Source organism: Clostridium sp., from assembly GCF_036660475.1.
GTDB lineage: Bacteria > Bacillota > Clostridia > Clostridiales > Clostridiaceae > Clostridium_J.
Genome location: NZ_JAVXAO010000010.1, coordinates 1 through 173,447, shown reverse-complemented (window position 1 = coordinate 173,447; position 173,447 = coordinate 1). Strand labels below are relative to the sequence as shown.

The window sequence follows — 173,447 nt, the reverse complement described above, 5'->3', positions numbered from 1 at the left end:
ACCTATAAACTAGACACTTTTTTTATATGTGTCCGGTCTATAGGTACCATTTTAAGCCTATATGAGTTTTGAAATATTCTTTTTTATAAAACTCATCGGCTCCTTCCGTTGAAAGTAAATCTAACCGTGTGTTAGGGTATAAATTATGACATACATCAATCAATGCTTTTCCTAGACCATTTCCTCTATAATTAGAATCAATTATGATTTCTGCTATATAAGTGGTGACTTCGCCATCTGTTAATCCACGAAGTAATCCAATTATCATATTTTCAACAACAACAACAAGGGCAATAGAGGAATTTTTCCATGCATTTAATGCAGCTTTTTCTCTTTTAATGAAAGTCATCCATCCTTCTCTTTCATATAATAATTGAATGGAAGGAAAATCTGTTTCAAGAAATTGTCTGATAGAGATACCATTTGGTAACTCTGATTGCAAAATTATATCTTCGGTTAAAGTGACTTTATTCATTAAATTACCTTCTTTCGTAATTATTTAAACACCATATTACTATAGGTGGTTTGAAGTTTGTTTGGAAAATATTTAAATAAAGCTATGTTCCTTCAAATATAAAATAGATTCTTCTGTTTCATCAAGCTTGGTTTCAAGTGACCATTTAGCATCAGGTGCATATATTTGAAGTAGTTCTAATGTATTATATATATTAATGTTTCCTCTACATAAGCCATAGTGACCATCGGATGCTCCATCATTATTATGAAGATGTACATATCCTATTTTATTGTTTAAACCTTTAATCCAAGTCTCTAATGATTTTGAAGAATTTACATTGACATGACCTATATCTAGACATGCTGTAAAGCGTGGATTATCTACAGCCTCTATTAATTTGCTAAGCAATAAATAATCATCCTCACAAACATTTTCAATATGGATTTCAATATCATCATCCAATTGTGATGAAAAATCAATCCAAAAATCTATAGATGTTTTTAGCCATTGATCTGGAAAATATGATTTAGGTACGTATCCAGCATGAAGTATCAAATGTTTAGCGTTTAGAATTTTAGTAGTATTATATGCCTGTGAAAATCTTTTTTTTACTACTTTAATGATTTCTGGATCTTTACTTCCTGGAAATAAATCAATAAATGGACCATGTAATGAACATTTTTTAATATCGGTTAATTTTATTTTTGTATTATTGATTGTTTCTAACATATTAGTAATCATATAAGGTTGCATAAAACCTTGGATTTCAATTCCTAAATTAAATTCTTTTGCAAGTTCAAACACTTTATCTGACTCATCTCTTATACTTGAAACAAAAATGTCTTTCAATATTAAATCACTCCTTCATTATTAGGATAGCAAATATATAAAAAAATTACAATTATAGTATTATTGGTAAATAGGCATATGCTTAATGTATAATAGAGTAAAATAGGTATTGATTGATTTAAATACTTATTTTGAGGTGAAAACAAGGGGTTTGGAGACCTTGAAAAATACAATAGAATATAGTGGAATGAACATTATAAATAAGAGCTTTTAGAAAAATAGTAAGTTTAAAGAATAGTGGGGAAGTGAGTGGGTATCAATGAAAATCAATTTTTATAACTTTAAGGATGTGGAAGATAGTAAGCTAAAATTTGCTGTAGTAATGGCGAGATATAAAGACCAATGGATATTTGTTAGACATAAAGAAAGAGATACTTGGGAGATACCAGGTGGACATAGAGAAAAAAATGAAGCTATTAAGGATACAGCATCAAGGGAACTATATGAAGAAACTGGTGCTATTAAGTTTAAGCTAAAATGTATATGTATTTATTCTGTTTTTATGGATGAGGATGATACATTTAGTTATAATGAATCCTTTGGTGCTTTATACTATGCAGAGGTTGAAAAGTTAGGACAACTTCCTGAATCAGAAATATGTGAAATACAGTTATTTGATAGTCAGCCTGAAAATTTAACTTATCCATTAATTCAGCCACATTTATTTAATAAAGTAGGTCGGATTTACACTTAGATAGTGAAATAGAATCAAGAAAAAATGTTAGCTTATTGTAGATATATGAGTATAAATATAGATGAAAAAATTATTATAGTCACACAAATATAGAACAGAGAAAGAAGTATGGAGGGAAAATATATGTTTAAAGAATTAAGAATGGCGAAGTACAAAATGGAAGAAGAACATCAGAATGAAGTTTTAAGTAAGGGTGAATATGGAATAGTATCAACAGTGGGAGCGGATGGGTATTGCTATGGGGTGCCAGTAAACTATGTATTTTTAAACAATGCTATATATTTTCATTGTAGATTAAATGATGGACATAAAATTGATAACATCAATTATCATGATAAGGTTAGCTTTACGGTTGTTGAGAATGCAAAGATAATAGCTGAAAAACTAGATACTAGGTATGATAGCGTAATTGTATTTGGAAAAGCAACTGAGTTAAAGGATGAAGATAGAGATGAGAAGATAGAAGTCTTAAAGGAAATAGTATATAAATATGCTCCAGATTTCATGAAAAGTGGAGATGCTTGTATTAGTAATAGGGTAGATAAAACTAATGTGGTTAAGATTTCTATTGATCATATATGTGGAAAGTCTTCTTATCTTGAGGGTGATACAGAGAGGTAGTATAAGAACTTATTAAAAATAGGGGTGATGTGATGAAAGTTTTAGTATTAGGTGCTAGTGGATTTTTAGGAGGTCATTTATACAAAAAACTCAAGGGAGATGGGAAGTTTCAAGTGCTAGGAACTTTTAATAATAGTAGTAATAATGAGGAATTAGCAAGGGTTGATGTTACAAATCAGGATGAAGTTCAAGGTGTGATGAAAGCATTTAATCCAGATGTAATTATATGGAGTCTTATGAGTACATATAATGAAGAGGTTATGGTGAAATCAGGTCTTAATAATATTTTAAGAACTATTTCTAAAAATGCAAAGTTAGTTTTTATTTCTTCAAATGCAGTATTTAGCAGTGGGAAAGGGAATTATAAAGAAACAGATAAGCCACAAATTAGAAAGGAAAATGATAATTTAGCCCTTTATGCTATGGGTAAAATATATGGAGAAGAAATAGTTAAGGATATGAATAATTATATAATTGTTAGACCAGGAGCTATTTATGGAAAAGATATTTACGGTAGATGGGATAAGCGAATAGAAAAGTTTATTAGTGAAATAGAAAACCATAAAGAAGTTATAAGAACGAAGAATTTATATAATACCTTTGTAAAGGTAGAAGAGTTAGCTAGTGGCATTATAGAACTTATTAAGATGAATTATAAAGGAATAATACATTTAGGGCCACAGAATAAAGAAAGTTATCATAGCTATTACAGAAGGATATCAAAACAACTAGGGCTAGATGATAATATAGTAAAAGGTAATATAATTAGTGATGAGGAAGCAGAGAGGGCAAATATATTATTGGACAACTCAATAAATACGGACAAAGCTAGGAGCTTGTTAGGTAATGTGTTTCTATGAAGATAGCTTTCGAACATATAAGATAACACTTTTGGTATAAATGTAAAACAATGTAAAAATTATTTTATGTTAACTTTATATAATTATGGTGAAAAGAATATGAATTAAGTAAAATATGATGATATGGGGTGGGGAAGCTAATGTACAGAATTAATAAAATTGATATTAGTAATTTAACAGAAACTGAAATTAGAAATTTACAACTAATTAATAATAGTATAGTTGAAAAATATAGTTTTTTAAATCAGTTTAAGGACATTGATAAATATAAAGATTTGTATTTATCAACATTTACTGGGGCCGATAAAGAGTTGTTTACACTTCAGAATGATTCTTTAATATGTGGAATATTAAATTGTATTAAGTCGTCTGATTGGAGTTAAAAAATCCTATAGGGGGAGAGGGCTAGGAAAATGGCTTTATGCATCTATGTATAAAAGACTATTAGAAAATGTTGATTTCGAGAAAGTGTTTGTATGCCATCATCCTGAAAACAAACATGCTATTAATATTAGTGAATGGATTGGGTATAAATTTAACTATTTAGAGATTATACATGTTTTATTTTAAGGAGATTGAATTATTTGAAATAGAAAAATAAAAGTTGCCAAAAGATTCTTCTTCTATTTCTGTGGTCAAATAACTTAAAAATGTAAAAAATACACCAACTGATCTTCCAATGAAATATCTTTAATAAATCCTTTGAAAATAAATTTGGTGAATAATTCAGGTTTATACTTAAGTGACTATTAGTTTAAGTTTGTCCCATGCTGGTTTATACTTATTTACGATTCTAAGTATATCTTCCTCTTTTATATCCTTAAGTCGTTTTAAGTCCATGTTATGTTCTAAATCCTGAATTTTAACATTGGTTGCAATAGGGTTTGAGGCTATTCTATCAATATAATTAGAGTAATCCTCATTATTTCTTTTAGTTAGGCAGTCAATGGCTTCTATTACTTCACAAGAAAATCCATGATTTTCAAGGGTTTCTAATGTGTAGGATGTATCCTCAACTACATCATGTAAAACACCAACAATTTTTTCTTCTTCGGTTTTCATTTTCATCATTACATGCAATGGATGAAGAATATATGGTTGACCAGACTTATCCTTTTGGTTTTTATGGGCTTTAACAGCTATAGAGATTGCTTTTTCTAAAGTATTCATTTTAACCATCCTTTTCATATATTTATAAAAATAGGTACTAATTGAATTGAAATTAAATCTAGTTTTGAGCTCCAATTTGCATTCATTCATTATAGTATTATAATTTGAAGTATTTAGGTTCCTCCATGCAGTGTTATATTTTTTGATATATGTAATCATTTGTTTATCAGAAATATTATTCATTCTTTTAACATCCATATTGTTGGTTAAATCAGAAAGTTTAACTCTTAAGGCGAGAGGATTCAATTTAATTCTATCTAGATATAAGTTATAATGTTCTTTTTTTCTATGGGTTATGGCATCTACAGAAGCTAGGATTTCATTAGAAAATTCTTCTTTTTTCAGTCTATGCAAAGAATATTCAGTATCTTCAACCACATCATGAAGTATAGCAACAATCATTTCTTCCACAGTATTCATGTTAAACATGACAGAAAGGGAATGAAATATTTTAGGGGTGCCTTCACTGTCTATTTGATTTCTGTGATATTTCACCGCTATTGATATAGCCTTTTCTAAAGTACTCATAATTAGCCACCTTTTAATAAATAAAATTAATAATTTATTCTTTAAATTCTTTGATAAATTTTCAAGTTATATTTATTATTACAATATTTTTTTTATTTCAGGATGTTAGTGTAATAAAATTAGTATATCATCATATAGATACTAATTTCAAAATAATAATGATTATATGTAAATATATTTCATAAAATGTTATAGTTATCCAATGAAAGTATATAAATTAAAGAAAGATTAGGTAGGAGAGCAACATGATTAAAAATGTAATTTTTGATATAGGTAATGTATTATTAAGTTTTAATCCTATGGAATACTTAAGGAGAAAAATCGATAATGAGGGAAAAGTACAAGAGATCTATGAAGAAATATTCTTAAGTGAAGAGTGGTTAATGCTTGATAGGGGAATAATAACAGAGATAGAAGCAGTAGACAGGTTATGCAGTAGACATAAGGAGGATGCTGAACTCATAAACATAGCAATGGATAATTGGTATGAATTACTTAAACCTATAGAAGAAACAGTAAATGGATTAGAAGAATTAAATAATAAAGGGTACAAGCTTTATTATTTATCAAACTTTCATGATATGGCTTTTAAGGAGATAAATAAAACCCATGGGTTCTTTAAATTATTCCATGGAGGAGTTGTGTCCTATGAAGAGAAATTACTAAAACCAGAAAAAGAGATTTATGAAAGACTGGTGGAAAGATATAAGATTATCCCTAAGGAGTCTATATTTATAGATGATACAAAGTTAAATGTTGAAGCAGCTAAAAGACTAGGATTTAAAACAATACATTTTCAGGGTGAAATAGATATAATTCAATGTATCAATAATTTTAAGTAAATATGGGGTGTTATTAATAGTGGAATAAATAATCAGGTGAGAAAAGTAGAATATTTTAATTGAAAATAGTGATTATTACATTCATTATACTAGACTGGAGCTTGTAATTAAAGCGATAAAAGAACTATTAATAATAAGAGATTACTGAAATATAGATGAAAATCCATATGATTAGATGGGTAACATTGCTAGTATATCTAGAATACATTAGCAATATAGAAGAAATTTAATTTTAATTATGTGAGTTTAATAAATTTGCTAGGAGTGAACAAGGATGAAGCGAAGGTATGCGGATAAACCAGATTGGAGCAGAGTTTTAGAGCGAGAGTTTAAAGTAGAATACATTAGCAATGAAGAGTTAAAAGGATATATATCTATTCTATATATTAAGTCGGTGAGAGAACCATTAGTTATTCAGACTTTAGGAGAAAACTATTGCATTGCAGCAGAAAATTACTCTTGGATTCAGTATTTTCCAGATAATAAGAATTTTGTAGTAACTGTGATGCTTAATGAAAAGGGAGAAATAATCCAGTGGTATTTTGATATATCTGAAAAATATCAACTTACAGATGAGGGAATGCCATTTTATGATGATTTATTCTTAGACCTAGTTGTATTAACTAATGGACAAGTCATAGTTTTAGATGAGAGTGAATTAGACGAAGCTTTAGAGGTTGGTGAAATATCAAGGAATCAGCATGAAATAGCATCATTACAAGGGAAAAGTCTTAAATTATGGTTAGAATCAAATAATGAAGAATTAAATTATTTAACTAAAAAATACTATTTATATTTAAGAGAAATGTGAAATAAGTTTAATTGAAATGAGGATATGGAAGTTTATATATTGATATAGCTAGCGTAGGTAAAGAGGTTTATGTAACCTCTTTTTTAGTTATAAAAAGGACTATATAGAATTAATATTGATTAAGAGATAAGGTAATAAGTTGTTAGAATTAGTGACATAATATCAAGGAAAACTAAAAAGGGAGTGTTTTTGTGATTTATGTGTTATTTTTTATTATTGTTCTTTTAACCAATATTATACAAGGTATAACTGGTTTTGCAGGAACGGTGCTCGCTATGCCTTTTTCGATTATGTTGTTAGGTATAGAGATTGCAAAGCCGGTGTTAAATATTCTTACTATAGTAGCTTGCCTTATAATTGTATTGAAATCCTATAAACATATTATATGGAAAGAGTTTTTAAAAATTACATTTATTATGTTGATGGGTGTTTTTATTGGAGAATATATATATAATATTTTTCCCGTGGATACACTATTAACTATTTATGCTGTTTTCATTATTGTTATAGCATTAAAAGGAATGTTTATAAAAAAAGAACATGATTTAAATGAGACAATTTTAATAGGTATTATTTTGGGGGCGGGAGTAATCCATGGAATGTTTATATCTGGAGGGCCGCTATTAATAATTTATGCGGTTAAAAGAATAAAAGATAAGGAAAGTTTTAGAGCCACGTTATCTCCAGTGTGGATTGTGCTAAATACATATATATTAATTAGGCAATCAATAGGAGGAATTATTACTTACGATATACTTGGAATCGTATTAATAACAATACCAGCATTAATTATTGGAGTTATTATAGGTAATAGATTAGCTGAAAAAATGAGCCAAGAGACATTTTTGAAGCTATCCTATGTATTATTGTTAATTTCAGGAGTGAGTTTAATTCTGTAATAAAAGTGAATATAATTATATGTAAATACCCTAAATTTTGTGGCAAAATAAATAAAAAAATATCCGTTACCAAGTTAGATATGCTGGTTAGCGGATTTTCTTTTTATTTGAAGATAATAATGTTAAATTTATAGATGCTGTAAACCTATTTAAAACTAAGGGTTGACAATGTCAAGGTTAATTAATATAATATTATGGAATAGATAAGAATGAAGTGTTATTACACATAGGGGGGGCAAACATTGAAAATAAAAACTAAAGAGATTATATTTTGTGCATTATTTGCAGCTTTAACGGCAATACTTTCTCAAATATCAATACCGTTACCATTTACACCGGTGCCAATAAATCTTGCAACAATAGCAGTGTGTCTTGGAGCTGGACTATTAGGTGCAAAGCTTGGTGCGATGAGTCAAATAGTATATGTAATAATTGGGGCAATTGGAGTTCCTGTATTTGCAAACTTTACTGGTGGACTTGGGGTTGTTGTTGGACCAACGGGTGGTTACATAATAGGTTATATTGTAGCAACTATATTAATAGGAGTTATAATTAATAAACTTGGTAAAGGTATATATACATATATGATAGCTATGGGGATAGGTATTTTAGGTTGTTATGTTCTTGGGACAGCATGGTTTATGTATTTGACTAAAAATGGTTTAGTTGAAGCTTTACTTATGTGTGTAGTTCCATTCGTAATAGGGGATGTATTTAAAATCATTTTATCTGCATTTTTAGTTAAAAGGCTTGAAAAAGTCATTTAAAGTAGTTGACCTAATATATAAGATAAAGTGAGAACCTAGAAAATTTATTTATGGTTAAAATAATTCACCTTCAAAGGATTACAACTGAAGTAATGCTTTTAAAGGTGAATTATTATTTTTATGTATATTTAAACACACTTGAGTCCTAGTTACACTAGAAAATGTTTAACATATAAGATTTAGCTATGTCTTTATAACCATATTTGATAAGTGCATCAATTACTATGCTTCTTACTTCATAACTACTAGTAAGATCTCTGGACAAAAATTTGAGAATATTTTCAACATCAGAAACAATCAACTCAATTTCCTTAGAGTTAAGATGAATACCAGTGTCATTAGATGCATTTTCAATGGATGTTTTAACTTTTGAAGATTGAAAATCTACCTGGATACCATTTTTCTTAATAATTTTCACAGTTTTCCCCCCAATATGTTTATTATATGATTTATTACAATTGTTATTTAATTCATTATATCACTTATTAAATCAATAAGCATACAATAAATCAAATACATTGATTGTTAAACTGATTTGCAGATGAATACTACTCATTTATTTTCCAACCACCAGCGATGACACCAGGTTCGGCAGTGATTTTATTTACTAGATGCTCAATAGATAAATCATTTTTGTCGACTACAACAATATTAGCTTTTACACGTACCTTTTCAGGAATGTCCATATCCTTAGTTTCTAAGTTCTTTAATAACATATTTTCGTTAGCAGTTAAATTCATAAGTAAGCTTCTTATTTGAAATTCCTGATCCTCTGCACATCTTATGTTAATTTCATATTCAAATTCATCGTCTGACTCAGAAGATTTAATATTATACATCCTTCTAGCAATTGGTCTTAATGCTACATTGGATATTACTATAGTTAAAGCACTTATAATTGCTTCTGTTATATATCCAGAACTAGTAAGAACTCCGACAGCGGCAGTACACCAAAGGGTTGCTGCTGTATTTAAACCTCTTACATTAAATCCTTCCCTTAGTATAACCCCTCCACCTAAAAATCCGACACCTGTTACGATTTGACCAGCTATACGACTTTTATCGGGAATTCCTTCCAGAGAAGCAAACATAACAAACACACAAGCACCAACACACACTAATACATTTGTTCGAATTCCTGCCATACGCTGTCTATATTGTCTTTCAAAACCAATAGTCATCCCTAAGATGAATGCTGTAATTATTCTTATGATAAAATCTTCTAAGGCCATTAGACTCTGTCCTTTCACTGAATAAAATAATTTTAATTGAAAATTCTGATATGAAAAATATAAAATATAATTTTGAAGTATATAAATTATAATTAAGACTTAAAGATAAAATCTTTAAGTAATTTTAAAAAAGTGGAATGTGTAAATTTAATTAGATCATATATATATTATTATAATGTCACTTGATTATTAGTAATTTCCTTAATGGAATTAATTTATCCAACTAAATTAATTCCATTAAGTTAAGTTTAGGTTACATTTTTGTTATTATTATGTTATTTATCAATTTTTATGAAGGATTTAAAATATTTGTGTAGAATATTAAATGTGCAAATAATGTTAAAAATGTAATTGGAATTTTCTATATGGAAATATACAGAAAAGTTGAATTACTACATAAAAATTTAAATCATTAGCATTATTTAAGCGAAGAAAAAATATACATATTTAATAGGGGGGGCGGTATTTATTATGGAAAAATTTTTCAAGTTAAAAGAGAACGGAACTAATGTGAAAACTGAGTTAATGGCTGGATTAACTACATTTTTAACAATGGCTTACATTTTATTTGTAAATCCACAAATATTAGCTATTGCAGGAATGAACAAAGAGGCCGTATTTATGGCAACAATATTGGCAGCGGCAATTGGTACCTTTATTATGGGATTTGTTGCAAATGTACCTTTTGCACAGGCACCAGGGATGGGATTGAATGCATTTTTCACCTTTACTGTAGTATTAGGATTAGGATTCACATGGCAGCAAGCACTTGCTATGGTATTTATATGTGGATTAATAAACATATTAATTACAGTAACTAAAATTAGAAAAATGATAATTAAGGCTATACCAGTATCACTACAATATGCAATTTCAGGAGGTATTGGACTTTTTATTGCCTACATTGGAATTAAACAAGCTCATTTTTTAAACTTTACAGGGGAGCTTGCTAATAAAGTTTTTGCTGCAGGAGAGACGGTTAAATATTTTGATGTTATTCCTGCATTAACAAGCTTTAAAGATCCTATAGCACAACTTGCTTTAATAGGATTAACAATAACAATTATTCTAATGTTATTAAAAGTTAAAGGTGCTATTCTTATAGGGATTTTAGGAACTACTGTTATAGGTATATTTACAGGAGTTACACAGGTTCCGGATTTTTCAACTATGAGTTTTGCTATACCTAGTTTAGAACCAACATTCTTCAAATTAGATTTTGTAGGGTTATTTGAAGATCCATCAAAGATTTTCTTTGTAATTACTACTATATTTGCATTTTCATTATCAGATACCTTTGATACTATAGGAACATTCCTAGGAACTGGTAGAAAATCTGGTATATTTGATGAAAATGATGAAAAATTATTTGAACAAGCCAATAGTAAATCATCAAAATTAGAAAGAGCGTTATTTGCAGATGCAACAGCTACATCAATAGGTGCATTATTAGGTACAAGTAATACTACTACTTACGTAGAGAGTGCTGCAGGTATCGGTGCTGGTGGTAGAACAGGATTAACATCTGTTACAGTAGGTGTTTTATTTTTAGTATCAATTTTCTTTGCCCCACTAATGGGAATTGTTCCAGGTGCTGCGACGGCTCCAGCTTTAATAGTTGTTGGAATATTAATGATGGAATCTTTTGGAAAAATAAATTGGGAAGATTTCTCAGAAGCTATGCCTGCATTTTTCATTGCAATATTTATGCCTTTTGCTTATAGTATAACAACAGGTATTTCAATAGGGTTTATATTCTACTGTATAACTAAAGTTTGCAAGGGGAAAGCAAAGGACGTTCATCCGATTATGTATATTGTATCAGTGTTATTCTTGATAAATTTCATTATAACAGCAGTATAATATATATAAAGTATAGGTAAATAATAAGGAACTATGCAAAATTATTTGTTTTGCACGGTTCCTTATTTTTATTGAATGACTAAAATATATTGATATTAAGAACTAAGATATATTTATACAATACAAGGATAATTAAAAATAATATAATGACTTTCAAAAGCTTGTTAAATACAGACTCACCTGTTGATTTAGTTTTAAAGTTAAGTATATGTATATTTAATTTAATCGGAAAAAATAATTCTATTCCTTGGCATGTAAGAAGATCTAAAGCAAGATGTGAAGCATATCCAAATAAAAATCCATAACACAAAGTTATAATAACAACATTCCATTGGCTTATGAAAATTAAGAATAAGCTTGAGAGATAGAGAAAAAGTAAAAATAGTAAACTATGAGTGAACCCTCTATGTTTAAGTTTTCTACCAAAATGTTTCGAAATAAATGGATATCGTTTACTTATATAAGAGCTTTTAAGATCTATATCAGGAAATGATGATCCTATATATGCAGCATAAAAGTATATGCCTATTAATAAAATTTTATAGGCTAAAATATAATTATTTGTAGGTTTAATAATTTGGGGGTACAAAGCTAAAAGCGCAGCAAGAAATCCCCCAGTTGAATGTGTTTGTTTTGTCATTGTACACCTTTTAATCTTTATCTTAAGTATTTAGTATATATTTTATTATATATCAATATATATGTAACGTACATATGTTTTCATAAATTATTTTAAATAGACATAATTATGAAATTACTATGAATTTAAAAATTATTTTTAGTATTTAATTTTACACACATATTAATATTAGTTAATAGGGGTATCCTATATGATATGGATAATATTCTAAAATTCAGGAGATGAAATATGTTAATATTTAAGCTTATAACGGTAGGTTTAGTAGCAATTTATGGAGGGTTATCGCTTTTTGCAGCATTCATGGGACTTCGTGGTGGAGAAACTAGGATATGGGCAAATCTATCTATGGGATTAGGAAGTATACTTATAATTTTAGGACCATTTATAGAAATGTATAAGGGCATAAGTATGAATTATGTTTTGATTTTAGGACTATTACTAATACATATAGCCACAATTAGTCATGATTACAGAATTTTTAATGGGGTTAGCATTAGGCCCAATATAGTGAGAATTTGCATTTCAAGTATAATACTAATTATATATTATAAAGGATATATAAGATGAGAAATAGCGAGCTCAGTTTGTTATACAATATTTATCATTAGGTAATAAAATCTTATATAATAGTTTCTTATAATAAGAAACTAATTTAAAGAATTCTATATAATAATTATGTGAATAGTTTGTATCCTATTAGATATTCTTTAATCATAAAAATCTATTGATAAATGTATTAAAAGCATAGATCAATGGGATATAAAGTTAAAATATAGGAGTAAGACTGATACCTTTACAAAAAAATGGAGGATATGCATAATGTGTGGTATAGCGGGATGGATAGACTATGAAAAAAATATAAAAAGTAAAGAATCAATTATAACTAATATGTCCAAAACATTAGTGAGGAGAGGGCCAGATGCTGGCGGGGTTTATGCTAGTGAAAATGCTTGTTTAATTCATCGGAGATTAATTGTTATCGATGCAGAAAATGGAAAGCAGCCAATGAGTTATAAAAAAGATAATAAAAATTATACGTTAGTTTACAACGGAGAACTCTATAATACTACAGAGCTTCGTAGAGAACTTATTTCTCTTGGATATGAGTTTAAGGGACATTCGGATACAGAAGTATTACTTGCTGCATACGTTTGTTTTGGGGATAGTTGTGTTGAAAAGTTCAATGGTATATATGCCTTTGCAGTATGGGATGAAGTAAATAAAAGGTTATTTTTAGCTAGAGATAGAATGGGTGTAAAACCTTTATTTTATTATTGTTATCAGGATGGGATTGTTTTTGGTTCCCAAATTAAAACTTTGTTAAAGAATCCTATGGTTAAACCTATAATTGACAATGATGGGTTAAAGGAAATATTTATGTTGGGTCCTGGAAGAACTATGGGTGAAGGGATTATTAAAGGGGTCAAGGAGGTTAAGCCAGGACAATTTTTGGTGTTTGATAAAAATGGAGTTAACATTAATACTTACTGGAGTTTGAAAGCAAAAGAGCATGAAGATGATGTGAAAACAACTGTTGAAAAAACTAGGAGTTTAATTAAAGATGCTATAGAGGGCCAACTTGTTTCAGATGTACCGCTTTGTTGTTTTTTATCGGGAGGACTAGATTCAAGTATTATTTCAAATATTGCAGCTGATTATTACAAAAAAGAGGGTAAGGGACAACTTACAACATATTCTGTAGATTATGATGATAATGAAAAATATTTTACAAAAAGTATATTCCAACCAGATAGTGATATGGAATATATAAAAATTATGACAGATAAAATTAGATCGAATCATGAGCAAGTAATACTACAAAATTATGATCTTGCTGAGGCTTTAGAAGCTGCTACGGATGCTCGTGATCTTCCTGGAATGGCAGATATTGATTCATCTTTATTATTATTTTGTAAAGAGGTTAAAAAAAATTTCACCGTTGCAGTGTCTGGGGAATGTGCAGATGAAATTTTTGGAGGATATCCGTGGTATCATAATAGTGAAATTCTATTTGAAGATTCTTTTCCGTGGTCTCGTAGCTTGGAAATAAGAAATAGCATATTAAAAGATGGAGTGCTAAAAAATGGAGATGAATATGTATTTCAGAGATATAGTGATACGGTAAATAGAACTGATAAGCTTCCCACAGATAGTGTTTTAGACTCAAGAATGCGAGAAATGTTTATGCTTAATATTAATTGGTTTATGCAGACTCTTTTAGATAGAAAAGATAGAATGAGTATGTACAATGGTCTTGAGGTAAGAGTACCATTTTGCGATCATCGGCTTGTGGAATATGCTTATAATATGCCGTGGAATATTAAATCGTTAGGTGGAAGAGAAAAAGGGATTGTAAGGGAATCTATGATTGGGGTATTACCAGATAAAGTTCTTTGGAGGAAAAAGAGCCCATACCCTAAGACCCATAATCCTATATATATGAAGATAGTTAGTCAAAAAGTTAAAGAAATTTTAAAAGATAAGAATTCAATAGTTGCAAATATATTGAGTCATGAAAATGTTCAGGGCATAATAAATAATCCATATGCGATTACAATACCATGGTATGGCCAACTTATGAAGGCACCACAGATATTAGCTTATATTATACAACTTGATTATTGGTTTAAAGAAAATAATATTCAAATTGTTTAGATGAAGTAGAAATATTAATACAATAATTGAAATATATGATTCCGTAAAATATAATTATAATTGATAATATGTTTTTACGGAATTTTATAATATGTAGGATGAAAAAATGATGAAAGTGTGATTTAATATATTTATAAGGAAATGTCGAAGGGAGAATATAAAATGGCAGTTAGAGAAATTGTTCAGTATGGTGATGAACATTTAAATAAAATATGTGACACTGTAGTAGAAATAAATGAGGAAATAAAGAATTTAATAAAAGATTTAAAGGATACATTATCAACCGTTGATGGTGTTGGTCTTGCATCTCCACAAATAGCAGTGAATAAAAGGGTGGTATTAATTGATGTAAGTCCTGACAATACTGACCCAATAATCTTAATTAATCCAAAAGTTTTAGAGATGTCTAAGGAGACTGATAAGGATTACGAAGGGTGTCTTAGCTATGTAGGGCATGAAGGTATTGTGGAAAGACCAATAAAAATGGTAGTTGAGGCTTTAAATGAGGAAGGCACACTTATAAAATATAATGTGGATAATTTTATGGCAAGGGTATTCTGTCATGAAATGGATCATTTAGATGGAATAGTTTACATGGATAAGGCTGAAGAAATGTACGAATTAGTAGAAGAATAATTTGAAAAAAACTTTTGTAAAGGTGGAAGTAACATAACCTTTACAAGGTTTTTTTGTTTCTTTATTCTTAGTATAGGCACTAGTGTTTAGATCTGTATTATTGTATATGTTCCAATTAAGTTTATATATTTTATTTTCAAGAAATCTATCATAAATTTTATCTTTAATTTTAAAGTACACACTCCTAATTAGAATATATATAGTGAATTTGACTTAGTGTTTTATTTTTATTAATAATAGGTAAACTATATTTAAGGGATAGGTATAGTAATAAAATATAATAATTAATGTAGTAAATATATAAAGTATAATAAATTTATCTAGGATAGTGTAGTTAAGTAATACAATTTATAAATAGGAGGAAGAAATAATGAATAAGGAAGAAATAATTGAAATTCTAGAGGAAAATGGCATTGAGGACATTCAAGAGATAAAAAAACATAAAGGGTGCTTTATAGTAAAATTCGCTTATGAATTTGATGATGTTGAGGTCGAAGGTGCTAGAGAATGCGCAAATGAAGAATGTGAAGAAGAAAAAGAAGGTCAGACGTGGTATGAAGAATATTTCTTGCCATATTTAAACGATATGGCAATTGATAATATAAACGATATAATAGATGAGATATCAGAAGAGTATGATTTAGACTATGAAATGTTGTCTTTTGAACTTTCAGAAGATTGTTGTGATATCATGAAGTTCTTAGTCGCTTTCTACAAAGAGGAGTTACCAATAGATATCGATGATTTAATTTTAGAGTTATAGAAAAAAGTTTATAGTATTAAATATATTTTGATGCGTTTCAGGCTCCATTGGAATATTTGGTCAATAGAAATAAAGTAAGATGGAGCTGAAAAAATTTATTACTAAAATAACGGAAATATGCGAAATTAAAGAGAATAGTGATGTTTAAGTACTGATAAATAATGATTAGATATTAAGCTAGTTTTTTCTTGGAATTAGAAGTTTTATTAGAATTAAGTTTTTGATATTTAACTATATATCCATCCAAATGTTGAGAGCAAATTACAACAATGGTATCTGTTGGTCTTCTAAATCTTAAAAGTAAATGTAATAGAATTTTAAAAGATTTAATTTTTTGGTTTAGAACTTGAAGTTTTAATAACATAAAAACACATCCTTAAAATTGATATCTTAAGTTTAACAGAGAAAATGGATAAAGTTAACTGTTATTAATAGTCAAATTCGCATATTATTTTACAAAATATATGATAAAAATGGATAATATAGGATGAAAGCACATTCAGGAAAATTATGGAAACGACAATTGTGAAATTGAGCCATTTGTAATATTATGGAAAAGATAAAATTCGACATATGATTAATGATATATTTAATTATATTAAATATATTGGGCTGTTTTAGCGCGTTGAAAATTGTTATGATAATTGGAACTATTGGTATATAATTGTAAAATGCAAAAGGCATGTTTTGGATAGATAACATAGTATAAAATGTATTTTAGTTTAGTCAAGGAGGAAAAATAATGAGTTTATCATATAAAAATGTAGATGAAATGAAGATAGAGGATGTCACTTGTGAAATAAATGCCCTATATAAAAAGAGTCAAGAACAAGGGCTTACAGAAGTGGAAAAAGAGAGACAAAAAGAATTAAGGCAAAGGTATATAAATAATGTTAAGAAAAATTTCAGATCACAATTAAGTGGATATAAACCGGCAGATTCTAAGCCTAAGAATTAATTGGAAAGTAAAATATTTGGAGGTATTGAGGTGGGAGTAAAAGTTTTAGATTTAGCAAATAATTTTAATCTGGAGATAGTTGTTGAAGGGGATTTGGAATGTAATATAGAAGGTAGTGATATAAATAGGCCTGGATTACAATTTGCAGGATTCTATGATTACTATGATAATAAAAGAGTCCAAATCGTTGGTAAGACTGAGTGGAGTTATTTGAATTATCTAGACTCAGAGGTGAGACTTCGTAGAATTAAAAAATATTTTTCTCTCCATGTACCGGCAATAATTATAACAAGAGGACTTGAAATGCATGAGGAATTTCTTCAAGCAGCAAGAGATAAAAATGTTAGTGTTTTAAGGAGTAATGTTAAGTCAACTAAATTTATAAATAGAATTAGTAACTTTTTAGAATCGAGACTTGCACCGGAGACAAGATTACATGGCGTTTTAGTAGATGTGTATGGCATCGGTATATTGATTATTGGGGAAAGCGGAATAGGAAAAAGTGAAGCTGCTCTTGAACTTATAAAAAGGGGGCATAGATTAGGTGCAGATGATGCTGTGGATATAAAGGAGATAGATGGAAACTTATTTGGAAGTTGTCCTTATATAACTACAGGAATGTTAGAAGTTAGAGGTATGGGAATTATTGATGTGTCTGCTGTATATGGAAGTAGTTGTATAGTTTCTCAGAAAAAGATTAGCCTAGTAATTAGCTTGGCTAATTGGGATGGTGATCATAAGTATGAGAGACTTGGTATAGATAAGGAGTATATGGAGATTTTAGGAATAGAAGTTGAAAAAATAATGTTACCTTTAAAACCAGGGCGTAATATTGCTGTAATAATAGAGGCTGCAGCAGCAAATTACAGATATAAAGCAACATCTAATTCTACAGCAGTAGAAACAATTGAAAAACGAATTATGGACGGTGAAAACAAATAATAAATTTATTGTGAAATTTATCTTGTCAAAGTATAGTTTTTTACAATTAACTCATACTATTATAGATAATTGTAAATGCAATTCAAATTCAATTATAAAAAAAAATTAAAGTCTAAAAATTATAAATACAATTTAAATTTAGTCTAATTTGAATTGTAAATAAATTTATTATAGGGTAATATTAAAGTAGTAATTTTTATTATATGATTTAGTGGGAGGGATTTTAGATGGAAGATTTAAAAAACTTAGAGAAAAAATATGAATCAGTTTGGGACAAATATACACAAGAAGATGTGAAGAATGCATTTGAATTATCAGACAGATATATTGACTTTATGTCAAAATGTAAAACTGAAAGAGAATGTGTAACCGAAACAATAAGATTGGCAGAAATAGAAGGTTATAAGGATATTAATACTTATATTTCAGAAGGCAAAAAATTACAAGCAGGTGATAAGGTTTATGCCAACTGTATGGGAAAAACTCTTGCTTTATTTTTAATAGGAACTGAACCATTGGAAAAGGGATTTAAAATATTAGGAGCTCACGTAGATTCTCCAAGAATAGATTTAAAACAAAATCCGCTTTATGAAGATTCTGATTTAGCAATGTTGAAAACTCATTACTATGGTGGAATTAAGAAGTATCAATGGGTTACAATACCATTAGCTATCCATGGTGTAGTTATTAAAAAAGATGGAACACCTGTTAACATAGTTATAGGAGAAGATGACAAGGATCCTGTTGTTGGAATATCTGACTTATTAATTCACTTATCAGCAGATCAAATGGCAAAAACTTTAGCTAAAGGAATTGAGGGTGAAAGTTTAAATGTTTGTGTTGGTTCTATGCCAGTTGAAGATAAAGATGCAAAGAATAGAGTTAAACTTAACATTCTAAGACTACTTAATGAAAAATATGGAATAATAGAAGAAGATTTTGTTTCAGCAGAATTAGAAGTTGTTCCAGCAGGAAGAGCAAGAAGTTATGGGTTAGATAGTTCTATGGTTATGGCTTATGGACACGATGATAGAATTTGTGCATATACTTCATTCGAAGCTATGATGAGAATTAAGAGTACTGATAAAACTTGCATAACACTACTTGTAGATAAAGAAGAAGTAGGTAGTCAGGGTGCAACAGGTATGCAATCAAGATTCTTTGAGAATACTATAGCAGAGATTGTAAACTTAGTTGGAGATTACAGTGAACTTAAAGTTAGAAGAGCTCTTGCAAATTCTAAAATGCTTTCCTCAGATGTAAGTGCGGCTTATGATCCGAACTATCCATCAGTAAGTGAAAAGCAAAACACTGCATTCTTTGGAAAAGGTGTATGCTTCAATAAATACACTGGTTCAAGAGGAAAAGGTGGATGTAATGATGCGAATCCAGAATTTATAGCAGAGTTAAGAAGAATAATGGATAAACATAATGTTTATTGGCAAACATCAGAGCTTGGAAAAGTTGATCAAGGCGGCGGTGGTACTATAGCTTACATTCTTGCTGAATATGGAATGGAAGTTATAGATTCAGGTGTTGCACTACACAATATGCATGCACCGTGGGAAATCGCAAGTAAAGCAGATATATATGAAACTTGCAGAGCTTATGAGGCATTCTTATTAGAAATATAGATTAAATAATAGATTACAATGTACCTTAAAGATTAGACAAATTAAATGTCTTATATTTAGGGTACATTTTGCTGTTTTGTTACAATATTTATTGAGAGTTAAGTGCTATTCTTCAGTGAAGTATTTACAAATACCATATATGTTATAAGATAATGGAACTTCACTAATGTTAAGATAATCTACTTCATATTTACCATCCCAATTATATATAGAAATATATTTTTCATTGAATATAGTTAAAGCATATTTGGCATCAGGGTATTCTACATATACTTTATACTTATAGCTGTTTGGAAGATCATTAGGTTTAGATATAAAATAACTATCTTTTAATGAATCAATAAACTTTAAAATATCCTCACTTTCCGTAGGTGGAAAATCAAACTCTTTAAAGAACTCTCTATAAAATACAGATATTTTTGTTGGAGAATTAGTGGAAATATTTTCAATTAATTCATTGGTATAGTAATCAATTTGTGGCTTATCACCATTTATAAGGTTTTTTATATTCTTGCAACCTGTAAAGGTTGATAGTATAAGTATAGTTAATAAAATTATAAGTGTTGATTTTTTATTCAAATTATTCACCCCTTTATTCTTTATAAAATATGAATTTGGAAGATAATTTATTACTGATTATTAGAAAAAATACCATATATAAATTTTTACTATATAAAATTGAAATAACTATCGATGGGTAGTATATGTTAATTATAAACAGATAAGACTGGTAAAAATACCATATATATCATTAGGAATAATTGACAAAGATAATGTATAGAGATACAATAACATTGTTAAGGATTTATCGAAAAGGATAGGGAAGTGTATTGACATGTTTAATAAAAAAAGTATAAATCAATTAGTGAATGATATTTCATTATTAGAGCAACCAAAATTAAATAAAAGAATAGATAATAGCACTCTAGAAAAAATAAAATCAATACATTTAAGAATAAATACAGGTAAAACTAATTTTGAAGAAATAACGGAATTAGTTATGAACTCCGTTATGCAAATGAGTAGTTTAGATTTATTATTGAAGGATAAAGAAGAAAAAATAAATGCCGTAACTTGTGAAATAGTTGAATTAATGGAAGATATATCTCAAGCTTCAGAAAGTACAACGCATACTGCAGTGGAGGTTACAACGGCACATGGTGATTTGACAGAAGCAATAAGTGAATTATCGTCAAACTCCTCGTTATTATTAGCTTCTAGTGAAAAAAGCAGATCAGAGTTGGATGAAGTAAAGAAATTTTCGGAAACTGCAATCGATCATTCCAGAGGAATGAAAGAAGATATGAGTAATCTTATTAATGTTATTGAAAATATACAAGGGGTTATTAATTCAATTAATGATATATCAGAGCAAACCAATCTCTTAGCATTAAATGCGTCTATAGAAGCTGCAAGAGCGGGGGAAAGTGGTAGAGGATTTGCCGTAGTTGCAGAGGAGATAAGAAAGTTAGCTGATGAAACAAAAACATTAACTTCTGGTATGGGACATTTTGTGTCAGCTATTGAGAATGCATCTAATAAAAGTTGTCTAAGTGTTGATAATACAGTGGAAGCTTTGAATGTAGTAAATAAAAATTTGGATTCTATTATTAGTACAAGCAAAGAAAATAGAGAAAGTATAGATACTATCACAGAATCTATAAGTGTAGTTGCAGCGAATAGTGAAGAGATAAATGCATCTATGGACGATGTAGCGGTTAGCGTAAAAGGACTAGATAGGGATGTTGAAAAGTTGAGTAAGAATACTGGGGTGCTTAGGGATATAAGTGAAGGATTGAATAAAGTCATATTGCCAGTAACAGCGATGGAAGAAGATTTAGATAAAGCTGTAACGATAATTGGAGAATTAGTTAAGGATAGATATTATATGGTAAACAATGAGTTTTTTATTCGTACAATAAAAAAGGCTATTCTTGCACATGAAAAGTGGTTAGAAACTCTTAAAACTATAGTATCCAACAAAACTATAATGCCACTTCAAGTGGATGAACATAAATGCGGATTTGGACATTTTTACTACTCTATGAACCCTCAAAACAAAGATGTGATTTCTATTTGGAGTAATTTAGAGGACAAACATAAAAAATTTCATGGATTAGGGGAATCAATAATAAAACATATACGAACTAAAGATTATGGATTAGCTAACTCGGCATTTGAAAAAGCAGAAATATTATCTGCGGAGTTAATGAGTGATTTTGAAAAAATAGTAGAGATTGTTGAAAAGTTAGAAATAGAAAATAAAAATGTTTATGAAAATTAAGATTAAATAAAGTTTAAAAAAGCAATTATAAATTATATGATCCCTTTGTAGTAGACAGTTTAAATAATAAAACTTGCTATTATAAAGGGGGAAGTTCATTATAATTGCTTTTTTAATTGTAAAATATTTATATCATATTTTTAAACATAGCAAGAACATCTAACATTCCATAGCCCCATTGTGGATTAGGATAAATATCTCCAGGACGTTTGGTAGTTCCCCTTGCAAGATACGTCTTTATAGTTTGAGAGTACATATAAGGGTCATTATCATCAACAATTCCCCATTGAAATAACATAGCGCAAGCTCCAGCAGCAACAGCTGCGGAAACGCTAGTTCCAGTAACAGTTGAAGTCTTATTGTTAGGGGCAACAGTTAGTGCATTTATTCCTCCTGCTGCAACATCGATGACTCCAACAAAGTTATTTGCAAAGGCCATACCAGAAAAATTTAAGATGTTATTGTTATTCTGGTTATACGCGGCTATAGTAACTAAGTAATTTGAATTACTTGGATTAGTGATTGTTCCATATGGATCTGAAAGACTAAAGCGAGTACCGCCGACTGTGATTCCCTCTTGAGGAAGCCAAGCATTAAATTTGCCATCTAAAACAGAACTTGCAGTTAATCTAAGCTTCCAGATTCCAGGCTGTATATCATAAAAGCGAATTCTTATTAACTCATCACCACTAATTTCTTCAGGTAAAAAATAGTTAACTTTAACTTTTGTTTTTTCAAATATAAATTTGTAAGATTCAGTAGTGTTAATTAAAATATTTATTACACCACTATTTTCACCAGAAGGCGAAATTATATCTAAGGACATTAGATTTGGTGCAGTTGTCCAGATTTCAACCCATAAATTTTTTTGTGTTTCGGATACATCAATTTCTATTGTTCCTGATTCACCGACTTTGGATATTACACCAGAGGTATGAGTTCCATTATTTCGTTCATTTCCTGTTCCGTTAACGATCACTATTCCATTATTTTTGCAGATGGTTTCTATATATTGTTCTAGAAGTCCATTCCCTTTATGGTTTCCAAAGTTGGTTCCAAGGGGGAAATATATAACCATAGGCTTGTAATTAGTTAAAGAATATTTATACAGGGATTCTAAAGCCGTAAAAAGAGAAGTTATATTATATAAAGGTACATTTATCCCAAATTGGCTTTTAAATGAAATATCTTCCAGTAGTTTTACAACTACAAAATTACAATCAGGAACAACACCTCTTAAATCAGGATTTTTACCAGTTCCTCCAATTATGCCAGCCATATTTGTGCCATGTCCGATTTCATCTTTACTAGGAACTATTTCATAAGGCGATTGTCCGTTTCTGTATGCCTGTATAGCAGTTTGTATTTGCTCTTTTTTATATATAGTACCATAGGGGACAGAAGTATTAGTGTCAGTAGAAAGAGAAGGTATTGTTTGATCCCATATATATTCAATTCTAGTTTCACCACTTGAAGTCATAAATTCATCACTTAAGTAATCAATACCTGTATCAACAATTGCCACATTAACACCATTTCCAGTTAGATTTAAAGGTAAATCTAATTGTAAAAATATAACTTGAGATGCCTCAATGGGTGAAATTTGTTGGAGAGTGTACATTTCAACAGGTTTAACATAAACTATGGATGATAAATTTAAATTTTCATTATCAGGATATATATTTTTATTTAATGATAATATAGCGTAATTATCATTAATTACGGTTACATAATAATCTGGCTGATTTGCATTATACTGTTCAATATCTCCTTGATATTGAACAATATAATGATCGTAATTTATGTCGCTAAAAATTCCTTCGGGAACTTTATTACTTCTATTCATTTTAAATCCTCCATAATTTCAGTTGAAATTCTTATAAATAGGTTATCTACATAATATTCTAAAAATTTATCTTTTTTAGGAGAGTTTACTTTAATGTTATCTATATATAATCCCCGAGTGTAACTACTAAAGGATTTACTAATTACATTAAAGGTACCTAATAGATCAAGATCACCAAAACCAGTATCTCTGTTTGGATAAGTGAATATAGGGTTTCTATAAGCGCCATATATTAAATAACTCGTAATTTTTTTTGAATACATGGTAGTGTCATTTCCATGTATAATCCCCCACTCTAGTAGTAATGAACAAACGCCAGCAGCAATAGCAGCGGCAGCAGAACTACCTGAAATAGTAGTAATTCCTCCAGAAGCTTTCGTTGTTAAAATATTTAATCCTAAAGTTGCAAAATCAGGATTAATTAAATTGTTGCTATTAAATCCTTTACCGGAAGTTGAAACTAAAGAGTTATTTTCTCCATAATAAGCTACAGTAACTACATTAATAGCTGTTGAAGGTATTGTTAACGTAATAAATGGATCTGGTTCTAAAAACTTTGTGCCATCCGGTAAAGTATTTTCAGGTGGAAGCCATATGTCGTATCTACCATCACTTATATAATCGCCTAATAATTGAAACTGCCATATCCCTGGTTTTATAGAGCCAAAAATAATATTTATAACCTCATGGCCAGTAAAGTATTCTGGAGTATAATAGCTAACAGTTGTTTCAGTATTTACAAAAACAAACTTAAAATTATGAATTTTTCCTATTTTTGATTTTATTAAGTTAGATGATTCTCCTGTGGGGGAAATTATAGTTAAAGAAGCTCTATTTGGTTTCTGTACCCAAATATTAAAAGAAAAATATTTAATTTCCCTAGGTATTATTAATTCTATAATTTTTATATCTCCTACATTTTTAATATATCCTGATGTGTGACCTTGTGCTGCGCCTTGATTTCCAACTCCAGCTACTAAAGCTATACCTCGTATACTTCCAAGTGATGTTAAATATCTCGAAATCATGTTTAAACCGTCATGACTTCCCTCGGTGCTACCTACACCTAAATATATAACCATAGGTTTCTTGGAAATTATAGAAAAATCTTTTAAATACTCTAAGGCAGATACAACTTCAGAAGTATTATAAACAGGGGGGGAAGGAGTGATTTGGTTTTCATCTAATTGTTTTTTGAAGTTACTAGATTCGAAAAGCTTAACAATTACAAAATCACTATCATTAGCAATTCCTTGAAGTTCAGGAGCATACCCTCTTGCACCTATAATTCCAGCAGTTTTGGTGCCGTGACCAATAGTGTCTTTTGAAGGTACTATTTCATAGGGATTCTCACGTCTTTTATGAGCGTTTATTGCATTATTTATCTGCTCATTTGAATAAGTTTCACCAATATATAATGATGGGTTAGTGTTTGGAACTGACTGATCCCATATATTAAGTATTCTAGATGTACCATCTTCTCTTATAAACTCTTCATTGAGATAATCTATTCCAGAGTCTACCATTCCAATTACAACACCCCTTCCAGTTAAGTTTAAATAGGGGTTAACTTTAATAGTGTTTATATTATCTACATATGAAGGTGAGATATCCTCTAATATAAACATAGCCCTAAAATCAACAAAAATAATTGCTGGCACATCTTTTAAAAGTTTATTTAAAAGGTTAGATGGTACTGCAATAATTCCAAGGGTATCATTAATTATATAACCACAGGCATAAGTCACTTTGTCTATTTGTTCTTTAAAATTTCCATGGTATTCTATTAGATAGTTAGCAGCAGTTGGATCATAGTATAAATTGCAAGCTCGTGAATTAAACATACGGAACTCCCTGAAATTATTTATATACTAATATTTATATTTTAAAAATGTTTGTTTAATGATAAAAATTATAGAGTAAGAATATAAATAATATATTTACAATAATTTTATATGTAAACTTTATATATATAATTAATAATATGCAAATAAGTACAGATTTAGTGTAAAAAAAGAACCCTTGAATTATCAAGGGTTCTTCATGCTATACTAGCTTTCATGGTGCCGGTGACCGGGGTCGAACCGGTACGGTGTTGCCACCACGGGATTTTGAGTCCCGCACGTCTGCCAATTCCATCACACCGGCTAGTACATTATTTATATTAACATAATACACTAAGAATTACAATAGTTTTTTTGTTGAATACGAAATTTATAGGATTTAAAGAAAATGCAACTATTACTAATTGTAGTGATAACTATTGAAAAAGCTATGATATATTACTATAATGAGGATTGAATAAGTAATATAGGATTGGAGAACATAAAATGAAAAGAATATTAGAGAACATAATTGAAGACTGCAAGAAATGGACAACCAAGGGTGAGGTAGCATCATATATTCCTGAACTTACAAAGGCAGATTCGAATGCTCTTGGGATATGGGTAACTACATTAAGTGGGGAAGAATATTTTGCTGGAGATTGTGAAACTACATTTACAATTCAAAGTATATCAAAGGTTATAACATTGATGTTAGCTATCTTGGATAACGGTACAGAGTATGTTTTCACGAAAATAGGCATGGAACCTACAGAATCAGCGTTTAATTCTATAATAAATTTAGAGAGTCATGATGAGAAGCAACCTTTAAACCCTATGATAAATGCAGGGGCTATTGCTACCATATCTTTAATAAGTGGTGAAAATGCTGAAGAAAAAATTAGTAGGATATTAAATTTTACAAGAAAAATAACAGGAAATTCAGATATTAGTATAAATGAAAGTATTTATGAAAGTGAAAAAAAGACTGGAGATAGAAATAGAGCACTTGCCTACTATATGAAGGGAAATGGGATTATAGAGGGTGACGTAGACGAAACATTAGAAGTATACTTTAAAGCTTGTTCTATGGAAGTTACATGTAAAGATATAGCAAGAATTGGGGCAATGCTTGCAAATGATGGAGTACTTCTAAACAATGAACGTGTAATATCTAGAGAAGCATGTAGAATTATTAAAACAATAATGGTTACATGTGGTATGTATGATGCTTCTGGTAAGTTTGCTGTACATATTGGAATCCCAGCTAAAAGTGGAGTTGGTGGAGGTATTTTAGCCGCTGTTCCAAGAAGAATGGGTATTGGGGTTGTAGGACCAGCGCTTGACAACAAAGGTAACAGTATTGGTGGTATTAAAGTTTTAGAAAAATTATCCCAGGAGTTAGACCTAAGTATTTTTTAAAGTTATTATTTATAATAGTGTAGTAATTTAATTATATGTATTCGTCATGTTGAAATTGGATTTTAAGATTACAAGCACTGATTTAAAGTATAGTAAACTTAAATCATGGCAAAATTTAAATATATACAGGTTAAGAAAATATATTGAGTAGGATGTGATTTAAATTAGTAAGAAAACTTTAGCAATTTTAGATGGAAATAGTTTATTATATAGAGGGTTTTATGCAATACCTGAGCTTACAACTAAAGAGGGAGTTCATACTAATGCAGTATATGGATTTTTAAATATGCTTATTAAGCTTAAAGAAGATATAAATCCAGATTATATCGTTACTACATTTGATAAGTCGTCTAAAACATTTAGGCATGAAGAGTATGAGGAATATAAGGCTGGAAGAAAGAAAACACCACCAGAGCTTTCAATGCAATTTCCTATAATAAGAGAGATTCTTTGTAAGATGGGGATTAGTATATTTGAATTAGATGGTTATGAAGCAGATGATTTAATTGGAACTATATCTGTATTAGCCGAAAAAGATAATATGGAGGTTTATGTTGTAACTGGTGATAAAGATGCATTACAACTTGCCACAGATAATGTAAACATAGTTATCAATAAAAAGGGAATGAGTGAGAAAGAAATATATAATAGGGAAAGATTTGTTAATGATTTTGAAGTAACACCGAAACAGTACATAGATGTTAAAGGTCTTATGGGAGATAAATCAGATAATATTCCAGGAGTTCCAGGAGTGGGAGAAAAGACGGCTTTTAAACTTATTAAGGAATATGGAAGTATAGAAAATGTATTAATGAATATATCAAATATTAGTGGTAAGAAACTTAAGGAATCACTTGAAGAATATAGTGAACAAGCGATTTTTAGTAAGAAATTGGCTACTATTATAACCGAAGTACCAGTAGAAATTCCATTAGAACAGTTAAAAACTAAGGGTAGCTTCAATAATCATGAGGTTAGAGAAATGTGTTTAAAACTTCAACTTAAATCTATTCTTTCTAAATTACAAAACTTAGATGTAGATACTGATAGTGGTGTTATTCATGAAACTAAGAGGGAAGATGCTAAATTTGAACTCATAAAAGATTGTAGTTCACTAGAAAAAATTATTTCAAGTATAAAAGGTGACATGTTTGTTAAGTTTTATGTGGATAATACTAATAGTTTTGACGATATTTCCCTTGGAACAATAGGTATTTTGTCGCAGGGAACAATATATATAATTTCGTGTAAAAACCTTTTAGAAGAAAGTAAAGATAGATTTTTAATAAGTATAAAAAGTATATTTGAAAATTCTGATGTATACAAGATTAGCCACGGAGTGAAATATGGATATACATCACTACTTAAATTAGGGGTAGATTTGGATGAAGTGGATTTTGATTTAGAATTAGCGGCATACTTACTTGACTCATCTAAATCAGAGTATTCTATCAAAACGATAATAGAGGAAAAAACAGGAGAAGTAATAAGTGGAGAAGGTGATTCCTTTATAGCTAATGAGATTTTAGCGATGAAGGAAATATATCCAATTTTAAAGGATAAAATAGAGAGTTCAGATATGAATGAACTTCTATTTAATGTTGAACAACCACTTACAAAAGCAATATCATATATGGAATATGAGGGATTTAACATTGATAGAAGTGAACTTGATAAACTAGGAGATAAATTCAGTTTAGAAATATCTGAACTTACCACAAAAATATATGAACTTGCAGGGGAAGAATTTAATGTTAATTCTCCTAAACAACTGGGGAAGATATTATTTGAAAAGCTAGACCTTCCAGTAATTAAGAAGACAAAAACAGGGTATTCTACTAATGCAGAGGTTTTAGATGCGCTGAAGGATAAACATGAAATAATTAATAAGATTTTATACTTTAGGCAGATTACAAAGCTATATTCCACTTATATAGAAGGGTTAAAACATGTAATTGATGAGGATGGAAGAATACACTCTAACTTTACTCAGACAGTAACAACCACTGGAAGATTATCAAGCACAGAACCTAACCTTCAAAATATACCAATAAGAAGTGAAAATGGTAGGTCTATAAGAAAGGTGTTTATACCTCATAATGAGGAATCTATTATTCTTTCAGCGGACTACTCACAGATTGAATTAAGAGTTCTTGCTCATATTTCAGGGGATGAAAACATGATTAAAGCCTTTAATAGTAATATAGATATTCATACAGCAACGGCTTCAGAAGTGTTCAATGTGCCAATAGAAGAGGTAACGAAAACTATGAGAAGCAATGCAAAGGCAGTTAACTTTGGAATCGTTTATGGAATAGGTGATTTTAGTCTTGCTCAAGATTTAGGGATTACGAGAATAGAAGCTAAAAACTATATTGATACATATCTGCATAGATATGAAAATGTTAAAAAATATATGGATATGGTAATTGATGAGGCAGAAGAAAATTCTTATGTAACTACACTTTTAAATAGAAAAAGATATATACCAGAGATAAAATCTTCAAATAAAATGATTAAAGCGTTGGGGAAAAGATTAGCCATGAATGCTCCAATACAAGGTAGTGCTGCAGATATCATAAAAATTGCAATGGTAAATGTAGCAAAGGAACTTAAAAATAAGGGACTTAAAAGTAAATTAATACTTCAAGTCCATGATGAACTTATACTTAATGTGTATAAGAATGAAATGGAACAGGTTAAGGAATTGGTTAGAAATGAAATGGAAGGTGTTCTAGACCTTAAAGTATTACTGAAGGCTGATATTTCTATAGGGGATACTTGGTATGAAGCTAAATAAATCTATCTTAAAAGTTGGGTTAACTGGTGGAATAGGATGCGGAAAGAGCACTGTAAGTAATATTTTCAAGAACAATAATATACCGGTAATTGATGTGGATAATATAGCCAGGTCGGTGTTAATATCACATGATGAAATACTACAAAGTATTAGGAAAGTTTTTGGAAATGAATATTTTGATGAAGATGGAACATTTTTAAGACGTAAGATGGGTGCATTAATATTTTCTAATAGGGATAAAAAGAAAGAATATGAAGAAATATTAATGCCATACATAAAAGATGACATATTTAATGAAATTTGCGAATATGATGATGTAGGTGAAGATATTTGCATTATAGATGCACCAACTCTAATTGAAAATAATCTACATACATCAATGGATGTAATAATTGTAGTGATAGCTGACGAGGATTTACAAGTTAAAAGGGTTATGGAAAGAGATAATTATTCTAATGAAGAAGCTATTCTTAGGATAAATAACCAAATGTCTACAAGGGAAAAATGTGGTTTTGCAGATTTTATCATTGATAATAATGGCCATTTGAGTGAAACGCAACATCAGGTAAAAAAAATCATTAGTAATATAAGGATGACTAGGGGGCAAAATGGCACATAAAAGGAATGCAAAAAATAAAAGAATAATTTTAACACTATTTATTGTAGTTATCATTATTGTTAGTTTTAAAGGGATACTAAGAAATTTTTTTCCCCTTGAATATAAGGAGTATATAATTCAGTATAGTAAAGAATATGACCTTGATCCTAACTTAGTAGCTGCAGTAATAAATACAGAAAGTAAGTTTTCAGTTGAAGCAAAGTCATCAAAGGGAGCACTAGGATTAATGCAAATTATGCCGGATACAGGAATTTGGATTGGCGAAACTATGGGAATAGAGAATTTTAATGCAGATATGATTAATGATCCTCTAATCAATATAAAAATGGGATGTTGGTATTTAAATAAGTTAAGTAATGATTTTAGTGGTGAATATAATCTAATCTTAGCTGCCTATAATGCAGGGCCTGGTAATGTAACTAAATGGCTTAATGATGAAAAATACTCAGAAGATGGGAAAAGCCTTTTGGATATTCCGTTTAAGGAGACAAAAAACTACGTTAAAAAAGTTAGCTTTGGTGATAAAATGTATAGGTATTTATACAAATTAGAGTAACATAATGATTATATCAAGTGATTCTAATATCCAGATGGAGGTTCAATAAGATGAATATATTACTTCAACTGGATATTAGAAGTGCTTATCTAGAGTCATGTCCATGTATATATTACAATTAAAGGGTATAGGAACATTATAGTTGTTAGAGTACAGGTAAATAAAAATTAGTATGGGAATTCTAATATAAGTAAAACAATTCAATTAATCATTGAATTTGTAGGTATTCGGTGCTATAATATTTATATAAAATTAAGTTTTATGCAGATGTGGTGGAACGGCAGACACGCTATCTTGAGGGGGTAGTGAGAGAATTCTCGTGCGGGTTCAAATCCCGCCATCTGCACCAAAGAGTATTAAAGTAAACGCTTTGATACTCTTTTTTAGTTAGATATAAACATAATGTAAACGTTATTATAAATTGTTGAAAAATTCTAAAAATATTATATAATATATGTAAGGTGACAAATCGTAATATCATGGGGAGGGTATTATGAACAATATGTTAGAAATAGTTAAAAATATTAATGGGGTTATATGGAATTATTTACTTATTTTTTTACTTTGTGGTACAGGGATTTATTTTACATTTAAACTTAGATTTGTTCAGGTAACAAGATTTAAGGAAAGTTTTAAATTAGTTTTTGGGAAAATTAAGTTTGGTAAGAAAGCAGGGGCAGATGGTATGTCATCATTTCAAGCACTTGCAACATCTATAGCTGCATAGGTAGGAACAGGAAATTTAGCAGGAGCAGCTACTGCAATTGCCATGGGGGGACCAGGGGCAATATTTTGGATGTGGATTAGTGCATTCTTTGGAATGGGTACAATTTTTGCGGAGGCAACATTAGCACAAAAATATAAAACCGTAGTAAGTGGACAAGTTACAGGGGGTCCAGCATACTACATAAGAGACGGTTTAAAAAATAAGAAAATAGGTAAATGGTTATCCACATTCTTTGCAATAACTATAATACTTGCACTGGGATTCATTGGTAATATGGTTCAAGCTAATTCTATAGGTAGCGCATTTCAGCAATCCTTTGGAATTGACCCTAGAATAATAGGGGTAATAGTGGCAATTCTAGCAGGAATAATTTTTATCGGAGGGGTATCAAGTATTGCTTCGTTTACGGAAAAAGTTGTTCCACTAATGGCACTATTATATATTGTAGGTAGTCTAGGCATTATATTTGTAAACTATGCAAACATATTACCTGCTTTTAAGATGATTGTGGTTGGTGCATTTAAACCAACCGCTGTAGCAGGGGGATTAATTGGAGTTACGATTAAAGAAGCGGTAAGATATGGAGTAGCTAGAGGGTTATTCTCGAATGAAGCTGGTATGGGTTCAACACCACATGCTCATGCAATTGCTAAAGTTAATCATCCTTCAGAACAAGGATTAGTAGCGATGATGGGGGTGTTTATAGATACATTTATTATATTAACACTTACTGCTCTAGTTATATTAACAACAGGTGCTCTTGATAGTGGAGCATCAGGTATTGTATTAACTCAACAGGCATTTATAAATGGAATGGGAGGCAACTTAGGTGGTATCTTTATTTCAGTATCCTTATTTTTCTTTGCTTTTTCTACAATTGTAGGGTGGTACTTTTTTGGAGAGGCAAATATAAAGTTCTTGTTTGGCCAAAAAGGGATAACTCCATATAGAATATTAGTTATGCTATTTATATTTTTAGGATCATGTGTACATGTAGATTTAGTATGGGAACTAGCAGATACATTTAATGGATTAATGGTGTTTCCAAATTTAGTTGCACTTTTAGCGTTATCTAAAGTTGTCAAAAAAACTTTAGATGATTACATTGATAAAAAAGATAAAAATCTACTTTAGACTAATTATGAAATAGAATAGAGATTCATTTCTCTTATAAACTTTAGAATAAAACTATAAAATATGCGATTTGTTACCTTAAAAAGCTTATATAAAAACTTCCTAAATAACATAAAGTAGTTAGGAAGTTTTTTCAGTTTTCGCTATGTAAACACATGAGATTTTTGTGGTATACTTAGGAGTAGCAGTTGAAATTTATATTTAGAATTTAGGGACTGATTACCATAATTCTACAGGGAAAAGTTGAATTCATCAATATTAATTAAAGGAATGATAAAGTTGGAAAAAAATTATGATAATATTTCATTGTTTGATTTAGTTTCAGATAATGGTAGAGAAGAGAAATATAAAACAAATATAAATGAACCCTTAGCACAAAGGTTAAAACCAAGTACTCTAGAAGAGTTTGTAGGGCAAGAGCATATATTGGGCAAGGATAAATTATTATATAGAAGTATTAAAAGTGATAGAATAACATCTTTAATATTATATGGTCCTCCAGGGGTAGGGAAAACTAGTCTTGCAAAAATAATAGCAAAGACTACGTATTGTAATTACGTAGAGCTAAATGCGGTTACTTCAGGAATTAAGGATATTAAGGCTGTTGTAGATAAAGCATTAAATGAAAGATCTTTGAGTGGAAAGAAGACCATTTTGTTTATAGATGAAATACATAGATTTAATAAAACACAGCAAGATAGTTTGCTACCTCATGTGGAAAAGGGGGTAGTAACGCTAGTAGGAGCAACAACGGAAAATCCTTTTTTTGAAGTAAATAAAGCATTATTATCGAGGTCTATGATATTTAAATTAGAGGAACTAGGAAAAAAAGAAATTGGTAGGTTACTAAATAGAGCTCTTAATGATTCAGAACTAGGATTTGGGAAGGTAAATATAAAACTTTACAAAGATGCAGAGGAATTTATCTGCATGAATTCAGCTGGAGATGGTAGAAAAGCCTTAAATGCTTTAGAACTTGCAGTACTAACTACAAATAAAGATGAAAATGGAGTAATTAACATAACCACAGAAGTGGTTGAAGAATGTATGCAGAAAAGGAATGTTAGTTATGACAAATCAGGAGATTATCATTATGATGTGGTATCGGCATTTATTAAAAGTATTCGAGGTAGTGATCCAGATGCTGCAATTCACTATTTAGCTAGGATGTTATACGGAGGTGAAGATCCTGAGTTTATAGCCAGGAGACTTGTAATATCTGCATCAGAGGATGTGGGGAATGCAGATCCATATGCACTACTTGTGGCTAATGCGGCTTTAGATGTAGTAAAATCCATTGGAATGCCTGAAGCTAGGATAAGTTTGGCACAAGCTGTTACATATTTGGCAGGAGCGCCAAAATCTAATGCAGCATACAATGCCATTAATAAAGCTATGGCAGATATAGAAAGTGAAGATATTGGAGTAATACCACTACATCTTAGAGATAGTCATTATAGTGGAGCTAGGGTAATTAATAAGGGTGCAGATTATAAATATCCTCATGACTACGAAAATCATTATGTAAATCAACAATATATGCCAGATAAATTAATTAGTAAAACATACTATACACCTACAATATTAGGCTATGAAAAACGTATTAAAGACAGGTTAGCTATATTAAAAAATATAAAATAAATATAAAAGTATAAATAATTTTAGTAATTATGCACATCTTATATATATTAAAACTTATGGAGGTTATAAGATGGGCAATATTAATCAGTGTATAAAAGTTTCTGGAGAAGATGGAAAATCAGTTGAATTGGAATTTATTGATGTGGTAAAGGTGGGTTCTTCAGAGTATGTAATAGCTGGACCTAAGAATTCTGATGAAGCTTGTGCATATAAGGTTGTAAGTAGAGAAAATGGAATGGTAGAATATGCATCAGTAGGTGAAGGTAGAGAGTTTAATAAAGTTTTAACGGCTTATAATAATCAACAACATTAGTTAGTGAGAGCAAAAGAAATTAAAGTTGAAATCGCTTGATAAGTATGTACAAGAAGGGAGTATGATTTACTTGAGTAAATTTAAACAGAAAAATAAGAAACCAAAGAAAAATATCCATGATGGGATACAAGTTTTAAATAATAGTGTTAAGGATGCTCATCCAATTGAAACCCCAACCCTTGTAGATGGATTGTTTGGTATTGATATTAAAAACAATTTGATTGATCCAGATACAAAGTTTTATATTTAATGTTTGTGGAGGCTGTCTTAAAATTAATAGACAGTCTCATTCTTTATAGTTTTCGAAAATTTCATTGTAATATGAAAATGTATAATATATAATGAAAAGGGACTAAATTATAATACTCTAGGAGGAATATAAAAATGGAAGAAATGAATATAATAACTTTGACTGATTCAGAAACAATGGAAAAAGTTGAACTTCAGGTAGTGGAGGATCTTACTATAGATGGTAATCATTATGTGATTTTAGCTCCACTTGATGAAGAAGATGAAGCATATGTATACAAAGTAGTAGGAGAGGGAACAACAGCTTCTTATGAAATGGTAGAAGACGAAGATGAGTTTAATAAAGTAGTTGACGAATACGATAGAATTTTTGACGAAGAAATGAAATAAAAAATAACCTTGCAAATGCAAGGTTATTTTTAAATTATACAGCTTTATTATTGTTATTAATTACATTTGTGTTTTGTTTTTTTAACTTAACAGCTGGCTCTCTTGGTAATCCAAACTTAGGAATGAATCTATCAAAGCCTGTTAATGTAAGTAATAATATTGAGCTTACAGCAACAAATGCCATAACGTTGTATTTAATGATATCAGTTGCAATAAATTCATGCAGTGGATATACTGATGAAGCTATTCCAACGTAGAAACCAATGTACACATGCCAAGGAATCAATTGGGAACCAAAAACACCAAGTGCATCTCCAAAGGTTGCATTTCTAAGGTATAATTTGTATAAGTCTTCTTCGCTTCCTTCTACATTATTATCAACAAGTTCCTTGATAATAGGTCCTATAGTAACAATTTGTGCCATTTCATCAGAAAGAGCAGCGTTTCCACCTATACACAATATACCATTCCAGAACATTAATTGTCTTACGTTTCCAGAAATTTTTAATATGAAATTTGATAGTGGAGCAAAGGCATTCATTCTAGACATTATACCACCAAAGGCTCCAACCCACATCATCATTACAATAACCCAAGCACCAGCTTCGGAAAAACCACCTTCAACTAAGCTAAGGAAAGCAGTTAAACTTTCTACTGTTCCAGCAAAGCTACCTAATACGAATGAGCCCGCTAGACCTATGAATAAGCAAAGTAAGGTAGGAACACCAAGCACAGCAGCAATTATAACAAGTACTAGAGGAATTACCATATAGTAAGGTACGCCTTCCTTAACTTGGTTTAATAAATCAACAGCTGTAGGTCTAACTTCTTCTAAGCTTGTCCATACTTCAGCTGGGATAGCATCGATTGCAAGTGATGCATTTGCAACATCAGTTGGAAGCTTCATTGCTATACTGATTCCAAATATAATAATTGCAGTTACAACGAGACATGAAAGAGACCAAATTCCTTGGGTTCTAATTCTGTCAATAACTTCTACCTTTTGAATACCTGAACTTACAACTGTAGTGTCGGAAATAAGACCAATGTTATCTCCAAAACAAGCACCACCAGCTATAGATGCTGTAGTAAGTAATATATTTCCGCCAACTATATGGTTAAGCCATAGGAAGATTGGAGCACATGCTGCAAAAGTTCCCCAAGATGTACCAGTAGCAACGGAAAGTACAGCTGTTACTAAGAAACCGCAAACTGCAACAGTTCTTGCATTTAGTCCTAGTGAAAGTGCCATGTTAACGATAGAAGCACCAACACCTGTTGACATAAAGGCACTTGCCATTGCGTAGGCAAACATAAGTATAAAGAATACTAGTATGAGACCCTTTACATTATCTACCGCTGCATCGATAAGTTCATTAAATTTAACCTTTTCGGTTATATATGCTACGATGCATGCAAATATGGTTGCGATAGGTGCTGCAGTAAGAACATCAACCCCCATCATCATTAGTCCTGCCAATACGAAAATTGGAATGAACTTGAATAATCCTTTAAAAAAATTCATTTATATCCCCCCCATAAAAATAATTAGAGCAGAAAATAGTTAAAATTTTAACTACTATTTTCTATAAACATAGTTTAAAACTTTTTTTTATAAATATCAAGTATTTTTCTGAAAAAACACAAAAATTAAACAATTCACATTATAAAAAATGTAATAAAAATGAAAAAAAATACATTTATAAGAATATAATGTAATAAAAATGAAAAATTTGTAATAAAAAAAGAACTATTATAATCCTATTTAAAGCATTGTAATAGTTCTCTTTTTATTTATGCTGAAACTTTTTTGTCAGCTTCTATAGATGAATCTTCTTTTTTTAATTTAACTTGTGGCTCTCTTGGTAAACCAAAGTTAGGAATGAATCTATCCCAACCAGTTATAGTGAGTAATAGTAGGGAACCTACAGTTACAAATGCCATGACATTATATTTTATGATATCAATTGCATTGAATACATGTAAAGGATATACAGATGTAAGTATTCCTACATAGAATCCCATGTATACATGCCAAGGAATCAATTGAGAACCAAATACACCTAAGGCACTAGAGAAGGTTGCATTTCTCATACGAAGTTTGTAAAGATCTTCTTCGGTTCCGTCTACATTTTTGTCAACAAGTTCTTTAATCATAGGTCCTATAGTAACAATTTGTGCCATTTCATCAGAAAGGGCAGCATTTCCACCTATGGAAAGAATACCGTTCCAGAACATTAGTTGTCTTACATTATTAGAGATTTTTAATACAAAATTAGATAATGGTTCAAAAGCATTCATTTTTGACATTATTCCACTGAATGCACCAAACCACATCATCATTACGATAACCCAAGATCCTGCTTCGGAGAATCCATCTTCAACTAAAAGTATGAATGAACTTAATCCTGGTACAGTTCCAGCAAAGCTACCTAATATGAATGAAGCTATAAGTCCAATAAATAGGCAAAGTAAAGTTGGTAATCCAACTACAGCTGCAATTATAACAAGTATTAATGGAACTACCATGTAATAAGGTACGCCTTCTTTAACTTGATTTAATAACTCTACAGCAGATGGTCTTTCAGCTTCTAATGATGCCCAAGCTTCAGCAGGAATTGCATCAATTGCAAGAGCAGTATCAACAACTTCAGTTGGAAGTTTCATCGCAATACTTATTCCAAATATAATTATTGCAGAAACTACAAGACAACCAATAGACCAAATAACTTGAGATTTAACTCTATCAAGTACCTCTACTTTTTGGATACCAGAGCTTACAACGGTGGTATCAGAAATAAGCCCAATATTATCACCAAAACAAGCACCACCAGCTATTGAAGCCGTAGTAAGAAGAATGTTTCCGCCAAGAATGTGGTTTAACCATAGGAAAATTGGCGCGCATGCTGCAAAAGTTCCCCATGATGTACCTGTGGCTACTGAAAGGATTGCAGTTACTAGAAATCCACATACTGCAACGGTTCTTGCATTTACACCAAGAGATAGCGCTATATTAACTATAGATGCACCAACACCGGTAGACATGAAAGCGTTTGCCATTGCATAAGCAAACATTAGTATAAAGAACACTAATATAAGTTCTTTTACATTTTCGATTGAAGCATCAATTAGTTCATTGAATTTAATCTTTTCAGTTATGTATGCAACTACACAAGCAAAGATTGTTGCGATTGGAGCAGCGGTAAGAACGTCTACCCCCATCATGATAAGTCCAGCTAATACAAAAATTGGAACAAATTTAAAAAATCCCTTTAAAAAATTCATTTATGAATCCCCCCGTAAAATGATTGAAGTAGAAACTTTGGCAATTTTTCGAACCTTGTTTCTACATTCAATAGTTTAAAACGTTTTCGACAAAATATCAAGTATTATTCTGAAAAAACACATAAATTAAACAATTTTTTAATTAAATATTTTTAATATTATACTAATTGATTATAAAAAAGGGGAAAAAAGTAAAAAAATGCTAATATATTATTGTAATATATATATAAAATGATTAGCTATATATTATTACTTTGATGTAGAAATATTGAATTAATATATATAAATTTAATTAAAAAGGTACAAAGCATACAAGTTTAAATTTGAAAATTAATGGATTTATAAATAGTGAAATATATAAATTTTAATATAGGATATGTATGAAAATAATAGAAATACAATATTGAGGTGAAGATAAAAATATAAAAGCCCCCACAAATATTAGTTGTGGGAGCAGTACAATTTATTATAGAGAAGATACTTTAGAGTTTGGTATATTCATATTTCCCTTTTTTAATCTAACAGCAGGTTCTTTTGGTAAACCGAATTTAGGAATAAATCTATCCCATCCAGTAAGTGTTAATAATAATATTGAACCAACTGCGGTAAAGGCCATAAAGTTATATTTTATTATATCCATTGCGGCAAATTCATGTAGTGGATACACTGAGTTTGCTATTCCAACATAGAATCCAATGTATACATGCCATGGAATTAATTGAGAACCGAAAACTCCAAGAGCATCACCAAAGGTTGCATTTCTAAGATATAAGGTGTACATATCTTCTTTGCTTCCTTCTACGTTATTTTCAACAAGTTCTTTAATGATAGGTCCAATAGTTACGATTTGAGCCATTTCGTCAGAAAGAGCTGCGTTACCACCGATACAAAGTACACCGTTCCAGAACATTAATTGTCTTACATTACTAGATATTTTTAGGATAAATGTTGATAGAGGAGCGAAGGCATTCATTTTTGCCATTATACCACCAAAAGCACCAACCCACATCATCATTACGATAACCCATGAACCTGCATCAGCAAATCCAGTTTGAACTAACTCCATGAATGGTCCGATGCCTTCCACAGTTCCAGCAAAGCTACCGAATACAAAGGATGAACCAATTCCAAGGAAAAGACAAAGTAGTGTAGGAATACCTTTAACAGCGGCAACTATAACAAGTATTAGAGGAATTACCATATATAGAGGAACCCCATCTTTAACTTGATTTAGAAGATTTACAGCTTCAGGTCTTACAGCATCTAAAGATGTCCATACTTCAGCTGGGATAGCATCAATTGCTACCTTTGCATTAGTTAAATCGGTTGGAAGTTTCATTGCTAAACTTACAACGAATATAATGATTGCAGTTACGATAAGACAAGCAAGAGACCAGAACCCTTGAGTTCTAACCCTGTCTACAACTTCTACATTTTGGATACCAGAACTTACAACTGTAGTGTCTGAAATAAGTCCTATATTATCACCGAAACAAGCACCACCAGCAATAGCTGCAGTAGTAAGCATTATGTTTCCACCAACTATGTGGTTAAGCCATAAGAAAATTGGTGCACATGCAGCAAAAGTTCCCCAAGAAGTACCAGTAGCTACAGAAAGTATAGATGTTACTAAGAACCCTGATACTGCAACTGTTCTTGCATTTAAGCCAAGTGATAAGGAAACATTAACTATGGAAGCCCCAACTCCTGTAGACATGAATGCACTTGCCATAGCGTAGGCAAACATTAGTATAAAGAATACTAGTATTAAACCCTTTACATTGTCTACAGCTGCATCAATGAGATCGTTTAACTTTACCTTTTCGGTTATGTAGGCTACAGCACAAGCGAATAATGTTGCAATTGGTGCTGCTGTAAGAACATCAACTCCCATAATCATAAGACCGGCTAAAACAAAGATTGGAACAAATTTAAAAAGTCCTTTAAAAAAATTCATTTTAATTCCCCCTATAAAATAATTACAATAAAACGTTTTATTTATAATACAAGAATATACTATTTTCGACCAATTTCAATAGAAAATTCAGATAATTAACAAAATTAATATAGTTAACATGAAGTTAACATGAATAGACTATATTTTACATTAATGGACATGAAAAAAGAGAAATTTATGTAATAAATTTCCCTTTTTTAAAATTATAATTAATTAATAATCAGAATCAGAAGTTGATAAATTTTCAACTATAGATATTGATGCACTAGCACCTATTCGTGTTGCACCAGCATTAATAACGTTCATAGCATCTTCCGTAGTACGAACACCTCCAGATGCCTTAACGCCCATATTAGGGCCTACAATCCTTCTCATTAGGGTGATATCTTCAACGGTAGCCCCACCAGTACTAAATCCGGTAGATGTTTTTACGAAGTCAGCACCAGCCTCTTGAGATAATTCACAAGCTTTAATTTTTTCATCTTCAGTTAATAGACAGGTTTCTAATATAACTTTAACAATGGCTTTTCCTTTAGAGGTTTCAACAACTTCTTTTATATCGTTTTTTACAAAGTCATAATCTTTATCTTTTAAGGCACCAACATTTATTACCATGTCGATTTCATTAGATCCAAGTTCTATAGCCCTAGCAGTTTCAAAAGCTTTGGATTTAGTATCCATAGCGCCTAGAGGGAAGCCTACAACAGTGCAAACAAGAACGTCTGAATCTTTAAGTTCCTTTGCAACTAGTTCTGTATAACAAGAGTTTACACATACTGATTTAAAATTATATTCTTTAGCTTCATCGCAAATTTTAATAACCTCTAATTTTGTTGCTGATGATTTTAAAATAGTATGATCAATCATTGATCGAATATTCATATTTATACCTCCTAAAATATATAAAAATCCATTAATTATATATATTTTTAGTTTACCACAGTAAATTAAAAATATTACATTTGAAATTAAGTAAATTTACTTAATTTTTCTTATCATTTTGAATGTGTATTTATCCTCACCCTTATTTATTTTAGCGCTAATTTTATATGAAATAAGCATAGCAACTATAGCTGAAAAGGCTGAATACAATTCATAGTTGTTTAGATTAAATTTGCCAAACACATAAAGTGTTACCATAAGAGTAATTACAGTAATGATAGTAGGGAAGGCATAGGCCCAAAATGTCATATTTTTAAATACAGCATTATCCATAGAAACTAAAACTCTATCACCGGCAATAGCAGCTTTTGTATTTTCCAAATCTACCATTATAGTGTCTTTAGGACAACCGGATTTACAAGATGAACATCCGCCACCACATCCACCTTTTTTGGTAAAGGCCACTTTAGCAATATTACCATCAATTCTTTTTACAATACCTTCTTCTTCCATGAAATCACCTCCAAATAAATATAGAAGGCTAAAAGCCTTCTATATTATAACATAAAAATTAAGGTTATTATACGGTAGTATTGTTATTTTCAGCATCAGGAGTAGGCTCTGTAGTTTGTACAGAATCCTTCTTTAAAACTGGTTTTTTAAGATTTATGATAGAATTTTTAGGGCATTTGGTTGCACAAATTCCACAATTAATACATTTATCATAATCAAAAACTGGAATGTTATTAACCATTTCTATAGCATCTTTTGGGCAGTTCTTCATACAAATACTGCAACCAATGCAACCTACAGAACATGTATCCATAACGTCTTTACCCTTATTTTTGTTGTTGCAATCTATTCTAACTTTAGATTTCTTAGGTACAAGATGAATTATTGATTTAGGACATATAGCTATACATGCACTACATGAAACACATTTTTCTTCATCTACAACTGCAACTCCATTTATAATAGACAGAGCACCAAATTCACAAGCTTTTACACATGAACCAAGACCAAGACAACCATGCTCACATGATTTAGATCCACCACCAGGAGCAACAGCAGCCTGGTTACAATCTAAGATTCCAACATAGTTATATTTTTCCTTAGCTACGTCAGGTGTACCTTTACATTTAACAAAAGCCGTCATTGGTTCACCAACAGTAGCCTCAACTCCAAGAATATCAGAGATTTTTGATACACATTCAGCGCCACCAGGGCTACATTTATTTGTTGGAGCTGTACCCATAACTACAGCTTCAGCATAAGCATCACATCCAGCAAATCCACATCCACCACAGTTTGCACCAGGAAGACAATCTCTTACTAGAGGAATTCTTTCATCAACTTCTACTTTGAATTTACTGTTTGCATATCCGAGTAAGGCTCCAAATACTAGTCCAAGACTACCAAGGCTTACTACAGGAGCTACTAATTTTGATAATTCCATTAAATTTCCCTCCTTAAACTAAACCACTGAAGCCATAGAAAGCAATAGCCATTAACCCTGCTGTAATTAAAGAGATTGGTAATCCTCTAAAAGCAACAGGCATATCAGTGTTATCTTCCATTCTTTCTCTTAAGCCTGCAAGGATTACTATAGCAAGTACATATCCAAGAGCAGCACCAAGAGTGTTAGATAATGATTGAGCCAATCCATAATTTTTATCTATGTTTGTAACAGCAACACCAAGTACTGCACAGTTAGTTGTTATTAGGGGTAAGAATATACCAAGAGATCTGTAAAGACCAGGTTGAATTTTCTTAATAACTATTTCAACAAATTGAACTAGTGCCGCAATAACAAGGATAAAAGCAAGTGTTGATAAGTATCCTAAATCAAAAGGAACTAGGATAAGGTTGTTTACCACGAAGGTAATAAGAGTAGCTAGTATCATTACGAAGGTAACGGCTGCACCCATACCCTTAGCAGTCTCAGTTTTTTGAGAAACTCCAAGGAAGGAACATATACCTAGAAATTGCCCTAATATTACGTTGTTAACTAGAAGGGCGCCTATAAATATAGTAAATAATTCGCTCATTAAATTTCACCTTCCTTATTTTGTAGTTTCAGCTTTTTTAGCTTTAGAAATTTTATATTGGTTGAATCCAGCAAGAATCATACCAAGTGTCATAAATGCTCCTGGAGCTGATGTCATAACCATAGCTGGAACATAAGATTTTGGTAATACTTGAATTCCATAGAATGTTCCATTTCCTAGAACTTCTCTGAAAGTTGCAAGTAGAATTATAGCAAGACCAAATCCTAGACCCATACCTATAGCATCAAAAATAGAAGGTAATACCTTATTTTTAGATGCATAAGCTTCAGCTCTTCCTAAGATAACACAGTTAACAACTATAAGAGGTAAGAATATTCCAAGTGATTTGTATAAATCAGGAATATATGCTTCTAATAGGAACTGAATTAATGTAACGAAGGTAGCGATAACTACGATATAAGCTGGTATTCTAATTTTATCAGGAACAAGTTTTCTAATTAAAGAAATAACTGCGTTAGATCCAATTAATACTACGGTAGCAGCTAATGCCATACCAGCAGCATTTTGAACACTACTTGTAACAGCAAGAGTAGGACACATAGCTAGTACTTGAATAAATACTGGATTTTCGGTAATAATACCAACTTTTAATCTGTTAATTAACTCTTTCATTCTACTTTGCTCCTTTCAAGTTTGTGTTGTAATAGTTTATAGCAGTGTTGATACCAGAGGTAACTGCTTTTGAAGTAATGGTAGCACCTGTAATTGGTTGAACATCTGAACCAATTGCAAGTTCTTTTTCAGCTTTCATAGTTTTAAATTGATCAGTAAAACCAGGCTCTGTAGCTTTTGAACCAAGACCAGGAGTTTCTGATTGCTTTAGTATTGTAATTCCAGATATAGAACCATCATTTTTTATTCCAACCATAAGTTCGATATCTCCACCATAACCACCTTTAGCGATTACATTGAATACATGACCAGTAGTTTGTCCACCATTTTTAGCTTCAAATATTGCTTTTATGTTTTCAGCATTATCTGCTTTAAGTTCTTCAAATTCATCGGCAGCTAAAACAACCTTAAGAGCTATAGCTTGATTTTCTTTTGCTTTAGCTTCGATTGGTGCTCTAGTAATATCATAGGCAAAAGCAAGGATTAATCCAGCAATTGCTGTTATAACAAGTAAGGTTGCTCCTAATTTTAAATTTTCTATCATTATTTTGCACCTCCGAATACACGTGGAGTAGTCCATTTGTCAATCATTGGAACTAATAAGTTCATAAGAAGAATTGAATAAGATACACCTTCAGTATATCCGCCATAAAGACGAATTACAGTAGTTAAAACACCACAGCCTACACCGAAGATAATTTGTCCAGTTTTAGTCATTGGAGAAGTTGTGTAATCAGTTGCCATAAATAGTGCACCAATCATTAATCCACCAACAAATAATTCATAGAAACCTTGGCCAGTCATAAATCCATCTCTTCCAAGTACTGTTGTTATAATGAAAACTGTACCTAAATAAGCAGCTGGAATATGCCAAGTGATAACTTTTCTATATAGAAGGTATGCTCCACCAATAATTAAAGCGAGAGCAGAAACCTCTCCTATACATCCAGCAATATTAACTCCTAAAAATGCATCCATAATATCAGGTTGTAGTGCTCCACCGTTACGTAAAATAGCAAGTGGAGTAGCTTTAGTAACTCCGTCAATAGTCCAGTGGGTCATTTGGGTTGGATAGGCTGCGAGTAAGAACGCTCTACCAGCTAGGGCAGGGTTCATAATGTTTTGACCAAGTCCACCAAAGAAACATTTAACTACGATGATAGCAAATGCACTTCCGACAGCAACCATCCATAGAGGGATAGTTGGTGGCATGTTAAAAGCAAGTAATAACCCTGTTATTACGGCACTTAAATCTCTTAAAGTATTTGGTCTGTTAGTAATTTTATTAAATATAAATTCACTAAGCATTGCAGATGCAATAGCAGTTAAGATTACTAATGCGGCATCTAAACCAAAGAAGTATACCGCTGCAATAGTAGCAGGTATAAGTGCTATTAAAACATCTCTCATCACCGTTGAAACTGTCTCTTTTGATTTTATATGTGGCGATACGGATACGTTAAATAATTTTCCAGACATTATGTTCACCTCTACTTTTTCTTTCTATTAGTTAAGACTCTTTTTTTACCTTCTTTACATGTTTGAGTTAAGTTTCTCTTAGCAGGGCAAGAATAGCTACAAGCACCACACTCAATACAATTAAGACCACCGAACTGCTCAAAACTATCATAATCAGATCTCATAACTTGAGCATTAAGTTTATTAGGTAGTAAGAACATAGGACAAGCATTTACGCATTTGCCACATCTTATACAATTTGATTCAACTGTTGGAGTAGCTTCAGCACTTGTAAGACAAAGTAAGCCAGAAGTACCTTTAACTGCTGGTAAGTCCAATGTAAATAGAGCAGTACCCATCATAGGTCCACCACTAATGATTTTAATAGGTTCTTCAGTAAAACCATCACAGGCGTCTATAAGTTCTTGTAGGTTTGTACCAAATTTAACTCTAAGATTTTTTGGTGTTTTAACAGCACCACCAGTAACAGTTACGATTCTATCAGTAAGAGGTTTTCCAATTACGACAGCTTCTCTTATAGCTAAAATTGTTGCTACGTTTTGTACTATGCAACCAACATCAGCAGGTAACTTTCCACTTGGTACTTCTCTTTTAGTAACAGAATATATAAGTTGTTTTTCTGCACCTTGAGGATACTTAGTTTTAAGTTCTGATATTTGTACATTAGTCATAGGCTCTAAAACAGCCTTCATTATTGTTATAGCGTCATTTTTGTTATTTTCAATACCTACGAAGATTTTAGCTTCAGGGAACATCTTTGTAATAACTTGTAAACCTTCACCAATCTCTTTTGAGTATTGAAGCATTAATTGATGGTCACAAGTTAAATAAGGTTCGCACTCAGCCGCATTGATAATTATGCTATCAATTTTTGAGTCTTTAGGTGGTGAAAGTTTAACGTGAGTTGGGAAACATGCCCCACCTAGTCCAACAATACCAGCCTCATTAATAATTTGTAATAATTCTGCATTGGACAAATTTTCAAAATTCTTATGAGGCACTGCAGCAACCTCTTCGTAAGTATTATCATTCTCAATAATTACGCTCATCACTTTAGTACCACCAGAACTAAGCATAGGTGTTACATTTTTAACAATACCAGATACGCTTGAATAAATGTTAGATGAAACAAAACCTGTGCTTAATCCTATTTTTTGGCCAACTAGTACCTTGTCACCTTTTTTTACAATAGGTTCACATGGGGCACCTATATGCTGACTCATAGGGAAGACTAAATCACCTTTTGGGAGATAAGTTTCAATTTCTTTGTGCTCTGAGAAATGTTTTCCGTGAGGCGGATGAATGCCTCGTTTAAAAGTTAAAAGTCCCATAATATTCCTCCATTCCTATAGATAAACTACTCATATATATTAATGATTCCTATAGTACAAACCCTATTATAACTCGAAAATAGTCATCTTGCAATATATTCAAATTGTTATGTCATTTATAAATTAATATAATATAATTTAAGAAATAGTTAAAATATATAGAAAATTAAATTAATTATATTGTGGATATTGTATATAAAGGTTGAATTAATAAAAATCATTTTTACAAATTAGGGATTAAGAATTATATAAGAGTAAATATTAATATACGTATATATAATGTAAGAAAAAATAATTATTGCGCTAAAGATGCAAACATGATAATATTAAATAAAGAAGTGCTTATAGAGTAAAGAATTATTGAAAGGGAGATTGGCGTGACAAATAGAGAAGAAGAAGTATTAAACCTCATTAAAAGCAATCCCTTAATATCTCAAAATGAGTTATCTGATATTCTTAAAATAACAAGATCCTCTGTAGGGGTGCATATAGGCAACCTTATAAAAAAGGGATATATATCAGGTCGAGGATATGTTATGAATAAAGAAAAGTTTGTATCAATTATTGGTGGAACTAATATTGATATAGTTGGATTTTCAAATTCTGAATTACGGCTTGGAGACTCTAATCCTGGGAATATAAAATTTTCATTGGGTGGAGTAGGGCGAAATATAGGTGAGAATTTAGCTAGGCTTGAAGTAGAAACTAAATTGATTTCGGTTATAGGAAATGACATCTATGGTCGTAAGGTAATAGATGAAGGAAGAGAAATTGGATTAGATTTAGACCAAAGCTTGAAATTGGATGGAGAATCAACTTCAATTTACATGTCGGTTCTTGATAATTCAGGGGATATGAAAATTGCAATATCGTCTATGGATATATATGAAAAGATGTCAATAGACTTTATAAAAGGCAGACGGAATATTATAGAAAGTTCAAGGATTTGTGTGATTGATACTAATATACCGAAAGATGTAATAGAGTATGTGGTAAATAATTTTAAAAATACGAAATTCTTTCTAGATACAGTATCTTCGACAAAAGCAACTAAAGTAAAGGATATAATCCATAAATTCCACACTATTAAGCCAAATAAAATCGAAGCAGAAATTCTATCGGGTATGGAAATTAAAAATATGAAAGATGTTGAAAAAGTTAGTGAATATTTCCTTAATTTGGGAGTTGAGAATGTATTTATTAGTTTAGGTGAAGAAGGTGTATACTATAACAATGGTAAAAAACGCGGGTTATTTACAACACCTAAAATTAATGTTGTTAATGCAAATGGTGCAGGTGATGCATTTGTAGCAGGGCTCGTTTATTCAAGTATGAACGATTATAACATTCAACAGACATTAGAATTTGCGACTACGTGTTCCGCACTTGCTATATCACATAAAGATACAATTAATCCAAATATATCGTTGGAAAATATAAATAAAAAGATGAAGGAGAATAAATTATGTTAGAAAAGTATTTAAATATAAATCCAGAGGTTGAAAATGCATTAAAGGAAGGTAAACCGGTAGTTGCTTTAGAATCTACAATTATATCCCATGGAATGCCTTATCCTAAGAATGTAGAAACAGCATTAAAGGTTGAAAGTATAATAAGAGAGAATGGTGCAGTTCCAGCAACTATAGCTATTCTTGATGGAGTATTAAAAGTAGGATTGACTAAAGATGAAGTAGAATTTTTAGGGAAAACACCAGGAGTACTAAAAACTAGTAGAAGAGATATACCTTTTATAGTTGCAAATAAGTTACATGGAGCAACTACGGTTGCAACAACTATGATAATAGCGGCCCTTGCAGGAATTAAAGTATTTGCTACAGGTGGAATTGGTGGAGTTCATAGAGGTGCAGAGCATACTATGGATATATCAGCAGATTTAGAAGAGCTAGGTATGACAGATGTAGCGGTAATTTGTGCCGGATGTAAATCTATTCTGGACATAGGATTAACACGTGAGTACTTAGAGACTAAAGGTGTACCTGTAGTTGGATTCCAAACAGAGGAATTACCAGCGTTCTATACAAGAAAATCAGGATTTAAAGTAGATTATAAAGCTGATAATGAGGAAGTAATAGCTAGAGCATTAAAAAGCAAATGGGATTTAGGATTAAAAGGTGGAATGGTTGTTGCTAATCCAATTCCGGAAGAATTTGAAATGGATTATGACACAATTAATAATGCTATAGATGCTGCTGTAAAAGAAGCGGATGAAAAAGGAATAAAAGGTAAAGAGAGCACACCATTTTTACTTGGAAAAGTAAAAGAGATAACTGGTGGATCAAGTTTAGAATCAAATATACAATTAGTATTCAACAATGCTAAAGTTGGGGCTAGAATTGCTGTAGAATTAAGTAAGTTATAATAATTAACTGTATCATCTTAAAATATAACATAATGTCTAAAAATGAAGTATAATGTAATTATATGGGCTAGATATAGATTTAAAATTCAATATTGATAAATAAAAACTGTAAAAAAAGGTGTAAACTCTATAGAATTTACACCTTTTTTTGTTGTAATGAAATTTTAGCATTAATAACTTTCATAAGCTGATTTTACAATGAGAAATTTCATATAAATAAATTATTGTTTTAGGTTAAATGTTAAGGGAATTAAAGAAATTGTTAAATAAATATCATTTAATATAGCTTATGAGGGTACTGAAAATTAGATATACACCAATCAGTATAAATATAGTTGAAATAGTTAATTCCGTATTAATAACAGGTATGAATATCTTATAAAAGGGATAGAGAAAGATAATAATAGCAATAGAAATAAATAAAAATATAAAAGGTAATAGTATATAACTAGGATTTATAAAAATATAGTAGCTTAAAAGAGAAGTAGCAATAGCTAGAAAAAATATAGCAATAGAGCTATGTGTATCTATAAAATCAATATATAAGTTAAGGGTATACATGGCACCATAAACTAGGGAAAAACCGCTTATGATTACTAATGGTGACAACCTTAGCTCAAAGTATAAATACTGAAGAACCAAACTACAAATTAAAATGAGGATAGGCCATAGATTTAAAATTTTATTAAATAGTATAGGGTTAAAGTAGTATGTAAAATATGATAACCCTAAAATAAGAAAAGTTATACCAATATAGACATTTTTATCTTTCATGTAAAATACCACCTAACTACAAATTAAAATTGAACTAATACATTATATTTTAATAGTAGGGGATATATTCATTGTTATTTGAAAAAATGCAAGCGATAACATCATATTTAAATGAACTGTTCCATATCTATTTGACATGGAGCAGTTCATTTAATGATATATATTTAGAGTTAACTTTGATAATGGCTTAATCTAAGAATAGCTTAATAAAGAAGATACTATTATTTTAATTGTTAAATTAGATAGTCTTGCCATATACAACATCAATAATATCTTGGGTATATAGGGTTTCTTTCTCAAGAAGCTCTGTAGACAAGCTGTGTAGTAAATTTATGTTATCGTTAAGTATATTTTTAACCTCTTCATATAATTCATTTATTGTTGACCTACATTCACTTAATATTACAGTAGTATAGTGTTCTGTAGACACTCCCTGCATTTCTGATAGTCTTAAAAGTCCAATGGATTTACCCATTCCATACTCACATATCATATTATTTATCATATTAGTAGTTTTCTTAAGGTCGTTATAAGCTCCAGTAGTAATTTTATCTTTGCCAAAAATAATTTCCTCAGCAGCTCTACCTCCAAGTAATACCATGATTTTTCTTCTTAAGTAATCTAAGTTATGGTAAGTGTTATCTCCGCCGATGGTTAAAGTATAACCACCTGCACTTTTAGTGGTTGGAATTATAGTTACCTTTGAAATTTTCTCTTCGGGAAGCTTTAAATAAGAAATTAAGGCGTGTCCAATTTCATGGTATGCAGTAATTTTTAAATCATCTTTTTTCATCGAAGTCTTATCCAGCTTTTCATGTCCAGCTACAACTATAGAAAACGCCTTGTCCATATGATTGGCGGTAATGTAAGGAGCATTTTCCTTGCAAGCAATTATAGCGGCCTCATTGGCTAAGTTCTCAAGTTTTGCACCAGAAAAATAAGTAGTATTTTCAGCTATATTTCTTATATTTATGTCTTCAATAGGTTTGTTTTTGAGATGAAGCTTCAAGATTTTTTCTCTAGCATTAACATCTGGCAGCGATACTTCAATATGTCTATCAAATCTACCAGGTCTTAAAAGAGCTTCATCAAGTACGTCAAGCCTGTTTGTAGCCGCAATTACTACTATGCCATGACTTTCTTTAAATCCAGACATTTCAGTTAGTAAGGCATTTAGAGTTTGATCTTTTTCATCAGAGTTACCGGCTTTATTAGAGCCACGTTTTTTACCGATAGCATCTATCTCATCTATAAATATAACAGCACTACCTTGAGATTTAGCCTTTTTAAATAGATTTCGGATTCTGCTAGCTCCAACCCCTACATACATTTGAACAAAATCTGATCCAGAAACTGCATAAAAGGGAACATTTGCCTCTCCAGCGATTGCCTTAGCAAGAAGTGTTTTACCAGTTCCAGGGTCACCATAGAGAATTACACCTTTAGGCATCCTTGCACCATAGGCTGCATATTTCTCAGAATTTTTCAGGAAATCTACTATGTCATTTAAACTTTCTTTAGCTTCATCGTTTCCAGCAACGGATTTAAAGCTATACTTATCCTTTGAAATATCTTGTCCATCAACAGCATTTACAGAATTCATGCTGCTAGAAGAAGTTCTGCGCCTTATAACCATGAATATAGTAGTTATAGCCGAAAAAGCTAATATAATCACTGCTATACGTTGATTATTAGGAAGCGTAGCAGAGCTTTCAACAAGGATACCTTGTTTTAGTAAAGTTTCCTTTAATGTACTACTATTTGGATTATCAGTGACATATTTAATACCATCTTTATCTACAACCGTAATTTTAGGTGTTTGAGATATAGAAACTTTGAGGATATTATCATTTTCTACATCTACCATAAATTCATTATAACTTTTATGTAAAGATGTAGAAGTACTAATATTTAAAACTACCAAAGAAAGTGTTGATAACACTAAAAGGGTTAATGGGATTACGATTAAATTCTTTTTAATTTTATCTATCAATAAGATTACCTCCTAAAAATAAAAATATATAGAAAAAGCCAATAACTAATTAAATAACTATCTAAATAGATGCATCAAATTAGAAACTAGCAATAAATACGAATTTAGAAAACCAAGACTTCGTTAAGATAAAATAAAATTATCATATAATTATAAATAAATAATTAAGGGTGATAATTAGTATTATACAAAATATAAAAATAAAGTCCAGTGGTTATACTAGAAATTGGGAAATGTAAGTTATGGTAGATTTGTAAAGTTGAAAAAAGAAGCTGATTTGTTATATGTCTAAAATACAACAAATCAGCTTCAGGATAATAGGGGATTAGCCTATTATCAATATGAATTTATAGAGAGTCATATCATTCTGTTACCCGAAAATTTAAAATGGTGAGTTGAAGTGTTAGATAGTTAGATAAATTATTTTGATAAATCATTTTTTACAATTTCACCATTTATCATTACGAATTTAACAGTATTTCTAAGATCGAAGGGATGGCCATTATAAATTATAATATCAGCATCCTTACCAACTTCTATACTGCCAACTCTGTGAGCTACATTTATAGCATGGGCAGGATTTATAGTAATAGATCTTAAAGCTTCTTCTTCATTCATTCCCTCTCTAGCAGCTAATGCCGCACAAAGGGATATATATTGAAGAGGAATAACTGGATGATCTGTCATGATAGAAACTTTAATTCCAGCTTGATTTAAAATCATTGGGGTTTTAAATGTGAGGTTTTTAAGCTCTACCTTACTTCTATTAGAAAGAGAAGGTCCAATTATTATTGCCTTGATATGTTCATCTTTTAGATTTTGAGTTATTAAATGACCTTCAGTACAATGTTCAAGCGATAAATCTAAATCGAATTCTTTAGCTATTCTTATAGCAGTTAAAATATCATCAGCTCTATGAGCGTGAGCCTTAAGTGGAATCTCTTTTCTTAGTACTTTTCCTAATGCATCTAATTTCATATCAAAATCAGGGCCTTTTTCATTGTTCCTTTTGGAAGCTTCTTGTTTTTCAATATAGTTTTTAGCTTTAATAAGATTTTCACGTAGTATAGCAGCAGTAGCCATTCTTGTACTTGGGCTAGTTTTTTTACTATTATATACTCGTTTAGGATTCTCACCAAAGGCTACTTTCATGGCAGCACATGGATCTATTACCATATCGTCAACCGTTTTTCCATAGGTTTTCATAGTTAAAAAGGTTCCACCGATAACATTTGCACTTCCAGGGCCTGTAGCAACGGTAGTTATACCCGCTTCAAGGGATTCCTGAAAACATCTGTCTACTGGATTGATTGCATCTATGGCTCTTAGATGAGGTGTAACTGGATCGGTGGCTTCATTTCCGTCAGCACCTTCAAATCCAAGTCCATCTTCCCACATTCCAATATGGCAATGTGCATCAATAATACCAGGCATTAAGAAGCCTCCCATGCCATCTATTATTTTAGCTTCCTTAGGAATTATTGTGTTAGAACCAACATAGGTAATTTTATCATTCTCAATTAAAATAACACCGTTGTCAATAATCTCATTGTCAGTCATTGTGTGGATATTAATATTTTTAATAGCTATCATTTACAATCCCCCCATGATAAAAATTTAAGAGTATACTACTCTCCTAATTCTACCATATTAGTAAAGTGTTTTGGTGGTATTAATCCCATTTTTATTCCATGAATAACAGCTAAATAAGTACACGTAGTATCAAATCTAGCATCATGGTAGGCGGATGAGCCACCGAAGAGATTAGTACATTTTTCAGTTAAGTAATCATCTTTAAAATTTAAAAATTTAACTACTTCTCCAAGGGATGGATTTTTGGGCATACCCTTAGAGTTACTTAGTTTGCAGATGTTTTTATAGTAAGACATAGTGCAAAACACATGGTTAGGATTGAAGTGGACATCTAAGAATTCTAGTTCGCTTTTTAAAAATTTTATATCAAACTGTACGTTATGTCCAATAATTATATCGCTATGAAGAAAGTCTTCAATAAATTCCTCATAGGTATCTTCAAAGTATAAACCATTACTTAAATCATAGAGTTTCTCTAAAGAAAATCCGTGTACATCTTCAGCGCCTTGGCTCATTTCTTCAACAGTAAAGAAAAAGTTTTTACCTATAGTAGTTTGGGGTTTGGTGCTAGTATCTACTAGAATATAAGCTAGTTGGCATATATTCCCTGGTCTTATGCTTGTAGTTTCTGTGTCAAAAAAAAGTAATTTCATAGAATTTTTTCTCCTTAAATTTAAAATAAATGTAATCACATAATATTTTTCAAATTGCATAAATACATAGTTGATTTAAAAAATATTTAAACCAAATTAAGTTTATAATAATATATTAGTATAAATTAAGAAACTTTACATCAATAAATAGAAAACAATTAAATAAAATATTTTATTAAAGAATTATTTTATTTCTAATGAAAAGGTTTTAATATTTATGTAAAGGATTAAATGTAAACAAAGAATTAAAGAGTTACAAAAAGTTTTTAAAATGAGAGGAAAATACTTGTTATATTAACTTATTGTTAACAGAATTCATTATATCTAATGTTTTTATATTATGCTATAATTAATGCAAATTTGAAAAAATTCAAATTAAAGAAGGGGGCTTATAATATATGGATTTATTATATGTAATATCTACGAATAAACAGAATAAAGAGGAGTTGCTAAAAGTTCTCCAACAGCATCAAGAAATAAGATTCGTTTCTTTAGTTGGAATTGACTTTTTGGGAAATGACACTGATGAGAAAATTCCAGTAAAGAATTTTATAGAAGACATTGAAACTTTTTTACATGGTACAGCTGTTCAGACAGATGGTTCTTCTGTAATATTGCCAGGAATAGCTACCCTTAATAATGCAAAGGTAGATATGAAAGTAGATTTAACTTGTAACTGGTTTATAGATTATAATTATGATTACATAGATGAAAAAACAGGAAAACCAGTTGGAACTATTAGAATGCCATGTCATTTATATCATGAGGGCATTGCAGTAGATTCAAGATATATATTAAAAAATTCTGTAAATCATTTTAGAAATTCAATGATGAAACTATTTAAAGAAAATGAAGGATATCTATCAAATTTTAATATATCTTATGATGATATTGAAGATGTAAGTATTACGTCGGCTACAGAGCTGGAATTTTGGGTAAACACTCCCAATGAACTTGCAGAGATAGAAGAATTATCTACTTCGGAGGTTTTAAAAGAACAATATTGGAAGAGAACTAAAGGGCCAGTAAGAACAGCGCTAGAAAAATCTCTTGATTTACTAGAAAAGTATGGTTTAGTGCCGGAAATGGGGCATAAAGAAGTTGGAGGAGTTAAAGCTAAGCTTTCAAAAAGTGGAGACTTGACTCATATAATGGAACAATTAGAGGTCGATTGGAAGTTCTCTACAGCCCTTCAAACCTGTGATAATGAACTTCTAGTTAGAGGATTAATAAAGGAAACTTTCAGAAGGAATGGTCTTGAAGTTACATTTCAAGCTAAGCCTGTAGATGAAGCGGCTGGTAATGGGGAACATCTTCATGTTGGTATAATATTAAAACTTAAGAGTGGAAAAGTAATAAATTTATTTAATAACTATGAAGAAAAAGATTTTGTAAGTGAAATAGGGTACGGAGCATTAATGGGGATGCTAAAAAACTATGAAGTAGTAAATCCGTTTGTATCCTCAAGTACTGATGCACTACAAAGGTTAAAACCAGGGTTTGAAGCTCCAGTATGTATAGTTACATCACTGGGAACAGACAAAGAAAAACCTTCTAGAAATAGAACTGTGTTAATAGGATTAATAAGAGATGAAATAAATCCTATGGCTACTAGATTTGAATTAAGATCACCAAATCCAAATACAAACATTTATCTTGTTTTAGCTGCAACTATAATTTCTATGATAGATGGTATAAGCTATGTAGTTAAAAATAACAAGCATAAAGATGAACTTCTAAAAGAACTTTCTAAAAATTTTGGTGAAAAAGCTGATTACTTAGAAGAAAACAGGTGTTATAGAAGTGAAGAGGACGTATTCGAATTCTACACTGAAGAAGAGAGAGAATCATACTTCGGAAAAGCTCCAAGAACTGTATATGAAAACATATTAGCCTTTGATAACAATGAAAAGGTAAAAGTATTGACTGAAGGTAATGTTATGAGTGATAAGTTCATAAAAGGTTATAGCGAGGCAGTACTTGAAAGGTGGATCACAGAGCTAGAGCATAGAATAATTCCAAACTACTCAAATGAAATTAGAAGTATTAAAAGAGTAAATTGTGATGATTTAATGGAATATGATCTTGAAAAGTGGAGTGAAGTTAACAGACTTAGAGAGAAAATTATGAAGGATAACTATGTAAGTAAAAGTTTATTCACTCAAATGAGAGAAGCTATAAGCGATAAAAATTACAGTGAGTTATCTGAATTAGAAATTGCTTTAGATGTAAATATGAAGGAACTAAGAAAGTTAAATATGAACTATAGAAGAAATCTTATGGATATGTAAGTGATTAATAAAAGGAAGATTTAAAATATAAAAAAACATGGGGTTAAAAAAATCCCATGTTTTTTTAGGTTGTATTAAGTTCTATATACAATAGTAGGTTAGATTATTCAAAGCCGTAACATATCAGTGTTTTAGCGGTTTACTATATCTTTAAATTGAATTATTTAACACTACAAATATATCATGAAAGGGACAATTTCTAAAATTCGTCCTTGATTAATTATATTATTTGAGTAATTTAAGTGAGGTATGAAAGATTTATAATTTTCATTTGAATTAATATAGTTCCATAATAGTGTCATTACTAGGGGGTCACTATTTATTGCAGTTGAATTATCTATTCCATCATAACCAGTTACTTCGCCAACTATTGTAACGGGTTTACCTACATAACAATACATGTCAGTTAAAGAGTGCTTTGAACATAAAGAAATAACACCTGTAGTATCACTATTAAATAATGGCTCAGTAGAACATTTTAAAGCCTTGCTATCCAGTATTTCAGATATGTTTTTACTAATCCAATTAAGCATAGAAGTGTTGTCAATGCCAGTGGTTATTTGCTGAAATTCCATTAGGTCTTGAGTTTTTTTTAAGAATTCTAATGTAGTATCTGATTTTTCAATAGTACATTCTAGTTCAATTATGTCACCGGGTGAAATTGATTTAAAATCATTCGGAGATGAAATAGTTTTTATAGCTTTATTTTCACGTAGCAAACTCTCAAGGGTGATAAACACATTGATTGAGGACTTTTCAACTTCTTCAATATTTATTCGATTTATACTTTTAGTAAAAGTGATAGTTGCACTGCCTTGAAGAATTTTCCCACAGCTTAATTCAGAAAGTGGTACAGTGGCTTGTATTGTAGTGTCTTGTCTATTCCCATTTATTTCAATATTGGCATATCTATTAATAGCAATTTTAAACAAATGTCTTAAAGTTTCTTCATTCATGTAGTAAGGCATAAATATATTTTTCATGGCATAAACTCCTCAATTATTATTAATATATAACATATACATTAATAATATGATGAAATGTATGTATATATGAAAATTTCTATAAAAAACAGCTATTTTTTTCAACATTATGATTAGTTAATCAATATTGATATAATATTTGTTAACTTTATGTTATAATATCATCGAAAGGTGGGAGGATATATGAATATTTTAATAGCATTATTCTTAGGTGCAATAGTCGGATATTTCTTGAAATTAGGTGAGAAGGGTACAAGCATTAATGGTAAACTCCAACAGTTGGGAGTAATATTCTTATTATTTTCCATGGGAGCGTCTATGGGAGCAAATAAAGACATAATTAAAAATCTACCATCTATTGGGCTTAAAGCATTTTTATTTGCAATTTCAACAATAGGATTTAGTATAATAGTAATCTATGTTTTATCTCAGAAATTTATGGTAAAGAGTGAAAATGAAGTACATATTAGTGAAGAAGTTGAAACTTTAAAAGAAGTGCAACATGCAGGGGAGGGGAAATAGTATGACATACATAATAATAATATCAGTTTTAGCTGGGATAGGTTGTGGGTATCTTGTATTTCCACCTGAAGTAATGAGTATTATGGATACTGTATCATCCTTTTCATTATTTGCCCTTATATTTCTAGTTGGTATTGATATTGGGGGAAATAAGAAAATTTTTAAAGATCTTAAGAGAATGGGATTAAAAGTGTTGTTAATACCATTTGGTGGAATTATAGGAAGCTTATTTGGCGGACTAATAATAGGAATTATATTTAACATGGGAATCAATGAAGGATTAGCAATTGGAGCTGGATTCGGATGGTATAGCTTATCAGCGGTACTGTTAAAGGATTTAGGCGGTGAAATGTTAGGAGCTATTGCACTTTTAACAAATGTATTCCGTGAAATGTTAGCAGTTATTCTAATACCTATACTAGCTAAAAAGTTAAATGGGTATACTTCAATAGCACCAGCAGGTGCAACTTCAATGGATACCACACTGCCTCTTATATCAAAGGCTACAAATCCAGAGATAACAATAATTGCATTTATAAACGGATTTATTTTAAGTTTTTTAGTACCAGTACTTGTACCATTTTTGTATAACTTATGATTTTAGGATTTATATATTGTTAATGGGACTCAAATAATATTAGCGGTTAAAACAGATTGAGTGGTTTTGAAATCGTTTAGCAAAAATTAAAAGGTAATATGGCCTTATTATTAAAATAAATTTAAATAAAAACCTAATAAAGAAAAAGGCAGGAGATTGTAAATAGTTATTTATAATCTCCTATCCTTTTTAGTTAGATAATAATTATTTATTATCTTGCCTGTTTACATAGTGAGTATGAAGTAAATGATGGGATTTTTCACCGTTAGGCTTTCCAAGGAATTCTTCATAAAGTTTTATGATCTCAGGGTTTTCATGAGATTTTCTTATAACTTTATTTTTGTCTTCAGAGTATAGGGAATTCATTCTCTTTTCTATCAAAGAATATTGATTATTAGAATAAGGTTGTCCACCGCCATTAATACATCCACCAGGACATGCCATTATTTCGATGAAGTGATATTTTTTAGCTGTTTCTTCCATATTATCTAATAGGTATTTAGCATTTGAAAGACCACTTACTATAGCTATATTTATAGTATTTCCATCGATAACTAAAGAAGCTTCTTTTACACCCTCAAGTCCTCTTGCAACTTTAAAGTCTAAATTATCCAAAGTTGAGTTTGTAATCCATTCATATGCAGTACGTAGGGCAGCTTCCATAACTCCACCAGTAGCTCCGAAAATAACACCTGCACCTGTAGATTCACCCATGATAGTATCGAAATCACTTTCCTCAAGAGCATTGAAATCAAGACCTGCAAGTTTAACCATTCTAGCTAATTCTCTTGTAGTTATTACTATATCAATATCTTTTATACCATTTTCAGAAGTGAATTCATCTCTTTTAGCTTCAGATTTCTTCGCTAAACATGGCATTACTGATACTACAACTAGTTTTTCTACAGGAATATTAAGTTTATTTGCAAGGTATGATTTAGCTATAGCACCCCACATCTGTTGAGGTGACTTACAAGTTGAAGGTAGGTTTAAAAGGTTACCATAGCTCTTTTCTATGAAGGAAACCCAGCCAGGACAACAACTTGTAATCATAGGAAGGTTTTCACCACTTGTATATCTACTTAAAAATTCAGTTGCTTCCTCCATAATAGTTAAATCTGCTGCGAAGTCAGTATCATACACCTTATTAAATCCAAGTTCTCTAAGGGCAGAAACCATTTTACCAGTAACTGCTTTGTCATTAATTCCAAACTCTTCTCCAAGAGCAGCACGAACAGCAGGCGCAGTTTGAACTATTACATATTTATCTTTATCACCAATGGCATTTAAAACATCAAATGTGTTATCTTTTTCCATTAAAGCACCAGTAGGACATACATTTACACATTGACCGCAAAGTGTGCAAACGCTCTTATCTAAATCTTCAAAGAATGGAGTGCTTATTGTAGTATCGAAACCTCTATTAACTGGTCCTATTGCACCAACTTTTTGAACTTCGCTACAAGCAGTATCGCATCTTCTACATAAAATACATTTTGATGTATCTCTTACTATAGATGGATTTTTAGTTTCCTTCATAGCAATAGATTTTGCACCAGCATATTTTAAATTAGTAACTCCATAGTCACTTGCAAGGGCTTGAAGTTCACATTTTAAACTTTTTTGACAGGTTAAGCAATCATTAGGATGGTCAGAGAGAAGTAGTTCAATAATTGTTTTTCTAGCTGCAATTACTCTTGGAGTGCTAGTGTTTACAACCATATTAGGTGCAACAGTTGTACAACATGATGGAGCTAGATTTTTTCGCCCTTCTACTTCAACAATACAAATTCTACAAGAACCTGGTTTGTTTACAGTTTTATTATCATGAAGATTTAAATAACAAAGGGTAGGGATTTTTATATTAAGCTGACGTGCAGCATCAAGAATTGTAGTTCCTTGCTCCACTGTTATTTCTTTATTATTTATTTTAAGTGTAACTAAACTCAATATTTTCACCTCTTTAATAATTATTATACTAGATCTATTGCATCAACAGGACAGCAAGACTTACAAGCACCACATTTAATACATTTACTATGATCAACAGTATGCTTAGTTTTTACTTTTCCTTGTATGCAGCCAACTGGACATTGTCTTGCACATTTAGTACATCCAATACATCTATCTGAAATAATAAACTTCATAAGATCTTTACAAACTCCAGCAGGACATACCTTATCTACAACGTGACTTTTATATTCATCATAGAAATATTTCATTGTACTTAAAATTGGGTTTGGTGATGTTTGGCCAAGTGCGCATAGAGATGTATCTTTAATTGTATTGCTTAATTCAGTCAAAGTATCTAAATCGCTTAGTTCAGCTTGACCTTTTGAAATCTTTTCAAGGATTTCAAGAAGGCGAGTATTACCGATTCTACATGGAGTACACTTACCACAAGATTCTTCACGAGTAAATTCTAAATAGAATTTTGCGATATCTACCATACAGTTATCTTCATCCATTACAATCATTCCACCAGATCCCATCATAGAACCTATAGCACTTAAAGAATCAAAATCAATTGGAGTATCTAGGAATTCTTTTGGTATACATCCACCAGAAGGTCCACCAGTTTGAACTGCTTTAAATTCTTTATCAAATTTGATGCCACCGCCAATTTCAAAAAGAATTTCTCTAAGGGTAGTTCCCATAGGTACTTCAACAAGTCCAACGTTATTAATTTTACCAGCTAAAGCAAAAACTTTAGTACCAGTAGAAGTTTTTGTTCCGATAGAGCTAAACCATTCACCACCATTATTAATAATAGCAGGTATATTTGCTAGGGTTTCTACATTGTTAACACAGGTTGGCTTATTCCATAATCCTGACTCAGCAGGGAATGGAGGTTTGTTTGTAGGTTCACCACGATTACCCTCAATTGAGTGAATTAGAGCAGTTTCTTCCCCACATACAAAGGCACCAGCTCCGTATTTAATTTCGATGTCAAAATCAAAACCAGTATTTAAAATATTTTTACCTAGAAGACCACATTCTCTAGCTTGTTGTATAGCAGTTCTTAATCTTTGAATTGCTAGAGGATATTCAGCTCTAATATAAATACACCCAATTGAAGCACCAATTGCATAACCAGCAATAGCCATTGCTTCAAGAACACTATTTGGATCACCTTCAAGGATAGAACGATCCATGAAAGCGCCTGGATCACCTTCATCTGCATTACAAATTATATATTTTTGGTCTGCATTATAACCTTTTGCAAATTGCCACTTCTTACCGGTAGGGAAGCCACCGCCACCTCTGCCTCTTAGGCCAGATGTTAACATTATATTTATTACATCATCTTGGCTATACTCAGTTAAACATTTTCCAAGTGCCATATATCCTTTTTCAGCTATATATTCTTTAATATCTTCAGGATTTATTAATCCGCAATTTCTAAGAGCAATTCTTACTTGCTTTTTATAGAAGGACATTTCATCTTGGGTCTTAACCTTAGTTTTAACAGTTGGCTCTTCATAAAGTAATCTTTCTAAAATTTTACCACCAACTATATGTTCTTTTATAATTTCTTCAGCATCCTCTGGGGTAACATGAACATAAAAAACATCATCTGGAGTAATTTTTACAATTGGACCTTTTTCACAGAAACCAAAACAACCAGTTATGGAAACGTATACTTCATTTTCAAGGTTCAACTTTTTAATTTCCGCCTCTAAGTTAGCTTGAATTAAATCACTCTGTGCAGATTTACATCCAGTTCCACCACATATAAGAATTTCCTTTTTATGGTTATTTTTTTCACAAGAAAAGTCAGTAAGACCCGTAGCTTTTCTTATATCCAATATAGATTTATATTCCTGATAAATTTCATTTAATTCTTTAAAGGAATTTATTCTTTCCAAGTTATATACCTCCTAATTCTCTTCGTATTCAGCTAGAATTTTCTTTACTTGGTCTGTAGTACAATGACCATAAACCTTTTCGTTAATGGTTAAAACAGGAGCAAGACCACAAGCACCAACACATCTTAATGAACCTAAGGTGAATTTCATATCTTGGGTAGTTTGTCCAGATTTAATCCCCAACTCTTTTTCAAATTCTTTTAGTACATCTCCAGAGCCACGAACAAAACATGCAGTGCCCATGCATACATTTATTACATTTTTACCACGAGGTTCAGTGGCGAAAAATGAGTAAAAGGTTACAACTCCATAAACTTTAGACACAGGTAAATCTAATTTATTTGCTACAAAAACCTGAACTTCTTTAGGTAGATATCCAAAGATATGTTGAGCTCTATGTAAGACTTCTATTAAAGCTCCATCTTTGATAGGTAAGGAATCAATGAATTCACTTAATTCATTAAACATTTGATTTTTTTCTAAGTTACAGCACACTAAAAAAATACCCCCTTGCTACTAACATAGACAATACATAAATTAAATATTTAGTATATTCTCTATATTTAAAATAGTTAATTAAATCAATATCAGTATAATACTTTTTTAACTATTTGTATAGGGCATATAAACAAAATATGTATTTAATTTAATTTAATTGAATTATATGTATATATATGAAATTTTATAGGGGTAACATTAAATTGCAAGATTTATATACAAATAAACTAACAGTTTTTAAAAGAAAATTATGTTAGCAAATTATATTTGAGTTACATGAAAACAAAGGTTCATATAAGGGTTAAATTTAGAAATATCAATAGAAAAATACAGTGAAAAGATAAGAACTAAAAAGGTAAAACATAATAATATAATAGTGCAAAAAGATAAAAATACACTGAAACAGTTCCATTTTTGAAGTGGAAGAATATATTATTAATAAAGAAAGGAGTGATATTATGGATTTAACTAGATTCAAAAATTATGGATTATGGATTTCTATTTTTGCATTTATTCCTCTAGTATTAAAAGCATTCAATGTAGATGTATTACCTAGCAATTACACAGAAATTATTTCTAGTTTCTTGGGAATATTGGTTGTAGCAGGTATAATTAGTGACCCTACGACCACTTCAAAAGGATATCTAGATGACAAAGTAGAAAAAAGTGAAGATGCTATTGATAAGATTGAGGAATAGATAATCAATTAATAAATTTATCTGGTGAATTGGCTACCTAAAATTATGGATATATGCACTATGTTGAAAGTTAACTTTGATATAAATAATATTAAAGTTAACTTTTTATATTGTGGTAGAAATTTTAACATAAAATATAGAAAATAAAGTAAAAAAATGGTAGAGTTATTATATCTAAACTATAATGGAGTGATTTTATGAATTATTATGATTTGGCCATAATTAATGGGAATATCTATTCAGATGGACAATTTATCAAAGGAAATTTGTACATTAAGAAAGGTGTTATAGAGAGCATTTCTAAGGAATTAATTCCATCTAAAGAAATTTATGATGTTAAAGGTAATTATGTTTTACCAGGGTTTATAGACCCACATGTGCACTTTGATTTGAATGTAGGTAAAAACAAATCCTCGGCAGATGATTTTTATAATGGCTCAGTTACAGCAGCCTATGGTGGGGTTACTACATTTATAGATTTTCTAGACCCCGTTAGAAATGTGGAGGAGCTTCAAAGGGCATATAATAGTAGGATGGAAAAAGCAAAGATGTCTATCGTTGATTATGGATTTCATAGTACTATTGCAAATTTTGAAGAAGATGAAAATATATTTGTCCATGAAATTAAAAAAATGGGTATGTGTAGTATAAAATTTTTTACAACTTATAGTTCAACTAATAGAAAAACATCTCTTCAAGCTATAAAAAAGTTACTGAAAATTTCTAGAAATAAAGGAATCATGTTGCTATCCCATAGTGAAAATGAGGAACTTATACGTGAGGGGAAATTTAAGGTTACTACCCATGAGGAAAATAGACCTACTATAAGTGAAATAATTCAGGTTTTAACATTAAGTGAGTTAGCAAAAACAGAGGATGGACTTATGTATATAGTACATTTAAGCTCAGGTGAAACTTTAAAAAGACTTAAGGAAAATTATAACGACATATTGAATAAAAATATATTTATTGAAAGTTGTCCTCAATATTTTTACTTATCAAAGGAAAATTATAAGACGGAAGATGGATTTTTATATACATTAGCACCGCCACTCAGAGGAGAGGATGAAATCAAATTACTGAAAAATCATATAGATTATGTGAATACAATAGGAACAGATCATTGTCCATTTAAATCCTATGAAAAGTACAGAGAAACTTTAGATTTAATACCTATGGGAATTGGTGGAATAGAACACTCATTTAATTTAATGTATACACTATTTGGTGAAAATATTATTGATAAGTTTACAAAGAATCCAGCGAAGCTCCATGGATTATATCCTAAAAAAGGTATATTATCACCAGGGTCTGATGGTGATATAGTAATTTTTGATCCTAAGGAAGAATATATAATAACTGAATCACATTCCAAATGTGATTATGATTTATATGAAGGAATTAATGTAAAAGGGCGAATAATAAGCACTATTTTAAGAGGTAATTTTATTATTAAAGATGGAGAACTTGTATCAAACGAAAGTGGACAATACATCAAAAGAAAACTTAAGTAACACTCCAAATTTTATATTTGGCTAGTGGAACTTACTCATTAGAGCGAATGCGAAAATGAGTTACTGAAGATAATTCAAATTTTATATTTGGTAAGTGAAAGTACTCATTAGAGCGAATGCAAAAATAGACTACCCATACAATGAATAAAAGTGAAGGGAGGGATTCAATAAGAAATCTCAATAGGAAAATTTCTTGTTGAAGAATATTTATGAGTTATAAGGTCATAGGAACTAGCACTAAAAGATTAGATGCAGTGGCTAAGGTTACAGGAAAAGCAAAGTATGCTGATGATTATTTCGAAAGAGAAATGTTAGTAGGCAAGGTACTTAGAAGTCCATATGCCCATGCAAAGATAAAAAATATTAATACTACGAAGGCAAAGGAATTAGATGGTGTAGAAGCAGTTATAACCCATTTGGATTTACCGAAAACTAAATTTGCTACGGCGGGACATCCATGGACCTTTGATGAAGCACATAGGGATGTAGAGGATAGGTTGATTCTTACGGATAAGGCTAGATTTGTAGGTGATGCTGTAGCTGCGGTTGTGGCAAGGGATGAAATAACGGCACAGAAAGCGTTAAAGCTTATAGAGGTAGAATATGAGGTACTTCCATTTGTTATAGATCAAGAGGATGCAATAAAGGAAGGAGCCACCTTAATACATGAGGAAAAACCTAATAATATCATAAGTTCCTTTGGCAATAGCGTAGGAGATATAGAAAGAGAGTTAGGTTGTGCAGATAGGATTTTCACCGCAGAGTTTAATACTAGTACAGTTCAACACTGTCATATGGAAAATCATAGCGCTTATGCATATACTGAGGCAGATGGCAGGATAACAATAGTATCATCAACACAAATACCACACATTGTTAGAAGAATTGTAGGACAGGCATTAGGATTAAAATGGGGACGTATTAGGGTAATAAAACCTTACATTGGTGGGGGCTTTGGAAATAAGCAAGATGTAGTTATAGAACCATTAACGGCAGCTATGTGTCTGGCTGTTCAAGGTAGACCCGTACGTTATTCACTAACTAGAGAAGAGGGGTTTGTGGATACAAGAGTAAGGCATGCTATGAGGCTTAGGTTTAGAACTGGAGTTTCAAAGGAAGGAAAACTTCTTGCTATAGATATAGAAAATCTTGTGAATAATGGAGCTTATGCATCACATGGACATTCTGTAACTATGAGTTGTGGAAGTAAATTTAGACCTTTATATGATTTTAAGGCTATTAAGTATGCACCTAAAACCATATATACAAATATTCCAGTTGCAGGAGCAATGAGAGGGTATGGAGTACCTCAAATGATGTTTGCTCTTGAAAGCCACTTAGATGATATAGCAAAAGAATTAAATCAAGACCCAGTTGAATTTAGAAAACAAAATTTAATACAGCCAAATCATGTAGATCCATCATCTAAAAATGTAGCTCGTTCTTTTGGACTTTTAGAATGTATAGAAAAAGGTAAAGAACTAATAATGTGGGATGAAAAAAGGAGTTTATATAAAAATCAACGTGGGGATTTTAGACGAGGAGTTGGGATGGCATGTTTTAGCTATTTTTCTGGAACTTATCCAGTAGCCCTTGAGGCAGCGGGGGCAAGAATAGTGATGAACCAAGATGGATCAGTTCAAGTACAGGTAGGAGCTACAGAGATAGGCCAAGGTAGTGATACTGTATTTGCACAGATGACCGCAGAGGTTTTAGGGATTCCGGTAGATATGGTTCATGTAATTTCAATTCAGGATACAGATATTACACCATTTGATACAGGATCCTATGCTTCAAGACAAACCTTCGTAACGGGAGCTGCGGTAAAGAAAGCAGCCTTAGAGATAAAGAATAAAGTGCTTGAATTTGCTAGTAGAAAAAATGGATTAAACATAGATGTAATGACTATTGAGAATTGCAATATTGTTGAAATAAGAACAGGAATTTTAGTGTGCTCCCTTGAACAAATAGCCTTAGAGTCCTTTTATGACAGAGTATATAGTTGTCCTGTAACCAGTGATACATCTGTAAATATGAGAACAAATGCCATTGCATACGGAGTTACATTTGCAGAGGTTGAGGTGGATATAAAAACTGGAAAAATCAACATCTTAGAAATATATAATGTTCATGATTCAGGGACCATAATTAATCCAATGTTAGCGGAAGGTCAAGTTCATGGGGGGGTAAGTATGTCACTAGGATATGCATTATCAGAGCAGATGATTTTTGATGAAAATACTGGTAAAACCCTTAATGATAATTTACTTGATTATAAAATCCAGACAATTTTAGATACTCCAACTATTGGTTCAGCATTTGTAGAAATACCAGATGATGCGGGAAGCTTTGGACAAAAATCGCTAGGAGAAAATACTACTATTTCACCGGCACCAGCTATTAGAAATGCAGTGCTCCATGCTACAGGAGTTCCATTTAATAGAATACCCATGAATCCTCAGAGAGTATTTGAGAAGTTTAAGGAGGTGGGATTACTATAATGTTTGATATTAAGAGTATAGTAAAACCAGAAACCCTAGAGGAAGCACTTAAAATGTTAGAAAGCAATAGAGAATTAATGATTATATCAGGGGGTACTGATGTATTAATAAAACTACATCACGGAAATATTGAAGGAGTGGACTTAATAAGTTTAAAGAAGATTAAGGAATTAAATTTTATTAATCTATTAGAGGATGAAACTATAGAAATAGGAGCTACAACTTCCTTTGCAGATATATTTAGAGATGAAAATATAAAGGAGTACATTCCAGCATTAGGAGAGAGTTCGATTTCTATGGGAGGACCACAAATAAGAAATATGGCTACAATCGGAGGGAATATATGTAATGGAGCAGTTTCAGCGGATAGTGCGCCTAGCCTATTTGTCTTTAATGCAAAGTTGAAGATTAGAAGCTCCAAGGGTGAAAGAATAGTTCCTATAGTAGAATTTTATAAGGGACCTGGGAAGGTATATATAGATAAAGATGAAATCTTAGTTAGTGTATTAATTGAAAAAGAAAATTATAAGGGAACTAAGGGAACTTACATCAAGTATGCAAATAGAAAAGCTATGGATATAGCAATGTTAGGAGTATGCGTGGTTGCTTCAGTTGAGAAAAATAAGTTTAAGGATTTAAGAATTTCACTAGGAGTAGCGGCTCCAACCCCTATTAGGTGTATTTATGCTGAAGAATATGGAATGGGTATAGATGCAACAGATGAAAATATCCAAGAAATAGCTAAACTTGCGCTGAAATCAGCTAGAGCAAGGGATTCATGGAGAGCATCAAAGGATTACAGGGAACATTTAGTACAGGAACTAACAGAAAGAGCTATAAAAAAAGTGGTCAATGAATGTGAGGGAAAGTAAGATGAGTGATATAATTTTAAAAAGAATTTCTATGAGGGTAAATGGTAGAAATTATGATTTGGAAGTAGATATTAGAGAGTCTTTATTAGATGTATTAAGAAATAAACTTCAGTTTACAGGGGTAAAGCAAGGATGTTCTGTAGGGGAGTGTGGAGCTTGCACAGTATTAATTGATGGTACACCTATAGATTCATGTATATATATGGCTGTGTGGGCATATGGAAAAGAAATTATAACTATTGAGGGTATAGCTAATGAAGGAAATCTATCAAAGGTACAACAAGCTTTTGTAGATGAAGGAGCAATTCAATGTGGTTTTTGTACACCGGGTCTAGTACTTACAACTACAGCCCTTGTGAATAGTGGTAAAAACTATAATGATGATGAAATTAAAAGAGAGATATCTGGTCACTTATGTAGATGTACAGGATATCAAAAAATCTTCGATGCCACAAAGAAAGCTTTAGAAAAGTGATAAATAAGAAATACTCAAAGAGAATTCAATATGGAATTAATATTAAAATAACTTAAAAATAAACTAATGTAAAAGTATATTATGGAATATAGGTAAATATAACACAATATGGGTAAATAAAGTTGTGAAAAAACAACTTAATTAATTTACAATAATTGTAAAATATTATACAATCTAATTAACTAGTCAGTTAGTTAGATTGTTTTTTATTTTAATAGGTAGTTATTATTAAAATAAATTATTGAATTAAGGTGCTCAAAGTTTAAGGAGAATAATATTAAGGTTTTATCAACATTGGTTTAAAATATATCCCAAATTAAGGATTATAGATATTTTTTATAAATATGAAGGAGTGGTTTGTGTGGAAAATGTTAATGGGTTAATTGAAAAACTGGGAAAGCTTAATTATGAAGAAATGTACAATAAGGATTTTTTCCTTACCTGGGACAAGACTAATGATGAATTGGAAGCTGTATTTACCGTTGCTGATATTTTGCGTGGAATGAGGGAAAGAAATATTTCTACTAAGGTTTTTGATAGTGGACTTGGTATATCAATATTTAGGGACAATTCAACTAGAACTAGGTTTAGTTTTGCAAGTGCATGTAATTTATTAGGATTAGAGGTTCAGGATTTAGATGAAGGAAAATCACAAATAGCTCATGGGGAAACAGTTCGTGAAACTGCAAATATGATTTCATTTATGGCTGATGTAATTGGTATTAGAGATGATATGTTTATTGGCAAGGGTCATACCTATATGCAAGAGGTTTCAAAAGCTGTAGAGGAAGGGCATAAGGATGGAATTTTAGAGCAACGTCCAACTCTTGTAAATTTACAATGTGATATAGATCACCCAACCCAAAGTATGGCAGATTTATTACATTTAATTCATGAGTTTGGAGGGGTTGAGAATTTAAAGGGCAAGAAGATAGCAATGACATGGGCTTATTCGCCATCTTATGGAAAACCACTTTCAGTGCCACAAGGAGTAATAGGACTTATGACAAGAATGGGTATGGATGTAGTGCTAGCTCATCCACAGGGTTATGATGTACTTCCAGAAGTTGAGGCAATTGCTAGAGATAATGCAGAAAAAAATGGTGGGACATTTACAAAAACAAATTCTATGAAGGAAGCATTTATGGGAGCAGATATAGTATATCCAAAGAGTTGGGCACCTTTTGCAGCCATGGAAAAACGTACGGAACTCTATGAAAATAACGACAGACTTGGTATCGATGCATTAGAAAAAGAATTATTAGCAGAGAATGCTAAACATAAAGATTGGGAATGTACAGAAGAGATGATGGAGCTTACTAAGGAGGGAAAAGCATTATATCTTCATTGTTTACCAGCAGATATATCAGGTGTAAGTTGTAAGGAAGGTGAAGTAGCTGCCAGTGTATTTGATCGCTACCGTGAGCCATTATATCGAGAAGCAGGGTTTAAACCTTATATTATTGCAGCAATGATGTTTTTAAGTAAAGTTAAAAATCCAATGGAAACATTTGAAGAATTACTTGAGGCTGATAAGAAAAGATTTTCTGGTAAGTAGTCTTAATGAAATAAATATAGGGTTATTTCAATGAAAGTATGGCTTTGTGGTAACCCTAAAATATATTAGACAATTTATATAGAGTCGTGGCCACTGTTATTGCAGTTTAGAGAAAATGAGTGTTACGGTGACTAGACATTAGATAAAGAGTAATTAAGTGTTTTTGAATACAGCTAAAGTAATATGTGAAAAGGGGGAGTGAAGATGAGCGACAGGATGCATCCCATAAGTTTCGAGAAAATGGTAACTTGGATAATTGAAGAGTTTAACACTAAAAGTAGGGTTTTTGGAATCCATAAGAATAAATTTTATCGAAGTAAATCTCAAAACAATAGAGAATTTCTAGGAGAAAATTTAGGGGTTCCAATAGGTCCAGCGGCAGGACCAAACTCACAATTGGCACAAAATATTATAGCTTCATATCTAACAGGAAGTAGATTTATAGAGCTAAAGACAGTACAAATAATTGATGGAGAGGACTTACCAGTAGCAAAGCCTTGTATTAATGCGGAAGATGAATGTTACAATGTAGAATGGTCAACAGAGCTAAGGGTAGAAGAAGCCTATGAAGAGTATATTAAAGGGTGGTTTTTAATCCATATTATAATGGTGGAATTTGATATTAGTAAAGACAAAGATTTTATGTTCAACATTAGTGTTGGATATGATTTAGAGGGAATAAAATCCAAAAAAATAAATGAGTTTATAGAAAATATGAAGGATGCTTCAAATACCGAAATATGGCAACAGTGCATAAAAGTTTTAGAAAATAGTCTTGATAAATTTAATAACTTCACATTACAAGATTTAAATAATATTTCTCCAAAGATATGCTCTTCAATCACATTATCAACACTTCATGGATGTCCTCCAGCTGAAATTGAGAGGATAGCTACTTACCTACTAAAAGATAAAAATCTTCACACCTTTATAAAGATGAACCCTACACTTTTAGGTGAAGACTTTGTAGGAAATACCTTTGACGTAATGGGTTATAGCTATATACATCTAAATTCACACCATTTCAAAAATGATTTACAGTATAAAGATGCAATTATAATGGTAAAGAAATTAAGGGAAATAGCTAAGGGTAAAGACCTTGAGCTAGGAGTAAAGTTAACGAATACCTTGCCAGTTAAAATATTAAATAATGAGCTTCCAGGTGAAGAAATGTATATGTCAGGGAAAGCATTATACCCATTAACAATAGCTTTAGCAAGTAAGCTGTCTAAAGAGTTTAATGGAGAACTTTCTATATCTTACTCTGGTGGTGCTGATTTTTTCAACATAGATAAAATTTTTAATGTAGGAATATATCCAATAACATTTGCCACAACATTGTTAAAGCCAGGGGGATACCAGCGAATTACTCAAATAGCAAATAAAATTTCAGGTATGCCACACGATAAAAATAAGAAAATTAATACTATTTTATTAGAAACAATAGCTAAAGAAGCTATAAATAATCCACATCATGTTAAATCAGACAAAAGAGAAAGAAGCAGAAAGATTGAATCTAAACTTCCAATATATAATTGTGCAATTGCCCCTTGTAAAGTAGGATGTCCAATTAATCAGCGAATTCCAGAATATATAGCCTTAGTTAATGAAGAAAAATATGATGAAGCTTTCAGGGTTATTGCAAGAGACAATGCAGCTCCAGGAATAACAGGGACAATTTGTAACCATAATTGTCAAACTAAATGCACAAGACTTCACTATGATAGTTCTTTAGAAATTAGAAATATGAAAAAAATAGCAGTAAATCATGCTGAGAATAAATATATTAGTGAGATAAAGACTTGTGAAATTAAGAGTAATAATAAGGTTTGTATCATAGGAGCCGGTGCTGCGGGGCTCTCTACAGCGTTGTATCTTAGAAGAAATGCCATGGATGTCACCGTATTTGAAAAGAGAGAAAAACCTTATGGAATAATAAATTATGTAATTCCAGAATTTAGAATTGCAAAGGAAGTCATAAAAAATGACTTTAATATGGTAAAAGCCCATGGAGTTAAGTTTAATTTTAAAGCTGAAGAGAAAGTTAATCTAGCAGAGCTACAAAAGGAATTTAAATATATTATCCTTGCTACGGGAGCTTGGGAACCAGGAAAAGTTTCTATGAAAAGGGGTAATGAAAAAACTTTAAATGCTATTAGATTTTTAGAGGAATTTAAGTCAAGTTCTGAAGATATGAATCTAGGTACTAGTGTATGTGTCATTGGTGGTGGTGACGTTGCTATGGACGCAGCTAGGGCAGCTGAAAGAGTTAAGGGTGTAGAAAATGTTTCTGTTATATATAGAAGAACAAAGGAGTTTATGCCTGCTAGTTCGGAGGAAGTTCAATTAACACTTGAGGATGGAGTAAATATAAAAGAATTACTTGCGCCGGTGGAGTTTAAAAATAATAAACTAATATGTGAAGAGATGATATTAGGTGAAAAGGATAGTTCAGGTAGACAGATGCCAATACCTTCTGGAGCATTTATAAGTGTTGATGCAACTACTGTTATAGTTGCAGTGGGTGAAAGAGTTGATTCAGAATTCTTTAGGTCATTAGGACTAGAAGTAGATTCAAAAGGAATTCCAATAACAGATAATAATTGTAAAACTAGTATTGAGAATGTATATATTGGTGGAGATGCTAAAACTGGACCAGGAACTATTGTAAATGCAATGGCCCATGGAAAATCAATAGCTAAGGATATATTAAAAAGAGAAAATCTAAACTGTGATTTAAATGAAGAGGAAAAATTAAGAACTATATCTGAAAATTTAAAATATAAAAATATGGTCTATAAACGAAAAGGTGTGTTATGTAGTTCAACATTATCTAATGAGGATGGAAGCAGATGTCTTGGTTGTGACAGTGTATGTGAACTTTGCGTAGATGTATGTCCGAATAGAGCAAATGTAGTTATAGATTTAGGTTATAAAAGTGAAGTTATTCACATGGATGGCATGTGTAACGAATGTGGTAACTGCGGGGTATTCTGCCCGTATAAAGGAAATCCATATAAGGATAAGTTAACACTATTTTGGAATGATGAAGATTTTATAAATAGTAGCAATAAGGGCTTTTTTATAAAGGATGTATCTAAGGGAATTTGCAATATCAGAAGTGAAGATGGGAAGATTTTTCAAAGTAAATTAAATGAAAAAAATGAATCCTATGATAGGAATCTACTATCTAAAGAAATGAAGGATATTATTAAAGCCTGTATTACAGAATACGGATATCTACTCTAGGCATCTTTGACTTATTATTTATTTTCAGATGCCTTAGGTAGAAGAAAGGAGGAAAAATGTTACTTGTAGGTAATGGGAAAGTTATAACTAGGAATAATTCTACACCTATTATAGACAATGGTTGTGTGGCAATAAAGGATAAGAAAATTTTAGAAGTTGGAAATACAGAAGAGTTAAAGCAAAAGTATAAAGAATATAGATATATTGATGCTAATGGTAGGTTAATAATGCCAGGATTTATAAATACTCATATGCATTATTATAGTACCTTTGCTAGAGGTATGGAAAATAATAGTCCACCGGCTAAAAGATTTACAGATATTTTGAAGGGATTATGGTGGAGATTAGATAAAACTTTGACACTTGAAGATGTTTACTACAGTGCAATGGTTCCTATGATCGATCAGATTAAAAATGGTGTAACCACTTCCTTCGATCACCATGCAAGCCCATATGCTATAGAGGGAAGCTTATTTACAATTGCAGATGCAGCAAAGAAGGTTGGAATAAGAAGTAACCTTTGTTATGAAACCTCAGATAGAGATGGTAAAGAAATAATGAATCAAGGAATCCGTGAAAATGTAGAATTTATAAAACATTGTAATAAAAAAGATGACGATATGATAAGAGGTCTATTTGGGCTTCATGCATCTATGACCATTAGTGAAAATACTTTAGATAAATGTTTAGATTCTATAGACGGATTGAATACAGGGTTTCATGTTCATAGTGCTGAAGGTATTGAAGATTTGGAAGACTCTAGAGAGAAATATGGATTAGGAGTTATTGAGAGATGGTATAAGTCAGGTGTTCTTAAAGAAAAGACTATAGCTGTTCATTGTGTTCATGTCACTGAAGAAGAAATGGATATGTTAAGGGAAAAGGATGCAATAGTAGTAAATAATCCACAGTCAAATATGGGAAATGCTGTTGGTACATCTCCAGTGCTTAAAATGGTTAAAAAGAATATATTGCTAGGCCTTGGAACAGATGGATATACCTCAGATATTTTAGAATCATATAAGGTTGGTAATATAATTCAAAGACATGAAGCAAAGGATTCTACAGTGGCATGGGGAGAATTTCCAAAGATGCTCTTTGAAGGAAACAAAAGGATTACTGAAAGATTTATAAATAATCCAATAGGTGTAATAAAGCCAGGAGCACTAGCTGATATTATTGTTGTTAACTATGATTCGCCAACGGATATAAATGAGTTTAATATAAATTCTCATTTGTTATTTGGAATAAGTGGTAGGCATGTGGATACTACAATAATAAATGGAGAAGTGATAATGGAAGAAAGAAAACTAGTAAGCCTAGATGAAAAAGAAATCATGGCTAAAAGTAGAGAATTGGGAAGTGCTGTTTGGAAAAGATTTTAGTATTTGGGTTTTATGATTATAGATATAGATGGAGAGTGAAGTGAGGGTGATAACAAAGCTTTCAGAAATAATTAAAATCAGAAAAGGTGAGGTCATATCAATAGCAGGAGCGGGTGGTAAAACTACACTGATGTTCACATTGGCTAAAGAACTGAGAAGTAGAGGGAATGTTTTAGTGACAACTACAACAAAAATTTATCTTCCGCAGCATAAGGATTACGATGGCTTAATTATAAAAGATGGATTAAAAAATAATAGTGAGGTCAATAAAACTATCTTAACGACAAAACTAGGAATTCATGTTTATGGTAGTTCTATTAATGAAGAAGGCAAGTTATTAGGTATAGATGACAGGGATTTAATAAATGAGGGGTTAAATTATGATTATACCCTTATTGAAGCCGATGGAGCTAAGAGAAAGCAGGTAAAGGGTTGGAATAGTAATGAACCAGTAATAAGTGCATTAACCACTATAACTATAGGAGTGTTGTCTGGAGAAGCTCTTAAACTGCCAGCAAATTCCAGTAATGTTCATAGACTTAAGGAATTTGAAGAACTGACTTTAGCTAAAGAGGGTGACATTATAAATGAAGGTAATATAATATCACTTATATTTAATAAAAGCGGGCTCTTTAAAAATTCACAGGGGAAGAAAATTCTCTTTATAAATAAAATAGATGACAATAAGTTAGATGGAATAGAAGGCTTGTTAAAAAGAATCATAGATAAAAACAAGGAATGTAAATTGCTGGACGAAATAATCATAGGTAGTCTTTTGAAAAAGGAATATAAGAGTGTAACCCTAGGGAGGAATAAGGTTGATAAGTGGAATAATTATGGCCTCTGGACTTAGCGTAAGGATGGGTAAATGTAAATTGCTTTTAAAGTATAAGGAAAAATTTCTTATAGAATATGTACTAGATGCAGTTAAGGAAAGTAATTTTAATTATAAAACTGTAATTACAGGAAATGAGAAAATAATTGAATTAAGTGAAGCGCGAGAATTAAATGTAGTTATGAATAATAGTGGTTCATTGGGACAAAGTGAATCAATAAAGTTAGGCATATTAAATTCACCATCAGTTTCCGGATATGGATTTATAACTGCAGATCAACCATTTATCAGTGTAGATATCCTTAATAAGCTTATCGCAGAATTTGAGAATTATCCTAGTAATTTTATCGTGCCAATGTATAAAGGTAAGAGAGGCAGTCCAGTAATTTTTCCTGAAAGATATAAAGACGAGCTTCTTTGCCTTAGTGGAGACCTTGGAGGGAAAGTTATTTTAAAAAAATATGAAGATAACATTAGATTTGTTGAAATAAGTGATGGTTACCCATTATGGGACATAGATACAGAGGAAGATTATATAAAACTATTAAAATCAAATTATCCATAGATTATAGATACAGCATCTAAAAATAAATAATAAGTCAAATATCCGAGGATACTGACTTGCTTATTTTTGAAGATGCCTAAGGAGATAAATAGGTGAAAGATAATAGAATTGTTATTAGAGGTGGAGGAGATATAGCTTCTGGAACAATACAGAAGCTTCATAGAAGTGGATTTAAAGTCCTAATTCTTGAAGTAGAATCACCTTCAACAATTAGAAGAAATGTGTCCTTTAGTGAGGCTGTCTATGATGGCGAGACAATGGTAGAAGGAATAATTGGAATATTAGTTAAGGATATTGATGAGATTTTAGAGGCCTGGCACAAGGGAAATGTTCCAATAGTAGTTGATCCCAAGGGCAAACTCATCGAAGCTATTAAACCTATGGTTGTTGTAGATGCAATACTTGCAAAAAAAAATCTAGGTACAAATATGGACATGGCACCCTTGACAATTGCATTAGGTCCAGGGTTTGAAGCTGGAGTTGATGTAAATATAGTGGTAGAAACTAAGAGGGGTCACAATTTAGGAAGGTTGATTTTAAAGGGATATGCAGAAAAAAACACAGGAATACCAGGAATAATAGAAGGTTTTTCTAGAGAGAGAGTAATTTATAGTCCTTATGAAGGTGAAATAAGAACTATAAAGAAAATTGGAGATATAGTGGAGGTAAACGAAACTATTGCAGTTATAGAAGGTAGAGAAGTAAGAGCTACAATGAAGGGGTTACTAAGAGGAATTATCAGAGATAAGACTTATATCACTAAGGGGTTAAAGATAGCAGATATAGATCCAAGGGTTGAAGAATTTAAGAACTGTAATACAATCTCTGATAAAGCGAGAGCTATAGGTGGAGCGGTTTTAGAGGGAATACTTTATTTTAAGAGGGGGATTTAAAATGTCAAAGATCATATGTAAAGATGAAATTTTGAGGTTAGCTGAGTTTTATAAAGCAGATATGACTAAATTTCTAAGGGATATGATAGCTATTCCGAGCGAAAGTTGTGATGAAGAAAAAGTTGTGTTGAGAATAAAAGAAGAGATGGAGAAAGTTGGATTTGATAAAGTTGAAATAGATTCAATGGGAAATATACTTGGATATATAGGGCATGGAAAACACATTATTGCTATGGATGCTCATATTGATACCGTTGGTATTGGGGATATAAATAACTGGAAGTGTAATCCCTATGAAGGCTATGAAACAGATGAAGTTATATGTGGTAGAGGTGGTTCAGACCAAGAGGGTGGAATGGCATGTATGGTCTATGCTGGAAAGATAATAAAAGACTTAAAATTAGAAGATGATTATACACTGATAGTTACAGGTACAGTTCAGGAAGAGGACTGTGATGGGTTATGCTGGCAGTATATTATAAATGAAAGCAAAATCAAACCAGAATTTGTAGTTATCACAGAGCCTACCTCTCTTAACATATATAGAGGTCATAGAGGAAGAATGGAAATAAAGGTTACAACTAATGGAATAAGCTGTCATGGTTCAGCTCCAGAAAGAGGAGATAATGCAATTTTTAAGATGGCTCCAATACTAAATGAATTAAAGGAATTAAATGAAAGATTAATAGATGATTCATTCCTAGGAAAAGGAACGCTAACAGTTTCAGAAATATTTTTCTCATCACCATCTAGATGTGCAGTAGCTGATGGATGCTCAGTTTCAGTAGATAGAAGGCTTACTAACGGAGAGTCATGGGAATATGCATTAGATCAAATAAGAGCATTACCTTCAGTACAAGCAGCTAAAGCAAAGGTAGAAATGTATACCTATGAAAGGCCAGCTTACACAGGACTTGTTTATCCAACAGAATGTTACTTTCCTACTTGGGTTTTGGAAGAATCTCATCCAGCATGTACAACCTTAGTAGACTCATATAAAGAATTGTTTAATAAGGAGCCTCTAGTTGATAAATGGACATTTTCAACTAATGCTGTATCTATAATGGGTAGATATGGAATTCCATGTATTGGATTTGGACCAGGACATGAGGACCAGGCTCATGCTCCAAATGAGTTAACTTGGAAGGATGAACTTGTAAAATGTGCAGCAATGTATGCTATGATTCCGATAACCTATATGAAAAAAATATAAGGCGTGGTGAAATCATGGAAAAAATTAAACACCTAGTATGTTCTAAATGTGGAAAGCAGGTTGGAGAAGACGTTATGTATAACTGTCCAGATTGCGGCGGAGAGGGTACTTTAGATGTAATTTATAACATGGATTTAGTAAAGAAAGAATTAACTAAGGAATATTTAAAGTCTAGTGAAGATAAGAATGTTTGGAGATACATGCCAATACTTCCTTTAGAATCAAGGGAAGGTGCAGCTCCACTTCAAATAGGATGGACACCACTTTATAAAGCAAAGAGATTAGAAGAATTCTTTAATATAAAAAACCTATATGTAAAGGATGAGGGAAGAAATCCTACAGCATCCTTTAAGGACAGAGCTACAGCAGTAGGAGTTGCTAAGGCTATAGAATTAAAAAAAGATATAATTTGTGCAGCCTCCACGGGGAATGCAGCTTCTTCATTATCAGGATTTGCGGCTTGTATGGGGATTAAAAATTATATATTTGTACCCAAAAGTATACCAGAAGCAAAGTTAGCTCAACTTCTTGTGTTTGGAAGTGAAGTTATTCTTGTGGATGGAGATTATGATACAGCCTTTGATTTTTGTTTAGAAGCTGTAAATCATTTTGGGTGGTATAACAGAAGTTGTGCAATAAATCCTTATTTAGCGGAAGGAAAGAAAACAGCAGCCTTTGAAATCTGTGAACAGTTAGACTTTAAAGTACCAGATAAGGTAATCATGTCAGTGGGTGATGGATGTTCTATATCAAGTGTTTGGAAGGGATTTAAGGAATTCTATGAATTAGGATTAATAGATAAACTTCCAACTATGGTATCAGTACAAGCACAGGGATCAAATCCAGTTAATAGAGCCTATAGAAATAATAGCAGAGAATTTGATTATGTAAAACCTGTGACCATTGCAGATAGTATTTCTGTTGGTATACCAAGAAATGGGTATAAGGCCTTAAATGCGTTAAAAGAAAGTAATGGTATAACAGTGGATGTTACCGATGAAGAAATATTAAGTGCTATTACAACACTGGCAAGACAAACAGGAGTTTTTGGAGAACCAGCAGGAGTTGCTAGCTTTGCAGGTCTTAAAAAACTAGTAGAAGCTGGTACTATTGGTGAAAATGAAACTGTGGTAATTGTTGTATCTGGCAGCGGTCTTAAGGATGTAAAGTCAGCTCAAAAGGCTGTAACTAAACCAGATTTTGTGAAACCAGATTTAAATATATTAATTGATTATCTAAAAGGTTTATCTTAAGTAGTATTTTTTGATTACATTAAAAGCCTATATTTTAATTTTTAGGAGGATGTAAAATGCATAAATTAATAGATTTAGAAATTAATGAGGAACAAATTCTAAAAACAGCGGAAAGCGCAAAGGAAAGAAATATTATAATTCCTACAATTGAAGAAATGAAGGATCCAAATAAAATACCAGAGGAAGTAAAGGAAAGACTAAGTAAAGTTGGGCTTTGGGATATAGATCCAATAAATTTATTTAGAATATCTTGGTATAACGAGCCAGTTAAGGAAGGTGGACTTTATAATAAATTACCAAACTATGTGGAAATACCATCAGAAATTACTGGAGTAAAGGCAAGAATATTTGCTATGTCAGGGAAGTTCTTTCCAATAGGAGCTCATAAGGTTGGAGCTAGTTTTGCTTGCCTTGTACCAAGACTTGTAACAGGACAATTTGATCCAAAATTCCATGAAGCGGTATGGCCGTCTACTGGTAATTACTGTAGGGGGGGAGCATATAATTCTACATTACTTGGATGTAAGTCAATTGCAATTCTACCTGAAAATATGAGTAAGGAGCGTTTTGACTGGCTTAAAAATGTAGCAGGTGAAGTTATTGCAACCCCAGGTTGTGAAAGTAATGTAAAAGAAATTTATGATAAGACTTGGGAGCTTAGAAGAACTCGTGATAATGTAGTTATATTTAATCAATTTGGAGAACTTGGAAACCATCTATGGCATTATGAAGTAACGGGAGATGCTATGGCAAAGATTGTAGAACATGAGAAGGGTGAAAATGGCAGGGTTACAGGAGTATGCTTAACTTCAGGTTCAGCGGGAACCCTTGGAAGTGGAGACTATATTAAGGATAAATATATAGGAGCTAAACTTGCGGTAGGAGAAGCACTTCAATGTCCAACCCTTTTAAATAACGGTTTTGGAGATCATAGGATTGAAGGGATTGGAGATAAGCATGTGCCTTGGATTCATAATGTAAAGAATACAGACATGGTTATTGCTGTAGATGACAATGATAGTTTAGGTATGTTCAGATTATTTAATGAGCCAGCAGGGCAAGAATATTTAAGAACTATTGGGATTTCTGAAGAAATTATTGAAAAACTTAGTTGGGTAGGTATTTCAGGGGCTGCTAATATTATTTCGGCTATTAAGTTTGCCAAATATTATGAACTTACAGAGGAAGACATGGTATTAACAGTGCTTACAGATTCAGCAGAAATGTATAAATCAAGGTTAGAAGAAATGCAAGAAGAAAGAAATAGGAATTATGATGAGAGAGATGCAGTTGTAGACCATAATAGATGTGTTTTAGGTTTGAGAACAGATTCAATGGAAGAGCTAACCTATATTGCTAAGAAAAGAATTCATAACCTGAAATATTATACATGGATAGAGCAACAAGAATATGATTTAGATGAACTAAATGCTCAATGGTATGACTATGATAACTATTGGGGAAGATTGCATAAGATGGCACCACAGCTAGATAAATTGATAAAAGAGTTTAATGAAAAAAGCAAATAAGAATAAGGTCGGTAAAGATAACAAGGACCCTAGGTTTTAAATAAACTAAGGGGTCCTATTGACATATGAAGGAGTGGTAATTATGTACAACTTTCTATTAAATGGAGAGAAGGTGTTCTCTTCTAGAAATATAAATCTACTTGAATATTTAAGGGAAGAAGCTAATCTAACCTCTGTTAAAAATGGTTGTGCAGAAGGCGCTTGTGGAGCATGTATGGTACTTATCAACGGAGTTCCAGCAAGAGCATGCTTAAATACAATAGAAAAAATTAATGGGAAAGTTATAGAAACTGTAGAAGGGTTATCGGAATTTGAGAAGCGAGTTTTTACTTGGTCATTCTCGAAGGTTGGAGCCGTACAGTGTGGATTTTGTATTCCAGGAATGGTTATAAGTGCTAAGGGCCTGATAAACAAAAATATGAATCCTACAGATGAAGAAATAAGATTTGCAATAAGAGGTAACCTATGCAGGTGTACAGGTTATGTGAAAATCATAGAGGCTATTAAACTTGCTGCGAAAGCTATAAGTGAAGGAAAATTAAATTTGGAGTATGAGGAAGATGGGGCTATAGGGAAGCCATTACCAAGAATAGATGCAATGGATAAAATATTAGGAACTGGATTATATGTAGACGATATGAAGGTTCAGGAACTCGCTTATGGTTCAGCTTTAAGAACTAAATATCCAAGGGCATTAGTTCAGGCGATAAATATAGAAAAGGCGTTAAAGCACTCAGATACTTTAGGGATTTTAACTTCTAAGGATATTCCAGGGAACAGGTATATAGGACATCTTGCAAAGGATTGGCCAGCACTAATAGGCGTTGGAGAAGAGACAAGATATGTAGGTGATGCAATAGCACTAGTAGCATCAAAAAGTAAAGGCTCTTTAAAAGAAATTCTATCTTTAATAGAGGTTAAGTACAAAGAGCTAACACCAATTATAAGTCCATCTATGTCTATGGTTGAAGGGTCGCCAAAGATTCACCCAAATGGAAATATTCTAAAGATAGAAAAATTAAATAGAGGAAATGTAGAGGAAGCTTTAAAAAAATCTAAATATATTGTTACAAATACTTATTCTACGCCATTCACAGAACATGCATTTTTAGAGCCAGAGAGTGCATTGGCAATGCCAGATGGTGATGGAGTATTGATATATACTGGATCTCAAGGAGTTTATGATGAACAAAGAGAAATATCAGAGCTTTTAGGGTTAGAAAAAAAACAAGTAAGATGCATTAGTAAATACGTAGGTGGAGGATTTGGTGGTAAGGAAGATATGAGTGTACAGCATCATGCAGCCTTATTAGCCTTTATCATTAAAAAGCCTATTAAGATAACTTTAAGTCGTAAGGAAAGTATAATAGTTCATCCTAAGAGACATGCAATGGAAATTACTGTGACTACAGCCTGTGATGAAGTAGGAAATTTAACAGCCTTTGTAGCTGATATAGTTTCAGACACTGGAGCCTATGCTTCACTTGGAGGACCAGTATTACAAAGAGCGTGTACCCATGCCGCAGGACCATATAAATGTGAAAATGTTAGTATTAAAGGTACTGCAGTTTATACGAATAATCCACCAGGTGGAGCGTTTAGAGGCTTTGGAGTAACTCAATCTGCCTTTGCAGGAGAAAGCAATATGAATATGTTAGCAGAAAAGGTTGGAATATCACCTTGGGATATCAGATATAAAAATGCAGTAGAGCCTGGAGATGTACTACCCAATGGTCAAATAGCAGATTCAGGTACAGCGATAAAGGAAACTTTAATGGCAGTTAAAGATAAGTATGACAACAATGACATTGTAGGAATAGCCTGTTGTATAAAAAATAGTGGAGTTGGGGTTGGAATACCTGATACTGGTAGATGTAACCTTGTTGTAAAGGACGGAACTATAAGGGTTAGAACTAGCGCAGCCTGTATAGGACAGGGCTTAGGCACAATTATGACACAAATTATTTGTCAGGTTACGGGAGTGTCACCTAAAAAAATAGTGGTGGAAGCTCCAGATACCTTTACATCACCTAATTCAGGAACTACAACAGCCTCAAGACAGACGGTATTTACAGGTGAGGCAACTAGAATAGCAGCGTTAAAGTTGAAAGATAACTTAAAGGATAATGATGAAGATGCATTAAGAATTCTGGAAGGTCAGGAATTTTATGGTGAGTTTACATCTGTAACAGATCCAATTAATTCAGATAAAAAAAATCCCGTAAGTCATGTGGCCTATGGATATGCAACCCAGCTTGCGATACTTAATAAAAATGGTGAACTAAAGGAGATAGTTGCAGCTCATGACGTGGGAAGGGCAATAAATCCTATAAATGTACAGGGACAAATTGAAGGTGGAGTAGTTATGGGGCTAGGATATGCACTTACAGAGGATTATCCACTTAAAAATTGTATACCTACAGCAAAACTTGGGACATTAGGATTATTTAGGGCTCCAGCAGTACCAAAAATAACCTCAATTATCATAGAGAAAAATACTAGTGAATTAGTCTACGGTGCAAAGGGTGTGGGAGAAATAACTACGATACCTACAGCACCAGCAGTTCAAGGAGCTTATTATAGATTAGATAAAAGATTCAGAACATCACTTCCACTAAAGGATACCTACTATAAAAAATAGTCAAAATCTTAATAAAAAAGGCGATGAAGGATTTGAAAATAGTAAAAGGAAATATTATTTTCACTAAGGAATTTGGTGAATACCAAATTATAAATAATGGTTATATAGTTGTGGAGGGTGAAATAGTACAGGGAGTCTATGAAATACTTCCAGAGCAATATATAGGGTCAGAAGTTGAAGATTATGGAGATAATTTAATTATTCCAGGGTTTGTAGATCTTCACCTCCATGGGCCTCAATTCCCAAACTTAGGATTAGGGTTAGATAAGGAGCTAATGCCATGGTTACATGCATATACATTCCCAGAGGAAGCAAAGTACTCTGATGTAAAATATGCAGAGTCAGTGTACAAAGCATTGGTAAGGGAATTATGGAAAAATGGAACCACAAGAAGTTGTATTTTTGCTACAGTACATCTAGAAACTACAAAGCTGTTAATGGATATAGTAAATGAATCAGGCTTAGGAGCCTATGTAGGAAAGGTAAACATGGATAGAAATTGTCCAGAGTTTTTGGTGGAAGACACAGAAAAATCCATAGAGGAAACAGAAACACTAATAAAAGAATATGGAAATAAGTATGAAAGAGTAAAACCTATTATTACTCCAAGGTTTGTACCAACTTGTAGTACGGAGTTATTAAAAGCATTAGGTGAAATAGCAGAAAAATATAGGGTGCCTGTACAATCCCATTTAAGTGAGAATAAGTGTGAGATAGAATATGTAAAAGAGTTACATCCACAGTGTAAAAACTATGCAAGTATTTATGATGAAGCTAAACTCCTTGGTCAGCAACGAACAATTATGGCACACTGCGTATTACTAGAGGATGCGGAGATAGAACTTCTGGCTAAAAATGGTGTAATTATAGCTCATAGCCCAAATTCAAACTCAAATTTAGCAAGTGGTATAGCCCCAATTAGGAAGCTGATAAATAGAGGAATTACAGTAGGTCTTGCATCAGATATATCAGGAGGACATAGTCTATCCATGTGTAATGTTATGGTAGATACTGCCCAAGCATCAAATATTAAATGGCTTGAAAGTGGTAGAGAAGAGACTCCACTAAACACACCTGAATTGTTATATTTAGCAACTAAGGGAAGTGGGAAATTCTTTGGGAAGGTTGGAAGCTTTGAGGAGGGCTATGAATTTGACGCATTAGTAATAGATGATAGTTCTTTACTTGGATTAAAGCATTTGTCAATAGAAGAGAGGTTACAAAAATTTATATATACAGGTAATACTGAAAACATCATTAAAAGGTATGTAGCAGGTAAAATCATAAACAATCCAGATTTAATATTTAACACCTAAATATGGCTAGATGGGTAAGCTAGGAAAGAGGTTACAGCATGGAAAAAGATGTAGATAAAAAGATATTAGAAGCGGCATTAGAAGTGGTTTCAAAGGAAAAAATAAGTGGTACTCGTATGCATATAATAGCCAAAGAGGCTAAAATGAGCCAAGCTAATCTTCATTATCATTTTTCAACTAAGAATGACATTATGATAGCGCTATTAGGGAGTATACAAGAGAAGTTCTCTAGAAGTAGGACAAATTACATTAATGGTAAGGAGAAAAATTTAAATGAAAATATTAAAGGATTTTTCAACCAAAAAAAAGATGATATTCTATTAAATAAAAAAATGGAATATGCTCAAATAGATTATTGGGTTCAAGGTACAGTGAATGAAGAAATAAAAGCTATATTCCAAAATACCTTTAATATTTGGAGGGAAAGTATAGATGAGATATTACCACAGGCTGGAAGTGGGGATTTAGATGAAAAAACCATGAATAATATGCCATATATAATGGTGTCCTTAATGCTAGGAGCATCTCTTCAATATCTCATAGATGAAGAAAAATTTAATTTAGATGATTACTTTCAAGTAGCACAGCAAATGGTATTAAGTCAGTTTATGGAAACGTAAAAAGTAAAGATTTTCTATAGAAATATAGAAGCTTTTTTATAAAAATTACAAGTAAAAATCTTTAATATATTTAGTGAAATGAAAGGAAAGGAGGCAGGTTATGGATGAATTAAACTTTTTACAGCCACAGACCTTGGCTGAGGCTAAGTCTTTAATTAGGAAAGAATCACAATGGAAGCTATTAGCTGGGGGAACAGATTTAGTATTGAACATTAGAAAAAGTTATGAAACTAATAATTCTATTGTGTCCTTAGGTAAAATTTTAGAACTTAAAACTATAAAAGAATCTGAAGGGAAAGTTATCATTGGAGCTATGGTGACCTTTAATGATTTAATTGAGAGTAAGGTTATAAAAAATAACTATAACTCACTTTTAAGAAGTAGTTTAACCATGGGATCACCTCAGATTAGAAATGTGGCAACTATAGGTGGAAATATTGTAAATGCAGGCTCTGCAGCAGATGCAATTCCATGCATAATTAGTCTTGAAGGAGTTCTAGTTATAGAATCTTTAGAAAAGACTAGGTGTATAAGCTGTGAGGATTATTTTAAGAGATATCATGAGGAAAAAGTTAAACCTAATGAGATTCTTACTAAAATAATATTGTCAAAGAAGAAATGTGACAGTGGATATTATAAGTTAAGTAAAAGAAATTCTTTAGCTATAGCAAGGTTAAGCGCTGCATTAACAATTAGGGTAGAGGAAGATAAAATTAAAAGTCTTAATATTTGCCTTGGAGCAGTGGGTAAATATCCATTCAGGGCGAAAGAATTAGAGGAACAAGGATTAAATAAACAGGTTAACTGGTTATATTCAGAGGAAGCATCTAAATTGTTAAGTGATGCAGTAGAAAAAAGCATAGGTGGAAGAAAGACAATGCCTTTTAAACGAGAGGCAATAAAGGGTGTATTCAAAGAGGCTTTGAATATTGCTCTCGATAAACAAGATTCCTTGGGTAATGGGGGGGATTTATCATAGAAATAAATATAAATATAAATATCAATGGGGTAGATTATAGAAGAGAAGTAAATCCTATGATGAGGTTAATAGACTTCTTAAGGGATGAAATGAAGCTAAAGGGTACAAAAGAAGGATGTGGAGAAGGGGAATGTGGAGCCTGTACTGTAATTTTAAATGGAAATACAGTAAACTCCTGTCTAATATTAGTTGGAACTATAGATGATGGGGAAATTCTAACGATAGAAGGTGTAGGGAAAAATGGTATTAATCCTATTCAAGAAGCCTTCATGGAAGTAGGTGCTTCCCAATGTGGTTATTGCACACCAGGAATGGTACTCAGTGCAAAATCATTGTTAGATAAAAATATAGATTCAACCGAAGCAGAAATAAGAGAAGGTATATCTGGAAATTTATGTAGATGCACAGGATATGAAAAAATTGTACAAGGTGTTATTTTAGCTCAAAAGAAGCTTAAATAATAAGATAAGGATTAAAATAATTGATGTCTTAAAAGTGAATATTGATTTAGAAAATTAATTTTGAATATTGGAGGTGAAGCCATGGAGGTAGTTGGAAAAGGATTTATTAGACCAGATGTATATGATAAAGTCTTAGGTAAAACAATTTATCCAGATGATATAGAGTTTGATGGAATGTTATATGCAGGAGTGAAAAGAAGTACAATTCCTTATGGTAGAGTAAAATCTATTAATATTGAAGAGGTAAAAGCCTTGCCAGGAGTGGTAAGTGTTATAGACTATACTATGATTCCAGGAGCTATATCTAATGGGGTGGTTTTCAAGGATATACCAACCTTGGTAAAGGATATAGTAAAAAGAGTTGGCGATGCAATATTGTTAGTGGTGGCTAAGGACAAGGAAACTTTAAGGAATGCTCTCAATAAAGTAAAAATTGATTATGAAGAGTATGAAGGGATTTTCACAGTGGAGGATGCATTGAAGGAAGGGGCACCAATTTTAGGAGATGGCAGTAACATACTATATGATCTTAGGATCAAAAAGGGAGATATAGATAAGGGTTTTGCAGAAGCAAGATTTGTAGTAGAGGATTGGTACCATACACCTATGGTAGAGCATGCATTTCTTCAACCAGAGGCTGCTGTAGCAAGGCTTGATAATGAAGGGGTAATTGAAATATATGTAGCTACCCAGTATCCTCATTATGATAGAGAAGAGGTTGCTAATTGTTTGAATATTAGTGAGGATAAGGTAAGGGTTAGGAATATGGCAATAGGAGGAGCCTTTGGAGCTAGAGAGGATATAAATCCTCAATGTCATGCAGCACTAGCAGCATATATAACAAAGCAGCCTGTTAAGATAATTTATACCAGAGAGGAGTCCACAATTTCTCATAGTAAAAGACATCCCATGAAGATTTACATGAAAATGGGAGTAAAAGAAGATGGAAGACTTTGTGCTCTAAAATCTAGGATTTATGGGGATACAGGAGCCTATGCATCATGGGGTATGAATGTTTTAAGAAAGGCAGGAGTACATGCAACAGGACCCTACAACATAGAAAATGTAGACATTAGAACCAGAGCAATATATACGAACAACCCTTATAGTGGTGCCATGCGAGGCTTTGGGGCAACACAGATTCCTATTGCTACAGAAAGTCTTATAGATGTATTGGCAGAGAAATTAGGAATTCATCCACTAAGATTTAGACATATGAATGCCTTTCAAGTTGGAGATACCACAGCTACAGGACAGGTATTAAAAAGCAGTATAGGGATTAAAAAATGTATAGAAAAAATTGCAGATATTGATAGGGTGAAGCTATAAATATTTCAAGTCAGGTAAGGGGGATTAGCTTTGAAAAAACGGGGTGTGGGTTATGCCAGTATATTTTATGGCACTGGATATGGCAATGGATTTCCAGACGAATCTAGGGCTATATCAGAGCTAACTAAGGATGGGACAGTTAATATTTATGTAGAGGTTTCAGATGTAGGTTCGGGAGGAATCAGTGTAATGTGGCAGATTGCTGCTGAGACTTTAGGTATAAGTAAGGAATTTGTAAAGGTTGTATGTAGTAACACTGAATTGATGAAGGATAGTGGTACAGCTGCGGCTAGTAGACAAACTTACAATACGGGGAATGCAGTTTATGATGCTACAAAAAAGCTAAAGGAAAATATGAATTTGGCTTATAGTTGCAATAAGAATTCTAATTTAGAGATAAGATTGAATTCAGATGTAAAATTAAAAGAACTATATAGTATCATGGATAAAAATTCAATTCCACATAAAACAGAGGGGTACTTTAAGGCAGAAACCTCTAAGCTTAATATGGAAACAGGCCAGGGAAATCCTTATTGGCCATATACCTTTGGAGCACAAAGGGTAACGGTTCAGGTAGATGATGAAACAGGAAAGATTGATGTGGTAGAAGTAATAGCAGTAAATGATGCTGGCAGAATAATTAATCCTGTCTCAGCACAGGGTCAATCCGAGGGTGGAGTTGCAATGGGAATCGGTTATGCACTTATGGAAGAAATTGAGATAGATAGAGGAACTATAAAAAATAAGAACTTTTCAGATTATATAATTCCAACAAGTAAGGATATACCGCATATAGAAACACATTTCATAGAGGAAATAGAGGAAACAGGCCCTTATGGTGCAAAGGGTATTGGAGAACCAGTAATGATTCCCACAGCTCCATCTATATTAAATGCCATCTATGATGCAGTAGGAGTAAGGATGACTTCGGTTCCAGTTACCTGCGATAAACTGCTTTTAGCCCTAAAAAAGAAGGATAATAAATGAAATTGACATGGGATAATATCTTAAATTTGGATATTGTCTCATTTGCTATTTACAGATGAAAAGAAATACTGTATACTGGTGTATATACAGTAAGGAATTAGGGGGAAAATAATATGAAAACTAATATTAGAAAAATGACAATAAGTGCACTATTAATATCACTATCAATATTAATACCTTTAGTATTTGGAAACACACCACTTAAAATCTACATACCACCAGCATTTTCGGCTACACTAGGTTCACATGTACCTATGTTTATAGGAATGTTTTTAGGACCATTTGAAGCGGTGGTAATAGGAATAGGATCTGCTATCGGGTTTATGTTAGCCATGGGAAATCCAATAATTGCGTTAAGGGCAGCATCTCATATTATAGTTGGTTATGTAGCAGCAAAAATGATACTAAAGAAAATGTCATATACTAAAGCAGTAGCTTTTACAGCACCAATTCATGGAATTCTAGAAGGATTAGTAGTACTTATACTAGCTCCAAGTTCAGGATTATCCTTTGTATGGATAACAGCTATAGGAACTATATGTCACCATATTGTGGATGCAACAATTTCTATGCCAATTATTAAAGGGATACAAAGGGGAACAGGAATTGATTTAGCAACTATTGGTGAGAAGAAAAAGGAAAAAATATCAGCATAGACTAATAATTAAACTAAAGCCTTTAGGTAAAATATTGCCTAAAGGTTTTTATTTTTGCTTCAATTAGGTATAATGTCCCTAGGGATTTTAAATTGAGAAGTAAAAATTGAAAACAGGTTGGAAATTACAGGTCAAAAGTTAGAAATTATAAATAATAATTAATATAGAAATTGAGGATGGTACATATGAATTTAATTACACTTGAAAATATATATAAGAGCTTTAGCGAGAAGCCTTTACTTGAGGATATCAAATTAACTATAACTTCAGAGGATAAGATAGGAATAATTGGGGTTAATGGAACAGGAAAGTCTACATTACTAAAGATAATTGCTGGGGTAGAACAATCTGATAGGGGAACAATAACAACTATGAATGGACTTAGAATATCATATCTTCCACAGCAGATTAATTTTAACCCAGAGGATACGGTACTAGACCATGTGTTTAATGGTGCTGGGGAAATCATGGAGGTATTAAGAGCATATGAGCATGTTTTAAACCAAATGAAAACTAATGGTGAGGATACTAAGCTTCAAGATAAGCTTTTTAAGTTATCAGGAAAAATTGATGCTCTTAATGGATGGCAGATTGAAAGTGATGCAAAGGCTTTACTTACTAAGCTAGGAATTTCAGATTTTGAAGCTGAAATGGGTTCACTTTCAGGTGGACAAAGAAAAAGAGTTGGTCTTTGTAATGTGTTAGTAACGCCATGTGATCTTTTGATTCTTGATGAGCCTACAAACCATATGGATAATGAAATAATTGACTATATGGAGGATATGTTAAAGAGAAGAAAAGGTGGAGTTATTATGATAACCCACGATAGATACTTCTTAGATAGAATTGCAAATAGAATATTTGAATTAGATGGAGGAAGTCTATACTCTTATCAAGGAAATTACTCAGTATTCCTAGAAAAAAAGGATGAGAGAATGCAGATGATGGATGCCCTTGAAAGTAAGAGGCAGAATCTTTATAGAAAAGAGTTAGCATGGATAAGAAGAGGTGCAAAGGCTAGAACTACAAAGCAAAAAGCAAGAATAGACAGATTTGAAACCTTAAGAGATACTTCTTATCAGGTAAGTGATGAAAAAGTAGAAATGAACACTGCTGGCTCAAGACTTGGAAAGAAAATTCTTGAGGTTAGTAATATAAATAAGTCATTTGGAGACAAATTACTGATAAAGGATTTTAGTCATATTTTCACAAAGGAAGAGAGAGTAGGAATAATCGGAAATAATGGAATGGGAAAATCTACTCTTTTAAATATAATAAGTGAAAATCTTCAGCCAGACTCAGGAGAAGTAGTAAGAGGAGAAACTGTAAACCTAGGATACTTCACCCAGGAAAACATTGAAATGGATGGAACCTTAAGAGTTCTTGAATATATAAAGGAAATAGCAGAGTATATCACGACCAATGATGGTACTAAAATTACTGCATCTCAAATGCTAGAAAACTTCTTATTTGATGGAACTATACAACATAGTTTAATATCTAAATTATCAGGAGGAGAAAAGAGAAGATTATACCTTTTAAAGGTTCTAATGGATGCACCTAATGTATTATTTCTAGACGAGCCAACAAATGATTTGGATATACAGACCTTAACAATCCTAGAAGATTATTTAGATAAATTTAATGGAACGGTTATAGCAATCTCCCACGATAGATACTTCTTAGATAGAATTGCAAATAGAATCTTTAGTTTTGAAGGTCAAGGTGAGGTAAGGGAAATCGTAGGAAATTATAGTGATTACAAGGATTATAAGGAAGCCTTAACAGAGGAAGAAGTGGCAGTAGAGGCTAGTAAAACAAAGGAAAAGAAAGCTGAGGATACAAAACCTAAAAAAGAAAAGCAGGCTAAAATCAAATTCACCTTCAAGGAACAAAAAGAATTTGATACCATTGATGAAGATATTGAAAAAAAGGAAGAAGAAATTTCTACAGTGGAATTTAAAATTAACGGTTGTGGAAGTGATTTTGTAAAGCTTCAAGAGCTTACCGGGAAGCAGACCAAATTAAAAGAAGAGCTAGAGTCCTTAATGGAGAGATGGGAATACTTAAACGAGATATTTGAAGAGATGGAAAGTCAAAAAAGTAAATAGAAAAGAAGAGATATGATGATAGAAAACAATATGAGAATATCAGTAAGAAACTTAATAGAGTTTATTTATAGGCAGGGTGACATTGATGATAGGATAGGTGGAATGTCCTCTGCGCATGAAGGTACTAGACTTCATAAGGTGATCCAGAAGGAACTTAAGGAGCAGTGTGATAAAAATCATAATGAAACCTATATAAACGAAATGTATCTCTCAAGGGAGCTCTCCTATGAGGGAACTACTATAACATTAGAGGGTAGAGCAGATGGAGTTATAATTACTGAAGATCATGAAGAAACAAATTATAAAAAAGTAAAAATTATCGAGATCAAAACAACGATGAAAGACTTATTAACATTAGAGGAAGATGGAAACTTTCTTCATTGGGCTCAAGGAAAACTATATGGACATATCTATTGCGAGAAAGAAAATCTGGAATTCATTGATTTAGATTTAATCTATTGCCATAGGGAAAATCTTCACACTAAGACTTTCTCTAAGACATTCACTAGAGAGAATCTTAAAGAATTTTTTAATGAAGTAATGGCTAGATATGTAAGGTGGATAGAGCTTCAAAGTAAATGGATAGTAGAACGGAATACTTCCATTGAAAACCTAAATTTTCCCTTTGAAAAATATAGAAAAGGGCAAAGGGAACTAGCAGTAAATGTGTATAGGACTATTAAGGAAAAAAGAGATATATATGTAGAGGCTCCAACTGGAATAGGTAAAACTATATCTACTTTATTTCCAGCAATAAAGGCTATTAACTTAAATGAATCCACTAAACTTGTATATCTTACAGCAAAGAATATAACGAAAGTAGTAGCTCAGGATACCTTAGATTTACTTAGAGGCTCCAGATTAAAGCTAAGAACATTAACCATGACTGCAAAGGATAGAATATGCTTTCTAGAGGAAAGAATTTGTAATGGTGATGCATGTATATATGCAAGAGGTCATTTTGATAGAGTAAATGATGCAATATTAGATATGCTCGGAACAAATGAAGTCTTCAATCAAGAAATTATTGAGAGCTACAGTAAAAAGCATAGTGTTTGTCCCTTTGAATTATCCTTAGATTTAATTGCTTGGTGCGATGTTATAATAGCAGATTATAACTACTTCTTTGACCCAAAGGCAATGATAAAAAGAGTGGCATTTGATGATACACCTTATATTTTTCTCATAGATGAGGCTCATAACCTGGTAGATAGAGGCAGAGATATGTACTCAGCTGAGATAAAAACCAGTGATCTAAAGGAGCTTAAGGTAGAATTTAAGTATAAGAGTAAGAAACTAGTGGGGATGCTAAATAAAATAATAAAGGCATTGAAGGAATACATTGTGGGAGAAAATGGCAATGTGATAATTAAGGAAGGACCGGCAGATATCTTAGGACTTCTAAGAGTATTTACAACAGAAGGGGAAACCTACTTAAAGGAACATAGTGGTGATAATATAGATGAAATATTTCTTAATGTATACTTTAGTTTTCTAGATTTTATAAGGATAGGTGAGCTATTCTCAGAGGATTTTATACTTTATTGTAATAATGAAGATAAAGATATAACTATAAAGATATTTTGTTTAAATCCTAGCAATGTAATAAAGGAATGTATAAAAGGTAATATCAGTACAATATTTTTTTCAGCAACACTATCTCCAATGAATTACTTTAAGAAGCTACTAGGGGGAAGTGAAGAAAGCTATGGAATAAAGCTAGAGTCACCCTTCCCAAGAGAAAATAGAGAACTTATTATTAAAACAGATGTGGATACTAGATATAAATATAGGGAAAAGAGTTATTATCCAATTTGTAAATATATAAACTCCACATTAGAAAAACATGGAGGAAATTTTTTGATATTCTTTCCATCCTTTGAATATATGAGGAAGGTTTATGAAGTTTACTGTGAGAACTTTCAGGAAGAAAATATATATGTTCAGGATAACATAATGACAGATGGGCAAAGGCAGGAGTTTATAGATAGATTTTTAGTTAAAAAAATTACAACAGTAGAAGAAATTAGAGCGGTAGAAAACCAAGTGAATAGCAAGGTTGAAAATATAACTACCACAGAAATAGGGAAAGAAAAAGAATCGAAAAATGAAAGAACTATTGGTTTTGCAGTACTAGGTGGTGTATTTTCAGAAGGTATAGACTTAACAGGAGAAAGTCTTGTAGGAGCTATAATAGTTGGAGTAGGATTACCAAAGATATCCTTTGAAAAAAAGCTTATAGAGGAATACTTTAATAAAAAAGGAGAAGAAGGATTTCATTATGCTTATACTTTTCCAGGAATAAATAAAGTCGTTCAAGCTATGGGGAGAGTTATTAGAACAGAAAATGACAAAGGTACAATATTACTTTTAGATAGTAGGTATGGCACAGATATTTATAAACAGCTGATGCCAAAGTAAAATTTTAGAACCTTGCAAATGGTATTAAACACAGATAATGGTGAAGCACAATTTAGATAATTCTTTAAAAACAAATTGGATATAAGATATTTAATTAAAATAGTAAAGAGTTAAAAGTTCATCTCAGAAATGGGATGGACTTTTTTGCGTGTTTTTATATTTTTATGTTCTTAGTAATAATGGAGATTAATTTACCGAGGAAACAACATTAAATTACACCAATATAGTTAAAACAAAAACAATTGGAAATTAATGCAGAACATTGATGGAAAAAGATGGAATAAACCATGACAAAAAAATGTAAATAAGTGGTAGAATAAATATATGGTAAGGAACTATGGTAATTTTAGCAGTAATAAAAAAGAGGTGACCTTTAATCTTGGAGAATATGAAAAATAACCAAGGGGCAATAAAAGCAATAGAGTTGGAAGAACTAAAGTTAAATGATAAGAATTTTATTGAAATTGATACTAAAGCATGCAAAAAAGATAAACCAGGTAAAAGAATATTTCTTTCATCACCCCATATGGGTAAGGAGGAAATGAAGTATATACAAGAGGCTTTTGATACGAATTGGATAGCACCATTAGGTCCTAACGTGGAAAATTTTGAGAGGGAAATGGCTAGTTATGTAGGGGTAGATGGAGGTTTAGCCTTGGTTTCGGGAACAGCAGCTATTCATATGGCATTAAAGCTTTTAGGCGTAGAACCAGGAGATTTGGTATTTTGTTCTTCACTTACCTTCGTGGCAAGTTGTAATCCAATAATATACGAAGGGGCAAAACCGGTATTTATTGATTCAGAAGAACAAAGTTTAAATATGTCTCCAAAGGCTTTAGAAAGAGCATTCCAATATTATAAGGAGAGAGAACTAAAACCTAAGGCAGTAATTGTTGTTCATCTTTATGGGCAAAGTGCAGATATGGATAAAATATTAGAAATTTGTAATAGATATAAGGTTCCAGTAATTGAAGATGCGGCTGAATCTTTAGGAGCAACTTATAAAGGGAAACAGACAGGAACCATGGGTGACTTTGGCGTATTCTCTTTCAATGGAAATAAAATAATAACTACATCAGGTGGTGGAATGCTTGTATCAAACCACATAAAAGGTTTGCAAAAAGCACAATTTTGGGCTACACAAGCAAGGGATGAGGCACGGCATTATCAACATTCAGAGCTTGGATACAACTATAGGATGAGTAACGTAATAGCTGGAATCGGAAGAGGTCAGTTAAAGGTTCTTAATGGAAGAATAGCAAAAAAGAAGAGTATTTATGAAAAATATAAGAAGGCTTTCAAAAATATAGGAAACATAGAAATGGAAGATATATGTAGTTACGGCAAATCAAATCACTGGCTAAGTGTAATAACATTAGACAAAAAATCAGCAGTAAAACCAATAGATATAATAATAGCCTTAGAGGAAGAGAATATAGAATCAAGGCCTATATGGAAACCAATACATCTTCAACCATATTATGAAAGATATAAATTTTTTAGCCACAATGACATAGGGTTAAGTGTATCAGAAGATGTGTTCCAAAGAGGTGTATGCCTTCCGTCAGATACAAATATGACAGAAAAAGAACAAGAAAAAGTTATAAAAATTATTAAGGACTTATTTTGATATACATTGAAGCTTTAAGTTAGATTAGAAGTTTACATTTTATAAGTAAAATTTATCCATAGTTTGATTTGTCATTGAGATTTAGTCATTAGAAGAAAGAAAAGATAAGTTTCTATAGAAGAAAAGATAGGGGATATATAGTATTGAAAAGATTATTTGATATAACTGTTTCAACAATAGGAATTATTATTTTATTACCAATATTAATATTTATATCATTACTAGTGAGAACTAAACTTGGAAGTCCTATTTTCTTCGTACAGAAGAGAGTAGGTAAGGATAATAAGGTTTTTAACATGATAAAATTTAGAACTATGTTAGAGGTAAAGGATAAAGATGGAAAAGAACTTCCGGACAGCGAAAGGTTAACTAAGCTAGGAAGGATACTAAGAGCTCTTAGCATAGATGAAATGCCAGAACTTATTAATGTTATAAAGGGAGATATGAGTTTAGTAGGACCAAGACCATTACTGGTGGAGTACTTAGAGAAATATTCTAAAGGACAACTAAGAAGACATAATGTTTTACCAGGGATTACAGGGTGGGCTCAGATTAATGGAAGAAATGCTATTTCTTGGACAGAGAAATTTAGATTGGATCTTTGGTACATAGACAATTGGTCATTACATTTAGACTTTAAAATTATATTGTTAACTATATATAAGGTAATTAAAAGAGATGGAATAAACCAAGATGATAAGGTCACAATGGAATATTTTAATGGAAGCAACTGAAGTTAAGGTTAGGTTAACTTATCACGGATAGTAGTTATGATTAGCATACACTTATATAAAAAGGGGTTTAGAAAAGATAAAGAATATTGGTTTAACTAAGAGAAGAAGGGTGAGGAATTAATGGAGGAAAAATTAATAAATTTTGATGAAATTATATATTTGTTTAAAAAAAAGTTTTGGATAATTATAGTTGTAACTGTACTCGCAACAGGATTTGGGTCATATAAGGCTTCGCTTATGACACCAAGCTATAAAGCATCGGCAAAAATATTTGTAGGTAAGAGTGATGTGCTTATGGACTACTATTCAAAGCAGGAAATACAATATTATAGCGAGTTCATGAATACCTTCAAAGAAATAATTAAACTAGATGATTTTTTAAATGAAACTCTAAAAAAGCGTAACATCTCAAAATCATCTTTTGAGGTTAAAAACTCATTAGGGTTCACAGCATCAGAAAATACACCAATATTTACAGTTACCTATACTAGTGGAAATGAAGAGGGAGCTGCGGAGGTATTAACTGCAATTTGTGAGGAATTTAATGAGCAGGCAAAGAGTATCCTTCCAGGTGTAAAGCCAAGGATTATAGACAGCGCTAAGGTATATCCAATATTTCCAAATAAAAACAGAGTAGTGACTATGTTCTTCGGAATAGGTGTAATCCTATCAATTGGAATAATAATTGTATTGGATTATTTAGATGACACTGTTAAAACTAGAGGGAAACTAGAAAAACTATTGCCAATACCAGTATTAGGAGATATACCAAATCACGAAAGAAGCTTTAGGAAGGAGAAGAGCTAATGTTTATTTATGCGAGAATGCCACATTCCATATCAGCAGAATCCTATAAATCAATAAGAACAAGTGTTAAGTATGCATCTATAGATAAGCCAATTAAGATATTACAAATAACTAGTGCCTTGCAAGGGGAAGGTAAATCTACAGTAGCAGGGAATCTAGCTATTTCATTTAGTGAAACGGGACATAAAGTACTTGTAATAGACTGTGATCTTAGAAGACCATCGCTACATAGAAAATTTGGGGTTTCAAATTCACTTGGTCTTACAGATTGTTTAATGGATAGAACTAAGACAGCTGAGGCTATTCAATTTTATAGTCCAAGACTTTCAGTTATTGCATCTGGAACAATACCGCCAAATCCAGCTGAAATTTTAGGATCAAGAACCTTTGAAAAATTCCTGAAGGATATAAGTGCAGATTATGATTATGTGATTTTAGACACACCACCATTATTAGCAGTAACAGATTCACAACTTTTAGCAGGCAAGGCAGATGGAGCCATACTGGTGGTGAGATATGGAAAAACAAGAGAAAGACATATTAACAATGCCTACAAGGAATTAGTTAAGGTTAGAGCCAATGTTATAGGAAGTATATTAAATGGTTGTGATATGAATAGAAGAGATACCTATTACAGATATTATGGGGAAAGTAAAAAGACATTTTTCAAGAGAAATAAGAAAAAAAAAAAGAGATACAGAAGTATAGATATTCAATAAATGAAAGTATTTAAAAGTAAAGAGAATTATAGAAGTTAAAACAGTAATGTGAATCTAAAAATAAAATAACTAGATAGCACAGAAAGTGAGAGTGAAAAGAAAATTTATTAACGTAAATAGCGAATAGAGATATTAGAGGTGTAGAAAGTGAAGGATATAGTCATTATAGGATCAGGAGGAGTTGGAAGAGAAGCTTCATTAATAATTCAGCAAATAAATGATTTTAAACCAACTTGGAATGTAATTGGATTTCTAGATGACAATCCTAATAATTTAGGCAAAGTTTTAAATGGATATGAAGTTATAGGGGATGTTAATTCAATAAAATTCATTGATGAAAATACCTATGTTATTATAGCTATTTCAAACTATAAGGTAAAGAAAAATATAGTTTCTAAATTGAATGGAAGATTTAGATTTGCAACGCTAATTCATCCAAGGGTATTAATTCATGATTTTATGACAGTTGGGTATGGAACAATAATATATGAAGGGGCCATTTTAACTATAGATATTAATATTGGTGAACATGTGATAATAAGTCCTAAGTGTGGAATAGGACATGATTCCATTATTAGAGATTATGTTTCCCTTCTATGGAATGTAAATATTTCTGGAGCAGATATTATTGAAGAGGGAGTATTAATAGGATCTGGGGCCACTGTGATTCAAAATCTAACAGTAGGAAGAGAATCAATAATAGGTGCGGGTTCTGTAGTTGTAAAAAATGTACCAGCCTACTCTACAGCAGTAGGTATTCCAGCAAAAATAATAAGAAAAGGTGACATTGATGAAAAGGATATTATATGTAACAACTCTTAGTAGAACAATTAATGCTTTTTTAATACCACATATAGAAATGTTAAAGAAAGATGGCTACAAAGTGGATTGTGCATGTTGCATAGACAAGCCGTTAGACAAGTTCTTTATGAATAGTGGGATAACGGTGCACGATATACCCTTTAATAGGAATCCTTTAAGCATGAAAAATTTCAGTGCTTTCAGCCGATTAAAATATATGCAGAGGATTAATGAGTATGATATTGTCCATGTGCATACTCCGGTAGCAGCTATATATGTAAGGCTTTTGAAACTAAGGTTTCCTAGGCTGAAAGTTATATATACAGCCCACGGATATCATTTTCGTAAGGGTGGCTCGAAGCTAGGATGGTTAATTTATTATCCGCTTGAGAAGCTTATGGCAAAGCTTACAAATGTGACAATAAATATTAATAAAGAAGATTATGAAATAACTAAGAAAAAATTAAAGCCAAAGAAGTGTTATCAAGTAAATGGTGTGGGACTTGATTTGAAAAATTATAGGAAGTTGTCAACACAAGAGATATCAGTAAAGAAACAGGACATTGGCTTGAAGGATGGGGATTTTGTAGTATTAATGATTGCTGAATTTAATAAAAATAAAAATCAAATACAATTAATAAATACAATGGAGATGCTTAAGGATAAGTATCCAATGATAAAAGCTATATGTGTGGGTGATGGAGATAAGCTTCAAGACTTAAAGTATCAGGCAAGTAAAGCAGGTGTTGAACACAATATTATTTTCTTAGGATTCAGGGATGATATTAATGAAATTATTAATATAGCTGATATGGGAGTGCTGTTATCATATAGGGAAGGTCTACCAAGAAATATAATGGAACTTATGGCAAGTGGAAGGAAGGTTATTGCAACTGATATAAGGGGCAGTAGAGATATTGTTTGTAATGAAAGTGTTGGGACATTGGTTAAGATTGGAGATGTGAAGGCAACAGCAGATGCTATTGTAAAGTATTATTTGGATGGAGATAAAGAGTTTAAGATTAGTGATGAGATAGAGAAGTATGATGTTGAAAATATAAAGAGTGAGTTGTTAGAGATTTACAAAGGATTAGAGGGAGGTGGATTTTTTCATGAAAAAAGTATTGCATATATTGCCAATGAATAAGCTTAGTGGTGCTGAGAGGATGGCATTGATTATGTGTAAAAATATGAAGGTGTATGAACCAGTAGTTGTATGTGGCGGGGAAATACTTGAGAGTATTTTTAAAAAGAATGGAATTAAGAGCTATTCCTTAAAATTTTCAAGTAAGAGTATAATAACTACTATTATAGGACTTAGAAGAATTATTAAGGAAAATAAAATAAGGATAATTCATGCACATGATAATATGGCTTCTTTAGTGGGATATTTAACTAAGCAAATATTTGGTTTAGATGTGAAGGTTATTTCTCATATACATAACTGTTATCCATGGATTAAAGAAGGTGGATTTAATAAGAAAATAGATTCATTTATAAGGCCAAAATATGATTATAACATAACATGTGGAAGTGTAGTTTATGACTTTTACAAGAAAAACACAAATTACTTTAACACTTACAATAGTACTATATTATCAAATTCCATGGATATAGAAGAGATAACTGGTGTTGATTCAAGTAAAAGTGAAGAAATTATAAAGAAGTATAATATTCCGAAAGATAAAAATATATTAGGCTTTATTGGAAGGGTATCAGAGCAAAAGGGGATTCTGCCATTTATTAATGAATTTGTAGGGTATAAAGAAAACTTTAGGGATTCTATAATATTATTAATTGGAAGTGGAGAACAAGATGTACAGGTTAAAAATCTAATAAAGAAATTAGGATTAGAAGAATTATTCATTTTAACTGGAAATCAAGAGGATGTGTATAAATTTTATCCTATTATAGATGTATTCTTCTTACCATCAACATATGAAGGATTACCTATGGTTATATTAGAAGCTATGGCTTTTAAGAAACCAGTTATTTCAATGAACGTAGGTAGTATAAGTGAGGTAGTTAATAAAGAAACTGGAGTATTGATTGAAAAAGGAGATTATAAAACCTTTGTAAGTGAACTTAGAAAGATAAAAGACGATAAGAATTTAATTAGTGCCTATGGAAATAGTGGATATAAGTTTATCAATAAAAATTATAATATAAAGGATTATGTGAATAAGGTTGAAAATCAATATGATAAGTTAGATATTGAATGTTAAGGAGGAATTATGAAACCGTTATTAACAATATTTACTCCCACCTATAATCGACAAGACTTGTTAGCGAGATGCTATGAAAGCTATAAAAGGCAGATTAGTGATGATTTTATTTGGATGATAATAGATGACGGATCCACAGATAATACAAGCGGGCTAGTGGATGATTGGATTAAAGAAGATAAAGTGAGAATTAAATACATTTATCAAGAAAATCAAGGAATGCATGGAGCACATAATACAGCCTATGAGAATATTGACACTGAATTAAATACCTGCATCGATTCTGATGATTATATGCCTGAAGATGGTGTAGAAAAAATATGTAGTTTTTGGAGGGTAAATGGTTCAGATAAGTACGCAGGGATAGCAGCGTTAGATGCCTTTGAAAACGGACAAGTTATAGGGACCAAGTTTCCACAACGGTTAACTACTTCTACAGTATTTGGAATGTATCATAAAGAGGGTATAGTTGGAGATAAAAAACTAATTTATAGAAGTGACTTAACTAGAAAGTATCCTTATCCAATATTTCAAGGGGAAAGGTATGTTGGCCTAGCTTATAAGTATTATAAGTTAGATCAAGAATATGAAGTTTTATTAATGAATGAAGTTGTTTGTATTGTAGAGTATCAAGAGGATGGTTCTAGTATGAATATGTTAAGGCAATATAAAAGAAACCCAAGGGGATTTGCTTTTTACAGGATAGAAAATATGAAAAATCCAATGGGGTCATTAAAATACAGATTTAAAGAATGTATACATTATACGTCAAGTAGTCTTATGTCAAGGAATAAGAAGTTTTTAAAGGAAACACCATGTAAGTTGTTAACATTCTTAGCTATACCATTTGGAGTAGCATTATATTTTTATATAAATAAGAAAGTATCAATAATATAGAAAGGAGAAAACATGAAGGTTTTTTATTTAACATTAATATCAACGTACATATTTTCATTATTAGCACGTATAGGTAGAAAGAGAAGTGAAAAAGCTGGATTGTTTTTCGTGATAATAATTATTGCTATACTATCACTAGTTTCTGGACTAAGAAGTGGTATAGGGGATACAGGTATGTATAAACATTTATACACTTTAATAGGGCCAGGTTATGATGCAAAGGGAGGCTATGAACCTGGGTTTATATTGTTCTTAAAAATACTTAAAGGAATTTCATCAGATCCTCAATTTATGCTTATGGTTACATCCATAATTATAAACGTATTAAATATTAATACAATTTATAATTATAGCAAAGATAGCTATTTTGAATTAGGAATATTTATGTATATAACATCAGGGTATTATATAGTGACAATGAATGGAATAAGGCAGAGTTTAGCGGCAGCAATAATATTTTGGGGAACAAAATATATCATTAATGGCGATTTTAAAAGATTTCTGATATTAATTTTACTTATGAGTACAATACATAATTCGGCATTAATTTATATTCCAATATATTTTGTTGTAAGAGCAAAAGCATGGGAAAGAGCAACTAATATATTATTTGGGTTAACTTTAGTTGGATTATTTTTATATCAACCAGTTATGACCATTGGCATGAAATTGTTAGGAAGCACAAGATATGCTGATTATGCTTCATTTAATGAAGGTGGAGCTAATATCTTGAGGATTGCTATATTTATTGTACCTGTACTCTTAGCATATTTAAAAAGAGATGTAATTAAAGAAAAATGGGAATATGGTGATGTGTTTGTAAACATGAATATTATTTGTTTGATTATAATGTTATTTTCATCATTTAACTGGATATTTGCAAGATTTACAATGTATTTTCAATTATATAGTTTTATTTTGTTACCATATATAATAAAAAACTGTTTAGTTGGAAAAGAAAGAAGATTAATATATTTGGGATTAATTGGTGGATATTTTATATTCTTTTATTATGATCAAGTTATTACTATGAATATGGTCTATAAAGGAGTATTTAAATGGGAAGATTTCTTTTACGATAATAAAGAATTATCAATAATATGGGGGGGATAATGTGAAGAAGAAAATATTACATGTAACAGGTGCAATGAATATGGGTGGAACTGAGACAATGTTAATAAACTTATACAGAAAAGTTAATAATGATATAATCTTCGACTTTATCTCTTACTCACAAACGGAATCTTATTATGATAAGGAGATAAAGGCTCTTGGTGGAAACGTAATTAGACTAGAGGAGCCTAATAAATCAGGATTCTTTAAATCAATAAATGACCTAAGAAAGATTATAAAAAATAATGGACACTATGATGCAGTGCATACTCATATGTTGTTTAACTCTGGAATAGCTATGGTGGCGGCATTTTTGTCAGGAGTAAAGGTTAGAGTTTCACATGCCCATACTACCAGTGATAATAGTATTACATGGATTAGAAAGATATATATTACGGTTATGAGAATTTTAATAAGAATATTCTCTACTAATTTGCTAGCCTGCAGTGGTGCAGCAGGAAAATACTTATTTGGACATAGAATTGTGAGAACTAAAAGATGTAGTATCATTCCTAATTGTATAGATTATGAAAAATTTATTGATTATGAGGATAGAGATAGATCTATAAGAGGAGAGTTAGGGATAGCTAAAAATGACATTGTAATAGGACATATAGGAAGATTCATACCAGCGAAGAATCATAGTTTTCTACTTGAAATAATAGCAGATTTAGTTGGAAGAAATCCTAGGGTTAAGTGCATTTTAGTTGGAGATGGGGATTTAAGAGAAAGTATAGAATCAGGTATTAAGAGGTATAATCTTGAGAATAATGTGTATTTACTTGGAATAAGAAATGATGTTGAGAGAATTTTTAAATCTATGGATGTATTTGTTCTTCCATCCACATATGAAGGTCTTGGATTAGTATTATTAGAAGCACAAGCCTCAGGAATACCATGTATAACATCTCAAGCAATTCAGCCTGAGGCAGATTTGGGTATAGGCTTAATAAAAAAGCTAAATCTTCAAGCAAATATTGAGATTTGGAGCAAAAGTATCCTAAAAGTAGTAAATCATAAAAAGCGAGATAAGGCGCAGATAAGAGATGCCTTTGAAAATAAAGGATATACCATAGGAGCTATAAAAAATACACTCTATTCAATTTATAGTTTAAATGGAGAGATAGAGGAAATGGGTGAAAGTAGTGAAAAATATATTGATAACATCCTTTGATATGGAAGTTGGAGGAGTAGAGAGAAGCTTAATAAATATGTTAGAAAACTTTGACTACGATAATTATAAAGTTGATTTAATGCTTTATAAACATAGTGGAGATTTCATGAAGTTTTTAAAGGGGAGATTTAATTTATTAAAAGAAATTCCAGAGTATGCTTCCTTCAGAAAATCAATAGTACAGCTTTTAAAGGAAGGATACTTTAAACTAGCTTATGCTAGATTAAAGGCTAAAAGGAATGCCGGAAAATATGATGAAAAGTTTAATCCACAAGAAGAAAGTTGCGTTCAAATGCAGAGAATGTGGCAATATTCACTTAAATATTTGCCTTCTTTGGAAAAGGAATATGATGTGGCAATAAGTTATTTGTGGCCTCATTATTTTATAGCTGATAAGGTAAAGGCTAATAAGAAAATTGCCTGGATCCATACAGATTATTCTAAAATACATACGGATACTGAAGAAGATCTATCTATGTGGCACAAGTTTGATTATATTATAGCGGTATCAGAAGAATGTAAGAATGCTTTTTTAAAAAAGTATCCAACACTTTATAAAAAAGCAAGGGTAATGGAAAATATAGTTTCACCAGAGTTTATAAGAACTATGGCAGAAGAACCAATAGAAAAGCAATTTAAAGAAGATAAGTCCTTTAAGTTAATGACAGTTGCAAGGCTATCTACAGCAAAAGGAATAGACAATGCAGTTAAGGCTTTAAAAATTCTTCATGATAGGGGAAATACTGATATCCGTTGGTATGTAGTTGGCTATGGTGGTGATGAAGAAATGATTAGAAATCTAATTAAAGAGAGCAAGTTAGAAAATGACTTCATTCTTCTTGGAAAGAAGGTAAATCCTTATCCATATATGAAAGCCTGTGATATTTACGTACAACCTTCAAGGTATGAAGGAAGGGCTGTTACAGTTACGGAAGCACAGATACTAGGGAAAGCTGTAGTAATAACAAATTATACAACAGCCAGCAGTCAATTAAAAAATGGCTTAGATGGATATATATGTGAGCTTTCTATAGAGGGAATAACAGACGGCATAGAAATTATTTACAAAAATATACATAAAAAGAAGGATTTGGAGGAGGGTTGTAGAAATAGTAATTATGGAAATATGGAAGAAATGAGTAAAATATATAAATTGATGTGATAAAATTTTGATTAATATTTATGGTATGGGTGATAATATGACGGTTTCAGTAATAGTACCAGTTTACAATGGCGAAAGATATATTGATAAATGTATTGATAGTATTTTAAGTCAAAGTTATTCCAGTTTGGAAATAATAATAATTAATGATGGATCCAATGATAAAACGGATGAAATTATTAAGAGTTATTTAGAAAAAGACTTTAGAATTAAATATATTACTCAAAATAATAGAGGGGTATCATATTCGAGAAATCAGGGAATAGAAATTTCATATGGGGAGTATGTAACCTTTGTAGATTCGGATGATACTGTTGAATCTGAATATATAAATTATTTAGTGAAATCAGTAACTGAAAATGATTCGGATATAGCAGTATGTGGATATATAGATATATCTGAATATGGAGTTATTAACCTAAATGATTTTTATAATGGGAGTTCTATCTTACAAAAGGATGAATTCATAAGTAGAATATTTAAAGGGGTTGGTGGAACTCTTTGGGGAAAGATATTTAGAAATGACATTATAAAAGCAAATAATATAAAAATGAATCCAGATATATATATGTGTGAAGACATGCTGTTTGTCCTTGAATATGTGATGAAATGTAGGGGATTTGGAACTATAGAAGAAAGCTTATACAATTACAATAGAACCAATGAGAGCAGTATTTCATCAAGAATAAACTTTAATTATTTCAATAACATGATTGAAGTTATGAATGAGATAAAAAGCATACTTATTTTTAATGGATATAGTGAAGGGTATATAGATTCAATTTTGTGTGAAAGAACAAAAAACTTGGTGTTTTCTTTTTCTATAATGCAGCATAATAGAAAACATGGATATAGAAGGCAAGAAAAAATAAGAAATTTTAAGTACATGTTTAGTGAAAATTATTTTAAAAAGTATAAAGGAATGTTTCAAACCAATAATATGAATGAAAAAATACTAAAGTATCTGTTGAATAGTGAAAATATTAAGATGGTTTGTGGATTTTCTCACTGTATATATGGGATAAACAAGCTGAAATACAATATTAAGAAAAGACTGAATTTGATAGGAGGGTAACATGAAGCTTAAGAAACACGTAAAGGATTTTTCTAAAATATTCATTGGTTATATATCATCAAAATTTATGAAATTAAAGAAAGAAAATAGAGATATTTGGTTAATTTCTGAGAGAAGAGATGAAGCAGAGGATAATGGATACCATCTATACAAGTACATAAGAGAGAATTATCCAGAAAAAAAAGTATACTACATTATTGATAAGACTTCCAAATCATATGAAAAGATTAAAAAGTATGAGACCGTTATTCACCATAATTCTTTAAAACACTATATATATTACTTTTTATCGGACAAGCATATTTCAGCTTTTCAGTTTTTTGGAGTTCCAGAAGCGCCGATACTTTGGTGGTTAGAGAAAAAAAGGTTTATAAAGAAGAAAAAGGTGTTTTTGCAACATGGGATAACAAAGGAAATGCTTCCATTTTTAAAATATGAAAACACTAACTACAGAAATTTTATTTGTGGAGCTAAACCGGAATATGAGTATATTAAACAATATTATGGATATCCAGATGAAAATGTGAAATATTTAGGGTTTTGCAGGTTTGATAATTTACATAATAATAATGAAAAAAATCAAATATTAGTAATGCCAACTTGGAGACAATGGTTAGGAATGACTAATGAAGAGAATGATGTTTTAAAAGACGAAGCGCAGTTTTGTGAATCAGAGTACTTTAAAACTTATAATTCCTTAATAAATAATTCTAGATTGAATAAATCGTTAAAAGAATACAACATAAAATTAATCTTTTACCCGCATCCTGAAATGCAAAGATTTATAAAATTATTCAAAGTTAATTCAGATAACATTAAAATTGTAAGTAGAAAAAACAGTAATCTTCAAGAATTGTTAAAAACATCTAAAATATTGATCACAGATTATTCTAGTATTGCTTTTGATTTTGCATACATGAGAAAACCTTTGATATATTATCAATTTGATCAAGAAAAATATTATGGTAAACACTTTGAAAAGGGGTACTTTGATTGTAGTAGAGATGGATTTGGAAAAGTAATAAAGGATGAAGAGAGATTGATAAGTGAAATTGAGACCTTGATAAATTTAAAAACAGATGAAAAATATATTAAAAGGGCTAAAGAATTTTTTTCTTTATATGATAAAGAAAACTGCAAGCGTACTTATGAAGCTATTTGTGATATGTAGAAATATATATTAGAAGGAGAGAAATAGAATGAAACCAAAAATAAGTGTAATAGTTCCCATATATAATGTTGAACAATATTTAAGTAAATGTATTGATTCATTAATAAATCAATCTTTAAAATGTATTGAAATTATACTAATAGATGATGGATCTACCGATGAAAGTGGTGTAATAGCCGATGAGTATTCTCGTATTGATAATAGAATTGTAGTTATTCATCAAGAAAATTCAGGACAAGGAGTTGCAAGAAATAAGGGGATAGATATTGCAGCAGGTGAATATATTGGATTTGTAGATTCAGATGATTGGATAGATAGTGATATGTATGAAAAACTGTATTATTTAGCTATTTCAAATTGTGCAGATATAGGAGTATGTAGTAGAAAAATTTATGATGAGAATGGGGTGATTGGAAGCATAAGATATGTTGAGGAAGAAGAAGTTATTGAGATAAGTTCTGATTTTGTTTCTTATACCATTAATCACTTATTTTATCCACACACAGTATCATCCTGCAATAAGATATACAACCGCAGTTTAATTGAAAATAGTAAAATTAGATTTAAAAATGTTAAAGAAGTAGGGAGTGAAGATGCACTTTTTAATTATTGTATACTTTTAAATTCTAATAAAATTATAACAGTTAAAAATGTATTTTATAATGGATTAGAAAGAGTTGGTTCAACAACAAGAGAATATAAAGAGGGAGCAATGAAGCGTACTGCAAATTTAATTAAATATATTTATCAATATTCTAATAAAGTTAATAAAAAAGAAGTTGCTTATTATACTGCACCTCTTATGTTATTATTTTTTCAACAATGGAACTATAACTATATAAAAACATTTGGTTCTAATTCGCTACGAGAAAATATTATAAAGGAACATAAGATGCTACGTGATGAAAAATATTTTAAATATGCAGAAAAAGAATTGGTGATTAACAGAAAACTTAAAAGATATTTGAAAATGATGGGGTATAGCTGGAAGGGAATAATGTTTATAAAATTATATATGATATTTAGCTATTTAAACATTTATAGTTTTGCAGCTAAAATAAGAACTGCGATATAGGGATTCTTAGTAGGAGGATATAAGTGAAAAAAGTATTATTTGTAATAAATTCATTGACTATTGGTGGCTCAGAAAAAAGTTTGGTTTCACTCTTAAATCTATTAAATTATAGCAAATATGAAGTTGATTTGTTAATGATTAGAAAAGGCGGGGAATTTGAAAAATATATACCTTGTCAAGTAAATATATTAAAAGAATTGGATTATTATAGATATTTAGTTAATCATAAAGATAGTGAAGGATTTATAAAAAAATCGAAATTTAAATTTTTTAGAATTAAAACTTCAATTAATCTAAGAAAAAATATAAGGCAAGCAAAGCCTCTTCACACTGAACAGATTTTGTATAAAAGCCATAGCTCTTTGCTAGAGAATATGAGAAAGGAATATGATATAGCAATAGCATATAGTCAAGGGTTACCAACATATTTTGTAGCTGATAAAGTTAAGGCGAAGAAAAAGTATGCATGGATAAATTGTGATTATGAAACAACAATGTATGATAAACAATATGATGAACAGTATTATGCTAAGTATGACAAGGTAGTGGTTGTTTCTAACAGTATAAAAGAATCAATAATACGTATAAAGCCAAATTATGAATCTAAATTAGAGGTAATTTTGGATGTAGTAGATTCAAAATTAATACAAACTATGGCAGAAGAGAAGAAGCCTTTTGAAGATAAAACTTCAATAAATATACTGACAGTTGCAAGATTAGTGATTGTGCATAAAGGATATGATACGGCAATAAAAGCTGCAAAACTATTAAAGGATAATGAATGCAATTTTAAGTGGTTTGTTATTGGAGATGGTCCCGATAAAGAAAAGATGAACAAAATTATATTAGAGAATGGATTAGAAAATCATTTTATCCTATTAGGAGAGAAAGCTAATCCATATCCATATATGAAAAATTGTGATATCTATGTTCAGCCTTCAAAGAAAGAAGGATTTGGATTAACTGTTGTAGAGGCTAAAATATTGAAACGACCTATAGTGTGTACAAATTTTAACACAGCTAAAGAAATTATAAAAAATGAAGTTGATGGATTAGTAGTAGACCAAACACCAAAAGCTCTTTTTACTGGAATACAAAGGTATTTAAAGGATAAAACATGTATTAACTTAATATTAACTAATCTAAATTTAATTGGTACTTATAACTCTATTAGTGAAATAGAGAAAATAAATATATTGCTTAAACAGTGAAATTTAATCTAATTAGTATTATTAATTACTTAATGTGGAGGAGTTATGAGTATCTCAATATTATTTGTAATAGATTCACTGCATTGTGCGGGAGCTGAAAAGAGCCTTACAACCCTACTAAATTTATTAGATTACTCAAATTATGAAGTGGATTTACAACTGCTAGGTTATGGTGGGGATTTGGAAAAGTTATTACCAAACAAAGTGAATTTACTAGAGCCATTACCATACACAAATTTTTCAAACTTGGGTATTAAAACAGCAATATTAAGGTCAGTATTTAAACTTGATATTACAAAGTTACACTCCAGAATTTTATATTCATATAAAATTAGAAAAGCAAATTATACAGTTGCTCAGAAGGCAAGGATATTTTGGGAGTGCGCTTCAAAATCAATAAAACAATCTAAGAAAAAATACGATATAGCCATAAGTTATGCGCAAGGAGTTCCAACCTTTTATGTAGCTGATAAGATAAAAGCAAATAAAAAGTATGCTTGGGTTAATGTGAGTTATAGATTACAAGATGAGGAACATAAATTTCAGAAAAAATACTATGACTGTTTTAATAATATAGTTGCAGTATCTGAATCTACTAAAGAAATATTTATAGAGAATTATCCAGAATATGAAAATAAGATGAAGGTAATTTTAGATATTAATGATTATAAAATTATTAATAATATGTCTACTACAGGTGAAAGGTATAAAGATAATTTTGAAGGATTAAGGATATTAACAATAGGAAGACTTGCTTATCAAAAGGGGTATGATATAGCAGTCGAAGCATGCAGAAGATTAAAGGAGAATAAAGTGGATTTCAGATGGTATGTACTTGGAAAGGGTTATCAAGAACAAGAGATAAAAAAGTGGATTAAAGAGATGAAAATTGAAGATAACTTTAAATTGATCGGAGTAAAGTCTAATCCGTATCCATTTATAGATGACTGTGATATTTATGTTCAAACCTCGAAATTTGAAGGCTTTGGAATTGCTATAGCAGAAGCCAGAATGTTGAATAAACCAGTAGTAACCACAAGATTTGATGCTGTGTTTACTCAAATGCTTCATGAGAAAAATGGGCTAGTAGTAGATATGAATGGACAGGCTGTTTGTGATGGAATATTAAGATTAATTAATGATAAAGAGTTAACTAATTCAATTATAGAATACTTGGAAAACGAGAAAAAGGGAAATACAGAAGAAATTGAAAAGTTTTATGAACTTATAGAAACAACCTAAAGAAAGGCTGATATTTTATGAAGAATAAAATCATATTCATGGTTATTAATATGAATATAGGGGGAACGGAAAAAGCACTTCTTTCTATGATAGATGAAATAGATAAGGCGGGATGGGATGTCACTATTCTTATGTTAGAGAAATTTGGTGGTTTCCTTGATGAAATACCAGCTTGGGTTAATGTTAAATATGTGGATGAATATAGTGAGGTGAAACCTTATGTTAGTAATCCGCCTCTAGTAATGATAAAGAAGCTTATGAAAGAAAGGGAATATGCTAAAGCTTTAGCAATGACTTATCATTATGGAATAAGCAAGATTTCTAATAACTCATTGTATTTAAATAAGTATATTTTAAGAAATGTTGAAGTTTTAAATGAAGAATATGATGTTGCAGTGGCTTATGCTGGTCCTATGGATTTTATAACATATTTTGTACATGAAAAAATATCAGCTAAGAGAAAAGTTCAATGGATTCATTTTGATGTTACTAAGGTTGGATTTAATGAAAAGTTAGTTAAGACTCTTTATCCCAAGTTTGATAAAGCCTTTGTGGTTTCTGAAGAGGGAAGAAGGAAGCTAATTAACAAGTTTCCAGAGCTGAAAAATAGCACTGAGGTATTTCATAATATTGTATCAAAGAAAAAGATAATAGAGTTAGCCAATAAAGGAGTATCATATGAGGATAACTTTCATGGAATTAGAATTCTTACAGTAGGAAGGTTAAGTAAAGAAAAAGGACAGGATTTAATAATACCAGCTTTAGCAAATTTAAAAGCTGAAGGATATAAGGTTAGATGGTATTGCATAGGTGAAGGAAATTATAGAAAAGAATGTGAAGAGCTAATAAAAGAATACAAAGTAGAAAAAGACTTTATACTGTTAGGAAGTAAGAAGAATCCTTATCCGTATATGAAAGACTGTGATATCTATGTACAACCTTCAAGGCATGAGGGGTATTGCATTACATTAGCAGAAGCTAAATGTTTTAACAATCAAATAGTTGCTACAGATTTTACTGGAGCTAGAGAGCAGATACAACATAAGAAGACTGGGTTAGTGTGTAAAGTGACTAAAGAAAGCATCTATGAAAGTGTAAAAAGATTATTGGATGATAAAGAGTTATTTAAATATATAACAGCTAATGTAGAAGCTTTGGAGATCAATAACTATAGTGACATAGCAAAGTTGATGAAATTAACTAATAAATAGTAAGGAGCATAAGTGCATTGAAGAGGAAAATTTTATTTATGGTAAGTAGCATGAATATTGGTGGAGTTGAGAAATCCTTATTATCATTATTAGATAACATTCCAAAGGATAAGTATGATATAACAATTTTGATGCTTAATAAATGGGGAGGATTTTTAGAGTATATTCCAGCTCATATTAAAGTAGAAGAGGCACAGTGGTTTAAGGATATTAAACTAATAATAATGGGATCTCCTTATGATAGTATAAAAAGATATTTAAGAAAAGGAAAACTACGGAAAATACCAGCTTTTGTTTATGCATACTATCGAGCTAAAGCATTAGATGATAGATATTATTACTACAAACATATTATTAAAGAAATACCATTTAATAAAGAGGAATATGATGTAGCTATTTCCTATGCAGGCCCAACGGAAATTATTGACACATATATAAGTCATAAGGTAAAAGCAAAGAAAAAGGTTGCATGGGTACATTTCGATATATCAAAGCATCGTGTTAATGAAAAGTTATATGAAGAACTATATGCTCTTTATGATAAAGTTTTTGTTGTTTCACAGGAAGCAAAAGTAAGACTAGATGAAATAATACCAGGTGTAAGTGGTAAATCGGAAGTTATGTTAAATGTAATATCATATGAAACAATTAGAAAAATGGCTTTAGAAAAGTGCAATTTAGATAATGATTATGAAGGAACAAAAATTATAACTGTGGGAAGATTATCGAAAGAAAAGGGACAAGATATGGCCATAAAAACTTTATTAAAATTGAAAAGTGAGGGTTATAAGGCAAGATGGTATTGTATAGGTGAGGGTAACTTTAGATGTGAATGTGAAGATTTAATTAAAAAGTATAAGTTAGAAGATGATTTCATTTTGTTAGGTACAAAACTAAATCCTTATAAATATATGAATGCTGCTGATATATATGTCCAAACTTCAAGACATGAAGGATATTGCTTAACATTGGCAGAGGTTAAGTGTTTGTATAAGCCTATTATAACCACTAATTTTACGGGGGCTAGAGAGCAGATAGATAACAATATAACAGGATATATTGTAAGTGAGGAAATTGAGTTATGTGAAAAAATTAAATACCTCATAAATTATCCAACCAATAAAAAGCGAATAGTTGAGAATTTAAAAAGAGTAAGTTTATTAAATAGTAATAACACAATGGAGAAATTAATTAAATTTCTAAACATTATTACTAAATAAAACTTAGTGATTTATATATTATAGGAGTATATTATGAAAAAAATAGCAATTGTTACAACTAAACTCAATCTTGGAGGTTGTGAAAAAGCACTTTTTGCTATGCTAAATCTTGTTGATTTAACAAAGTATGAAGTAACTATTTATCTAAAAGAAAAGGGTGGTAAGTTATATAATTATGTTCCAAATGGCGTTAATGTTATATGTATAGAAGAAGGAGAAATGAGCTTTAAACAATTAGTCTTAAAACGTATAGAGCAGAAAAATATAATAAAAGCAATAATCACTGTATATTATTTATTTTTAATGAGATTTAGTAAAAATAGAAACAAGCAAATGTACTATCATTCAAAGGCATTATCTGATATAGCAGTAAAGTATGATTTAGCTATATCCTATTTCATGCCACCTAGCTTTACAGACTGGTATACGCTAAATCATATACAAGCTACTAAAAAAGCCATATGGATACACAGTGATGTAAAAAATATAACTGGAATACATAATAAAATGCATGAAAAAATGTATTTTTCCTATGATAAAATATTTTGCGTCGGCAAGGATTTACTAAACAATTTTATTGAATGTTTTCCAAGTTGCAAAGATAAGGTTGAAGTTTTTTACAACATTATTAACAAATATGAAATTATAAACAAAACATGTGAAATGATGGGATTTATTGATGTGTTTGATGGAATAAGAATTCTTACAGTAGGTAGATTGTCTTATGAAAAGGGACAGTTATTAATTCCTGATATATTAGTTAATCTTAAGAGGCTATGCTTAAATATTAGATGGTATTGTATAGGAGATGGAATGCTGTATAGTAAGTTAGTGGAAGAAATTAGGCTAAAAGGACTAGAGAGTAATTTAATTCTTATGGGTACTATTCAAAATCCCTATCCATACATGAAAAGCTGCGATATATATGTTCAAACATCTGAATATGAGGGGTATTGTACAACTGTAACAGAAGCAAAATGTTTTAACAAACCTATAGTTGTAACGGATGTTGTAGGTACAAGAGAGCAGATATGTGAGGGGAAAACTGGATTTATAGTTAATGGTTCAGTAAGTGAGTTAAGTAATGCTATTGAAACTATTATTAAAAATAAAGAAATAGTAGAAAAATTTGAAGAAAATTTGAAGAAAGAGAATATTAATACTACTTCGGAGATTACTAAACTATATGAAATGATAGATTAAGTATAATATAAATGAGGCGAAATGATGAGAATAAAATATGCAATAAAAAATATGGCTATTAATATGTTATCGCAAGTAGTTATACTGCTTTTGGCATTTGTTTCAAGAAAGGTATTTATAGATAGTTTAGGAACAGAATATTTGGGGATTAATGGATTACTAACAAATGTAATATCAATGTTAAGCTTGGCTGAAAGTGGTATAGGTCTTAGTATAGTTTATAATTTGTACAAACCATTAGCGGAAGATGATAGAGAAAAAATAATAGCATTGATTCAATTGTATAAAAAAGCCTATGGAGTACTTGCAGTAATAATTTTAATATTAAGTTTAGCTATATATCCATTTATGAACAATTTAATGAAGGGTGCAGAGAATATTAAATTTATTTCTCTAGTATATTTTATTTTTGTAGCTAGAAATGTAATTTCATATTTGAATGCACATAAATGGAGTTTAATAAACGCCGATCAGAAGGGATATGTACTAGCTAAATTCAATTTAATGTTTCAAGTAATAACAATATTAGGAAAGATAATAATTTTAGTGTTAACAAAAAACTATGTATTATATTTGACTCTAGAACTAGGATTGTTTGTATTTCAGAATATATTTAATGGAAAAATTGTTGATAAGAGATATAGCTATATTAAAACTAAAAAGAAGTATTCAATAGATTTAAATACTAAAAAGAATATCATTAAAAATGTAAAAGCTATGTTTCTTCATAGTATTGGTGGATTTTGTGTAAATGGTACAGATAATATTTTAATATCATCATTTATAAGTATAAAAGCAGTAGGTTTATACTCTAACTATTCTATGGTTATTGGGCAGTTAGCTGTGTTATTAGGACCTGTATTATCAGGGATTAGTGTGGGTGTAGGTAATTTAATTGCAACAGAAAGTGAAGAAAAAAGATATGAGGTTTTTAAGGTTTCGTATTTTATAACATTTTGGATGTATTCTTTTTGCGTGATTTTTCTATATAATCTATTAGAGCCATTTATAAACTTGTGGATTGGTGAAGGATTCTTATTGGATAAGAGAACCTTCTTGATAATATTACTTAACTTTTATCTAGTGGGATTAAGAAGTGTAGTTTTATCATTTAAAATGAAGAGCGGATTATTTACACAAGATAAATATGTTCCGTTAATAGAAGGTGGAGTTAATTTAATAGCATCATTAATTTTGATACCATATTTGGGGTTATCGGGGGTGTTTTTAGGAACTACTATAAGTACACTAAGCATAGTGTTTTGGAATCAACCCAGAATTGTTTATAAATATGTATTCAAGAAGCCGGTAATTGCATATTTTATAAAATATGCATCATATATAGTTATAATGATGGTTACTGGAGCAATAACAACTTTTATGTGTAAGTTTCTTGTGAATGGATATAGTTTTATATCATTGTGTGTTAAAGGAACTCTATGTGTGGGTATAGTTAATGGAATTTATTTGGCTATGTTTTATAGGGCTGATGAATTTAAGTATTTATTGGGAGTGTTAAAGAGCCAAGCACCAGGTAAATATAGGCATAAAAGATTATCAGGAGTTATTTAATAATAAGAGATGTGAGTAATTATTAAAGCATAGGGTAATTAAAAGAATGAGGGTTTATAACTAGGAGGGGTTATGGAACTAACACAGCAACAAATAAAAACCGCTAAAGGAATAGCAATACTCTTTATGTTACGATTGCATCTGTTTTGTACTAAAGAGTATCAAGGATTATTTACGCCAATTATTCTTATATGACAAGTTACTTTAGTTTATTATTTAGCTCTATTTGGTGTTTGTGGTGTAGTAATTAACTGCTTCTGCAGTGGATATGGGCTATATAGTAGTTACAAAACTAATGGGCAGCAATATAAGAGGAATAATTATAAAAGAATCTTAAAACTGTATATTAACTCATGGATAATACTAGCTATTTTTGTGGTTATTATAGGGAGTTTAACAGGAATGTTTAATATATTAAATGAAGGAATAAATGTAATTGTAAGTTGTTAATTGTAATGTCATTGTTAAATATAAGATTGATACTTTACTATATAACAGAGTTAATAACATTAGAGGTAAGAATATTTTAGGAAGTTTAACAATAGTAGCTATGATTATTCTTCATGGAATTGTGCAAACACTCTTTGTGGCAGTGTTTACAGGTATTGTATTTATTTGTGTATCCAATTTAATGGATAAGCCAAGATGGGTTAAATTATTTATCAAAGTATTCTACTAATATGTGGTTGATACATATGTATATTTACATGATATATCTAAAAGATATGGTGTATATGCCAAAGTATCCGATACTAATATATCCATGGCTTGTAGTATTGTGTTTGGGATGCTCTTATGTAATTAACTTTACTTACAAGCCTATAGAAAAGAGGTTAAATTAAACTTAAAATTTGGAGGTGAATTAATTAAATTTGAAAAAAAATAATTTGAAAAAAATAATCATTAGTTTAGCAAGTATTTTAGTTATATTGGTATTTATAAAAAGTTTAATGATTTCAATAGAGGTCTTTAAATCTAATAACAAAAGTGAACAGATATGGTCAATAGGAATTTATGAGGGTGATGACATTTTAAATTTAAATGATAAAAAAGATATAGTTAATCCTATTATAACAGCTAATGATGTGACAGATATATCAGCTAAGTTTGTTGCAGATCCATTTTTAATTAATGATGGACAAAAGAATTATTTATTCTTTGAAGTATTGGATAATTCAATGAATAAAGGGGTTATCGGGTTAGCTACTAGTGATGATTTAAATAATTGGACATATGATAAAGTGGTATTAGAGGAAGAGTTTCATTTATCATATCCATATGTATTTGAATACAATAATGAATTTTATATGTTACCTGAAGGTGGTAATAGTGGATATCTAAATTTGTATAAATCTAAAAATTTTCCCTATGAATGGGAAAAAATCAGTAGTTTATTGAGGGGAAACTATCCAGATGCTTCAATATTTCAATATGATGATAAGTGGTGGATTTTAAGTACTAAAAGAGAAAAAAATGGCGGAACGCATTTTGATAATCTTCACTTGTATTATTCTGATAATTTGACGGAGGGGTGGAAAGAGCATATTAAGAGTCCAATTATAACTAATGATGCATCCATTTCACGACCAGCAGGAAAAGTACTTGTAGATAATAATAAAATTATAAGATTTGCTCAAAAAGATGAGGCTAGATATGGAGAGGGTGTTAGTGCATTTGAGATAACTAAGTTAACAGAGAGTGAATATGAGGAAAAGTTAATTGGAGAAGTAGTTTCAGGGAGTGGAATTAAAGGTAGTTGGAATGAAGGTGGCATGCACCAAAGTGATGTTCACAAAAATGAAGATGGAAAATATATTGTAGTAGTGGATGGTGATTATACCAATAAATATAATGTGATTTTTAAAAATTATATAGATAAAATAAAAAGGTTTATAGGATTAAAGTAAAAGATTATAATTATTAGAATCTTTTAAGAGAGTAATCTAGATTTTTTTATAAGTAGGTGTTTTTATGATTAAGTCATTAAAGGGGCTAAGAGCATTAGCCATGATAGGTATATTTTTATTTCATTCAGGGCTCTTGTTAAAGGGTACATTTCTAGTAACATTTTTCTTTATTTTATCTGGGTTCATGGCCTATTATACATTATATAATAGGTCTGATATGGATTCTAATAGAAAGAAAGTTAAGTGGTTTATTAATAAAGTTATTAAATTTTATCCTATTCATATAATAACCTTTGGTATGAGTATATTTATAAGATGGGATTATGTATTGAAGTTGAAAGAAAACAATGAATTGATAATTAGGGGATTTTTGAATCTAACATTATTACAAAGTTTCTTTGAAAAATATGCCATGAGTTTTAATGGGCTTTCATGGTTTCTATCAACTACAATTATAATTTATATGGTATCGTTTATGTTATTAAAAATGGTGAAAAAAGTAAGAGTGGTTAATTGTAAATATTTTATAGTAGTTATAGTCATTCTACAAAGTATATCTAATTATATAAGCTATTTTGGGATATATAGTTTATATATGTATTGCAATCCTTTTTATAGAGTTTTTGATTTCTTAATTGGAATGTTAACTGCAAGGATTGTTGTAAGTAACAAAGAGAGTAATATATTTAGAAATATGATTGATAATAATAGTTCCATTATTGAAGTAGGAATAATTATTATTTTTATAATGCAGTATATATTGTCATTTAAACTACCAGATAATATGGCTTACTATTCTATTATATTTAGTTTTGCATTATATATTTATTATAGACAGGGAGGCATAGTATCAAAGTATATATTATCCTCAGAGATTTTACAGAAGTTAGCTAATATAAGTTTTGAATTTTATATGATTCATGAATTAATTTTAATAGTATTTAGAAAATTATTCTTTAATTTAGAAATGTATTGGGTTTTAAAATGTAGTGTTATTGCAATACCATCATTTATTATATCATTAGGACTTGCAATATTGGTTCATAAATTTATTACTAAAAAAATAAGCAAAGTTAATATTAAATCTATAGCGTTAAAGCAGTTTAAGGTAAAGGTATAAATAGAGATTATAAAGGCAAAGACTCGAAAGAAATTATTCTCTCAAGTCTTTATTAATTTTATTCTAGTTAAATATACAATTATTAAATTGACTATTGATTTGACCACTATTTTTAAATATTCGAGTGCCTATAAAGGTACAATTGTTGAATTGAACATTAGAGTTGATTCCAAGGTCTATGGTTACATCCTTATTAAAAGTGCAATTAGTAAAGCTAATATCGCCTATATTATTAATTTGGTCAGTACTCATTAAGAGGCTATCATTAAATGAGCAATCATTCCAGATTCCACTATTAAAATAATTATGATTTACAAATTGACAAGGACATTGATAGATGCAATTCGTATATAGTCTACTAACATTCAAGGCATTAAAGGAAAATTTAGAATAGGTTTCTCCAAGGGTTAGCTTAAAGGTACAGTTTTCAACATATACATCACCACTAATATAACTTGTAGTACCTTTAACATATATAGTTCCATTTATCATATTGTACTTAGAATTGGAACCGTTCATAGTTACAATATTATTATCAAAGGAATAGAATTCTTTTCCTCTGTCAATATAGTTTATGGTTGCAGTATTATTTTTAATTTTAACCTTGGTTTTTTCATAATTAAAGAATTGCAATTCAGTTTGACCTAATCTTACTGAATTTATATTATTGTCATATATTTTTATAGTATTTCCAGTCATCCACCCGATTGTACTATCTATACCAATATTTTCATTGTTTCTAACTATGATACCATTAATTCTGTACCTATATAATATACTCATACTCTTGCAGTTTTCCACTACATGGTTTATCCCAGCATTAGCTATAATATCAGCAGTTCCGACATTTTTAAAAATTTCACAGCCTCTTATAAATAAGTCTTGGGCTTGTTCCCATCCATCTTCTACATCTATTTCACAAGGTGTTATGCTTTGACCACTTCTTGTGAATTTACAGTTATTATAGGCTAGGTGTTGGAATTGGAAAGGTGCAGAGCAGGTTCTATTGTCTATCCAGTTACAATTATTTATTGAAGAATACCTTGTAGACTTCATGTGATGAAGTGATAAATTAGTTACATCTGTAGCGGCACCTCTAAAGGTCATTCTTAGAGTTTTTGCATTTGATGGGATTCTACATCTAGTGAACTGATATACCTTAATTGTTTCTATAAACTTATTATTTACATCGTAGAAATGGAAATTCATATCCCAATAAAGACCATTTAATCCGCCATAACCAAGCCATATACTAGCTACCACATATTTATTGGCAAGCATACTATCATCCATAGTACAGTAACTGCAAGTTGTATATCCAGTTTCGCTTACTTCAACACCGTTTTCTATGGAAAGTCCATCTGTCCATGAGCCTATTTTACCCCAACCATAGCTTCCGTCTTGTCCAGCACATACATTGTAGCCAGTTACTTGTTTTATAGTTATATTAGTTAAGGTAGAGAATTCAGCGCCATACATATATACTCCATTACTTTGTTCACCATTACTTCCAGATATTGCATTGGAACCATCGGTCCATATCAAGTTTTGTCTTTCAAAGAAGTCTCCTTCAATAGTTCCATTGATTAAATGAGAATCTTTACAACTACTCATTCTAACTATTAAATTTTCAACCTGAGCTAGGGTTCCATATTGTCTGTCATCGTAAGGGTGAAGCTTAAAGGTAGCGCCATTCATATCAACAGTTAAATTGCTAGGAATAATGATAGGGCAGGTTTTAGCTGCAATAGTTCCTTGTCTTAAGCATCTGTTAACTCGATAAATCCCAAGAGGTAATATTACTTTTCTTATACCTTTTGCTCTTAAATCAACAAATAACTGTGATAGTCCAACTCTATTATTTATCATGTCAGTTTCAACTTGACTATTATTCTTATTTATCTTATAAGTTGCTAAATCAGCATCAATAATAGTATAAATTTCGGTAGGCTTAATAGTGTAGTTAGCTTCATTTATAACCCATAAATCATTGAAGATTCTTCTGGATACTCTTCCGTATACATCAATAACTTGAGCGCTGTACCAGTGCATTCCTTCTGTTAATGAGCCTAAATTCAAATTGTAGTCTCCTGCTGGTAGATTATTAATATAATTTACAACTCCATCAACTTCATATCTTAGATTGAACCGAAGGGATGTATCTCCATCATAGTATTCTTTTTGATAGAAATCAGTGAAGTATAGAGGGATTATAACTTGTTCAGCATCCGTTGGTTTAGGATTATAATAGTAGATTGAGATATAAGGGAGTTCAGTTTCATCTATAGTAGCTGTGGTAACATAGTAAAACATAACTACTTGATCTTTATTTATCTCAGTTAAGGTTACAGTTGCGTTACTCTCACTAACACAGATATATCCATCAAAGTTCTTAGCACTATAAGTGTATACTCCTAAAGTTAAATCAGTATAAATATCATTATCTGCTAATTTCAAATTTGTATCCTCATCTATATAACTAACAGTAACGCTTCCTTTTACTATTTTCTTATAATAGAAGATGATTACCTTATCTCTTTCACTAGATGTTAAAGTAACAGTCTGACTACTATCTCCAATTAAGGTGTATCCATCAAAGGATTTAGCATTATAGGTGTATGATCCTAAACTCAAATTAGTATATATATCATTTGGGGCAATATTAACGTTATTCTCTTGATCTATATAAGCAATTCCAATACTTCCAATTGCTTTATAGTAAAAAATTATGACCTTATCTTTTTCTGTAGCTGTTAAGGTTACACTTTGAGTAGTATTTCCAATTAACGCATAGCCATTAAATTCTTTAGCAGTATAGGTGTATTGGGTTAATGGTAAGTTAGTATATATATCACTTGTTGTTATTTTTATATTAGCATCTTGATCTATATAAGCTATAGTAACGCTTCCTAAAATCACATTCTTTTTATATTTAAAAACTATAGTGGCTGTTAAATTACTTTTAGATAAAGTAACACTTTGTGGACTTTCACTTGTGAGAGTATAGTCAGGAATTGTTATGGCGGAATAAGTGTAGGTTCTTAAAGTAAGGTTACTATAGACCTTAGCTGGGGAGATGGTAACCTTATTCTCATCTACATAATTAATGCTTATGGAACCAGTAACTAACTGTAATTTTGAACTTTGAATACATCCAATTTTACTATTATATATGCAGTTTGACCATCCATTTGAAGTGCTTACCACATCAATAAAGGTATCTTTTGAAAGAATAGCCACCACACCACTAAGAATTGAATTCTTTTTATACATAATAGTTAAGGAAGAAGTGGTTTTATAAACTGTTGTAGCCATATTTTATTCGCTCCTTTTAAATTTTAATGAAGATATTATAGGCCTAATATAGTTTATTAAAATAACAATTATATGTTCGTGAAATATTTTCAATTAATTGAACATATTCATATAATAATTAGGAATCCAAGTTATAGAGAGTAGGTAGTTTTATGAAAAGGTATGAGAATAGTTTTAAATCGGATATACAAATGGGGAAAAATATAATAAAATTATTAACCATTATTTTAATAGGGATAATCATGTATTTAGGATCAGGAATTATTAAACAGAAAAGGATGTTGAAAGCTGAGTCAATTAGAGCAAGTTCTGAAGTTAAGCTTAATAAGTTAAATGAACAATTTCCAACTACAAACTATGTTAATGTAGATAAGGTTACAGGCGTTATGGAGTATGGTTCTCCCACAATGATGATTACTATAGATCCTATAGTTAAAACTAAGCCTAATTTAAGGATATGGGTTTCTAATATAAGGGTTAAAGAGGCAAGTCAAATAAAATCAGCCTTTGCTGGAGAGGAATTTTCCTTGAAAAATAGAGAAAAAACCTCTGAAATGGCAGCAGAACATGGAGCAGTTTTTGCAGTAAATGGAGCTGCATATGGCTTTAATGAAAAAAGTTTTGTTATTAGAGATGGAATACTTTATAGAGAAACAAGTTTAGATTGTGCTCCTCTTATAATAAAGAACAATGGAGACTTTGAAATCTTTAATTATGGAGAAAAAACTGGAGAAGAAATTATAGCTATGGGTGGTATGCACACCTATGATTTTGGACCAGACTTAATAAAGGATGGAAAAATAGTAGATTACGGAAATGGTTGGTATAAGGAGGATAAAAATCCTAGAACAGCTATAGGGCAGAAAGGACCACTTGAGTACGTGGTAATAGTTGCGGATGGGAGAAATAAGGAATCGGAAGGGGTAACATTTTATGATTTAGCATTGGAGTTCCAAAGACTAGGTTGTAAGTGGGCATATGCCTTAGATGGAGGTGGATCTACTACACTTTATTTTAATGGTAATGTTATAAATACTCCTTCTGACTGGAATGGAGAAAGGGAAGTGTCGGATATATTGTATTTTGGGAATTGAATGAGTTCATAGATTGATGTAAAATAATGAAAGAAAATTTTTGATGAGGAATCTTTAAGTTTAATGAAACATATTAATCTTTAGACCATGTTTAAAGGGGAACAATTTTGCATATTTTTTATGGACGGGATTGTAAAGTTCATATAACTTAGCAGAAATTTAAAATGAAGGGAGGGAAAAAATGAAAAAAGTATGGAATAATCCAGAAGTTCAAAACTTGGGATTAGGTAATACTATGACACTAGATTGTCTAACAAGAGATCCAGGGCATAATATGCCAGGGCCTCACCTTCATCATTGTGATGATTGTTCTAAGAAGTTTGAAAATTGGCAACAAGCTATAGAGCATGCACAAAATAATAAGAGACCAGATGGTACAGGTCACCATGTTTCATGTGATCTAATATCATAATTAGTTATTTAATCACAAAGTCAGCAAATTTTCCTTAAAGCTCCAAGACTAATTCATTAAGAGTGAAGTTTTGGGGCTTTATTTTTTTTCATTAAAGAAATGAACATGGCAAGTACTAAAAGAAGAAATGAAGATATTTTTGGAGAGATAACAATTTACATATTAATCCATAACAAAATATGGTAATATGTAGATGAGGATATATATTTTACATGGATTTTAATATTAACAATGATATATGAGGTGGATTATGGAAGATAAACATAAATATTTTTATACCGTTTATGGTATTAATTTAGATTCAGACATAGAGGTTGTGGAGTTTGTTACACGGCATAGGATTAGTGAGGAAAAGAACAGGGTAATATTGGGGTACGGACAATTATCAGAGGAAATAAAGAACAACATAGGTAAGGGTTCAAGGATTGAGGTTTCTAAGGGAAATACATGGTTTTATATAGAGGGAGTTGCTACCTACTGGATTGAAAATGGAACTTCTATTATTGTGGAGCCTTGTGAACATTGTGATAGGAACCTTATGAAGATATATATCATGGGAAGTGTTTTGGGATTTTTACTTCTTCAGAGACAGGTTTTAGCTATTCATGGAGGTACAGTTGTGATGGATGGCCAAGGGATTATATTTACTGGGAATAGGGGAGCGGGTAAGTCTACATTAACTACAGCCCTTGGACAAAAGGGTTATTCCTTTGTATCTGATGATGTGGCAACCATTAATATTGAGAGTAAAACCTCTGTTGAACCAGGGTTTCCATTTCATAAGCTCTGCGTGGATGCACTGGAAAGCATGAATTATGATAAAGAGAAGTGCATTGATTTCAAAGGGGATGGAAAGATTAAGTATTTAGTCATTGATATGGAAGGATTCCATGGAGAGAAAGCCTCCCTTTCAGCTATCTGTGAAATTGCCATTGGGGATGTTGAAAAGGTTGAAATAGAAGAGGTTTTAGGCCGTGAGAAGTTTAATAAGATAATTAAAAATATATATAGGACTGAATACATAAGCAGAATGGATGGAATGAAACCCAGCTACTTTAAACAGTGTGTGAAAGTAGCTAAAGATATTAAGTTCTTTAAGATAACAAGACCTAGAGATAAATATACAGTAGATGAACAAATTCAAATTATTGAAAAAGTATTTGGGGCAGATAAATCCCAAAGAGCTATGGGAGGAGGATATTTATGAACAAAATAGAAAAACAATTGATAGATTTACTTAATAAAGCTATCCATGGTGAAAGGGTTGATACAGCTGAAATTGTAGATACTGATTGGGAAAAACTCCTTTATGAAGCAAAGGAGCATCATGTAGAGACCTTAGTGTATTCTGCAATAAATAGGAAAGAAGCAGAAAAATATATTGATAGTGAGAAGTTTAAACAATGGAAAAAGGAAGTATTTTATTCAGGGATAAATCAGCAAAATCACATTCAAAAGGTTGGAGAGATATTAAACAAGTTCAACGAAAATAATAAACCAGTTATAGTGCTAAAGGGATTAGTGGTTAGAGAGTATTTTCCAATGCCACAGCTAAGGACTATGAGTGATGCAGATGTTCTTGTTCATAAAGAGGATTTGGGGAGAGTTTCTTCAATGATGATAGGGTTAGGTTTTACTCAAACCAAGAATGAAGATGACCATGGAGCTCATATTGTTTTTAGCAAACCAGGCCAACCGTTAATAGAGGTTCATTGGACATTAGCTAACAAAGATTTCTTTAAAGGAGATACAAGTTGGGAAGACGGACTATGGAATGATACAATATCGGTTCAAGTTGGAGGAGTTGATACCTTATCTCTAGGGTTAGAAGATTTAGCTGTTCACCTCTGTATACATATGGCAGTTCATCTAGCTTATACAGGGTTTGGGGTGAGACAGTTATTGGATTTAGTTCTTTTAGTAGAAAAAAAGGGTGAGGAGATAAAGTGGTTTAGCTTTTTTGAAAAAGCTAAACGATGTGGGATATATAAATTTGCATTAGCTATCTTAAATGTGTGTAATAGACTCTTTGATATGGAACTACCTATAGAAATGAAGAAATTCAATGGAGTTAGTAATATTAGTAATAAATATTTAGAACTTTTGATAGAGGATATTTTTGCTAGTGGAGTACATGGTAATAAAGATGAAACAAGAATTTTTGCCAGTGAATTTGCATTTGATCAATGTGAAGGTGCTACAAAAGGAAATAAAAGCATAGTAAAGAAGTTTTTTAAATTATTGTTCCCACCAATAAGCTTAATGAGTAATAAATATAGCTATGCTAAAAAGTTTATAATATTAGCACCAATAGCATGGATACATCATTTGATAATGGGGTTATTTAACAAAGACTATAAATTGAGCAACAAGGTAAAAATGGCAACATCAACTATGACAGTTGCAAATAAAAGAAATCAATTATTGAAAGAATTAGAACTTTAAATAGTGGTTACAAGGAATTTCAATGCAAATATGATGATAATTAACAAATAACCTGAAGAAAATCAAAAAAATACTAAGAATAATAGATATTTATAAATATTTTTAGCATACGAATTTAAAAATGGCATAAAAAAATCATTGCACCATTTACAATATATGGTAAAATATAATTAACGGTTGAATAACTGTTCGAATAATCTTACTAAATATTCTAAGCGCTGAGATTAAGTAGAAAGATTAATAAGAAATTATTTTAATGTGAAAGGAGTGAAATAAATGAAAAAAGATTGGAAAAATCCAGAATTAAAGAATTTGTCAGTAGGGAATACTGAACAAGGTCCTACACCATATTATTGGAATCCAAAATATCCAGAATGTGATGAACCAACAAATACTACTGGAGGTTATGAAATTTGCAGTAATCATAAGAGACCATGTAAATACTTTGGTATATTAGGTGGTGGCTGTCCTGGTGAGTGTAACGCACCAAGTAAGGTAAATCCAAACAAACCATCATAAAATTGGTAATAAGATTAATAGAAAACTACTTTTATAAGTAGTTTTCTATTAACTTAACAAAAAATTCATAAATTTAATTATACCTGTAATTTAATGAGTATAGGAGAATAAATATGGAAAAAATAAAAAATGTGTATAAATATGGTGTTTATGGATTAAATATCGAATCAGAAATATATATTCCACAGTTTATAAATAATGAATTTAATGATGAAGTAGATATTATCACAATAAAATATGGAATAGTTCCTACTGAAGTTAAAAAGAATATAGATAGTGGTAGACATATGAAGGTTACTTCAAAAGAAGTATGGTTAGATGTGGAAAACATTGCTATATTTTACATAACAAATGGAGCTGAGATAATAGTAGAGCCGTGTAGAAATGCAGATATAAATGATATTAACATATATTTAATGTGCAGTTGCTTAGGTTTTATAATGCTACAACGTGGGAAAATAGCACTTCATGGTGGGGCTGTGGTAATCAATAATAATGGAGTAATAATTGCAGGGGATAGAGGTGCCGGTAAATCAACTCTAACAACTGCTTTAAGAAATAAAGGTTATAAATTTATAACTGACGATGTTTCGGCTATACATATAAATAAAGCTCCATATATAGAATATGGATTTCCATATCAAAAGCTATGTGAAGATAGTATGTTAAGTTTTAATTGTGAAAAATTAAAAGAAATGGCATTTAAAAGTGGAGATAAGATTAAATATATGGTACCAGTGTATGAACAATTTCTTATGGAGCAAACACCTTTGACTAATATTTTCGAAATAATAGTTGGAGATGTTAAAGAGGTTATGATAGAAGAATTTTATGGGGAGAAAAAATTACAAAAAATCTCTAATAATGTATATAGAGGTGAATATATTAGAGATATGGGAAATATAAGCACAAAGTATTTTAAACAATGCATTGAAATAGCTAAGAATTCACGTTACTTTCAGATTACTAGACCAAAACAAGGGTTTACAGTAAATGAGCAGATTGAACTTATAGAAAAAGAGATTTTAAAAGAAAATATAGCTTAACATTTATAATTAATGTTAAGCTTTTTTAAATCTGTTAAATTATCCAAAATGCATTAAAATAAATGACGAATTATAAAATACTAATAAGTAAATTGACTATTGATACAAGTGTAACTATATGTAACTATATGGTAAAATATAACTATGAAATTATATTAATAGGTGAATTTACATAAGACGGCAGATGAAAGACCTATTAATTAACAGGAGGGAATAAAGTGGATATTAAAAAGTTAAATGAAAAATTTAAAAATGCAAAGCTTATTAAAGAATTAGGGATAAACTTGGAGGCTACAATTGCAAGAAATCTAGAAATTGATGCAACAGATTTAGATGGTGAAGTTGTTATGATGAATATGGAGAAGGGTGAATATTTTATGATGAATGAAGTTGGAAGCAGGATTTGGGGGATTATTGAGGAACCAAGAACAGTTACTTCAGTTATTAATATTTTGCTTAGTGAATTTGAAGTTGAAGAAAAAGATTGTAAGGAAACCGTTATAGAATTTTTAACTAATCTTAAAGGAGCTGAGCTTATAAGTGTTAATTAGAAAGCTTAAAACTTTTGCCAATATAAGTCATGGTAGAAGATTGAGATTTATTGAAGCATTTATATACACAGGGATTTTTAGAGCCTTTATACTTTTTGTGCCATTTAATAAATTGAAAAAACGTATGGGTAAACATAATAATGAGTCTCAAAAGGAAGTAGATATTAAATCTCACAAGATAGCGAGAGAAGTAACCTGGGCTATAACACAGGCAGCAAGGCATACATTGTGGGAAAGTAAGTGTCTTGTACAAGCGCTTACTGCTCAGAAAATGATGAAACATAGAAAGATATCTACAACTATATATCTTGGGGTTAAAAAAAATGAAAAAGATGAAATGATAGCTCATGCATGGGTTCGATGTGGTTCTTATTATATTACAGGTGGAACTAATAAGGAAGGCTATGCTGTAGTTGCTAAGTTTGCAAGCTAATTAAAAGTAATAAATATGAAATGAGGATACAGTTAAAAGGAAATACTTGAAGTGATTTTACAGCTAAAGTTTTAAGATATAATTATGTTTAAAACATAAAGTAATAGTAAAATGGTGGATGTAGAATGGAAAAAGTTGTGATAAGTAGCAACTTAAATGAATATGTTTCATTATAAATACTTCATTAGTATTTGCAATTAATCTAAATTGATAAAAAACTAGGAGATGAAAAATATGAAAAAGTGGAATGAACCAAAACTTTGGAATCTTGGAATTGAAATGACTGAATCTAAGCTAGAGATTAAGTGTACAAATAATAATGGCAACTCTGAAAAATGTACAAGAAATCCTAATAATGAATGAACATTTAATGGACCGATGTTCGAATGTGGATATTATGGGAAACAAGGTCACTTGTGTAATAGCCCGAACATAGGTATAAGTCCATCTTAAAATATAGGTAAAGCGAAAACGCTGTAGCAAATTATATTAATTACTACAACGTTTTTTTGATAAATTAAATAGATTTACCATTTTATATTTTCACCTCAAAATTTATCTTGCATGTTTTTTTCACACTTTCGTAAAAATATGGAAACATTTTCATGGCTCCCAAATTCCATGTTTTTGAAATTATTATATATATTGGAGGAATGTGGGTGATTTCGAGTGAATAAAAAGAATCACTAAGGGGTTAGCTAGTTCTAGTTTATGTAATGTTCAAATATTACCACATATCAATATTGATAAGATTATAGCTAATGCCTTGAATAATTAAATTGTAGGTCAAATTCTTAAAAGTGAGTTCACTCAACGGCTAATTACAAGAACAGTGCAATATTCTGTTACTGATGTGGTAAATGAGAAGATTGAAGATATTAACGTTGAAATTTATACAGCTATTCAAAATGTGATTGCTTATATAATAACAGAAGATGAGAAAGCTATACAACAAGCTAACAATGATACAATTAATAGTATTAAAAATAACCTTTCTAAATTTTGATGGAGATAAGATAGCTAATCATTAATGATGTTAAATCTGTAAAATATTAAATGGGGATAAAGAAGATTACTTAAAAGTAAAGTTCTTTATCCAACTTATTATTAGAATAGACTTACTTACACCAATTCACTAGCAACTTCATAGATACTTTCCTTACTAACCTCTCTGATACTTCCTTTTTCCAGCCTTATTATTCTATTACAAATGCTTAGGGCTGAAGGTCTGTGAGTGATAATTATGCAGGTTGGTTTAGCTTTCAGTGATTTTATTGATTTTAATACCTTTACCTCTGTTTCAGGATCTAATGATGAGGTTGCTTCATCTAGGATTAAGATTGGTCTTTCTCTTAGGAAGGATCTTGCAATGGCGATTCTTTGAGCTTGCCCTTCTGATATTCCAACACCTCTTTCACCAAGAGCAGTATCTAGGCCATCTGGTAATTCTTCAACAAAGTCTAGAGCACAGGCGCTTTCTAAAGCTACATTTATTGTCTCATCATTGGTTTCTGGGTTCCCATATTTAAGGTTGTCTCTTATGGTTCCTGAGAACAAGGTATTGCCTTGAGGCACATAGGAGATAAGTTCTCTATGGTCTCTAGTTAATTCAGCTGTTAAATCATTTTCTTTAAGGATAACCTGCCCTTCATTGGCATTGATAAGAGATAGTATTAGTCTTATAATAGTTGTTTTACCTTCTCCAGAAGAGCCAACAAAGGCAATAGTCTCTCCGCTAGGAATTGTTAAATCTAAGTTGGTTAAGATATTATTATATTCTTTATAGGCAAAAGTTATATTGGTGAGTTTTATATCAGGTCTTGTAAATTCCATGCTATTTTTAGAGGAACCTATTTTTTCTAGTGGTAAAGCTTCAATTTCCATAAGTCTTTCAGCTGCAGCAATGGTGCCAATAAGTCCAGGAATCATGCTTGCTAAAGAGGAAAATGGACCTTGTACCTTTCCATATAACTGAAGCATTCCTGTGAAGGTTCCGTAGGTGGCAGTGCCCTTAGCAATGTTTAGAACTCCCCAGCTAAAGATTGTGAAATAAGCTAAGCTTGAGCAAAAGCTCATGGACATGGAGGTCATTACCGACAGCTTAGTACTTTTCATAGCTATATGATATTTATTTTCTTGAATTTCTTCTAATCTCTTCATATTTATTTTTTCCATACAGAAGGTCTTAATTATCATTATGTTTTGCATGGACTCCTGCATGAAAGAGCGATATTTTACATCTTCTTCTTGAGCTTCCTTATAGATATTCTTTAACTTCTTGCTAAAGATTCTACCAATTATCACAAGAAATGGACCTATAAATACAGCTACGAAAGCAATTGAAGGTGCCCACTTGATAAGAGTATAAAAGGAACCTACCAGTGTAACTATTAAGGATACAAGACTTGGAATTGTACCAAGGATGGTGGAGCTTATATTTCCAACATCGGAGGTTATCCTGGTTAGTAAACTAACCGAGTGAATTTTACTTTGTTCTAGCCAAGAGCTATATTCTATATGTTTATATATTTTTCTTTGAATAGATTGACTAAGCTTTGTGGAGGAGTGGGTGCTTAGGAATGAAGTTGCAGGACTAATCACCATGCTGAAAATTGAGATACCGATCATTATGGTTAGCCATTTAATTACATCGCTAGAACTTCCACTTATTGCTGAATCTATTAAGGATTTAGACACTACAACATTGTAAATACCTATCAATGCAAAGATTACATTCAAAGTTATGCTAAATATCAAGTATGGTATTACAGGCTTTGAATGGGAGAATATCCACCTTATCTTTATCATCAAAGCTTTAAAATCATCCTTATTCTCTAGTTTTATGTATGGGTTTTCTAGTAATTTCTTTTTCAGTGTTTTTTTTAGTTTAATTCTTTTGTTACTATTGAGACTTGGATTATTTTCTACATCTATTTTCATAGTTCCCTCCTGGATCTTATTAGTATTCATGTTTATATAAGTTTAGATATATATTTTTTTAGATTTTTTATGATTTATAATATTTTTTTAGTTATTGTTATAATTTTTATGTTCTTTAAATTTTTCATATGAAGTTAGGTTTATACCTGCTTTTATATAAGTTTATTTTTATACACATGTTTTTATAAGGTTCCATTCATACGGCATGTATAAAACTATATTTAATGTAATTTAATGGTAACACATAGCAAGAAAAGATTCAATAAATTGAGGTATTTATCATTAAGTATTAAAAAGCAAAAGTGAAATTGAATGTAAATTCTGAAAATAACCTTTAAATTGTAGAAATATGATTTAAAGAAAGGTATAATACAAATGATGGAATATTATAAAGCGGTTGAGGAAAACTAATATGCTATTATAATAAGTATTAATTTTTAATAATAATAATAGGGGGAGAAAGTTAATGAAAAAAGGGGATTATTTATGGGGAGCATTACTACTACCATGGGCTTTAGTATTAGGAATTAAAGTTTCAAGAGAAGCATTTATGAGTATTACAGGTTCATATCCTTATATTAGTGGTTTTTTTAAGTTTTTTATTCTTGCAAGTATGGGGGACATGCTTGGTGCTAGAGTATTAACTGGAAAATGGACTAAACCTAAGGGCTTTATTTATAAGGCAGCAGTGTGGGGAGTTATAGGGATGATGGTTACTCTCACCTTTACTTTATATTCAGAGGGGGTTGCAGCAGCACAAACGGTAGGGAAGTTACCTTTTAAAGGATCTTTATTTGCCCATGCTTTATTTACTAGTGCAATTATGAATATAACATTTGCACCATTTATGTTTATGTTTCACAAGTTTGCAGACTTATACATTGAAACTAAATATAGTAGAAAGGGTAAAGTTACAATGACAGAGCTAATTCAGAAGGTGGATTTTAATACTTTAATAGGGTTTAGCATGATAAAGACAATTCCATTCTTTTGGATTCCATGTCATACTGTAGTATTTTTAATGCCGGCTCAATATCGTGTAGTGGTTTCTGCATTTTTATCAATAGCATTAGGGTTACTTTTAGCTATTTCAAAGAAATCACAAATGGCATCTAAAGTAGCATAGATAAATAATGTATAATGGAGTTTGGTGAAAAGGATAAAAGGAGGAAGAGCAATGGCAACGTGGGTGGCACACTTAAGGGTGGCTGAAAAAGTATTGAATAGTGTTGAAGGCTTAGATGAAATTCCTTTTGTTGTTGGGAATATTGGTCCTGATTCAGGAATTCCAAATGAAGATTGGAGCAATTTTGATCCTCCTAAAAAGATTACTCATTGGTTAGATGAATTAAATAAAACTAATGCTGAAAATTTCTTTAAGAGTTATATTAAAGATAATAAAAATATATTTGACAGTAATAGTAATAATAATAGTTTAATTAACATAATTAAAAGTGAGGAGTCTTATTCATTTAAACTAGGTTACTATGTACATTTACTTACAGACATGGAGTGGTCTAAGATGATTAATGCTGGAGATTACCCATATAAGGAAGTTTTGAAGAAGGAGCCTGGATTTATTTGGACTATTAAAAAGGATTGGTATGGATTAGACTTTTTGTATCTGGAAAAACATCCTAAATTTATTTTTAATACAATCTTTAAGGAGATAAATGATGTTCCAAATTATTTGGATTATTTCCCAAAGGATGCTTTTACTAAGCAGGTTAAGTATATAACTTCATATTACCTTGGTAAAAATGAAGAAACTAAAGAGAATTTTAAATATCTTACTGAGGTAGAGATGAATGAGTTCATAGATAAAACATCAATGAAAATAATAGAAAAACTACTAAATGTAACAGAATTAAAGAAAAAAAAGAATAAATAAAAAAGTAATAAACAAAAGTGAAAAGGACAAACCCGCTATTGAACATTTGGGTTTAAGAATTGAATCGTTTGTTTTCAAGAAAATAGTAGCTTATAAAATCCTTAGATTATCTAGGGATTTTTTTATTGCATATAGCTTGAATATAAATTATAATATAAATATACTTTGATAGTCAAAACATTTGATTATCAAAGTATATTCAGTGTAATCTTGAAAGGATATGATTTATATGAATATAAAAAGTTTGAAGATCGGCAATTTGGTAGCTAGACTTCCAATAATTCAAGGCGGTATGGGAATAGGAGTGTCTCGTTCTAAACTTGCTGCTGCGGTTACAAATGCAGGTGGAATTGGAATTATTTCTGCAGCTCAGGTTGGATATGATGAGGAAGATTTTGAATATAATAATCTGGAGGCTAATATAAGAGCACTTAAAAAGCATATAACTATTGCAAAACAGAAAACCATGGGTGGTGTAATTGGAGTAAATATAATGGTAGCTATGAATAACTATGCAGAACATGTAAAAGCGGCTATAGAGAGTGGGGCTGATATTATAATATCAGGAGCAGGAATGCCAATATCACTTCCAAAGCTTGTGAAGGGTTATGATATAAAAATTGCACCTATAGTATCATCTTTGAAATCCGCTAGAGTTATTATGAAGCTATGGGATAGGCATGACAAAATTGCACCGGATATGATAGTAATAGAAGGACCTAGAGCGGGAGGACATCTTGGATTTAAAAAAGATGATTTAGAAAAGTGTAGTGAGAATTTTTCTAATGAGGTAATAAGTATTATTGAAGAAACAAAGATATATGCTGATAAGTATAATAAGCACATTCCAGTTATAGTTGCAGGGGGTGTCTATAATGGTGAGGATATCGCAGTATATTTAAACCTGGGGGCAGATGGAGTTCAAATGGCTACTAGATTTGTAGCCACTGAGGAATGTGATGCTTCAGAAGAGTTCAAAAAAGCATATATAAATTCTAAGAAGGAAGATATAGTTATTGTAAGCAGCCCAGTTGGAATGCCTGGACGAGCACTATTAAATACCTTTGTTGAAAAAACTTTCAAAGGCAATATTAAGGTAAATAAGTGTTATAAATGTATTTCACATTGTAATCCGTCGGAAACTCCTTATTGCATAAGTAAAGCTTTGATAAACGGAGTAACGGGAGATTTAGATAATGCATTAATCTTTTGTGGTGATAATGCTTATAGAATTAAGGAAATAGTTACTGTTAGCCAACTTATGAAAGAGCTAGAGTCTGAGATATTAAAAATTTAAAAATATCATTATAATATATTACAACAAGAGAATACAAAATCAATGAACTTAGAATGAGTGAAGAACATTCTAAGTTCAAAATTTTTAATAATAAAATGTAATCAATAATACAATGCAATGAGTTACAAATTCATTTACTTATTACGATAATGATTATTTGAATATAAATTAATTAAAATAGAAAACATAATAAAAACTTATTAAAAGATAAAAAAAAAAAATTATAGTTTTACTATGAAGTGAAATTGTGTAATAATAAAATATATGTTTTATTATAGGATGAGGTGTAAAAATGAAAATAGGATTTGATCATGAAAAATATCTTGAAGAACAGTCAAAGTACATTTTAGAAAGAGTTAACAATTATGATAAGTTGTACTTAGAATTTGGTGGAAAACTTTTATTTGACTTACATGCTAAAAGGGTTTTACCTGGATTTGATGAAAACGCTAAAATAAAATTGCTACATAAGCTTAGAGAAAAGGCTGAAATCATTATCTGTGTATACGCAGGTGATATTGAAAGAAATAAAATAAGAGGCGATTTTGGAATTACATACGATATGGATGTGCTAAGGTTAATTGATGATCTTAGAGGTTATGACCTTCAGGTAAATAGTGTTGTTATTACTAGATACAGTGGTCAACCATCTACTAATATCTTCATTAACAAATTAGAGCGTAGAGGAATAAAGGTTTATAAACATGAAGCAACTAAGGGTTATCCTACAGAGGTTGATACTATAGTTAGTGATGAAGGTTATGGTAAAAATCCATATATTGAAACAACTAAACCTATTGTGGTTGTTACAGCGCCAGGACCAGGTAGTGGAAAGCTTGCTACTTGTCTTAGTCAGTTATATCATGAGAATAAAAGAGGAAATGCGGCTGGATACTCAAAATTTGAAACTTTTCCTGTGTGGAATGTTCCACTAAAGCATCCTTTAAATATTGCTTATGAAGCGGCAACAGTAGATCTTAAAGATGTTAATATGATAGATTCATTCCACTTCGATGCATATAATGAAGTGGCTATAAATTACAATAGAGATATTGAAATGTTCCCAGTTATAAAGAGAATAATTGAAAAGATTACAGGAAAAGAGTCAGTTTATAAGTCTCCAACAGATATGGGAGTTAATAGAGTTGGTTTTGGAATTACCGATGATGATATAGTTAGAGAAGCATCAATACAAGAGATAATTCGTAGATATTTTAAGACTAGTGTAGAGTATAAAAAAGGATATGTAGATTTAGAGACCTTCCAAAGAATTAAGATTATCATGGAAAGCTTAAATCTTAAACCAGAGGATAGACATGTTGTTATACCTGCAAGGGAATATTCTTCAAAACTTAAGCTTGAAGCTGGTAAAAATGATATATGCCCAGTAGTTGCTTTAGAACTAGAAGATGGAAAAATGTTAACAGGCAGAAGCTCAAACTTAATGGATGCATCAGCAGCTGCTATACTAAATGCTGTAAAGTACCTAGCTAATATATCAGATGAGATACACCTTATATCTCCAGTAATTTTAGAGCCTATTATAAACTTAAAATCTAAGACGCTATCAAGTAATAATACTGCTTTAAATTCAGAGGAGATTTTGATCGCACTTAGTATATGTGCTGCAACAAACCCTACAGCACAGGTTGCATTAGATAAGCTTGCTAAACTTAAAGGGTGTCAAGTGCATTCAACAACAATACTAAGTTTAAGTGAAGAGCAAATCTTTAGAAAACTAGGAATAGATGTTACTTGTGATCCAGAATATCCATCAGAAAATTTGTTTTATAATATGTAAATTATATATTTGCTTATATTAGCCCCATTGTTATTAGTGACAATGGGGCTAATTTTTGACTGTTGGTAAAAGAAACTTAAAATCTGATTGAAGTGAGTTAGAGTGGGTTTAAAATTGGTTTGAAGTGATTATTATAAAGTAATCTTTGAAAGTTAAATTATGAATATTTTCATAAAGAATTTATAGGCCTTAATTATATAATATTTCGGAAAAAATATATTTCGATATCCTAAATTGTTATAGAAATTTATATGTTAAATGGTATATAATATATATTGTTATAAGATTTTACAAAGGGTTTATGAGATTGGGGGATATGGATATGATGAAAGATAAAAGATGCTTCATTTTAGAAGGAAATTTGTACAAGGTTATTGGGGTGTTAGCACTGCCTATAATGATTAATAATTTAATTCAGACCTTATATAATCTAGTTGATGGATTATGGGTAAGTAAGATTGGATCTGTTGAATTTGCGGCAACAGCATTTGTATGGCCGGTGAATTTTCTGTTCATATCCATTGGAATAGGACTTTCTATTGCAGGAACATCAATTATATCCCAATTTATTGGGGCTAATAGATATGATGAGGCTAAAAAGTATGCCAGTCAGTTAATTGTAATATCTTTTTTAACTTCACTAGTATTTATGGTAGTAGGTTATTTTTTAACTCCATTTATTGTGAGGGTTATGGGTGGTACAGGAGACTTAGCAAAATTTAGCACCATATATTTAAGAATTAACTTTTTAGATCTGCCATTTATGTTTTTGTTTTTTAATTTTAACTCTATAATGAATGCTCAAGGAAATACGGTGCTGCCAACAGCTCTTAGTGGAATAAGCGCCATAATAAATATAGTTTTAGATCCTATATTTATTTTCACCTTTAATATGGGAATTGCAGGGGCAGCTATCGCAACATTATTAGCTAAGGCTATTCTTGCAATGGCGGGATTATATATTTTAATGAAAAAGTCTTCAAAAATAAGACCTGCCTTTAGGAATTTTAAGTTTAACAAGGTTGTAATAAAAAGGATTCTAAGCATTGCAATACCATCATCTATAGGTCAATCAGGGGCAGCTTTAGGATTTATGGTTTTAAATGGGTTTATAGTTTCTTATGGGACAGCAACTTTGGCAGCTTTTGCAATGGTTAATAGAATTACAGCCCTTATAATGCAGCCAGCAATGGGGGTCGGTTCTGCCCTTACATCAATTGTAGGTCAAAATTTAGGTTGCAATAAACTTGCTAGGGCAAAGGATGCATTTATAGCATCTATGAAACTTACAATAGGGTTTTCAGCAGTGGGCGTTTTCATATTATTAGCTTTTGATAATCAGATTATAAACTTTTTTATGCAATCAAAGGATGATATGGGAGTTATTTCACAGGCACTTACATTCCTTCAATATATATCTTGGTCTATGCCACTTATGGGTATATTCAGTGTGTTACAAGGTGTATTTCAAGGATCAGGACATACTAGATATTCTATGGAGATGGAGATTGGAAGACTATGGTTTGTTAGACTTCCTATGATATTAATATTTAAAAACTTTACTCAAATTGGTGAGGTTGGAATATGGTTTTCTATGAGTTTTAGTAATTTAATAATTTGTATCTTCGGATATATGTTATATAGAAAAGGTGCATGGGAAAAAAGTCTTATCCATAATGAATGTTGTACGGAAGTAGAAGGGGATTCAGTGAATTAACACAAAATTGTGTTATATTACAAAATGTAGTGGTAAAATATACACATAGGATAGATTAATATTTATCTTATGTGTATTTTTGTTACAGGGTAATATCAAATAATAAATGAGATATAAGATTAGATAATAGGAGGGTGTTAGTATGGAGGAGATTTTAGTTGAAGAATATAGAGGGGATTTAGTAGAGTGTGTACATAGAGGGTATATCTGTTGCGTTGGAGATGATGGACAGGTTATCTACTCAGTTGGGAATCCAGACTTTGTAACTTATATGAGGTCATCGGCAAAACCAATACAAGCTATCCCATTAATAAAAAGAGGTCTTGAAAAGAAATATGGATTTAAAGATAAGGAAATAACTGTTCTTACAGGTTCACATAGAGCTGAAAAGTTTCATGTTAATGCTATAGAATCTTTATTGGAGAAAGTTCATATTGATGAAGATGAGCTAATTTGCCTTCCAACATATCCATTGTCGGTTAATGAGAAGGAAGAAATTTTAAGAAATGGTGGAGAAAAAAGACGTGTTTATCATAATTGTTCTGGTAAGCATGTTGGGATTTTAACATTATGTACAGCTATGGGATGTGATAGGAAGGAATATTGGGATATAAATAGTCCAGCCCAGCAGGAAATTCTTTCTCATATATCAATGATATCAGGTTATCCAAGAGAAGATATTCACATTGGAACTGATGGATGTGGCGTTCCTGTATTTGGTATGCCAATGAAGTATCTTGCAAGGAGTTATATGACAATGGCGTGTCCTGATACTATAGCTGATGAAGCTACTAGAGATGCGGTCATAAAGATAACAGGTCTAATGAATGAAAATTATGAAATGGTTTCAGGTACAAATCTAATTTGCTCACTACTACTTATGGATAAGAACATAGTAGCTAAAGGTGGGGCTAAAGGTGTGTATTGTTTTGGACTTAAGGAAGAAAGATTAGGATTTTCAATTAAAATAATTGATGGTTCAGAGGAAGAGTGGCCAATAATCATTGCATCTATTTTAGAGCAAATTAACTATAAAAATAAGGATACTATTGAGAGATTAAGAAAAGTCTTTCCAAGTATTATTGTTAATGATAATAATAAAGTAATTGGCGAGAGTATAGTTAAATTTAAATTTAGGGATGAGTTATAGTTTAACGATGAAAATAGAATGAAGTTAAATTTAAGATATATTCTAATTCATTAGTGAAAATAGAGTAGATTTAAGGATAAGTTCTAATTCATTGGTGAGAGTAGAGTATATTTAGGGATAAGATTTAATTAATTGATAAGAGTAGAGTGAAATTAATATTTAAAAATAGTAAATAATGCTTAGATATATAAAGGAGATTAGTTATGACGAAGAAGGTATTAGTTGAGATATGTTGTGGTTCATTAGAGGATGTAATAATTGCAAAAAGCGCGGGAGCTCATAGGGTTGAATTAAATTCTAATATGTTTTTAGGTGGAATCACACCTTCTATTGGAACAATTATAGAGGCAAAAAAAGCTGTCGATATACCTATTATGGTAATGATTAGACCTAGAGGTAGCGGATTTTGTTATTTAGATTATGAAATTAAAACTATGGAAACTGATATGAAGGCGGCTATTAATGCAGGTGCAGATGGTATTGTATTTGGAGTACTGCATGAAGATGGCACTATAGATGTGGAGCGTTGCAAAAAGTTTATGGAGATTATTGGTGATAAAGAGGCTGTATTCCATCGTGCTTTTGATGTGGTTAAGGATCCCTTTGAGGCTATAGATATCTTAGTAGATTTAGGGGTTAAACGAATTTTAACAAAAGGACAAAAAAACACTATTGAAGATGGTGCAGACCTTTTAAGTGAACTTGTTAAATATGCAAATGGAAGAATAGAAATACTTCCGGGAGGGGTACGACCTCATAATGTAAAGTGGATGATTGAAGACCTTAAATTTAATCAATTACATGTAGCATCATTTACAAAAAGAAATGATTATTCTACGTCAGCACATCCAGAAGTATATTTTGGAAGTCCTCTGAATCCTAAAGAAATTAACTATGATATTGCAAATTATGAATATTTGCGAGAAATGTGCGATAACATTAAAATTATAACAAAAGCTAACTGTATCAAAAGTATATAGAGAGATTAAAAAACTACTTGTATTTTATTCATTAAAATACAAGTAGTTTTTGTTAATTTATCCTTTTAAATTATAGTATAGGTTCATTATTAACAAGGAAACCTATTATTAAAGGAATGATTTCTTTATAGGAGGGTTAAAGGTGAAAAAGTTAAAAAGCATTACAATAATTGTGATTATAATAATGATTTCAACATACACATTAGTTTTTGCGGATGATAACAGTGATAAATTGAGTGTAGAGAATAAGGAGAAGGTAGTATATTTAACTTTCGATGATGGTCCAACAAAAAATACCTTAGAAATACTAAAAGTTTTAGAAGCGGAAGGTATTAAGGCTACGTTCTTTGTTATAGGGGAGCTTGCAGAGCAAAACCCTAACATTCTCAAAGCAGTTCAAGATAAAGGACATGAAGTGTGCGTGCATACTTATAATCATAAGAAGAGTAATTATGCTAGTAAAAGTGAATACCTAGAGGATTATAATAAAGCATTTAAAGCAATTACGAATGTTCTTGGACATGAACCTTCTAAGTTTATGAGAATGCCTGGTGGTTCTAGTACAACGGTGGGAGATAAAACCACATTAAGAGAAATAAGAAATGAATTATGTGAGGAAGGTTTATATTATGTGGATTGGAACATTTCAATAGAAGATGCATCAACCACAAAGGTTCCAGTTGAAAAGCTTCTTGCAACTTTTAGAAGAGAGCTTAAGAAAACATATATAGATCCTAATACAGCTATAGTTTTAATGCATGATGGAGGGTCTAATACAACTACACCTAAAGCATTGCCAATCATAATCAAATATTTTAAGGATAATAATTATGAGTTTAAAAACTTTGGAGATATTTCTGAAAATGAACTTAATAAATTATTAAACCAAAGACAAGTAAATAAGTATAATAAGTCAAAGTGATTTTATAATAAAATTGAGTTTAGAGGATAATATATTTATGAGAATAGCGTAAAAAATACGATTATTCTCATAAATTCCATGTGGACAAACTATCATTTTAATCATTATTGATGACTCATTGGAGTCTCACAGTTTTGGTGAAAAAAATTAATGCTAAACATTTCATATAAAAATAAAACATTTATTATTAGAATAATAGTTTGACAAATTCAAAGAAGTATGTAATTATTTATAATAAATGCAATGGTGAGTTTGAAACTATTAAAGAATTTTAATAGTTTGTAGATATATAATATTATGGTTTGATATGTGGTAATTTGTGAAGTGAAGAATTTATGCCGAAGATAAAATGATTAATTGTGTTAAGGATGTTGGTAATTATGAATAGTATTTTTAAAAAAATGGATGAAATGGATGAATGTGAAGGAATATCTATCAGAGAAATAATTCTTAGACAACTAAGAAATGCCATATTTTCAAATCTGATAAAGCCCGGAGAAAGATTAATTGAGAATAGTATAGCACAGGCAATGGGAGTCAGTAGAACTCCAGTTAGAGAAGCTTTACGTCAGCTTGAAAGTGAGGGACTAGCTACTAATATCCCTAGAAAAGGTGCAGTTGTTAAGGGGATATGTTGTGAAGATGCTATGGATATTTACGATATTAGGGAAGTGCTAGAGGGGTTAGCAGCAAGAGGAGCTTGTCTGCATATTTCGAGAATTGAGATAAGGGAACTAAGAGAAATCATTGCTATGATGGAGATTTGTATAAAGAATAATGAAGAAGAAGAATATGTGAAATGCCATGATAGATTTAATAAGATAATATTAAACTCATGTAAAAATAAGAGATTGGTAGTAGACATGGAATATATATACGAGTACTTGAAAAGTCTTAGAAAAGTAAGTTTGTTAACATCTGAGAGACGGATAAGTGCATTGAAGGAACATACTGAAATTGTTGATGCTATCGAAGTTGGAGATGACAAATTGGCAGAAACAATAACTCGTGAGCATATTAGAAATGCAAAAATATCATTTGAAAAGGCTATGAAGATTTAGTTGTAAATTATGTTATAAAACCAATGAAAAAAATATTTGTACTATAAAAACTGATGCGGGTAGTAGCATCAGTTTTTTATTTGCCTATTATTAAGTAAAATTTCAAGAAAATTATAAATATGCTTGATTTTTAATAAATAATTGTATACAATAAAAACAACTTGTATACAATATAAAAAAACTGCATACAATTTTGATGATTTATATGCAAACGGATACAGGTTATAATAAACTAAATTTTATATCAGGAGGCGTGGATATGGAACTTAAAGTAGTAGCTAGTGCTGGTACATTAGAATCAAGTGATATTCAGATTATAATTGAACCATCAACAGCTGGAATTGAAATTACTCTAGAAAGTACAGTTATGGCACAGTTTGGAGAGGAAATTGAGTTAGTAATCAAAGAAACTCTTAATTCCTTAGGCGTACTGAATGGAAAAGTATTTGCAAATGACAAAGGTGCAATAAATCCAGTAATAAAAAGCAGAGTTCAAACGGCAGTATACAGATCAGCCCAAAATAACGATTATAAATGGATGTAAGGGGAGAGTAAAATGAAACTTAGACGTTCTATGTTATTTGTTCCAGGGAATAACCCAGGAATTATAAGAGATGTACACATATACAAACCTGATTCAGTAATGTTTGATTTAGAAGATGCGATAGCAATGACAGAAAAAGATTCTGCTAGATTCTTAGTACATAACATGCTACAGAATCTTGGAGATTACTATAAAGAGTTAGAAATTGAAACAGTAGTTCGTATTAATGGACTAGCTACAGAATTTTGGAAGAGTGACCTTGAAGCTGTAGTAACTGGTGGGGTAGAGGTTATTAGAATACCTATGACTGAAACAGCAGAAGATGTTATGATAGTTGATGCTGAAATAGAGAGAATAGAAAAAGCATGTGGAAGAGAAGTTGGTTCTACTAAAATAATGGTAGCTATAGAAACTGCTTTAGGAGTTATGAATTCATTCTCTATAGCAAAAGCACCTAGCAAGAGATTGATAGGTATGGCTATAAGTGGAGAGGATTTTGTAACAAGCATGAAGACTACAAGAACTCCAGAAGGGGACGAGCTTTATGTAGCTAGAGGAATGGTAGCTATGGCTGGTAGAGCTTGTGGACTTGAAGTTTTAGATACAGTTTATGCTGATGTAAATAATGATGAAGGATTCTTAAATGAAGCAAACTTAATTAAGAGAATGGGCTTTGGTGGTAAGTCGCTAATTCACCCAAGACAAGTTGAGTTAGTGCATGACGTATTTACACCAACAGAAAATGAAATAGCGAAAGCTAAGAAAATTGTAGATGCTACAGCAGAAGCTTTACGTGAGAATAGAGGAGTATTTACAGTGGATGGGAAAATGGTTGATAAGCCAATTATAGAAAGAGCTCAAAGAGTTCTAGAACTTGCAAAAGCTGCAGGGGTTTTAGTTGGAGGTGAATGTAATGAGTAATACAAATAGAATAGATAAGAATTTATTAAATAGTATTAAAGGTTATGAAAATAGAAGTTCATATGTTTCACCATTTGCTAATCAATGTGCAGATAGAATGGTTGAAAGTGATAGTGAAAATTTAAAGGAGCAAATTAAAAGAGATAAAATAGTTGGTTCTTTAAAGGAAGCTATTGAAAAATGTGAAATCAAAGATGGAATGACAATATCTTTCCACCATCACTTTAGAGCAGGTGATAAGCTTGTAATGATGGTTGTTGATATGTTAGCTGAAATGGGAATTAAAAACTTAAGGGTTGCAGCAAGTTCTCTTGCTGGAGTTCATAGTGGACTTGTAGCACATATTAAAAATGGTGTGGTAGATAGAATAGAGACTAGTGGACTTAGAGGAAAATTAGCAGTGGCTATTTCAGAAGGTGTTTTAGGAGAAAATCCAGCAGTTGTACGTTCTCATGGTGGAAGAGCTAGAGCTATAACATCTGGTGATCTTAAGATAGATGTAGCTTTCTTAGCAGCATCATCTGCAGACTGCATGGGTAATGCTAATGGAGTGGTAGGAAAGTCAATATGCGGTTCATTAGGATACGCAATGGTTGATGCTCAATATGCTAATAAGGTAGTAGTTGTAACAGATACTATAGTTCCTTACCCTAACTTCCCACAGAGCATACCTCAAACTCAAGTTGATTATGTAGCTGTAGTAGAGGAGATTGGGGATTCATCTGGAATCATGTCAGGTGCTACTAGATTTACATCAAACCCTAAAGAATTATTAATGGCTAAGAGAGTTTTAAATGTAATGACAGCTTCAGGATTATTTGTAGATGGATTCTCTATGCAAACAGGTAGTGGTGGAGCATCACTAGCAGTTACAAGATTTGTAAAAGAAGAAATCAAGAAAAGAGATATAAAATTAAGCTATGCATTAGGTGGAATTACAGCACCAATGGTAGACTTATTAGAAGAAGGACTTGTAGATACACTATTTGATGTTCAATGTTTTGATTTATCTGCAGCAGAATCAATTGGTAGAAATGAGAAGCATGTTGAAGTAAGTTCAGATTTCTATGCAAGCATAGGAAACAAATCATCAGCAGTTAATAAATTAGATTTTGTTATATTAAGTGCTCTTGAGATAGATACAGATTTTAATGTTAATGTTATATCTGGTTCTGATGGGGTTATAAGAGCTGCATCAGGTGGTCATAGTGATACAGCAGCTATGGCGAAAATATCAATATTAGTTGCGCCGCTTACTCGTGGAAGAATAGCAACGATAATAGATAAAGTAACTACAATAGTTACTCCAGGAAGCACTGTAGATGTAGTTGTTACAGATTATGGTGTAACTGTAAATCCAAGACGTCAAGATTTAATTGAGAAATTCAAGAAAGCAGGTCTTCCACTTATAACTATGGAAGAATTAAGAAGAATTGCTGTTAGACTTATTGGTGTTCCAAAAGAATTAGAGTTTACAGATGAAGTTATAGCCGCTATTGAATACAGAGACGGAAGCATCATAGATGTAGTTAAAAAACTAAAGAAGTAGATTTGAATTTTTAGTTCATTTGAAAAAAATATACATAAAAAGAGTGTTGATGCCAACACTCTTTTTATATTATGATATAATTTGAGTGAAAACATCTACGGTAATAGCAATTATAATGGAGTGCAGGATATAGAGCGAGAATAGAAAAAAACTGAATAGACCTTCATTATAATATAATTGTAGTAAGGGGTTAAATTTAAGATATAGAAATTTAAATTAATATGAGGTGAAAATATGTATTATAACACTCAAAGAATAAATCTTAAATCAAAGAGAGAAGTAAGTAGAGTTGAAGAGTTTTTAAAGGGATTTGAGCTAAAATATGAGGATGTAGATTATACTTTAATAATAGAAGATTCTGGAGATATAATTGCTACATGTTCTAAAAAAAATAATATAGTTAAGTGTTTTGCTATAAATGAGAACTATCAAGGGCAAGGAATTTCTAATACCCTTATAACAGATATTACAAACAAACTATTTGAAGAAGGGATATACCATAACTTTATCTTTACAAAACCAACTAATAATTTTCTTTTTGAAGGTCTTGGATATAAAGTAATAGTTGATACAGATAAAGTTAGCCTACTAGAAACAGGTAATAAAAATATAAATAGTGTTTTAAGAAAAATGAAGAATGATTTTAATATTAAAGACGATGAAAAGTATTCAGTTATAATTATGAATTGTAATCCTTTTACACTTGGACATAAATATATTGTAGAGAAAGCTGCAAAAAATAGTGAAAATGTAATTATCTTTGTAGTGGAAGAAGATAAATCGTCTTTCCCTTTTAAGACAAGATTTGAACTAATAAAAGAAGGCGTAAAAGAACTAGAAAATGTAAAAGTGATTCCAGGGGGTAATTATATAATATCTTCAGCGACTTTCCCGAATTATTTTTTGAGGAAAGATGATGATATTTTAAAAGAATACACAAAAATTGATGGAAATGTATTTGGAAAGTATTTTTGTAGCGCTCTAAATATTGTAAGACGTTATGTAGGAAGTGAACCTTATTGTAAAGTTACAAATACTTATAATGAGACGCTAAAAGAAGTTTTACCTAAGTATGGGGTTGAGGTAAAGGTAATTGAACGATGTGAATTTATGGATGAAGCTATAAGTGCATCTAGAGTGAGAGAATTGCTTAAAGAGGGGAATATTGAAGCAATAAGGAAATTAGTTCCTGACACCACCTTTGAATTTTTAAATAGTGAAAAAGGAAGAGAAATAATAACAAAGTTGAAGGGTACAAATTTACCGCATTAATTATAAATTTAAAGTTTGAAATTAACTACCCTTAATCCTGAGTTTTGAATTTAAAGCAAGTGAGGTGACTGGTAATTTGAAATAAATTTCATAATTACTAAATTAGTATGAATATAAGTGAAATAGATGAATTCTTAGATCATAGAGAAAAACGTGTTATTCACCAAGAACGGTTACTAAAAAATAGCAATGGAAACACACTTGCTACAGTACGTGTAAACTATCCAGGCCTTGAGAAATCAAATTTTATTACAGATAATATTGTAAGGGTAATATATAATGATATATTATCATTTCAAGAAAAAAATATTATCTATAAAGAAATATACAAAAATAAAGAGGGATTAATTGGACATTTTATATTTAGGACAGACTATATTACAATAAAAAAGTTTTTGGTATATGTAGAAGAAAATCATCCCCTTGGAAGATGTGTAGATTTAGATGTGTATTATATAGATAAGAATCAAGAGGATAAAAATAATAATATAGTAGGAAGTTCTAGAAGTGAATTGGGATTAAGTCAACGAAGATGTTTTTTATGCCATGAAGATGCTAGGGTATGTTCTAGAGCTGTAACCCATAGTATTGATGAAATAAAAAAGTACTTTAACGATAAATATGAAGAGTATTTACTGTATATTAAAAATAGAGAACTCATTAGCTATAATATATCCCAAATTGCATTGGAAAGTATTATTTCAGAGGTATCTACTATGCCATCCTTTGGGTTGGTATCTCCAAGTACAATGGGATCTCATAAGGATATGGACTATTATACATTTATTAAAAGCAGTTTTGCAATAATACCATATATTAAAGATATGGTTAGTGTTGGATATTGCTATGAGACACCGAAAAATATCTTTAAGGCTATAAGAACTATAGGAATTCAATGTGAAAATAGGATGTTTGAAGCTACAGATGGAGTTAATACTCATAAGGGAATGATATTTTTAATTGGGGTAATATCTGCGGCTGTAGGGAAAGCAATCTATGAAAAAACACAATTTCAAGAAATTAAAGATATAATTAAAAATATGTGCGAGGATATTTTAGAGGATTTTAAAGATGTATATAAAAAAGAAAACTTAACCCACGGAGAAAAGTTATATTTAAAACATAATTTTACTGGAATTCGAGGTGAGGTAAAAGGTGGACTTGAAAAGATATTTAATGATATTTTACCTGAATATATGAAATCAGAACTTAAAGGGAATAACCTATATGCAAATACATTATTAAACTTAATGAGACAGATAGAAGATAGTACTATCGTATATAGGCATAACATAGATAAGCTTCATGAAGTTCAACAGGAATCTCAACGAATATTAGATTTGGGAGGGTTCAGTAGTGTAGAAGGAAGTAGAGCTGCTATGGAATTTGAAACTCAGTGTATTAAGGATAATATTAGTCCAGGAGGCTCAGCAGATTTATTGGCAGCTATAATATTTCTAGATGGGGTAAGTAGTTTTTTTGACAAAGTTTAGAATAAATTACAAAATATTATGAAAGAATATAAGTAACATCATAGAATAAGTGAAGAAATTAATTAAATAGTTAATATAAAAACAAATAAAGAAAGTAAATTAAGTATAAATAAGAAATAAGTTAAAAAATAATAATCATGATAAAGTGGATATTTTATCATGATTTTAACTATTTTAAGACATATATATCATAATATATGGACTATATAAATGCATAAGAAAGTATCTAAAACTGTATTAGTGACGCAAATTAGATTATTCTGAAAATTAAATGGAATAATTCATATTTTATGTTGAATTACTTAATTATATAGTATAAAATATTATCATGATAATAAATTAACAAATATTTCAAGGGGGAAAATCATGGACACACAATTTGACTACAGTAAATTAGATTATATTTTGCAAAATCATGAATATAAGGCTAGCAATATTATTGCTATATTGCAAGATACACAGGATGAATATAGATATTTGCCTGAAAACATTTTTTCTTACTTCTCACAAAAATTAGGGGTTAGCGAAGCTAAAATCTATAGTGTAGCTACATTCTATGAAAATTTTTCTTTAGAACCAAAGGGAAAATACATAATAAAGATATGCGATGGAACTGCATGCCATGTTAGAAAATCAATTCCTATTCTTGATAAGTTAAGAAAAGAATTAGGACTTTCAGAGGAAAAAGTTACTAGTGATGACTTGAACTTTACGGTGGAAACGGTTTCATGTCTTGGAGCATGCGGATTAGCACCAGCTATAACAGTAAATGAAAAAGTATATGGTGCTATGACTCCAGAGAAGGCTTTGGAACTTTTAAATACACTTAGGGAGGAAAAATAGAATGCTTCTTAATAGAAAAGATTTAATAGATATAAGAGCGGATTATAAGAATAGCTTAGATAATCAAAAGATAAAGATTCTTGTATGTTCAGGTACCGGCTGTATTGCAGGTGGAGCATTAGATATTTATGATAAGTTTACAAAGATTATGGGACAAAGTAATATAAATTGCGAAGTAAGGCTTGAGAAGGAACCTCATGATGAATCTGTTGGAATTAAAAAAAGTGGGTGCCATGGATTTTGTGAAATGGGTCCTCTTGTAAGGATAGAGCCTTGGGGATACTTATATATAAAAGTAAAGGCTGAGGATTGTGAGGAAATTATTGAAAAAACTATACTTAATGGGCAGTGTGTAGAAAGACTTGCATATACTAAAAATGGGGAAGTATATAAATCACAAGAAGAAATACCTTTTTACAAAAAACAGACAAGGCTTGCATTAGAGCACTGTGGACATATTGATTCTACTTCAATTGAGGAATATTTTGCTACTGGTGGATATTCAGCATTGGAAAAGGTATTATTTGATATGAATGCAGATGATGTTATTAGAGAGGTTGAAGAATCTAACTTAAGAGGCCGTGGTGGCGGTGGATTTCCAACAGGTAGAAAATGGGGTCAAGTAAAGCGTCAATCAGCTACTGAAAAATATATTGTGTGTAATGGCGACGAAGGTGATCCAGGTGCATTTATGGATAGAAGTATAATGGAGGGCGATCCTCATAGAGTAATTGAAGGTATGATGATTGCAGCAGCAGTTTGTGGGGCCGAAGAAGGTTATATTTATGTGCGTGCAGAATATCCACTTGCAGTAAGTAGACTAAAAAATGCCATCGAAGAAGCGAGAAAATACGGAATATTAGGGAAAAATATTTTAGGTACTGGCTTTAATATGGATATGAAAATAAATAGAGGAGCTGGAGCCTTTGTATGTGGAGAGGGTAGTGCACTTACAGCTTCTATTGAAGGAAAAAGAGGTATGCCAAGGGTTAAGCCTCCAAGAACTGTAGAGCAAGGACTTTTTGGGAAACCAACAGTATTAAACAATGTTGAAACCTTTGCGAATGTTCCGATAGTTATTTCTAAAGGGGCACAGTGGTATAAATCTATAGGTCCTGAAAAAAGTCCAGGAACAAAGGCTTTTGCATTAACAGGGAATATTGAAAACACAGGTCTTATTGAGGTTCCAATGGGAACTACATTAAGAGAAATAATTTTCGAGATAGGTGGAGGTATAAGAGACGGTGCAGACTTTAAGGCTGTACAAATTGGAGGTCCATCTGGAGGGTGTCTTACAAAAGAACATTTAGATTTACCATTAGACTTTGATTCACTGAAGAAAGCAGGAGCAATGATTGGATCAGGTGGTCTTGTTGTTATGGATGATAATACATGTATGGTAGAGGTAGCTAGATTCTTTATGAACTTTACTCAAAATGAATCTTGTGGAAAATGTATTCCTTGTCGTGAGGGTACTAAGAGAATGCTTGAAATTCTTGAAAGAATTGTTTCAGGACAAGGCGTAATGGAAGATTTAGATTTGTTATTAGATCTTGCTGATACTATATCTTCAACGGCACTTTGTGGACTAGGAAAGACTGCTGCATTCCCAGTAGTTAGTACTATAAGTAATTTCCGCGAAGAATATGAGGCTCATATAGTTGACAAAAAATGCCCGACTAAAACTTGTCAAAAATTAAAAACAATATTTATTGAAGAGGATCTTTGTAAAGGTTGCTCTAAGTGTTCAAGAATTTGTCCAGTTGGAGCAATTTCAGGTAAAGTAAAAGAGCCATTTACAATTGACCAAAATAAATGTATTAAATGTAGTGCTTGTATTGAAAGTTGTGCATTTAAAGCGATAAAGGAGGATTAATATAATGAATGAACAGTTTATGATTATAGATAATATCCCTGTAGAAATTAATGGGGAAAAAAATATTCTCGAATTAATTAGAAAAGCTGGAATTGATTTGCCTACCTTTTGCTATTATTCGGAGCTTTCAGTATATGGTGCATGCCGTATGTGTATGTTTGAAAATAAGTGGGGTGGAATCGAAGCAGCATGTTCAACTCCACCCAAAGCAGGTATGGAGATATATACGAACACTGTAAGACTTAGAAAATATAGAAAAAATATTCTAGAGTTATTGCTAGCAAATCACTGTAGGGATTGTACAACTTGCGAAAAAAATACTCACTGCAAACTTCAAGAGTTAGCACAACGATTTGGAATTAAAGAAATTAGATTCGAAAATACGGCTAAAGAAAATGAAATAGATAATTCATCATTATCTATAGTAAGAGATAATAGCAAATGCATTTTATGTGGTGATTGCGTAAGAATGTGTGATGAAGTTCAAAATGTAGGGGCAATTGACTTTATTAAAAGAGGATCTAAAATGAGTGTTGGTACCGTATTTGATAAACCTATATCAGAATCAAATTGTGTAGGTTGTGGACAATGTGCTGCGGTATGTCCTACAGGTGCTATAGTAGTTAAAAATGACACTGCTAATCTATGGAAAGATCTTAGTGATAAGGACACAAAAGTAGTAGTTCAAATTGCCCCAGCTGTAAGAGTGGGAATAAGTGAAGAATTAGGTCAAAAAGATGGAGAAAATGTAATGGGGAAACTAGTAAGTGCCCTTAGAAGAATGGGATTTGATGAAGTTTTCGATACATCTACGGGAGCGGATCTTACAGTTTTAGAGGAAACTAATGAATTCATTTCAAGACTTGAAGAGGGTGAGAAGCTTCCGCTATTCACATCTTGTTGTCCAGCGTGGGTTAGCTATGCAGAAAAAAATTATCCAGAGTTAATGAATAATGTATCTAGTTGCAAATCACCTATGCAAATGTTTGCTTCAGTGCTTAAAGAACATTATAGTCATTCAAATAAGAGAATTGTCAATGTAGCAATTATGCCATGTACAGCAAAGAAATTTGAAGCTAAAAGAGATGAATTTAAAACAGATGGTGTTAATGATGTAGACTATGTTATAACAACACAAGAAGTTATTAAAATGATAAAAGAATCTGGCATTATATTCTCTCAAATTGAACCAGAAGCTGTGGATATGCCATTTGGGGCTAGTAGTGGTGCAGGAGTTATATTTGGTGTAACTGGTGGAGTTACTGAAGCTGTTATTCGTAGAGTTTTAGATGATAAATCAATTACAACTTTGCGTACAATTGCATTTAACGGAGTAAGAGGAATGGATGGCATTAAAGAAACATCTATTGATGTTGATGGAAAAGAAATTAAGATTGCTATAGTAAGTGGTCTTAAAAATGCAGATGATCTAATACAGCGGATTAAATCAGGAGAGTCACATTATGATTTCATTGAGGTAATGGCATGTCCAGGAGGATGTGTAGGTGGTGCAGGACAACCATTTGCAATGGAAGAAGGAAAACAAAAACGTGGTGAAGGATTATATACAGTGGATAAGATGAGTAGCTTGAAACGTTCAGAAGAAAATCCAGTAATGGTTTCATTGTACTCAGGACTACTTAAAGGGAAAGTTCATAAGTTGTTACATGTAAATTATAAGAAAAAGGAGTAACGAATATGGTAAATTTGAGTGTTTGTATAGGTAGTGCATGTCATGTTAAAGGTTCTTACAATGTTATAAATTCCTTTCAACAAAGTATTGAGGAATATAATCTTTTTGATAAAGTGGAAATCAAGGCAGTATTTTGTTTAGGTCATTGCTGTGATGCCGTATCTGTAAAAATTGATGATGGAGAAATATTTAGTGTTTCAGGATTAACGGCTAAAAGTTTCTTTAAAAATGAAGTTTTACCGAGAGTGAGCTAATAAATTTTATTTAAGTAAAAGCTTCTGTTTAATTACAGAGGCTTTTTTAATTAACTATTTTATTTTTGTCTTTAATGGATTATAATCATATAGATAATGTAATAAACAATAGGAGTGATTATATATGTACGTTTTATTTGGTGAAAAAGTAATGGATAATAATGAAATGAAGGATATAATAGAAAGCAAAACTGATTTTAAGGTTATAAAAGATATGACTAAAGGAACAAAAAGAGAAGATATGTTAGCATTTTGTTTAAGTGTACCAGTTTCAACATTAAATGAAATAATATCAGAGGAGTATGATGATTTTAATGTAAATGAAATCGAAGAAGATGAACTATTTGATGAATATCTTAGTTTGGCAGAAGAGATGGCTCTTGATATGGAGGAGTTCATACCAGAAGAAGGAATTATAGATGCTAAATCATATAAATGGGATCAGTCAGATAGTGACATAAAAACAATTGTCATAATTGCAAACAATGAAGTTGAAGAGAAAAAATTAAGAGATGTAATGAAAAAATTATTAACTCAAGCTGAATAAAACAAATGGTGAAATTTACACAAAATTTACAATATACTCTTTATTTTATAACAGATTAGGTATAAAATGTTTTATAGGTTCAATATAATGACTAAGTGGTCAAATATATGGTTATTTAGATAATGATAAACAAAAATATTGGTATCTAAATAAATTTCATGAAAAAAGAACCTAGGTAAATTATAATAAATGGAGGGAATATATATGCTTAAAGAGAATGGAAACATTTCAATTCACACAGAGAATATTATGCCTATAATAAAAAAATGGTTATATTCTGATAAGGATATATTTGTGAGGGAACTTGTTAGCAATGGTTGTGATGCCATAAACAAACTTGATAGGTTAGTATCATTTGGAGAAGCTAATGTAAGTGAGGATAACAAGTACGAAGTAGCTGTTTCAGTAAATAAAGAAGAGGGTATTTTAAAATTTATTGATAATGGTATAGGAATGACAGATGAAGAAGTTAAAAAATATATAAATCAGGTTGCTTTTTCAGGAGCTGAGGATTTTCTATCTAAATACAAAGATAAGATGGATGAAGGTAAAAATATAATAGGACACTTTGGATTAGGATTCTATTCTGCATTTATGGTATCAGAGAAAGTTGAGATTGATACGCTTTCGTACAAAGATGGAGCAGAAGCAGTTAAATGGGTTTGTACAGGTGGTACTGAGTATGAGCTAACTTCCTCTGAAAGGGGTACTAGGGGAACTACAATTACACTTCATATAAGTGAAGATAGTAAAGAGTTCTTAGACTATTATAAGATAAGACAAATAATTAAAAAACATTGTAATTTTTTCCCTATAGAGATTTATTTAGTTGATGAAAATGAAAAGGTTGAGGAAAAAGATAATGAAGAAAATAATGAGATAAAAGAAAGAACACCGTTAAATGATACTAAACCTTTATGGATGAAAGCACCAAAGGATTGTACTGATGAAGAATATAAAGCTTTCTACAGAACAGTATTCAATGAGTATAGTGATCCTTTATTTTGGATACACATGAATGTAGAATATCCTTTTAATCTTAAAGGGATATTGTACTTCCCTAAATTAAAGCATGAATTTGAGGCTGTTGAAGGCGAAGTAAAACTATATAATAACCAAGTTTTTGTAGCTGATAATATTAAAGAAGTTATTCCGGAATTTTTACTTCTATTAAAAGGTGTTATAGATTGTGAAGATATTCCACTTAACGTATCCAGAAGTTTTCTTCAAAAGGATAGCAATGTAACGAAAATATCTAGACATATAGTAAATAAAGTTGCAGATAAGCTTACTTCCTTATTTAAAAATAGTAGAGAAGAATACAACAACTTTTGGAAAGATATAAACATATTTATTAAATATGGATGTCTTAGAGATGAAAAATTCTATGATAAGGTTAAAGATATAATTATATTTAAAACTACAAATGATGAATATGTGACTTTAAATAAATATTTAGAGGGTAACAATGAGAGTAATGATAAAAAAGTTATTTATGTAAATGATGAAAAGCAACAATCACAGTATATAAAATTATTGAAGGAAAATGGCCTTCAAGCAGTTATATTAAATACTACAATTGATAGTCATTTTATAACTTTAATGGAAAGTAAAGAAGAGGGTGTACAGTTTACTAGAATTGATTCGGATTTAACTGATATGCTTAAAGTAGAGGATAAAGAAACAGATATTGATGAAGCTACTAACCTTGAAGAGTTATTTAAAGAGGTAATTAATAAAGAAACTGTAAAAGTAGAAGTAAAACCTATAAAATCTGAACAAGTACCAGCTGTGATTCAGTTATCAGAGCAATCAAGAAGGATGGCTGAGATGAGTGTTATGTTCGGTGGTGGAGACATGTCTATGTTCCCTAAGGAAGAAACTTTAGTTATTAATAAAACCAACAAATTAATTAAAAAATTAGCTAAAATATCCAACGATGAAAATAAAAAAGATTTAGCTAAAGATATATGTAGTCATGTATATGACTTAGCAATGATAAGCTATGGACAGATGGAAGCTGATGAAATGGCAGCTTTCATAGAGAGAAGTAATGGTTTGTTAGAAAAATTAATGGATTAGGATTAGATTTATTTTAAAAAAATAATAGGTGAAGTCATAAAAAATTCATACAAAACAAATGGCAAATATCCGATGGGATATTTGCCATTTGTTTTGTAATATTACCTATATAATTCAATTATAGTTATGTGGAAATGCCTAAGTACAGGTAAACTAAAAATTTCTATGAAATATTTTAGTTTTCTCTTCATCTTTATAATCTTCGATAGTGAATATTCCTAAAGCATCTAACATTCCATTCATTATTGCACTGTCATAGGCAACTTTAATTTTAGACTCATCAGCAAAGTCGTTTAAAAGCTTTGTTGAAGTTTCCTTTGGAACAATAGATTTAGGACCACCAACACATCCGCCAGCACAACCCATTCCTTCTATAAAATTTCCATCTCTAATATCATTCTGAAGATTGCCTAAGATAACCTTACATTCTTTAATTCCATTGCCTTGAACAGTTTTTAGGGATTTATGCTTTATCGGAAACATTCTTTCAATACATTCTCCAATAGCTATAGAAACTCCACCTGTACGCCCATAAAGCCTGCCACCACGTGAGGCATATTCAAGGGAGGGAGTACCATCTAATACTTCAGGAACTACATTGAAAGCATCAAAGATGTCTTTTAGCTCTGCAAAAGTTAGAACAAAGTCAATATCACCTATTAAATCAGGTTCTTTTACTTCAGCTTTCTTTGCTACACAAGGCCCTATAAATACAACTTTAACGTTAGGATTAAGCTTTTTCAGAACTCTACCAGCTGCAATCATAGGAGATACAGTAGGAGATACATGGGTAACTAAATTTTTGTAAACTTTTTTAACCATTGCAACCCATATTGGACAACAACAAGAAGTTATCATGAAATCATTGCTGGTTTTAACATGAGCATCAAATTCAATAGTTTCTTTTAATGTGAGCATATCTGCAAAGAATGCAACTTCAACCATATCTGTAAAGCCTATAGATTTAAATGCTGTTCTTAACTGATCCATTGTTGTGCTATTACCAAATTGGCCCATTATGGCAGGAGCTACAGCTGCGATAACTGTAGTATCATCATTTAAGAGATTAGCTAAAGGTAAAAATTCAACAGTATCTAATATACTACCGTTTGGACACATATCCACACAAATGCCACAATCAGTACATTTAGTATTATCAATATATGTTGTATTGTTATCTTCACTATATAATATAGCATCGAAGGGACAGCTTTCTTGGCATTTAGTTTTACTATTTTCATGTACTTTACAATCTAATTTGCATTTCCTTACTTTATTAACAATTTTGTGGTTGGTTTTATATCTAAGAATGGCTTCATTTAACTCATTTATGTAATTGTCACTAAAATCTATATTAACACCACATAGAGCTGATATTTCTGAAGCTAACATGCTAGAGTCTATTGTTTCATTTTTAAGTAAGATTTCAATAGTTTCATTTAAGGTATTGTTACTATGGGCTTTTATTAATTGTTTAAAAAGTTCGCTATGAGAGTTATTCACAAAAACACATCCAATCTCAATTTAAATATGATTATACTTTCCAGAAGGTATAATCATATTTATTATTATTTTTTACGTTAACTATTACAGTAAGTACATCAATATAGATTAATATTGATTACAACAACTTAGGCGTATATAGAAATTAGGTCAATTTATTATTACAATTTGCCATAATAAAAATTATTCATAAATCTCAAAGAAGTCTTCACCCCAGTATTTGCTTATGAACTCATCTCTTCCAGATTTGCTTCTATCTTTTTTGTATTCACGGGGATTAGATTTATAGAAGTTTTGGTGATATTCCTCAGCATCATAAAAGTGTGTTGCTGGAAGTATTCGAGTTACTACTGGAAGTGGAAATCTTCCTGATTCATTAAGGATTTTTTTTGATAGCTCTGCTTTAGTTTTTTCTTCTTCATTACAATAAAAAATAGCAGCTATATAAGATGGACCCCTATCTTGAAATTGGCCTTCATCATCAGTAGGATCTATTTGCCTCCAAAATGCATCTAGTATTTTATCATATGAAATTAATGTATCATCATAAGTAATTTTAATGGCTTCGTAATGACCAGTTTCTTGAGATTTTACATCCTTATATGTTGGGTTTTTAGAATTACCACCGATGTATCCGGAAGTTACGCTTACTATACCATCTAAAACGTCAAAGGGTGACACCATGCACCAAAAGCAACCACCAGCAAAAATTGCAGTTTTATAATTTTGAATAGTAGAATTAGTAATCATTATTAATCTCCTTTTCCAATTAAATTTACAATTTTATATTAGCATATATTGATATGTTTTGGATAAGTTTAATGAGAATAAAATGAAAATTAAGATTAATTAACCGGTGAAATAAATTAATAGATTTTATTTTGAATCTGTTTACAACTTTAAAGGATGGTTCTTAAGAATTTATTACAAAAACATAATTTAGTTGCAATAAATAATTACATATTGTATGATAATCAATATGTAATGAGAATTTAATTGAAAAAAATCACTTTGCAATATATAAAGCTTATACGTTGTAATTTTATTACAATGGGTTTTAAGGTGCTGATAGCACATTTTTTTATGTAATAATTTAGCACAATAATAGAATGTTTATTATATGCATATATAATTTCAACTAAGAATGAAGACTTTATATAAAAATGCATTTAATAGCAGAAGAAGGTGAAAATGATGTTTAATTTAATATTATTATTAGTTATATCTCCATACACAGCACTATTTGCAGGAATCTATGCCACTTATAATATGATAAAAATGAAAGATGAGATACATAAAAATTCTTTGAATTTAGGATTATTATTATTGTTTGGGTGGTCTTTTATTGTTGGTATTTTCAATAAAAGCATTATGTCTATGGGTGCTTCATTTATATTCTTTTTATATTTTGCTATAAGTAATTATATTGAAAATTATTGTAAGAGTGAACAAAAGATAGAAAAAATAGCTGAATATCTTATTAAACTATCAATTTGTTCAGGTATAATAGGGGTTATAGAGAAGGTTACATTTATGTATTTTCCAATGAAGCTATGGAAAAAAGTTCTAGGAGTACCATTAGAAGTTTCAAGTGGCCACAGGATTTTTAGTACATTTGGAAATCCGAATGTGGCAGGCGATTGGTTTGCAATTATGATTATAATTGCATTATATTATGGTAGTATAGCTAAAGATAAAAAATGTAAAGCGATTTATTATGGATCTACTGTTCTATTTTTATTAAATGTATGTTTAACAGGTTCAAGAGGTGCATTTATAGGATTAGTATTTGGGTTAGCATCCTTATACTTATTAAAAACTAACAAGAGTGATAGAGTTGTTTTTTGTGCCATCGCTTTAATAGTATTTGTAGTTGGATTCACACCTGAAAAAATATCTGATATATCACAAGATTTGACAGGGCATGAAATAGAGAGATCATTTGATACTAGAGAAGAAATTTGGATGGGTTCACTTAAAATGGTGGATGAAAAACCTGTAACAGGGTGGGGACTTACGGGAACTATAGAAGTTGGAAATCAATATTCTAGATATAGGGGAGTTATAAATCATTCTCATAATATTTGGTTATCGTTATTAACATCTATAGGAATTATTGGACTTTCAATTTACTTATTTATAAGAGCAAATGTATTTAAGAGTCTAATATATCTGTATAAAGAAAATTATAATAGTGTATCACTACTACTTTCAATTCAAGTGATTATTTTAGTTCATGGAGTTATAGACTTTACAGTTATTACTCCACAGATAGGAATGTTATTTATAGGTACGTCAGCAATAATTACTACATTTGCAAAAGAAGACGTAGGTGTTATAGAAAAGAGAAGCAGTATACCAGTGTAAGTAATATTATTATAATGAGTGTAGGATTTGCTATTATTAAAATAGCAAATCCTATTTTTGCATAAAACATATGAATGTTTTTAGGAGGTATCTATAGTGAATATAAAATGGAGACCTGATAAGGGGGATACAAAGCCTATATATCTACAGATTGTTGAATATTTTAAATCAAAAATAGTTAGTGGAGAATGGCAGATAGGGTTTATGATTCCAACACAGAGGGAATTAGCAAGAATTTTTGATGTGAATAGAAGTACAATCGTTTCTGCACTTGATGAATTAAAATCAGAAGGTATACTGGAGGGGAATGGAAAAGGTGGTACAAAAATTGTTAATAATGTGTCACCATTACTTTCAAATATTCAGCCAGATTGGAAAACATATATCACAGAAGGAATACATATGCCTAACTTTAAAACTATTAAACAAATTAATACTCTTGAATTTGAAGGTGAGTATATTAGATTAAGCACCGGAGAACCGTCAAGTGAGTTATTTCCGAGAGAGTCTATGAAGAAAGTTCTTAGGGAGGTTTCTGATGATATGACCAATCTGGGATATGAAAGTCCTAATGGGTTGCAATGCCTAAGAGAAGAAGTGAGTAAATATATAAAGTCTTATGGTATAAACGCATCGCCTTCTTCGGTACTTATTGTGTCTGGAGCGCTGCAAGCTATACAGTTAATATCTATGGGATTGTTACAAAGAGGATCTACTGTTCTTCTAGAAAATCCATCATATATGTATTCATTACAAATATTTCAATCGTTGGGAATGAGGAGAAGTGGAATACCAATGGATGAACAAGGCATTCAAGCGGAACTGATTCCAGATTATATTAAAAAACATGTTCCATCTATGTTATATACAATACCTAACTTTCAAAATCCAACGTCAATAGTAATGTCAGAGAAAAGGCGTAGTGAGTTAATAAATATTTGTCAAAGAGAAAAGCTACCTATAATTGAGGATGATGTATATAGGGAGTTATGGATAGATTCACCGCCACCAAGACCTATAAAAAGTATAGATATCAATGGCTTAGTGCTATATGTTGGGAGTGTATCGAAGGCATTATGCCCTGGACTTCGAATAGGTTGGATAGTTGGACCAGAACCTGTGATTGAGAGATTAGGTGATATTAAAATGCAAACAGATTACGGGTCTAGCTCTTTATCTCAATTAACAGTAGCAAAATGGATGAAAACTGGGCTTTATGATGAACATTTAGATAATTTAAGAAAACAGCTATATATTAGAAGAGCAGTTACAATAGATGCTCTTGGAAAATATTTTTCGGATATTGCTACATGGAATATTCCTACTGGAGGATATTATGTGTGGGTTACACTAAAATATAAAATAGGTATGTATAAGCTTTTTGATGAAGCTTGTAAAATAGGTATTTTACTATATCCAGGATACATTTATGATGCAAATTTGAACTATTCATTAAGAATATCATTTTCATATGCTCCAATTAATGAAATTAGATTAGGTCTAAAGAAGCTTTCGATACTGATTAAAGATTTATACAGAAATAGTATCTAAATTATGGTTGGCTATTTAAACTAATTATATTAATTGGTATATGTACTAAAATATAAAGAAATCAATAAACTCCTATAATGTTAAACTCATTAACTAATTTATATTAGTTAATGAGTTTTTTTTTGGTTGGGTTTATTTTAATCAATATGGATGGAGAAAAATTAATTGAATTTTCGTATAATGAATTTATAAGAGTGAAAAACTCATTTATTACACAGAATGATAAAGTTTAAGGGGGATTTTAAATGGCACAAAGTATTTTAAAGAATGAGATTCAAATCAAAGATGTAGAGGGTGAAATTGAGTTTCCGCTATTGGAAATAAATCTAAAAAAAATATATGAAAATACTAAGTATGTAGTTGATTTATGTAATCAGCATAATATATCAGTTTCAGGGGTTGTTAAGGTGGTTCAAAGTATGCCACAGGTAGTTAATGAAATGGATAAAGCAGGGTGCAAATATTTGGCTACATCTAGACTTAACCAAGTTATAGATATGAAAAACCAAGGTGTAACAAAACCTATTATGCTTATTAGATTACCAATGTTTAATGAAATAAGTGAATTAGTAAGATATGCAGATATAAGTTTAAACTCAGAGAAAGAAACTTTAACTAGAATAAATAAGGAATGTAGATTACAAGGGAAAAAACATAAGGTGGTACTTATGGTTGATTTGGGGGATTTAAGAGAGGGCGTTATGGATGAAGAAGAATTAATTCAGTTAGCTCTTTATGTGGAAAATGAGTTAGAATGTGTTGAATTATATGGGATTGGAACAAACTTAGGATGTTTTGGATCAATTAAACCTACTGAAGATAATTTGGGAAAACTTTGTAATATAGCCGAGAGAATTGAGGATTTAATACATAGAGAATTAGACATGATATCTGGTGGAGCAACTTCATCTTTAACTTTATTATGGGATGGAAAAATGCCTAGCAAAATAAACAATTTGAGGATTGGCGAAGGTATACTAGTTGCGAAGGATTTAGATGTTTTTTGGAAGTATGATATGTCAATGTTACATCAAGATGCATTTGTTCTCAAAGCACAGGTTGTAGAAGTGAAAAGTAAACCTTCTCATCCTGTAGGTGAAAGATTCATAGATGCTTTTGGTAATGTTCCAACTTATGAAGATAGAGGAACAAGAAAAAGAGCTTTACTTGCAATAGGTAAACAGGACTTTGTTTCGATAGATACTTTAGTACCAGTAGATGATGGGATAGAATTAATAGGTGGCAGTAGTGATCATTTAATTATAGATATTGAAAATTCTAAAGAAGACTATAATGTTGGTGACGTTTTAGAGTTTGGTATATTTTACCCTCACTTACTTTATCTCATTGGTTCTAATGATGTTAAAAAGAAGTTTATTATATAATAACATACATAAAGAGAGTTTTGTTTTTATAGATATTTTAATGTCTTTAAATAGGGATATACACCTTATAGGTGAAGAAGTGATTAATTATTAAAACCTATGGTAACAACAAAGTATACTATATATTATTTAACACATAATAAGTACTGAAAAATACTTTTTAGAAAAGGAGCTTATTATGAAAAAACACAATAAAAAAGAATTCAACAGAGAAAATTATATTCAAAATGGAACTAAGACACAAGGTCAATATGCTCAAAGTAGTTTTAATACTACAATAGAGGAGCCAGGTACTAATGAAAGTGGTATTGTAGCAAAGAAAAAAGGATTCTAGTGTATAGTTAAATTTATTAAAGCCTTCATCCAATAATTTTAGGATGAAGGCTTTAATTTTTAAAACAATACAAAATCAATTACCTATGAAATTAACTCATTTAATTCCTCATATGCTATAATAAATTGTACAATAATACATAATTACAAGGAGTACTAAGTCATGGATAAAAATAAAGTTAAAGCATTTTCAACCTGGGCGAGAAATAATCTTATTGAGGGTGTTAAAGATAGAGCATATAAAATTGGAATAGAGAATAACAACATCAAAAATATAGAGGAAGTTCAAGGTGGGTTTAAAGTAGAAGGTAAAGAAGAGATATTTAATATTTCTCCTGACTATAGAAGAACATTAGTTGAAGAAATAGAAAAAAAGGGTTTTGAACAGGTTATGGAAGAGTGTGCTTACACTTGGTTTAATAGACTAATAGCCCTAAGATATATGGAAGTTAATGATTATATGCCAACAGGGATAAGAATAGTCTCATCTCAAATAAGTGGGAAATTAGAGCCGGACATTTTATCAAGAGTTGGTGAAGTTATATTAGATCTTAATCTTGACTCAACCTATGTATATGAACTATTAGATAGTGACAAAAATGCAGATAGGGAGAAATTGTATAAGTATATTTTAGTAAAGCAATGTAATGAGCTCGGGAAAATTATTCCCGGTTTATTTGAAAAAATAACAGATTACACAGAACTACTACTGCCAGATAATCTTTTGATGGATGGATCAATAATCTCAACTATGTCTAGTTCTATATCTGAAGCTGATTGGAAGGAAGAAGTAGAAATAATAGGGTGGATATATCAATACTACATTTCAGAAAAGAAGGATATGGTATTTGATGGGTTAAAGAAGAATGTTAAGATAACTAAAGAGAACATACCAGCAGCGACTCAATTATTTACGCCAAAATGGATAGTAAAATATTTGGTTGAAAACTCTATAGGATCATTATGGTTACAAGGTCACCCTAATGAAGAGATTGAAAGAAAATTAGAATATTATATAAAAGGAATAGCTCAAGAGACTGAAGTGGATGAGGTGCTGAAAAGTATAAGTAAACAACGTAGTACACTTAGTCCAGAGGATATAAAGATACTAGATCCATGTATGGGGTCGGGTCATATATTAATCTATGCTTTCGATGTATTATATGAAATATATAAGGTTTCTGGTTATTCAGAAAGGGAAATACCAAGAAAAATACTAGAGAACAATATATTTGGTTTAGATATTGATGATAGAGCAAGTCAGTTAGCAGGGTTTGCTTTAATTATGAAAGCTAGAGGCTATAATAAAAGGTTATTTAGAGAGCTAGAGAAAAAACCATTGTGCCTTAATATAGCATCAATTGAAGATAGTAATAGCATAACTTATGATATGATTGAGTATTTTGCAAAGGGCAATGAGGAATTGAGGGAAGCTATAGTACTTTTAATAAATAATTTCAAAGATGGAAAAGAGTATGGATCAATTCTTAAGATACCCAATATTAATTTAAAGATATTAAGCGAAAGGTTAGAAGAGATAGAAAGTGAGATAAATTTAACCTTTAGTGATTATAAAACCGTATTAATAGATAAGTTACCAGCCTTAATAAAACAGGGTGAAATAATGAGTGTAGAGTACGATATATGCATAACAAATCCTCCATATATGGGACTTAGAGGAGCTAATGATACCCTTGCTAAATATCTATCAGATTATTACCCACATTCAAAGCATGATTTATTTTCAGTTTATATGGAAGTGTGTAATAGCTATATAAAAGAAAATGGTCTTTATGCAATGGTAAATCAACATTCATGGATGTTTTTAAGTAGTTTCTTGGAGCTTAGAAAGAAGCTTGTATATGAAACTACATTTATAAACATGGTTCATTTAGGGCCAAGAGCTTTTGAAGACAATGTTGGAACTATAGTACAAAATGTTGCATTTGTAAACCAAAAGAGTAAAATTTCAAAGTATAAAACTAGGTTTATAGATGTTACTAAAGAGATGAATGGGAATGAAAAAGATAAAAAGATTAAGGGTGTTTGCTCGGGAATAAATAAAGAGATAGTTCATGATATATGGATTGAGAAGTTGATGACAATTCCAACGAAACCCTTTGCATATTGGGTAAGTGATAATATATTAAAATTGTTTTCGAGTTTAGATAAATTTGAAAATATGGCAAAGCCAAGGCAAGGGATGGCAACATCAGACAATAAAAGATTTTTAAGAGAGTGGTATGAGGTTGATATAAATAGAATTAAATTTATGGCTACGGATAGTGAGGATGCCTTTGATAGTAAGAAAAAATGGTTTCCTTACAATAAGGGTGGAGAATTTAGAAAGTGGTTTGGAAATAATAGATTCATTATCAACTGGGAAAATAACGGAGCAGAGGTAAAGGAATATGCAGCAAAGCTGTATAAGTCATATAGTAGAACAGTAAAAAATGAAGAATTCTATTTTAAGAGTGGGCTTACATATACATTTATTTCAGAGGACATGGGTGTGAGATATTCTCCACAAGGATTTATATTTGATGTGGCTGGTTCATCTATATTTTTTAATGATGTAGGTACAGAAAAAGTTATTTTAGCACTTTTATGTAGTAAAGTTGCAAATATGTTTTTAGATATAATGAATCCAACTTACAATATTCAAGTAGGTGACCTTAAAAATATTCCAATTAACAATGAAATATTTGAGGAAAAAACTAAGAAAGTAATTGATGAAATAGTAGGAGAAAATATAGAAATTAGCAAGAGAGAATGGGATTCATTTGAAACCTCATGGGATTTTAATGTACACCCGTTAATAAATAATATTTCTACAATCAATGAGGTGCCAATACTGATTAGGGATAAATTTAAGCAATGGGATGAAGAAAATTTAGAAGCTATTGCGAGACTAAAAGCTAATGAAGAAAAATTGAATAAAATATTTATTGATATCTATGGACTTAACAATGAATTAAGTCCAGAGGTAAATGAAAAAGATATTACACTACGTAAGGCTGATGTAGAAAAAGAGATGAAATCATTTGTATCCTATGCAGTTGGATGCATTATGGGTAGATACTCTATAGATGTTTATGGCTTAGTTTATGGTGGTGGAGATTTCAAAGACAAGTGGGATATTGATCAAAAGCAGGTTAAAAATATAGTGAAAAATTTAGATGCAGATATAGTGTCAGAAACATATGTAGATACAAGATTCATTCCTAAGTTAGATAATATTGTGCCTATTACTGAGGAGGAGTACTTTGAAGAGGACATTGTATCTAAATTTATTGAATTTGTAGAGAAAGTTTATGGGAATGCAACCCTAGAAGAAAATCTGGATTATATTACACTGGCATTAGGACGAAAAGAAAATGAAACTTCAAGGCAATGTATAAGAAGATATTTTGTAAAGGATTTTTACAAGGACCATCTTAAAATATATTCAAAAAAACCTATATATTGGTTATTTGATTCGGGAAAGAATGATGGATTTAAGGCTTTGATTTACGTTCATAGATATGATGAATCAACTATAGCTAGGGTAAGAACAGAATATTTACATCCAACTCAACGTAAATATGACGGTGAATTAAATAGACTTACTTTAATTGTAGAATCTAATGAATATAGTGTAAAAGAAAAGACATTAGCTAAGAAGAAAAGTGATAGGATTAAAAAACAGATAGAGGAACTTATGCAATATGATCAGATAGTTTCACATATAGCTAATGAAAAGATGATTATTAATTTAGACAATGGTATTAAGGATAATTATGATAAGTTTCAAAATAAGAAAATACCTAATAGGAATGGCAAACAGAGTAATATGAATTTATTTTTCAAGGTGTAGAGAAATTATGGAATTAAAATATGTAGGTAGCCTTGCGTTATAATTAATATTAGAATAAAGTTAATTTAAAATTGTAATGCGAGAATAAAAATGACAAGGGGGATAGATTTAGTGGGGATTATATATTGATATAATAATCCCTCGCTAAAGATGAAAATGAACAAAGAGGGTTTAAATATTGACTGTAAAAATTGTGATGAATTATATATGGATAAATCTAATTATAGATATATAATTAGTCAGATAGAAAAGGTTAAATACAATGTTGAAAAAAGGAAATATAATAGTGGGTTAGAACTATATAAAGCTATAGAAACTATTAGTGAAAATTTATGGATGGATATTGAAAGTATTGAAACTTCAAATTTGAGTAACTTATCTAAGGTTCATGAGTTTTTAATTGATGAGGTATGTAAAATATACAATGCAGAAGAAAGCGAAATTAATAATAAGCTTATAGCTGAAAATATAAATTTTAAAAGCATCTGTAATGATATAGAAGATGGGAAAAGTTCTTCGCGAATATATCTGTTTAATGACGATGGGTATGAATATTACTTTATTGGAGATATACATTCCGATGATTTAATCATAGATAAGATACTAGATTCAATTAACTTTTTTGAGAGTATGGTTAATGGGGAAAAGGTTAGGTTAATATTTTTAGGAGACTATGTTGATAGGGGAAAGTCTCATCTTAAATTAATTGAAAAAATACTTACTTTAAAGTTTATTTTCCCAGGAAATATATTCCAATTACAAGGGAATCACGACTGCGGCATTATAGAAAATGATGTGATAAAACTTTGTATTGGAAAGCCAGTAGAAGATAAGGATGAAGATTATTTCTTATTATATTTAGATAATTTATCTAAAATAAATGGAAGTTTTTCTAGGAAGTTGATAGCTGGGTATTTAAGTGTATTTTATAGTATGGCTATTATCGCTATAGTAAACATTAAGGAACAAACAATTTTGGGAGTTCATGGAGGGTTACCAAGGCCTGACAGAAATGAAGAAAATATATATGGCTATATTTCTAATATTAAAGATCTCACCGATGAAACCATCGTTGATGCAATAAATAGAACTATAGTGCATAATATGCTCTGGAGTGACCCTTTGAGAGGGGATTATAGCCTGCGTGAGGACTCGGGAAGATTTAGATTTAAAGAAGAAGAATTTTCTAGTTTTGCTAAGTTAATAGGAATCGACCTGTTAATTAGAGGTCATGAAGCTCATGAAAATGGTTGTGAGAAATATTTTAATGATAAGTTATACAGTGTTTTCTCATCAGGTGTTATCATAAAAGACAATGAAAATGTAAATTTAGTCACAGCTTATAAAGAGGTTAATCCTAAGATTATTAATGTAAATGTAAATAAAGAAGTTAGCTTAATTGAAGTAAAATAGGTAAATAATAAATACTATATTTACAATATTAATTCTTAAAGTTATAATCAAAGTTGTGTTTATAAGGTTTTAATAGATAAGATAAGGTAAGGTGAAGGTAATGAATTATGAATTATTAGCAAATAAAATTTTCTGGGATATTGATAAAGAACCTCAATATTATATGGATAAGTATACTAAAAGAAATCTTAAAGCAGATCAAAAAGTTACTAGATATGCTCCAAGTCCAACAGGATTCCAACATATAGGGGGAGTATTCTCTGCTTTAATTGATGAAAGAATAGCTACTCAAAGTGGCGGAGTTTTCTACTTAAGAATTGAAGATACTGACCAAAAGAGAGAAGTAGCAGGTGCTATAGAAGATACAATAAATACAATGCATAAATTTGGATTAGATTTCACTGAGGGCATGACAGGTGATAACACTTCTAAAGGTGAATATGGGCCATATAGACAAAGTGAGAGAGCGGAAATATATAAGACTTTTGCAAAGAGTTTAATAAAAAGAGGATTAGCATACCCTTGCTTCTGTACTTCAGAAGATTTAGAGAAGTTAAGAGAAAATCAAATTAATGAAAAGCTAACTCCAGGATATTATGGAGAATATGCAAGTTGTAGAAACCTATCAGCTGAAGAGGCTTTAGTTAGAGTAAATAATGGTGAGAAGTATATAATAAGATTAAAATCACCAGGTAACTCTGAAAATAGAGTTGAGTTTCATGATTTAGTAAAGGGAGATATATCATTCCCTGAAAGTAATCAAGATATAGTAATAGTTAAATCTGATGGACTTCCGACTTATCATTTTGCCCATGTTATTGATGATGCTTTAATGGGAACTACTACAGTAATTAGGGGAGAAGAGTGGTTGTCATCACTTCCAATCCATGTTCAGCTATTTGATATTCTTGGATTTGATAGACCAGACTATTCTCATACTCCAACAATAATGAAATTAGATGGTGGATCTAAGCGAAAGCTTTCTAAAAGAAAAGATCCAGAAAGTGCAGTAAGCTACTATGATGAAGAAGGTTATCCAATGATTTCGGTTATAGAATATCTTCTTAACATAATAAACTCTGCATTTGAAGAATGGAGAGAAGAAAATACAAACTTAGACTATCGTGAATTTAAGGTATCCTTAGATAAAATGAGTAAGAGTGGAGCATTATTTGATATAATTAAATTAAATGATGTAAGTAAAAATGTTATTTGTAAATTAAAAGCTGATGAGGTTTATGATTACTATACTAAATGGGCTAAAGAGTACGATGAGGAAATGTATCATTTAACAACCTGCAATGAAAATATTACCAAGGAAATATTTGGAATAGACAAAGAAGGTCCAAAACCTAGAAAAGACTTTGGTAAATGGAGTGATGTTAAGGAAAAAGTTTTCTTCTTCTTTGACGAGTTATTTGTTAATACTAATGTTGATGAAATTGAGTTTCCGAAGAATATAGATTTAACAGAAGCTAAGAGGGTTATAGAAGCTTATGCTAAAGCGTACAACTTTAATACTGATAAAGATACATGGTTTGAAGACTTAAAGGGTGTAGCAGTGGAACTTGGTTATGCTACAGATCGAAAGGCCTTTAAGAAGGAACCAGAAAGCTTTAAAGGAATGGTTTCTGATGTAGCTGGATGTGTAAGAACAGCGCTAACCCATAGAAGTAATACTCCAGATCTTTATACTATTATGCAAATAATGGGTGAAGAAAGAGTTAGAGAAAGATTTAATAAGTTTTTAAGCCTATAAATATATTACTTGTAAATGACCTAATAATGATATGAATTTTTAAAAAAGCACTCTTTCCATTTATGGTAAGGGTGCTTTCTTAGAGAGTATAGAAACATATTTATTATCCTTAATATAATATCTCCATAAAAAATCTATGGCATCTTCTGCATAATCAATACCTATTCGTTTAGCATAAATAGTGTCAAATTTTCTAAACCCATCATCAGATATAAATAACTCTTCACTAAAAATTGAGTGTGTATTTAAAGTTTTATCGATATTTAATGCAATACATAGTTTTCCTGGACCGGAAGTAAGGTTTAATACTTCTTTGAGCTTTAGCTGTGAGAAAGATTTTTTAAATCTATTTTCACTCATGATTTCTAGTCCTTCAATTGGCTCTACGGCTCTTATTAGAACTCCCTGAGGGTCTCCTTTTTCACCAGTTATTACATTCATACAGTTATACATTCCATAGATTATATAAACATAAGCTATTCCAGAAGCTTCATAAAGTGGCATTACTCTAGGCGTTTTTTTATTGCCATAAGCATGACATGCTTTGTCTATAGTTCCTATGTAGGCTTCGGTTTCTACAATTCTTCCTATAAGGGTATTACCACTATAATTTCTAACCAAAAGCTTGCCAAGTAGCTCTTCACTAACGATTCTGGCATCTCTTTTGAAAAATTCAGGGCTGATAGGTGTTAAATCCATAACTATTCCTCCATATTATTAAGTTTTGAATTGTATATGATTTACTCATATAGAATTTTAAAAAATAAAAATACTAAAACCATATATGAGTAGTAAAAAAACTAATAGATCTATTTATTAATTATTTATATGCAAATATATTAATGTTTAAAATGATTGGTGCTATAATTTATATATCAATATATAAGGATTATATCAAAGATTTATGTTGACATAATGATAAATCACATAAATTTTCAAAAAATTTATCATCATAAATAAAATGACTAATTTATTATACGATGATAAATTAGTATGGTATACTAAATATTTAATATGCGAAATATAAAGGAGTTGAATTCTATAAATAATAAAGAAAAATGGGTATTGATAACAGGAGCATCTTCAGGTATTGGATATGAATTTAGTAAAATTTTTGCCCAAAATAATTATAATCTTATCCTAGTTGCACGTAGAGTAAATTTGCTTAATGCTATTAAAGATGAACTTACTAAGTCATATAAAATTAAGATTAATTTAATAGAAAAAGATTTGTTTCAAATTAATAGTTGTAAAGAGATAATGAATGAAGTTAAGAGGTTAAATGTTAAGGTAGAAACTCTTATTAATAATGCTGGAATAGGAAATTGTGGGCTGTTTCATGAAATTTCAATAGAAGATCATAGAAGAGTAATCGATTTAAATATAAAAGCGCTAACAGAACTTTCGCATTTAGTTTCTAATGAGATGATAAAAAATGGTGGAGGTAAAATATTAAATGTTGTTTCTACAGGGGCGTATCAACCTGGACCATTTATTGCAGTTTATTACGCATCTAAATCATATGTTTTGTCTTTTACTGAAGCCTTAAGAGTTGAATTAAAGCCATTTAATATTATAGTTAGTGCTCTTTGTCCAGGGAATACTATGACAGAATTTCATGTTAATGCAGGAAAAGGAGAACTTAACAATTCTATGAGTGCAAAAAAAGTTGCCGTTATAGGATATAAAGGAATTATTAGAGGAAAAAAGATAATTATTCCAGGTATTAAAAACAAAATTGCTATAGGAATGTCTATTATTTTACCAAGGTCAATATTAGGGAATATAGTATGTAAAATACAACAAAAGGCAATAAGTTTTAAAAATAAATATATATAAAAAAGTGCTATCTTACTAAAATGGACCCCTTGTCAAGGACACAATAAAAAAAGGGGTTAAGCAACACTT

Annotated in this window: 148 protein-coding genes, 2 tRNA genes and 1 pseudogene; 119 read left to right on the top strand and 32 right to left on the bottom strand. The window is 30.9% G+C overall.

Translation table 11 applies throughout. The features are described 5' to 3' along the window. Positions 1 to 37 precede the first annotated feature (37 nt). Both RSA29_RS14165 and RSA29_RS14160 read right to left on the bottom strand, forming a co-directional pair. Positions 38 to 475 carry a GNAT family N-acetyltransferase gene (locus RSA29_RS14165; RefSeq protein ID WP_346943399.1) on the bottom strand — a complete coding sequence of 146 codons (438 nt, stop codon included), beginning with the start codon at positions 473 to 475 and terminating at the stop codon, positions 38 to 40. A gap of 72 nt (positions 476 to 547) precedes the next feature. Continuing rightward, on the bottom strand, positions 548 to 1,306 hold the full coding sequence (locus RSA29_RS14160) for a TIM barrel protein (RefSeq protein ID WP_346943398.1): 759 nt from the start codon (positions 1,304 to 1,306) through the stop codon (positions 548 to 550). A gap of 259 nt (positions 1,307 to 1,565) precedes the next feature. On the opposite strand from RSA29_RS14160, the gene RSA29_RS14155 reads away from it, so the two are divergent. The 5 genes from RSA29_RS14155 (at position 1,566) to RSA29_RS14135 (ending at position 4,051) form a co-directional block, all read left to right on the top strand. Then, on the top strand, positions 1,566 to 2,000 hold the full coding sequence (locus tag RSA29_RS14155) for an NUDIX domain-containing protein (RefSeq protein ID WP_346943397.1): 435 nt from the start codon (positions 1,566 to 1,568) through the stop codon (positions 1,998 to 2,000). Between the two features lie 123 nt (positions 2,001 to 2,123). Then, positions 2,124 to 2,621: a pyridoxamine 5'-phosphate oxidase family protein gene (locus RSA29_RS14150; protein ID WP_346943396.1), complete on the top strand. Its 498-nt coding sequence runs from the start codon at positions 2,124 to 2,126 to the stop codon at positions 2,619 to 2,621. Positions 2,622 to 2,653: 32 nt separating this feature from the next. Next, positions 2,654 to 3,481, top strand: coding sequence for an NAD-dependent epimerase/dehydratase family protein (locus tag RSA29_RS14145; RefSeq protein ID WP_346943395.1), 828 nt, complete (start codon positions 2,654 to 2,656; stop codon positions 3,479 to 3,481). Between the two features lie 140 nt (positions 3,482 to 3,621). After that, entirely contained in the window at positions 3,622 to 3,864 is a 243-nt protein-coding gene (locus tag RSA29_RS14140; protein WP_346943394.1) for a hypothetical protein, read from the top strand. Positions 3,865 to 3,910: 46 nt separating this feature from the next. Next, positions 3,911 to 4,051: a hypothetical protein gene (locus RSA29_RS14135; RefSeq protein ID WP_346943393.1), complete on the top strand. Its 141-nt coding sequence runs from the start codon at positions 3,911 to 3,913 to the stop codon at positions 4,049 to 4,051. Positions 4,052 to 4,219: 168 nt separating this feature from the next. On the opposite strand, the gene RSA29_RS14130 is transcribed toward RSA29_RS14135, so the two are convergent. Beyond that, positions 4,220 to 5,179: a hypothetical protein gene (locus RSA29_RS14130; RefSeq protein WP_346943392.1), complete on the bottom strand. Its 960-nt coding sequence runs from the start codon at positions 5,177 to 5,179 to the stop codon at positions 4,220 to 4,222. 245 nt (positions 5,180 to 5,424) lie between these two features. On the opposite strand from RSA29_RS14130, the gene RSA29_RS14125 reads away from it, so the two are divergent. The 4 genes from RSA29_RS14125 to RSA29_RS14110 all read left to right on the top strand — a co-directional run bounded on the left by RSA29_RS14125 (position 5,425) and on the right by RSA29_RS14110 (position 8,498). Next, entirely contained in the window at positions 5,425 to 6,021 is a 597-nt protein-coding gene (locus RSA29_RS14125; RefSeq protein WP_346943391.1) for an HAD family phosphatase, read from the top strand. A 274-nt stretch (positions 6,022 to 6,295) separates the two neighbouring features. After that, complete coding sequence (locus tag RSA29_RS14120; RefSeq protein WP_346943390.1) at positions 6,296 to 6,832, top strand: DUF402 domain-containing protein; 537 nt, start codon at positions 6,296 to 6,298, stop codon at positions 6,830 to 6,832. A gap of 200 nt (positions 6,833 to 7,032) precedes the next feature. Beyond that, positions 7,033 to 7,731, top strand: coding sequence for a sulfite exporter TauE/SafE family protein (locus tag RSA29_RS14115; protein WP_346944444.1), 699 nt, complete (start codon positions 7,033 to 7,035; stop codon positions 7,729 to 7,731). Positions 7,732 to 7,973: 242 nt separating this feature from the next. Further along, entirely contained in the window at positions 7,974 to 8,498 is a 525-nt protein-coding gene (locus RSA29_RS14110; RefSeq protein ID WP_346943388.1) for a biotin transporter BioY, read from the top strand. Between the two features lie 154 nt (positions 8,499 to 8,652). Here the strand turns inward: RSA29_RS14110 and RSA29_RS14105 are convergent, their stop codons facing one another. Both RSA29_RS14105 and RSA29_RS14100 read right to left on the bottom strand, forming a co-directional pair. Further along, positions 8,653 to 8,916: an ATP cone domain-containing protein gene (locus RSA29_RS14105; RefSeq protein ID WP_346943387.1), complete on the bottom strand. Its 264-nt coding sequence runs from the start codon at positions 8,914 to 8,916 to the stop codon at positions 8,653 to 8,655. Positions 8,917 to 9,046: 130 nt separating this feature from the next. Next, the gene (locus tag RSA29_RS14100) at positions 9,047 to 9,730 is read right to left on the bottom strand and encodes an MgtC/SapB family protein (protein WP_346943386.1); all 684 of its coding nucleotides are present in this window, start codon (positions 9,728 to 9,730) and stop codon (positions 9,047 to 9,049) included. A gap of 471 nt (positions 9,731 to 10,201) precedes the next feature. Here RSA29_RS14100 and RSA29_RS14095 point away from each other — a divergent pair, with 471 nt between their 5' ends. The 9 genes from RSA29_RS14095 (at position 10,202) to RSA29_RS14055 (ending at position 19,821) form a co-directional block, all read left to right on the top strand. Then, a complete protein-coding gene (locus RSA29_RS14095; protein WP_346943385.1) occupies positions 10,202 to 11,593 on the top strand; it encodes an NCS2 family permease in 1,392 nt (463 codons plus the stop codon). Between the two features lie 146 nt (positions 11,594 to 11,739). After that, positions 11,740 to 11,898 carry a hypothetical protein gene (locus RSA29_RS14090; protein ID WP_346944443.1) on the top strand — a complete coding sequence of 53 codons (159 nt, stop codon included), beginning with the start codon at positions 11,740 to 11,742 and terminating at the stop codon, positions 11,896 to 11,898. Positions 11,899 to 12,461: 563 nt separating this feature from the next. Continuing rightward, positions 12,462 to 12,800, top strand: a complete 339-nt coding sequence (locus RSA29_RS14085; protein ID WP_346943383.1) for a hypothetical protein — start codon at positions 12,462 to 12,464, stop codon at positions 12,798 to 12,800. A gap of 252 nt (positions 12,801 to 13,052) precedes the next feature. Further along, the gene (gene asnB / locus RSA29_RS14080; RefSeq protein ID WP_346943382.1) at positions 13,053 to 14,888 is read left to right on the top strand and encodes an asparagine synthase (glutamine-hydrolyzing); all 1,836 of its coding nucleotides are present in this window, start codon (positions 13,053 to 13,055) and stop codon (positions 14,886 to 14,888) included. Positions 14,889 to 15,050: 162 nt separating this feature from the next. After that, a complete protein-coding gene (gene def / locus RSA29_RS14075) occupies positions 15,051 to 15,524 on the top strand; it encodes a peptide deformylase (protein ID WP_346931669.1) in 474 nt (157 codons plus the stop codon). A 370-nt stretch (positions 15,525 to 15,894) separates the two neighbouring features. Next, complete coding sequence (locus tag RSA29_RS14070) at positions 15,895 to 16,287, top strand: hypothetical protein (protein ID WP_346931668.1); 393 nt, start codon at positions 15,895 to 15,897, stop codon at positions 16,285 to 16,287. Positions 16,288 to 17,029: 742 nt separating this feature from the next. Then, positions 17,030 to 17,245, top strand: a complete 216-nt coding sequence (locus RSA29_RS14065) for a DUF896 domain-containing protein (protein WP_346931666.1) — start codon at positions 17,030 to 17,032, stop codon at positions 17,243 to 17,245. Between the two features lie 30 nt (positions 17,246 to 17,275). Next, complete coding sequence (hprK, locus tag RSA29_RS14060) at positions 17,276 to 18,187, top strand: HPr(Ser) kinase/phosphatase (RefSeq protein WP_346943381.1); 912 nt, start codon at positions 17,276 to 17,278, stop codon at positions 18,185 to 18,187. Positions 18,188 to 18,414: 227 nt separating this feature from the next. Continuing rightward, a complete protein-coding gene (locus RSA29_RS14055) occupies positions 18,415 to 19,821 on the top strand; it encodes an aminopeptidase (RefSeq protein ID WP_346931664.1) in 1,407 nt (468 codons plus the stop codon). Between the two features lie 105 nt (positions 19,822 to 19,926). On the opposite strand, the gene RSA29_RS14050 is transcribed toward RSA29_RS14055, so the two are convergent. After that, positions 19,927 to 20,400 carry a DUF4883 family protein gene (locus RSA29_RS14050; protein WP_346943380.1) on the bottom strand — a complete coding sequence of 158 codons (474 nt, stop codon included), beginning with the start codon at positions 20,398 to 20,400 and terminating at the stop codon, positions 19,927 to 19,929. A gap of 256 nt (positions 20,401 to 20,656) precedes the next feature. Here RSA29_RS14050 and RSA29_RS14045 point away from each other — a divergent pair, with 256 nt between their 5' ends. Further along, positions 20,657 to 22,105 carry a methyl-accepting chemotaxis protein gene (locus RSA29_RS14045; RefSeq protein WP_346943379.1) on the top strand — a complete coding sequence of 483 codons (1,449 nt, stop codon included), beginning with the start codon at positions 20,657 to 20,659 and terminating at the stop codon, positions 22,103 to 22,105. A gap of 127 nt (positions 22,106 to 22,232) precedes the next feature. Here RSA29_RS14045 and RSA29_RS14040 read toward each other — a convergent pair whose 3' ends face one another. The 3 genes from RSA29_RS14040 to RSA29_RS14030 form a co-directional block, all read right to left on the bottom strand. Further along, positions 22,233 to 23,951, bottom strand: a complete 1,719-nt coding sequence (locus RSA29_RS14040) for a S8 family peptidase (RefSeq protein WP_346943378.1) — start codon at positions 23,949 to 23,951, stop codon at positions 22,233 to 22,235. Continuing rightward, positions 23,948 to 25,795, bottom strand: coding sequence for a S8 family peptidase (locus tag RSA29_RS14035; RefSeq protein WP_346943377.1), 1,848 nt, complete (start codon positions 25,793 to 25,795; stop codon positions 23,948 to 23,950). The genes RSA29_RS14040 and RSA29_RS14035 overlap by 4 nt, the downstream gene beginning before the upstream one ends. 217 nt (positions 25,796 to 26,012) lie before the next feature. Next, positions 26,013 to 26,099 (bottom strand) — tRNA-Leu (locus tag RSA29_RS14030). A 182-nt stretch (positions 26,100 to 26,281) separates the two neighbouring features. Here RSA29_RS14030 and glsA point away from each other — a divergent pair. The 10 genes and pseudogenes from glsA (at position 26,282) to RSA29_RS13980 (ending at position 35,625) form a co-directional block, all read left to right on the top strand. Beyond that, complete coding sequence (glsA, locus tag RSA29_RS14025) at positions 26,282 to 27,196, top strand: glutaminase A (protein WP_346931659.1); 915 nt, start codon at positions 26,282 to 26,284, stop codon at positions 27,194 to 27,196. 163 nt (positions 27,197 to 27,359) lie between these two features. Then, the gene (gene polA, locus RSA29_RS14020) at positions 27,360 to 29,996 is read left to right on the top strand and encodes a DNA polymerase I (RefSeq protein WP_346943405.1); all 2,637 of its coding nucleotides are present in this window, start codon (positions 27,360 to 27,362) and stop codon (positions 29,994 to 29,996) included. Continuing rightward, positions 29,983 to 30,615, top strand: coding sequence for a dephospho-CoA kinase (gene coaE / locus RSA29_RS14015; protein WP_346943376.1), 633 nt, complete (start codon positions 29,983 to 29,985; stop codon positions 30,613 to 30,615). The genes polA and coaE overlap by 14 nt, the downstream gene beginning before the upstream one ends. Then, positions 30,605 to 31,171, top strand: coding sequence for a lytic transglycosylase domain-containing protein (locus tag RSA29_RS14010; protein WP_346943375.1), 567 nt, complete (start codon positions 30,605 to 30,607; stop codon positions 31,169 to 31,171). The genes coaE and RSA29_RS14010 overlap by 11 nt, the downstream gene beginning before the upstream one ends. 263 nt (positions 31,172 to 31,434) lie before the next feature. After that, positions 31,435 to 31,520, top strand: a tRNA-Leu gene (locus RSA29_RS14005). Between the two features lie 144 nt (positions 31,521 to 31,664). Then, positions 31,665 to 33,032, top strand: a pseudogene (locus RSA29_RS14000) (sodium:alanine symporter family protein). Positions 33,033 to 33,302: 270 nt separating this feature from the next. Then, on the top strand, positions 33,303 to 34,673 hold the full coding sequence (locus RSA29_RS13995) for a replication-associated recombination protein A (RefSeq protein WP_346943374.1): 1,371 nt from the start codon (positions 33,303 to 33,305) through the stop codon (positions 34,671 to 34,673). A gap of 70 nt (positions 34,674 to 34,743) precedes the next feature. Next, positions 34,744 to 34,986: a DUF1292 domain-containing protein gene (locus RSA29_RS13990; protein ID WP_346943373.1), complete on the top strand. Its 243-nt coding sequence runs from the start codon at positions 34,744 to 34,746 to the stop codon at positions 34,984 to 34,986. 70 nt (positions 34,987 to 35,056) lie between these two features. Then, complete coding sequence (locus RSA29_RS13985) at positions 35,057 to 35,236, top strand: hypothetical protein (protein ID WP_346931653.1); 180 nt, start codon at positions 35,057 to 35,059, stop codon at positions 35,234 to 35,236. A gap of 158 nt (positions 35,237 to 35,394) precedes the next feature. Then, on the top strand, positions 35,395 to 35,625 hold the full coding sequence (locus RSA29_RS13980; protein ID WP_346943372.1) for a DUF1292 domain-containing protein: 231 nt from the start codon (positions 35,395 to 35,397) through the stop codon (positions 35,623 to 35,625). Positions 35,626 to 35,659: 34 nt separating this feature from the next. On the opposite strand, the gene RSA29_RS13975 is transcribed toward RSA29_RS13980, so the two are convergent. The 11 genes from RSA29_RS13975 to rsxC form a co-directional block, all read right to left on the bottom strand. Continuing rightward, positions 35,660 to 37,150: a Na+/H+ antiporter NhaC family protein gene (locus tag RSA29_RS13975; protein WP_346943371.1), complete on the bottom strand. Its 1,491-nt coding sequence runs from the start codon at positions 37,148 to 37,150 to the stop codon at positions 35,660 to 35,662. Between the two features lie 269 nt (positions 37,151 to 37,419). After that, positions 37,420 to 38,910, bottom strand: a complete 1,491-nt coding sequence (locus RSA29_RS13970) for a Na+/H+ antiporter NhaC family protein (protein WP_346943370.1) — start codon at positions 38,908 to 38,910, stop codon at positions 37,420 to 37,422. Between the two features lie 466 nt (positions 38,911 to 39,376). Continuing rightward, positions 39,377 to 40,867, bottom strand: a complete 1,491-nt coding sequence (locus RSA29_RS13965; protein ID WP_346943369.1) for a Na+/H+ antiporter NhaC family protein — start codon at positions 40,865 to 40,867, stop codon at positions 39,377 to 39,379. A gap of 213 nt (positions 40,868 to 41,080) precedes the next feature. Next, the gene (gene deoC, locus RSA29_RS13960) at positions 41,081 to 41,749 is read right to left on the bottom strand and encodes a deoxyribose-phosphate aldolase (RefSeq protein ID WP_346943368.1); all 669 of its coding nucleotides are present in this window, start codon (positions 41,747 to 41,749) and stop codon (positions 41,081 to 41,083) included. A 96-nt stretch (positions 41,750 to 41,845) separates the two neighbouring features. Then, positions 41,846 to 42,262 (bottom strand): SoxR reducing system RseC family protein, encoded by a 417-nt coding sequence (locus tag RSA29_RS13955; protein ID WP_346931647.1) that lies wholly within the window; start codon positions 42,260 to 42,262, stop codon positions 41,846 to 41,848. 67 nt (positions 42,263 to 42,329) lie between these two features. Then, the gene (locus tag RSA29_RS13950; RefSeq protein ID WP_346931646.1) at positions 42,330 to 43,205 is read right to left on the bottom strand and encodes an RnfABCDGE type electron transport complex subunit B; all 876 of its coding nucleotides are present in this window, start codon (positions 43,203 to 43,205) and stop codon (positions 42,330 to 42,332) included. A 13-nt stretch (positions 43,206 to 43,218) separates the two neighbouring features. Next, positions 43,219 to 43,797: an electron transport complex protein RnfA gene (locus RSA29_RS13945; RefSeq protein WP_346931645.1), complete on the bottom strand. Its 579-nt coding sequence runs from the start codon at positions 43,795 to 43,797 to the stop codon at positions 43,219 to 43,221. A 15-nt stretch (positions 43,798 to 43,812) separates the two neighbouring features. Continuing rightward, complete coding sequence (locus RSA29_RS13940; protein ID WP_346943367.1) at positions 43,813 to 44,430, bottom strand: electron transport complex subunit E; 618 nt, start codon at positions 44,428 to 44,430, stop codon at positions 43,813 to 43,815. Between the two features lies 1 nt (position 44,431). Next, positions 44,432 to 44,974, bottom strand: coding sequence for an RnfABCDGE type electron transport complex subunit G (locus RSA29_RS13935; RefSeq protein WP_346943366.1), 543 nt, complete (start codon positions 44,972 to 44,974; stop codon positions 44,432 to 44,434). Next, positions 44,974 to 45,909 (bottom strand): RnfABCDGE type electron transport complex subunit D, encoded by a 936-nt coding sequence (locus tag RSA29_RS13930; protein ID WP_346931642.1) that lies wholly within the window; start codon positions 45,907 to 45,909, stop codon positions 44,974 to 44,976. Before RSA29_RS13930 ends, RSA29_RS13935 begins: the two co-directional genes overlap by 1 nt. An 11-nt stretch (positions 45,910 to 45,920) precedes the next feature. Next, a complete protein-coding gene (gene rsxC, locus RSA29_RS13925) occupies positions 45,921 to 47,240 on the bottom strand; it encodes an electron transport complex subunit RsxC (protein WP_346943365.1) in 1,320 nt (439 codons plus the stop codon). A 377-nt stretch (positions 47,241 to 47,617) separates the two neighbouring features. Between rsxC and RSA29_RS13920 the strand changes: the two genes are divergently transcribed. Continuing rightward, the gene (locus RSA29_RS13920; RefSeq protein WP_346943364.1) at positions 47,618 to 48,712 is read left to right on the top strand and encodes a PfkB family carbohydrate kinase; all 1,095 of its coding nucleotides are present in this window, start codon (positions 47,618 to 47,620) and stop codon (positions 48,710 to 48,712) included. Next, the gene (locus tag RSA29_RS13915) at positions 48,706 to 49,620 is read left to right on the top strand and encodes a pseudouridine-5'-phosphate glycosidase (RefSeq protein WP_346943363.1); all 915 of its coding nucleotides are present in this window, start codon (positions 48,706 to 48,708) and stop codon (positions 49,618 to 49,620) included. The genes RSA29_RS13920 and RSA29_RS13915 overlap by 7 nt, the downstream gene beginning before the upstream one ends. 1,012 nt (positions 49,621 to 50,632) lie before the next feature. Here RSA29_RS13915 and RSA29_RS13910 read toward each other — a convergent pair. The 3 genes from RSA29_RS13910 to RSA29_RS13900 form a co-directional block, all read right to left on the bottom strand. Continuing rightward, positions 50,633 to 52,384: an AAA family ATPase gene (locus RSA29_RS13910; protein WP_346943404.1), complete on the bottom strand. Its 1,752-nt coding sequence runs from the start codon at positions 52,382 to 52,384 to the stop codon at positions 50,633 to 50,635. Positions 52,385 to 52,807: 423 nt separating this feature from the next. Beyond that, complete coding sequence (locus RSA29_RS13905; protein WP_346943362.1) at positions 52,808 to 53,980, bottom strand: amidohydrolase; 1,173 nt, start codon at positions 53,978 to 53,980, stop codon at positions 52,808 to 52,810. 35 nt (positions 53,981 to 54,015) lie between these two features. Continuing rightward, positions 54,016 to 54,633, bottom strand: a complete 618-nt coding sequence (locus RSA29_RS13900; protein WP_346943361.1) for a 3'-5' exonuclease — start codon at positions 54,631 to 54,633, stop codon at positions 54,016 to 54,018. 398 nt (positions 54,634 to 55,031) lie between these two features. Between RSA29_RS13900 and RSA29_RS13895 the strand changes: the two genes are divergently transcribed. Then, entirely contained in the window at positions 55,032 to 56,924 is a 1,893-nt protein-coding gene (locus RSA29_RS13895; protein ID WP_346943360.1) for a glutamine synthetase, read from the top strand. A 170-nt stretch (positions 56,925 to 57,094) separates the two neighbouring features. Here the strand turns inward: RSA29_RS13895 and RSA29_RS13890 are convergent, their stop codons facing one another. Beyond that, positions 57,095 to 57,907 (bottom strand): hypothetical protein, encoded by an 813-nt coding sequence (locus tag RSA29_RS13890; RefSeq protein ID WP_346943359.1) that lies wholly within the window; start codon positions 57,905 to 57,907, stop codon positions 57,095 to 57,097. A 183-nt stretch (positions 57,908 to 58,090) separates the two neighbouring features. Here RSA29_RS13890 and RSA29_RS13885 point away from each other — a divergent pair, with 183 nt between their 5' ends. Both RSA29_RS13885 and RSA29_RS13880 read left to right on the top strand, forming a co-directional pair. After that, on the top strand, positions 58,091 to 58,429 hold the full coding sequence (locus tag RSA29_RS13885) for a LysO family transporter (protein WP_346931634.1): 339 nt from the start codon (positions 58,091 to 58,093) through the stop codon (positions 58,427 to 58,429). Position 58,430: 1 nt separating this feature from the next. Further along, complete coding sequence (locus RSA29_RS13880) at positions 58,431 to 59,027, top strand: lysine exporter LysO family protein (protein WP_346931633.1); 597 nt, start codon at positions 58,431 to 58,433, stop codon at positions 59,025 to 59,027. Positions 59,028 to 59,231: 204 nt separating this feature from the next. Here the strand turns inward: RSA29_RS13880 and RSA29_RS13875 are convergent, their stop codons facing one another. From RSA29_RS13875 to RSA29_RS13865, 3 genes are read right to left on the bottom strand one after another with little or no spacing between them, the layout of a single operon-like run. After that, positions 59,232 to 60,977, bottom strand: a complete 1,746-nt coding sequence (locus RSA29_RS13875) for an NADH-dependent [FeFe] hydrogenase, group A6 (RefSeq protein ID WP_346943358.1) — start codon at positions 60,975 to 60,977, stop codon at positions 59,232 to 59,234. Positions 60,978 to 61,000: 23 nt separating this feature from the next. Then, the gene (locus RSA29_RS13870; protein WP_346943357.1) at positions 61,001 to 62,896 is read right to left on the bottom strand and encodes an NADH-quinone oxidoreductase subunit NuoF; all 1,896 of its coding nucleotides are present in this window, start codon (positions 62,894 to 62,896) and stop codon (positions 61,001 to 61,003) included. 12 nt (positions 62,897 to 62,908) lie between these two features. Then, complete coding sequence (locus RSA29_RS13865) at positions 62,909 to 63,364, bottom strand: NAD(P)H-dependent oxidoreductase subunit E (RefSeq protein ID WP_346931703.1); 456 nt, start codon at positions 63,362 to 63,364, stop codon at positions 62,909 to 62,911. A gap of 488 nt (positions 63,365 to 63,852) precedes the next feature. On the opposite strand from RSA29_RS13865, the gene RSA29_RS13860 reads away from it, so the two are divergent. The 47 genes from RSA29_RS13860 (at position 63,853) to RSA29_RS13630 (ending at position 120,724) form a co-directional block, all read left to right on the top strand. Next, entirely contained in the window at positions 63,853 to 64,092 is a 240-nt protein-coding gene (locus tag RSA29_RS13860; RefSeq protein WP_346943356.1) for a phage holin, read from the top strand. Positions 64,093 to 64,289: 197 nt separating this feature from the next. Beyond that, entirely contained in the window at positions 64,290 to 65,606 is a 1,317-nt protein-coding gene (locus RSA29_RS13855) for an amidohydrolase family protein (protein ID WP_346943355.1), read from the top strand. A 209-nt stretch (positions 65,607 to 65,815) separates the two neighbouring features. Beyond that, the gene (xdhA, locus tag RSA29_RS13850) at positions 65,816 to 68,107 is read left to right on the top strand and encodes a xanthine dehydrogenase molybdenum-binding subunit XdhA (RefSeq protein ID WP_346943354.1); all 2,292 of its coding nucleotides are present in this window, start codon (positions 65,816 to 65,818) and stop codon (positions 68,105 to 68,107) included. Further along, positions 68,107 to 68,979 carry a xanthine dehydrogenase FAD-binding subunit XdhB gene (gene xdhB / locus RSA29_RS13845; RefSeq protein ID WP_346943353.1) on the top strand — a complete coding sequence of 291 codons (873 nt, stop codon included), beginning with the start codon at positions 68,107 to 68,109 and terminating at the stop codon, positions 68,977 to 68,979. Before xdhA ends, xdhB begins: the two co-directional genes overlap by 1 nt. A 1-nt stretch (position 68,980) precedes the next feature. After that, positions 68,981 to 69,454, top strand: coding sequence for a xanthine dehydrogenase subunit XdhC (gene xdhC / locus RSA29_RS13840; RefSeq protein WP_346943352.1), 474 nt, complete (start codon positions 68,981 to 68,983; stop codon positions 69,452 to 69,454). A gap of 361 nt (positions 69,455 to 69,815) precedes the next feature. After that, positions 69,816 to 71,012, top strand: a complete 1,197-nt coding sequence (gene ygeW / locus RSA29_RS13835; RefSeq protein WP_346943351.1) for a knotted carbamoyltransferase YgeW — start codon at positions 69,816 to 69,818, stop codon at positions 71,010 to 71,012. Between the two features lie 204 nt (positions 71,013 to 71,216). Next, positions 71,217 to 74,261, top strand: a complete 3,045-nt coding sequence (ygfK, locus tag RSA29_RS13830) for a putative selenate reductase subunit YgfK (RefSeq protein WP_346943350.1) — start codon at positions 71,217 to 71,219, stop codon at positions 74,259 to 74,261. 56 nt (positions 74,262 to 74,317) lie between these two features. Next, positions 74,318 to 75,646: a putative aminohydrolase SsnA gene (gene ssnA, locus RSA29_RS13825; RefSeq protein ID WP_346943349.1), complete on the top strand. Its 1,329-nt coding sequence runs from the start codon at positions 74,318 to 74,320 to the stop codon at positions 75,644 to 75,646. 28 nt (positions 75,647 to 75,674) lie between these two features. After that, complete coding sequence (yqeC, locus tag RSA29_RS13820) at positions 75,675 to 76,499, top strand: selenium cofactor biosynthesis protein YqeC (protein WP_346944442.1); 825 nt, start codon at positions 75,675 to 75,677, stop codon at positions 76,497 to 76,499. Next, positions 76,465 to 77,046, top strand: a complete 582-nt coding sequence (locus RSA29_RS13815; RefSeq protein ID WP_346943347.1) for an NTP transferase domain-containing protein — start codon at positions 76,465 to 76,467, stop codon at positions 77,044 to 77,046. The genes yqeC and RSA29_RS13815 overlap by 35 nt, the downstream gene beginning before the upstream one ends. A gap of 92 nt (positions 77,047 to 77,138) precedes the next feature. After that, the gene (gene yqeB / locus RSA29_RS13810; RefSeq protein ID WP_346943346.1) at positions 77,139 to 77,939 is read left to right on the top strand and encodes a selenium-dependent molybdenum cofactor biosynthesis protein YqeB; all 801 of its coding nucleotides are present in this window, start codon (positions 77,139 to 77,141) and stop codon (positions 77,937 to 77,939) included. 1 nt (position 77,940) lies between these two features. Beyond that, a complete protein-coding gene (locus RSA29_RS13805) occupies positions 77,941 to 79,152 on the top strand; it encodes a YgeY family selenium metabolism-linked hydrolase (protein WP_346943345.1) in 1,212 nt (403 codons plus the stop codon). Positions 79,153 to 79,166: 14 nt separating this feature from the next. Then, positions 79,167 to 80,405 (top strand): threonine synthase, encoded by a 1,239-nt coding sequence (locus RSA29_RS13800; protein WP_346943344.1) that lies wholly within the window; start codon positions 79,167 to 79,169, stop codon positions 80,403 to 80,405. Between the two features lie 56 nt (positions 80,406 to 80,461). Continuing rightward, complete coding sequence (locus tag RSA29_RS13795; RefSeq protein WP_346943343.1) at positions 80,462 to 81,934, top strand: pyridoxal-phosphate dependent enzyme; 1,473 nt, start codon at positions 80,462 to 80,464, stop codon at positions 81,932 to 81,934. Positions 81,935 to 82,016: 82 nt separating this feature from the next. Beyond that, entirely contained in the window at positions 82,017 to 84,575 is a 2,559-nt protein-coding gene (xdh, locus tag RSA29_RS13790; protein WP_346943342.1) for a selenium-dependent xanthine dehydrogenase, read from the top strand. A 23-nt stretch (positions 84,576 to 84,598) separates the two neighbouring features. Next, positions 84,599 to 85,891: a guanine deaminase gene (guaD, locus tag RSA29_RS13785; protein ID WP_346943341.1), complete on the top strand. Its 1,293-nt coding sequence runs from the start codon at positions 84,599 to 84,601 to the stop codon at positions 85,889 to 85,891. A 38-nt stretch (positions 85,892 to 85,929) separates the two neighbouring features. Further along, complete coding sequence (locus RSA29_RS13780; RefSeq protein ID WP_346943340.1) at positions 85,930 to 86,511, top strand: TetR/AcrR family transcriptional regulator; 582 nt, start codon at positions 85,930 to 85,932, stop codon at positions 86,509 to 86,511. Between the two features lie 100 nt (positions 86,512 to 86,611). After that, positions 86,612 to 87,490 (top strand): FAD binding domain-containing protein, encoded by an 879-nt coding sequence (locus tag RSA29_RS13775; RefSeq protein ID WP_346943339.1) that lies wholly within the window; start codon positions 86,612 to 86,614, stop codon positions 87,488 to 87,490. Next, the gene (locus RSA29_RS13770; RefSeq protein ID WP_346943403.1) at positions 87,484 to 87,951 is read left to right on the top strand and encodes a (2Fe-2S)-binding protein; all 468 of its coding nucleotides are present in this window, start codon (positions 87,484 to 87,486) and stop codon (positions 87,949 to 87,951) included. Before RSA29_RS13775 ends, RSA29_RS13770 begins: the two co-directional genes overlap by 7 nt. 81 nt (positions 87,952 to 88,032) lie before the next feature. Beyond that, a complete protein-coding gene (locus RSA29_RS13765) occupies positions 88,033 to 89,280 on the top strand; it encodes a molybdopterin cofactor-binding domain-containing protein (RefSeq protein ID WP_346943338.1) in 1,248 nt (415 codons plus the stop codon). Positions 89,281 to 89,310: 30 nt separating this feature from the next. Continuing rightward, a complete protein-coding gene (locus tag RSA29_RS13760) occupies positions 89,311 to 90,267 on the top strand; it encodes a molybdopterin cofactor-binding domain-containing protein (protein ID WP_346943337.1) in 957 nt (318 codons plus the stop codon). Between the two features lie 113 nt (positions 90,268 to 90,380). Next, positions 90,381 to 90,923, top strand: a complete 543-nt coding sequence (locus RSA29_RS13755) for an ECF transporter S component (RefSeq protein ID WP_346943336.1) — start codon at positions 90,381 to 90,383, stop codon at positions 90,921 to 90,923. A gap of 185 nt (positions 90,924 to 91,108) precedes the next feature. Then, the gene (locus tag RSA29_RS13750; RefSeq protein WP_346943335.1) at positions 91,109 to 93,034 is read left to right on the top strand and encodes an ABC-F family ATP-binding cassette domain-containing protein; all 1,926 of its coding nucleotides are present in this window, start codon (positions 91,109 to 91,111) and stop codon (positions 93,032 to 93,034) included. A 12-nt stretch (positions 93,035 to 93,046) separates the two neighbouring features. Beyond that, positions 93,047 to 95,455, top strand: a complete 2,409-nt coding sequence (locus RSA29_RS13745; RefSeq protein WP_346943334.1) for an ATP-dependent DNA helicase — start codon at positions 93,047 to 93,049, stop codon at positions 95,453 to 95,455. Between the two features lie 526 nt (positions 95,456 to 95,981). Continuing rightward, positions 95,982 to 97,085 carry an aminotransferase class I/II-fold pyridoxal phosphate-dependent enzyme gene (locus RSA29_RS13740; RefSeq protein WP_346943402.1) on the top strand — a complete coding sequence of 368 codons (1,104 nt, stop codon included), beginning with the start codon at positions 95,982 to 95,984 and terminating at the stop codon, positions 97,083 to 97,085. Positions 97,086 to 97,222: 137 nt separating this feature from the next. Beyond that, the gene (locus RSA29_RS13735) at positions 97,223 to 97,819 is read left to right on the top strand and encodes a sugar transferase (RefSeq protein WP_346943401.1); all 597 of its coding nucleotides are present in this window, start codon (positions 97,223 to 97,225) and stop codon (positions 97,817 to 97,819) included. 120 nt (positions 97,820 to 97,939) lie between these two features. Next, complete coding sequence (locus RSA29_RS13730) at positions 97,940 to 98,626, top strand: Wzz/FepE/Etk N-terminal domain-containing protein (protein WP_346943333.1); 687 nt, start codon at positions 97,940 to 97,942, stop codon at positions 98,624 to 98,626. Further along, a complete protein-coding gene (locus RSA29_RS13725; RefSeq protein ID WP_346943332.1) occupies positions 98,626 to 99,345 on the top strand; it encodes a CpsD/CapB family tyrosine-protein kinase in 720 nt (239 codons plus the stop codon). The genes RSA29_RS13730 and RSA29_RS13725 overlap by 1 nt, the downstream gene beginning before the upstream one ends. A 147-nt stretch (positions 99,346 to 99,492) precedes the next feature. After that, positions 99,493 to 100,167, top strand: coding sequence for an acetyltransferase (locus RSA29_RS13720; protein ID WP_346943331.1), 675 nt, complete (start codon positions 99,493 to 99,495; stop codon positions 100,165 to 100,167). Further along, positions 100,136 to 101,293 carry a glycosyltransferase family 4 protein gene (locus tag RSA29_RS13715; RefSeq protein WP_346943400.1) on the top strand — a complete coding sequence of 386 codons (1,158 nt, stop codon included), beginning with the start codon at positions 100,136 to 100,138 and terminating at the stop codon, positions 101,291 to 101,293. Before RSA29_RS13720 ends, RSA29_RS13715 begins: the two co-directional genes overlap by 32 nt. Continuing rightward, complete coding sequence (locus RSA29_RS13710) at positions 101,259 to 102,371, top strand: glycosyltransferase (RefSeq protein WP_346943330.1); 1,113 nt, start codon at positions 101,259 to 101,261, stop codon at positions 102,369 to 102,371. Before RSA29_RS13715 ends, RSA29_RS13710 begins: the two co-directional genes overlap by 35 nt. A 9-nt stretch (positions 102,372 to 102,380) precedes the next feature. After that, positions 102,381 to 103,268, top strand: coding sequence for a glycosyltransferase family A protein (locus RSA29_RS13705; protein ID WP_346943329.1), 888 nt, complete (start codon positions 102,381 to 102,383; stop codon positions 103,266 to 103,268). Between the two features lie 12 nt (positions 103,269 to 103,280). Then, positions 103,281 to 104,381: an EpsG family protein gene (locus tag RSA29_RS13700; protein ID WP_346943328.1), complete on the top strand. Its 1,101-nt coding sequence runs from the start codon at positions 103,281 to 103,283 to the stop codon at positions 104,379 to 104,381. A gap of 1 nt (position 104,382) precedes the next feature. Then, the gene (locus RSA29_RS13695; protein ID WP_346943327.1) at positions 104,383 to 105,555 is read left to right on the top strand and encodes a glycosyltransferase family 1 protein; all 1,173 of its coding nucleotides are present in this window, start codon (positions 104,383 to 104,385) and stop codon (positions 105,553 to 105,555) included. Continuing rightward, positions 105,527 to 106,717: a glycosyltransferase gene (locus tag RSA29_RS13690; RefSeq protein ID WP_346944441.1), complete on the top strand. Its 1,191-nt coding sequence runs from the start codon at positions 105,527 to 105,529 to the stop codon at positions 106,715 to 106,717. Before RSA29_RS13695 ends, RSA29_RS13690 begins: the two co-directional genes overlap by 29 nt. Before the next feature lie 7 nt (positions 106,718 to 106,724). Continuing rightward, positions 106,725 to 107,792 carry a glycosyltransferase gene (locus RSA29_RS13685; RefSeq protein ID WP_346944440.1) on the top strand — a complete coding sequence of 356 codons (1,068 nt, stop codon included), beginning with the start codon at positions 106,725 to 106,727 and terminating at the stop codon, positions 107,790 to 107,792. Position 107,793: 1 nt separating this feature from the next. Next, on the top strand, positions 107,794 to 108,963 hold the full coding sequence (locus RSA29_RS13680) for a CDP-glycerol glycerophosphotransferase family protein (RefSeq protein WP_346943324.1): 1,170 nt from the start codon (positions 107,794 to 107,796) through the stop codon (positions 108,961 to 108,963). Positions 108,964 to 108,991: 28 nt separating this feature from the next. Beyond that, positions 108,992 to 110,038, top strand: coding sequence for a glycosyltransferase (locus RSA29_RS13675; RefSeq protein ID WP_346943323.1), 1,047 nt, complete (start codon positions 108,992 to 108,994; stop codon positions 110,036 to 110,038). 23 nt (positions 110,039 to 110,061) lie between these two features. Next, positions 110,062 to 111,249 (top strand): glycosyltransferase, encoded by a 1,188-nt coding sequence (locus RSA29_RS13670; protein ID WP_346943322.1) that lies wholly within the window; start codon positions 110,062 to 110,064, stop codon positions 111,247 to 111,249. A 45-nt stretch (positions 111,250 to 111,294) separates the two neighbouring features. Beyond that, complete coding sequence (locus RSA29_RS13665) at positions 111,295 to 112,491, top strand: glycosyltransferase (RefSeq protein ID WP_346943321.1); 1,197 nt, start codon at positions 111,295 to 111,297, stop codon at positions 112,489 to 112,491. A 17-nt stretch (positions 112,492 to 112,508) separates the two neighbouring features. Further along, positions 112,509 to 113,702, top strand: coding sequence for a glycosyltransferase (locus RSA29_RS13660; RefSeq protein ID WP_346943320.1), 1,194 nt, complete (start codon positions 112,509 to 112,511; stop codon positions 113,700 to 113,702). Between the two features lie 17 nt (positions 113,703 to 113,719). Then, positions 113,720 to 114,922, top strand: coding sequence for a glycosyltransferase (locus RSA29_RS13655; RefSeq protein ID WP_346943319.1), 1,203 nt, complete (start codon positions 113,720 to 113,722; stop codon positions 114,920 to 114,922). Between the two features lie 33 nt (positions 114,923 to 114,955). Next, positions 114,956 to 116,125, top strand: a complete 1,170-nt coding sequence (locus RSA29_RS13650; RefSeq protein WP_346943318.1) for a glycosyltransferase — start codon at positions 114,956 to 114,958, stop codon at positions 116,123 to 116,125. Positions 116,126 to 116,146: 21 nt separating this feature from the next. After that, on the top strand, positions 116,147 to 117,697 hold the full coding sequence (locus RSA29_RS13645) for an oligosaccharide flippase family protein (RefSeq protein ID WP_346943317.1): 1,551 nt from the start codon (positions 116,147 to 116,149) through the stop codon (positions 117,695 to 117,697). 72 nt (positions 117,698 to 117,769) lie between these two features. After that, on the top strand, positions 117,770 to 117,892 hold the full coding sequence (locus RSA29_RS13640; protein ID WP_346931588.1) for a hypothetical protein: 123 nt from the start codon (positions 117,770 to 117,772) through the stop codon (positions 117,890 to 117,892). A gap of 692 nt (positions 117,893 to 118,584) precedes the next feature. After that, entirely contained in the window at positions 118,585 to 119,604 is a 1,020-nt protein-coding gene (locus RSA29_RS13635; protein ID WP_346944439.1) for a hypothetical protein, read from the top strand. A gap of 64 nt (positions 119,605 to 119,668) precedes the next feature. After that, the gene (locus tag RSA29_RS13630) at positions 119,669 to 120,724 is read left to right on the top strand and encodes an acyltransferase (RefSeq protein ID WP_346943315.1); all 1,056 of its coding nucleotides are present in this window, start codon (positions 119,669 to 119,671) and stop codon (positions 120,722 to 120,724) included. Between the two features lie 63 nt (positions 120,725 to 120,787). On the opposite strand, the gene RSA29_RS13625 is transcribed toward RSA29_RS13630, so the two are convergent. Further along, positions 120,788 to 124,039 (bottom strand): MucBP domain-containing protein, encoded by a 3,252-nt coding sequence (locus RSA29_RS13625; protein ID WP_346943314.1) that lies wholly within the window; start codon positions 124,037 to 124,039, stop codon positions 120,788 to 120,790. Between the two features lie 152 nt (positions 124,040 to 124,191). On the opposite strand from RSA29_RS13625, the gene RSA29_RS13620 reads away from it, so the two are divergent. The 10 genes from RSA29_RS13620 to RSA29_RS13575 all read left to right on the top strand — a co-directional run bounded on the left by RSA29_RS13620 (position 124,192) and on the right by RSA29_RS13575 (position 131,545). Next, positions 124,192 to 125,133 carry a phosphodiester glycosidase family protein gene (locus RSA29_RS13620; RefSeq protein WP_346943313.1) on the top strand — a complete coding sequence of 314 codons (942 nt, stop codon included), beginning with the start codon at positions 124,192 to 124,194 and terminating at the stop codon, positions 125,131 to 125,133. A 181-nt stretch (positions 125,134 to 125,314) separates the two neighbouring features. Continuing rightward, positions 125,315 to 125,545, top strand: a complete 231-nt coding sequence (locus tag RSA29_RS13615) for a hypothetical protein (RefSeq protein ID WP_346943312.1) — start codon at positions 125,315 to 125,317, stop codon at positions 125,543 to 125,545. A gap of 250 nt (positions 125,546 to 125,795) precedes the next feature. Beyond that, entirely contained in the window at positions 125,796 to 126,752 is a 957-nt protein-coding gene (locus RSA29_RS13610) for a hypothetical protein (RefSeq protein ID WP_346943311.1), read from the top strand. After that, entirely contained in the window at positions 126,749 to 127,990 is a 1,242-nt protein-coding gene (locus RSA29_RS13605; RefSeq protein WP_346943310.1) for a nucleotidyltransferase family protein, read from the top strand. Before RSA29_RS13610 ends, RSA29_RS13605 begins: the two co-directional genes overlap by 4 nt. Before the next feature lie 276 nt (positions 127,991 to 128,266). After that, positions 128,267 to 128,509, top strand: coding sequence for a hypothetical protein (locus RSA29_RS13600; protein WP_346943309.1), 243 nt, complete (start codon positions 128,267 to 128,269; stop codon positions 128,507 to 128,509). 113 nt (positions 128,510 to 128,622) lie between these two features. Then, positions 128,623 to 129,555 carry a hypothetical protein gene (locus RSA29_RS13595; RefSeq protein WP_346943308.1) on the top strand — a complete coding sequence of 311 codons (933 nt, stop codon included), beginning with the start codon at positions 128,623 to 128,625 and terminating at the stop codon, positions 129,553 to 129,555. 218 nt (positions 129,556 to 129,773) lie between these two features. Beyond that, positions 129,774 to 130,106, top strand: coding sequence for a lasso peptide biosynthesis PqqD family chaperone (locus RSA29_RS13590; protein WP_346943307.1), 333 nt, complete (start codon positions 129,774 to 129,776; stop codon positions 130,104 to 130,106). Next, positions 130,096 to 130,539, top strand: a complete 444-nt coding sequence (locus tag RSA29_RS13585) for a lasso peptide biosynthesis B2 protein (RefSeq protein ID WP_346943306.1) — start codon at positions 130,096 to 130,098, stop codon at positions 130,537 to 130,539. The genes RSA29_RS13590 and RSA29_RS13585 overlap by 11 nt, the downstream gene beginning before the upstream one ends. 234 nt (positions 130,540 to 130,773) lie before the next feature. After that, on the top strand, positions 130,774 to 130,902 hold the full coding sequence (locus RSA29_RS13580; RefSeq protein ID WP_346943305.1) for a hypothetical protein: 129 nt from the start codon (positions 130,774 to 130,776) through the stop codon (positions 130,900 to 130,902). A gap of 469 nt (positions 130,903 to 131,371) precedes the next feature. After that, on the top strand, positions 131,372 to 131,545 hold the full coding sequence (locus RSA29_RS13575) for a hypothetical protein (protein WP_346931575.1): 174 nt from the start codon (positions 131,372 to 131,374) through the stop codon (positions 131,543 to 131,545). Positions 131,546 to 131,661: 116 nt separating this feature from the next. On the opposite strand, the gene RSA29_RS13570 is transcribed toward RSA29_RS13575, so the two are convergent. Then, positions 131,662 to 133,479, bottom strand: a complete 1,818-nt coding sequence (locus RSA29_RS13570) for an ABC transporter ATP-binding protein (protein WP_346943304.1) — start codon at positions 133,477 to 133,479, stop codon at positions 131,662 to 131,664. Between the two features lie 466 nt (positions 133,480 to 133,945). On the opposite strand from RSA29_RS13570, the gene RSA29_RS13565 reads away from it, so the two are divergent. From RSA29_RS13565 to htpG, 20 genes are all read left to right on the top strand, one after another. Beyond that, a complete protein-coding gene (locus tag RSA29_RS13565) occupies positions 133,946 to 134,605 on the top strand; it encodes a hypothetical protein (protein WP_346943303.1) in 660 nt (219 codons plus the stop codon). A 51-nt stretch (positions 134,606 to 134,656) separates the two neighbouring features. Further along, positions 134,657 to 135,370, top strand: a complete 714-nt coding sequence (locus tag RSA29_RS13560; RefSeq protein ID WP_346943302.1) for a hypothetical protein — start codon at positions 134,657 to 134,659, stop codon at positions 135,368 to 135,370. 229 nt (positions 135,371 to 135,599) lie between these two features. Then, complete coding sequence (locus RSA29_RS13555; protein WP_346943301.1) at positions 135,600 to 136,667, top strand: nitronate monooxygenase; 1,068 nt, start codon at positions 135,600 to 135,602, stop codon at positions 136,665 to 136,667. A 292-nt stretch (positions 136,668 to 136,959) separates the two neighbouring features. Then, positions 136,960 to 138,468 (top strand): DUF1846 domain-containing protein, encoded by a 1,509-nt coding sequence (locus tag RSA29_RS13550; protein WP_346943300.1) that lies wholly within the window; start codon positions 136,960 to 136,962, stop codon positions 138,466 to 138,468. Positions 138,469 to 138,790: 322 nt separating this feature from the next. Beyond that, positions 138,791 to 140,185 carry an MATE family efflux transporter gene (locus RSA29_RS13545; protein ID WP_346943299.1) on the top strand — a complete coding sequence of 465 codons (1,395 nt, stop codon included), beginning with the start codon at positions 138,791 to 138,793 and terminating at the stop codon, positions 140,183 to 140,185. 142 nt (positions 140,186 to 140,327) lie between these two features. Beyond that, positions 140,328 to 141,335: an asparaginase gene (locus RSA29_RS13540; RefSeq protein ID WP_346943298.1), complete on the top strand. Its 1,008-nt coding sequence runs from the start codon at positions 140,328 to 140,330 to the stop codon at positions 141,333 to 141,335. A 203-nt stretch (positions 141,336 to 141,538) separates the two neighbouring features. Next, positions 141,539 to 142,315: a copper homeostasis protein CutC gene (locus RSA29_RS13535; protein ID WP_346943297.1), complete on the top strand. Its 777-nt coding sequence runs from the start codon at positions 141,539 to 141,541 to the stop codon at positions 142,313 to 142,315. Between the two features lie 142 nt (positions 142,316 to 142,457). Beyond that, positions 142,458 to 143,237: a polysaccharide deacetylase family protein gene (locus tag RSA29_RS13530; protein ID WP_346943296.1), complete on the top strand. Its 780-nt coding sequence runs from the start codon at positions 142,458 to 142,460 to the stop codon at positions 143,235 to 143,237. A gap of 380 nt (positions 143,238 to 143,617) precedes the next feature. Beyond that, entirely contained in the window at positions 143,618 to 144,298 is a 681-nt protein-coding gene (locus RSA29_RS13525) for a GntR family transcriptional regulator (RefSeq protein ID WP_346943295.1), read from the top strand. 259 nt (positions 144,299 to 144,557) lie between these two features. After that, positions 144,558 to 144,842 (top strand): citrate lyase acyl carrier protein, encoded by a 285-nt coding sequence (gene citD / locus RSA29_RS13520; RefSeq protein ID WP_346943294.1) that lies wholly within the window; start codon positions 144,558 to 144,560, stop codon positions 144,840 to 144,842. Positions 144,843 to 144,854: 12 nt separating this feature from the next. Next, positions 144,855 to 145,763 carry an aldolase/citrate lyase family protein gene (locus tag RSA29_RS13515; protein WP_346943293.1) on the top strand — a complete coding sequence of 303 codons (909 nt, stop codon included), beginning with the start codon at positions 144,855 to 144,857 and terminating at the stop codon, positions 145,761 to 145,763. Further along, a complete protein-coding gene (gene citF, locus RSA29_RS13510) occupies positions 145,756 to 147,312 on the top strand; it encodes a citrate lyase subunit alpha (RefSeq protein WP_346943292.1) in 1,557 nt (518 codons plus the stop codon). The genes RSA29_RS13515 and citF overlap by 8 nt, the downstream gene beginning before the upstream one ends. 234 nt (positions 147,313 to 147,546) lie before the next feature. Then, positions 147,547 to 148,584, top strand: a complete 1,038-nt coding sequence (citC, locus tag RSA29_RS13505; RefSeq protein ID WP_346943291.1) for a [citrate (pro-3S)-lyase] ligase — start codon at positions 147,547 to 147,549, stop codon at positions 148,582 to 148,584. A gap of 107 nt (positions 148,585 to 148,691) precedes the next feature. Beyond that, on the top strand, positions 148,692 to 150,077 hold the full coding sequence (gene citG / locus RSA29_RS13500) for a triphosphoribosyl-dephospho-CoA synthase CitG (protein WP_346943290.1): 1,386 nt from the start codon (positions 148,692 to 148,694) through the stop codon (positions 150,075 to 150,077). A gap of 366 nt (positions 150,078 to 150,443) precedes the next feature. Next, positions 150,444 to 150,920 (top strand): NAD(P)H-dependent oxidoreductase subunit E, encoded by a 477-nt coding sequence (locus tag RSA29_RS13495; protein WP_346931559.1) that lies wholly within the window; start codon positions 150,444 to 150,446, stop codon positions 150,918 to 150,920. Position 150,921: 1 nt separating this feature from the next. Next, the gene (gene nuoF / locus RSA29_RS13490; RefSeq protein ID WP_346943289.1) at positions 150,922 to 152,796 is read left to right on the top strand and encodes an NADH-quinone oxidoreductase subunit NuoF; all 1,875 of its coding nucleotides are present in this window, start codon (positions 150,922 to 150,924) and stop codon (positions 152,794 to 152,796) included. 4 nt (positions 152,797 to 152,800) lie between these two features. Next, positions 152,801 to 154,489 (top strand): [FeFe] hydrogenase, group A, encoded by a 1,689-nt coding sequence (locus RSA29_RS13485; protein WP_346943288.1) that lies wholly within the window; start codon positions 152,801 to 152,803, stop codon positions 154,487 to 154,489. A 5-nt stretch (positions 154,490 to 154,494) separates the two neighbouring features. Continuing rightward, complete coding sequence (locus tag RSA29_RS13480; protein WP_346931556.1) at positions 154,495 to 154,743, top strand: (2Fe-2S) ferredoxin domain-containing protein; 249 nt, start codon at positions 154,495 to 154,497, stop codon at positions 154,741 to 154,743. A gap of 124 nt (positions 154,744 to 154,867) precedes the next feature. Continuing rightward, a complete protein-coding gene (locus RSA29_RS13475) occupies positions 154,868 to 155,290 on the top strand; it encodes a hypothetical protein (RefSeq protein WP_346943287.1) in 423 nt (140 codons plus the stop codon). A gap of 204 nt (positions 155,291 to 155,494) precedes the next feature. After that, positions 155,495 to 157,372: a molecular chaperone HtpG gene (gene htpG, locus RSA29_RS13470; protein ID WP_346943286.1), complete on the top strand. Its 1,878-nt coding sequence runs from the start codon at positions 155,495 to 155,497 to the stop codon at positions 157,370 to 157,372. Between the two features lie 153 nt (positions 157,373 to 157,525). Here the strand turns inward: htpG and RSA29_RS13465 are convergent, their stop codons facing one another. Then, complete coding sequence (locus tag RSA29_RS13465) at positions 157,526 to 158,875, bottom strand: [Fe-Fe] hydrogenase large subunit C-terminal domain-containing protein (protein ID WP_346943285.1); 1,350 nt, start codon at positions 158,873 to 158,875, stop codon at positions 157,526 to 157,528. Positions 158,876 to 159,058: 183 nt separating this feature from the next. Next, the gene (gene msrA / locus RSA29_RS13460) at positions 159,059 to 159,625 is read right to left on the bottom strand and encodes a peptide-methionine (S)-S-oxide reductase MsrA (RefSeq protein ID WP_346943284.1); all 567 of its coding nucleotides are present in this window, start codon (positions 159,623 to 159,625) and stop codon (positions 159,059 to 159,061) included. Between the two features lie 441 nt (positions 159,626 to 160,066). Here msrA and RSA29_RS13455 point away from each other — a divergent pair, with 441 nt between their 5' ends. The 7 genes from RSA29_RS13455 to gltX all read left to right on the top strand — a co-directional run bounded on the left by RSA29_RS13455 (position 160,067) and on the right by gltX (position 171,539). Beyond that, a complete protein-coding gene (locus RSA29_RS13455; RefSeq protein WP_346943283.1) occupies positions 160,067 to 161,242 on the top strand; it encodes an O-antigen ligase family protein in 1,176 nt (391 codons plus the stop codon). 96 nt (positions 161,243 to 161,338) lie between these two features. Then, positions 161,339 to 162,793, top strand: a complete 1,455-nt coding sequence (locus RSA29_RS13450) for a PLP-dependent aminotransferase family protein (RefSeq protein ID WP_346943282.1) — start codon at positions 161,339 to 161,341, stop codon at positions 162,791 to 162,793. 245 nt (positions 162,794 to 163,038) lie between these two features. Continuing rightward, a complete protein-coding gene (locus tag RSA29_RS13445; protein ID WP_346943281.1) occupies positions 163,039 to 164,178 on the top strand; it encodes an alanine/ornithine racemase family PLP-dependent enzyme in 1,140 nt (379 codons plus the stop codon). A 178-nt stretch (positions 164,179 to 164,356) separates the two neighbouring features. After that, positions 164,357 to 164,512 carry a hypothetical protein gene (locus RSA29_RS13440; protein ID WP_346931549.1) on the top strand — a complete coding sequence of 52 codons (156 nt, stop codon included), beginning with the start codon at positions 164,357 to 164,359 and terminating at the stop codon, positions 164,510 to 164,512. A gap of 162 nt (positions 164,513 to 164,674) precedes the next feature. After that, entirely contained in the window at positions 164,675 to 168,367 is a 3,693-nt protein-coding gene (gene pglX, locus RSA29_RS13435; protein WP_346943280.1) for a BREX-1 system adenine-specific DNA-methyltransferase PglX, read from the top strand. A gap of 150 nt (positions 168,368 to 168,517) precedes the next feature. Beyond that, positions 168,518 to 169,780 (top strand): metallophosphoesterase family protein, encoded by a 1,263-nt coding sequence (locus RSA29_RS13430; protein WP_346943279.1) that lies wholly within the window; start codon positions 168,518 to 168,520, stop codon positions 169,778 to 169,780. 100 nt (positions 169,781 to 169,880) lie between these two features. After that, the gene (gltX, locus tag RSA29_RS13425) at positions 169,881 to 171,539 is read left to right on the top strand and encodes a glutamate--tRNA ligase (RefSeq protein WP_346943278.1); all 1,659 of its coding nucleotides are present in this window, start codon (positions 169,881 to 169,883) and stop codon (positions 171,537 to 171,539) included. Positions 171,540 to 171,599: 60 nt separating this feature from the next. On the opposite strand, the gene RSA29_RS13420 is transcribed toward gltX, so the two are convergent. Continuing rightward, positions 171,600 to 172,238 (bottom strand): DNA-3-methyladenine glycosylase, encoded by a 639-nt coding sequence (locus RSA29_RS13420; protein ID WP_346943277.1) that lies wholly within the window; start codon positions 172,236 to 172,238, stop codon positions 171,600 to 171,602. Positions 172,239 to 172,553: 315 nt separating this feature from the next. Between RSA29_RS13420 and RSA29_RS13415 the strand changes: the two genes are divergently transcribed. Then, on the top strand, positions 172,554 to 173,378 hold the full coding sequence (locus RSA29_RS13415; protein WP_346943276.1) for an SDR family oxidoreductase: 825 nt from the start codon (positions 172,554 to 172,556) through the stop codon (positions 173,376 to 173,378). The last annotated feature ends 69 nt before the right edge of the window (positions 173,379 to 173,447 follow it).

What these genes read in the sequence shown, in the direction of transcription:
- RSA29_RS14165 (WP_346943399.1), bottom strand. Translation starts at nt 475, where the DNA reads ATGAATAAAGTCACTTTAACCGAAGATATAATTTTGCAATCAGAGTTA.
- RSA29_RS14155 (WP_346943397.1), top strand. Translation starts at nt 1,566, where the DNA reads ATGAAAATCAATTTTTATAACTTTAAGGATGTGGAAGATAGTAAGCTA.
- RSA29_RS14150 (WP_346943396.1), top strand. Translation starts at nt 2,124, where the DNA reads ATGTTTAAAGAATTAAGAATGGCGAAGTACAAAATGGAAGAAGAACAT.
- RSA29_RS14145 (WP_346943395.1), top strand. Translation starts at nt 2,654, where the DNA reads ATGAAAGTTTTAGTATTAGGTGCTAGTGGATTTTTAGGAGGTCATTTA.
- RSA29_RS14140 (WP_346943394.1), top strand. Translation starts at nt 3,622, where the DNA reads ATGTACAGAATTAATAAAATTGATATTAGTAATTTAACAGAAACTGAA.
- RSA29_RS14135 (WP_346943393.1), top strand. Translation starts at nt 3,911, where the DNA reads ATGTATAAAAGACTATTAGAAAATGTTGATTTCGAGAAAGTGTTTGTA.
- RSA29_RS14130 (WP_346943392.1), bottom strand. Translation starts at nt 5,179, where the DNA reads ATGAGTACTTTAGAAAAGGCTATATCAATAGCGGTGAAATATCACAGA.
- RSA29_RS14125 (WP_346943391.1), top strand. Translation starts at nt 5,425, where the DNA reads ATGATTAAAAATGTAATTTTTGATATAGGTAATGTATTATTAAGTTTT.
- RSA29_RS14120 (WP_346943390.1), top strand. Translation starts at nt 6,296, where the DNA reads ATGAAGCGAAGGTATGCGGATAAACCAGATTGGAGCAGAGTTTTAGAG.
- RSA29_RS14100 (WP_346943386.1), bottom strand. Translation starts at nt 9,730, where the DNA reads ATGGCCTTAGAAGATTTTATCATAAGAATAATTACAGCATTCATCTTA.
- RSA29_RS14095 (WP_346943385.1), top strand. Translation starts at nt 10,202, where the DNA reads ATGGAAAAATTTTTCAAGTTAAAAGAGAACGGAACTAATGTGAAAACT.
- RSA29_RS14090 (WP_346944443.1), top strand. Translation starts at nt 11,740, where the DNA reads ATGACTTTCAAAAGCTTGTTAAATACAGACTCACCTGTTGATTTAGTT.
- RSA29_RS14085 (WP_346943383.1), top strand. Translation starts at nt 12,462, where the DNA reads ATGTTAATATTTAAGCTTATAACGGTAGGTTTAGTAGCAATTTATGGA.
- asnB (WP_346943382.1), top strand. Translation starts at nt 13,053, where the DNA reads ATGTGTGGTATAGCGGGATGGATAGACTATGAAAAAAATATAAAAAGT.
- def (WP_346931669.1), top strand. Translation starts at nt 15,051, where the DNA reads ATGGCAGTTAGAGAAATTGTTCAGTATGGTGATGAACATTTAAATAAA.
- RSA29_RS14070 (WP_346931668.1), top strand. Translation starts at nt 15,895, where the DNA reads ATGAATAAGGAAGAAATAATTGAAATTCTAGAGGAAAATGGCATTGAG.
- RSA29_RS14065 (WP_346931666.1), top strand. Translation starts at nt 17,030, where the DNA reads ATGAGTTTATCATATAAAAATGTAGATGAAATGAAGATAGAGGATGTC.
- RSA29_RS14055 (WP_346931664.1), top strand. Translation starts at nt 18,415, where the DNA reads ATGGAAGATTTAAAAAACTTAGAGAAAAAATATGAATCAGTTTGGGAC.
- RSA29_RS14045 (WP_346943379.1), top strand. Translation starts at nt 20,657, where the DNA reads ATGTTTAATAAAAAAAGTATAAATCAATTAGTGAATGATATTTCATTA.
- RSA29_RS14040 (WP_346943378.1), bottom strand. Translation starts at nt 23,951, where the DNA reads ATGAATAGAAGTAATAAAGTTCCCGAAGGAATTTTTAGCGACATAAAT.
- RSA29_RS14035 (WP_346943377.1), bottom strand. Translation starts at nt 25,795, where the DNA reads ATGTTTAATTCACGAGCTTGCAATTTATACTATGATCCAACTGCTGCT.
- glsA (WP_346931659.1), top strand. Translation starts at nt 26,282, where the DNA reads ATGAAAAGAATATTAGAGAACATAATTGAAGACTGCAAGAAATGGACA.
- coaE (WP_346943376.1), top strand. Translation starts at nt 29,983, where the DNA reads ATGAAGCTAAATAAATCTATCTTAAAAGTTGGGTTAACTGGTGGAATA.
- RSA29_RS14010 (WP_346943375.1), top strand. Translation starts at nt 30,605, where the DNA reads ATGGCACATAAAAGGAATGCAAAAAATAAAAGAATAATTTTAACACTA.
- RSA29_RS13995 (WP_346943374.1), top strand. Translation starts at nt 33,303, where the DNA reads ATGATAAAGTTGGAAAAAAATTATGATAATATTTCATTGTTTGATTTA.
- RSA29_RS13990 (WP_346943373.1), top strand. Translation starts at nt 34,744, where the DNA reads ATGGGCAATATTAATCAGTGTATAAAAGTTTCTGGAGAAGATGGAAAA.
- RSA29_RS13975 (WP_346943371.1), bottom strand. Translation starts at nt 37,150, where the DNA reads ATGAATTTTTTTAAAGGATTATTCAAGTTCATTCCAATTTTCGTATTG.
- RSA29_RS13970 (WP_346943370.1), bottom strand. Translation starts at nt 38,910, where the DNA reads ATGAATTTTTTAAAGGGATTTTTTAAATTTGTTCCAATTTTTGTATTA.
- RSA29_RS13965 (WP_346943369.1), bottom strand. Translation starts at nt 40,867, where the DNA reads ATGAATTTTTTTAAAGGACTTTTTAAATTTGTTCCAATCTTTGTTTTA.
- deoC (WP_346943368.1), bottom strand. Translation starts at nt 41,749, where the DNA reads ATGAATATTCGATCAATGATTGATCATACTATTTTAAAATCATCAGCA.
- RSA29_RS13955 (WP_346931647.1), bottom strand. Translation starts at nt 42,262, where the DNA reads ATGGAAGAAGAAGGTATTGTAAAAAGAATTGATGGTAATATTGCTAAA.
- RSA29_RS13950 (WP_346931646.1), bottom strand. Translation starts at nt 43,205, where the DNA reads ATGGAATTATCAAAATTAGTAGCTCCTGTAGTAAGCCTTGGTAGTCTT.
- RSA29_RS13945 (WP_346931645.1), bottom strand. Translation starts at nt 43,797, where the DNA reads ATGAGCGAATTATTTACTATATTTATAGGCGCCCTTCTAGTTAACAAC.
- RSA29_RS13940 (WP_346943367.1), bottom strand. Translation starts at nt 44,430, where the DNA reads ATGAAAGAGTTAATTAACAGATTAAAAGTTGGTATTATTACCGAAAAT.
- RSA29_RS13935 (WP_346943366.1), bottom strand. Translation starts at nt 44,974, where the DNA reads ATGATAGAAAATTTAAAATTAGGAGCAACCTTACTTGTTATAACAGCA.
- RSA29_RS13930 (WP_346931642.1), bottom strand. Translation starts at nt 45,909, where the DNA reads ATGTCTGGAAAATTATTTAACGTATCCGTATCGCCACATATAAAATCA.
- rsxC (WP_346943365.1), bottom strand. Translation starts at nt 47,240, where the DNA reads ATGGGACTTTTAACTTTTAAACGAGGCATTCATCCGCCTCACGGAAAA.
- RSA29_RS13915 (WP_346943363.1), top strand. Translation starts at nt 48,706, where the DNA reads ATGTTAGAAAAGTATTTAAATATAAATCCAGAGGTTGAAAATGCATTA.
- RSA29_RS13905 (WP_346943362.1), bottom strand. Translation starts at nt 53,980, where the DNA reads ATGATAGCTATTAAAAATATTAATATCCACACAATGACTGACAATGAG.
- RSA29_RS13900 (WP_346943361.1), bottom strand. Translation starts at nt 54,633, where the DNA reads ATGAAATTACTTTTTTTTGACACAGAAACTACAAGCATAAGACCAGGG.
- RSA29_RS13895 (WP_346943360.1), top strand. Translation starts at nt 55,032, where the DNA reads ATGGATTTATTATATGTAATATCTACGAATAAACAGAATAAAGAGGAG.
- RSA29_RS13890 (WP_346943359.1), bottom strand. Translation starts at nt 57,907, where the DNA reads ATGAAAAATATATTTATGCCTTACTACATGAATGAAGAAACTTTAAGA.
- RSA29_RS13885 (WP_346931634.1), top strand. Translation starts at nt 58,091, where the DNA reads ATGAATATTTTAATAGCATTATTCTTAGGTGCAATAGTCGGATATTTC.
- RSA29_RS13880 (WP_346931633.1), top strand. Translation starts at nt 58,431, where the DNA reads ATGACATACATAATAATAATATCAGTTTTAGCTGGGATAGGTTGTGGG.
- RSA29_RS13865 (WP_346931703.1), bottom strand. Translation starts at nt 63,364, where the DNA reads ATGTTTAATGAATTAAGTGAATTCATTGATTCCTTACCTATCAAAGAT.
- RSA29_RS13860 (WP_346943356.1), top strand. Translation starts at nt 63,853, where the DNA reads ATGGATTTAACTAGATTCAAAAATTATGGATTATGGATTTCTATTTTT.
- RSA29_RS13855 (WP_346943355.1), top strand. Translation starts at nt 64,290, where the DNA reads ATGAATTATTATGATTTGGCCATAATTAATGGGAATATCTATTCAGAT.
- xdhA (WP_346943354.1), top strand. Translation starts at nt 65,816, where the DNA reads ATGAGTTATAAGGTCATAGGAACTAGCACTAAAAGATTAGATGCAGTG.
- xdhB (WP_346943353.1), top strand. Translation starts at nt 68,107, where the DNA reads ATGTTTGATATTAAGAGTATAGTAAAACCAGAAACCCTAGAGGAAGCA.
- xdhC (WP_346943352.1), top strand. Translation starts at nt 68,981, where the DNA reads ATGAGTGATATAATTTTAAAAAGAATTTCTATGAGGGTAAATGGTAGA.
- ygfK (WP_346943350.1), top strand. Translation starts at nt 71,217, where the DNA reads ATGAGCGACAGGATGCATCCCATAAGTTTCGAGAAAATGGTAACTTGG.
- ssnA (WP_346943349.1), top strand. Translation starts at nt 74,318, where the DNA reads ATGTTACTTGTAGGTAATGGGAAAGTTATAACTAGGAATAATTCTACA.
- yqeC (WP_346944442.1), top strand. Translation starts at nt 75,675, where the DNA reads ATGGAGAGTGAAGTGAGGGTGATAACAAAGCTTTCAGAAATAATTAAA.
- RSA29_RS13805 (WP_346943345.1), top strand. Translation starts at nt 77,941, where the DNA reads ATGTCAAAGATCATATGTAAAGATGAAATTTTGAGGTTAGCTGAGTTT.
- RSA29_RS13800 (WP_346943344.1), top strand. Translation starts at nt 79,167, where the DNA reads ATGGAAAAAATTAAACACCTAGTATGTTCTAAATGTGGAAAGCAGGTT.
- RSA29_RS13795 (WP_346943343.1), top strand. Translation starts at nt 80,462, where the DNA reads ATGCATAAATTAATAGATTTAGAAATTAATGAGGAACAAATTCTAAAA.
- xdh (WP_346943342.1), top strand. Translation starts at nt 82,017, where the DNA reads ATGTACAACTTTCTATTAAATGGAGAGAAGGTGTTCTCTTCTAGAAAT.
- guaD (WP_346943341.1), top strand. Translation starts at nt 84,599, where the DNA reads ATGAAGGATTTGAAAATAGTAAAAGGAAATATTATTTTCACTAAGGAA.
- RSA29_RS13780 (WP_346943340.1), top strand. Translation starts at nt 85,930, where the DNA reads ATGGAAAAAGATGTAGATAAAAAGATATTAGAAGCGGCATTAGAAGTG.
- RSA29_RS13775 (WP_346943339.1), top strand. Translation starts at nt 86,612, where the DNA reads ATGGATGAATTAAACTTTTTACAGCCACAGACCTTGGCTGAGGCTAAG.
- RSA29_RS13765 (WP_346943338.1), top strand. Translation starts at nt 88,033, where the DNA reads ATGGAGGTAGTTGGAAAAGGATTTATTAGACCAGATGTATATGATAAA.
- RSA29_RS13755 (WP_346943336.1), top strand. Translation starts at nt 90,381, where the DNA reads ATGAAAACTAATATTAGAAAAATGACAATAAGTGCACTATTAATATCA.
- RSA29_RS13750 (WP_346943335.1), top strand. Translation starts at nt 91,109, where the DNA reads ATGAATTTAATTACACTTGAAAATATATATAAGAGCTTTAGCGAGAAG.
- RSA29_RS13745 (WP_346943334.1), top strand. Translation starts at nt 93,047, where the DNA reads ATGATGATAGAAAACAATATGAGAATATCAGTAAGAAACTTAATAGAG.
- RSA29_RS13740 (WP_346943402.1), top strand. Translation starts at nt 95,982, where the DNA reads ATGGGTAAGGAGGAAATGAAGTATATACAAGAGGCTTTTGATACGAAT.
- RSA29_RS13730 (WP_346943333.1), top strand. Translation starts at nt 97,940, where the DNA reads ATGGAGGAAAAATTAATAAATTTTGATGAAATTATATATTTGTTTAAA.
- RSA29_RS13725 (WP_346943332.1), top strand. Translation starts at nt 98,626, where the DNA reads ATGTTTATTTATGCGAGAATGCCACATTCCATATCAGCAGAATCCTAT.
- RSA29_RS13715 (WP_346943400.1), top strand. Translation starts at nt 100,136, where the DNA reads ATGAAAAGGATATTATATGTAACAACTCTTAGTAGAACAATTAATGCT.
- RSA29_RS13710 (WP_346943330.1), top strand. Translation starts at nt 101,259, where the DNA reads ATGAAAAAAGTATTGCATATATTGCCAATGAATAAGCTTAGTGGTGCT.
- RSA29_RS13705 (WP_346943329.1), top strand. Translation starts at nt 102,381, where the DNA reads ATGAAACCGTTATTAACAATATTTACTCCCACCTATAATCGACAAGAC.
- RSA29_RS13700 (WP_346943328.1), top strand. Translation starts at nt 103,281, where the DNA reads ATGAAGGTTTTTTATTTAACATTAATATCAACGTACATATTTTCATTA.
- RSA29_RS13680 (WP_346943324.1), top strand. Translation starts at nt 107,794, where the DNA reads ATGAAGCTTAAGAAACACGTAAAGGATTTTTCTAAAATATTCATTGGT.
- RSA29_RS13675 (WP_346943323.1), top strand. Translation starts at nt 108,992, where the DNA reads ATGAAACCAAAAATAAGTGTAATAGTTCCCATATATAATGTTGAACAA.
- RSA29_RS13665 (WP_346943321.1), top strand. Translation starts at nt 111,295, where the DNA reads ATGAGTATCTCAATATTATTTGTAATAGATTCACTGCATTGTGCGGGA.
- RSA29_RS13660 (WP_346943320.1), top strand. Translation starts at nt 112,509, where the DNA reads ATGAAGAATAAAATCATATTCATGGTTATTAATATGAATATAGGGGGA.
- RSA29_RS13650 (WP_346943318.1), top strand. Translation starts at nt 114,956, where the DNA reads ATGAAAAAAATAGCAATTGTTACAACTAAACTCAATCTTGGAGGTTGT.
- RSA29_RS13645 (WP_346943317.1), top strand. Translation starts at nt 116,147, where the DNA reads ATGATGAGAATAAAATATGCAATAAAAAATATGGCTATTAATATGTTA.
- RSA29_RS13640 (WP_346931588.1), top strand. Translation starts at nt 117,770, where the DNA reads ATGGAACTAACACAGCAACAAATAAAAACCGCTAAAGGAATAGCAATA.
- RSA29_RS13630 (WP_346943315.1), top strand. Translation starts at nt 119,669, where the DNA reads ATGATTAAGTCATTAAAGGGGCTAAGAGCATTAGCCATGATAGGTATA.
- RSA29_RS13625 (WP_346943314.1), bottom strand. Translation starts at nt 124,039, where the DNA reads ATGGCTACAACAGTTTATAAAACCACTTCTTCCTTAACTATTATGTAT.
- RSA29_RS13620 (WP_346943313.1), top strand. Translation starts at nt 124,192, where the DNA reads ATGAAAAGGTATGAGAATAGTTTTAAATCGGATATACAAATGGGGAAA.
- RSA29_RS13615 (WP_346943312.1), top strand. Translation starts at nt 125,315, where the DNA reads ATGAAAAAAGTATGGAATAATCCAGAAGTTCAAAACTTGGGATTAGGT.
- RSA29_RS13610 (WP_346943311.1), top strand. Translation starts at nt 125,796, where the DNA reads ATGGAAGATAAACATAAATATTTTTATACCGTTTATGGTATTAATTTA.
- RSA29_RS13605 (WP_346943310.1), top strand. Translation starts at nt 126,749, where the DNA reads ATGAACAAAATAGAAAAACAATTGATAGATTTACTTAATAAAGCTATC.
- RSA29_RS13600 (WP_346943309.1), top strand. Translation starts at nt 128,267, where the DNA reads ATGAAAAAAGATTGGAAAAATCCAGAATTAAAGAATTTGTCAGTAGGG.
- RSA29_RS13595 (WP_346943308.1), top strand. Translation starts at nt 128,623, where the DNA reads ATGGAAAAAATAAAAAATGTGTATAAATATGGTGTTTATGGATTAAAT.
- RSA29_RS13580 (WP_346943305.1), top strand. Translation starts at nt 130,774, where the DNA reads ATGAAAAAGTGGAATGAACCAAAACTTTGGAATCTTGGAATTGAAATG.
- RSA29_RS13570 (WP_346943304.1), bottom strand. Translation starts at nt 133,479, where the DNA reads ATGAAAATAGATGTAGAAAATAATCCAAGTCTCAATAGTAACAAAAGA.
- RSA29_RS13565 (WP_346943303.1), top strand. Translation starts at nt 133,946, where the DNA reads ATGAAAAAAGGGGATTATTTATGGGGAGCATTACTACTACCATGGGCT.
- RSA29_RS13560 (WP_346943302.1), top strand. Translation starts at nt 134,657, where the DNA reads ATGGCAACGTGGGTGGCACACTTAAGGGTGGCTGAAAAAGTATTGAAT.
- RSA29_RS13555 (WP_346943301.1), top strand. Translation starts at nt 135,600, where the DNA reads ATGAATATAAAAAGTTTGAAGATCGGCAATTTGGTAGCTAGACTTCCA.
- RSA29_RS13550 (WP_346943300.1), top strand. Translation starts at nt 136,960, where the DNA reads ATGAAAATAGGATTTGATCATGAAAAATATCTTGAAGAACAGTCAAAG.
- RSA29_RS13545 (WP_346943299.1), top strand. Translation starts at nt 138,791, where the DNA reads ATGATGAAAGATAAAAGATGCTTCATTTTAGAAGGAAATTTGTACAAG.
- RSA29_RS13540 (WP_346943298.1), top strand. Translation starts at nt 140,328, where the DNA reads ATGGAGGAGATTTTAGTTGAAGAATATAGAGGGGATTTAGTAGAGTGT.
- RSA29_RS13535 (WP_346943297.1), top strand. Translation starts at nt 141,539, where the DNA reads ATGACGAAGAAGGTATTAGTTGAGATATGTTGTGGTTCATTAGAGGAT.
- RSA29_RS13525 (WP_346943295.1), top strand. Translation starts at nt 143,618, where the DNA reads ATGAATAGTATTTTTAAAAAAATGGATGAAATGGATGAATGTGAAGGA.
- citD (WP_346943294.1), top strand. Translation starts at nt 144,558, where the DNA reads ATGGAACTTAAAGTAGTAGCTAGTGCTGGTACATTAGAATCAAGTGAT.
- RSA29_RS13515 (WP_346943293.1), top strand. Translation starts at nt 144,855, where the DNA reads ATGAAACTTAGACGTTCTATGTTATTTGTTCCAGGGAATAACCCAGGA.
- citF (WP_346943292.1), top strand. Translation starts at nt 145,756, where the DNA reads ATGAGTAATACAAATAGAATAGATAAGAATTTATTAAATAGTATTAAA.
- citC (WP_346943291.1), top strand. Translation starts at nt 147,547, where the DNA reads ATGTATTATAACACTCAAAGAATAAATCTTAAATCAAAGAGAGAAGTA.
- citG (WP_346943290.1), top strand. Translation starts at nt 148,692, where the DNA reads ATGAATATAAGTGAAATAGATGAATTCTTAGATCATAGAGAAAAACGT.
- RSA29_RS13495 (WP_346931559.1), top strand. Translation starts at nt 150,444, where the DNA reads ATGGACACACAATTTGACTACAGTAAATTAGATTATATTTTGCAAAAT.
- nuoF (WP_346943289.1), top strand. Translation starts at nt 150,922, where the DNA reads ATGCTTCTTAATAGAAAAGATTTAATAGATATAAGAGCGGATTATAAG.
- RSA29_RS13485 (WP_346943288.1), top strand. Translation starts at nt 152,801, where the DNA reads ATGAATGAACAGTTTATGATTATAGATAATATCCCTGTAGAAATTAAT.
- RSA29_RS13480 (WP_346931556.1), top strand. Translation starts at nt 154,495, where the DNA reads ATGGTAAATTTGAGTGTTTGTATAGGTAGTGCATGTCATGTTAAAGGT.
- RSA29_RS13475 (WP_346943287.1), top strand. Translation starts at nt 154,868, where the DNA reads ATGTACGTTTTATTTGGTGAAAAAGTAATGGATAATAATGAAATGAAG.
- htpG (WP_346943286.1), top strand. Translation starts at nt 155,495, where the DNA reads ATGCTTAAAGAGAATGGAAACATTTCAATTCACACAGAGAATATTATG.
- msrA (WP_346943284.1), bottom strand. Translation starts at nt 159,625, where the DNA reads ATGATTACTAATTCTACTATTCAAAATTATAAAACTGCAATTTTTGCT.
- RSA29_RS13455 (WP_346943283.1), top strand. Translation starts at nt 160,067, where the DNA reads ATGATGTTTAATTTAATATTATTATTAGTTATATCTCCATACACAGCA.
- RSA29_RS13445 (WP_346943281.1), top strand. Translation starts at nt 163,039, where the DNA reads ATGGCACAAAGTATTTTAAAGAATGAGATTCAAATCAAAGATGTAGAG.
- RSA29_RS13440 (WP_346931549.1), top strand. Translation starts at nt 164,357, where the DNA reads ATGAAAAAACACAATAAAAAAGAATTCAACAGAGAAAATTATATTCAA.
- pglX (WP_346943280.1), top strand. Translation starts at nt 164,675, where the DNA reads ATGGATAAAAATAAAGTTAAAGCATTTTCAACCTGGGCGAGAAATAAT.
- RSA29_RS13430 (WP_346943279.1), top strand. Translation starts at nt 168,518, where the DNA reads ATGAAAATGAACAAAGAGGGTTTAAATATTGACTGTAAAAATTGTGAT.
- gltX (WP_346943278.1), top strand. Translation starts at nt 169,881, where the DNA reads ATGAATTATGAATTATTAGCAAATAAAATTTTCTGGGATATTGATAAA.
- RSA29_RS13420 (WP_346943277.1), bottom strand. Translation starts at nt 172,238, where the DNA reads ATGGATTTAACACCTATCAGCCCTGAATTTTTCAAAAGAGATGCCAGA.
- RSA29_RS13415 (WP_346943276.1), top strand. Translation starts at nt 172,554, where the DNA reads ATGCGAAATATAAAGGAGTTGAATTCTATAAATAATAAAGAAAAATGG.